Source organism: Gracilibacillus salinarum (assembly GCF_022919575.1).
Classification (GTDB): domain Bacteria; phylum Bacillota; class Bacilli; order Bacillales; family Amphibacillaceae; genus Gracilibacillus; species Gracilibacillus salinarum.
This window is the reverse complement of record NZ_CP095071.1, coordinates 4497756-4728441: the sequence shown is the minus strand read 5'-3', so window position 1 is coordinate 4728441 and position 230686 is coordinate 4497756. Positions and strand designations below refer to the sequence as shown.

The 230686-nt window shown below is 39.4% G+C and carries 189 protein-coding genes, 1 tRNA gene, 1 other RNA gene, 2 pseudogenes and 3 riboswitches (2 of these 196 only partly in view); of the genes and pseudogenes, 35 read left to right on the top strand and 158 right to left on the bottom strand.

Annotation, left to right across the window (positions count from 1 at the left end):
- The 9 genes from MUN87_RS21900 to MUN87_RS21860 form a co-directional block, all read right to left on the bottom strand.
- A protein-coding gene (locus MUN87_RS21900; protein WP_244743963.1) for a glycosyl hydrolase 115 family protein crosses the window boundary here: on the bottom strand, window positions 1-1319 show its 5' portion. The gene continues 223 nt to the left of window position 1, outside the view; 1319 of the gene's 1542 nt are visible here — the first part of the coding sequence; the start codon lies at window positions 1317-1319; its stop codon lies beyond the left edge, outside the window.
- 14 nt (window positions 1320-1333) lie between these two features.
- Window positions 1334-1861 (bottom strand): hypothetical protein, encoded by a 528-nt coding sequence (locus tag MUN87_RS21895; protein ID WP_244743962.1) that lies wholly within the window; start codon window positions 1859-1861, stop codon window positions 1334-1336.
- A 38-nt stretch (window positions 1862-1899) separates the two neighbouring features.
- Window positions 1900-3186: an extracellular solute-binding protein gene (locus MUN87_RS21890; protein WP_244743961.1), complete on the bottom strand. Its 1287-nt coding sequence runs from the start codon at window positions 3184-3186 to the stop codon at window positions 1900-1902.
- 513 nt (window positions 3187-3699) lie between these two features.
- Window positions 3700-5262, bottom strand: coding sequence for a glycoside hydrolase family 28 protein (locus MUN87_RS21885; protein ID WP_244743960.1), 1563 nt, complete (start codon window positions 5260-5262; stop codon window positions 3700-3702).
- A gap of 174 nt (window positions 5263-5436) precedes the next feature.
- Window positions 5437-6891, bottom strand: coding sequence for a cardiolipin synthase (gene cls, locus MUN87_RS21880; protein WP_244743959.1), 1455 nt, complete (start codon window positions 6889-6891; stop codon window positions 5437-5439).
- Between the two features lie 55 nt (window positions 6892-6946).
- A complete protein-coding gene (locus tag MUN87_RS21875) occupies window positions 6947-8107 on the bottom strand; it encodes an FAD-dependent oxidoreductase (RefSeq protein ID WP_244743958.1) in 1161 nt (386 codons plus the stop codon).
- Between the two features lie 296 nt (window positions 8108-8403).
- The gene (locus MUN87_RS21870; RefSeq protein ID WP_244743957.1) at window positions 8404-8823 is read right to left on the bottom strand and encodes a MerR family transcriptional regulator; all 420 of its coding nucleotides are present in this window, start codon (window positions 8821-8823) and stop codon (window positions 8404-8406) included.
- An 80-nt stretch (window positions 8824-8903) separates the two neighbouring features.
- Window positions 8904-9869: an aldo/keto reductase gene (locus MUN87_RS21865; RefSeq protein WP_244743956.1), complete on the bottom strand. Its 966-nt coding sequence runs from the start codon at window positions 9867-9869 to the stop codon at window positions 8904-8906.
- A gap of 43 nt (window positions 9870-9912) precedes the next feature.
- Window positions 9913-10296 carry a MerR family transcriptional regulator gene (locus MUN87_RS21860; RefSeq protein ID WP_244743955.1) on the bottom strand — a complete coding sequence of 128 codons (384 nt, stop codon included), beginning with the start codon at window positions 10294-10296 and terminating at the stop codon, window positions 9913-9915.
- Window positions 10297-10534: 238 nt separating this feature from the next.
- On the opposite strand from MUN87_RS21860, the gene MUN87_RS21855 reads away from it, so the two are divergent.
- Window positions 10535-11512, top strand: coding sequence for an aldo/keto reductase (locus tag MUN87_RS21855; protein ID WP_244743954.1), 978 nt, complete (start codon window positions 10535-10537; stop codon window positions 11510-11512).
- A 417-nt stretch (window positions 11513-11929) separates the two neighbouring features.
- Here MUN87_RS21855 and MUN87_RS21850 read toward each other — a convergent pair whose 3' ends face one another.
- A complete protein-coding gene (locus MUN87_RS21850) occupies window positions 11930-12301 on the bottom strand; it encodes a mycothiol transferase (RefSeq protein WP_244743953.1) in 372 nt (123 codons plus the stop codon).
- A gap of 348 nt (window positions 12302-12649) precedes the next feature.
- Here MUN87_RS21850 and MUN87_RS21845 point away from each other — a divergent pair, with 348 nt between their 5' ends.
- On the top strand, window positions 12650-12793 hold the full coding sequence (locus tag MUN87_RS21845) for a hypothetical protein (RefSeq protein ID WP_244743952.1): 144 nt from the start codon (window positions 12650-12652) through the stop codon (window positions 12791-12793).
- 286 nt (window positions 12794-13079) lie between these two features.
- Here the strand turns inward: MUN87_RS21845 and MUN87_RS21840 are convergent, their stop codons facing one another.
- The 7 genes from MUN87_RS21840 to secG form a co-directional block, all read right to left on the bottom strand.
- On the bottom strand, window positions 13080-14906 hold the full coding sequence (locus MUN87_RS21840) for a nuclease domain-containing protein (RefSeq protein ID WP_244743951.1): 1827 nt from the start codon (window positions 14904-14906) through the stop codon (window positions 13080-13082).
- Entirely contained in the window at window positions 14890-16794 is a 1905-nt protein-coding gene (locus MUN87_RS21835; protein WP_244743950.1) for an McrB family protein, read from the bottom strand. Before MUN87_RS21835 ends, MUN87_RS21840 begins: the two co-directional genes overlap by 17 nt.
- Window positions 16795-17470: 676 nt before the next feature.
- Window positions 17471-17810, bottom strand: a transfer-messenger RNA (tmRNA) gene (gene ssrA / locus MUN87_RS21830).
- Between the two features lie 130 nt (window positions 17811-17940).
- Complete coding sequence (gene smpB / locus MUN87_RS21825; protein WP_244743949.1) at window positions 17941-18405, bottom strand: SsrA-binding protein SmpB; 465 nt, start codon at window positions 18403-18405, stop codon at window positions 17941-17943.
- 125 nt (window positions 18406-18530) lie between these two features.
- Window positions 18531-20810, bottom strand: a complete 2280-nt coding sequence (rnr, locus tag MUN87_RS21820) for a ribonuclease R (RefSeq protein WP_244743948.1) — start codon at window positions 20808-20810, stop codon at window positions 18531-18533.
- Window positions 20811-20855: 45 nt separating this feature from the next.
- Complete coding sequence (locus MUN87_RS21815) at window positions 20856-21596, bottom strand: alpha/beta hydrolase (RefSeq protein ID WP_244743947.1); 741 nt, start codon at window positions 21594-21596, stop codon at window positions 20856-20858.
- 129 nt (window positions 21597-21725) lie between these two features.
- The gene (secG, locus tag MUN87_RS21810; protein ID WP_244743946.1) at window positions 21726-21956 is read right to left on the bottom strand and encodes a preprotein translocase subunit SecG; all 231 of its coding nucleotides are present in this window, start codon (window positions 21954-21956) and stop codon (window positions 21726-21728) included.
- A 118-nt stretch (window positions 21957-22074) separates the two neighbouring features.
- On the opposite strand from secG, the gene MUN87_RS21805 reads away from it, so the two are divergent.
- The 3 genes from MUN87_RS21805 (at window position 22075) to ptsP (ending at window position 25119) form a co-directional block, all read left to right on the top strand.
- A complete protein-coding gene (locus tag MUN87_RS21805) occupies window positions 22075-23022 on the top strand; it encodes an alpha/beta hydrolase (RefSeq protein WP_244743945.1) in 948 nt (315 codons plus the stop codon).
- A gap of 104 nt (window positions 23023-23126) precedes the next feature.
- Complete coding sequence (locus MUN87_RS21800) at window positions 23127-23396, top strand: phosphocarrier protein HPr (RefSeq protein ID WP_244743944.1); 270 nt, start codon at window positions 23127-23129, stop codon at window positions 23394-23396.
- Between the two features lie 7 nt (window positions 23397-23403).
- On the top strand, window positions 23404-25119 hold the full coding sequence (gene ptsP / locus MUN87_RS21795) for a phosphoenolpyruvate--protein phosphotransferase (protein WP_244743943.1): 1716 nt from the start codon (window positions 23404-23406) through the stop codon (window positions 25117-25119).
- Window positions 25120-26289: 1170 nt separating this feature from the next.
- Here ptsP and MUN87_RS21790 read toward each other — a convergent pair.
- The 17 genes and pseudogenes from MUN87_RS21790 to MUN87_RS21715 all read right to left on the bottom strand — a co-directional run bounded on the left by MUN87_RS21790 (window position 26290) and on the right by MUN87_RS21715 (window position 45978).
- The gene (locus MUN87_RS21790; RefSeq protein WP_244743942.1) at window positions 26290-28329 is read right to left on the bottom strand and encodes an iron ABC transporter permease; all 2040 of its coding nucleotides are present in this window, start codon (window positions 28327-28329) and stop codon (window positions 26290-26292) included.
- Window positions 28330-28333: 4 nt separating this feature from the next.
- Window positions 28334-29359: an ABC transporter substrate-binding protein gene (locus tag MUN87_RS21785; protein WP_244743941.1), complete on the bottom strand. Its 1026-nt coding sequence runs from the start codon at window positions 29357-29359 to the stop codon at window positions 28334-28336.
- A gap of 499 nt (window positions 29360-29858) precedes the next feature.
- Window positions 29859-31145, bottom strand: coding sequence for a phosphopyruvate hydratase (eno, locus tag MUN87_RS21780; RefSeq protein ID WP_244743940.1), 1287 nt, complete (start codon window positions 31143-31145; stop codon window positions 29859-29861).
- A 171-nt stretch (window positions 31146-31316) separates the two neighbouring features.
- On the bottom strand, window positions 31317-32855 hold the full coding sequence (gene gpmI, locus MUN87_RS21775; protein ID WP_244743939.1) for a 2,3-bisphosphoglycerate-independent phosphoglycerate mutase: 1539 nt from the start codon (window positions 32853-32855) through the stop codon (window positions 31317-31319).
- Window positions 32852-33610, bottom strand: coding sequence for a triose-phosphate isomerase (gene tpiA / locus MUN87_RS21770; protein WP_244743938.1), 759 nt, complete (start codon window positions 33608-33610; stop codon window positions 32852-32854). Before tpiA ends, gpmI begins: the two co-directional genes overlap by 4 nt.
- 20 nt (window positions 33611-33630) lie before the next feature.
- A complete protein-coding gene (locus MUN87_RS21765; protein WP_244743937.1) occupies window positions 33631-34812 on the bottom strand; it encodes a phosphoglycerate kinase in 1182 nt (393 codons plus the stop codon).
- 94 nt (window positions 34813-34906) lie between these two features.
- On the bottom strand, window positions 34907-35914 hold the full coding sequence (gene gap, locus MUN87_RS21760) for a type I glyceraldehyde-3-phosphate dehydrogenase (protein ID WP_244718481.1): 1008 nt from the start codon (window positions 35912-35914) through the stop codon (window positions 34907-34909).
- 53 nt (window positions 35915-35967) lie between these two features.
- A complete protein-coding gene (locus tag MUN87_RS21755; RefSeq protein WP_439649676.1) occupies window positions 35968-36726 on the bottom strand; it encodes a sugar-binding transcriptional regulator in 759 nt (252 codons plus the stop codon).
- A 57-nt stretch (window positions 36727-36783) separates the two neighbouring features.
- A pseudogene (locus tag MUN87_RS22530) lies at window positions 36784-36933 on the bottom strand (hypothetical protein); the annotation flags it as partial.
- A 174-nt stretch (window positions 36934-37107) separates the two neighbouring features.
- Complete coding sequence (locus MUN87_RS21750) at window positions 37108-37362, bottom strand: glutaredoxin family protein (RefSeq protein WP_244743936.1); 255 nt, start codon at window positions 37360-37362, stop codon at window positions 37108-37110.
- 248 nt (window positions 37363-37610) lie between these two features.
- Complete coding sequence (locus MUN87_RS21745) at window positions 37611-38573, bottom strand: L-lactate dehydrogenase (protein WP_244743935.1); 963 nt, start codon at window positions 38571-38573, stop codon at window positions 37611-37613.
- A gap of 131 nt (window positions 38574-38704) precedes the next feature.
- A complete protein-coding gene (locus MUN87_RS21740; RefSeq protein WP_244743934.1) occupies window positions 38705-39622 on the bottom strand; it encodes an alpha-hydroxy-acid oxidizing protein in 918 nt (305 codons plus the stop codon).
- Window positions 39623-39695: 73 nt separating this feature from the next.
- A riboswitch (SAM riboswitch) is annotated at window positions 39696-39802 on the bottom strand.
- 12 nt (window positions 39803-39814) lie between these two features.
- Window positions 39815-41500 (bottom strand): acetate--CoA ligase, encoded by a 1686-nt coding sequence (gene acsA / locus MUN87_RS21735; protein WP_244743933.1) that lies wholly within the window; start codon window positions 41498-41500, stop codon window positions 39815-39817.
- A gap of 23 nt (window positions 41501-41523) precedes the next feature.
- Window positions 41524-42252, bottom strand: a complete 729-nt coding sequence (locus MUN87_RS21730; protein ID WP_244743932.1) for an ABC transporter ATP-binding protein — start codon at window positions 42250-42252, stop codon at window positions 41524-41526.
- 15 nt (window positions 42253-42267) lie between these two features.
- Complete coding sequence (locus tag MUN87_RS21725; RefSeq protein WP_244743931.1) at window positions 42268-43119, bottom strand: ABC transporter permease; 852 nt, start codon at window positions 43117-43119, stop codon at window positions 42268-42270.
- A 30-nt stretch (window positions 43120-43149) separates the two neighbouring features.
- Complete coding sequence (locus tag MUN87_RS21720) at window positions 43150-44157, bottom strand: aliphatic sulfonate ABC transporter substrate-binding protein (RefSeq protein ID WP_244743930.1); 1008 nt, start codon at window positions 44155-44157, stop codon at window positions 43150-43152.
- A gap of 24 nt (window positions 44158-44181) precedes the next feature.
- Window positions 44182-45978, bottom strand: a complete 1797-nt coding sequence (locus MUN87_RS21715; protein ID WP_244743929.1) for a PLP-dependent aspartate aminotransferase family protein — start codon at window positions 45976-45978, stop codon at window positions 44182-44184.
- A gap of 101 nt (window positions 45979-46079) precedes the next feature.
- A riboswitch (SAM riboswitch) is annotated at window positions 46080-46185 on the bottom strand.
- Window positions 46186-46258: 73 nt separating this feature from the next.
- Window positions 46259-46375, bottom strand: a riboswitch (SAM riboswitch).
- 181 nt (window positions 46376-46556) lie between these two features.
- Here MUN87_RS21715 and MUN87_RS21710 point away from each other — a divergent pair.
- The gene (locus tag MUN87_RS21710) at window positions 46557-46736 is read left to right on the top strand and encodes a hypothetical protein (RefSeq protein WP_244743928.1); all 180 of its coding nucleotides are present in this window, start codon (window positions 46557-46559) and stop codon (window positions 46734-46736) included.
- Between the two features lie 806 nt (window positions 46737-47542).
- On the opposite strand, the gene clpP is transcribed toward MUN87_RS21710, so the two are convergent.
- Window positions 47543-48139, bottom strand: a complete 597-nt coding sequence (gene clpP, locus MUN87_RS21705; RefSeq protein ID WP_244743927.1) for an ATP-dependent Clp endopeptidase proteolytic subunit ClpP — start codon at window positions 48137-48139, stop codon at window positions 47543-47545.
- Between the two features lie 228 nt (window positions 48140-48367).
- Between clpP and MUN87_RS21700 the strand changes: the two genes are divergently transcribed.
- A tRNA-Arg gene (locus MUN87_RS21700) sits at window positions 48368-48440 on the top strand.
- Between the two features lie 95 nt (window positions 48441-48535).
- Here the strand turns inward: MUN87_RS21700 and MUN87_RS21695 are convergent.
- The gene (locus MUN87_RS21695) at window positions 48536-49291 is read right to left on the bottom strand and encodes an SDR family NAD(P)-dependent oxidoreductase (RefSeq protein WP_244743926.1); all 756 of its coding nucleotides are present in this window, start codon (window positions 49289-49291) and stop codon (window positions 48536-48538) included.
- A gap of 229 nt (window positions 49292-49520) precedes the next feature.
- On the bottom strand, window positions 49521-49664 hold the full coding sequence (locus MUN87_RS21690) for a hypothetical protein (protein WP_244743925.1): 144 nt from the start codon (window positions 49662-49664) through the stop codon (window positions 49521-49523).
- A 129-nt stretch (window positions 49665-49793) separates the two neighbouring features.
- On the opposite strand from MUN87_RS21690, the gene MUN87_RS21685 reads away from it, so the two are divergent.
- On the top strand, window positions 49794-50000 hold the full coding sequence (locus tag MUN87_RS21685) for a hypothetical protein (protein WP_244743924.1): 207 nt from the start codon (window positions 49794-49796) through the stop codon (window positions 49998-50000).
- Between the two features lie 384 nt (window positions 50001-50384).
- Here the strand turns inward: MUN87_RS21685 and MUN87_RS21680 are convergent, their stop codons facing one another.
- The 6 genes from MUN87_RS21680 to MUN87_RS21655 all read right to left on the bottom strand — a co-directional run bounded on the left by MUN87_RS21680 (window position 50385) and on the right by MUN87_RS21655 (window position 55896).
- Window positions 50385-50642, bottom strand: a complete 258-nt coding sequence (locus tag MUN87_RS21680) for an HPr family phosphocarrier protein (protein WP_244743923.1) — start codon at window positions 50640-50642, stop codon at window positions 50385-50387.
- A gap of 153 nt (window positions 50643-50795) precedes the next feature.
- A complete protein-coding gene (gene whiA, locus MUN87_RS21675) occupies window positions 50796-51746 on the bottom strand; it encodes a DNA-binding protein WhiA (protein WP_244743922.1) in 951 nt (316 codons plus the stop codon).
- A 40-nt stretch (window positions 51747-51786) separates the two neighbouring features.
- Window positions 51787-52740 carry a gluconeogenesis morphogenetic factor MgfK gene (gene mgfK, locus MUN87_RS21670; protein ID WP_305037418.1) on the bottom strand — a complete coding sequence of 318 codons (954 nt, stop codon included), beginning with the start codon at window positions 52738-52740 and terminating at the stop codon, window positions 51787-51789.
- Between the two features lie 2 nt (window positions 52741-52742).
- Entirely contained in the window at window positions 52743-53624 is an 882-nt protein-coding gene (gene rapZ, locus MUN87_RS21665) for an RNase adapter RapZ (RefSeq protein WP_244743921.1), read from the bottom strand.
- 248 nt (window positions 53625-53872) lie between these two features.
- Window positions 53873-54823, bottom strand: a complete 951-nt coding sequence (gene trxB / locus MUN87_RS21660) for a thioredoxin-disulfide reductase (RefSeq protein ID WP_244743920.1) — start codon at window positions 54821-54823, stop codon at window positions 53873-53875.
- A 71-nt stretch (window positions 54824-54894) separates the two neighbouring features.
- On the bottom strand, window positions 54895-55896 hold the full coding sequence (locus MUN87_RS21655; RefSeq protein ID WP_244743919.1) for a tetratricopeptide repeat protein: 1002 nt from the start codon (window positions 55894-55896) through the stop codon (window positions 54895-54897).
- 405 nt (window positions 55897-56301) lie between these two features.
- Here MUN87_RS21655 and MUN87_RS21650 point away from each other — a divergent pair, with 405 nt between their 5' ends.
- Window positions 56302-57210, top strand: coding sequence for a ketopantoate reductase family protein (locus MUN87_RS21650; RefSeq protein ID WP_244743918.1), 909 nt, complete (start codon window positions 56302-56304; stop codon window positions 57208-57210).
- A gap of 4 nt (window positions 57211-57214) precedes the next feature.
- On the opposite strand, the gene MUN87_RS21645 is transcribed toward MUN87_RS21650, so the two are convergent.
- Genes MUN87_RS21645 through hprK form a run of 4 tightly spaced genes read right to left on the bottom strand, consistent with a single transcriptional unit; the run spans window position 57215 to window position 60265 of the window.
- Window positions 57215-57751, bottom strand: a complete 537-nt coding sequence (locus MUN87_RS21645) for an acyltransferase (protein WP_244743917.1) — start codon at window positions 57749-57751, stop codon at window positions 57215-57217.
- Between the two features lie 2 nt (window positions 57752-57753).
- Window positions 57754-58395: a pyrophosphatase PpaX gene (ppaX, locus tag MUN87_RS21640; protein ID WP_244743916.1), complete on the bottom strand. Its 642-nt coding sequence runs from the start codon at window positions 58393-58395 to the stop codon at window positions 57754-57756.
- A 38-nt stretch (window positions 58396-58433) separates the two neighbouring features.
- Window positions 58434-59276 carry a prolipoprotein diacylglyceryl transferase gene (gene lgt, locus MUN87_RS21635; protein ID WP_244743915.1) on the bottom strand — a complete coding sequence of 281 codons (843 nt, stop codon included), beginning with the start codon at window positions 59274-59276 and terminating at the stop codon, window positions 58434-58436.
- A 23-nt stretch (window positions 59277-59299) separates the two neighbouring features.
- On the bottom strand, window positions 59300-60265 hold the full coding sequence (hprK, locus tag MUN87_RS21630; RefSeq protein ID WP_244743914.1) for an HPr(Ser) kinase/phosphatase: 966 nt from the start codon (window positions 60263-60265) through the stop codon (window positions 59300-59302).
- Between the two features lie 583 nt (window positions 60266-60848).
- Here hprK and MUN87_RS21625 point away from each other — a divergent pair.
- Window positions 60849-61958: an IS110 family RNA-guided transposase gene (locus tag MUN87_RS21625; protein ID WP_244743913.1), complete on the top strand. Its 1110-nt coding sequence runs from the start codon at window positions 60849-60851 to the stop codon at window positions 61956-61958.
- 969 nt (window positions 61959-62927) lie between these two features.
- Here MUN87_RS21625 and MUN87_RS21620 read toward each other — a convergent pair.
- The 7 genes from MUN87_RS21620 to MUN87_RS21590 form a co-directional block, all read right to left on the bottom strand.
- Complete coding sequence (locus MUN87_RS21620; RefSeq protein WP_244743912.1) at window positions 62928-63269, bottom strand: phage holin family protein; 342 nt, start codon at window positions 63267-63269, stop codon at window positions 62928-62930.
- Window positions 63269-63472: a PspC domain-containing protein gene (locus MUN87_RS21615; protein WP_244743911.1), complete on the bottom strand. Its 204-nt coding sequence runs from the start codon at window positions 63470-63472 to the stop codon at window positions 63269-63271. The genes MUN87_RS21620 and MUN87_RS21615 overlap by 1 nt, the downstream gene beginning before the upstream one ends.
- A gap of 77 nt (window positions 63473-63549) precedes the next feature.
- Window positions 63550-64206, bottom strand: coding sequence for a bacillithiol biosynthesis deacetylase BshB2 (bshB2, locus tag MUN87_RS21610; protein ID WP_244743910.1), 657 nt, complete (start codon window positions 64204-64206; stop codon window positions 63550-63552).
- A gap of 15 nt (window positions 64207-64221) precedes the next feature.
- Complete coding sequence (locus MUN87_RS21605; protein ID WP_244743909.1) at window positions 64222-64575, bottom strand: YojF family protein; 354 nt, start codon at window positions 64573-64575, stop codon at window positions 64222-64224.
- A gap of 913 nt (window positions 64576-65488) precedes the next feature.
- Window positions 65489-68344, bottom strand: a complete 2856-nt coding sequence (gene uvrA, locus MUN87_RS21600; RefSeq protein WP_244743908.1) for an excinuclease ABC subunit UvrA — start codon at window positions 68342-68344, stop codon at window positions 65489-65491.
- Window positions 68345-68349: 5 nt separating this feature from the next.
- Window positions 68350-70338: an excinuclease ABC subunit UvrB gene (uvrB, locus tag MUN87_RS21595; RefSeq protein WP_244743907.1), complete on the bottom strand. Its 1989-nt coding sequence runs from the start codon at window positions 70336-70338 to the stop codon at window positions 68350-68352.
- Window positions 70339-70544: 206 nt separating this feature from the next.
- The gene (locus MUN87_RS21590; RefSeq protein WP_244743906.1) at window positions 70545-72128 is read right to left on the bottom strand and encodes a peptide chain release factor 3; all 1584 of its coding nucleotides are present in this window, start codon (window positions 72126-72128) and stop codon (window positions 70545-70547) included.
- Between the two features lie 153 nt (window positions 72129-72281).
- On the opposite strand from MUN87_RS21590, the gene MUN87_RS21585 reads away from it, so the two are divergent.
- Entirely contained in the window at window positions 72282-75509 is a 3228-nt protein-coding gene (locus tag MUN87_RS21585) for a DEAD/DEAH box helicase (protein WP_244743905.1), read from the top strand.
- A 3-nt stretch (window positions 75510-75512) separates the two neighbouring features.
- Here MUN87_RS21585 and MUN87_RS21580 read toward each other — a convergent pair whose 3' ends face one another.
- The 17 genes and pseudogenes from MUN87_RS21580 to MUN87_RS21500 form a co-directional block, all read right to left on the bottom strand.
- Window positions 75513-76706: a PDZ domain-containing protein gene (locus MUN87_RS21580; RefSeq protein ID WP_244743904.1), complete on the bottom strand. Its 1194-nt coding sequence runs from the start codon at window positions 76704-76706 to the stop codon at window positions 75513-75515.
- A gap of 1006 nt (window positions 76707-77712) precedes the next feature.
- Window positions 77713-79191, bottom strand: coding sequence for a S41 family peptidase (locus MUN87_RS21575; RefSeq protein ID WP_305037417.1), 1479 nt, complete (start codon window positions 79189-79191; stop codon window positions 77713-77715).
- Between the two features lie 142 nt (window positions 79192-79333).
- Entirely contained in the window at window positions 79334-80719 is a 1386-nt protein-coding gene (locus MUN87_RS21570; protein WP_244743903.1) for a murein hydrolase activator EnvC family protein, read from the bottom strand.
- 36 nt (window positions 80720-80755) lie between these two features.
- The gene (ftsX, locus tag MUN87_RS21565; RefSeq protein WP_244743902.1) at window positions 80756-81649 is read right to left on the bottom strand and encodes a permease-like cell division protein FtsX; all 894 of its coding nucleotides are present in this window, start codon (window positions 81647-81649) and stop codon (window positions 80756-80758) included.
- Window positions 81639-82324: pseudogene (ftsE, locus tag MUN87_RS21560) on the bottom strand (cell division ATP-binding protein FtsE). The gene ftsX and the pseudogene ftsE overlap by 11 nt, the downstream one beginning before the upstream one ends.
- A gap of 179 nt (window positions 82325-82503) precedes the next feature.
- The gene (locus MUN87_RS21555; protein ID WP_244743901.1) at window positions 82504-83367 is read right to left on the bottom strand and encodes a YitT family protein; all 864 of its coding nucleotides are present in this window, start codon (window positions 83365-83367) and stop codon (window positions 82504-82506) included.
- A gap of 79 nt (window positions 83368-83446) precedes the next feature.
- Window positions 83447-84548 (bottom strand): peptide chain release factor 2 gene (prfB, locus tag MUN87_RS21550; protein WP_244743900.1). Its coding sequence is split into 2 segments (ribosomal slippage): window positions 83447-84475 and window positions 84477-84548, totalling 1101 coding nucleotides; the frame shifts between segments, so codons are not numbered across the junction.
- 20 nt (window positions 84549-84568) lie between these two features.
- Window positions 84569-87079 carry a preprotein translocase subunit SecA gene (secA, locus tag MUN87_RS21545; RefSeq protein WP_244743899.1) on the bottom strand — a complete coding sequence of 837 codons (2511 nt, stop codon included), beginning with the start codon at window positions 87077-87079 and terminating at the stop codon, window positions 84569-84571.
- 473 nt (window positions 87080-87552) lie between these two features.
- The gene (locus MUN87_RS21540; RefSeq protein ID WP_244743898.1) at window positions 87553-87693 is read right to left on the bottom strand and encodes a hypothetical protein; all 141 of its coding nucleotides are present in this window, start codon (window positions 87691-87693) and stop codon (window positions 87553-87555) included.
- A gap of 67 nt (window positions 87694-87760) precedes the next feature.
- Window positions 87761-87901, bottom strand: a complete 141-nt coding sequence (locus tag MUN87_RS21535) for a hypothetical protein (protein WP_244743897.1) — start codon at window positions 87899-87901, stop codon at window positions 87761-87763.
- A 228-nt stretch (window positions 87902-88129) separates the two neighbouring features.
- Complete coding sequence (gene hpf, locus MUN87_RS21530) at window positions 88130-88687, bottom strand: ribosome hibernation-promoting factor, HPF/YfiA family (RefSeq protein WP_244743896.1); 558 nt, start codon at window positions 88685-88687, stop codon at window positions 88130-88132.
- A gap of 197 nt (window positions 88688-88884) precedes the next feature.
- Window positions 88885-89283 (bottom strand): flagellar export chaperone FliS, encoded by a 399-nt coding sequence (gene fliS, locus MUN87_RS21525; RefSeq protein WP_244743895.1) that lies wholly within the window; start codon window positions 89281-89283, stop codon window positions 88885-88887.
- Window positions 89284-89308: 25 nt separating this feature from the next.
- Entirely contained in the window at window positions 89309-89671 is a 363-nt protein-coding gene (gene flaG / locus MUN87_RS21520; RefSeq protein ID WP_244743894.1) for a flagellar protein FlaG, read from the bottom strand.
- A 144-nt stretch (window positions 89672-89815) separates the two neighbouring features.
- Window positions 89816-89992, bottom strand: coding sequence for a YjfB family protein (locus MUN87_RS21515; protein WP_244743893.1), 177 nt, complete (start codon window positions 89990-89992; stop codon window positions 89816-89818).
- Between the two features lie 260 nt (window positions 89993-90252).
- Entirely contained in the window at window positions 90253-91572 is a 1320-nt protein-coding gene (locus MUN87_RS21510) for a DUF4129 domain-containing protein (protein WP_244743892.1), read from the bottom strand.
- Window positions 91562-92686 (bottom strand): DUF58 domain-containing protein, encoded by a 1125-nt coding sequence (locus MUN87_RS21505; RefSeq protein ID WP_244743891.1) that lies wholly within the window; start codon window positions 92684-92686, stop codon window positions 91562-91564. Before MUN87_RS21505 ends, MUN87_RS21510 begins: the two co-directional genes overlap by 11 nt.
- On the bottom strand, window positions 92683-93648 hold the full coding sequence (locus tag MUN87_RS21500; RefSeq protein ID WP_244743890.1) for an AAA family ATPase: 966 nt from the start codon (window positions 93646-93648) through the stop codon (window positions 92683-92685). Before MUN87_RS21500 ends, MUN87_RS21505 begins: the two co-directional genes overlap by 4 nt.
- Window positions 93649-93886: 238 nt before the next feature.
- On the opposite strand from MUN87_RS21500, the gene MUN87_RS21495 reads away from it, so the two are divergent.
- The 7 genes from MUN87_RS21495 to MUN87_RS21465 all read left to right on the top strand — a co-directional run bounded on the left by MUN87_RS21495 (window position 93887) and on the right by MUN87_RS21465 (window position 102926).
- Window positions 93887-94948 carry an NAD(P)/FAD-dependent oxidoreductase gene (locus MUN87_RS21495; protein ID WP_244743889.1) on the top strand — a complete coding sequence of 354 codons (1062 nt, stop codon included), beginning with the start codon at window positions 93887-93889 and terminating at the stop codon, window positions 94946-94948.
- Between the two features lie 372 nt (window positions 94949-95320).
- Window positions 95321-96091 carry an EAL domain-containing protein gene (locus MUN87_RS21490; protein ID WP_244743888.1) on the top strand — a complete coding sequence of 257 codons (771 nt, stop codon included), beginning with the start codon at window positions 95321-95323 and terminating at the stop codon, window positions 96089-96091.
- Between the two features lie 354 nt (window positions 96092-96445).
- Window positions 96446-96808 carry a hypothetical protein gene (locus tag MUN87_RS21485; RefSeq protein WP_244743887.1) on the top strand — a complete coding sequence of 121 codons (363 nt, stop codon included), beginning with the start codon at window positions 96446-96448 and terminating at the stop codon, window positions 96806-96808.
- A 236-nt stretch (window positions 96809-97044) separates the two neighbouring features.
- Window positions 97045-98745 (top strand): DUF2334 domain-containing protein, encoded by a 1701-nt coding sequence (locus MUN87_RS21480; RefSeq protein ID WP_244743886.1) that lies wholly within the window; start codon window positions 97045-97047, stop codon window positions 98743-98745.
- A 47-nt stretch (window positions 98746-98792) separates the two neighbouring features.
- Complete coding sequence (locus MUN87_RS21475; protein WP_244743885.1) at window positions 98793-100523, top strand: polysaccharide deacetylase family protein; 1731 nt, start codon at window positions 98793-98795, stop codon at window positions 100521-100523.
- Between the two features lie 27 nt (window positions 100524-100550).
- Window positions 100551-101828, top strand: a complete 1278-nt coding sequence (locus MUN87_RS21470) for a glycosyltransferase family 2 protein (protein WP_244743884.1) — start codon at window positions 100551-100553, stop codon at window positions 101826-101828.
- Between the two features lie 21 nt (window positions 101829-101849).
- Complete coding sequence (locus MUN87_RS21465) at window positions 101850-102926, top strand: glycosyl hydrolase family 8 (protein ID WP_244743883.1); 1077 nt, start codon at window positions 101850-101852, stop codon at window positions 102924-102926.
- 167 nt (window positions 102927-103093) lie between these two features.
- Here MUN87_RS21465 and MUN87_RS21460 read toward each other — a convergent pair whose 3' ends face one another.
- The 4 genes from MUN87_RS21460 to MUN87_RS21445 form a co-directional block, all read right to left on the bottom strand.
- Window positions 103094-103462: a DUF8042 domain-containing protein gene (locus MUN87_RS21460; protein ID WP_244743882.1), complete on the bottom strand. Its 369-nt coding sequence runs from the start codon at window positions 103460-103462 to the stop codon at window positions 103094-103096.
- 333 nt (window positions 103463-103795) lie between these two features.
- On the bottom strand, window positions 103796-105145 hold the full coding sequence (locus MUN87_RS21455; protein ID WP_244743857.1) for an IS4 family transposase: 1350 nt from the start codon (window positions 105143-105145) through the stop codon (window positions 103796-103798).
- Between the two features lie 637 nt (window positions 105146-105782).
- On the bottom strand, window positions 105783-106136 hold the full coding sequence (gene fliT / locus MUN87_RS21450) for a flagellar protein FliT (RefSeq protein ID WP_244743881.1): 354 nt from the start codon (window positions 106134-106136) through the stop codon (window positions 105783-105785).
- Between the two features lie 13 nt (window positions 106137-106149).
- Complete coding sequence (locus MUN87_RS21445) at window positions 106150-107715, bottom strand: flagellar hook-associated protein 2 (protein WP_244743880.1); 1566 nt, start codon at window positions 107713-107715, stop codon at window positions 106150-106152.
- Between the two features lie 182 nt (window positions 107716-107897).
- Here MUN87_RS21445 and MUN87_RS21440 point away from each other — a divergent pair, with 182 nt between their 5' ends.
- Complete coding sequence (locus MUN87_RS21440; protein ID WP_244743879.1) at window positions 107898-108890, top strand: endonuclease; 993 nt, start codon at window positions 107898-107900, stop codon at window positions 108888-108890.
- A gap of 536 nt (window positions 108891-109426) precedes the next feature.
- Here MUN87_RS21440 and MUN87_RS21435 read toward each other — a convergent pair.
- From MUN87_RS21435 to MUN87_RS21365, 15 genes are all read right to left on the bottom strand, one after another.
- Entirely contained in the window at window positions 109427-109525 is a 99-nt protein-coding gene (locus tag MUN87_RS21435; RefSeq protein ID WP_439649675.1) for a flagellin, read from the bottom strand.
- A 360-nt stretch (window positions 109526-109885) separates the two neighbouring features.
- Window positions 109886-111049 carry a flagellin N-terminal helical domain-containing protein gene (locus tag MUN87_RS21430; protein ID WP_244743878.1) on the bottom strand — a complete coding sequence of 388 codons (1164 nt, stop codon included), beginning with the start codon at window positions 111047-111049 and terminating at the stop codon, window positions 109886-109888.
- Window positions 111050-111171: 122 nt separating this feature from the next.
- Window positions 111172-111402, bottom strand: coding sequence for a carbon storage regulator CsrA (gene csrA, locus MUN87_RS21425; protein WP_244743877.1), 231 nt, complete (start codon window positions 111400-111402; stop codon window positions 111172-111174).
- Window positions 111403-111404: 2 nt separating this feature from the next.
- A complete protein-coding gene (gene fliW, locus MUN87_RS21420) occupies window positions 111405-111851 on the bottom strand; it encodes a flagellar assembly protein FliW (protein ID WP_244743876.1) in 447 nt (148 codons plus the stop codon).
- A gap of 12 nt (window positions 111852-111863) precedes the next feature.
- Window positions 111864-112454 carry a DUF6470 family protein gene (locus MUN87_RS21415; protein ID WP_244743875.1) on the bottom strand — a complete coding sequence of 197 codons (591 nt, stop codon included), beginning with the start codon at window positions 112452-112454 and terminating at the stop codon, window positions 111864-111866.
- 81 nt (window positions 112455-112535) lie between these two features.
- The gene (gene flgL / locus MUN87_RS21410) at window positions 112536-113447 is read right to left on the bottom strand and encodes a flagellar hook-associated protein FlgL (RefSeq protein ID WP_244743874.1); all 912 of its coding nucleotides are present in this window, start codon (window positions 113445-113447) and stop codon (window positions 112536-112538) included.
- 7 nt (window positions 113448-113454) lie between these two features.
- Window positions 113455-115230 (bottom strand): flagellar hook-associated protein FlgK, encoded by a 1776-nt coding sequence (flgK, locus tag MUN87_RS21405; protein ID WP_244743873.1) that lies wholly within the window; start codon window positions 115228-115230, stop codon window positions 113455-113457.
- A 15-nt stretch (window positions 115231-115245) separates the two neighbouring features.
- Window positions 115246-115740, bottom strand: coding sequence for a flagellar protein FlgN (locus MUN87_RS21400; RefSeq protein ID WP_244743872.1), 495 nt, complete (start codon window positions 115738-115740; stop codon window positions 115246-115248).
- Window positions 115741-115770: 30 nt separating this feature from the next.
- A complete protein-coding gene (gene flgM / locus MUN87_RS21395) occupies window positions 115771-116034 on the bottom strand; it encodes a flagellar biosynthesis anti-sigma factor FlgM (protein ID WP_369413972.1) in 264 nt (87 codons plus the stop codon).
- A 139-nt stretch (window positions 116035-116173) separates the two neighbouring features.
- The gene (locus tag MUN87_RS21390) at window positions 116174-116578 is read right to left on the bottom strand and encodes a TIGR03826 family flagellar region protein (protein ID WP_244743870.1); all 405 of its coding nucleotides are present in this window, start codon (window positions 116576-116578) and stop codon (window positions 116174-116176) included.
- Window positions 116579-116602: 24 nt separating this feature from the next.
- Window positions 116603-117292, bottom strand: coding sequence for a ComF family protein (locus MUN87_RS21385; protein ID WP_244743869.1), 690 nt, complete (start codon window positions 117290-117292; stop codon window positions 116603-116605).
- Window positions 117289-118626, bottom strand: coding sequence for an ATP-dependent helicase ComFA (locus MUN87_RS21380; RefSeq protein ID WP_244743868.1), 1338 nt, complete (start codon window positions 118624-118626; stop codon window positions 117289-117291). The genes MUN87_RS21385 and MUN87_RS21380 overlap by 4 nt, the downstream gene beginning before the upstream one ends.
- Window positions 118627-118675: 49 nt before the next feature.
- Complete coding sequence (locus tag MUN87_RS21375; protein ID WP_244743867.1) at window positions 118676-119518, bottom strand: DegV family protein; 843 nt, start codon at window positions 119516-119518, stop codon at window positions 118676-118678.
- A 947-nt stretch (window positions 119519-120465) separates the two neighbouring features.
- A complete protein-coding gene (locus tag MUN87_RS21370; protein ID WP_244718654.1) occupies window positions 120466-121167 on the bottom strand; it encodes a response regulator transcription factor in 702 nt (233 codons plus the stop codon).
- 128 nt (window positions 121168-121295) lie between these two features.
- Window positions 121296-122420 carry a sensor histidine kinase gene (locus MUN87_RS21365; RefSeq protein WP_244743866.1) on the bottom strand — a complete coding sequence of 375 codons (1125 nt, stop codon included), beginning with the start codon at window positions 122418-122420 and terminating at the stop codon, window positions 121296-121298.
- Between the two features lie 149 nt (window positions 122421-122569).
- On the opposite strand from MUN87_RS21365, the gene MUN87_RS21360 reads away from it, so the two are divergent.
- On the top strand, window positions 122570-123211 hold the full coding sequence (locus tag MUN87_RS21360) for a YigZ family protein (RefSeq protein ID WP_244743865.1): 642 nt from the start codon (window positions 122570-122572) through the stop codon (window positions 123209-123211).
- A 44-nt stretch (window positions 123212-123255) separates the two neighbouring features.
- Here MUN87_RS21360 and MUN87_RS21355 read toward each other — a convergent pair whose 3' ends face one another.
- The 3 genes from MUN87_RS21355 to MUN87_RS21345 form a co-directional block, all read right to left on the bottom strand.
- On the bottom strand, window positions 123256-123414 hold the full coding sequence (locus MUN87_RS21355; protein WP_244743864.1) for a hypothetical protein: 159 nt from the start codon (window positions 123412-123414) through the stop codon (window positions 123256-123258).
- Between the two features lie 39 nt (window positions 123415-123453).
- Entirely contained in the window at window positions 123454-123936 is a 483-nt protein-coding gene (locus MUN87_RS21350) for a VanZ family protein (protein WP_244743863.1), read from the bottom strand.
- Window positions 123937-124469: 533 nt separating this feature from the next.
- Entirely contained in the window at window positions 124470-124796 is a 327-nt protein-coding gene (locus MUN87_RS21345; RefSeq protein ID WP_244718666.1) for a helix-turn-helix domain-containing protein, read from the bottom strand.
- Window positions 124797-125101: 305 nt separating this feature from the next.
- On the opposite strand from MUN87_RS21345, the gene srtD reads away from it, so the two are divergent.
- Both srtD and MUN87_RS21335 read left to right on the top strand, forming a co-directional pair.
- Window positions 125102-125674 carry a class D sortase, LPxTATN-specific gene (gene srtD / locus MUN87_RS21340; protein WP_244743862.1) on the top strand — a complete coding sequence of 191 codons (573 nt, stop codon included), beginning with the start codon at window positions 125102-125104 and terminating at the stop codon, window positions 125672-125674.
- Window positions 125675-125725: 51 nt separating this feature from the next.
- Entirely contained in the window at window positions 125726-127750 is a 2025-nt protein-coding gene (locus tag MUN87_RS21335) for a penicillin-binding transpeptidase domain-containing protein (RefSeq protein WP_244743861.1), read from the top strand.
- A 254-nt stretch (window positions 127751-128004) separates the two neighbouring features.
- Here the strand turns inward: MUN87_RS21335 and MUN87_RS21330 are convergent, their stop codons facing one another.
- The 3 genes from MUN87_RS21330 to MUN87_RS21320 form a co-directional block, all read right to left on the bottom strand.
- Window positions 128005-129003: a Gfo/Idh/MocA family protein gene (locus MUN87_RS21330; RefSeq protein WP_244743860.1), complete on the bottom strand. Its 999-nt coding sequence runs from the start codon at window positions 129001-129003 to the stop codon at window positions 128005-128007.
- Window positions 129004-129018: 15 nt separating this feature from the next.
- A complete protein-coding gene (locus tag MUN87_RS21325) occupies window positions 129019-129777 on the bottom strand; it encodes an SDR family oxidoreductase (RefSeq protein WP_244743859.1) in 759 nt (252 codons plus the stop codon).
- Between the two features lie 320 nt (window positions 129778-130097).
- A complete protein-coding gene (locus MUN87_RS21320; RefSeq protein ID WP_244748042.1) occupies window positions 130098-130532 on the bottom strand; it encodes an IDEAL domain-containing protein in 435 nt (144 codons plus the stop codon).
- 220 nt (window positions 130533-130752) lie between these two features.
- Here MUN87_RS21320 and MUN87_RS21315 point away from each other — a divergent pair, with 220 nt between their 5' ends.
- Together MUN87_RS21315 and MUN87_RS21310 are read left to right on the top strand one after the other, a co-directional pair.
- The gene (locus MUN87_RS21315) at window positions 130753-131796 is read left to right on the top strand and encodes an FUSC family protein (protein ID WP_244743858.1); all 1044 of its coding nucleotides are present in this window, start codon (window positions 130753-130755) and stop codon (window positions 131794-131796) included.
- Between the two features lie 256 nt (window positions 131797-132052).
- Window positions 132053-133402 (top strand): IS4 family transposase, encoded by a 1350-nt coding sequence (locus MUN87_RS21310; protein ID WP_244743857.1) that lies wholly within the window; start codon window positions 132053-132055, stop codon window positions 133400-133402.
- Between the two features lie 726 nt (window positions 133403-134128).
- Here MUN87_RS21310 and MUN87_RS21305 read toward each other — a convergent pair.
- A complete protein-coding gene (locus MUN87_RS21305) occupies window positions 134129-135859 on the bottom strand; it encodes a methyl-accepting chemotaxis protein (protein WP_244743856.1) in 1731 nt (576 codons plus the stop codon).
- Window positions 135860-136021: 162 nt separating this feature from the next.
- On the opposite strand from MUN87_RS21305, the gene pxpB reads away from it, so the two are divergent.
- The 3 genes from pxpB to MUN87_RS21290 are packed head-to-tail and all read left to right on the top strand — an operon-like array spanning window position 136022 to window position 138391.
- Entirely contained in the window at window positions 136022-136711 is a 690-nt protein-coding gene (pxpB, locus tag MUN87_RS21300) for a 5-oxoprolinase subunit PxpB (RefSeq protein WP_244743855.1), read from the top strand.
- Entirely contained in the window at window positions 136701-137660 is a 960-nt protein-coding gene (locus tag MUN87_RS21295; protein ID WP_244743854.1) for a 5-oxoprolinase subunit C family protein, read from the top strand. The genes pxpB and MUN87_RS21295 overlap by 11 nt, the downstream gene beginning before the upstream one ends.
- Entirely contained in the window at window positions 137660-138391 is a 732-nt protein-coding gene (locus MUN87_RS21290) for a 5-oxoprolinase subunit PxpA (RefSeq protein ID WP_244743853.1), read from the top strand. The genes MUN87_RS21295 and MUN87_RS21290 overlap by 1 nt, the downstream gene beginning before the upstream one ends.
- 482 nt (window positions 138392-138873) lie before the next feature.
- Here MUN87_RS21290 and MUN87_RS21285 read toward each other — a convergent pair whose 3' ends face one another.
- The 8 genes from MUN87_RS21285 to lacZ all read right to left on the bottom strand — a co-directional run bounded on the left by MUN87_RS21285 (window position 138874) and on the right by lacZ (window position 148620).
- A complete protein-coding gene (locus tag MUN87_RS21285) occupies window positions 138874-139203 on the bottom strand; it encodes a hypothetical protein (RefSeq protein ID WP_244743852.1) in 330 nt (109 codons plus the stop codon).
- A gap of 336 nt (window positions 139204-139539) precedes the next feature.
- Window positions 139540-140172: a DUF624 domain-containing protein gene (locus MUN87_RS21280; protein WP_244743851.1), complete on the bottom strand. Its 633-nt coding sequence runs from the start codon at window positions 140170-140172 to the stop codon at window positions 139540-139542.
- A gap of 94 nt (window positions 140173-140266) precedes the next feature.
- The gene (locus tag MUN87_RS21275) at window positions 140267-141277 is read right to left on the bottom strand and encodes a LacI family DNA-binding transcriptional regulator (protein WP_244743850.1); all 1011 of its coding nucleotides are present in this window, start codon (window positions 141275-141277) and stop codon (window positions 140267-140269) included.
- Window positions 141278-141328: 51 nt separating this feature from the next.
- A complete protein-coding gene (locus MUN87_RS21270) occupies window positions 141329-142153 on the bottom strand; it encodes a carbohydrate ABC transporter permease (protein ID WP_244743849.1) in 825 nt (274 codons plus the stop codon).
- Window positions 142154-142163: 10 nt separating this feature from the next.
- Window positions 142164-143081, bottom strand: a complete 918-nt coding sequence (locus tag MUN87_RS21265; protein WP_244743848.1) for a carbohydrate ABC transporter permease — start codon at window positions 143079-143081, stop codon at window positions 142164-142166.
- Window positions 143082-143177: 96 nt separating this feature from the next.
- Window positions 143178-144491: an extracellular solute-binding protein gene (locus tag MUN87_RS21260; RefSeq protein ID WP_244743847.1), complete on the bottom strand. Its 1314-nt coding sequence runs from the start codon at window positions 144489-144491 to the stop codon at window positions 143178-143180.
- 781 nt (window positions 144492-145272) lie between these two features.
- The gene (locus MUN87_RS21255) at window positions 145273-145455 is read right to left on the bottom strand and encodes a cold-shock protein (protein ID WP_244743846.1); all 183 of its coding nucleotides are present in this window, start codon (window positions 145453-145455) and stop codon (window positions 145273-145275) included.
- 60 nt (window positions 145456-145515) lie between these two features.
- Complete coding sequence (gene lacZ, locus MUN87_RS21250) at window positions 145516-148620, bottom strand: beta-galactosidase, LacZ type (protein WP_244743845.1); 3105 nt, start codon at window positions 148618-148620, stop codon at window positions 145516-145518.
- A 137-nt stretch (window positions 148621-148757) separates the two neighbouring features.
- Here lacZ and MUN87_RS21245 point away from each other — a divergent pair, with 137 nt between their 5' ends.
- Window positions 148758-149729 (top strand): LacI family DNA-binding transcriptional regulator, encoded by a 972-nt coding sequence (locus MUN87_RS21245; RefSeq protein WP_244743844.1) that lies wholly within the window; start codon window positions 148758-148760, stop codon window positions 149727-149729.
- 7 nt (window positions 149730-149736) lie between these two features.
- On the opposite strand, the gene MUN87_RS21240 is transcribed toward MUN87_RS21245, so the two are convergent.
- From MUN87_RS21240 to MUN87_RS21225, 4 genes are all read right to left on the bottom strand, one after another.
- Window positions 149737-150516, bottom strand: coding sequence for a sugar phosphate isomerase/epimerase family protein (locus MUN87_RS21240; RefSeq protein WP_244743843.1), 780 nt, complete (start codon window positions 150514-150516; stop codon window positions 149737-149739).
- A 934-nt stretch (window positions 150517-151450) separates the two neighbouring features.
- On the bottom strand, window positions 151451-152068 hold the full coding sequence (locus tag MUN87_RS21235; protein ID WP_244743842.1) for a hypothetical protein: 618 nt from the start codon (window positions 152066-152068) through the stop codon (window positions 151451-151453).
- Window positions 152069-152192: 124 nt separating this feature from the next.
- The gene (locus MUN87_RS21230; RefSeq protein WP_244743841.1) at window positions 152193-153200 is read right to left on the bottom strand and encodes a dienelactone hydrolase family protein; all 1008 of its coding nucleotides are present in this window, start codon (window positions 153198-153200) and stop codon (window positions 152193-152195) included.
- Between the two features lie 117 nt (window positions 153201-153317).
- Entirely contained in the window at window positions 153318-154175 is an 858-nt protein-coding gene (locus MUN87_RS21225) for an RluA family pseudouridine synthase (RefSeq protein ID WP_244743840.1), read from the bottom strand.
- Window positions 154176-154298: 123 nt separating this feature from the next.
- Here MUN87_RS21225 and MUN87_RS21220 point away from each other — a divergent pair, with 123 nt between their 5' ends.
- Together MUN87_RS21220 and MUN87_RS21215 are read left to right on the top strand one after the other, a co-directional pair.
- On the top strand, window positions 154299-155690 hold the full coding sequence (locus tag MUN87_RS21220) for a Na+/H+ antiporter NhaC family protein (RefSeq protein ID WP_244743839.1): 1392 nt from the start codon (window positions 154299-154301) through the stop codon (window positions 155688-155690).
- A gap of 17 nt (window positions 155691-155707) precedes the next feature.
- Window positions 155708-156553: an alpha/beta hydrolase gene (locus tag MUN87_RS21215; RefSeq protein WP_244743838.1), complete on the top strand. Its 846-nt coding sequence runs from the start codon at window positions 155708-155710 to the stop codon at window positions 156551-156553.
- 32 nt (window positions 156554-156585) lie between these two features.
- Here the strand turns inward: MUN87_RS21215 and MUN87_RS21210 are convergent, their stop codons facing one another.
- The 12 genes from MUN87_RS21210 to MUN87_RS21155 all read right to left on the bottom strand — a co-directional run bounded on the left by MUN87_RS21210 (window position 156586) and on the right by MUN87_RS21155 (window position 174379).
- A complete protein-coding gene (locus MUN87_RS21210) occupies window positions 156586-157242 on the bottom strand; it encodes an SGNH/GDSL hydrolase family protein (RefSeq protein ID WP_244743837.1) in 657 nt (218 codons plus the stop codon).
- An 18-nt stretch (window positions 157243-157260) separates the two neighbouring features.
- Window positions 157261-158238 carry a Gfo/Idh/MocA family protein gene (locus tag MUN87_RS21205; RefSeq protein ID WP_244743836.1) on the bottom strand — a complete coding sequence of 326 codons (978 nt, stop codon included), beginning with the start codon at window positions 158236-158238 and terminating at the stop codon, window positions 157261-157263.
- A gap of 1275 nt (window positions 158239-159513) precedes the next feature.
- Window positions 159514-161778, bottom strand: coding sequence for an alpha-xylosidase (gene yicI, locus MUN87_RS21200; RefSeq protein WP_244743835.1), 2265 nt, complete (start codon window positions 161776-161778; stop codon window positions 159514-159516).
- 24 nt (window positions 161779-161802) lie between these two features.
- Window positions 161803-163830 (bottom strand): beta-galactosidase, encoded by a 2028-nt coding sequence (locus MUN87_RS21195; protein ID WP_244743834.1) that lies wholly within the window; start codon window positions 163828-163830, stop codon window positions 161803-161805.
- A 102-nt stretch (window positions 163831-163932) separates the two neighbouring features.
- Window positions 163933-164763 (bottom strand): carbohydrate ABC transporter permease, encoded by an 831-nt coding sequence (locus MUN87_RS21190; RefSeq protein WP_244743833.1) that lies wholly within the window; start codon window positions 164761-164763, stop codon window positions 163933-163935.
- 21 nt (window positions 164764-164784) lie between these two features.
- Entirely contained in the window at window positions 164785-165726 is a 942-nt protein-coding gene (locus tag MUN87_RS21185) for a carbohydrate ABC transporter permease (protein ID WP_244743832.1), read from the bottom strand.
- Between the two features lie 80 nt (window positions 165727-165806).
- Window positions 165807-167237: an ABC transporter substrate-binding protein gene (locus tag MUN87_RS21180; protein WP_244743831.1), complete on the bottom strand. Its 1431-nt coding sequence runs from the start codon at window positions 167235-167237 to the stop codon at window positions 165807-165809.
- Window positions 167238-167637: 400 nt separating this feature from the next.
- Window positions 167638-168522, bottom strand: coding sequence for an ROK family protein (locus MUN87_RS21175; RefSeq protein WP_244743830.1), 885 nt, complete (start codon window positions 168520-168522; stop codon window positions 167638-167640).
- 75 nt (window positions 168523-168597) lie between these two features.
- Complete coding sequence (locus tag MUN87_RS21170; RefSeq protein WP_244743829.1) at window positions 168598-170280, bottom strand: ABC transporter substrate-binding protein; 1683 nt, start codon at window positions 170278-170280, stop codon at window positions 168598-168600.
- 48 nt (window positions 170281-170328) lie between these two features.
- Complete coding sequence (locus tag MUN87_RS21165; protein WP_244743828.1) at window positions 170329-171213, bottom strand: carbohydrate ABC transporter permease; 885 nt, start codon at window positions 171211-171213, stop codon at window positions 170329-170331.
- 20 nt (window positions 171214-171233) lie between these two features.
- Window positions 171234-172268, bottom strand: a complete 1035-nt coding sequence (locus MUN87_RS21160) for an ABC transporter permease (RefSeq protein WP_439649637.1) — start codon at window positions 172266-172268, stop codon at window positions 171234-171236.
- 1163 nt (window positions 172269-173431) lie between these two features.
- Window positions 173432-174379 (bottom strand): bile acid:sodium symporter family protein, encoded by a 948-nt coding sequence (locus tag MUN87_RS21155; protein WP_244743827.1) that lies wholly within the window; start codon window positions 174377-174379, stop codon window positions 173432-173434.
- A 184-nt stretch (window positions 174380-174563) separates the two neighbouring features.
- Here MUN87_RS21155 and pepF point away from each other — a divergent pair, with 184 nt between their 5' ends.
- On the top strand, window positions 174564-176372 hold the full coding sequence (gene pepF / locus MUN87_RS21150; protein WP_244743826.1) for an oligoendopeptidase F: 1809 nt from the start codon (window positions 174564-174566) through the stop codon (window positions 176370-176372).
- Between the two features lie 781 nt (window positions 176373-177153).
- Here the strand turns inward: pepF and MUN87_RS21145 are convergent.
- From MUN87_RS21145 to MUN87_RS21050, 20 genes are all read right to left on the bottom strand, one after another.
- A complete protein-coding gene (locus MUN87_RS21145) occupies window positions 177154-177924 on the bottom strand; it encodes a TSUP family transporter (protein ID WP_244748039.1) in 771 nt (256 codons plus the stop codon).
- Between the two features lie 861 nt (window positions 177925-178785).
- Window positions 178786-180129 carry a DUF4340 domain-containing protein gene (locus tag MUN87_RS21140; RefSeq protein ID WP_244743825.1) on the bottom strand — a complete coding sequence of 448 codons (1344 nt, stop codon included), beginning with the start codon at window positions 180127-180129 and terminating at the stop codon, window positions 178786-178788.
- 10 nt (window positions 180130-180139) lie between these two features.
- The gene (locus MUN87_RS21135) at window positions 180140-180802 is read right to left on the bottom strand and encodes a DUF624 domain-containing protein (RefSeq protein ID WP_244743824.1); all 663 of its coding nucleotides are present in this window, start codon (window positions 180800-180802) and stop codon (window positions 180140-180142) included.
- A 3-nt stretch (window positions 180803-180805) separates the two neighbouring features.
- The gene (locus MUN87_RS21130; protein ID WP_244743823.1) at window positions 180806-182314 is read right to left on the bottom strand and encodes a response regulator transcription factor; all 1509 of its coding nucleotides are present in this window, start codon (window positions 182312-182314) and stop codon (window positions 180806-180808) included.
- Window positions 182315-182328: 14 nt separating this feature from the next.
- A complete protein-coding gene (locus MUN87_RS21125) occupies window positions 182329-184122 on the bottom strand; it encodes a cache domain-containing sensor histidine kinase (RefSeq protein ID WP_244743822.1) in 1794 nt (597 codons plus the stop codon).
- A 35-nt stretch (window positions 184123-184157) separates the two neighbouring features.
- The gene (locus MUN87_RS21120; protein ID WP_244743821.1) at window positions 184158-185633 is read right to left on the bottom strand and encodes a glycoside hydrolase family 1 protein; all 1476 of its coding nucleotides are present in this window, start codon (window positions 185631-185633) and stop codon (window positions 184158-184160) included.
- A gap of 21 nt (window positions 185634-185654) precedes the next feature.
- Window positions 185655-187913: a glycosyl hydrolase family 95 catalytic domain-containing protein gene (locus MUN87_RS21115; RefSeq protein WP_244743820.1), complete on the bottom strand. Its 2259-nt coding sequence runs from the start codon at window positions 187911-187913 to the stop codon at window positions 185655-185657.
- A 5-nt stretch (window positions 187914-187918) separates the two neighbouring features.
- Window positions 187919-190705 carry a beta-glucosidase gene (locus MUN87_RS21110; RefSeq protein WP_244743819.1) on the bottom strand — a complete coding sequence of 929 codons (2787 nt, stop codon included), beginning with the start codon at window positions 190703-190705 and terminating at the stop codon, window positions 187919-187921.
- A gap of 870 nt (window positions 190706-191575) precedes the next feature.
- A complete protein-coding gene (locus MUN87_RS21105; protein WP_244743818.1) occupies window positions 191576-194980 on the bottom strand; it encodes a glycoside hydrolase family 2 TIM barrel-domain containing protein in 3405 nt (1134 codons plus the stop codon).
- A gap of 30 nt (window positions 194981-195010) precedes the next feature.
- Window positions 195011-195709 (bottom strand): DUF624 domain-containing protein, encoded by a 699-nt coding sequence (locus MUN87_RS21100; RefSeq protein ID WP_244743817.1) that lies wholly within the window; start codon window positions 195707-195709, stop codon window positions 195011-195013.
- 30 nt (window positions 195710-195739) lie between these two features.
- Window positions 195740-196528, bottom strand: a complete 789-nt coding sequence (locus MUN87_RS21095) for a Nif3-like dinuclear metal center hexameric protein (RefSeq protein WP_244743816.1) — start codon at window positions 196526-196528, stop codon at window positions 195740-195742.
- Window positions 196529-196616: 88 nt separating this feature from the next.
- A complete protein-coding gene (locus MUN87_RS21090) occupies window positions 196617-198242 on the bottom strand; it encodes an ABC transporter substrate-binding protein (protein WP_244743815.1) in 1626 nt (541 codons plus the stop codon).
- Between the two features lie 114 nt (window positions 198243-198356).
- Window positions 198357-199226: a carbohydrate ABC transporter permease gene (locus MUN87_RS21085; protein ID WP_244743814.1), complete on the bottom strand. Its 870-nt coding sequence runs from the start codon at window positions 199224-199226 to the stop codon at window positions 198357-198359.
- A gap of 12 nt (window positions 199227-199238) precedes the next feature.
- On the bottom strand, window positions 199239-200180 hold the full coding sequence (locus MUN87_RS21080) for an ABC transporter permease (protein ID WP_244743813.1): 942 nt from the start codon (window positions 200178-200180) through the stop codon (window positions 199239-199241).
- A gap of 313 nt (window positions 200181-200493) precedes the next feature.
- Window positions 200494-201414 (bottom strand): carbohydrate ABC transporter permease, encoded by a 921-nt coding sequence (locus MUN87_RS21075; RefSeq protein ID WP_244743812.1) that lies wholly within the window; start codon window positions 201412-201414, stop codon window positions 200494-200496.
- Between the two features lie 12 nt (window positions 201415-201426).
- Complete coding sequence (locus MUN87_RS21070; protein ID WP_244743811.1) at window positions 201427-202398, bottom strand: ABC transporter permease; 972 nt, start codon at window positions 202396-202398, stop codon at window positions 201427-201429.
- Window positions 202399-202679: 281 nt separating this feature from the next.
- Complete coding sequence (locus MUN87_RS21065) at window positions 202680-204377, bottom strand: ABC transporter substrate-binding protein (RefSeq protein ID WP_244743810.1); 1698 nt, start codon at window positions 204375-204377, stop codon at window positions 202680-202682.
- A 313-nt stretch (window positions 204378-204690) separates the two neighbouring features.
- Window positions 204691-206442 (bottom strand): sensor histidine kinase, encoded by a 1752-nt coding sequence (locus tag MUN87_RS21060; protein WP_244743809.1) that lies wholly within the window; start codon window positions 206440-206442, stop codon window positions 204691-204693.
- Window positions 206443-206452: 10 nt separating this feature from the next.
- A complete protein-coding gene (locus tag MUN87_RS21055; RefSeq protein WP_244743808.1) occupies window positions 206453-207988 on the bottom strand; it encodes a response regulator transcription factor in 1536 nt (511 codons plus the stop codon).
- Window positions 207981-208646 (bottom strand): YesL family protein, encoded by a 666-nt coding sequence (locus MUN87_RS21050; protein ID WP_244743807.1) that lies wholly within the window; start codon window positions 208644-208646, stop codon window positions 207981-207983. The genes MUN87_RS21055 and MUN87_RS21050 overlap by 8 nt, the downstream gene beginning before the upstream one ends.
- 200 nt (window positions 208647-208846) lie before the next feature.
- Between MUN87_RS21050 and MUN87_RS21045 the strand changes: the two genes are divergently transcribed.
- Window positions 208847-209989, top strand: a complete 1143-nt coding sequence (locus MUN87_RS21045) for a family 8 glycosyl hydrolase (RefSeq protein WP_244743806.1) — start codon at window positions 208847-208849, stop codon at window positions 209987-209989.
- Between the two features lie 722 nt (window positions 209990-210711).
- On the opposite strand, the gene xylB is transcribed toward MUN87_RS21045, so the two are convergent.
- Window positions 210712-212211, bottom strand: coding sequence for a xylulokinase (gene xylB, locus MUN87_RS21040; RefSeq protein WP_244743805.1), 1500 nt, complete (start codon window positions 212209-212211; stop codon window positions 210712-210714).
- Window positions 212212-212277: 66 nt separating this feature from the next.
- Window positions 212278-213603 (bottom strand): xylose isomerase, encoded by a 1326-nt coding sequence (gene xylA, locus MUN87_RS21035; RefSeq protein ID WP_244743804.1) that lies wholly within the window; start codon window positions 213601-213603, stop codon window positions 212278-212280.
- 162 nt (window positions 213604-213765) lie between these two features.
- Between xylA and MUN87_RS21030 the strand changes: the two genes are divergently transcribed.
- Together MUN87_RS21030 and MUN87_RS21025 are read left to right on the top strand one after the other, a co-directional pair.
- Complete coding sequence (locus MUN87_RS21030; RefSeq protein ID WP_244743803.1) at window positions 213766-214941, top strand: ROK family transcriptional regulator; 1176 nt, start codon at window positions 213766-213768, stop codon at window positions 214939-214941.
- Window positions 214942-214989: 48 nt separating this feature from the next.
- Window positions 214990-215853, top strand: a complete 864-nt coding sequence (locus MUN87_RS21025) for a superoxide dismutase (RefSeq protein ID WP_244743802.1) — start codon at window positions 214990-214992, stop codon at window positions 215851-215853.
- Window positions 215854-216757: 904 nt separating this feature from the next.
- Here the strand turns inward: MUN87_RS21025 and MUN87_RS21020 are convergent.
- From MUN87_RS21020 to MUN87_RS20975, 10 genes are all read right to left on the bottom strand, one after another.
- Entirely contained in the window at window positions 216758-217066 is a 309-nt protein-coding gene (locus tag MUN87_RS21020) for a YrhK family protein (protein ID WP_244743800.1), read from the bottom strand.
- A 93-nt stretch (window positions 217067-217159) separates the two neighbouring features.
- Window positions 217160-217798 (bottom strand): bifunctional 4-hydroxy-2-oxoglutarate aldolase/2-dehydro-3-deoxy-phosphogluconate aldolase, encoded by a 639-nt coding sequence (locus tag MUN87_RS21015; protein WP_244743799.1) that lies wholly within the window; start codon window positions 217796-217798, stop codon window positions 217160-217162.
- A gap of 9 nt (window positions 217799-217807) precedes the next feature.
- Window positions 217808-218764 carry a sugar kinase gene (locus MUN87_RS21010; RefSeq protein ID WP_244743797.1) on the bottom strand — a complete coding sequence of 319 codons (957 nt, stop codon included), beginning with the start codon at window positions 218762-218764 and terminating at the stop codon, window positions 217808-217810.
- Between the two features lie 2 nt (window positions 218765-218766).
- The gene (locus tag MUN87_RS21005; RefSeq protein WP_244743796.1) at window positions 218767-219612 is read right to left on the bottom strand and encodes an SDR family oxidoreductase; all 846 of its coding nucleotides are present in this window, start codon (window positions 219610-219612) and stop codon (window positions 218767-218769) included.
- Window positions 219581-220687 (bottom strand): mannonate dehydratase, encoded by a 1107-nt coding sequence (gene uxuA / locus MUN87_RS21000; RefSeq protein WP_244743794.1) that lies wholly within the window; start codon window positions 220685-220687, stop codon window positions 219581-219583. The genes MUN87_RS21005 and uxuA overlap by 32 nt, the downstream gene beginning before the upstream one ends.
- 140 nt (window positions 220688-220827) lie before the next feature.
- Entirely contained in the window at window positions 220828-222873 is a 2046-nt protein-coding gene (locus MUN87_RS20995) for an alpha-glucuronidase family glycosyl hydrolase (RefSeq protein WP_244743792.1), read from the bottom strand.
- 12 nt (window positions 222874-222885) lie between these two features.
- Window positions 222886-223563, bottom strand: a complete 678-nt coding sequence (locus MUN87_RS20990) for a GntR family transcriptional regulator (RefSeq protein ID WP_244743791.1) — start codon at window positions 223561-223563, stop codon at window positions 222886-222888.
- A gap of 77 nt (window positions 223564-223640) precedes the next feature.
- On the bottom strand, window positions 223641-224126 hold the full coding sequence (locus MUN87_RS20985; protein ID WP_244743789.1) for a hypothetical protein: 486 nt from the start codon (window positions 224124-224126) through the stop codon (window positions 223641-223643).
- Between the two features lie 1266 nt (window positions 224127-225392).
- Entirely contained in the window at window positions 225393-225911 is a 519-nt protein-coding gene (locus MUN87_RS20980) for a DoxX family protein (RefSeq protein ID WP_244743787.1), read from the bottom strand.
- Between the two features lie 45 nt (window positions 225912-225956).
- Complete coding sequence (locus MUN87_RS20975) at window positions 225957-226475, bottom strand: DoxX family protein (protein WP_244743786.1); 519 nt, start codon at window positions 226473-226475, stop codon at window positions 225957-225959.
- Between the two features lie 203 nt (window positions 226476-226678).
- On the opposite strand from MUN87_RS20975, the gene MUN87_RS20970 reads away from it, so the two are divergent.
- Window positions 226679-227599 (top strand): aldo/keto reductase, encoded by a 921-nt coding sequence (locus MUN87_RS20970; protein WP_244743784.1) that lies wholly within the window; start codon window positions 226679-226681, stop codon window positions 227597-227599.
- Window positions 227600-227771: 172 nt separating this feature from the next.
- Here the strand turns inward: MUN87_RS20970 and MUN87_RS20965 are convergent, their stop codons facing one another.
- The 5 genes from MUN87_RS20965 to MUN87_RS20945 all read right to left on the bottom strand — a co-directional run.
- A complete protein-coding gene (locus MUN87_RS20965; protein ID WP_244743782.1) occupies window positions 227772-228023 on the bottom strand; it encodes a hypothetical protein in 252 nt (83 codons plus the stop codon).
- Between the two features lie 115 nt (window positions 228024-228138).
- Window positions 228139-228534 (bottom strand): hypothetical protein, encoded by a 396-nt coding sequence (locus MUN87_RS20960; RefSeq protein ID WP_244743780.1) that lies wholly within the window; start codon window positions 228532-228534, stop codon window positions 228139-228141.
- Between the two features lie 144 nt (window positions 228535-228678).
- Complete coding sequence (locus MUN87_RS20955) at window positions 228679-229590, bottom strand: glycoside hydrolase family protein (RefSeq protein ID WP_244743778.1); 912 nt, start codon at window positions 229588-229590, stop codon at window positions 228679-228681.
- Between the two features lie 81 nt (window positions 229591-229671).
- Complete coding sequence (locus MUN87_RS20950) at window positions 229672-230493, bottom strand: sugar phosphate isomerase/epimerase family protein (protein WP_244743776.1); 822 nt, start codon at window positions 230491-230493, stop codon at window positions 229672-229674.
- Window positions 230490-230686 carry the end of a dihydrodipicolinate synthase family protein gene (locus tag MUN87_RS20945; protein WP_244743775.1) on the bottom strand. 982 nt of this gene lie beyond the right edge of the window, so 197 of the gene's 1179 nt are visible here — the last part of the coding sequence; the start codon falls outside the window, past its right edge; it ends in the stop codon at window positions 230490-230492. The genes MUN87_RS20950 and MUN87_RS20945 overlap by 4 nt, the downstream gene beginning before the upstream one ends.

Below are 230686 nucleotides of genomic sequence, written 5' to 3'. Positions count from 1 at the left end.
TCAGCTCGGTAAAAATGGCGCCATTTATCATGCTCAGCGTCTCTTAAAGTTTGCAAACTTTCCTGATAATGCCACAGACTGTGTGTAGCCTTTACAAAAGCTTCTGGATAGTGATTTTGCTCAAAATGCTTATAGGATTCACATAACGATTTCAAACCTAAACTTCCTGTATAATGAAGGTTGGCATGAAAAAAAAGATGGTCCTTTAAGCGAACTTGATCCTCCTCATGCAGATGGGTCTCCACTTCTTTATATTTTTCAAGCCATTCTTGCCAATTAGAAAGCATTGATCGAGATTTATTGTAAAAGTAATCGACCTGATCAGGGAAGGGTATGTCACCAGTAGCCCATGTTAAAGACTCGGATGTCTCATTTCCAAAGCTTTGAAGCCAGTGTCCGATGATCATTCTGGCTGGATGATGATAAAATTCCTCCCCTGCTTTAGTGTCTTCATATTGATCATATTGAATCATATTTTGAAAATAGCGTACGTATAAGTCACTGATTTCCTCATGTTTACTCCCAAACATTCGCTTTACAAAACAAGATAACACTTCTCTGTAACGGACCTCTCCTTCCTGCCAGAAAATCCGAAGCATATCTAAATAATATAAATGGGGGCGAATATTTCCTGCGTTCACTAATAAATAGTCCATTGCATTGGCATTCGCTATTTTTTTCAATTCACTTTCAACTGTTTCCGGGTGTACAGCGAGCATAGTGAGATGACTGGATGCTTGCAGGTCATGAAATGTAACATGATAATAAATACCGTTTTTCCCCTGTTCATTTGGTTCAGGCAGCGATGGCACGCGTGCATTTTCTATACCTTGTCTGCGGGAAACCATCTTTCCGTAACCATTATCTGCCCACATTTTGATCACATCATCTGGTAAGTAAATATGTCCTTCTTTATATAATTCTGCAATTTCACCATATAAAGCAATTGTACAAATTGGATTTTCTACTTGAGAATGGATCATATCATACTGCCTCTGTATCACCTTGCTTATCATCTCGCCTCTTTTTTCATTGGTATCAAATTGCGGGTCCTGTGTCCAGAACGGCGCATCACCTTGACCTCTGAATGCTAATACCCAAAGTATTTTCTCATCTTTTTGCTTTTCTATAGCATCTCTCCATAGTTTTTCAAACAGATCCGGATTCGTAAGGTAACTGGCTTGTTTTCCGGGATAAGCCCTTAAGAACATTTCTGCTCCCAGCGGTTCTGCGTGATGATGACTTACCCATAGCCCCATTTCATGCGCCAAAGAAGCATGAATACCTTCTTTAGGTAAATCAGTTCCCGGAATTACCATATTTCCACCACATCTTAACAAAGCTTCAAAAACCGGATACCAGACTTCCTTCGGTGGGGGTACTGTTCCGTCCATCCTATTAAACTGACTTCATCATTCACGAACCAGCCTCGATATTTCACTTTAGGTTTACGAGAATTATAATCTTCTATATTTATCAAAATGGCTTCTTGTTGCTGGATAGGCAGATCCGCCCAATACCAGAAAGGGTCAATACCAAAATATTTCTCGGTAAATGACAATAATCCATAGACCAATCCTAATTCATCATGTGCGATGATATGTAACTGCCTTTGCTCATTAAGCTTCTTAAACCGATAGCAATACGCTTCTTCCCAATCAGGACACTCATCGTCAGCCGCTGCCCACCTGACGACAATATCAGCTTCTGCTTCCGTTGTATATATGGGGCGAGTGTTTAATACTTTTTCTGCATCACGAGCGAACATTTCCAACACATAGTTGACTGCAGAAGGAAATGACTCCTCGGATAAACAAACCTTTAATTTACTTGTTATTTCCACCTGTTCATTCTGTTTCATGCTTTTCCCACCTTTTTTACATTTTTTATTTCAGTCGATTATTGACTTAAGATAGATTCCGCTTTAATTCTAAATTCTTTTGCTGCGTCCTCTACTGTTTTTTGCCCATACACAATTTGTTCCGCTAGATGCTGTAATACTTCAATCACTTCATTAGCAAACGCTGGATCAGCTCCGCCCATTGGCTGACTATTATGCTCTGCCCAACTGATGTAATCAAACACCTCAGCTTGTGCTTCTGGTACTTTTTCCCTTAAGAGCTGTTTAATCTCTGAAGAAACAGGAATTCCACGATCTGCTAAAATGAGTTCATTCGCTTGTTCATTATTGACAAAAAAGTTAATAAATTCTGCTGCTAATTCTTTATGTTCTGACTGTTTAGCGATGGAGAAGAACATACTAGGTTTTAAATATAAACCATTTGTTCCATCCTCATCTACAGGTGGCACATGCAAATCCAACCTATCCTCTGCATGCTGTTGAACAGCTTGAAATTGCGCAGCCCAACCAACTCCTCCAAATGATTCCCCATTTCCTAATGGATCTTCTTCAGGTCCCGTTCGCTGAGCTGTTTGATCAGGAGTCGGCGCTGCGCCAATTTCAATTAATTGTTTTTGCATGGCATAAAAATCAATAAAAAATTGATCATCCTCATATCCCAATTCACTGCCACCAGTGGCAAACAATTTCGCACCTTTTGTTCGTAAATAATAATCAAATAACACCTGCGTTTCTCCTACTCCTTCACCAGTTGCGTAACCTGCTTCTGCCGCTTTAACAGAGAAATCCTTGTATTCCTTCCATGTCCATTCAACAGGTATACGATCTACACCTATTTCCTCAAGAATAGAAGCATTATAATAATAGGCAGAGGTTGTATAGCCTAAGTTAAACCCAAAAATACCACCGTTGATTTTCCCACCAGAAACTGCATTGTCTGAAATATGATCTATATTAATCTGTTTACCTATGTATGGCGATAAATCTGCAATCTGATTACTTTCAGCATATTGCGTTAAATAGGATAGATCCATCTGAATAATATCTGGTAATTCGTTAGCAGCTGCCTGTGGCGCAAGTCTTCTCCAATAATCAGACCATCCTGCATATTCTGCTTCTACATGAACACCTGGATGTTTCTCTTCAAATAACTCGATTACCTCTAACGTATAATCTGTTCTGTTTTGTTCACCCCACCAGGCTATTTTAATGATTACTTCTTCTTCCTTGTTCGAAACCGAGCTCTGCTGTTCATCGATATTCCCACATGCTGTCAACAAACTTGCAGATAAAGCTGTTAACAGTATGAATGATGACTTTTTCAATCCAATATCCTCCTAAGAAAAATCTGTAAGCGATTACCTCATAGCATATCAGATTGTTAGCTATAACTAACATACAAATATCAGAGAAAAATAGATAAATAACAGATTGATTCATATACAACTACCTATAATTTGGATTATGTCAGCCATCGCTAGTCAAGCAGCCATATTGAGCTATTTAATGTGCTGGGATACGCTCCGTCCAACCACTTCGCGTCCTGCGGGGCCTATTTCCGGAGCTTTGCTAAGCACATATACCATTTCAAAATAACCACGTTGTCATACAATTCCACTTTACACAATCCATATTACACGAACTCAACTTCATCTTCTTTATCGTAAAGCGATGCAGGAAGTTACCTAGTTTCTGGGCGGCTGCGTGGACTTGGCTGTTCATTTAAGAAAACGGGACAAAAAGTTAAAATTTTCTTACCTCATAAAATAGGATCCCTCATTAATAGTTCATGAAGGATCCTAAAATACAGAAGAATGCAAATTTATAATTCCCACCATTTACGATGTTACTGTTCCTTTTTTTACAGCGACATTATTGAACATAAACTTCTCATCTTCTCTTGATTCTACTGACACGGCATCTAATACTAAGCTGTTAATGTTATTTGCTTTACATCCAAACTTCCCAATTGCATGAACATTGATCAGTTGGACGTTTTCTAGCGGGCTTTCCGGTAATCCTGTTAAATAAATTGCATTTCCGGTTTCCGTATCCAAGGTAATATTCTTAAATAATATGTTTCTTATGATAGACGTATCATCAGTAAATGGAACTTCTTCATTCACATCAAACGAATCATGACTGTAATATTGGTCAATGTAAATCGCGCCTCTGAACCATTTGCAATCAGATAGAGAAGTATCCTGATTCTTAAATGTAATATCCTCATATCTAATATTTTCGACGATACCCCCTCTACCTCTAGGCGCTTTAATACTGCCCACACTATACACATCATTAAATTGACAGTCTTGTACCAATACATTCCTCACGCTGCCAGACATTTCACTTCCTACTGCAACTCCGAAGCCGCTCTCGAATCTGCAATTTGTAACTCGAATGTTTTCAGAAGGTATATTAACCTGTCTTCCTTCTTGATCTCTTCCAGATTTTATTGCAATACAATCATCTTGACTTGCTATCATGGAATGAAAAATATACATATCACTGCATGAATCTGGATTTAGACCATCTCCATTGGCTATTCCTTCGTATTTCTTACCATTCTCATCTGTTTTGGTATGAACTTTCACATTATTAACACTACCGTGATTGCAATAAATAAAATGAACACACCATGCAGGTGATTGTCTGACTGTAATATCCTTCATGTAAAAATAATCTGTGTTCCGAATGCATACTGCTCGGCCAGGTTTACCTTTTTCTTCACTAATTTCTTTTTTACGTAACGCACTGCCATTAGCGTTAATGGTTCCCTGGCCCTCAATTACAACAGATTCTAACCTCTCATCACCATCAACGTTCGTATTAATTAAACTTGCATAACAAAGAGTTTCTCTCCCTTCCCATCGATACGTTATTAAAGGATAATTTGCGGTGTCACTGCTTCCTAGTAATTCTCCTCCTTTTTCAACATAGAGGGTCATGTTGCTCTTAAGAAATATCGCGCCTGATACAAATACTCCTTGAGGAATATATACTTTACCACCTTCACAGCATGCATCTATTGCTCGTTGAATGGCTTCTGTATTTAATGTCTTTCCATCTCCTTTAGCACCAAAAGAGGTAATATCATAGCAAATACTGTCCGGTTTTGTATCGATTTTGATCGTTTTACTTTTTGCAGATATGTTACCATTCTTAAAAACAGTTTTGATATAAAACTCATATTGCTGATCAGGAAGAAGATCAATGACTGTATAATCAGTACTTCGGCTGGTACTAAGTAGTTCAGCATTCCTATAAATTTGATAATAACTGATTTCGGTTTTTACCTCTGGCTTGTCCCAAACAAGCGCAATACTTGATTCTGTTTGGGATGCGGGTGGTGATATCAGATTACGCGGAATTTCATCTTTACGGTTACTTAATTGATCCATTTTAGACATCCTTTCAGAGCTGTTTTTGTAAAATATTACAAATACAACAATATTGAAAACGCTTTATGACTAAAGGATATCAAAAGTTCATAGCTAAAACGATAAAAAATCAGTATACATTCAATAAATAGCAGACAAATAATGCTCACCATGAAGAAAAGATAACATTCAGTACTATAATATCGGGGATAAGAGCCTCGAAACACCTTCTTTTATTTTAACAATAGCAGATCTTTTCTTATATCTGTCAATCGTTAACGCTGAGCAGTATGTACGGTCTTCCTGAAACATATCATATAGCTGCTTTGCAATTTTTTGCTGGTATACAATGGCATTGACTTCAAAATTCAACCGGAAGCTTCTCGAATCAATATTCATCGTTCCAACGGACGCTACTTCCTGATCTACTACGATAGTCTTAGCGTGTAGAAAACCTTTCTCATACAACAAAATTTCCGCTCCATAATCCAATAATTCTGCAGCATGTGCCCACGTTGCCCAGTATACAAAGACATGGTCTGGCTTATTTGGAATCATAATTTGCAGGTCAATACCAGATAGAAGTGCCATCTTACAAGCATCCATAAAACTGTTATCGGGAATGAAATAAGGGGTTTGAATAACAACTGTTTCTTTTGCACCTTGAATCAATTTGATATACATGTTTTTTAAATGCTCGGTTCTGGAATTGGGACCACTGGAAACGATTTGCACTGGAATATCGCCTTTTGCTGTAGCCTGATTAAATAAAAAGTTATCAGAGGACCCTTTCCTATGTTTAGCCGCCTGTCGCCAATCAAGAAAAAATCTTACTTGAATATCGTTGACCGCGTGACCAGCAATCCGCAAGTGTGTGTCCCGCCAATAACCAAATTTCTTGTTGTGACCTAGATATTCATCACCAATATTAAATCCACCAATGTAGGCAACTTCGCCATCGATAATACATAATTTACGATGGTTGCGGTTGTTAATACGGAAATTGACCGGTCTGATTACCGAAGGAAAAAACACCTCTACTTCTCCACCAACCGCTCTCAACGATTGAAAGAAATGAGGCGAAATTTTCTTTGAACCGATTTCATCATATAATAATCTGACTTTCACACCACTCTTCGCTTTCTCTGTTAATAAATCACGTAATTTTTTCCCTAAAGCATCAGGTTGAATAATATAGTATTGAATATTAATTTCTTTCGCAGCGTTGTTTATATCATGAAACAATGCATCAAATTTTGCTTGTCCATCATGATAAATGTGTATATCATTATCTGTAGTTATAAGAGCATTCGAAGAACGTAAATTCATGCGAATTAAGTCAGCGTATTTGAGAAAATAAGAGGAACGCTTTTGCTTCTGTTCCTTAATCAATTGAAGCTGTTGATCTACTTCGGAATGCAGAAAATCTTTCTCTTCTTCCGTCAGATGGTAGAAATTTTTCTGTTTTACCTTCCGACCGAAAAATATATAGATGACAAATCCTAATAGCGGGATAAATAAAAGGACAAGCAGCCAAGCCCATGTGTACCCAATATCTCTTCTTTCAAAAAACAAAACACCTGCAGATAAAATGATATTAAATACGGTAATGGTGGAAACAACGAGCGTGATAATACTACTGGTATCCATAGGTATCTCCTTTTCTTGTTACATATTCCACTTTTAACGATTTTATATTACCTTATTAGTTTGGAATACGAGCACTATTCATGTTCACCAATTTTCTGATTACAGGAAGAACACTTAGTCGCATCGTCATATCCCTAATGAAAATGCTAAAATACGTATCAGGAAGGAAATAATTTGCGAATTTTCTCCCTGCTTCTTGTGTCTTACGTATTTGTGGTTTTAGATCCTGCTCATATTTAGTTAATGCGTGCCTTACATCGTTGCTCTTTTGCAAATTGTCAGCTAACACATAACCTCCTGTCATTGCCAGCGATGCACCTTGACCTGCCACTAATGAAACAGCTTGACATGCATCGCCGACAAGGACGATTCTATTTTTGCTCCATTGCGGCATTTCCACTTGCGAAACTTCATCAAAATAAAAATCAGTGGAAGCATCTAGCTTTTCCAGTAACTCGGGGACGATCCAGCCCATATCCTTAAATATAGTCTTTACTTCCTGTTTTGCATCATCCATTGACAGACGGTTCGGCTTCTTATCAGACCGATATAAAAAGAATGCCGCTAGCCGATCATCTCTAATTGGATATACGGAAGCCTGTAAATTCGGGGCAGACAATGAATAAAAAGCATCTGTTAAGTCTTGAAACTTACTTGTGTCATCTAAAATAAATGAAGCTGTATAAAACCCTAAATGTTTCATATAACTTTGAGGTTCACCGAACACCATAGAACGAACTTGGGACCTGACTCCATCAGCACCCACCAGCAGATCCGCTGTCTCGATCCTTCCATTGCTGAGTGTTACATACACTTTCTCATTATCCTGTTGAACTTTATTTATCGATGTACCAAATTGAAAGGTTACACTGCCTTTTATCAGATGGAATAAAACCTGTTCCAAATCCCCTCTCATAAAATTAAAGTGTCGATTATCAAGTAATTTCATTAAAGACGGATAAGGCAGGTTGAATTTTTTCTTTCCTCCCTTATGTAAGAAGGTCAAACCTGAAATTGGATAATGGATCTGTCTTAGTTGACCGATTATCCCCATTCTCTCTGCAACATCATAGCCTGGTCCAAAAAAGTCCAACATATACCCTTCCGTTCTTAGTTCATTGGATTTTTCAATTATTTGAACCGAATTACCATTCTTATGAAGCCAATAAGCCAACGTTAAGCCAGCAATCCCTCCGCCCACTATCAGTACTTTCATATCCATATCACCTCTTCATCCTTGCGAGGAATTTAGTTTACTAAGTCGAAACAGCAGCATGTGTTTCTTCCTCCATTATAAAATGTTCCTAAGGTGTTATCCAATTATTGCACAAAAACTTTAAGACATAACGAAAAGCTGAATGACACCAACAGGTTACGCATCCAGCTTTTCTTCCTATCAATTATAATCAAAAATATATTCATTTCGTTCACCTTCGCAGTGTCGACTCCTATTTTACTCTAACTCACGTCGTCGCAGCTACTTACCGTTCATCTTTTATGATTAAAAATGGTTCAGTTATTTTTTTCATTATTTTTCTTATGAACGAACTTAGAATATAAATCCGCTGCTTTGTTTTTCTCTATACTACTCTGGTAAAACTCGATCTTTGTATTTAATAATTCTAAGTTTCTTTTATATGTTTCTAACTTTTCCAATACGTTAGACCGGTGGTTAAGCAGGATTTCTAACATACTTTGAATCCCTTCCTCTCCGGATTCCCATAATTCAGTGTATTTTTTTAAATCCTCTAAAGACATTCCGGTTTCTTTCATATGCAAGATGAACTCAGCCCATAGCTTATTATCTTCTGAATAGCGTCGAATATTGTTGTTGTCTCTTTCAGGTACTACCAGTCCCTCTTTTTCGTAATACCTTAAAGTATGTTCACTTATACCTATTATTTTAGATAACTCACCAATTCTGTACTGCACCCTTTCCACCTCACTTTGTCAACGGTAACGGATATGTTCCTAATAGCATTTGTAAAGCGATCCTATTGCTACTCATTACTTTAAAAGTGCGTTTCATCGATATCAATTTGTGCTAAAGCATCGTTTATACTTTCCAATTCTGCAGGTAATAATGCTATGTTTGCACCAGCTAAATTCTCCTCTAATCTGTGTATCTTCGTAGTTCCAGGTATAGGAATGATGAAAGGTTTTTGAGCTAATTCCCACGCAAGGACAACTTGAGCAGAAGTTGCATTTTTTTGTTTAGCTACTTCCGCAATTACATCTAATAACGCCTTATTATGATCGATAACATCTGATCTGAATCTTCCCATGAAGTTTCTAAAATCACCCTCTTGATATTCTGTTTCTTTCGTGAATTTGCCACTCAAAAATCCATTTCCTAATGGACTGTATGCTACAAAGGCAATATTCAATTCCTCGCAAACATCGAATAACTCTTTTTCTGGTTCACGCCACATCATCGAATATTGATTTTCAATTGCTGCTATAGGGCAAACGGCATGTGCTCGTCTGATATAATCAATAGGGGCATTAGATAATCCCCACGCTTTAATTTTCCCCTCTTTTATTAATTCACTCATCGTTTCTGCTACGGTTTCTGGCGGAACGTCTGGATCGACACGATGCTGATAATATAAATCTATACAATTTACTTTTAACCTTCGTAACGAACCCTCTAATTGTTCTCTAATTGATTCCGGTTTACTATCTAACATATTTTGAGGTGTTCCGTCTATGACTTCCTGACCGATAATTCCAAATTTCGTTGCGATGATGACTTGATCTCTAACAGGGGACAGAGCATAACCTAATAACTCTTCATTGGACTCACCATAGATAAATGCTGTATCAAAAAAATTACACCCTAACTCAACAGCTTTACGAATTAACCGAGTCATTTCTCCGCGATCTGCTGGCTTGCCATAAGCATGGTCCATTCCCATACACCCTAAACCGATTGCGGAAACGTTTAGCTCCGTATTTCCGAGTTTTCTCCATTGCATGCCTTGTTTCCTCCTTTTCCGTTTATACAGTTGGCTAAAATCTTTAATTAAAATCTTTTAACTCTTTTTCTTTTGGTACGACATGACTTTGATAATTATTAATTTTATAATCTAGCCGTTCTAATGCGTTTTTAATCTGATTCATTCGATATTGAAGTTCTTCTCGCTGGTCTTTCAGCAATTCGACTCTCGTAGAAATGGTATCATCCCCGGAGCGAAAAAGTGCTAAATACTCGATTAAGCTTTCAATAGATAATCCTGCACTCCTCATTTGACGGCTAAATTCAATCCAGCGTATATCCTCTTCATCAATCATACGCACTCCGTTCTTATTTCGTTTTATTGGTGGGATTAACCCTATTCTTTCGTAATAACGTATGGTATCAGCAGAAACGTTAGTTCTATTACTTGCTTCCTTCATATTCATTTTTGTCACTTCTTCCTTTGATTATTTATCGTTAATTCATAATGTTTCATTCTTTTACAATCCAGCTACATAGAGAGACCAAAATTATCAATAGGATTTACACCTATGTTATCTTGTCATATTAATAGTAAAGGTTGGAGTATACTCTAAGTCAATAACAAAATAGATTAATTTCTTGACTTGAAGTACACTTCAGCCACTATAATCAAAATAGATTAAACAAAAGGAGGAAGCAAATATGCAATATACAAAACTAGGAAATACTGGTCTCGATGTATCCCGAATTTGTCTTGGTTGTATGGGGTTTGGTGATCCAGATAGATGGATTCACCCTTGGGTTCTGAAAGAAAAAGAAAGTCGACCAATTATAAAACATGCGTTAGATTTAGGCATTAACTTCTTTGATACCGCTAACATTTATTCAAATGGAGCAAGTGAAGAAGTGGTTGGAAAGGCGCTAAACGACTTCGCGAATCGGGATGAAATAGTTCTTGCCACAAAAGTACACTTTGGCAATGATCGCCCTAATGGCTCCGGCCTTTCGCGGAAGGCGATTATGACTGAGGTTGACAAAAGTCTACAGCGTCTTGGAACAGATTACATTGACCTATATCAAATACATCGCTGGGATTACCATACTCCAATTGAAGAAACGATGGAAGCATTACACGATGTAGTAAAGGCTGGTAAAGCTAGATACATAGGCGCTTCTGCTATGTACGCCTGGCAATTCCAAAAAGCACAGCATATAGCTGAAAAGAATGGCTGGACTTCCTTTGTCTCCATGCAAGATCATTTAAATCTTATCTATCGTGAGGAAGAAAGAGAGATGCTACCTCTGTGCAGAGAAGAAAAAATTGGTGTCATCCCTTATAGCCCTCTGGCAGCCGGAAGATTAACTCGTGACTGGCAGGAAACTACCGAGCGTTCTAAAACAGATGATGTACAAAAATCAAAATACGATCCTACGGCACAGCATGATAGAGTAATAGTTGAACGTGTGGCTGAAATTGCAGGAAAATACAATGTCCCGCGTGTCCAAATTGCCCTTGCCTGGTTATTACAAAAACAACCAGTATCTGCACCTATTGTCGGCGCAACAAAAGTGTCTCACCTAGAAGATGCCGTAGCTGCACTCACTGTTACATTGACACCTGAAGATATAGCCTATTTAGAAGAACCGTATGTACCACATCCAGTAGTAGGTGCACTATAAAGCAACAGCAAGTGATTAACTGTCCTAAAATTCTATAGAAAAACCGGGCATAACCCGCCCGGTTCTAATCGACATAAATGATATACAACTACCTGTAATATGGATTTTTCAACTAGCCATTGCTAGCCGAGCATCCATATTTGTGTTTTGCAAAGCAGATTGTTAGAAGATTGCAATCAGAAAGTGAGAATGTTGCAACTTGACACGGAGCCTCTGTGAGCATGAATGATTAGCCAAGAAGCCAGCTATATAAAGGCTTGGCTAACTTAAAAGGGTATCATGCTCACTTCTCCGTATAAAGTTGCAACGCCTTAATCCCATTACAATATTCATAACTTTTACTTTGCATTAAACAATATTGAGATATTTAATGTGCTCGGATACCGCTCTGTCCAACCACTTCGCGTCCTGCCGGTCCTATTTTCGTAGCTTTACTAAGCAGATAAAATATATCAAAATGACACATTCTGCAACACAGCCTTTTTTTACATAATCCATTTTCTCTATATAGAGCTCTAATGGGTTACCTTTAATCTTCTTTCTCCCTAATTCACCAAGTTGATAGACAGCTCCCCATTCTTCACTTTCTTGTTTATTAGGATTTCTCTTATCAAATAATTCAATTTGAAATCCAAATTCGACAGCAGCCATATGTAGCAATAATGCACCTATCGAGTTACCTTCCTTAATTGGTAAATAATCCAACTGTTCAACAGTCAATCCTTTAACCGTATTTAATGTTGTAAATCTTGCATGAAGAAAGACATAGGTTAGCTCCACCTCTGCCATGTATTTGACCCACTTAGGACATAATTTTGATCCACCATTGCCAAGTGGGAGCCAGTATACATACTTCCAACCGCCACCACCCTTGACCTTGTTTGTGTCCGTGGTAGTGGTTTTGATGGCGAATGGCAAAAATAAAGACTTTGAGGCTCATTCGTATCAATAGCGTACCACGGACAATCACTTCTAAGTTCCGCTGGCAGGGCCCCGACCCCTTCCAGCGATAACTAAGAAGTGGCACGGCGGTCAAAGGCAAGCAGCTAAAGCTGTGGTTAAGAAGTGTATATCACTGTGGATTGGACCACCTTTGTCACAAATCGATCATTTCCTTGTCACAGGTGGATCAAAAAGATGGCACAACTGGATCAATTTGATGGCTGTAATCAAGGGATTTCTTTAGATTGGCTAGTTAACGGTTCATCTATTATTGATACAACATATACTAAGTCGGAGGTATTTAAGGGGATTTTGGATTTATTACCTAAACAAATTTAGATAATCAAAATGAAATATTAGAGAAGTTTAAAATCAGACGCAATTCTTTAGACCAATTTTACAACGTATATCTTGCTGAATTTTTCTTGACGGCATTTTCTCAAGAAGAAAAAAAACTTTTATATTCACTGATATTTTTAAAGCCTAGTAAAGCAAGCTATGTTAGAAAAACTCAGATTACGTGATCAGGTATAATTGGCCTAATAAAATAAAAGCTTCTCCTAATTTGAAGAAGCGTAACTCTACTGCTTGCTATTAAATACTTGATATTAATATTTCTACTTTTTTATCTGTATAAAAACTCTTCTAATTTTTCTTTGAAAATCATATTTTCTATGCCTGGCTTTAGAGTAGCTACACCAATCGAATGATTTTCATCATTATCAAAAGTTTCGTAAGCTTTTATATAAGTTGGACATAGTGCTATAACAACTTCTACTACATTTTCTCGTCTATTACGGATATTATAAATATTATTCGCGTATAACTTCAATTGTTCTACTACTTTACTTTTATTCGCAGTATTTATATGTTTTTTATTCCAAAACCTTTCGGCAGAGCTATACTTCGCATCTAAAATGATTGTCTTTTGAAAAACCCCATCTTTATATACATCTATTCTGAAATCTGGTTTATTTCTCTCTGTCCTTATCCAATAAGGACAGCCATCTCGTAAGGCTACTTCAGGTGATTTTCCAATGGCTTCATTAAATATAAGCTTTAGGGAGTAGTTATCATTTTGGAACACAATACTTGTACCATCTGGAATAGCAGGAATCGTTACCTTTTTATGTTCATTTGAATTATCAAAAAACCATCCTTTAACTGGTGTGAATTCTAACTCTTTAAGACATTTAACTATTTTAATCATACACCAATATTCATATAAAACTTCAGTGGATTTCCAATTATAGTCATAAAGATCTTCAATTTGATTTTGCAATTGGCCGTTAACTAACAAAGCTACTCTATAAAAATTATTATAACCAGGTGTTTTTATAAATTGCTGAGATACCCTAACGTTATTAATTTGCTTAACATTTTTTAAAAAGGTCGTATTTTTAAAATGCTGCAAATTATTTTGGAACTCTATTATATTATTTTCAAACTCAATTATATTTAATAATTGCTGTTCTCTATTATTTATTCTTGATTCCCTACCTAATGTCTTATATCGATTATATCTATTCAATTCATCAATTTCATTTTTGAAAAATTTTTTAATATCCGAAATATCAATAAGGGACTTTCTTAGAATAAATAAGAAATCCTCAATTGTCTTTACAAGATATTGGTTAACTTTATTTGCATAATCCTCATCCATTTTATAAGAATATATTTTTTCATTGGACGAAACATATCTATTATACAAAGCTGCACTATGCCTTAACTGATTAAGCTTCATGGACTTACTATCTAATTTCCCACTTTTAGAAAAGGGTATTTCACTATAGTTTTTAATTAAACTTGTATAAGGATTCTTTTTAACAATGTCCATAGAATACTTTAAAAGATCTTTATTTTTCAAAATTAGATAAGCATAATCTAAATATGTTGGATCAATATCTCTACAATCCTTTAGAATTTCTAGTGACTTATTTTTTCTCACCCAATCTCTAGCCAGTCCTTTTACATTAGATTCAATTTCTTTAATCATTTGATAATGTTCATCGATTTCCAGATTATTAGGATTAATTAAAATCTGACTATAATATACACTTTCACCCGATACAACTTTAATTTTGTACACTCCGGGAATCAAAGGACTGCCAACATCGTTATCAAAATGACGGTGAATGAAAACTTCTTTATTCTGTGTTATAAACCCTGCATTTTCGATACCAAGGGTTACGTCATCTTCAATTTCATCAATAAAATCAAAGCAATCCATATATAATCTAATTTCTTTTTCACTTATATCATCAGAAGAAAATCTAACAGCTAAATTATCATATTCTTTTAGCCCTAAATCAACGATAAATACTGGGTTAGAACTTGTAGTGAACGTTTCTAAAGCTTTTAAATATCTAATATCCCGAGCAGTATTAAGATATGATACAAATTCAATTTTAAAAGGCACTACCTTTTCTATATCATCAATAAGTATAGCCATATAAATTCAACTCCCGAACCTTACGATTAAGAGCACCTGTAGTTATTGGGAAATTAGATTCATTTAGAATAGATATTAAAGTTTCTTCTTCATTCATTAGAATCTCTTTTAACTCATCAACAGTTCCTCTAATTTTAGGAACAATCTTTTGTGCTATTTGTAAATCAAGTGCTACCGAGCGGTCAAAATCAAGATTTTCAGGTACATTTAACATATACGAATTAATATGATCTAACACACGGAACCCGATTCCTTTCGAAGTATCCTCCTTAGTCAGAAGCCTGTTTATATCATTTAAAACTTGTATTTCGCTTGATGTTAATCCTAATTCAGCTTTATCTTTTGTCCAATTATTATAATCTTGATTGTCTACAACTTTATTATCTTGTTTAAATGAATTGACACTTTGATTATCTTGTTGCATTAAATTTATCCAATTATTAATATGATTATTTGGGATACTGAATTCTATAAAGTTAGCACGATCTAAAACTTTATCGGATAATGACTCTGTTGTCTCATCATTATTGATAGTTCCTACAAATAAAACATTGGGTAAAATAATTATTTCATGTGGATATTGTTCTCCATTAAGTACACGCCCAACCAGCTTTTTACTGTATAAAGAAATTTTTCTTTCATGTCCTTCTAACTCTAAAACACTCAAAAATTGTGAAAAATAATGCTCTACTTTAGCTAAATTCATCTCATCAAAACAAACTAAGTAGACATTATTTGGCTTATTCTTAGCTTCTATTAATATATCAATTAGGCCTGATTCAGATGGTCTGTAAATATTATTAATATTATCTAAAAATCCTATTAAATCTGTGTCATCCTTCCAACTAGGCTTTACTGGTATTAGTTTAAATTGCTGTAATCCTTTATTTTGTATTCCTAAAGCTTTAGCATACTGATCTACTAACTGTGTTTTACCCGTACCTGAAGGACCACTTAAAATTACTAGTCTTCTAGTTTTTAAAGCTGTATGAAAGTTTATAATTTGATTCTTTTCAAAGACCAAGCCCTTCTCCTTCAAATTATTGAATAACTTATTTAGAAATTCTTCTTCGGGAAACCTTTCCTGCTCCAAATCACTTTCATGATCATCTACAATAACTTTAGTTTTAATTTCTTTATCTAAAGTTACTTTCATTCCACGTTTGTTTAAGCCTTCATTTAGTATTACATCAAAAAAGAATTCGTCATCAATATAAATCGCATGCTGCTCCACAACTAAATGATCTTGATAAGCTTCAAAATCAATAGGTGATTTTTTTACTTCATCATCTATAGTTACATGCCAACCGTCATTTAATTTTTCAAAGTATGAAAACTCTCCATATATGTAATCTCCAGCAACAATACAAGAAGTTGTTATTCTATCTAAGTATTCGTAATTGCTTATAGCTTGCGATGTGAGCAGTCTTTTTTCAAAATTATACTGATTGTAATCTGTAAATATTGGTACTGTAATTAAGCTACCTGGTGCTTTATTATAAATTCCACCTGGCTTATCAATTATTTTTAATGTGTTATTTGAAACCTTTATATTCTTTTCACCAAAATTATTTTCTTCCAAATAAGGTTTAAAAATAAAAAGCTTATTCGCTGCAAATTCTGCAAACTTATCCTCATTAAAAAAGTTATTTTGGGCTATATTAGTCCATTCTGATGACTTAATTTGAATACTTTTCCCTAATGCAAATTTATTCTTAAATACATTCTGATGTTCAGAAGGAATATCATCAGTATTTAATATTTCTAAGAAAAACTGAAACTGATTAAAATCTGTATTACTTGCTCTAACTGGTTGTAGATTCGGATAAATTGACTTTAGGCTAGGTTCAAGAGCTAATACGCCCACTAGATACACATTTAATTCCATCTATTTCTCCACCTTATAAATTAGTATAGAAACTCGTTTGTTAATTGTATTATAGCACTTATTTGAACCTACAAAAAAGGTGCATTAAGGAAAATAAACATATCTATTCACACTTATTCACTTTAAACAATTTCTAATATCACCAGCTAAAATTCTTGTACCAGCAGCACCTTTTATAAATTTTAGATCCCCATGTATTTTGCATTAAACACCTTCCTCTAAGCAGTCGAATGAAAACGACTCGTACTAAGTAGATTCTCAATTCTTTACTAAAAATTATTTAAACTCAACCATAAAACTTCCTAAAAAGAAATAAAGCATAAAGCTTCCAAACGGAAGTTTTATGCTTTATACCACATTCACAAATAAAAAAACCACCAATTATGTATTGGTGGAGACGGTGGGACGTGCACTTCCATGCTTTCGACATGGCACTGACTATATCATGAACCTGATAATCACAGGCCCTTCGGCGTATTATGCAAAATGTAAATTTTGTTATAAACAAGTATTTTGCATCCTAGTACTACCTTGCTGGCAGCCTATAAGTCGATACACGGCTGTTGGATTCCTCCACATACCGCTCGGTGTTGCCTTATCACCTATAAGGTGACTTAGATTTCACCGATAAAGCCGAATTATCACTCATGTGTTGCCACACGAGGCGACTATTAACTAATCGAACCCACGTCCAGAGATATCGGCACTCAGGCGTCTACACGCATAGTTGGTATATTGCGCTTTCGCCAGCTCTTCTGCCTACCAACAGGCGTCCGAGTGGCTAGCCTGATTAGTCTCTTCTATCCTTCCCCAGGCGGAGGATGATAGCGTAGCCCACTAATAAGTGAGACCCTTCAATCTACCACATGGGCGATGGTAGGAAGGATCCTTCAGCAGTGCTTACGCAGCTGCTAAAGAGTAATTGTTTTCTTTGCCAGTTATTATTGGCGTTAACGTTTTACGAGTCGTAACCTCGACGCGCAGCCTGAGCTCGACCTATCCCTGTCGAATCCGTAACGTCCCCATATATAAAAGGGCACACGGACAGAGCGTAATTGCTCATCATATTAAATTATAGATGTCCTGCCGATTTATACTATTATAACACAATTTCTTTCAGATTCAAGGAATTACAACTGGGAATATTTAGTTCATACTATCTTTTATCGCTCGATCCATATCACGTTTCGCCTGTTTTTGTTTCAAGTCCTCACGCTTATCGAATTTCTTCTTCCCTTTACCTAATCCGATCAAAACTTTGGCAAAACCATTCTTGATATATACTTTAAGCGGAATGATAGAATAACCTGCCTGTTGGCTTTGACCGATCAGCTGATCAATTTGCTTACGGTGAAGCAACAGCTTACGTGCTCTTGTCGGCTCATGGTTATACCGATTCCCTTGCTCATAAGTAGAGATATGCATGTTATTGACATATGCTTCTCCTTGCTTAATAGTCGCAAAACTGTCTTTCAGATTTACTCTGCCTGCTCGGATTGATTTTATTTCCGTTCCCTGTAATACAATTCCTGCTTCAAAGGTATCCTCAATAAAATAGTCATGATTTGCTTTTTTATTTTGTGCAATTACTCTTCCATCTTTTTTTGCCATAATCCGTTCCTCCTACTGTTACGTAAAATACATTTTAACAAAAAAATGAGAAACGTGCGAATATTATTAGAAAGAAGAACTGGGATAGCCCTAATCTTGCTGCAGCCTATCCCAGTAACATGTGTTTACCTCTTCTTTTTCTTCTTCCGACCTTGCTTCTTATTATTGTTTGGTTTAGCTGATTTTTGTGATTTTTTTGCTGTTTTCTTAAGTCCACCTTTATCACGATGGGCTTGAATCACTTTACCTTCTGGTTTTGAGCGTCTTTTATTCGGCTTCATCCCGACAATTTCAAAATCGACTGAGCGCTCATCCAAATTAACCTGTGCTACTTTCACTGTAATGGCATCGCCGACTTGAAAGACATTGCCTGTCCGTTCACCAATCATAGCATATGCACGCTCATCAAAATGGTAGTAATCATCTGTTAAATAGCTTACGTGAACAAGGCCTTCCACTGTATTTGGCAATTCTACAAACAACCCGAAATTGGTAACAGAGCTGATCACACCGTCATACTCTTCACCGATCTTATCTTGCATATATTCTGCCTTTTTCAGGTCATCGACTTCACGTTCAGCATCTACAGCTGCACGTTCTTTTAAGGAAGCCTGTTTAGCTATATCCGGCATTTTATCTTTCCAATGTTGTCTTGTATTTTGATCTAGTTTCTTTTCAATCAAATACGTACGAATTAATCGGTGTACAATTAAATCCGGATAACGACGAATCGGTGACGTGAAATGGGTGTAAAATTCAGTAGCTAAACCGAAGTGCCCAATTCCTTGCGGGTCATATTTCGCTTGTTTCATGGAACGAAGCATTAATTTGGAAATAATCATATCTTCTTCTGTACCTGTTACTTCATCTAATACATTTTGCAATGCTTGTGGATGAATTTCATTAGAAGTACCTTTGACGACATATCCAAATCTTGCGATGAATTCAAAGAACGTTTGTAATTTTGCTGGATCAGGATCTTCGTGAATACGGTGGATAAACGGAACATCCATCCAATGAAAATGTTCAGCAACTGTTTCGTTAGCACAAAGCATAAATTCTTCAATTAATCGCTCCCCAACGGAACGTTCCCGAATCACAACATCTTCTGCTTTACCTTCCTGATCGACCAATACTTGTGCTTCTTTAAAATCGAAATCAATCGCACCACGGCCAAAACGTTTCTTCCGTAATACCTCTGCTAGTTCTTCCATGTCCTCAAACATCGGCACTAGAGATTGGTATCGATCGATTTGCTCTTGATCTTTATCCACCAATATTTGATTAACTGCCTTATATGTCATTCTTTCTGTCGTATTGATAACTGCCTGAAAGATATCATGATTAACGACTTCACCTTTTGGACTGATTTCCATGTCACAGCCTAATACAAGTCGATCCACTTGAGGATTTAATGAACAAATCCCATTAGAAAGACGATGCGGAATCATCGGTATCACTCGATCCACCAGGTAAACACTTGTCCCTCTTTCGTAAGCTTCACGATCGATCGGTGAGTTTTCATCGACATAATGCGTAACATCGGCTATATATACTCCCAGTTTATAATTACCATTATCTAATCTTTTAACTGTTACGGCATCATCTAAGTCTTTAGCGTCGGCCCCATCGATCGTTACAATTGTTTCTTCCCGTAAATCTTTACGACCTTCTAAGTCTTCTCCCGGTATTTCCTTGGAAATATTCTCTGCCTGATTGAGTACATCTTCAGGGAAATCAATGGTAATTCCATTCTTATAGATGATCGATAAAATATCCATACCTGGGTCGTTTTTGTGACCTAGAATATTTATTACTCGCCCTTCCGCACTCATTCGTCCTTCTGGATATTTTGTTATTTCTACAATAACTTTATGACCGCCTACAGCACCTTTTGCTTCACCTTTCGGTACAAAGATATCATTAGGAATACGTTTGTCATCGGCAATAACAAAACCAAATGCGCCATTATCCTCATATGTACCGATTATCTCGGATGTAAATCGTTCGATGATACGGACGACAACACCTTCTGCCCGTTTACTCGTGTCATCATGATGATCCACTCGGACAAACACTTTATCACCATTCATAGCAGATCCAAGGTCAGCATGGTTAATGTATACATCATCCAGTCCTTCCTCCTCTGGAATTAAGAAGGCAAAACCTTTCGCGTGCATTTGAATACTACCTCGGATTAAATTCATCTTCTCTGGTAGTCCATAACGGTTTTTACGAGTCCGAATTAGTTCTCCGGCGTTTTCCAGCTCATTTAAAGCTTTCATTAATTCAGTAAATTGTTCTGATTCTTCTACTTGCAATACCTCTTCCATTTCTTGAACCGATAAAGGTTTGGTGGCATTTTCGTTAAAATAGTTGAGAATTTGTTGTTGCATAGTTGACATGATTTTTACTCCACCTCTTTCACTTTTTTTCTTTTAGTATGGCTATTACCAGTCAAGTGATTCGAAAAAAGCAGCGATATCTTCGTGTAATTGATCCTTTGCTTTACTAAATGTAATCGCATGACCAGCATTTTCATACCATTTAATTTGTTTATTGTCTGATTCAACATTCTCATAAATATAGTTAGCACTGTCAGGATTGATCATTTCATCCTGTTTAGCTTGTGCTACAAGAGTTGGTGTATACAATATATCGATATTATCCTTTACCCTTGTGATAGATTTCTCAATCTCTTTAAATAAATCTTTTGATTCGTCTAACAGTTGTTCTGTTTCTTGTTGGACGGTTACTTCATCTTTTCCTTCTAATTGTTTAAATTCTTTAGCAAACTGTCGGAAACCAATTGTTAATTGTGATTCGTTATCAAAGAACATTGGCGAACACATCGTCACAATTCCTTGCACAGGATTATTACAAGCAAGGCGTAATCCTAATACTCCTCCAAGGGATAAACCTGCGACCGCTATTTTTTGATACCCTTGAGCTTGTAAATAATGATAAGCATCCTGTACATCTTCCCACCATTGTTCTGCCGTAGCTTTAATCAGATCTTCAGGCGATTTCCCATGCCCACGGTATATCGGTGCATAACACGTATAGCCTTCATTATTTAAATGCCTCGCTAACATTCGTACATCTGCAGAATGACCTGTGAAACCATGTAGTAGTAATACCGCACGTTCGTCTCCTTTAAACATAAAAGGTTCTGGTTGTTTTCTTTTCATTGTTGTTCTTGTCCCCTTTCGGTCTTTCTTTTCTAAATATTTCTAAGTGTACTATATTTTACGCTTTGTTACGAAAGAAAACACCCTCTGCACTTCGCAAAGGGTGTTTAACATCTAGCAAGTATTATTTTATATAAGATAAGCAAGAGCAAATGTAAGTACAAACAGGATTACAGAAGTAATAATTGTTCCTCGGTGTAAGACAGCGTCAATCCCTCTCGCTTTTTGCTTACCAAATAATTGTTCAGCACCTCCAGAAATAGCTCCAGAAAGCCCTGCGCTTTTACCAGATTGTAATAATACAAATACGATTAGTACAATAGCATCAATAATTAATAAAGTCATTGCAACGGCCATCATGTTGCAAACCCCCCTTAGACGACAAATCAATACTTACAATGTAGCAAAAAGAAACCAAAATGGCAAGCTATTTTTATAGGATTCGTGGTAAGATGTAGAAAAAAGGAGTTCGTTTATTATGATAGAAAACCGTTATTGGCTTGAGACATCCGATCGGCAATCATTATATGTGAGAAGTTGGCAAAACAAAACAGAACCAAAAGCTGTTGTTCAACTGACACACGGCATGGCAGAGCACATCGAACGCTATCATGATTTCGCTGTGTTTCTGCAGGAGCGCTCGTTTATCGTATATGGGCATGATCACCGTGGTCATGGTCGGACTGGGAATAACGCTGATTCACTTGGACATATAGCAGATCAAGATGGTTTCGAAAGCATGGTTGAAGATACCATTACTGTTACAGAATGGATCAGCAAGAAACACCCAAGCCTCCCTGTTTTTCTAATTGGACATAGCATGGGGTCTTTCGTCAGCAGGCGCTATATGACCATCAGACCGGAACTGCTTAATGGTGTCGTGTTGATTGGGACAGGGTTTCAACCAAATGTGTTATTACATGCAGCTAAATTTCTGGCTAAAATCATTTGCTCGGTACAAGGAAAACAAACACCGGCCACTCTGTTGCATAAACTTTCTTTTTTTGGCTATAACAAGTATACAGAAAAAAATAACGAATTTGACTGGCTTTGTACGGATAAAAGCATTATTGATAAGTATAACCAAGATCCTTATTGTGGTATCACACTTTCCAATCAATTTTTTTATGATTTATATGACGGATTACTTTCTATTCAATCCACCAAGCAAACAAAGAAACCTTCATGTGACTTGCCTCTTCTTCTATTAAGCGGTAAAGAAGATCCGGTTGGAGATTATGGCAAAAGCCTGAAGAAAACTGTAAGGTATTATAAGTCTAGAGGAAACAACAATATCGAGCATACATTATATGTTAATCGCAGACATGAGATATTGAATGAAACGAACAAAACAGAGGTCTTTCTAGAAATTGCTACATGGATTGAAAAGCAAATGGCTTGTCACAAAGACACACAATCCGTATAATGAGCATGTTACATGATAATATCCCTTGAAATATGACCTATATTAAGAGTAAAATTAAGGTGAAGTATTATCTTAAAACAATTTTTATTAGGAGGTTTTCTATAATGGCAGTAGAAAAAACAGTAACAATTACAGACGAAACAGGAGTACACGCACGTCCAGCAACTGTACTAGTAAATAAAGCAGGTAGCTTTGCATCTGATATGAACTTAGAATACAATGGCAAATCCATTAACTTGAAATCTATCATGGGTGTTATGTCTCTAGGTATCCCTCAAGGTGCAGAAATTAAAATTATTGCAGACGGTTCTGATGAGCAAGAAGCTTTAGACGCAGTAGTTGACGTTATCAAATCAGAAGGTCTAGGAGAGTAATTCATCCATGAGTCAATTAACAGGTATAGCAGCATCGAATGGAATAGCTATCGCTAAAGCATACAAATTAGCTATTCCTGACCTTTCTTTTTCTAAAGAGAAAGTAGAAGACACAAACGCTGAAATAGAACGTTTAACAAAAGCTCTAGACATTTCTAAATCAGAATTAGAAAAAATTAAAGAGCATGCTCGTACCTCACTTGGTGACGAGCATGCAGAAATTTTTTCTGCTCATTTACTCGTACTTAGTGATCCGGAATTAATTAATCCTATCAAGGATAAAATTGAAACGGATAATGTCAATGCGGAATTTGCGTTAGATGAAACAGCTCAGATGTTCATTCAAATGTTCGAAACAATGGACAATGAATATATGCGTGAGCGCGCTGCTGATATTAAGGACGTTACCAAACGTGTAATGGCCCACTTATTAGAGGTCAATTTCCCTAACCCCGCATTAATTGACGAAGAAGTTATTGTCATCGCAGAGGATTTAACGCCATCTGATACGGCACAATTAAACAAACAATTTGTACAAGGCTTCACAACAAACATTGGTGGCCGTACTTCTCACTCTGCTATCATGGCTCGCTCATTAGAAATTCCGGCAGTCGTTGGAACTAAAGATATTACCGAGCAAGCAAAAGCTGGAGATATGTTAATTGTAGATGGAATTGATGGTCAAGTTATCATTAATCCTACTGAGGATGAAATTGCCAGCTATCAACAGAAGCAAGAACAATTTGAACAGCAAAAGCAGGAATGGGCGAAATTAAAAGACGAACCTACTGTATCTAAAGATGGTGCGCATGTTGAACTAGTAGCGAACATCGGTACACCGAATGATGTAGAAGGTGTTATGAATAATGGTGGTGAAGGTGTAGGTCTTTACCGTACAGAATTCCTTTATATGGGAAAAAATGAACTTCCTACAGAAGACGAACAGTACGATGCTTATAAATCTGTCTTAGAGCAGATGGGAGATAAGCCCGTAGTTGTCCGTACATTGGATATTGGTGGAGATAAAGAACTTCCATACTTAGAACTACCGAAAGAAATGAACCCGTTTCTTGGTTATCGTGCCATTCGTTTATGCTTAGAGCGAGATGATATTTTCCGTACACAGTTGCGTGCATTACTTCGTGCCAGTGTCTACGGAAATTTGAAAATTATGTTCCCAATGATTGCTACACTTGATGAATTCCGTCAGGCAAAAGCAATCCTACTAGAAGAAAAAGCGAACTTAACGAATGAAGGAATCAAGGTTTCCGATGATATTGAAGTTGGTATAATGGTTGAAATTCCTTCTACTGCGGTTATTGCTCGTCAATTCGCGAAAGAAGTCGATTTCTTCAGTATTGGTACAAATGATTTAATTCAATATACGATCGCAGCTGACAGAATGAATGAACGTGTTAGCTACCTTTACCAACCTTATCACCCAGCAATCCTTAACCTGGTGCATAATGTTATTGAAGCAGCACATGCGGAAGGAAAATGGGCTGGTATGTGTGGTGAAATGGCTGGAGATTCCATCGCGATCCCTATCCTCTTAGCATTAGGCTTAGATGAATTTAGTATGAGTGCAACCTCTATCTTACCGGCACGGACTCAAATTCGTGATCTTTCTAAAGAAGAACTTGCTTCTTACAAAGATCAGTTATTAGGTATGAGTACAGCTGACGAAGTAGAAGCATTCGTACGTGAAAAAACGAATCAATAATGTTTTGGACTCAGACTTATGTCTGGGTCTTTTTTTATAAGCAAAGAAAGTATATAAGTACAGTCGTAGAAGTAATCATGCTGAATAGGAAGATAGGTTCCTATAATATGGATTATGTTAACTAGCCATCACTGCCAAGCATCCATATTGAGATATTTAATGTGCTAGGATACCGCTCCGGCCAACCACTTCGCGTCCTGCGGGGCACGGCTGGAGCTAACTTTGTGAAGAAGGGCACTTCACAAAGCGGATCTCCAGCACCTGCATGTCCCGCGGGAGTCTACGTGGTTGGCCTACGCTGATGTATAGCTCCACAATTTATGCGACATCTAGGATATGAAGCATTATCTGCAAGATTTACACCTTAATTGATGAAATACATCGCCTAGCACGACTGCTTTTTGCTGTTACATAAGTTGTAGCACTTCCCTCAAGCGTAGGAAATAGGCGGAGACTCCCGTGGAATCAGCGCGAGCTGAAGATCCACTTATGAAAGAAAAGAATTTTCTTTCATAAGTTAGCTGAAGCCGTGCCCACAGGACGCGGAGCCTATTTCAGGAGCTTTGCAACGCAGATAAAATATTTCAAAATGACCGTTTTGCCATACAGCCTTAGTTAACATAATCCATATTATGGGAAGTTGCTTATTAATGAAGTCAATTAGGACCGGGCGGGTTATGGCCGGTTTTTCTTATACGGTAGAAAAGTATAAACAATTAAAGCTTTGTACCACTTTCTAACATGAACAGCCATGCGCCCAGAAACTATGCGACTTCCTTCACCACCTTACGATAAAGAAGACTTACCGATTGGTGATAACCAGAGCTTTTGTCGCCATTGTGGCCTAGGGTCAAAGTCATCATGTTCACCGTGATGCCGCCCAGTCGCTACGTTTCTATCGGCCGCTTGCGATTTTCTTCTATAGCATGCTTCAACAAATGGGTGATCTTCTAAAATTTGTCCTGCTACCTACTACAAGTTATGTTACTAAGTTTATGCTTTATTTTGAAATGATGAATCAGTAATAAGTTAGCTAACATTATTTGTGTAATTTCTTGTTAAACACGAGCGAATTGAGCTCGAAATTTTTGTGTTTTGGATAACTTATTGTTGAAAACCTTATCATTTATTGTAATACAAAATACTTGTACTTACAAGTGTTTTGTATTCTTAAAATTTCCATTTGTTTGAACGGTTCATTAACCATAAAAAATATGGTGCACCTATGATGGCAACGATTATGCCTGAAGGAATTTCTTTTGGAACTAATAAAGTTCGGCTCAGCACGTCAGCTATCATAAGGAAAACAGCACCCAATAAAGCGGTAGCTGGTAATAATTTTTTATGAACCGGACCTAATAACAAACGAGCAACGTGCGGAGCTATTAATCCTACAAAACCAATGGTACCGACAGTAGCGACACTTGCAGCTGCTACTAAAGAAGCTAATAGCGCCATATAAAACCTTGTTTTTACAACCGCTAATCCTAGCCCTTTTGCTGTATCGTCCCCAAGTGCTAACGTATGAATACGATCACTTACAATATATACGAGGGGAACTAATATCACCAGTGGTCCTAGCAAATAATAAACCAATTCCGTCCAGCTAGTTGCATAAGTTGTACCAGATAACCACGTTAGTGCAGAGGCTACTGCCATATCCGACTGAACGACAATTATTTGAATAACTGCTGAACCAAACGCTGAAACACCTATCCCTAAAAGCGCCAGTAATGCAGGTTGAAAGTCGGCTTTATACGCTAATGCCATGACAATTAGAAAAGCAATTACAGCGCCCAGAAATGCACCTAGTGGCATCCATACAGCCGAAACAGAGCCGATATAGAGAAAGAGAAGAGCTCCGACACCTGCACCCGATGTAATTCCAATTACCGATGGATCTGCAAGCGGATTGCGCAAAACACCTTGAAAGATATATCCGCTTATTGCCAAAAGGATCCCACTACCCGCTGCTACCAATAATCTAGGTAATCGTAAATCAAGTGCCATATCTTTTATAAAAGGATCCTGATTATAAAATATCGCCTGAAATGTTTGGTACAATTCCATACCATTATTACCTGTTGCAACACCAACAAACAATGTAATTATTGCAATTATGAATAGTGTGGGTAACATCCATTTTTGTAAAGTTGGGGTGTATAATTGGCCTGCCAAAATAGCCGTATCTTTTTGACTGTATTGTTTATTCCGTTTCTTCATAATAAGCCAAATGAGCCAGGGCGCCCCAATAAATGCGGTAATCGCTCCAACAGGTAATTCTGAGAAACTAGGATCTATCACCCTAGCGAGAACATCTGCACCTAATAGTACATTGGCTCCCCATAAAAACGAACCTAGTATAATAACAAGATGCTTTTGAAAACCTAGTAATTTAATCAGGTGCGGTGCTATCAACCCAACAAAGCCGATTGGACCAACAACACTAACGGTTACAGAGGTAAGGAACACCGCAACTAATACTGCAGCTATACGCATTAATTGGACATTTTGCCCAAGGCCTTTTGCGACATCATCTCCTAATTGAAATATATCAAGTGATTTTGCAATAAGCATAGAAACAAAAAGACCTATTACAGTAAACGGTAAGACAAATTGCACACCACTCCAGTTATTTTGGACAAGTGTCCCCGAACCCCATAAAAATAAACCAGCTGTTTCATTTTCAAAGAATATCTGTAACAAAGAGGTAAATGCCGAAAACATCATCGTTATGACCATACCAGCCAACACCATCTTCACTGGGCTGGCATGTACGACACCTGCTAAAGTATAAACGAGAAAAGCAGTAAGTACACCACCAGTAAAAGCAATGAGGAGGCCACTCCATCCGTTTGTGGTGGTCATAAATACACTGGCAAACACCACTGCAAAGTAAGAACCTGAGTGAATACCGAGCGTACTTGCTGAAGCTAATGGATTTTTTGTTATTGTCTGTAAAAGCACTCCAGACACAGCCAATGCCCCACCAGCAAGGACACCCATCATAGCTCTCGGCATCCTTAGATAGCGAATCGTATGATGCTCGATTATATCCTGAGGATTAAAAATTGCTTGTAACATGATAGCAGCAGGAATGGAAACACTCCCCTGCTGTAAATGAATAAATAATAGCAAAAGTAAAAGGACGGTTCCCCCTCCAAAGGTAAGAACCGTTTTCCAAATGTATGAGTCTTTTAGGATGTTCATGTTATCACTTCGCTTGTACTAATGCTTCCTTAATTTGATTGGCAAACACTTCTGCGGATAATGGTCCACCAAATGTCCACGTATCACCTGGCAATTGATATGTTCTATCTTCTTTTACAAAGGCAAGGTCTTCCCATGCGGGATTTCCTGCCAGTTGATTGGAGAAGATATTGTCATCTTCTTGTACGATATAGAAAAAGTGCGCATCTTGTACCGTTTGTAATGCTTCTACACTCGTTTCATCGAACCCGTATACTTGGAAACCATCGGATTGATAAGCATTTTCAAGTCCTATCTCAGTCATAATTTCTGTTGCCATTGCGTTATCTTTGAATAATCGAATAACAGGAGAATTTTCAGAGCTGTACGCTTGTGATAAAACAAATTGCTTATTCTCCACACCTGCGTCTGAAATTTCAGATTCTATATCAGTATACGCTTGAGATAAATCACTCAGAATTTGATCTGCTTCTTCTTCTTTTTGTACTAACTTGGCAATCTCTTTAAAAGTAGATTCCATTTCTTCATATTGAGTGCCTGCTCCTTCTTCCGGGTAAGCATTATAGGCCAATGTAGGGGCTATATCTTTTAAGCTGTCAAGGATCCCTTCATGTCGAGAACTTGCTGTAATGATCACATCAGGGTCTAACGCATGAATCGCTTCCAGGTTTGGCTCTTGACGGGTTCCTACATCTTCCACATCCTCACCTAATGCAGGCTCAATGTTAATCCAGGAATGATATCCTTCCATATCCGCCATACCGACAGGTTGTATCCCTAATGCTAACAGATCCTCTGCATATACCCACTCTAGTACAACAATGCGCTCCGGCACTTCCTCAAACGTTTGCTCACCATATATATCAGAGACGGTAATAGAAGTTTCTGCTGCGTCAGCTGTGTCTTCCGTATTTTTTGTTTCCTTATTATTTTCCCCTTCTTCACTGGCAGAATTGTCATCGCTTCCACAAGCAGCCAAAAATATTGCGAATAAAACTACTGTAATAACTAACAATAATTGCTTTTTCACTATGTAGATCCCCCTATTTTTAATACTTTAAATGAAAAAGATAATCATTTTCATCACTAAAAATATTACCTTAGAGAACAGTTCATGTCAAGATGATTTACGGCTAGCTATTACGGATTATGTAAACTGAGAGCTTAGATGTTTATTTTGAAATGGTGAATGTGCCAGGATGGAAACTCTGCAATTTTTCTAAGAGCTATGATTTCACCGTATTCATACATAATAGCATTTAACATGGTCTGGGACCAGTATCGCTTCATAGTGAGAGCATCCGCGGCACAAGGCGAAGCAGTTAAGAGAGAAGCCTAATATGAAAGCCGTTCCTCACAGGACGCGAACTGGTTGACTAAAAGGATGTCCCGCCACATGAATCATGTCAAAATTACAACCTCAGCTCAGTTAAGATAATCCGTCATATAAACAGCCAAATCTTTTATATCACAATTCAGCAAGCATATAAAAAAGCACCCCAACTAAGGGATGCTTTTCTTTCTAGAACTTATTTGTTTAAGTTGTAGAATGCAGTCTTTCCAGCGTATTTTGCTGTTCCAACAAGCTCATCTTCGATACGTAGTAACTGGTTGTATTTCGCAACGCGGTCTGTACGAGATGGTGCACCTGTTTTGATTTGACCAGCATTAGTTGCAACTGCGATATCAGCGATTGTTGCGTCTTCAGTTTCACCAGAACGGTGAGAGATAACTGCTGTATATCCAGCGCGTTTAGCCATTTCAATTGCTTCAAAAGTTTCGGTAAGCGTACCAATTTGGTTCACTTTAACAAGGATAGAGTTACCTACACCTTGCTCGATACCTTGTGCAAGACGTTTCGTGTTTGTAACGAATAAGTCGTCCCCTACTAATTGAACGCGGTCACCGATGCGTTCTGTTAAGATTTTATGACCTTCCCAGTCATTTTCATCTAAACCGTCTTCGATAGAAACGATTGGGTATTTGTTAACCATTTCTTCATACCATCCAACCATTTCTTCAGAAGAACGTACAACACCTTCACCTTTAAGGTTATATTTACCATCTTCATAGAATTCAGAAGATGCTACGTCCATTGCTAATTTCACTTCTTCACCTGGCTTGTAACCAGCTGCTTCGATCGCTTCGATGATCGTTGAAAGTGCTTCTTCATTTGATTTTAAGTTTGGTGCGAAACCACCTTCGTCACCAACACCAGTGTTATAGCCTTTGCTGCTAAGTACTTTTTTCAAGCTGTGGAATACTTCTGCTCCCATACGTAGTGCTTCACGGAACGTTGGAGCACCTACAGGCATGATCATAAATTCTTGGATATCTACGTTGTTATCCGCATGCTCTCCACCATTTAAGATGTTCATCATTGGTGTTGGAAGAGTTGTTGCATTGAATCCACCTAAGTAAGTGTATAATGGTACACCTAGGTAATCTGCTGCTGCATGTGCTGCTGCCATTGATACACCAAGGATTGCGTTCGCACCTAATTTACCTTTGTTTTCTGTACCATCAAGTTCTAATAAAAGTTGATCGATTACTACTTGACGAGTCACATCGATACCCATTAATTCAGGCGCGATTACTTCGTTTACGTTTTCTACTGCTTTTAAGACACCTTTACCTAAATAACGGTCTTTGTCACCATCACGTAATTCTACTGCTTCGTGTTCACCAGTAGATGCACCACTTGGTACAAGTGCAGAACCGAATGCTCCTGATTCTGTATAAATTTCTACTTCAACTGTCGGGTTACCACGGGAATCTAATATTTCGCGTGCGTAAACATCTGTAATATATGGCATAATTATAATTCTCCTTTTAATTGGTATTTTTTTAAGGGTTAACAGGCAGATGATCAAACAACTTCCTGCGCACTATGCTAGCAATAGAAATGCAACTCGCTCCTGCAGAAGGCTTCCTTACTTGCATTTCTTTAGCGGCATTTTTGTTGTCTCATCTAAAAATTTCCCTTTTTATTTTTTTATTAAACTGTCTCCAGTCATTTCTTTCGGTTTATCGACCTGTAATAAGTCAAGAAGTGTTGGCGCTAAATCAGCAAGGATCCCGCCATCACGTAATTCAATGTCATCTTTTGTTACGATGACTGGTACCGGATTCGTTGTGTGTGCCGTCATTGGGTCTCCTTCAGCTGTAATCACCTCGTCGGAGTTACCGTGGTCAGCAGTTATAATCGCATGACCGCCTTTCTTAACGATCTTATCTACAATTTTACCAAGGCATTCATCTACTGTTTCGATTGCCTTCACAGTAGGCTCCAGCATACCTGAATGACCTACCATATCCGGATTGGCAAAGTTCAAGATGATCGCATTCTGCTCGTCTCTATCCAGTTCCTCAAGCAATGCATCTGTCACTTCATACGCACTCATTTCCGGTTTCAGATCATATGTTGCTACTTTCGGTGAATCAATTAAGATTCGTTTTTCACCAGGAAATTCTTTTTCACGTCCACCACTCATAAAGAAGGTAACGTGTGGATATTTCTCGGTTTCAGCAATACGTAGCTGATTCAGGTTATTCTGTGCTAATACTTCACCAACTGTATTGTCTAAATTTACTGGCTTATATGCAACATAGCCATCTACCGTTTCGCTGAAGTTCGTCAGGCAAACGAAGTGAATATTCTTCGGCGCTTTATCGCCACGATCAAAATCACGGAAATCTTCATTTGCGAAAGTACGTGAGATTTGGATCGCGCGGTCAGGACGGAAGTTATAGAAAATAACCGAGTCATCATCCTGAATCGTTGCTTTTGGCTTGCCATTCTCATCTGTAATAACAGACGGAATCACGAACTCGTCATAGATTTCGTTCTTGTAAGAATCCTCTACAACTTCCAGTGGATCGGTATATGTCGGTCCTTCGCCGTATACCATTGCATCATACGACTTCTTGACACGGTCCCAACGCTTGTCACGGTCCATGGAATAATAACGACCTGATAATGTAGCAAACTCACCTACACCATATTCAGCCATTTTTTCTTGTGCATCTTTAATATATTTTTTGGCAGATTTCTGATCAACATCTCGTCCATCTAAGAACGCGTGCACATATACTTTCTCCACACCTTTATCTGCTGCTAGTTTAAGAACAGCATACAGGTGCTGGATATGACTATGTACACCGCCATCAGATAACAAACCAAAGACATGTAATGCTTTGTCATGCTTCTTAGCATGGTCTACTGCATCTAATAACACTTGGTTGTCAAAGAAATCGCCATCTTTAATAGATAAGTTAACACGAGTTAAGCTTTGATAAACGATTCGACCTGCCCCAATGTTCAAGTGACCCACTTCTGAGTTACCCATTTGACCTTCAGGTAAGCCAACCGCTTCACCACTTGCTGTTAACTGATTGTGTGCATATTGCTTCCAATAACGATCAAAGTTAGGCGTGTTTGCCTTTTTCACCGCATTTCCTTTTTCCTCATCTCTTATAGCATAACCGTCAAGGATGATGAGGGCTGCTAGTTTGTCTTGGCTCATTTTGCACCAGCCTCCACTAACTGTAAGAAGGAATCAGCTTCCAGACTTGCACCACCTACAAGCGCGCCGTCAATATCAGACTGTGAAAGTAACTCATCAACATTTGCTGGTTTCACAGATCCACCATATTGAATACGCACCGCATCACCAGCTGCAGCAGATACAGCATCTGCTACTACCTTACGAATATGCGTACAAACTTCATTCGCTTGCTCAGAAGTAGCTGTCTTACCAGTTCCAATAGCCCAGATCGGTTCATAGGCAATGATCGAAGCTTTTACTTGCTCTTCTGATAAGCCAGCAAGAGCAGCTTTCACCTGGGCTTCGACAATTGTCATCGTTTCATTTGCTTCACGTTGATCTAATGTTTCACCAACACAGATAATTGGAATTAAATGGTTAGCGAATGCTGCATGTGCTTTTTTGTTAACTGTTTCGTCTGTTTCAGCAAACATTTCACGACGCTCAGAGTGACCTAGCACGACGTATGTTACGCCGATATCAGCAAGCATACTAGGGCTTACTTCACCAGTAAAAGCACCATTTTCTTCAAAATGCATGTTTTGCGCTGCAACTGCTAATTCCGTTCCTTTTGTCTTCTCTACCAAAGTAGGCAGATAAGGGAAAGGAGCACAAACAACTGATTCCACTTTGTCTTGACTTGCTACCTTGTTTTTAGTTTCTTCTACAAATTCAACTGCTTCGCCAAGTAACTTGTTCATTTTCCAGTTACCTGCAATAACTTTTTTACGCATGTGATTCACCTCTCCTATCATTACTTGTCTGTTAGTACACTAACACCTGGTAGTTCTTTTCCTTCCATGAATTCCAAGGAAGCTCCACCACCAGTTGAGATGTGGTCCATTTGTTCTGCGTAATGAAATTTCTCAACTGCAGCAGCAGAATCACCGCCACCAATTACAGTATAACCTTCTGTTTTACTTAATGCATCTGCAACAGCTTTTGTACCATTAGCAAATGTTTCCAATTCAAACACACCCATCGGTCCGTTCCAAATAACTAATTTGGAATCTTTTACGATATCAGCATATTGTTCACGTGTTTTCGGCCCAATGTCCAATGCTTCTAGGTCAGCTGGAATTTGGTCAATGTCTACGATTTGCGTATTCGCATCATTTGAGAAATCATCCGCTACTACTACGTCAACAGGCATGACAAAATTAACGCCCTTGTCTTTCGCCTTTTGCATGTATTCTTTCGCTAATTCAATCTTGTCTTCTTCTAATAAAGATTTACCGACCTCATGGCCTAATGCTTTAACAAATGTATAAGCAAGGCCTCCGCCGATGATCAAGTTGTCCACCTTATCTAATAAGTTATCAATTACACCGATTTTATCTTTTACTTTGGCACCGCCAATAATTGCTGTAAAAGGTCTTTCCGGATCAGATAATGCTTTGCCTAAAACATCTAATTCTTTTTCAAGCAAGAAGCCTGCTGCAGACGGAATATGTTCTGCAATACCAGCTGTAGAAGCATGAGCGCGGTGTGCTGCACCAAACGCATCATTCACATAGTAATCAGCAAGACTAGCGAATTCTTTAGCTAGCGCAGGATCATTTTTCGTTTCACCTGCTTCGAATCGTACGTTTTCGATTAGTAAAAGGCCACCGTCTTCTAATTGACCTACCGCTTCCTGTACTTCTGCACCAAATACCTCATCTGTCTTGATAACAGTTTTGTTGATAAGATCACTTAAGCGTTTAGCAACAGCGTCCATACGTAATTCTTCTACTACTTCTCCACCCGGACGTCCTAAGTGACTGGCAAGAATTACTTTTGCGCCTTGCTCAGATAAGTACTGAATGGTTGGCAGTGCTGCTTTAATACGTGTATCATCTGTCACTTCTCCGTCCTTCATCGGTACGTTGAAATCAACACGGCAAAATACTTTTTTTCCTTTTACATCAATGTCTTTGATTGTTTGCTTGTTCATGCGTTTGTACCTCCTTAGCGAGATTGCTTTTTACCTTCTATCGGACCAATTCAAAAATGGGAGGAGGATTGATCCCCCTCCCTGTTAAATAATCTTATAGTCCTTGTGCTTTAACGTATGCTGCTAAGTCTACTACACGGCTGGAGTATCCCATTTCGTTATCGTACCAAGATACTACTTTTACCATGTTGCCTTCCATTACCATTGTAGAAAGACCATCAATAGTAGAAGAGTTAGTGTTACCGATGTAGTCAACAGATACTAATGGCTCGTCAGAATATCCAAGGATACCTTTCAAGTGACCTTCTGCTGCTTCTTTTAATGCACCATTTACGTCTTCAGCTGTTACTTCTTGATCTAATTCTGCAACTAAATCTACAAGAGATCCGTCTGGAGTAGGTACACGCATTGCCATACCATTCAATTTACCTTCTAATTCAGGTAATACTAGTGAAACTGCTTTTGCAGCACCAGTAGTTGTAGGAATGATATTTTCAGAAGCCGCACGAGCACGACGGTAATCCTTATGTGGTAAATCTAGAATTTGCTGATCATTTGTGTATGAGTGAATAGTCGTCATCATACCACGCTTCAAGCCGAACTTGTCATTCAATACTTTAGCATAAGGTGCTAAACAGTTTGTTGTACAAGAAGCATTTGAGATTACATCGTGGCTTGCTGGATCATATTTATCTTCGTTTACACCCATTACAACTGTAATATCTTCTTCTTTAGCAGGTGCAGAGATGATAACTTTTTTCGCACCAGCAGTTAAGTGTTTCGCTGCTGCGTCACGTTGTGTAAAGATACCAGTTGATTCAACAACGATCTCTACTCCTAAGTCTCCCCAACCTAAGTTAGCTGGATCGCGCTCAGAAAGAACTTTGATTTCTTTTCCACCTACTACTAAAGAATCACCGTTTACAGAAACTTCTTGATCAAGTTTACCGTGAACAGAATCATATTTTAGTAGGTGTGCAAGCATATTTGCATCAGTTAAATCATTAACCGCTACTACTTCTACCTCATCATTTTTTAAAGCTTGACGGAAAACGTTACGACCGATACGGCCAAAACCATTAATACCAATTTTTACTGCCATGCTAAAATTCCTCCTTAAAGAATGATTAATAATTTTATATGTAAAAGGGTTTCTTATCCCTTTAACAACTCTTGTGCTGCTGCTTCGTCGGTGATCAATACATTACTTTTACCTTGTTTGAAGTACGATTGAATTGCCTTTGCCTTAGATGTTCCACCAGCAACGGCCACGACATATTGAGCTTTTTCTAGTTCTTCCAGTTGCATACCAACAGTGCGTACCTTGTACACAACTTCACCTTGCTCATTAAGGTAATAACCAAAAGCTTCACTCACAGCATTACCTGTTCTCAGCTCATTCAGAACTTGCTCCGATGCTTTTCGGCGCTTTGCCATCGTAAAGGCATCACCAATACTGTGCAAAACGATTTTGGCATCATGAATCAATTCCAAAATGTCTTTAATAGCTGGTTCCTCAATGATCGAATGATACGTTTCTTCGCTTAAAGGATCGGGTACATAGAGCATTCGATAATTGCCTTTTCCTTTCTTCGCCATTTGCGCGCAGATAGAATTAGCTTGGTTTTCTACTTGCTCACCAAGTCCTCCTCTTGCTGGCACAAAAGTACAGCTTGACGCATGTTCTATCGGCTTCATATGATTAGCAACCTCTGCCATCGAAGTGCCTCCAGTAACAGCAATAGTTTGCTCGGAAGTTATTATCGTGCTTAGAAACTGTACACATGCTTTTCCTAATTCCTGTTTCACAGAAGCCTGATTGTCACTGTTACCAGCTACAATAATAACATGCTCCAGTTGTAATTTATCCTTAATTTGAGATTCTAAAACACGGAATTCGGAAATTTCATTCATGAATTCTGATAATTTTTCAACGATAATGTTCCCTTCTTCTGTCAATTTCATGCCTTTTGACGTTACCATGATAAAGCCATGGTGATTGAGAAAATCAATTTCACTGCGAACTAATCGCTCAGTCAGCTTCACATTCTCCGCCAGACTTCGGCGTCCGATCGGCTGCAGTCTTTCGATTTGCTGCAGTATTTTGTATCTCTTCTGCATAACATCCAATAAGTCAGGGAACAATTTTTCTTGTATTGCTAACAAATCCTTCAATCGGAAACGCTCCTTTATACTCTACCGGGGGATTTTTGTCCCTCCTAGTCGCATTCCGTCCCACTCAGAACAAAAAAAATTAACTTCCGTAAATAATTGTATCAAAAGCTTCACCTGTGCTCAACTATTTTCTGAATTATTTTTCGATAATAGATAGTTTTCGACAGTTTGGATGTCGATTATGCCCGTGTCGATGACCGTTTCTTGATCTTTAAGGACTGGGATCATCAGGTGGAAAGCTTCTAACAACTCATCTTCATTATAAATATCGACTTCTTCTATTTCAAACAAAAAATCCTGTTGCAGCATTTCTAATATATGGTAAGCATCAGTGCACAAGGAACAGTGTTCTTTTCCGTATAGTGTTAATTTCATCTTTGCACTCCTTTCTGAGGGGGAACACATTTATTATTATCAAATAGCATATCGTCCGGCCAACCACTTTGTGTCTTGCGTAGTTGGCCTATGGTAATCGTACAGAAGTCCGAAGAGTAAATTGATGCATACGGGTAACACGATGCATTATCTGCTCATTACTTTAACTGTGTACTTCTACCTTTAATCTTCCCTCTACTATAATAATGTTAGAATAAACCGTCATTATTCACCAGCTGTTCAGTTTATCACTTAATGGCGTTCAATCCGACTTTGAGCATTTCTCGTAAAACTTTTGCAGATTGGTGTAATTGTTCTGCTTCTTTGTCGCTCAATCTTAACTCCATTACTTCCCGAATGCCATTTTCATTTAATATAGCTGGTACGCCTAAATAGATATCCTCTAATCCGTATTGACCATCTACATAGGCAGAAACGGTTAATACAGCATTCTCATTATTTAATATCGCACGGGTCAGACGGACTAAGCCTAAACCGATTCCGTAATAGGTTGCTCCTTTTCGCTCAATAATATGATAAGCAGCGTCACGAACATTCTGGAACAGCTCAGTCATTTCCTGGTGATGATATAAATCATCAATCCCAGCATATTGAGACAATGGAACGCCACCAATCTGAACATGACTCCACACTGGCAATTCTGAATCACCATGCTCTCCCATAATGTAAGCATGTATATTACGAGCATCGACTTGAAAATGCTCTCCTAATAAATATCGGAATCTAGCCGTATCCAAAATGGTTCCAGATCCGATGACCCGTTCCTTCGGTAATCCTGAGATTTCTCGGGTAATCTGAGTTAGAATATCAACAGGATTTGTCGCAATCACGAATATACCCTTAAAGTTTGAATCCATAACGCTGTTAACAATGCCTTTAAATATACGAGCGTTCTTGTCGACTAGGTCCAATCTTGTTTCTCCAGGTTTTTGATTTGCTCCTGCTGTAATCACAACTAAATCTGCATTATGACAATCCTGATAACTCCCAGCTTTAATTTTCATTGGGTTACCAAAAGGCATACCATGATTCAGATCACGTGCTTCCCCCTCTGCTTTATTCTCATTAAGGTCAATCAAGACTAGTTCATTGACTACACCTTGATTTAATAATGCATAAGCATAACTGGTTCCGACGAAGCCTGTTCCGATTATAACTACTTTTCTTAATTTCGTAGTTTGATAAGTCATCACAAACCACCCTTTCTCAACAAACCTTTTTTTAACTACATTCCCCAATATATAAGCACAACAAAATGGGATATAGTTCTACTTATACTATATCCCATTTGAGCCATTGATGATATGATATTTTATAACAATTATGTGAATAGTTGAGCAATCACTTCTTCTACACCCGGGACACCAGATGTTGACAAACCATGAATGTAACTTCTCTGTACAGAAACGGCATCTGCACCAAGATGCAGATACAGATCAAGGGCTTCTTTAGTGTTTACCTCCGTTTCGATAATAATGCTAAGATTCCCACCTACCACTGTTTTCACACGTTCTAATAAATCAATATTGGCATGACTTATATTAGTGAAAATGATACCTTCTACTTGCTGCTGTAACGCAACTCTTACATCATCAATGGACAAATCACCATAAATAAATACTGGAAGATTTGTAAATTGTTTAATATATCTGATGTCATCCCATGTAACATGACGATTTTGATACTCATTTGCTACTTGCTCTGCTATCGATTGGTTATTATGATGATTTTTTTTCGCAAAAATCGGATCCACTACAAAATTGGTCGTACCTCTCGCCTCTTTATCAGCAGTCTGATGGACGACATCATTAGATAAAGAAACGACGATGGCTTGGTAGCCGGCTAATTCTGCACGTTGAATAAAGTGCTTTGTCAAATCACGATCATGAAACAGATGTGCCTGAAACCATAACTCACTTCCCGGCACTGCATCTGCGATATCCTCTATACTGTAAGAAGAGTGGCTGCTGACTATAAACGGAACACCTTGGTTCTTTGCTGCAAGAGCTGTTGCCAGTTCACCATCCTCATGAAAGTAGGTTTGCGCACTTACAGATCCTAAAATAAAGGGTGATATATTGCCATTTGCCTCTGTATTTCGATGTAATATAAAAGAAGTAGAATGAACCTTCTGTGACGTAATTTCTTCTAGAAACAGTTTGGAAGATTGGGTAAGCTGTTGCTCCGCTAATTTCTCCAATGCTGTTACTTTGCTTTTTTTAACCGTTGCTTTTGCCATTTTTTATTCCTCCTAGTTGGTTCAGGGAAACAAAAAGCCCCTCTTATATTGGAGGAGCAGATGTATTATCTCCCTCTTATTATTCAAACAATGTGTTTGCAGGATTTAGCACCTTTTAAGCGGATCACTTAAGGTTGCCGGGTTTCATCGGGCCAGTCCCTCCACCTCTCTTCATAAGAGTATCTATATGATTTAATTTGTCACTTTAGTAGCTCTTTCTATTTCGAGTGCTTTTAACTTTCTTCTTAAAATTTTTCCACTGATTTTCGTCTTCGGCAATTCATCCATTACTTCTATCTCTCTTGGCGCAGCATGGGCAGATAAATGACGTCGTACAAACAAGCGAATTTCTTCCAGTAATGCATCAGTTGGCTCGTATCCCGCTCTGAGAGAGATAAATGCTTTCACTAACTCTCCACGTAATTCATCTGGCTTTCCGATAACCCCAGCTTCTTCTACGGCAGGATGCTCAATTAATTTACTTTCTACTTCAAACGGCCCAATCCGTTCCCCTGCTGAGTTGATCATATCATCGTTACGACCTTGGAAGAATACATAGCCTTCCTCATCCTGTAAGGCTAAGTCGCCTGAAATATACCAGCCTTCATATTGGAAATACGACTGGAATTTATTTTGATTACCCCATATTTCCTTCATTAGACCTGGCCAAGGCGTACGGACCGCCAATTGACCAATTTCTCCACTCGGCAGTTCCTTACCTTCTTCGTCCAAAATCCCGACTTCAACACCAGGAAAAGCACGCCCCATCGATCCAGGTTTAATTTTTTCTGATGGAAGGTTTACGATTAAATGTCCTCCTGTTTCAGTCATCCACCATGTATCATGGATTCGAACGTTGAGGCTGTTCCATGCCCACTGAATCACTTCAGGGTTTAACGGTTCTCCGACGCTTAACACGTGTCTCACCGAAGACAAATCATACTTTTTATATAGATCTCCTTTAGACAAGAGCATTCGAAAAGCTGTTGGCGCACTGTACCAGATCGTTACACCTAACTCTTCAATTAATGCGTACCAATTTTCTGCGCTGAATCGACCACCTTGAATCACAACCGTCGCCCGATTTAATAATGGGGCGAGCAAACCATACACACTGCCCGTTACCCAACCTGGGTGAGACGTACACCAATAAACATCATCATCTTTAATATCCAAAACCCACTTACCGGTTACAATATGATGCTGTATGGACCGGTGTGCGTGCAATACCCCTTTCGGTTTTCCTGTAGATCCACTCGTATAATGAATGATCAGGCCATCTTCCCAATCCAGCCATTCAGTATACGGTTCTCCTTGGACTGGCTTTAATGGCTCTTCTTCAATATCTTCTACAAACAAAACGGTTTCTAATGATGGAATATCTTCTCTAGGTACACGTTTCACTAGATCCTGATCAGTAATTAGCAGGGTGCCCTCACAATCATTGATACGATCTCGTACGGCCTCTTCCATAAAGGCTTCAAAAAGAGGACCAGCTATTGCACCGATTTTGATCGTTGCTAAAATAGCAAAATAACACGCTGGTGTCTTAGGAAGAAAAACAAAGACACGATCTCCTTTTGATACACCATGTTCTAACAGAATTCTCGCATAATGATCGGTTTGATCTTTTACTTCCTTAAATGTAAAAGACTTCTTCACGGCATCATCCAAATAATGAATCGCTATTTTATCACCAAAGCCTTCAGCGACATGACGGTCAATTGCTTCGTAAGCTGCATTCACTTTTCCTGTTTTTGCTGCTGACAAGAGATCAGTTGCATCCTGCCAATTGAAGTTTCGGCGGATTTCTTGATAGTCTGATAGGTTATAGGTTCCGTTGACTTTATCGATAGGTGTTGTCGTTGTTTGTACCATGTGAAAATCCCCCTGACGGATAGTTACTTTTTATTCAGATCTAAACATTGCAGAATTTCAGATTTAATATGTGCCAGTTCTTTACTGCCACGGTTTCTCGGACGTTTTTGTTCTAGTGAAATCTCTCTTTCCACTTCTCCTGGCTGCCCGCTCAACATAACGATTCGATCGCATAAATAAGTTGCTTCGTCGATATCATGTGTGACAAGTACGATAGTAGGTTGATATTTCTCCCAAACATTCAACAATAAGTCCTGCAGCTGCATTTTGGTAAACGCGTCTAATGCACTGAATGGTTCATCTAATAATAAAACTTGTGGTGAAGTCACTAGTGCACGTGCAATGGCAACACGTTGTGCCATCCCCCCAGACAGTTCACGTGGATACAGTTTTTTCTTTCCATATAGCCCGACACTAGTTAAATACTCAACTGCAAGCGATTCTTTTTCCTGACGTTTACCGGTAAGACCAAACGTTACATTGTCCAGCACATTTAACCAAGGCAATAGACGTGGCTCCTGAAAAATAAAACCTGTTGTATCATGGATTTCTTTCGTCACCGTACCGTTAATTTCGATCTCACCTTCATAATCTGTATCAAGTCCAGAGATAGCTCTCAACAAGGTACTTTTCCCACATCCACTTGTCCCAAGCAGTCCAACGATTTCCCCTGGCTGTACTTCGAGATTGACATTCTGTACGGCTGTCGTGCCATTGAAGGTACGACTAACATCACGTAAAGCTAAGCTCATTCTGTCGTCCTCCTTTTATTTTTCCAGACGATCTTGCCAATGCAAAGAACGTATTTCTATCTGTTTCAAAGCCCAATCTGACAACTTGCCAATAATAGCAAAAAGAATAATACTTGCTAGAATCGTTTCAGGCTGCGACATGTTCTGACCGAACACTAACAGGAAGCCGAGACCTTGACTGGCACCCATTAATTCTGCTGCAACTACGAACATCCAGCCAAGACCAAGTCCACTGCGCAATCCAACTAAGAAGGATGGTAAAGACGCAGGAAGAATAATTCGTTTAACCAGTTGAAACGTGTTTAGTCCGTACATTTTACCGACCTCGATTAATTTACGGTCAACACCAGATATGCCACTGACAATGTTTAAATAGACAGGGAAAAATACCCCAACAGCAATCATGGTAATCTTAGAGGTCTCTCCAATACTTAACCACAAAATAAATAATGGTACCCAGGCTAAAGAAGGAATGGAACGAAACGCCTGAATCATTGGATCTAACAGCTGTTCTGCTGTTTTATAAAAACCAACCACTGAGCCAAGGATAACTGCCACGATTGTACCCACTATAAAACCAGCAAACACACGATAAGTAGTAATCCAAATATGCCCCCATAACGATCCGTCTTCGGCCAGACTGATAATTTTGTCAACAATAGCTGTTGGTGCCGGCAGCTGGTTAGAAGGGACCACACCAGCGCGGCTCAAAAGCTCCCAGATTACTATTAGGATGACTGGAATAATACTCCCTAACAGAATCGTACGGAACAGTGAATCATTTGACCTTTTGGCTGCTTCACGATTACCTCTTCCTTTTGATTGTAAATACCCGGCCGCTGCTAATTGATTCTGATCCTTTGCCATAAGCTCTGCCCCTCCTATATCCGACCTGCCCTACTGCTCAATGACAGTTTCAGCGTATTCTGGATTAATTAATTCATTTGTCAGCGCTTCAATATCTGCATCTTTATTTATGGCATCAGCCTGCTTTAGTATTTCTCCTGCAGCTGAAATCGCATCAATATGTTGCTGTCCTGGAACCGGGTTCGAAAAGTCGGTTCGCTCTACTAATTGCACTTTTGCCACATCCACACTGATATCTGCTTCCTCAGCCAGTAATTCTGCCGCTTCTTCAGGATTATCGAGAATCCATTGACGAGCCTTTTCATATAGCTCAATCACTTGTTCCACATATTCCGGATGCGCTTCGGCAAATTCTTCCCGCACATTTAAGAATCCATAAGTATTTAAATTAATATCTCTAAAAAATAATTGCGTGTTTGATTCTAATTCATGTTTTGCCATGTGAGGATCAAGACCAGCCCAAGCATCGACATCACCATTAACTAATGCATTTCCACCATCTGCATGCTGCAAGTTTACTAATTCGATATCATTAACGGTCATCCCAACGGAATCTAAAGCTCTTACCAGAAATATATATGGATCCGTTCCAAGCGTTGCTGCTACTTTTTTGCCTTTTAAATCTTCAATCGTTTCTATTCCCGATCCTTCTTTAGTCACTAATGCCGTCCACTCCGGTTGAGAATATACGTAGACATTCTCCAGCGGTACACCATTTGATTCTGCTATAAGTGCTGCTGCACCTGCTGTCGAGCCAAAGTCAACACTATCACTATTCAAAAATTCAATCGCTTTGTTACTCCCTTGACTTAATGTCCAGGATACATCAATATCTTCCTCAGCAAATGCTTCCTCTGCCCAGCCAAATTTCTTTAACACCAAACTGGTTGGCGAATAGTAAGCATAGTCCAATCTGATTTCAGACGGTTTTGTTTCAGCTTCACTGCTGGATGAACATCCAACAGCGAAGAAAACAATAATTCCGAAAACGGCAATCGCAAGAAAACTTCTGAAATCAATTAGTGGTGCTTTACTCATGATTTTGCCCCCTTATTTTCTTGTTTAAATTTCACATGCATAAGTCGAAATGGTACCTCTTAAACGTTGTGCTTCTTTATACGTACAACGGTTATGGACAACTTGCAGACCACCTTCTAAAGCTACTTGTTCTGCTTTCGGTGATACTACACCTTCTTGCAGCCAGAATACTTTTGGATTCACTTCGATTGCTTCTTTGGCAATTTCGATAGCTGCATCAGGACTGCGGAACACTTGCACAATATCGATATCCACTGGAACACTCTTAAGATCAGGATAGGCTTTTTCACCTAGAATCTCTGTTTCTCTCGGGTTTACCGGTATAATTTTATAGCCTAGACGTTGCATTTTTCTAGCAAGACGATAGCTAGGTCGTGCTTCTTTTCCACTTAATCCAACGATTGCTAGTGTTTTTTGACGAGTTTGCTCTTCACCATTTTCCTGATAACGTTCATATGGTGAATTCAATGCCCATTTAATGATACCTTCGTCATTAACAACAATTTGTTTTTCTTTTTCCGTTCCGATTCCCGTTGCTTTTACTAGGGCTTGATCTAAGTCGTTTTGAATATCACGGATCGATTCAATACCAACAGATAAACGCACTAATTCTTCGGATACACCTGTTTTATCCAGTTCTTCTTTTGTTAATTGCTGATGTGTAGTCGATGCCGGGTGAATAATTAAGGATTTAGCATCCCCTACGTTTGCTACATGTGACCATAGCGCTACATTGTTAATCAAGTCGCGTCCAGCGTCACGTCCTCCTTTAATTCCGAAGACGATAATCGACCCAAAGCCGTTATTCAGAATACGCGTTGCCAGTTCATGAGACGGATGGTTTTCCAAGCCTGGATATCTCACCCATTCTACCGCTTCATGCTGGTGTAAATATTCCGCTAATTCCTGGGCATTACGATTATGTCGTTCCACTCTTAAGTGAAGTGTTTCAAGCCCTTGCAATAGCTGGAAGGCATTGAATGGACTTAAAGCAGCACCAAAATCTCTTAACAGCTGGACGCGAACCTTCGTTATAAAGGCTAATGTACCAAAGTCAACCGCATAACGGATACCGTTGTAACTTGGATCTGGTTCTGTAAACGCTGGATATTTTTCTGAATTCCAGTTAAATCTTCCTCCGTCGACAATTACACCACCAATGGAAGTACCATGACCCCCGATCCATTTTGTTGCAGAATGAACGACAATGTCCGCTCCTAATGTAATCGGCTTACAACCAAATGGGGTTGCGAAGGTGTTATCAATTATTAAAGGAATTCCCGCATCATGAGCAATATCTGATACCCTTTCTATATCTAACACTTGTAAACCAGGATTCCCAATAATCTCACCGTAAACAGCTTTCGTATTTTCGTTAATCGCTGCTTTAAAGTTCTCTGGATCGGTTGGATCGACGAATTTTACGTTAATACCGTATCTTGGCAACGTTATATTAAACAAATTATACGTACCACCATATAAGTTCACACCTGCTACAATTTCATCACCTGCACTAGCAAGATTCAAAATCGAAAGCGTGATGGCAGACATCCCGGATGACGTGGCAACAGCTGCAACTCCATCTTCCAACAGCGCCATTCTCTTTTCAAAAACGTCTACAGTTGGATTACCAATTCGGGAATAAATATTTCCAGGCTCATCCAGTGCAAATAACCGTTCCGCATGCTCTGTATCATGGAACACGTAAGAAGTAGATTGATAGATCGGCACTGCTCTTGATCCTGTTGTTGGATCTGGTGCCTGCCCGCCGTGTAAATGAATAGTTTCTGGATCATACGTTGAATGCTTGTAATTTGGCATGTTTATTTCCTCCCCAAGTTTTCAAAAAATTTAATCTTTTCTAATTATTAAAAAGCCTTCTTCATAAGAAGAAGGCTTTTATTAGCTATGCAGAAGTCTTCCTCTTATCTGTCAGGATAATACCTGCAGGAATTAGCACCTTTTAAGCATTTGCTTAATGGTTGCCGGGCATCATCGGGCCAGTCCCTCCGCCTCTCTGGATAAGAGTTTACCTATTTAGTTGTAATCATTAAAAAAATCTCGCTATTTGAGATAGAGAGACTTAACTAATGGCTTCGCTCTCTTATCTCTCCAAGCTTAAACGCTCAGTGGAATTGGCACCTGTATTAAGTGAACAGACACTTAATGGTTGCCGAGGCATCAAAGGGCCATGTCCCTCCACCTCTCTGGATAAGAATCTATTCAATTCCGAGTTGTTTACTTATGTTTATCATTTGTTAGATATACTTTAGCATGTTCTGAAAATGGTGTCAACAAATATTTTGAATATTATTAATTACCATAAAATGCCTGTGCGTCAAGGGGTTGCACCTTTTGACGCCGCTCGAAATACGATGTAACAGAAAAGGGTGACGGACATGGAGACGAAAGTAGATATACTTGCAGAAGCACTCCCGCTTTTAGATATCATCACGATGCTGCTGGTAGGTGAAGATCTTGTTACAGGACTGGTTTACGTACTAGTGATCAAGTGCGTTACAAAAGATGAATTAGTGAAAGTTTCTTTTATATTATTAATTATTGTGTTGAATGGCTGATGGTTACAGCTTGTCCGTTTGAAGCAATTTGGCTTGCTTAACATGGAAAAATAAAACCGGATAATTACAGCCAATCTTAATACAAATACCTGTAATACGGATTATGCAAAGTAAAACTCTCTAACATTGTAGTGATTTTGATAGATTTCATCTGCTTAGCAAAGCTCCGGAAATAGGCTCCGCGTCCTGTGGGCACGGCTTCAGCTAGGCTACTACCTGTAATACTTCTTTGCTGCCTTGTACCGAGGAAGCTCACTTCGAAGCAATACTTGCAGACACAGGCACAAATGAAGTGGATCTTCAGCTCGTGCTGATTCCACGGGAGTCTCCGCCTATTTCCTACGCTTAAGGAAGTGCTACAACGTATATAACAGCTAAAAGCAGTGATTCTAAGCATTATGTTATTAAATGCTGATATTTATGGATGCAATCAATATGCTAACTGATCCAAAGATTGTTGAGTAACTACGCTAGCGTAGGCCAACCAGGTAGGCGTTGAAGATCCACAACGTCTGCACCTGTGTCTACTAGTAATGTTTCGAAGTAGGCTTCCTCGGTGCAAGGCAGCAAAGAAGTAAATCAAGTAGTGGTCTAGCTCCATCCGTGCCTGCAGGACGCGAAGTGGTTGGTAGAAGGAATCCTGGCACATGTATCATTTCGAAATTATCAGCAAGCATAAAGCAGCTATACATAATCCGTATTATAAGAACTTGTATATTATTTTCTCAGTTTTAAGCCAAATTTTCTTTTAACATGTAAATAAAAAAAGTGGCGAGTTAAAACTTCGCCACTTTTTCTAGATTAACTTAATTTAAATCAGATGGTTTATGCTCCATTACTTTATCGATTAAACCATATTCTTTTGCACGTTCAGCTGTCATGAAATTATCACGATCTGTATCTTTTTCGATTACCTCTAGTGGTTGACCAGTGCGTTCCGCAAGAATTTGGTTTAGTTTTTTACGCATCTCGATAATACGATTTGCATGGATCTGAATATCAGACGCTTGACCTTGTGTGCCGCCAAGTGGCTGGTGAATCATAACTTCACTGTTAGGCAGTGCAAAACGTTTACCAGGCTCACCTGCTGCAAGTAGGAAAGCACCCATAGATGCTGCCATACCAATACAGATGGTAGAAACATTTGGTTTGATGAATTGCATGGTATCATAAATCGCCATACCCGCTGTAATGGAGCCACCTGGTGAGTTAATGTATAAAGAAATATCTTTATCAGGATCTTCTGCCGCTAAGAATAACAATTGTGCTACGATACTGTTAGACACGTTGTCATCAATGCCGCTTCCTAGCATAATAATTCTGTCTTTTAAAAGGCGAGAATAAATGTCATATGCACGTTCGCCTCGGTTTGTTTGTTCAATAACTGTTGGAATTAAATTCATTGAAAATTCCTCCTTCAATACACATAGTTTCATTTACTAATTTCATCTTAACTGAAAGGTCAAATAAGGTCAAAAGATATGATTGTCTAATTTCATCCTACCCTTATCCCTACTTCTTTAAACGTTTGGACATAAATATTTATCTTGTGAGGTATGTATTGAAATTATACGAAGAATTGGTTATAATTATTCTTGTCGCAATTTTTATAGTGCGTACATGATCAATATGCGCCCGTAGCTCAGGGGATAGAGCAATGGTTTCCGGTACCATGTGTCGGGGGTTCGAATCCCTCCGGGCGCGTTACAATTATAAGTAAAAAAGAGCCTGGTACAATTATTTGGTTTTACGTTATTAGTAACCAAATAATTGTACCAGGCTCTTTATTCTTTTCTAAATTATAAGGCGCCCATCCCACCGTCTACACGATATTGTCCACCTGTAATAAATTCACTTTCGTCACTAGCTAGAAACAAGACTAAGTTGGAGATATCACTCGACTCCCCATATCGGCCTAATGGAATAGTTTGTGCCATGGATTGTTCATCCGTATTCATTCCCTCTTCTAAAGAACGCATCATTCTGGTATTGACAGGTGATGGATGAATAGAATTAACTCGCACATTAGCACTTGCCGCCTCAAGTGCTGCTGTTTTAGTTAATCCTACAACGGCATGCTTAGAAGCGATATAAGGAGCTACCCCAGGACTGCCACTTAAACCTGCTACAGATGACGTATTAATAATACTACCGCGGCCTTGTTTGGTCAAAACAGGCAATACGTATTTCAATCCTAAAAATATACCACGCACATTTACATTAAGTACTTTATCGAGATCAGCTACATCCTGTTCAACGATTGGTGCTACCTTACCTTCTATCCCTGCATTGTTAAAGAAAATATCAATTGTCCCAAATTTTTCAACTGTTTGATTTACATACCTTTCAACATCTTCCTCTTTAGAAACGTCAGCTTGTACTGTCAACAGTTCACCATGAGCATTTAATGCATTTTTTGTTTCATCAAGCGCTTCTTGGAACAAATCTACTAATACCACCTTTGCGCCTTCTTTCAGGAATCTCTCGGCTGTTACTTTACCGATACCGCCTGCTCCACCTGTAATAAGTGCAACTTTTCCAGATAGCTTTTCCATACCTAACACTCCTCTAATTTATTTTAAAATCAACACCAATTGTATTATAAGGTTATAACATATTTTTTTCTTTTCTAAGCCTTTTTATGTATTTATTTTTTTGTGTATTTTATAATTCAGTTTTAGAACTAATTGGAGTAAAAAGCTGATGGAATACCAACGTATTGATTACAAATAAAAACACTAAGATCAATTTAAATCTTAGTGTTGGTAAGACTGTCCAGGAAAATTATTTGAAAAATTTTTTCATCATCTTATTAGCTGATTTATTTTTAACCTTTTTACTAACTTCGCGCTTTATTTTATCTTTTTTTCCTTGGTCCATATTCATCCACGCTTTTGCGCCTTTTTTAGCAATTGATTTCAGATTCATTTGCTATCACCTCGAAAATAGTATATCAATATAATGCTGTGGAATCCATGATTAACCCTGAGGAATTATTTTATGTTTAACAATCCACAAAAAGTGGTAAATATATTCTGTATTAACAGGAGGTTTACAATGAATTATTCATGGAAAAAAAGAAAATTACTTAGTCAGACATTGCGCCTGACATCAATTATATTAGCATTAGCAATCGTTATCGTCATGTCACTATGTAACGTACTACCATTACCGAACACCTTTACTTGGATGTTAGCAATCGCAGTCGCTGCGGGGGCATTTAGTCTAATTCCTCATTTTAAAGCTGCACGGACATCTGTTTAAGAAATATTTCATACAACTTATAGTAACCTGTAAGTTTTACATTATAACTTTAATTAGCCATGTAATCGTTCCTTTCATTAGGAACGATTTTCTTAATAAAGAAAAAAGCATTTATGTACAGTCATGATAGTGATCATACTGAATATTAAGAGGAGTTCTTATAATACGTATTATGTTAACTGCTCAGTGGTAATTTTGAAATGTTTCTAGTGCTTGCATACCGCTCCAGCCAACCACTTCACTTACTGCGGAGCCTATTTCCGAAGCTTTGTTACACTGATGAAATCTATCAAAGTCAGAAAGTACTACCTATAATACGTATTATAGGTAGTTGTATATCTACTTCCATTCGTTAAAGCCGGGCAATTGAAAGCCCGGTTTTTCTTATTTAGATCCTTCTGCAAATGCTGATAACTCAGCCAGTGCTTCTTGTTCATCACTTCCATCGGTAATAATTTTAATACTGCTTCCTTTTGATAACGCTAAACTCATTAAACCCATGATGCTTTTTGCATTAATCTGTCTGTTTTCTTTCTCCACAAAAATTTCAGACGTAAAACTGTTTGCTTTCTGCACAAATTGAGCTGCTGGTCTTGCTTGTAAACCTGGTTCTACCCCAATGACAATTTCTTTCTCTAACATGATTTACCCCTCCCGAAAAGTAAGCGTTATCATTTTATCTTATTATAACATAACCCATATTATTCCTATTATGCAAGCAACAAGATTTCCAAAAGGTAAACTTCTGCGGAATGACGGGCGGTTTATATCCCGCAGAAGTTAATTTCAACACAACTATGACTGACTAGATACTTCTTCATTTCTTAATTGATCAGCAAATTGATCAATTTTTTTCAGACGATGGTTAATACCTGACTTACTTATCTTCCCGCCGGACAACATTTCACCCAATTCTTTCAGTGAAACATCCTGGTGCTCCATTCGTAACCTTGCAATCTCTTGTAATTTATCAGGTAACGCTTCTAACCCAACTGTCTTGTCTATAAAACGGATATTCTCCATTTGTCGAAAGGCTGCACCAATGGTTTTATTCAAATTAGCTGTTTCACAATTGACCAGGCGATTTACAGAATTACGCATATCACGCACAATCCGTACATCCTCAAACTTGAACAATGCTTGATGTGCTCCCATGTAATTCAACAGCTCAGTAATTTTTTCGGCTTCTTTAATATATGTGATAAAACCTTTTTTGCGTTCCAAAATACGCGCATGTAAATGATAGGCATTCAAAAGATCACATAAGGATTGATTATGTTCTTCATGAAAATTATATATTTCTAAATGATAAGAAGAAGTTTCCGGATTGTTAACAGAGCCACCAGCTAAAAAGGCACCACGTAAGTAGGATCGTCTGCAACATTGCTTCTCGGTATATTTCGGAGAAATAGTTCGAATAAATTGCAATGGTTCTACTAAAATTTCGAGGTCCTGGAGCATCTCCTTTACTCCTTCATTCATTCGTACAATATAGACATTGTTTTTCTTTAATTTCATTTTCTTACGCACAAGTAGCTCTACTGGTATATCATAAATAGACTTAATTAGTGTGTAAATCCGGCGAGCAATGGCAGCATTTTCGGTTTGAACGTCCAATGAATAGGCATTTCTTGATAAGGAAATCGCACCGTTCATCCGGATCAGTGCTGCTAATTCCGCTTGCTGGCAACAATCATCACTTTCTATCTTTGTTAATTCTTTCTTTATATCTGCTGCAAAAGACAACTTTCTCCCTCCCCTCTGCCACACACCAAATTGCTTTTTCTTATGTTAAGGAACAGAGCACATTAGCTACTTTATCCGTGTCGTGCCGCAGTGAATGATTTAATTCCTTGACAATATCAGCTTCAATAATCTCAAGCCCCATATCACGTAATCTGTCCAGGTCATATTTAACTGGTTCTGCATTCTCTTCTGCGTAAACCATTTGTACGTTTTTGGCGATTGTCTGATTGTGGACAATAACAGCCTGTATACAGTCATCACCAATGTGGTCAGTAATTGCTTTTACGTGATCAGATGCCGTATAATGATTTGTTTCACCAGCCTGTGTCATCACGTTACAGACGTACACAACCTTTGCCTTCGTGGCACGTAATGCTTCCCCAATCTGAGGCACGATCAGATTAGGAAGCGTACTGGTGTACAAACTACCTGGTGCAATCACGACTAAATCAGCATCATGGATTGCCGTTACTGCTTCAGGTAATGGCAACACAGGGTTTGGTTTTAAGAATACACGTTTGATTCGTTTATTCGCTTTAGGAATATTGGATTCTCCTACTACGACCTCACCATCTTCATATTCAGCATGCAAGAACATATTCTGATTCGCAATCGGATAAATATTTCCTTTAACGTTTAATACTCTTGATATTTCCTTGATCCCATTATAGAAATCGCCTGTCACGGATGTCATCGCCGCTAGAAGCAGATTTCCCATTGAATGCCCGGAAAGACCGTTGCCTTTCGTGAAACGATGCTGAAACAGGTCCATTAACATCGGTTCCACATCTGACAGAGCTGCAATGACATTACGGATATCACCTGGTGCAGGCATTTCCATTTCCGTTCGGAGTCGGCCGGAACTGCCACCATCATCTGCAACGGTGACAATTGCTGACAACTCAATTGGTTGTTGTTTTAAACCACGTAAGATAACTGGCATTCCTGTACCGCCGCCAATGACGACGATTTTTTTTGGAGTCATTGATGTCATAATTAACCCTTTCGTTTCTCTATATCACGATGACTAACATGTGTGACATAATTTTTTTGGAAATATTTCGCTAAATGTTCCGCTATTGCCACCGACCGATGTTGACCGCCAGTACAGCCGATCGCAATGACCAGTTGTGTTTTTCCCTCCCGCTTGTATTGCGGCAGCATAAATTCTAACAGGTCAATCGTTTTTTCGATAAATTTCTGTGTATCCGACCATTTAAAAACGTACGATGAAACTTCTGAACTTAAACCTGTCAGTGGGCGCATCTGTTCAACATAATGTGGATTAGGTAAGAAACGAACATCAAAGACAAGATCTGCATCAATTGGCAAACCATATTTGAAACCGAAAGATAGCGTGTGTACCGAGAAGATTTCCTGATCTTTTTTGCTATATCGCTGTACGATTTCTTCGCGCAGTTCCTTCGGTTTTAATTGAGAGGTATCGATAAAATGCTGGGCACGCCCTCTTAATTCATCCAGTATTTTTCTTTCCGCATGAATTCCTTCCAACGGTAATCCATCTTGTGCCAGCGGATGTGAACGACGCGTTTCTTTATACCGAGAAACTAAGACATGATCACTCGCATCCAGGAAAAGGATATGTTCTTCCAGCCACTTCTCTTGTCCCAAAGCATCCAATGCTTCAAAAAGTGTATCAAAAAACTCTCTTCCTCGTAAATCCATGACGAGTGCTACTTTCTGAATGGTATTGGTAGCATCCTTCATCAATTCCAAGAATTTCGGCAAAAGGGCTGGTGGCAAGTTATCGACACAATAATAACCCAGATCTTCGAAACTTTGAACAGCTACTGTCTTTCCCGCACCTGACATACCTGTAATAATGACTAATTTAATTTCATCCGTTTGTCTCCCCATCAAACAACACCCCTCGCTTTCGCTACTAGTATGTAACGACTCAACTATTATATTTACTATTATACACGGAGAAATTGACGTCTACCACCAAAAAAAATTGGCATAGGTTATGAAACCTATGCCGTCAAGTTCTATATTTATTAAAAAGGGGGTCAATTAGTTAATTACATTATATCTAATTAATGTTTCGTCCGTGTTACAACCGCGTTAATTTCTAATTACGTCTGTATTTCGAAAAGATTACAGGACTAGCTAGGTGCGTTGACCTTTTCCTCTAAGTTCTCAATATAAGACTGCGCGGCTTGCGCTGCAATACTTCCGTCTCCAGTAGCAGTTACGATTTGACGAAGTTCTTTCTCACGAATATCCCCAGCAGCAAATACACCTGGCACACTTGTTTCCATTTTTTCGTTTGTTGGAATATAACCTTCTTCATTGGTAATACCTAATGATTTGAATGGTTCACTTAATGGTACCATCCCGATATAAATAAAGGCCCCATCAATGTTATGGTCATACTCTTCGCCAGTTTCTTTGTTATATAATGTAACACTTCCAACTTTCCCGTCTTTATCATTAATAGACTTGACGATCGTATCCCAGATGAAATCGATTTTGTCATTATTAAAGGCACGATCTTGCAGAATCTTTTGAGCACGAAGTTCATTACGACGGTGCACGATCGTGACTTTACTTGCAAATCTCGTTAGGTAAACACCTTCTTCGACAGCAGAGTCACCGCCACCGACTACAATCAATTCTTTTTCTTTAAAGAAGGCACCATCACAAACGGCACAATAAGAGACGCCACGTCCACCAAGCTCTTCTTCACCAGGTACGCCCAATTTCTTGTATTGTGCTCCAGTAGTGATAATTAACGCTTTTGTTTTGTATTCTTTAGAACCTGCAATAATTGTTTTATAGTCGCCATGATCGATCACTTCTTTAATGTCTCCATAAGCATATGCTGCTCCGAACTTTTTCGAGTGATCAAACATTTTAGTTGATAAGTCAGGACCTAATATATGGTCATATCCTGGATAGTTTTCTACATCCTCCGTGTTTGCCATTTGTCCACCAGGAATACCTCTTTCCAGCATTAATGTATCTAAATTTGCACGTGATGTGTAGACAGCTGCCGTTAAACCAGCCGGACCAGCACCTGCAATTATAACGTCATAAATCTTTTCTTCTGTCATGACTGTCACCCTTTCTTCTCAATTGTTCTCTCTATTATGATATGGACGGTACAAAAGGTCTACTAATCTGCTCAATTCCCGTTCCATGGAGGTGTTTGTTCAGCTAGTATCTGAAAATGTTTACAACCTTCTCGCCATAATTGTTCTGCCTCTGCTCTCATTCCTAATTGATACTGACAAGTACTATACCATCTATAGTAGGAAGGATGGCCTTTTAACTTCGGTTTATGCAACATTTTAAATCGAGGAAGTGCTTTATCATATCGTCCGATTTGAGTTAAAGTAACGGCAATTCGTAATTTTTGCTGCTCATGAATTGGATAAATATTTTCCAGCATGTTCGCATAATCATGACTTTTTTCATTATTCTGTTCAAGTCCATGAAAAATGGCCAGGTTCATCATACTAAACAAAGCATCTGGATGCTCTTGCAAATAGTTTTCTTCCCGTTCAATGGCTTCGTTTCGTTCTCCGATGAAAAACAGCGCATAATGATATTCATGTCTGGCTTGTGAAAATTCCGGGAACAAAGTGATCATCTCTTCTAAAACAGCAATCGCTTCTTCCCATTCTTCACGCTCGAGATGATAGAAGGCTGTTTCCTGGTACATGAGAAGATCATCTTCTTCATCCAATGTCCAATCATCGTCGTCCTCATCTTCATCATCGAAATCCAGCATTTCCAATAATGTTGCGGCTTCTTCACGAAATTCCCCATCAGTTGCTTTTTCTAAATAAAGTTCTGCATATTTGATCGCATCTTGTAAAAGACCTAAATGCGCATAATTATTCGCAATTAAATAATAACAATCTATATATTCTTCACCTTGCTTTGCTAATACCCTTGTTAACAGCTGGTTCGCCAAATGGTAGGAACCCATTTCCGTATATACAATTGATGTCTGACATTGATATAACGGATTGTCCGGCTTTTCTTCCATTGCTTTTTGAAACCATTTTAAGGAGAGGTCAAATTTTTGCTTTTGGTATGCTTCAATACCTTTTGAGAAATAAAAATCCCCTTCTGGTATGAAAGGTATGATGTTGCCCTCTAATGAATGTGATTTTGACACGTTTATGGTTCCCCTCCTATCTTTACCTGCAAAAAATTATAATGTTAATAGCTTAATGGGCTTCTAACCCTTCTCTTGTTTGAGGTGTTAACGCCCGTAATAGCAAGAAAGTTTGCTACGGTATCTTACGGACGGTAGCACCATGATAAAATTCGATGACTAATGCATTATAACACAATTTGCATACAATGAAAGTACCTTTTTTTATGACAGATGTTTTGGTCCGCCTGCGAACATGTAGTAAGATAAAGTGAGACTTTGATAAGTGGGGGGGCTGCCCCCACTGATCATTAGCGAAACTTATCAGGGAGTTAGCGGCTGTTAACTCCTACTTAGCTGCTTTGTGATGCTCGAAGCTTGAAGCGGGAGCTTAGCATCGTGATAAATAAAAAGGAGGAAAAAGTCATGAATATTGCCATCATTGGTGCTGGCGCATTAGGCAGTTATTTCGGTGTCCGTTGGCTGCGCGCAGGGGCTAATGTCCAGTTTATCGTACGCGAAAAGAGAGCAAAACAATTACATAAGCACGGGCTTACGTTACATAGTGTCAAAGGGGATGATCAGATCCAGTCACCTTCTGCTATTATCCATGCCGAAGAGGCAGTCAAACCCGATGTTATCGTAATTGCAGTAAAAGGTTATCATCTTGATGCCGTCCTTGATACAATAAAGACACTAGCAGGACCTGACACCTTTTTATTACCAATCCTGAATGGTGTCGCCCATTATCAGACATTGGCTGACCATTTTGGAGAAGAAAAAATACTAGGTGGTTTAGCAAATATTATAGCCACACTGGACGAATCTGGCCACGTGGAACACACGAGCGAGATTCACGAAATTCGGTTTGGTGCTTTGCACCATGGTCAAGAACAAATATGTGAGCAACTGGAAGAAATTTCTAAGAAAGCCAACATGCAAGCAGCATATAGTGAAAAAATGTTAACTGATATCTGGTATAAGTATATGTTTATTACTGCATTTTCGGGAATTACCACTGCAAGTGAGCTGGAAATCGGACCATTGCTTAAGCATCAAGCAACGAAAGATGTGCTGAATATGCTGTTTCAAGAGATGCGACAAATTGCAATCGCTGAAAAAGTAGATTTAACAGACAGAAGAATAGAAAAGGCCTGGGCGACGATTCAACAGCTTCCAGTTAAAGCAACTTCGTCCATGCATCAGGATTATCGCAAAGGCTTACCGCTCGAATTAGAACATTTACACGGGGCTGCTATCGCAATAGCAAAAAAACATCAATTGGATGTACCTGCACTCCACACGATTTATGGTATTATCAAAGCAAAAAGCTGATGAATTATTCATCAGCTTTTGTTAAGAAAGGATCCTTTAACTCGCGTTCTTGCATTTGTTCTCTGTCATATACTAGGCGCATTGGATTTCCTGCTACAAATGTGCCTGCTTCGACATCCTTATATACAACCGTACCAGCAGCTACTACTGCACCATCGCCAATTATAACTCCAGGTAAAATCGTACAATTAGCTCCGATCATAACTTCATTACCTATTGTTACATCACCAATCCGGTACTCTTTAATCAGATATTCGTGCGCAAGAATCGTCGTGTTATAACCGATCACCGAATTTGTACCGACTTTTATCTTTTCCGGAAAAAAGATGTCCAGCATAACCATAAGACCGAACGCTGTCTGATTGCCAACTTTCATATTAAGAAACGTACGATACAAACTGTTTTTCACTTGCAGAAAAGGTGTATACCTGGCAAGCTGTATAACGATGAAATTTCGAATCACCTTCCAAAATGGGACAGTCTGATAAACATGCCACAAACTATTCGGACCATGAACACGGTACCGTTCCGTTTTCCTCATGGTTACTCGACTCCAACAATGGTCAATAGATCGCTCATTTCTTCTAACATATAGTCTGGATTATGTGCTTCTAAAATTTCTCTGCCTTTAATCGTCCAAGCTACTCCTGCTGTCTGTACGCCAGCATTGTGACCTGCTTCGATGTCATGGTAATTATCGCCCACCATCATCGTTGTCATTGGGTTTGCTTTTATCTGGTCAATTGCCTTAAGAATTGGTTCTGGATGGGGCTTGGCATTCTCTACGTCATCCAATCCTATTAATACATCAAATAACTGATCCATACCGGTAATCTTCAAGCCTAATTTCGCAGTGTCATTCAACTTCGTTGTCACGATGCCCAACTGATAGCCTGCTTCTTTCAGTTTTTGAATAGTTTCCACTACAGTCGGATAAGCTTCCACATATTTATCATGATTTGCTAAGTTATGCTCACGATATGTCGCCATCAAATCTTCGACTTTATCTTTATTCACTTTTTTCATACTGTCAATTAATGGCGGACCGATAAAATCAAGTATTTCTTCTCTTGTATACGGACGATCGCCGAACTTCTCAATCGTATGAGCGAATGATGCAATAATTAATTCATTCGTATTGATCAATGTTCCATCTAAATCAAATAATATCGTTTCTATCTTCATTTTTTACCTCCAAGTGCTGTCAAAAAAGAGCTCTGTCATTATTTCTTATGTTGTGTGATTTTTTTACCTTGATACGTTCGATCTGCTAATCCTTTTTTTCGGCGATAGAACATAACAATCAGTGATCCGACGATTAATAGTACCGAAATAAATTGTGCAGTTCGTAATTCACCGATAATGTATAGGCTGTCTGTACGCATACCCTCAATGAAATAACGGCCAAATGAATACCAAATCACGTAGGTTAAGAACATTTCTCCTCGACGTAAAGGATACTTTCTTAAGATTAGTAACAAGATAAATCCTGCAATGTTCCAGACAGATTCATATAGAAATGTGGGATGATACATCGTACCTTCAATACACATCTGATTCATAATGAAGTCTGGTAAGTATTGATGAAAGTTCTGATATGTAGCTTCGGAAATTGGACCGCCGTGTGCCTCCTGGTTCATGAAATTTCCCCAGCGACCGATAGCCTGTCCAAGAATAATACTAGGAGCTGCAATATCTGCAATTTGCCAAAACGAAAGTTTCTTCACTCGCGTGAAAATAACGGCAGTTAAGACGGAACCAATGAGTGCCCCGTGAATCGCTATACCACCTTCCCAGACGGCAAATACTTTCCACCATGCATCATTTACATAGCGATCCCATTCAAAAATAACGTAATATGCCCGTGCACAAATAATAGCAATCGGGATTGCAAATACTACTAAATCAACAATATAGTCCTTTTTTACACCTAATCTATCTGCTTCCATCGTCGCAATCCACAAACCTAAAAAGGCACCAGACGCGATGATAACACCATACCAATAAATCGATAATGGCCCTAATTGTAAAAAGATAGGATCAAGCGCAGGAGCTTCACATGCCAAAATCAATCTCCTCCGTTCTTTGATTAATAATCCATATCAATATCTGTTTCAAATTCAGACTCTTCATGTCCACCATTTTGAATCATTTTAGACAATCGTTGTGAGAATTCTTCTGCTGCATTAACACCCATTCGTTTTAAACGGAAATTCATCGCAGCCACTTCTATAATAACAGCAAGGTTACGACCAGGTCGAACAGGAAGTGTTGCTTTCGGAATTTTAACGTCGATGATTTTCATCGTCTCCTCTTCAAGCCCTAATCGATCATACTGTTTCTTTTGATCCCAAGTTTCTAAGTTGATAACTAGGGAAATCTTTTTGTGAGAGCGCACAGAACCAGCTCCGAACAGCGTCATTACATTAATAATGCCTAACCCACGAATCTCCAGTAAATGTTCGATTAATGGTGGAGATGAACCAATCAAGCGGTCGTAGTCTTCCTGACGAATTTCAACGCTATCATCTGCTACCAGACGGTGACCTCTTTTCACCAATTCCAGTGCTGTTTCACTCTTACCGACACCAGATTGACCGGTAATTAATACACCTATCCCATAAATATCTACTAATACGCCATGCACAGCAGTGAACGGAGCAAATTTGGCCTCTAAGAAGTTAGTGATCCTGCTAATAACTCGTGTTGTTTTGTACGGTGAACGCATTAACGGCACGCCGGAATCTTCACAAGCCTCTACTAATTCTTCTGGCACTTCCATATCTCTCGTCACTACAATTCCTGGTGTAATGTCCGTACATAAACGGTAGGAACGATCTTTTTTCTCTTCCAAGGTTAATTCGGAGAAATATGATAGCTCTGTTTTACCCAAAAGCTGTAAACGATCTTTCGGATAGTATTTGAAATATCCCGTTAACTCTATACCAGGACGCGAGACTTCACTCATAAATATTTCTCTGTGAATTCCTTCCTTCCCTGCAATCAGCTCGATTTTAAAGCGATCAAGCAAATCCTGCGTACGAACTTTAGCCATTTTTATAGCCCCCCTGTTTCTGAAAAAATCCCTTTTTCCATTCTCCACTATTGTATATCTTGCTGTAACTATTGTAGCACTTTTTGAAAAAGATAGTACAGATTAGAATGAAAAAATTAAGTGGATAAAAAAACGAATGATCCTATTCGTACCGTTCCATCTAACATAAATATATATCCACAGGCACCTTGAAATACGGATTATGTTCACCGTAATGGTTATTTTAAAATGTTGTCAGCAGTATGATACATTCTACCAACCACTTGTCTGTGCCTGACCCCAAATACAATTTCCTATAATATAGATTATGTAAAGTGGAGCTGTCTGACCTTGTGGTAATTTTGAAATGATTCATGTGCTGGGATACCGCTCCGTCCAACCACTTCGCGTCCTGCGGGGCACGGCTAAAGCTAACTTTGTGAAGAAGGGCACTTCACAAAGTGGATCTTCAGCGCCTGCCTGTCCCGCGGGAGTTATTATGAACGAAACTAGCCCCTTTTCGTATTATCGAAGGTTAATCCGGGTATAGCGTAAATGAAATGAAAACCCAAATCAGAGCTAAAATACGAAAGGAGCTAGTACCATGAAGTATAACACAAAATATGTAGGATTAGACGTATCGAAAGAGAAAATAGCAGTAGCCGTTGCGGATGAAGGACGTTCTAAACCAAGGTATATTGGGATGATTGACTATACGGTAGGAGCCATTGATAAGATAATGAAGAAATTAGGAGAATCCGCAGAGCTTCAAGTTTGTTATGAGGCCGGAGCTGTTGGGTATGGACTCTATCGATTACTTACACATTTGGATATCCCTTGCGAAGTTATTGCGCCATCCTTAATCCCTCAGAAACCTGGTGATAAGGTGAAGACCGATAAGCGAGATGCTTTAAATCTGGCAACCCTTTATCGCGCAGGGGAATTAACACCGATTTTTGTCCCCACGGAAGATGATGAGGCTTTACGTGATTTAGTTCGGGGACGTGAAGATGTGAAGGAAGATGAAAAAAGAGCCAAACATAGAGTGAACCATTTTCTTCTTAGAAATGGAAGAAAAGAACCGGAAGGAGTCAGAAAATGGAGTGTGAGATATTGGGAATGGCTTCACACCTTAACATTTAAACGATTAACATCAAGGAGCATATTCCAAGAATATGTGCAACAACTTAGGGAATCTCAACAACGATTAAAGCGATTAGAAAAGATTATTAAAGAAGAAGCCGAAAATGGTGTACATGCCCCCATGATTCAAAAACTTATGTCACTTCGAGGTGTAGCCTTAATCACCGCAACTAGTTTAGTGGCAGAAGTCGGTTCATTTGAACGCTTTCAAAAAGCCAGCCAATTTATGGCCTACACAGGTTTGGTGCCGATGGAAAGTTCCAGCGGGTATATACGGAAGCAAGGTAATATAACGAGAACAGGAAATAGACATGTTCGAAGGCTTTTGATTGAGGCTGCATGGAGTTATCGTTATTCACCTGCCGTGAAAGGAGAGTTGGCAAAGAGACAAAAAGGACAACCAGCTAATGTTACAACTATTTCGTGGAATGCCCAACAACGCTTGCATAAGAAGTATTTCCGACTAATGCAACGAGGAAAAGAAAGTGGTAAAGTTATCACAGCTATTGGGAGAGAGTTGGCAGGTTTCATATGGGCAATTGCCAACGAACCAACTAATGAATTTACGTAATCATTAAAGTAGGCATGCGCGAATAAAAGGAAGAAGTGATCTGTAATAAAAGGAAATGAATATAGGGCTTGAAGGCAAAGATAAAAACCGTAAAGGATAACGCACGACGTAGACTTGTGCTAGCTATGTTTTAATAGTGAACGCACGCCAGGAGTTCGTGACAGATCCTGAAACGGAAAGATAAAATGTGAGAACCCACGGATATCAGTATGCCAATCGGAGCAGAGAATTTTTGCCTTCATGCCGTGTGTTCACCTCCTTTATAACTGAAAAGGAAGGGTGAATCCCATTATTTCTTAGCTTTGCATAAGTGTCTCTCCTATCAAAAGGATCGTCAAGGAGAACACTTGACAATCCTTTTGATAGGAGAGGAGAAGTTGGTAAGCTAAGAAGAAGGAGATATTCTGCATATCTCTGCTTATTGAATAGTATTTAAAAAAAGAGCCAACATAGACTCTTAGCTTAAGGTTGCCCAAAATTAGAAACTTTCCATTGTTTGCGAGAGGGATTTGACAGTTTCGTTCATATCAGTCTACGTGGTTGGCCTGCGCTAGAATAGGGACTCTACAACTTTTGTAAGAGCTAGCAGTTTGATCGCTGCATGTATAACAGTAATTGAATGAATAACATAATGCCTAAAACCACTGCTTTTAGCTGTTCCAATCGATGTAGCACTTCCTCTAAGCGTAGGAAATAGGCGGAGACTCCCGTGGAATCAGCGCGAGCTGAAGATCCACTTAGGAAAGAAAATTCTTTTCTTTCCTAAGTTAGCTGAAGCCGTGCCCACAGGACGCGGAGCCTATTTCCGGAGCTTTGCTAAGCAGATAAACTATATCAAAATGGCCATTTTGCAATACATCCTTACTTTACATAATCCATATTATAAGAAAGAACTTCATGTTCTAAATGATTACTGCTGTGACTGCTCTTTTCTTGTTCGAAAAAAACCGCTATGGTATTCATAGCGGTTTAGTCTTTCACTATCTTGTTGATAAAGAAATTCATGATTGAGAATAAAATGGCAGCGATCAGGGCCATGGCAAAGCCGTCAATCACGAAATTATCACCTAGCAGCGCTTGGGTAAACCAAAGCGTGATAGCGTTGATGACAAATAAGAAAAACCCTAGCGTAACAATCGTTATTGGTAACGTTAATACGACCAGAATTGGTCTAACAATCGCATTTAATACAGCAAGTATCACACTTGCCAATAAAGCAATGCCAAACCCGTCAATCGTAAAGCTTTCAAAAAGATAATCAATCAACATGAGAGCCAGCGCGTTGAATACGAGTGATAGTATCCAGCGCATTATGACCGCTCACTTTTTTTTGGAATAATCAGGGCAGCAGCTATATATAAAATCGTCAGCGGAATACCTGCTGTAAAGATTAATAATACGATATAAATCAGACGTAATATCGTTGCATCTAAGTTGGTTAATTCTGCGATACCACCGAGGACTCCGGCAAGCATACTATTTGTTTCAGAACGATATAGTTTACGTGGTTCCATTCTCAGCCTCCTATCATGACTGTAATCTCCTATCTATATTTCCACAAGCAAAGGAGATTAAACGTCATGGCACCTGCTCAATATTTCCAAGTATAGAATGATTCCATGCCTAACCATTGTTTGGCTGCAGCCATGATATCTTCTTCTTGATTTTTCACTGTTGCAAGCATACCATCTGCTTGCGATTTATGGGCCTGAATCGTATCAAATTTTTTCTCAAATACATCTGATACGTCATTCACCACATCTGGCTCCCCTAGCTCTATAGTATGCGACCGGCTAATCGCTTGTGCCCATACGGCAGGACGTTCCTGCTCTGGAATCATTTCAACAGCCCGAATCGCTGCTGCACCAAATGCATCATGGTCTGGATGAACCGCATGACCAGGATAATGGGTAATAACAAGCGATGGTTTTATTTTTTCTAAATAAGTGTAAAGATGTTGAGCTACTTCTTCCGTTGATTCAAATTCCAACGTTTTGTCTCGATAGCCTAACATTTCAAGGTTAATATCTAATACTTCACAAGCTTTAATTAATTCTTCTTTACGGATTTCTGGTAATGTTTCCCGATTGGCAAAAGTCGGATTCCCCATGTTTCGTCCCATTTCTCCTAAGGTACCACAAAGGTACGTAACTGGGATTCCTTTTTGACGAAAGGTTGTTATCGTTCCGGATGCACCAAACGCCTCATCATCAGGATGTGGATATATGACAACTACGTGTTCTGACACAGTAATTCCTCCTTCTTAATAATGGAATGGTGTTTCACTAATCTGCAATGACACCATCAATCTTCCTTCGCGATCATGACCCGCCATTAACAGCTGATTTTGGTCATTTATTTCAAATTGATTGACACCTTCTGCATAAATCCAGCCAATATCTAATTTGAGTCCGACGCGATATGTAACACCAGCACCGACTACTTTTCCGCGCTGATAAGATACATTTGCATTACGGATAAATGCCCCCACATTGTAGGCATCTTCATTAAAGTGACTGGCATATGCTCCATTTGTTGTTTCTAAATGGACATATACGCTTTTATTTGCACGATCATCAATATGTTTTTGCAACTGATTTATTTCAATTGGTTCCATAATTTATGGCAGCCTCCTCTTTCCTTGCATTCTTTCTCTATTTTAGCACAGTTAGGGTATAAGTTCTTGTGAGAAAGATTGAGAGCATCTTATTGAAATGATTAGCAGGAACAGTGTACCAATATCCTAGTATCTGATTTTATTCAACATGACGATTTGGCAGATTACCCTTACTTATCCTGTTAGAAAAAAACAAGCATAATCCGCCCCGTACTAATTGACATAATTGATATACAACTACCTATAATATGGATTATGCTTAGTGGTAATATTGAAATGATTCATGTGCTGGGATACCGCTCCGTCCAACCACTCCGCGTCCTGCGGGGCACGGCTGGAGCTAACTTTGTGAAGGAGGGCACTTCACAAAGTGGATCTCCAGCACCTGCATGTCCCGCGGGAGTCTCCGTGGTTGGCCTACGCTAGAATAGGGACTGTACAACTTTTGTAAGAGGTAGCATATTGATCAATGTAAACATAACAGGAATGGAATGAATTACATAATGCTTAGAACCACTGCTTTTAACAATTCCATACGTTGTAACACTTCCCTCAAGCGTAGGAAATAGGCGGAGACTCCTCATGCCTCAGCGCGAGCTGAAGATCCACTTCATTTGTGCCTGTGTCTGCAAGCATTGCTTCGGAGTAAGCTTCCTCGGCACAAGGCAGCAAAGAGGCATTTTCAAGTAGTAGCCTAGCTCAAGCCGTGCCCACAGGACGCGGAGCCTATTTCCGGAGCTTTGTAATGAGATAAATTATTTCAAAATGACTATTTTGCAAAAAAGCCTTTGTTTACATAATCCATATTATAGGAAGTCAACTTCATCTTCTTCATCTCTTTTCTTATCATGTTACATACTAAATTCTCACTGCTTCATAACTACGAAAAAAAGCCGCCCATTGGGCAGCTTTTTTATTTGCCGATCATTGCTTCCATTCTTGCTTTATCTCTTTCGAGGACAGGTTTTAGATATCTTCCTGTATGTGATTCTTTTACTTCGGCGACTTCTTCTGGTGTGCCTGTGGCTACAATGGTACCGCCACCGTCGCCACCTTCTGGACCGAGATCGATAATATAATCGGATGCTTTGATCACATCAAGATTATGCTCAATGATAATTACCGTATCCCCGTTATCAACTAGGCGCTGAATCACTGTCAACAAGCGAGAAATATCATCGATGTGGAGACCTGTGGTTGGTTCATCCAGGATATAGAGCGATTTTCCGTTTGAACGACGGTGTAATTCACTTGCCAGCTTAACACGCTGAGCTTCCCCTCCAGATAAGGTGGTCGCAGGCTGACCTAAACGTACATAGCCAAGACCGACATCATAAATTGTTTCCATTTTACGTCTTATTTTCGGAATGTTTTCGAAAAATGACAATGCCTCCTCAATCGTCATGTCGAGGACATCGGCAATGTTTTTCCCTTTATATTTCACTTCCAGCGTCTCACGATTATAACGTTTGCCCTCGCAGACTTCACACGGTACATAGACATCCGGGAGGAAATGCATTTCAATTTTAATGATACCATCACCGCGGCACGCCTCACAGCGGCCACCTTTAACATTGAAACTGAAGCGGCCTTTTTTATAGCCTCTGATTTTTGCCTCATTAGTTTGCGCAAATACATCTCGTATATCATCAAAAGCCCCGGTATAAGTAGCCGGATTGGAACGTGGTGTTCGACCAATAGGGGACTGGTCAATATCAATTACTTTTTCTAAATACTCGATTCCGTTTATTTTTTCATGCTTACCAGGTTTTTGCTTAGCACGATGCAGATGAACAGATAAGCTTTTGTGTAAAATTTCATTGATTAATGAACTCTTCCCAGAACCGGATACACCAGTGATTGCTGTGAAAATGCCAATAGGAATTTTCACATCAACGTTTTTCAAGTTATTCTCTTCAGCACCGATGATTTCTAAATAACGATTATCAGGCTTAGAGCGTTTAGCTGGAACAGGGATAAATTTCTCACCTGATAAATATTGTCCGGTTAAAGATCGCTTCTTCTTCATCACCTGTTTAGGTGTGCCTTGAGCGACTACTTCCCCACCGTGTTCACCAGCTCCTGGGCCAATATCGATCAAATAGTCAGCGGCAAGCATGGTGTCTTCATCATGCTCAACTACAATTAATGTATTACCCAGATCACGCATCCGTTCTAATGTCTGAATCAAACGGTCGTTATCACGTTGATGCAGACCAATCGATGGCTCATCCAGGACATACAGAACCCCCGTTAAGGCCGAACCGATCTGCGTTGCTAAACGGATCCGTTGTGCCTCACCACCAGATAATGTCCCTGCCGCTCTTGATAGTGTGAGGTAGTCCAGTCCTACGTTCTTAAGAAAAGTAAGACGATCATCCAGTTCATTGACTATCATTTTTGCTATTTGAATCTCTTTTTCTGACAAATTAAGTGAGGTGAAGAACTGAATAGCTTCCGTTACGGACAATTCCGTCACTTGTCCAATGTGTAAATCATTTACCTTGACAGCAAGTGCTTCATCACTAAGTCGATAGCCTTCACAGGTCGGACATGCTTTATTCGCCATGTATTTCTCCATCTGTTCACGAATGAAATCAGAGGATGTCTCTCGATAGCGACGAGCAATATTGTTCAATACACCTTCAAAATATATGTCTGTTTCACGTGTCATACCATAATCATTCTCATACCGGAAGTAGATTTTTTCCTTGCCACTTCCTTTTAAAATTCTATTCATGTCACGTTTGCTCAGTTTTTTAACCGGGACATCCATATCAATGCCATAATGATTACAAACACTTTTTAGCATTTGCGGATAATATTGCGAACTGGTCGGTTCCCAGGCGACAATCGCACCTTGGTTTAATGTTAGATCCTTATTTGGAATCACTAGGTCAACATCGACTTCCAGTTGTGAACCTAAACCATCACACGTTTTACATGCGCCCCACGGACTGTTAAATGAAAAGAGGCGTGGTTCCAGTTCATCAATGGAAAATCCGCATATCGGACAAGCATGATTTTCACTAAAGAGCAGCTCCTCTTCTCCAATGACATCGACAATTACTTTGCCCTCGCCTAACTTTAATGCTGTTTCAATAGAGTCAGAAAGTCGTCCTGTAATACCTTCTTTCACCACTATTCGGTCAATGACAACTTCAATAGAGTGATTCTTGTTCTTGTCCAGTTCAATATCATCACTTATCTCTCGCATCTCACCGTCCACGCGCAAACGAATGTACCCTTCTTTTTGAAGATCTTCTAACACTTTAGCGTGGGTTCCTTTTCGCCCGGAAACAACGGGTGCAAGAATTTGTAATTTTGTCCGCTCCGGGTAAGTGAGAATTCGATCCACCATTTGCTCTACGGTTTGTGACGTGATTTCCTCCCCGTGAATTGGACAGATAGGATGTCCAATCCGAGCAAAAAGCAAACGCATATAATCGTAAATTTCTGTTACCGTTCCTACAGTAGAACGCGGGTTTCGACTTGTTGTTTTCTGATCGATTGAAATAGCCGGTGATAGCCCTTCAATTGAATCGACATCAGGTTTGTCCATTTGTCCTAAAAACTGACGAGCATAAGCGGAAAGGGACTCGACATATCGTCTTTGTCCTTCCGCATAGATCGTATCAAAAGCTAGCGATGACTTACCGGATCCGGATAAACCAGTCAACACTACCAGCTTATCTTTTGGTATATCAATCGAAATGTTTTTTAAATTATGAGCACGCGCTCCTTGTATTGAAATCGATTTTTTCGCCATTATTTTCACCCTTCTGCTTTCAATTCTAATACTGCATCACGAAGCTCTGCCGCCCGCTCGAAGTCGAGGTCGCGAGCTGCCTGCTTCATTTCCTGTTCCATTTGTTCGATTAGTGATTTTCTTTCTTTCTTCGTCATTTTACTAACTTCTTTTGCTTTTTCGTTGTATTGCTCTTTGTCTTCTGCCGCAATCGTAGCGCGAATAACATCACGTACTCCTTTATTAACCGTTTGCGGTGTAATCCCATGTTTTTCGTTATATGCTTGCTGCTTTTCACGACGTCTATAGGTTTCTTCAATTGCACGTTTCATCGAATCCGTCTCTTTATCTGCATACATGATTACTCTACCATTCTCATTACGCGCTGCCCTTCCCATTGTTTGAATGAGAGAACGCTCAGAACGAAGGAAACCTTCTTTATCTGCATCTAAAATAGTTACCAAGGAAACCTCCGGAATATCTAATCCTTCACGTAATAAGTTAATACCGACCAGAACGTCATACTTACCAACACGCAAGTCCCGAATTACTTCAATACGTTCCAGCGTTTTAATTTCAGAGTGTAAGTAAGCAACTTTTAATCCGACTTCTTTTAGATAATCAGTTAAATCCTCAGACATTTTTTTCGTTAAGGTCGTCACTAATACTCGTTCATTTCTTTCCACACGTTTATTAATTTCACCGATTAAATCATCTACCTGCCCATCGATTGGACGAATATCCACTTCCGGATCCAATAATCCGGTTGGTCGAATAATTTGTTCGGTCATAACCGGTGTATGTTCGAGCTCATACGGTCCAGGAGTGGCTGAGACATAGATTAACTGATTGGCTTTTTGTTCAAATTCATCGAAAGTCAGCGGACGGTTATCCATTGCCGATGGTAAACGGAAGCCATGATCAACTAATACTTTCTTACGAGCCTGGTCTCCATTATACATACCACGAATTTGCGGTAATGTAACATGAGACTCATCGATGACGATTAACGAATCATCAGGAAAGTAATCAATTAATGTATAAGGTGTAGAACCTGCATCTCGCAAGGAAAGATGACGAGAATAATTTTCAATACCTGAACAGAATCCCATCTCTTCCATCATTTCAAGGTCATAGTTGGTTCGCTGTTCTAAGCGCTGTGCTTCTAACAGTTTGTCCTCTTCTCGAAATTTTGCAAGCTGCTCATTTAATTCCTTTTTTATATTTTCCATTGCTACTTTTAATTTTTCTTCTCGCGTTACGAAGTGAGATGCCGGGAATATCGCAATATGTTCTCGATCCCCTAGTATTTCACCGGTCAAGGCATCCACTTCACGGATACGATCTATTTCATCACCGAAAAATTCGATGCGCACACAATGTTCTTCCCTTGATGCCGGAATTATTTCTACTGAATCCCCACGGACGCGAAAGGTACCACGCTGAAAGTCAATATCATTGCGAGCATACTGAATATCCACCAATGCTCTTAACAATTCATCACGGTCTTTTTCCATTCCTACTCGCAGCGATAATACTTGACTGCTATACTCTTCTGGTGAACCTAAACCGTAAATGCACGAAACGCTGGCAACGACCAGGACATCATTTCGTTCAAACAAAGAAGAGGTTGCAGAGTGTCGCAGTTTATCAATTTCATCATTCACACTGGCATCTTTTTCTATAAAAGTATCTGTCGACGGTACATACGCTTCTGGCTGATAATAATCGTAATAACTGACAAAATACTCTACTGCGTTATTAGGAAAAAACTCTTTAAACTCACTGTATAACTGCCCCGCAAGTGTTTTATTATGAGCGATCACAAGCGTCGGCCGGTTAATTTCTTTCACGACATTACTAACTGTAAACGTCTTACCTGTTCCTGTAGCACCTAGTAATGTCTGGTGACGTTTATTGTTTTCGACACCTTCTACAAGCTCTTTAATCGCACGAGGCTGATCCCCTTGCGGCTGATAAGGTGCCTGTAAATCAAAAGTATGTTGATCCACCATATTACCTCCGTTCTCTTTATCTATCTATTAGTATACACGATCGCTTTAAAAAAAGCGAACAAATATTCGTTTTGGGTTTTATTGGTTTCCTCTTCATTATAACCAAAGGTGCGAGGTTGATAAAAAGATATGATAGGAAATACTTAAATTTACTTCTATGACTGTATTTATATACTACTAGACTGATCAAAAAACCATAGCTATCGTTAGCTATGGCTTGTTTGGTCATATTGGTTTACTTCGAATAAATCGATCAGTTCGACATCTGGGTGTTTATCGACGAACCAGCGTAATGCAAAATCATTTTTAAATAAGACAAGGAAATCTTCTTCACGATCTTTCACCAGCAGGTTACGTTCATCAAATAATTTCGGATCGACTTGATCTTTTTTTAGCCAGCGCGGTATCCGGTCTCCAATAGATTCGAGCATGACTTCCACATTGTATTCATTCTTCATACGATGCTGAAATACTTCATACTGCAGTTGTCCTACCGCACCAATGATCATCGAATCGGTTGGATAACCGCGGAATAATTGGATTGCACCTTCCTGGACAAGCTGTTCGATCCCCTTACGGAACTGCTTTGCTTTCATTACGTTCTTGGCCGTTACGCGTTGGAACATTTCTGGTGGAAACTGCGGTAACTCATCGTACTGAAAGACATTTTTCCCTTCCAGTAAAGTATCCCCTATCCGATAGGAACCTGGATCATAGACGCCAATGATGTCACCAGCATACGCTTCTTGAACTGTATCACGGGAGGAAGCAACGAATTGTTGTGTCTGTCCCAACCGAATGCTCTTACCAGTTCGAGCTAACGTCACATTCATCCCGCGCTCAAATTTACCGGAACACACTCGCAAAAACGCGATTCTGTCACGGTGCTGCGGATTCATATTTGCTTGAATTTTGAAAATGAATCCGGAGAAATCAGGGTAATTAGGACTTATGACTTCTTCGGTCGTGCGGCGTGGACCTGGTGCAGGTGCTAATTCGATAAACGTATCGAAAAAGGTCTGTACCCCAAAAGGTGCAAGGGCACTACCAAAAAATACAGGTGTTTGCTCCCCTTCTAATACACGATCGATAGAAAATTGATCGCCTGCTTCATTTAATAGTTCTAATTCATCAACCGTTTCCTGATAAGTAGGATGCTGGGTGATTTCATCCTGATCCATTTCTGACATTGGAATATATGACTCTTCCTCATTACCATTAAATTTAATAAATTGGTCTTGATAACGGTCCAGAATGCCTAGAAACCTTTTCCCCATTCCTACCGGCCAATTCATCGGATACGTTTCAATATTTAACACTTCTTCAATCTGATCTAACAATTCCAGTGGTTCTCGCCCTTCACGGTCAAGCTTATTAATAAAGGTAAAGATCGGAATACCTCGCATTTTACAAACCTTGAACAGCTTAATTGTTTGTGCTTCAATACCTTTAGTCGCATCAATAATCATGACAACACTGTCAACTGCTGTCAACGTTCGGTACGTATCCTCACTGAAATCTTCGTGTCCAGGCGTATCAAGGATATTAACCTTGTGACCTTTATATTCAAAGTTCATCACACTGGATGTTACCGAAATACCACGTTGCTTTTCAATTTCCATCCAGTCCGATGTTGCAAATTTTCCCGACTTTTTCCCTTTTACCGTACCTGCTGATCGAATTAAATTACCGAATAATAACAATTTTTCAGTCATCGTTGTTTTACCGGCATCCGGGTGTGAAATGATCGCAAACGTCTTTCTTTTTTTCACTTCTTCTTGTAATCCCATGTTTGTACCCTACTTTCTTATTTACCTAACCTTAACTTCTCCTATTTTAACACTTCTCAAACAAGGTGAAAATAAAAATATCATCTGGATGGCATACGTCGCAGAATCTGCTATAATATAATGATGGATTCTTTGTATAAGGATGGGATCAAGTTGCAGCAAATTCAAATGACGGAACAATCGATTCGTCAGCTAACTGGCGAACGTTTTTACAATAGAGGCTATCAATACTACCAAAGTGGCAAAGTATATGGCCTCTCTTATAATCCACAGACTAATTCTTGGCGTGGACTTGTTAAAGGAACCAAGATTTATACAATTCGCATTTATTTTACTGATGATATGAAGATTGACACAACTTGTAATTGCCCAGCATTTGAAACGCATGATACGTGTAAACATGTAGCAGCTGTCTTATTGGCCATTACCCAAGATGCGCAATCAAACAAAAGACGTTATGCAGTGGATCGTCGCGCCCAGGAGGCACCTTCGCAGGACACCGATCTGTTTGCCAAGCAATTACTGCATACGTTCCGTAATAAACAAGAGGACATCGAAACCCCTTTGCAAGTGGAAGCGGAATATGTTTTGTCCCTAATAAAAGCGAATAAAAATTCACAGTATGCATTGAGTATAGAAATAAAAATTGGTGATAAACGACCATATGTGGTTCGTGATATCCGCAACTTTTTAAAAGCGATGACTAATGGAGAAGCTTATCGGGTTAATCAAAGCTATACGTATTATCCCTATACGCACTACTTTACCTCCAAAGATCAAAAGATGATCGAAATGCTCTTAACCTGCTATGAACAGGAGCGTTTGTTTGGAAACAGTTATGTAATCAAACTGGAGAACCCTAGAAGTATCTATGTTCCACCCAGTCTGGTAGACCCATTACTGGATTTGTTTGAGGATATCAACTACACATTCCGCTTGGATACGAATAAAGAATATAGCAATATTCAAAAAGGAAATATAGAGGAACATTTAACCTTTCAATTAGATTACCAGGCAACCAATAGTTACACGCTGGAAATGAACGATTTGTCTGAGTTTTATTTTCTTAATAGTTATCGCTATTTAATCCGGGAAAATTATTTTTATAAATTAACGTACAACCAAAAAGCGATATTGGAAAAGTTGTTTCGGATCATGCCATTTCAAAATAAGAAAAAGCAGAACATCTCTGCTGATGAAATGAACGGATTTGTCAAGAACGTGATGCCTCAATTCGAACAAATTGGTTCATTACAAATGACAGAACGGATGGAACAGCAAATAAATACGACACCTTTGCAGTCGAAAGTATATATTGATGAGATAGATGGCGCTATTAAAGCAGAGGTGGAATACCACTATGGCGAGGAACGTTTTACACCTTTTTCTGAACAATCTGTGGCTAAAACCATTGTAAAAAGAGAAACTGCAAAGGAACAGCAAATTATTCAACAGCTACGCGATGAAGCATTTATGGAAATGAATCAAGCTTATTATTTATTTAATGACGATGCGATTTATTCTTTTATGCATGAAGGTGTTCATGAATTAGAGCAGAACGCTAATGTCTATCTTTCATATGCTGTGAAACAAATGATCGACGGTGTAGAAAAGATTAAACTGCAATCACAGGTAGATTATCGACCAACGGAAGGTATGCTTGACATTGCTTTTGACATGGAAGGGATTTCCGATGAACACGTTGCTAATATATTGCAGGCGTTAATCGAAAAGAAACGATATTATCGTATTCCAAATGGTGCGCTGATTCATTTGGGACGTGACGATTTCAACTCGTTTCAACGGTTACAGCAAACCTTGCAATTGTCACAAAAACAAATGGAAGACGGCAAAGTTTCGATCCCTGCAGCTCGCAGTTTCCAGGTGGAAGAGGCCTTAAACAAGACAGATCATCGCTATAGTGCATCATTTCAACAAATGTTGGAGCAGCTTAAGCATCCTGAAATGCTGGAATTCGAGCTGCCTGCCTCACTTCAAGCCGAAATGCGGGATTATCAGGTTACCGGCTTTCAGTGGATGAAGGCACTCTCTCACTATCATTTAGGTGGAATTTTGGCTGATGATATGGGACTGGGAAAAACATTACAAACCATCAGTTATATGCTTTCAGAAGCAGAAAATCAAGAGGGTAACTATCAAGCATTGGTGATTGCCCCTGCCTCACTTTTGTATAACTGGAAAAAAGAGATTGAAAAATTTGCACCGACCTTATCAGCAGGCGTAATCATTGGACCTAAACAAGAGCGGCGACAGTTGCTGGAGCGTTTCCAGAATACCAATATTCTGATTACCTCTTATCCTACTTTGAGAAAAGATCAGGATTTATATGAAGAGCATTTGTTTGACTGCATCGTATTGGATGAAGCACAAGCAATTAAAAATCATTTAACCTTAACAGCAAAATCTGTACGTTCCTTGCAGGCAAAACAATTTTTTGCTTTGAGCGGTACGCCAATCGAAAATGCACTCGAAGAATTATGGTCGATTTTTTACACGATTTCGCCTGGTCTCTTCGGTAGCAAAAAAGTGTTTAGTAATCTGGACACGAATTATATTTCAAAAATCACGAGACCGTTTATTTTGCGCCGCGTGAAAAAGGATGTACTGGACGAATTACCGGACAAAATTGAGTCGGTACAGTACTCCGAGCTTACGAAGGATCAAAAAGAAGTATACCTTGGCTACTTACAGCGAATCCAAAGTGAGTTAGATGAGACGATCGAAACAAAAGGATTTGATCGTGGTAAATTGCAAATCCTCGCAGGCTTAACACGTTTGCGCCAAATTTGTTGTCATCCGAGCTTGTTCCTGGAAAATTATCAGGGACAGTCCGGTAAATTGGATCAGTTAATGGAACGAACAGCGGAGCTTGAAGCCAATGGAAAACGCACGTTGATCTTTTCACAATTCTCCAGCATGCTGGAAATCATTCGCGACACTCTGGAAGCTAATGGACACGACGTCTTTTATCTCGATGGATCAACTCCATCTGATCAGCGCATGAAGATGGTAGAAGCTTTTAACGAAGGTGAAAAAAGCTTCTTCCTGATATCCCTGAAAGCAGGTGGAACGGGTCTCAACTTAACTGGAGCCGATACTGTTATCTTATATGACCTCTGGTGGAATCCCGCTGTCGAAGAACAAGCTGCAGGGAGAGCGCACCGTATCGGTCAGAAAAATGTAGTTCAAGTAATCCGCTTTATTACGGAAGGTACGATTGAAGAAAAAATATATCACTTACAACAACAAAAACGCGAATTGGTCGATCAAATCATCCAGCCAGGTGAAACATTATTATCCAAATTATCAGAAGATGAAATTCGCGAACTATTGCAATTCAACGAAAAACAAGAGAGCTGATGATCAGCTCTCTTGTTTTATATTTTCTTGATACATATTCGTTTCCTTTACAAATAATATCCCCAGTTTATGGTGCTCCCCTTCGTATAAAGCCCGTTGCGCAAAGCGAAGCTCCCCTTCTAAATCTTTAATACTGACTTTGCAGAATGCACGATTATTGTTGACCGCCTGATAAAACTGGTCTTCATTGCGAACCACTTGATCATTTACTTTCATAATTTCTTCACCAGGCTGCAGTCCCAGATCAACAGCAGGGCTATCGGGTAATGTTCCTAATACAAATAATCCTTTATCAGATGGCTGGAAATAAGGACGTTCTTGCTGTTCTTTCGCCCGATACAGATACTGCACGATTTCTTTACCGATTAAAGCCGCTGCTAAAGCAATCATGGTCAGAAACGGAACGACATAACTGCCAGCAGCCAATAGTAACACAAGGATTGCTAACAGTCTAATACGTGGAGCAATCCACTCTGTTGCAGTTTTTACCAGACTGGTTTTAACGACATATTCAAAACCGAGCAAGTATGGGACTACGATCAGACCAAAAGATTGCTGTCCTATCTCAAATACTGGCCACCAATCAACAAAGGATTCCAACGATCCCACAGGGAACAATGCAATAAAAGGAATGATCGCCAGCTTCTTGATCCGATGCTGTCCGATAAATTTCCCTCTGCCACTTTTGCTTAATTCCGGGAAGGTATCATCAGCATTTATCTGCTTCACATACCAGGCCTCTGCAAATAGTAAAACAGCAATAATAATCGGAATATAAAACAGATCTGTCCTATCTAATTGTTCTAACCATGCCTCTGGTATATAGCCCGTACCATACCTGTTAAGCACATACGTAATCATTGCTGTTATGGCCAGCCCATGTGCCGCTGACAACATACTGAAATGATTGGCTAATGATAAAACGAGTATTACTGCTCCTAATAGTAATGCGAATGGTAGCGAGATGATCAATCCCAGTGCCACTGATACGATAGAAAGCAGCAGTCCGATTACTATTGTGCCAGATACATTCTGTCTCGCTTCATAAAAATATGGATATACCTTCGCACCGTGATGCTGACGATCTTTTTTTATTCGCCAATAACCGCTGAGGAAGATTAATAGAAAAAAGAGATACATAAAAGGTTGCATAAACATACGAACAATTGCTAAACCAAGTTCCGTTATCCAATCCATCCCATCGGCCCCTTCCAAAGTCCAAAACATTAATTATGTATAGTATCTCTATTATGCTCAAAAAAAGAAAATTTGGCTACCCATTTTTTTATTTTAAATATATTTTCCTAATTTTAAAGGAGTGGATAGGGGAAAATTTTGTTCTGGTACAATTTTGATCACACAACCATCCCTAACTGAATGATACGTATAATAAGATTTTTATAATATGGATTATGTCTAGCGGTGGGAGCATTTTTATATATTATGTGGGTTGTAATAACCCTCCTGCCAACCACTACACGTCTGCAGGAGTCTATGATACAGACTTTACAAGAAGATAATAGCCGGCATTTGGGTCCCCTTTCCTCTGAAACCATAGAAACCTCCGATGACTGCCCACCATTTTTGGCTCCTTTCTCGTTAAACGATACAAATCTCTGGGGACTGCTCTTCACTTTTGGTCCCTTTCTCGCTAAACGATACAAATCTCTGGGGACTGCTCTTCACTTTTGGTTCCTTTCTCGCTAAACGATACAAATCTCTGGGGACTGCTCTTCACTTTTGGTTCCTTTCTCGCTAAACGATACAAATCTCTGGGGACTGCTCTTCACTTTTGGTTCCTTTCTCGCTAAACGATACAAATCTCTGGGGACTGCTCTTCACTTTTGGTCCTTTTCTCGCTAAACGATACAAATCTCTGGGGACTGCTCTTCACTTTTGGTCCCTTTCCTTCTAAACGCTACAAATCTTGATGCTCGGCTACTTACTTTTGGCTCCTTTCCTTCTAAACGCTACAAATCTCCTTGCAATGCTTCCCACTTTTGTCTCCTTTCCTTCTGAGCTACAAAGCTTAATGAACTTTCTTGTGTAATAGCTAGCAATTAGAATGGGGATGACCTGTTATAAAACATGTCAAAATTACAACACTGACACACCGTTCCACTTACCATGATCCGTTACAGGAATTTTATTTGAGAACTCCATGCAAAAGCCCACATTTACAGTAAATGTGGGCTTTTGATTATTATTGGCTTACGATCTCCAGGGCTTTTTCTAGTTGCTTGTCGTCTTGGCCATCGCGAATTTTTTCGACGATGGATGTTTGTAAGACTTCAGCGGTTTTCTGATTGACTTCACCAGTCACTTCTATATCCTGGTCGCTTTGGAATGCTTCTACTGCCGATTTGGTTGCTTCGTTGAAGTATCCGTCAGTTCTTTCAGGCTTGTAACCTAAGCCTTGCAGCATAATTTGAACATTTTCGATTTGATCATCACTTTGATTGTAGCTTAAGGGCTCTTCAATCTGTACCGGATTAGTGTAATAATAATCAGGCATTTTTTGTTCTACCGTTGGTTTAATACCTTTTTCGTGAATCCAATTTCCATCAGGCGTTAGCCATTTGAAACGGGTAATTTTAATGGTACTGCCATCTCCCATTGAAACGGTTTGTTGCACGGTACCTTTACCAAATGACTTTTCACCCACTATGTCATAATCCATTGCTTCGTTAAGTGCACCAACCAGAATTTCTGAGGCAGAGGCACTTCCGCCATCAATTATCGAAACAATTGGATAGTCTTTGCCAGATTCCAATTCAGAAAAATACCTTGTCTTTTTACCGGAAGGATCTTCGATTTGAAGATATGGTTTATCGCTCGGGATAAAGTTTTTCAAAATCTCTTCCACAGCCGGTAATAACCCACCAGGATTTCCTCGGACATCAATTACAAGTCCATCCATCCCTTTATCTTCTAAATTCGACAGTGCTTTTTCAAAATCAGATGCCGTGTTTTCTGAAAAAGAAGTTAATTCTATCACACCGATTGTTTTTCCATTTACTTCTTTCGTTTCCGAATAAACGGTTTCTAGCGGAATCGCATCTCTTGTAATTTCAATCTCTAATGGATCATCTACTCCAGGTCTGCTGACTTCAAGAACGACTTCGGAACCTTTTTCTCCTCTGATTTTGTTAACTGCTTCATAGAGATCAAGGCCTTCCACACTCTCGCCATCGACAGATAAAATTTGATCATTAGGTTTTAATCCAGCCTTTTCCGCTGGCGAATCTTTAATCGGAGCTACGATGGTTACATTACCGTCTACCATCGAAACTTCGGCACCGATCCCTTCAAATGATGCTTCTATTTGTTCATTAAATTGTTCCATTGTTTCCTGATCCATGTATACACTGTATGGATCCTCGAGTGATTCCAGCATACCATTGATGGCACCTTCCACCAGTTGCTGATCATCTACTTCTTCCACATAATTTTCTTGAATGATGGAAAAAGCATCTACGACTTTGGACATTTTGCCCATGTTCTCTTCTAGGCTTTGCTGCTGATCAGAAAGCTGGGATAATAAATTTTGATCATTACTGCTCATCCCGCTTTCAGAACTTGACCCACTTGCAAAGAACGCTAGTCCAGCATATGTACCAGCAGCGCCTAAAGCAATTGCTACAATTAAAATTAACACTAAAATTCTTTTGCTTATTTTCATATACCCACCCCATTGCCTTTCCAAGACTCTCTTTTTTCCACTACTACATACCTATGTCTCATTTTAATGTTCTACTACTATATTATGATGGTTTAAAAAAGACATCACAAGTATTTTGTGATGTCTTTTTTTATTTCGCTATTTAAGGCAAGTATGGCATCGGGTCGATTGCTCCGTGATAACTCCATCCACGTTTGTGTACTTCAAAGTGTAAGTGACTGCCAAAGGAATGTCCGGTATCACCCATACCACCGATTGTTTGACCTTGCGTTACATTTTGTTTTAATGAAACATTGGAACTATTTAAGTGTGCATACACAGTCGTTAAATCTAGGCTTGGATGATATATGTATACTACATTTCCGTAACTAGAGGAATAATTCGCCCTTGTTACCTTACCATCGGCAGCTGCTCTAATAGTCGTTCCTACACTGTTTGCGATATCTATACCGTAATGGAATCCACCACCATCAAAGTCACGATAGCCATAGTCTGAAGATTGTCTCCCTTGTGCTGGCCAGACTAAACTGCCGTTTCCTCCAGATGATAAAGATCCTCCGCTGCTGCCTCCACCATTAGATGAACTATTATCCTCTTCTTTTGATAATTGGTCTAGTTTTTCTTTTGCTTCTTTTTTCGCTTGTGCAATAACAGCAGCTTGATTATTAAGTGTTTCTTGCTGCTCAGCTAAACTCATTTTATGATCATGCAGTTCTTGTTCTTCTGATTCCAAGTCTGCCATTAATGTCTCTTTATTATCTTTTTGATTATTCAATGTCGATTCGATTTCATTTAACTCTTCTTGCTGTGCTACTAAATTCGACTTCGTGTTTTCAAGTTGTGCCTTGCTGTCTTCTAACGCAACTTGTTTGTCTTCCACTTCTTTTTTGTTTTTCTCAACTGTTGCTTTGTTTTCTTGTAACTTTTTCTTATCTGCTTCCTGTTCTTCCATGATATTTTTATCGGAATCCATGATTTTGTTAACAGCAGTAGCACGGTTAATAAAATCACCAAAGCTTTGTGCACCCAGGATAACTTCTAAATAGCTGACACTTCCGCCATTTTGCTGGATGGAGCGTAATCTGTTCTTTAATAGTTTTTCTCTGGATGCAATCTTTTCTTCCAGCTCTTTAATCTCGTTTTTTAATGCTTCAATCTCTTCTTTAAGAGAGGTAATTTCTTCTTCTGTTTTTTGAATTTCTGCTTCGGTTGTTTGAATTTCATTGTTTGTTTGAGCAATTTCCTCTTGTTTGGCAGCAAGCTTCGCCTGTGTATCTTCCAAGTCACTGTTCAGACTGTTAATTTCACTTTGTGTTTCATCTTGCTGGTCTTTGTTTTCGGCAATTTTTTCTTCTGTTTCACTTACTTTGTTCTCTACCCCGTTTGATTTCTCTTCTAAATTACTTTCCTGATCTTCTAAATCATTAATTTTATCATCTAATTCGTCAGCTGTTTCAGCAAAGATGGTGTTTGCTGGTATCAATGAAGCAATCAATAAGAAAATAAGTAGCAGATTAATTTTTTTCATCTCGTATCCCCTCTCTAGAACTTATCTCTTAGACTATTAAACTTTCAAGAATTTACGAACACTCATTAAGCTTCCCCATACGCCGATGGTTGCGCCGATACCAATAATGATAGCAGCAACTTGTAAAGCAAATGGGAAGAACGGTAATATTTTGACAAAATCAAATTGTTCAAAGACAACGAGATTCTGGGTTAGGAAATAGTAACCGACCATGATAACGGCAATAGGTATCAAGCTTCCAAATACACCAAGCATCAGCCCTTCCACAAAGAATGGCCAACGGATGAAATTGTTTGTTGCACCTACTAATTTCATGATTTCAATCTCGCGTCTGCGCGCCATTATCGTGATCTTAATCGTATTGGAAATTAAGAAAATTGCGGTGAACACGAGTGCCACAATTAAGCCTAATCCTATGTTTCTAGCATACTTATTAAATGTAAATAAACTATCAACATAATCTTGCCCGAAATTGACTCGGTAAATATAGTCAAATTTTTCTATTTCATTCGCAACATTCTCCGTATCCTGTGGGTTTGTTGCTTTTACAACAAATGCGTCATTGAGTGGGTTATCCTGTTCATATAAGCTCCAGGCTTGTCCTTGTTCACCCATGCTGTCTATCAGGTTCTGCAGTTCTTCTTCCTTCGTTACATACTCAACACTTTCTACACCACTAATATTGGAAATATCCTCATTCATGGCTTCAACTGTCGTTTCTTCCTCAGTCAATTCAACTAATGCCTTTATTTGTACATCTTCTTCCAGTTCGCCAGCAATGTGATTCAAATTCAACATTAGAACAAGGAATACACCAACTAAAATTAAAGTCGTGGTAACTGCACCGACGGAAGCAATCGTCATCCAGCCATTACGCCATGTATTCTTTGCACCTTCCTTGAAATGTCGTTTCAACGTATTAAATTTCATAGCCATACTCTCCTCGATGCTCATCGCGTACTATCGTACCATCTTCAACTGCGATAACACGTTTTTTGATGGTATTTACAATTTCTTTGCTGTGTGTAGCCATTAAAATCGTTGTGCCACTTGCATTAATTTCCTCAAGTATTTGCATAATTTCCCAGGATGTTTCAGGATCTAAATTCCCTGTTGGTTCGTCAGCAATTAAAATGGATGGTCTGTTGACAATCGCTCTTGCAATGGCAACTCGCTGCTGCTCCCACCGGATAACTCATCTGGTATAAAGCGTGCTTTATTTTTCAAACCTACCTGTTCCAGCACAGCCATAACACGTTTCCGGATGTTCTTTGGTGTTTCTTCGATTACTTCCATTGCAAACGCGATATTCTCATAAATGGTTAATTTGGGAAGTAAACGGAAATCCTGATACACTACCCCGATATTTCGACGGAAATAAGGTACTTCTTTCCATTTTAATTCGGCAATATTCTTATCATTAACTGTCACAGCACCGTTTGTCGGCACTTCTTCTCGTATTAACAATTTGGTGAAAGTGGATTTACCCGCACCACTTGGTCCAACTATGTAAACAAACTCGCCTTGATCGACTTTTACATCTATACCATTAAGTGCGACAACACCATTCGGATAAGTCATATATACTTCTTTCATCTTTATCATAAAGTAATCACCTTTTTTATTTTTTGTAAGACAAATCTTCAGAAAAACAGAACCAAAATTCGACTCAGAATTCCATACATCTTACATTATAACATCATTTTCGATATTTTTTACCGATTTTTTTATTACAATTTCTTTTCAAAACATTAAATAATCATGAATATTGAAATATTTTGTCATTATTTTTTGAACCCTTCACCTAATACCTCGGTAGCATTCATCGCAATCACAAAAGCATTCGGATCAATTGATTTCACTGCCTGGGTTGCTTTACTAAACTCGTTTTGCTGGACTACACACATGATAACTTTTCGATCCTCATCCGTGAAGCCACCAGAACCATTAAAAATAGTAACACCCCGATCAATATCATTCAACAAAATCCGACGAACTTCTTCAAATTGATTCGTAATGATCATCACGTTCTTTGAGGTATTTAGCCCTACTTGCACGAAGTCGATAGTACGGCTCGTGATAAACAATCCGATTATCGCATATAGCCCTTCTTCTAAGGAAAAAACAAAGGAGGCAGTAAGTACAATCATGCCATCAAAAAATATCAGACATACCCCAAGCGGCATTGCTGTGTATTTATGTAACAGCTGGGCGGCCAAATCCATACCACCTGTTGATGCTTTCCCACGAAATACGATCCCGATACCAAGACCTACAATCATACCGCCAAAAATTGCTCCTAATAGCGGATCAAATGTAGCAGGTTCCATATCTTTTGTCAAATAGACATAGAAAGGTAAGATAATTGTTCCTACCAAAGATTTTGCACCAAAATTTTTACCGAGTATTACAACACCTGCTATAAATAACGGAATATTTAATGCCCATTGCACAATAGATGGTTCCCAATCAAAGAGAGATTTCGTAATCGTACTGACACCTGCAACGCCACCGGATGCGATGTTGTTCGGTAATAAAAATAAGTTAAAGGCAAAGGCAACAAGAAAAGCGCCAATTAATACATAAAGATAATCTAATGTTTGACGTAACCAATTCGGCATTGGTGTACGTTTATATTTTGCAATCATAGTTCTACTCCTTTTTTTGTATTATTTCTCTACACATGAAAAACGAGCAAAAGGAGAGCATTTCCCCTTTTGCTCGTCGTTAATTCATTACAGAACGTAAATAAGCATCAATGAAATTATCTAATTCTCCATCCATCACTGCTTGTGTATTTCCTGTTTCGTGGTCTGTACGATGATCTTTCACCATGGAATAAGGGTGAAATACATAGGAACGTATTTGACTGCCCCATCCTATTTCTTTTTGCTCTCCACGAATCTCTGCCATTTCCTGTTGCTGTTTCTCAATTTCTAACTGATATAACTTAGCTTTCAACATTTTCATGGCTTGTTCTCTATTTTTTATTTGGGATCGTTCTGATTGACACGTAACAACCGTATTCGTTGGCTGGTGTGTGATCCGCACTGCTGAATCAGTCGTATTGACGTGCTGTCCACCTGCACCACTGGAACGATACGTATCTATCTTCAAATCTTCCGTATTGATTTCAATATCAATGTCGTCATCCACTTCAGGTGTAACATCACAAGAAACAAAGGAAGTATGACGACGTCCCGAAGAATCAAAAGGTGAAATACGGACTAGTCGATGAACACCTTTTTCAGCTTTTAAGTATCCGTAAGCATTGTGACCTTTAATTAACAATGTCACACTTTTCACTCCAGCTTCATCGCCAGGCAGATAATCCAATGTATCTACTTTGAACCCTTTTGAATCAGCCCATCGTGTGTACATTCGTAAAAGCATACTCGCCCAGTCTTGTGATTCGGTACCACCAGCACCTGGATGGAGTTCGAGAATTGCATTATTTTTATCATAAGGTTCACTCAGTAAAATAAATAACTCAAATTGATTTAATGATTCAGATAGAGCTTCCACTTCTGATTCCAAATCTTCACGAAGCTCTTCATCCTCTTCTTCTTTTACTAATTCATAGGATACGTCTGCATTCTCCAAGGCTTCCTGGTTTTTATCGAAGGCTTGTACGAGTTCCTTCTCACCATTGACCTCTGCGATTACTTTTTGGGCATTTTGCTGATCATCCCAGAAACCTGGTTCTGCCATGACCTCTTCTAATTCAGCAATTCGGGCTCTCTTTGACTCTAAGTCAAAGAGACCCCCTGAAGTCCGCTAACCTGTTAGCCATTTTTTCTAATTCTTGCTTAATCTCTACTAATTCCATTGATTACACCTCATTTAAACTTAACTGCCATGACACTGTTTGTATTTCTTACCGCTACCACATGGACAAGGATCGTTACGTCCGACTGTCTCTGTTTTCACATATGGTCTCTTCACTTTTTTCTTCTCTTGATCATCGCCAGAAACTGCTTGTGTGTTCTTCACTACGGCTTCACGTTTAATATTCTCTTGCATTTGAGCTTTCATTACATATTTAGCTACTTCTTCATTGATAGCAGAGATCATCTGTTCAAACATAGCGAAACCTTCCATCTGGTATTCACGCAACGGATCGTTTTGACCGTAAGCACGCAAATGAATACCCTGACGAAGCTGATCCATCTGGTCGATATGATCCATCCATTTTGTATCTACCGTACGAAGTAGAATAACTTTCTCGAATTCACGCATTTTTTCTGGTGTGAACTCTTCTTCTTTCCGATCATATTTTTCTTTTACTTTTGCCATGATCAGATCAATGACTTCTTCTTTTTCTTTGTCTTTGAGATCCTTTTCACTAATCCAATCAGATTCTAATAATGTACCATGAATGTACTCCGTTAATCCTGTCAGGTTCCAATTCTCTGGTACTTCATCAGCCATATAAGTATCGACTGCACCTTCAACCGTAGTCTGAATCATCTGTTCGATAATTTCACGAAGGTTTTCAGAATCAATAACATCAAAACGTTGTTTGTAGATGATTTCACGCTGTTGACGTAATACATCATCATAAGAAAGAATCGTTTTACGAGCATCAAAGTTATTACCTTCTACCCGTTTCTGTGCAGATTCTACTGCTCTGGAAACCATCTTACTTTCAATTGGCTGCGTATCATCCATACCAAGACGTTCCATCATACTTCTCATATTATCTGATCCGAAACGGCGCATCAGTTCATCTTCCATCGACAAATAAAACTGCGTAACACCTGGATCTCCTTGACGACCAGAACGCCCACGCAACTGGTTATCAATCCGGCGGGACTCATGACGTTCTGTACCAATAACAGCAAGACCGCCTAATTCCTTTACACCGTCGCCTAATTTAATATCCGTACCACGACCGGCCATATTGGTCGCAATGGTAACGGCTTGCTTTTGACCCGCATTTTCAATAATTTCGGCCTCACGGAAGTGGTTTTTCGCGTTTAATACGTTATGCTTAACGCCTGATTTTTTCAATAATTTCGAGATTAACTCTGATGTTTCAACTGCTACGGTCCCTACCAATACAGGTTGTCCCAATTCATAGCGTTCTTTAATTTCTTCCACAACTGCACGGAACTTACCATCCATCGTTTTATAAATTAAATCCGCCTTATCATCACGAACAATCGGTTTATTAGTTGGAATTGCGATAACATCCATCGCATAAATATTTCGAAATTCTTCTTCCTCTGTTTTCGCAGTACCAGTCATACCGGCAAGTTTTTGATACATACGGAAGTAGTTTTGGAAAGTAATGGACGCAAGTGTCATACTTTCATTCTGAATTTGCAGACCTTCTTTCGCCTCAATTGCCTGATGAAGTCCGTCGCTATAACGGCGTCCCTTCATTAGACGGCCGGTAAATTGGTCGACAATAACGACTTGATCCTCTTCCACTACATAATCCGTATCTCGGTGCATAGCTACATGAGCTTTTAATGCCTGGTTAATATGGTGCGTTAAGGTTACATTATTTAAGTCGAACAAGTTCTCTACATTAAAGAAGCGCTCTGCTTTATTCATCCCTTCTTCTGTTAGTTGTACGCCTTTTGATTTTTCATCATACGTATAATCTGCTTCATTTTGCAGTGTTCTAACAAAAGAGTTTGCTTGCTGGTATAAGCTTGCTGACTTCTGAGCAGTACCAGAAATAATTAATGGTGTACGCGCCTCATCAATTAATATCGAGTCAACCTCATCAATGATGGCAAAGTGCAAGGGGCGTTGTACCATTTGCTCTTTGTAAAGCACCATGTTGTCACGTAAATAATCAAAACCGAATTCATTATTTGTACCATAAGTGATGTCTGCTTCATATGCCTGACGCTTCTCTTCTTTTGGCATACCATTTTGATTCAATCCAACGGTTAAACCTAAAAACTGATACAATTCACCCATATCGCGCGCATCACGATCTGCCAAGTAATCGTTGACCGTAATAATATGGACACCTTTACCAGTTAGAGCATTTAAGTATGCTGGCATTGTCGATGCCAAGGTTTTACCTTCACCTGTTTTCATTTCGGAGATGTTCCCTTTGTGCATGGCGATTGCTCCTAGCAATTGCACATTAAAGGGACGCATACCTAACACACGCTTTGCTCCTTCACGAACAACAGCATATGCTTCTACGATTAAATCATCAAGGGTTTCGCCATTTTGGTATCTTTCTTTGAAGCTTTGCGTTTTATTTTTTAATTCATTATCAGATAATTGTTGTATCGATGGCTCCAACGCTTCTATTTCTTCCGCAATTTTAACTAATCCTTTTAGCTGACGCTGGTTACCATCACCAAATACTTTCTTAATTAATCCACGCATTATAGACGCTCCTCTTTATCCATACTCAAACCACTGTAACTAAAAAAATATTTCCATTTCCTATCATAACACTTGCTTGTTGAAATTGACAACAATCCGCGTAACAACCGGGTATAAGAAAAAAGTGAGAAGCAGTAGAATGGAGGGAAACTGCTTCTCAGAAGAAAGGAAGAGAGAGTGACAAAATCACTCTTTAAAAAGGAGCTGCTTTAGTTATATCACAGCGGTGGAAGAATGGTAAAACAGGTCTTTAGTGGTTTTCATATGCTATGAAAGTAATAAAAAGCGATTTCTTTAAGTGATGAATCGCTTTTTGGCGGGTGTTTGCTTTAGCAAATTATGAAATTAGCGATTTTGTTGAAAAGGGATGTACGTTAAAAAGGAAGGCCTGAGGGCTTATTAGCTTCAGGTTTTTCCTATGTACTGACGGAAGATGTTTGGTTTTATCAGGTTCGCATGAAGATTGCTCTTCTTCATGCGTTGGATGATCTCATGCTACCCTTTTCGCCTGAAGTTTCTTCATCTTCATGCGTTGGACGTTCTCTTACTGCTCCTTTCGCATGAAGTTTCCTCATCTTCATGCGTTGGACGTTCTCTTGCTGCTCCTTCCACATGAAGTTTCCTCATCTTCATGCGTTGGGCGTTCCCTTGCTGCTCCTTTCGCATGAAGTTTCCCCATCTTCATGCGTTGGACGTTCTCTTGCTACTTCTTTCGCATGAAGTTTCCTCATCTTCATGCGTTGGACGTTCTCTTGCTGCTCCTTTCGCATGAAGTTTCCTCATCTTCATGCGTTGGACGTTCTCTTGCTGCTCCTTTTGCATGAAGTTTCCTCATCTTCATGTGTTGGGCGTTCTCTTGCTGCTCCTTTCGCATGAAGTTTCCTCATCTTCATGCGTTCGACGTTCTCTTGCGCCGCCCAACACATGAAGTCCACTGCTCTTCAAGCGTTGGAGACCTCGTGTATCACTCTCCCCCCTAAATTTCTCCATTTCTTGCATTTGAACACAAAAAAGTGGCCCAATTAATTGGACCACTTTTGGTAAGTATAATTAACTTGGTTCGATCAGGCCGTATTTGCCATCACGACGTCTATACACAACATTAGTTGTTCCTGTAATGGCGTCTTCGAATACGAAGAATGCATGTCCTAACATATCCATTTGGAGCACTGCTTCTTCGGAATCCATCGGTTTCAAATCAAACTGTTTTGTTCTGACAATTTCAATTTCATCGTCATCATAATGTTCTTCTTTTGCTTCAATTGCTTCTTTTTCTAATTCCGCGAATACGTGCTTAGGAGCACCTTGTTGTCGGAATTTGCGGTTCACTTTTGTTTTATGCTTACGTATTTGCCTTTCTAGTTTGTCAACTACAAGATCGATTGCAGCATATAAATCTAGATGATGTTCTTCTGCTCGCAGTAACAGATTTGTCATTGGAATCGTTACTTCAATTTGCTGCTCGTCATTATAGACACTTATATTTACATTCACATCAGAAGTGGGCGGAGTATCAAAATATCTTTCCAATTTGCCGATTTTTCGTTCGACATATTCCTTGATTGCACTCGTCACTTCTACATTTTCACCACGGATGTTGTATTTCATAAAAAGTGTCCTCCTTTCAAACTATAAAGCTATATAAGCTATATATACATAATACCACACTATATTAATTTTAAACGAATGATATGTTAACAAAATTCAAAATTTTTTTACAATATTTTTACTTTACACAAAAAAATAACCACAGTGAGGGATGTGGTTATTTTCTCGAATCTAAAAATCTACCGTTATGTGTAGTACTAGGCATTAATACTTTGACCATGCTGACGAATGCGTTCCTGCTTAATGACCTCTTTCCAGGTGTCACGAAAATCTTCGATAATATCACGTGCCTGATCAAGCTGCTCCAAATCATTTTTTACATTTGCTTGTGTCAGCGCATGATAAGCAAAGTCGTATAAAGGTAACATCTGCTTCGAAATAGGTGATTCCTGGTCTAAAGTAACCATCAGCTCACGAATGATACTTTGCGCTTTTTTCACCATTTCATTTTTTGTTTCATATTGTTCAGCTTCCATTGCTTTTTTGGCCTGTTTGATAAATTTTAAACAGCCGTTATATAACATTAAGGTCAGTTCTCCAGGGGTCGCTGTATTTACCGAGTTATTCTGATATGCCTGATATTGCTGATAAGCCATGTATAACGCTCCTCTATCCTTGTTACTAAATTTTTTCGTCGACGATAAACCCCATCAATTCTGCCATCGATGCATACACATCTAACAATTTCTTAGGCGGGATTTCTTTGACCACTTCTTTCGTTTCGCGGTCCACGATTGTCACATAATATCTGTCCAGCTTGTCATGTAATTCATATTTGATACTAGTATTGGATGGTTCCAAGAATGAATTCAATCCATCAACCATGCTTTTCAGTTGTTCTGGATTCGTTTCAGTTACTTCAGTAGTTGGTTGGATTGCTGCTTGTTCATGGTTATTGGATCGCTCTCTTGCGGATGTGGATGGCTCATGTATGCTTTCTGTCTGCACAAGTGGAGATCCTGTCATCAATTTACCAATTTCCATGAATGGTTCATCTCCTTATTAAGTTGTTATGAATAATATCGGTTGTCAGGACAAAATGTTTAGAGGATTATTGGTTTTACTTCGCATATATTCTTTCTTAAATAATAGAAAAGGATCTGGCATTTAATCCAGATCCTTAAAACATCAGCCTTTAATGTCGATGTTTTTACCAAGATGCGGCTGCATAGAACTTTCGAGCATCTTGATCATACTATTCGATTGTGTTTCAGCTTGATCCATAGCTTTTCCCATCAAGGAAATACTCGCTTGTTGCTTAACATTCGCTTGATTCATTGCAATCGACATTGCTGCTACATCCATATTAGAGCCCCCTTTCAACAGGTTGCCTATTAGAATACGAGCCAATGAAATGCTTATTACTATTCAAATCACTGACCTGCTGGACATGTTATACCAGCTCTATTATTTAATATCGGACCAATCACCACATTATTTAATAGGAGTTTGTATGTTATGTCATTATTCCTTTTAGCAGGTAACGTCGTTTTTATCTTACACTACGTCGAGCTTCTTCTTGTTATAATGCTATCCTGCCATAAAAAATGGAATGCACCTTCCGGTTACATCCCATTCTGCTGAATTTCTTCCCACATTTGCCAAAGCTGACGTTCATGCTGTTCATTCAATGAAAAATTGCCATAGCGAATATCATCATACCAGGATTCTAATGAAGCAAGGGTTTGCTGCTGCTCATTTAACGCAATCACCTCATGTGCTGTCAGAGCAGCGTGCCACTTATCCTGGCTTCGTATATTGGCAGCCACTTTTTTATATAAAAAGCGGACTTTCTGTTCATTTGTCATATTTTCAAACTTAGGCTTGCGGCTGGTAATGGTTTTCCATGTCTCACTTATTTTTTGCTGACTTTGCTTACGCCACTGCTGCCAATCAAACAGATTTTCTTTCTCATCATCGAAGTCTGTTGATGTTTCCTGAAACTGTCTTCTGCTGAACATTTGCTGCATTAGCTTCCACAATTGCACGACCGCTTTGATGAGCAATCTTCTTGTTTTGTTAAACAATAAGGCAATAAACAAAATAACTAATATTGCCATTAGCGCATAGCTGATGAGGTGCATCATGCGATCCATCCATTCAGCAAATGCAGAGGTTTCCTGCTGCTCCGCCCCTGGTAACGATGGCGTCATGTCTGCCGGTGGCTGTTCTTGTTTGACCTCTTCTTCATTATTGCCTAGGGAAACCAGCCAAATAATGGATTGAATCAAAGAACGAAACCCATTGTAAAGAGCAGACTGTATCATGCCAAAGTTCGTAATCAGAAAAACAACGATGAGCGTAACAATTAAATAACCTTTGTTCAGCCTGGAAATGTCTGCCGCAACCTTTTTCTTTTTCCCCTTCTCCAATGATTCTCTCTCGATGTGCTCTCTATTCGTTAAAAAGAGCATGAGGACAATTAAAACAAAGCCAAATAAACTGACCATCCAATCGAAACCTGCTACAGAATCGTTATATCGAAAATACAGATAGGCAACAAAATAAAGTGGCAGGCAGATGCTCCACAGCAGTCGACTCGGAAAGAGATCCTCCCAATCATTTTCCGCATGCTGAACACCTCGAAAGGAAACGAAACAACCGAGTAGAAGTCCGACTATCAAAGCCCAAATGGTCGGAGCTATTACGTACGTTACCCCTGCTGTCAAAAGCACACTTAAACCGATCGTCAGCCAGCGGTTCGACATAAAACACCTGAACAAGTATGCTAAACTAAACAATAACAATAAACTTGTCACCCAATAATAGAGATAAGGACTGTCAAAAAGCCAGACTCCTACGATAAGAAATACCGGAAAAAAGCCGATCCATTCGATTAAGCCGTGAAAGAAAACAGACGGAAATCGCTTTGTCTTATCCAGCATACGCGTCCCTCCTCTCTGCTCCTGCATGACCTAAAGGGACAACTTCTACCGCATTGCCGAGGCTTTCCAGCTGCGCAATTTGGTATTCCATTTTTTCTGTGACCGCGTAGGTAAAGATAATAATATCTGATTGCGTCACACCGTGATCAATATCTTCCTGTAAAAAACCGCGGAAATTACGGCTTCTGTCCATTTTCAACTTAGCAATCGCATCCATAATATAGCCTGTTTGTTGCCCGCTGCTGGAAGGTTCAATCCGGACAGACGGCTTAATCCGTTCCGTAGAATTGACGAAAGGTTCTACATAATAACCGTTACAGCCAAAACCAGTCGAAATGCCCTGTTCTATCGCATAGCTGGCTAATGAAGCAGCGTAGGACAATCCTTTTTCAATAATATCCGGCTGTTCGATCGGCATACGGATATCTTCATGTATATCAAAATTAACATAAATCAATAAATGATGGTCTGCTGTAAAATCCTTCTTATTGATTTGCAGCTGCTGACTTCTCGCTGTCGCCTTCCAATTAATTGAATTCAGTGGATCTCCTTGCTGATATTCACGTATACCCGCTTGCAAAAAAGGATCCTCGACAATCCAGCGTTTAACGGTAATGTCCCCAAGCCAGCTGTGCGATGGTAACGGAATGTCATCAATTGCTACGATTTGCGGATAGACGGTTACTGCTGTATGTGCATTAAAACTGTCAAATACCTCTCCAAATCCAACTGCATCACCAGTCGTTACAGAAACAGTCTGCAATGGGTAATAGCCACGTTTCATCGCGGTCAATCGATGCTTTCTCGTAATCTTCTGATATGGTAACAAACTGAACAAGGTACGGTGAAACATCTCCCCTTCCTGTTGGTTTCTGTTCTGTTCTGTTTGTGTAAGCAAGTTAGGGCTCATCTTCGACTCGAGGCGAATCCATGGTATTGGCAATAGCTTTTTGTTCGCAATTTCATCGACCATGTCAATCGTCTCCCCTTCGAAGACGGCATCCTGGATGAATTTACGACGGTAGCTGATCCCCTTTAAGCCCCATCTGCGATATAACGTTCCCTGCAAGAAAATAACTACTAATAGAACGACGATCAGCCAGGCAATATTCATTTCGCGAATTCCTTCTCCGCCTCGGTCGGAACGGGAACTTGCTGTAAGATTTCTTCGAGAACGGCATCTGACTGCCCCTGTTTCACACCGATACGCTGCGCCAGCACAATACGATGCCCCAGTACAGGCTTTGCCATTTTCTTAATATCGTCTGGTATCACATATGTTCGACCTTGTAATAAAGCATATATCTGAACCGCTTTCAACAAGGCCTGACTTCCACGCGGACTAACGCCAAGCGCAACACCATCATGTTCCCGTGTCTTTTCAACGACATCGATTAAGTAATGCAATACATCCTGGCTTATTTCGACTTCGCTAAAAATATTTTGCATGGCTATCACTTCGTCCATCTCGATGATCGCCTGCAGTTCTGCCAGCGGATTTTCTGACTTGAAGCGAGTAAGAATTTCCAAGCCTTCGTCACGCGATGGGTAACCCATATGTATTTTTAACAAAAAGCGGTCCAATTGGGCCTCTGGCAGCGGGAATGTTCCCTGACTCTCAATCGGGTTTTGTGTGGCAATAACTAAGAATGGGCGCTCCAGCTGATGTGTTTCGCCGTCTATCGTCACTTGTCTTTCTTCCATACTTTCCAGCAGGCTTGACTGTGTACGTGGTGTAGCCCGATTAATTTCATCGGCAAGCAGAATATTAGAAAAAATCGGTCCTGGCCTGAATTCAAATTCACCTTTTTGCTGACTGTAAAAGTGAATACCAGTAATATCAGTCGGCAGTAAATCTGGTGTGAATTGAATACGCTTGAATACCCCATTCAACGATTTCGCTAGTGATTTTGCCATCAATGTTTTTCCCGTCCCCGGTACATCCTCTAACAAAATATGCCCAGAAGAAAGCAAGGCAACTAACAACAAGTCAACAGTCTCCTCCTGCCCTACCACTACCTGCTTGACATTATGCTTTATTTTTTCAGTCATTCCTTTTATCTCTAGTAATTCCACACAAATCTCCTCCTCAGTTGTTTACGCTTACATACTTATATATACTTTATAACATTTCTTTATAGAATAGGCAAAAAATTACTTCCCAATTGTCTGAATAGTGAAACATTTGCTTTTTTTGCAGTTTTTTTCTTGTTTCTTCTAGTGTTATTGACTCAATTTTGGTAGTCTAAAGTTAGGTAAGATTGGGAAACTATCTACAATAGAAGATTTTATGATAGACAGGGGTTTTGAAAAGATGAAAAGGGTAGTCATCATCGGTGGAGGTTACGGGGGAATGAACGCCTTACACCAGTTAATGGATAATGGAATACCAAATGATGTACACATTTCAGTGATTGACCGGAATCCGTATCATTCGTTAAAAACAGAATTTTACGCGATTGCAGCCGGAACAAAATCAGATAAGGAAGTTCGGATTGACTTTCCAGTTCACGAGCAAATTTCATACATATACGGTGAAATCGTGGAAATTGATACCGAAAATGAACGGATTCGTCTGCAAAATAATGACGATATGGTCGAATACGATTATTTAGTGATCGGACTCGGCTGTGAAGATAACTATCATGGCATTCAAGGTGCAATGGAATACACCGAAAGTGTACAAACCCTTGAAAGAGCCCGAAAAGCAAGCATTAAAGTCAATAACTTGCCAGCATACAGTCAAGTGTCTGTTGTCGGGGCCGGCCTCAGTGGTATTGAAGTAGCTTCGGAAATTAGAGAGAGCAGACCCGATTTAAATATCCGTTTATTAGACCGTGGTGCTTCTGTGTTATCTGCTTTTGACGAAAAAGTACAGTCTTATGTAGAAGATTGGTTTGTCAAAAATGATGTGCATATTCTGCACCACAGTAACGTGGAATTAGTAGCTGAAGGTCTCTTCTATAATAACGGAGAAGGTATTGAAAGTGATGTCATCATCTGGACAGCTGGTGTTCGTCCTCATTACCTGGTTCGCAGCCTGCCATTTGAAAAAGATCGTCACGAAAAAATTATCATTAATGAGTTTTTTCAAGTACCTTCTCATTCGAATGTTTATGTAGTCGGTGACTGTGCCGCTTCGGAGCACTCGCCAAGTGCACAGCTTGCAGGAGTGCAAGGCGAACAGATCGGTGACATTTTAGCAGAAGTATTGAATGACAAGGCGCCAATCTCACCAAAAGACATTAAGTTAAAAGGGAAGCTTGGTTCGCTCGGTAAGTCGGACGGATTCGGCAGCATGTACAGCCAGCCTGTCACAGGCCTCCTGCCTCGGCTTGCAAAATCCGGTGTGCTTTGGCTTAGTAAACGACATTAAACATGTTAAATCAAGCCCTCTTCTATTTTAGGAGAGGGCTTTTTTGATATGGTTAGATAATAAGCTCGACACTCGTTGAAAGAATAGACGAAAATTTATTTTTGCGAAAACTTTTTGGAACAATTTGTAGAATGTTGTGGAAACCGTTTGTATGTTATTGTAAAATGTTAGGTAAATTGAATTAGATTAATTACTCAGGTAAATACTGTACGTCAAGTCAGCCACAATCGTAAGTCGTGCATTAATACTAATTTTACATGTAACAGCCACTTATGCTCAACTAAGTTTGGAAATGTATGAATAAAGCGTTTTTACTAACATCAGCAAGCTTCTGCAACAGCAGTTCCTATTATGTTTAAAAAGGGGTGCCACATGTCCGTTACAAAATTACATGATCTCATTACAAATGAGAAATTTGAGCACTATTTTCAAGCATTATACGACCTTGAATCTTTGTCCCCGGTAGGTTATGAAGCGTTACTGCGTACAAGATTATTCAAAAATCCTGAGATTCTGTTCGAAAAAGCAAGCCAAACCCATCGTTTTTTTGAATTGGAGATTCGTTCGATACGAAAAGCGCTGATTGCTTATGATTCGATTGTGACAGGGCAATGGAATGAAAAAAAGTTGTTGATCAATGTTTATCCTTCTAATCTTGCTCAACTTGATTTTCCGGAATTTCTTGATTGTGCAATAGAAGATACCGACATAAAGCCTAATCAGATTGTTTTAGAGATTAACGAATCAGATATGATGCAGCAGTTGGATGAGGTCGGTGAAAATGTGAAAACTCTGAAGAAAAAGGGCTATTTAATCGCTATTGATGATGCTGGTAAAGGGGTCTCCTCTCTTAAAGCGATAGTCGAGTTAAAGCCCGATTTTGTCAAAATGGACCGCTATTTCGCCAAGCATTTGGCAAAATCAAGCCGCAAGCAGGAAATGGTTCGATCGATCGTTACCTACTGTTTACATACGGACACGAAATTTGTACTGGAAGGAATCGAAGTACCCGAAGATCTGGAAATGGCAAAATCAATCGGCGTATCCTATGTGCAAGGTTTCTTACTGGCACGTCCAGAGCCTTTGGAAGTGATTCAGCGCTATGAGGGTGTTTGCCATGAGGATAGTGATATGGCGAACTGACAAAGGGTGGATTGAAGGTTAATAACTTAATATAAAGCATTGCCTAACAGGAACAGTAGTATATACATAGATCTTGTTAGGTTATGCTTTTTCTATGGTTTAAAATGTAAGTGGCATCTTAAAACAACTAAAAGTAAGGAAAGAATAAATATGTAAAATAGTGCGCTGTATACTACATGTTACAAGTATAAACAGCAAACAAAAACGCTCAGATCTTTAATTGTTTTTATCGTATTATTTTAATTTCTTCTTCAACTAAAGACATCCGTTAATCCACTATTTGTTGAATAATTGTAATTACTGATTGGTCCAAGCCATATAATAGGATATCTCTATTATTCAGGAGGGCTCACAGTGAGAAAACATTTCATATTCAGGTTATGTTCAATATTAGTAGTAATTTTAATATTTCTCTTTATAAAAGTAGTCCCAGTTATGATTCACAACCACATAGCAGAGAAAGCACATGAAAAAATTGTAGAATCTGATTTTTTTGTTGATATTCAAAATCAATTAATAGATAAGAGTTATCCAATACCTCGCGCGATGCAGTACCGCTCATTGGAAGAAATAACTATACTTTTTGATCAACAATCAACTTCAAATTTAACAGAAGAAGATAAAGCGGAAATCATACAAATTATAAAAACAGTGTCAAAAGAGAATGATCTTAACCCAGGTGCTCTTGACATTATATTTAGAAACTCTCGAACCTAATATATAGTTTATTAGCTACTATAATTGTTGTATTAATACTGACTCGGCTGTTGAATCCTTTGTTTATACCCCACTCACTTCTTCCCTTTCAATCAACCTCTTCACCCATTCTTTTAAGCGAAAAATCCTCTGCATACCAACAGATTCACAAATATTTAACAAAAACAGCTTGCGTTCTTAATATAAATGTTGTATGTTCTTTATATAGAACATTTTTAATGAACGGAGTGAACACTTTGCGTTTTACCAAAGTTTGTCTGGCTTTAGTAGTTGTTTCTCTTTCATATACTATCTTTCACACAACGGCTGTTCGTGCCGTTTCTGCCAATGTATTAGTGGTATACGCTTCAGAGAACGAAGAAATCGATCAATACCAGAATTTATTAGAACTGCAGTTGGCTCACTTCACTCGTGACACCACGTTTATTGCCAGTTCACAATTAACTTCTACTGATCTATCAGACACAACTCACCTCGTCTACTACGGTCAAGTGGCAGAAAAGATCGATCCTTCCACGATTGAACTTATTGACGATTTTAGCGGACCAGTTTTAGCAATTGGTCATAACGTGGAGCAACTAGCTTCTTTTTCATGGCTGGATAAAGCCTCCAGTCTAACCTCTATCAAGAATGCTGCCATTATAAATAATAGAGATAAATCGATTCAGGATCAGATGATTAGTCTTTTTCCAATTACAACTAACTCACAGAGTGAAACTATTGTAGAAGTAACAGCTCAGCAGCAATTTCCGCTTATTATTCAGCAGGATAAATCGATGTATGTTGCGACCAATCAGTTGTTCTCCCCTGTTTCTAACTTTTTTGCAGATGCATTACATGATTATTTTGCTGTGGATCATCGAGAAGGAACCCAGGTGATACTGCGACTTGAAGATGTGAACCCTAGTTTGGATGCCGCTACACTGAAAGAAATTTCCAACTATTTAGACGCAAAAGATATTCCTTACGTAGTTTCGGTCACGCCTGTCTATAAGAACCCTGAGAACGAAGAAGAAATTCACCTATCGGAAAACGCTAAGTTAGTAGCTGTCCTTCAGAAAATGCAACAAAGTGGTGCCAGCATTATCTTACATGGCTATACCGATCAATTCGGTCATGGAACAACGGGAGACGGTTTTGAATTTTGGGATAAAACCAATAATCACCCGGTCTATTTCCCTGCGGACAGCTATGAAACCCTGAAAGACAAAGAGGATTTCACTACGCCGGAAGCTTACCAGAACTATATGGCGGAAAGAGAAGCCTTTGAAGACGCCTATATAAGAGAACATATCGAAAACGGCATTAATGAACTGGTAGCCAATAAACTATATCCTGTCGCCTTCGAAGCACCCCACTATGCCATGAGTCACAATGGATACAACATTGTCTCTGAGTATTTCAATACTTATATCGGACAGGTGCAATTATCCGATCAAGACTGGCGGATGATGACCGACGTGCCTACTGTCTCCGAACCTGATTTTTTAAATGGGATGACATTAATACCTGAGACGATTCGTTATGTCCGTTATGACCGAACGGACTCACTGCAGGATATGGAGGCATTGATGAACGAGGTTTCTGTTGTTAGAGATGGTATGATTAGTGGTTTTTACCATCCTTTTTTAGGAGTGAACGGTTTAACAGAACTTGTTGCTGAATTGGAAAGCAAGTTTGGTCCGGACATAGATTGGTTTCATTTAGGTGAACAGAATTTTTCTGTAGCAATCGACGGGACAACTATTATTTCCCGTGAACAGTATCAAACGCTAATTGGTAATGAAGAAGCCAATCGGAATTTTCTTGATTTTACAGATGAATGGCGATGGCAATCCACTTTATTAAAGGCCGAATATTACTGGGCGGTTGCTGGTCTGCTTATCATTTCATGTCTCCTATTACTAGCATTCCGGAGAAGTAAGAGATACTTATAACTTGTTGTTCTTTATTAAGAATAAAACACTTAGATTGAGGTGGCATTATGCGTTATAACACCATCGTACGAATCGCTATTTTATCAACCCTACTATTCATCCTGCCCTGCTCTTCTCTATACGCGGGGGAATTGAACAATCACCACGTATTAGTTATCTATTCCTCGGATTCAGGAGAGATCGATGAGCATATGCGCTTATTGGATTTAATGATCGGACATTTCACCGAAAATATCATGTTCAAATCCGTTACAGAAGTAGAAAAAGCAGATCTCGCTGATAAAACACATGTCTTTTACTACGGGCAGGTGCATGATAAATTGCCAGCAACTATTGCACCGCTCATCACAAGTTTTCCAGGTACAGTTATTGCGCTCGGTCTGAACAGTGAACAACTTGGCGAGCGCTATTCTTTCTTTACAGTAAAAGGCAATGCCGAATATAACAAAATAGAATTAACCAGCAATGAGGAACAATCGCTTTCTGTGTACCCTCGCTCTGTGCTCGTTACGAGTCCGAAAGACGATGTCGAGGTTCTTGCCAACGTCACGAACAGTCCGACAGAATCGTATCCCTTGTTCATAAAAAATCAGGACAATTATTATTTTGCCTCTACCGCCTTACATGATCCGCTCACCATTGCCTTTGGCGATATTCTTCACGATGTCTTTCAGGAGGAACATGAAGCGGTGCATCCGGCTTATCTGCGTTTAGAGGATGTCAGCCCTGATTCAGATCCAGAACAGCTAATGGCAATTGCAAAAGAATTAAAGGAACGTGATATTCCATATATGATCGCCTTAATTTCGGTTTTTACCGATCCGAAAAATAACAAGACATACCACCTCTACGATTTTCCAGAGCTAGTGAAAGTACTGCAATACATGCAAGCAAATGGCGCAAGTATTGTGATGCACGGTTATACGCATCAGTTTCAAAAAGAAGCGGTATCAGGTGAAGGCTTTGAGTTTTGGGATGTAGATAATGATATGCCGGTATATCGTGAGCCAGGTGAAAAGATGAAAGAGGAGAAGGAATTTCCATCTGCCGAAGCACATCAAGCTTACCTTACCAATTTCGAAAAAAATTATATTCAAAACAGGATCAATCTCGGTGTACAGGAATTGGCTAACAACGGTCTCTATCCACTAGCGTTTGAGGCACCTCACTACACGATATCGCAAAATGGCTACCGAATCGTTTCCGAGCATTTTTCGCATTATGCCGGTCAAGTACAATTAAGCGATAAAGATTGGAAAATCATGAGCACCTCCCCGTATATGTCTAGTCCGAGCTTCTTTCACGGCATGCAATTGCTGACCGAGACACTTGGCTATGTCATTCCGAATAGTGCTAATGCGATTGATAATATCATGCTCGAAGCAGAGAAGCAGCAAATGGTACGTGACGGTGCTATTACTGCCTTCTATCATCCTTTTTTAGGTGTAGAACAATTATCTGTGCTGCTCGATGAATTAGAAAAAATACCAAACTTGGATTGGATTGATTTAAAACAGTCAGATGCAAAGGTCGAAGCGAATAACGTCACCATTACATCAGAGAACGGCGTGATTCAAAAAGAAATTGATTACGTAAATATGTATCGCGAACATCCAGCATTACTTACTGCCAAACTGAAAAACATGGTGCATGCTTCACTATGGGCCTTTGTCAGTATTGGTGTTGGTGCTATTCTGCTCTTTTCATTCTACATTTTCAAAGTAGTTCACCGGAGAAACAGTCGCAGAGGACGCCGATACTTGCGGCGCGTTGCTTAATCTATTCGTTAGAAAGGAGGTTTTCCGATGACAACTGTTTTTATTTTAGTCTTACTGTTAATTATTTGGAGTATGTTGTTTTACCATATTTTCTTAATGCAAGGCGGCTACTGGCTGTATTCCAGTTATCAGAAAAAAGCGGAAAAATGGCAGCGAAATATCCCCTACTACCCCACTGTCAGCGTACTGATTCCGGCGCATAATGAAGAGGTAGTAATCGAAGACACCTTAGAAGCAATGAGTAATTTAAGATACCCGATCGATAAGCTGCAGGTTCTCGTTATTAACGATAATTCCAGTGACAGAACCGGCGAAATCTGTGAAGCCTATCATAACCGTTTTCCATACATTCAAGTCATCCATACCAAGCCGCCCCTGGGAGGCAAAGGTAAATCAGCAGCACTTAATAATGGTTTGCAATATGCAACAGGTGAAATTATTTGTGTCTATGATGCCGATAATACACCGGAACCAGACGCGATATTTTGGCTTGTACTAGGCTTGATGAATGACCGGAAAGCTGGCGCTGTAGTTGGCAAATTCCGCGTACTAAACGCGTCCAAAAATTTATTAACTCGCCTGATCAATATCGAAACGTTAACCTTTCAATGGTTAGCCCAAGCCGGAAGATGGTTCTGGTTCAAGCTCTCCACCATACCTGGCACCAATTTTGCCATTCGCCGTTCGATCTTAGATGAACTCGGTGGCTGGGATGAAGGGGCACTATCTGAGGATACCGAATTAAGCTTCCGGATTTACGATTTAGGCTATCATATTCGTTTTTTCCCTAATGCAATTACGTGGGAGCAAGAGCCGGAAACGATGAAAGTATGGTGGCGGCAGCGAACACGTTGGGCACGTGGCAATCTTTACGTGATCGCGAAGTTTTTCTTACACTTTTTCAAGATGAAGCATAAACGAATCGGGTTGGATTTACTGTACTTTATGTTTACTTATGTATTCTTTTTTGGTGTAACGATTATTTCACAAGGATTGTTTATCGCCAGCTTCTTTACCAATCTGGATATTAGCGTTGGCTTTGTATCACTGCCATTACTGATTGTTGGCTTCTTATTGTTCGTTATTGAGGAACTGTTAGCCTTAAGCTTTGAAAAAGGACAGCTGACAGCTAAAAACATCGCAACGGTATGCCTAATGTATTTTACCTACTCACAACTGTGGATTTTTCTCGTCATCTATGCAGGCTGCCTCGAATTAAAACGCGTGATTCTGAAACAGGAAGTAACCTGGTATAAAACGAAACGATTCAATCAGAAAGATCAGCCTGGCCAACGTTCTGCCTAGTATCGATGGGAGTAGATGGATTTGCGCAAGTTCATAATCATAGCAGTAGGGATTGGAGCTGTAATTAGCATGATGTTGTTTCTTGATCGTTTTCAAAAAGACCCTATGCTGGCGACAGAAGCATTTATTCAACGCTGGTTAATTAATGACAACGAAACTCTTGCTACTTATATGTTGGATAGCGAAGAAGCTGACGCAGATTATGTGCAAGGACGAGAAGCATTATCGGAAAGCGTTGGGCTTTGGATGATCTATGCGGTAGAAAAAAAAGATGTTGCACTATTCGAAGAAGCTTACCAGATGTTTCAGACACATTTTTATCAGGAGGATGGATTTATTCCATGGAAGCTGACGGAAACAGGTGATGCGGAAGTGACAACAAATGCGCTAGTAGATGACTTACGTATTATTCATGCTCTCTATCAAGCGGGCGATCTATGGAATCACGATGAATATAAGGAGACTGCTGATCAGATCGGACGATTCTTAACTGCACATAATCTGTCCGGCAATTTATTGACCGATTTTTATGACAGGAAGTACGATCAGGCAGCTGATGTGATTACCTTATCGTATATCGACCCACATGCATTGCAAGCTATGTTCGAAAGAGGCATATTGAATGAACAAGTCTATTCAACGATGATGCAGGTCCTATCTGAAGCTAAGTTGCAAAATGGATTTTTCGCAAAATCTTACGACAGTACGCAGCAGGTATATAAGTATGAGAAAGAAGTGCATATGGTCGATCAGGCGTTGACTGCTTATTATCAGGCGGTGAATGGTGATGATACTGGGGAATTTTTGCGGTTTGTGAAGGATGAGTTTATGGAGAATGGTGAGATTGCAGGTGTATATGACCGGGCTACAAAAGAAGCTGTTGTTGAGTATGAGTCGCCTGCTGTTTATGGGATTTTGATTTGGTATTGTTTGGAGCTGGATGAGCGCGAATTAGCGGAGGGGCTTTATGAGCGAATGGTGGCGTTTCGGGATTTGAAGATGTTTAGCAGGTATTATGGTGGGTATTCGGTGGAGGATGGGAATACGCATTTGTTTGATAATTTGGTGCCATTGGTGACGGAAAAAATCTATAAATAGTTTTAACAAAGTTAGGATGAATAAAGAAATTATTGATCCTAACCCTGTTTTGACAATGCATAAACTTGTTTCCAGCGTCTGATTGGATAATGATAGTTTTCTAACTACTATGAGTAAATAAATGAGATACAAATTAGGAAAATGCCTAAAAGCAGGCATTTTCTTGACTAATTTAAGATATGAGGATGAAAAGCGTTTTCCATTTCTGTTCTCCAGCGCTTTACTGCCGGCACTATAGAAAACTGTAAAATTTCCTGTACTTTGCCAATGTTGTTCGCCTCATATTGATCAACAACTAAGGAAATAGTCTGACGTAATTTATTTGTTTCTGTTTGAACAGAAGCAGAATCAAAGCCTTCGTCCAAACCTTCCACTGCCGTTTCAATCGATGCGAATGCCTGTACAACGTCTTCAAACAAGTAGAAAGTTTCTGCTAATTCACCTATTTTTAATTGCGATTGGATGTGAAGTACACCTTCTTCTATCGTTTCAGATAGATGGAGTGATTGTTGCATAACTTGTGGTTGTTTATTCATTTTATCACCTTCTTTACAAATTATATTTATATAAGAAAAACCGGGCATAAACCACCAGGTCCTAATTGACTTAATCAATAATCAACTTCCTATAATATGGATTATGTCAACTAAGGCTATATGGCAAAACGGTCATATTGAAATATTTTATCTGCGTTGCAAAGCTCCGGAAATAGGCTCCGCGTCCTGTGGGCACGACTCATAGCCGTCAAGCTAAGAAAAAACAAAAAAACCTTCATAAATTAATCTGTTATTTTAAAACAATTTTTTAAATATATTTCCAGTTATTAGCGTTTGGATGCACGGGTAACTTATCCTGTTTTTTAAATTTTTCTATGCCATATGAAATGTTTTTTTGTATGTTTTATATAGAATATCTCTCATACTCTTTTGCTGATTTCGCCGTTCTTTTTCACCATGCTTACAAATATTTTCATAGATGTTTTTTATGATACTTTGAAGGTAAGAAAAGCTAAAAATGGGTCGATCTTTTGCGCTTATAATAGCGTTTTTCGCTTCATCAATACACTTGTACTCACTCGCCTCAAACGCCTTCTCTTGATAAAGATAATTACGACACTGAAACGCGATCATAGAAGAAAGCAGGATATGAATGAGGGTACCATATAAATGGCATTCGAATCGCTCTGATTTTACGGCCCGCACATCATCTATGTCAAATAGAGATTTCCACGTTTTAAACAGAATCTCGATTTGCCAACGTAATGAATAAATAGGATAGAGATCTTGCGCATCCAATTGTTCCTGTGTTACATTGGTGGCAAGGATTTGAATATGAGTTCTTTTGTTGGCAGATGGGGTTTTGGCCCCTTTCTGCCTTCTTCTTTTTAAATAAACCTCTCGTTGACGTTGCTCTTTCTTGGTTAGTTTCTGCACAACCACTCGTGATAGACAGGTATTCTTGCCTTTCTTCCCGATTTGAATCCACCCATAATCGATTCTTTCTCCTGGCTTCAAGTGCTCGCCATCTTCTTCTGGATGTAGTTTAACCTTTTCTCCTTCTTCATTCCACGTCCAAAACGTCTGATTAGCTGGCACTCGTGTGATATAATATCCTTGATTTTTGTCTATATTTTTCAGGTGTTCCCCTGAAAAATAACCCAAGTCTCGTAGGACAAGGTCTCCTTTCTCAATGGTTTCTTCTAATTCACGTGCTGCTTCTTGATCACTGTCCATTAAATCATATAATAATGCATGCATAAATCTCCCTTGATACAGTTCATATTCCAATTGTATTTTGGTGCCATCTGGATAAGAAGAATCATGCTTAGGCGTGCTAATAGAGGTAGCATCCAATATACGTATGCGGGAAAATAAACGATCCAAATCGAATGGAATGCTCACCAGATTTTGTTGGGCAGCTAATTGAAAAAACATTTCTCGTAAAAAGACAACACTTTCCTTGGTAAAACGTTGGTCTAATGCTTGTTTCGACAATTGTGTGCCTGATGATAATCGCGACATGGCTGAACATAAGTCACGCAAACTACTCCCGCCAAATGTTTGATTCAAAAACGCACTGATAATTAAAAATTCTTCCGCTTTTAATTTACCTTGTCGTTCTATGAAACCCGTTTTTCGCGCTAACTCCCGAATTTTTGATACAGATAACACTTTATGTATTGCTTCAACAAATGGCTGTATAACTTTCGTAAATGACATAGAAAGATCCCTCCATCTAGTATATTCCGTCCGTTAGAGTACAGCATTTTTCGTTTTTCGAAAACCATAATGCTTAGCTTGACGGCTATGGGGCACGACTTCAGCTAATTTATGAAAGAAAATTCTTTTCTTTCATAAATGGATCTTCAGTTCGCGCTGATTCCACGGGAGTCTCCGCCTATTTCCTACGCTTAAGGGAAGTGCTACAACATATGGAACAGCTAAAAGCAGTGGTTCTAGGCATTATGTTATTCATTCAATTCTTCCTGTTATATATACAGTGATCAACATGCTAGCTCTGACTAAAGTTGTAGAGTCCACATCCTAGCGTAGGCCAACCACGTAGACTCCCGCGGGATTATGCAGGCGCTGGAGATCCACTTTGTGAAGCGCTCTTCTTCACAAAGTTAGCTCCAGCCGTGCCCCGCAGGACGCGGAGTGGTTGGACGGAGCGGTATCATACCACACTTGATTTTTCAAAATGACCACTAGGCTGCTAGTTTACATAATCCATATTATAAGTAGCCAACTTATATTTACGTGATTACTTCTTTGGTTGTACTTATATAATCTTTTTACTAATTAAAAACAAGAAGTCTTGCCTAACATAAAAGACTAGACAAGACTATTTTTTTCATTATTTCTTCTTATCTAAGAATGTCCCATCGTACGTTGCCACATTTTTATATGGATTAAGGTATTTTTGATTTGATGATTTTTTCTTTTTACTGATTTTCATTTCTTTTTTTAAATCATCGAGGAGTAATTTCATTTTTTGTTGCACTCTCTCATCAATACTAAAGAAGGAATTTGCTAATCGTTTCTCTTCTTCGGTATAGGGACCTGCTAATTGTTGTATCAGTTTCTCACGTTCATCCAAAACAGTTTCTGCTTCATCTAATACAGCTTGACGGTTCTGTGCTGTAATAGAAGAACTGAGTATTTGATCTAATTGTTGGGTAATGTCATAGATTTGCTGAATATTGGTCATTCTTGATTACTCCTCATGAAGAGAATTGTTGCATTAAATAATTGGATTGGGAATTCATTCGTTGTATCAACGTTTCCATTTGTGAAAATTGATTCCAATAACGGTCTTCAATTTGCCCCAAACGATCTTCAAATGCACTTATCCGATCTTCCATATCTTCCATTTGTTTGCCTAATGTATAAGTGTTCATCGTCGCACCAGACTTACCGGCACGCTCCTCCACTTTATTGATCGTTGATTCGATTGAATCTTCCAAGCGGTTAATAATGCCTCTTCCGCTTCCCTCAACATCATTAGAAAATAATTTATGCACGGAGTCCGGATCTTCCCGTAAAGCAGCTTTTAATTTATCCTCATCAATTTCCAGTTTACCTCTATCAGAATAGTCAGAAGATGTAGAGATGCCTATTTCTGTTAGATGGCTGAAACTGCTTTCGTTCTCGACAGACGCATACCAATCACTACGCATACTCCAGAGACCACCGCTTAACATCGTGTCCCCTTTTAACAAACCGCTTTGTGATTTTTCTTGCCATAATTCTATTTCGTTTTCAGACATTTCTTCTTTTTGTTGATCTGTTAACGGATCATAATCACGATAACGATCTTCTTGCAATTTCTCATTAACTTTTTCGATTACTTCATTGTATTTCTCCACAAATTCCGTGATTTTATCATAGGCACTATCGACATTGTTATCTACGGTAATCGTAACGGGATTGGTCGTTTCATTTTGGAAGTTAAACGTTATATCATTGATCGTATAGGAATTATTCTTAGAAGTGAACGATAAGCCATTGTACGTAAATTGAGCATCTTGTCCACCTGTTTCAACTTTCTGCCATTCACCATCGACTTGCTCCCCATTCTTTAGCTGTAACGTATCCGTCAGAAAACTAGAGCCACTTGAGCCATTAAAGCCAATTTCTGCACCAAGATACTTGTCTGATGTGTTAAAGTTACCTGTTTTTGTTCGTTCGATAATCACTTTATCACTTTGTTGATCATAGCTGGCACGAATCTCTCCATCCGTTTCCGTGCTGATTTTCTTCAATACATCATTTAATGAATCATCTGCAGAATAGGTGATGTTGGTCTGAACCTCTTCCCCTTTTTCATTAAAATAAGAGATATTAAAAGATCCATCCTCGGTAATATTGGAACCAGCAAATTCTTGCTCACTTAATTTCCCATTCGGGTTCATCGAGCCAGAACCGGATAACCCCGATTGACTGGAATTAATCGCTGATGTCGCCAATTGTGATACTTCTATCTTGTATGTACCGTTTGAAGCCCCAGCGGCTGCAGAAGCTGTTACTGCCGTTGATTCCGTGGATGAAGCAGATTTACTGTTATACGTTTTTTGTAATTTCATATCTAGTATTTTCTGATCTAAACTACTGAAGAGACTATTAATTTCACGATAGGCATCACGCTTCCATGTGTTCCAGGTTAAATTCTGATTCAACTTATCTAATGGAATTCGTTCCGCTGCCATTAACTCTTTCACCATTGATTCGGTATCTATGCCTGAAGCTAAACCAGTAATACGACTGGACGTATCTATACTGTAAGCCATCACGTTCACTCCTTTAAAGTAACTAGCCTTACTCTTTTATTATTATATCGGATGAAATCTACTGATCTTAAGTAGATATGATGTTCTTCGGTCAAATGTACTAGTTATTCGATATTTAAAGTTGATAAGCACAAACATTTGTTCTATAATTAATGTAATCAATAAATGGAGGGATACTGTTAATGAATGTTCCAGAAGCCGATATAACGTTGTACCATTATATTTGTGGAAAACTATTAGGAGATGGTAGCATAACGATCCAAAAAGGGAGAAAACCTAGATTCCAATTTACACATGCAGCAAAAGATTATGACTGGTCCTTCTATTGTTACGATAAACTTGCCAACAACATCCCGCTCAATAAACCTACCTACAAACGAACAGTAGATCCGCGAGTAAAGAAAGGCTTTACCGAAGCCTATGTCGTTCAATCAAAAACAGATCCCATCATCACTCAATTAGAATCGATCTGGTATCAACAACGTAAAAAAGTACTGCCCATCAACTTTATCGAAGACTTTCTCGACGTCCGTGCACTTGCCTGGTGGTATCAAGATGATGGTCATTTAAAAATCGACAACCATATCCCTAGAAAAATCATTCTATCAACGGATAGTTTCAGCAAACAAGAAAACCAGTTACTCATTCTATTGTTAAAAAGAAAATTCTCATTACATTTCTCGCTTGATAAACAAAACCGGATCATACTATATGATGCAGCTCAAATCGTTTACTTTTCTCGTTTAATTAAACCTTACATGCATTCGTCCATGCACAGAAAAATGCTCACACTTCCCACTACCAGCGTCCATTCTGCTACTCAGAGAACTACTATCTATTTGCCTGATTTTATTTCTATTATTCAGCCTACAAAAGAAATCAATCTTCAACTTGATCAATTAGAAGAGTTACTTAATACAGTGAAAGATTGCAATACCTATCTGCCATTCTATCTAGAACAAATGGCATTTATTGAAAAAATCACGATAAAAAGAAGTTATCAAATAGTAATAGAGCCCAGAAAACGTCAGTTATTATGTGAAGTTAGCAGCTATACAGGTTATCGATTGAGCACGATAGTCGCTATTTGTTTTCAGCTAACTAATAAGAAAATCACTCTGCCTAGCAAAGCTCCGGAAATAGGCTCCGCGTCCTGTGGGCACGGCTTCAGCTAGGCTACTACTTGAAAATGCTTCTTTGCTGCCTTGTGCCGAGGAAGCTTACTCCGAAGCAATGCTTGCAGACACAGGCACAAATGAAGTGGATCTTCAGCTCGCGCTGATTCCACGGGAGTCTCCGCCTATTTCCTACGCTTAAGGAAAGTGCTACAATGGTTGGAACAGCTAAAAGCAGTGACGCTAGGCATTAAGTAAACTGCTATCAAACATAGGCACTGATGTATACCGCTCAAAATGCATCCACTTGCATCAGTTGTAGAGCTTTAACATTAGCGTAGGCCAACCACGGAGACTCCCGCGGGACAGGCAGGTGCTGAAGATCCACTTTGTGAAGCGCCCTCCTTCACAAAGTTAGCTTCAGCCGTGCCCCGCAGGACGCGGAGTGGTTGGACGGAGCGGTATCCTAGCAGACAAATCATGTCAAAAATGATCCTATTGCAAATGTACATAATCCATATTATCAGAAGCTCATTTTTCTTATATAAAAAATAAGAAAGACACTATTATTAGTGCCTTTCTTACATTAGTTATAATTATTGAAGAAGCTGAAGTACAGCTTGAGGCTTCTGGTTTGCTTGAGCTAACATAGCTTGAGAAGCTTGTGATAAGATTGATGCTTTTGTTTGGTTCATCATTTCTTTCGCCATCGTGCGAACATTTGCTTTCACAAATGACTAGACTATATCTTCACCCAATTTGTGTAAAGTTGGGGCCGGGCACTTCGGATCGACAATGCTGATGATACATTGCTTCTCCTATGGATTTCATCATCATAGCAAACGCGTTAGATGGTTTACCCTAGTCGTTGAACCTTCTCCACTCTTTCGAGACAGGAGCTTGGCTGCTGATTGCCCAATCTTTTCTTTTTTCACACCTTCACGCCTGTTGTTTCCAACTACGTTATGGTAAGAAAAGCTATCAGGGGTTTCCAGCAATTCACCCGATCGTAATCACTAGCCGTTACCAGCCAGGACGACTGTGCTTGTCACTACCTAAGCAGCTAAAGCATAATCAACGTCACGGATACGAGATTCCGCAGCAGTTAAGTTTTCAGAAGAAGTTCCTAAGTTGTTGATAGTGTGGTCTAGGCGATTTTGGTATGCACCCATTTTAGAACGTTCTGCTGAAACTGTTTCAATTGCATTATTGATGTTAGTAATAGCTGCATTTGCTGCATTCTGTGTAGAGATGTCAATACCTCCAACAGAAACTTCAGTATCTCCAGCCAATGTTGAAGCAGTAGAAAGCAATACATCACCATCTGTATTAGCGTAACCATTTGCTCCATCATGTGTAGCAACAACTTCATTATTAGAATTTAGAAGTTCTGAACCATCAGAAGAAACTGTATAATTACCAGCCTCTAATCCATCATTTGTTATCGTGCTCTTACCAGTTGCAGTGCCCGAGCTAATTGTAACCTCTCCACTTATTACAGGTGAAGCTGAGAAGTCAATTGTGTCATCACCAGATGCAGCAGAATAGTTTGCACCACTATCTGTACTAGATGCTACAACGTTACCTGAGCTATCTACAAGATCATAATCAGAGGAACTATTTTCTACTACCGTATAAGTTCCATCTGTAATATCATTAGTACTATCTCCACCGTCTGCTACTGTAGCTGTGGCATCTACCTTTGCACTTCCAGACATACCTAAACTAAATCCACGCATATCATCAACTGATAATTCAAGATTCTGACTTTCATTAGCTCCAATCTGGAATGTACCTTCAAAACTACCATCTAATAAGTTTTGAGTGTTAAACTCTGTATTATTACCAATACGAGACAGTTCTTGTGATAATTGATCAACTTCTTTTTGTAATTCTTCACGATCTGTTTCAGTATTTGTATCGTTGGAAGATTGAACAGCTAATTCACGCATACGTTGAAGGATAGAATGTGTTTCATTCAAAGCACCTTCAGCCGTCTGAATTAAAGAAATACCATCTTGTGCATTACGAGATGCTTGGTCCAACCCACGAATTTGACCTCTCATTTTCTCTGAGATCGCTAGACCTGCTGCGTCGTCTCCTGCACGGTTAATACGTAGACCTGAAGATAGTTTTTCCATTGAATCTGACTGTGCGTTGTTTGCACTTGACAATTGTCTGTGCGTGTTTAACGCTGCAATATTGTGATTAATAATCATGTAAATTTCCTCCTTGAGTTAAGTAGATATTCCCACATCCTTGTGGTTAAGCTGCTTAGTGAAAGCGGCCGTCCTTCACTAATTAGCTTCTACTACCTTTATCGGTAACTAGGTCAAAATGTTTAATAGTTTTTCTGATTTTTTTTAATTAAATCGATCATGTCGACTGAAATGCTGGCGGCGTTGTTATTTTCATCCTGTATTGCCTGATAGATTTCCTTGCGGTGGATATCGACAGTCTTTGGTGCACTGATGCCTAGTTTAATTTGATCCCCATCAATATCGATAATTTTCACTTCAATATCATCACCAATTTGAATCGCTTCGTTTAATTTACGAGTTAATACTAGCATCCTTACTCCCCCTTTACCGTGGAGGTATTTTGAAAGATCTTTTCTGCCGTACTATAATGCTTTTCGTTGGTAATGTATTGCTTCGCTAATCTATTATCACTATTTATAATAATTGGTGCTTGCAGATTGGCGGTACTAGCAGTCAACGGGTCTTTTACTGTGATAATCGTGCGAATTTCCACCTGTTTTTGCTCCTGTATTTCTAAACTATTTAACGTATTATCATCGATATCGACTTCGTAATCCTTTACATACAAGAATGGATTGATCACAATAAAGGCCGGATCGATGGCATTTGTCGATTGCAGCACTTGAAATAATCCACTTTCGTCAAAGTCTAATAAGACAAACTCTTTTTCGTCTAAAAAGCCAGGAATGCCTTGTGGAAAATCTATCATCTGATGTTGTTGTACCTCTATGTCACCGAAGTATTTTGTTTGCATTTGCATAACTCACCCTTCTTATATTTCCATTTCAAAATTGATGCCAACATACTTAAGGTTGACGAAATCTATTTCTAATTGATTTTTTTGTTGTAATCCGATTTGCACATTACCAGCTTTGTAATTGGTAACCGGCTTGTTCGGTGTAACATTAATCAGTGGTTCTTGTGGGGTCACGCGAATATCGAGCTTGGCTGGCTGGTAATCGATTTTGACTGAGCCATGGGAGGGAATCCATTTGATATTGATTTGTTTGGGATCATCAATTGCATTGTCAACCGCTTGGCTAATCAGCGGGTTTCCCCCGTTTTCAATCTTCATCAGCTGATCACCCTGTCTTCTTCTTCTTGCAATCACTTCCAACAGCGTTTGTTTTCCAGCTTGTGCTTGTTCTTTGGTCATTTCCGAAACGGATTTGAAGCCTAATTCATTCCAGGCTTGCGATTGGTCTATTGATAGTTTAGAAGGTGTGGTAGAAATTTGCATATCTGCCTTTGGCTGTTGAATGGATAGGTCTGCCTGTGGTTGTTTGATTGAAAGTTGTGCTGAATTCTCTTTGATCGAAATTTGTGCGAATTGAGATTGTAGTCGAATTTGAGGAAGATCCATGGCTTGCCCTCCTAATCTGCTTAGAACGGAAAAAGCTTGCCACAGATTTGCAGCAAGACTGTTCTCCGATTTCGTATATGATTAACTTAAGAAATCTAGTAATGTCGGTTGAATAATACGCGCACCAGCACTTAATGCTGCTCGATGGACACTTTCCTGGGTCGTCAAATTAGTTATGACTTCTTCGATATCTGCGTCTTCATTTTCCGCCATCTGTGTTTGGGCAGCGATCGACTGGTTACTAATTCGATCGGTAATTAATTCGACACGATTCATTCGCGCACCAAGATCTGCTCGTTCATTGACAACATTATTGATGTGGCTGTCAATAGCTTCAATCGATTGGCTGATCGCTTCTTGATCATCATTTTTCAAAGCTTGCGAAAAAGCTTCAATATCTTTGAATAAATCTTCGTTAAACGAATTTTCGGCGTCACTGTTTACTTTGATTTTCACACCATCTAATACTTCAATATTGACATCACTATTATTGCTTGCCACACTGATGACATTGCCATCTTCATCTGTCTGCACCGGACCAGCTAAGTCTCCATCTGCATTTTCTACACCGGTTGTACCCGTTCCATTGAATAGATATTTGTTGTTTACTTTGGTATTGGCAATATCAATCAGTTGTTCTTTTAACTGGTCGACTTCTTCGGCAATGTTCTCTCTCTGGTCTTCTTCATATGTACCGTTACTTGCCTGTACAGCCAATTCACGTAATTTTTGCAATGCTTGCGTTGCTTCATCTAAGGCTGCATCGGAATTATCCATCCAGGTGTTGACCTCATTTAAGTTTCGTTCATATTGAGCCGCATTGGCAACTTCGGTTCGATAATTCATTCCTCTCATCGCAATAACCGGATCATCGGATGGACGGTTGATTTTCTTTCCTGTTGCTAATTGGTTCATATATTCATCTAATTTACCATAACTACTGCTAATATTTCGTAACGTATTGTATGTGATCATACTTTGTGTAACTCGCATCTACTTCTTACCTCCCTACTAATCCCATACTGTTAATAATCCGATCTAACATTTCGTCGACAGCTGTCATATTTCTCGCTGCTGCATTATAAGCATGCTGATATTGAATCATATTGGTCATTTCTTCATCTAACGATACCGAACTAATCGATTGTCTTGATTCCTGGACTTGCTGTTTTAATGTTAGTGTGTTTGATTGCATTCGCTGGGCTTCTTCTGATGCAACACCTAAATCACCAATAATCGATTCATAAAAGCTTTTGATCGATGTTTTACTGGAAAGCTCACGGTCATCGTCAATGCCATTTGCTTCTAAATCATATCCGGAAGCATCATCATAAATCGTATAATCGGATTTCAATTTGGAATAGACTTCTGATAAGTTTATCGCATTTTCACCATTACCGGAAGTGCCATCTGAGCTTGCGGCAATATTATCGGTATTTTCCGTGATATCCTCAGTCACATAAATGGATTCAGCAGAGTAGTCTTTCTCACCATCGACTTCTTTGAAATCAAAAAAGTTAAAATCATCCGCTTGTTCACCATCTAATGTATAGCCTTGCTGGTGTACTTGATTAAATTCATTGGCAAAATTGACTACCATTTTATCTATTTTTTCTAACATAACATTGATTTCACCGGCAGGAATTCCCTCTGATGTCTGGACTTCTCCATCAGCAAAACCGGTATATTCAAATGCCGTACCATCTTCACCGTCTGCTACGTATCCTGCACCTTCGATTAACGAAGCAAACTTTCCATTCACTTCATAATCTTTCCCATAAATAAACATCGGATCATTAGCAGCATCGGCATCAAACAGGTCTTCCGTCAAACCTGCCACATACTCTTCCTCTGTTACAGATGAATCACGATTCGGATCGGCGAAAAATACCGCCCTAACATTGTTATCCTCATCATAATCGACATGCATATGGTTTACAGCCTCATCTGAACCTGGTACAACACCATCTTCCCCACTGCCATTGACAAGTGTAATGGCTTGACCACTATTGTTCTGGATGTCTTCGTCATCGGCTTTAACCGTAATCGTTGCAATACCTTGCGCTAGGTCACTAGGTTTACCAGAGCTTTCACTATAGGTCACATTGATATCCATATATTCGGAAAGTTCATCGATTAAATGATCACGCTTGTCATATAAATCATTTGGTACTAAGCCATGTGGTTCCACGTTTGCAATTTGACCATTTAAGTCATTAATTTGATCTACCAATGAATTAATCTCTGATTGTTCTACATCAATTTCGTTTTTTAGATTGGTTCTCACTTCTTCTATTGATTCGCTGGTATAATTAAATACTTCTGCTAGTGCTAATGCACGCTGTTTAACAACAGATCGAGCACCAGCATCTTCCGGGTTAGTCGATAAATCTTGTAAAGATTCCCAAAACTGATCAAACGTCTCGGAAATACCTTGTTCAGATGGTTCATTTAAAATCGTTTCCAGCTTGCTCATCATATCAGTTCTAGATTGATAATAACCAACCTTCGTATTTTCCTGACGAAATTGTTTATCGATAAAACTGTCCCGGATTCGCTGGATAGAACCTGCTTCTACCCCGGTACCAATTTGACCCGGTATTTCAGGCCGGTTACGAGAAGCGGATGGGTATGCTGACGACTGGGTCATGTTGACACGTTGTCTCGAGTAGCCTTCTGTATTGGCATTGGAGATATTATGTCCTGTCGTATAAAGTGCTGATTGTTGTGTGCTCAGTGCTCGTTTGGCAACTTCTAGGCCGCTAAAGGTTGACATCCTTATTCCTCCTGTTTACGCTTTTGAGTCAAACATCGAACGCCTAGGTGCAGACGGCTTTGTTTGGTTTGATTGTCCATAGTTCAAATTCTTTAAAGAAGGCTGGATCATATCCAAAGTTAATTGAACAAATTGCAATGATTGCTTCGTCAGCTGCTTATTTAACTCTTCCTGACGTCGCAATGCTACTAGGCGTTCTGCCAATTGCAGAGTTACTTCCTGCAGCTGTCCCTGATCCGCTCCGGTTGTATAATGTTCGATGATCGCTGTAACATTGACAGCTGCAGGTTCCAACTGATGTGTAACGGCCCAATCGGCTACCGCATCGATTCTGCGTTGCTCGATCTGGTTAATCGCCTGGACATGCTTTTGTTCTGTCACTAACAGCTTCTGCAACTCTTCCATTTTATTTGCTTTTAACAGCTCTGTTTTATGTTCAGACAAATGCAAAAGACTGTCATGTAACTCGATCAATTTATTTAAATGTTTAATGATAGGTTGAACGGACATCGATTGTCTGCTCCTTTATTATGCAATTTATTAAGCTTTCCAGAAATTCAACAGTTTTTTCGCTGTTTCTTTGGGATTGGTCTGGTATTCGCCGTTATCTACTTGTTGTTTAATCTCATTTACATAGGATTGACGAGCATCTTTCTGTTGCATTTTCAACGCTTTATCTGAAATTTCCAGTTGATCCGGTTTAAAGGAGGAAGCCTTATCCTCTGCCTTTTTTTGCAATTGCTGCTGCTTTTGATATGGATTTACATTAGTATGATTCGGTCCATTAATTTTCAAGACCTTCACCTCTTTCCTACTACGAACATGTTGATTTACTATTTATATCGGCATGATCTCTGAAAAGTTTAATATTCTTTTAGTATATCGGTTCCCTTGTTCAATGGAAATGGGACAAAAGATATAGATGCTTGCAAGCTTTCATTCCCTACTTTTTCGTGAAGTAGGTTCTGGTTCGCTCTTCCCGAACACGCTTATTCACCTGTTCAATTTCCTGTTGGTGCCGTAATTCAGAAGTGATGTCATTACTGCAATCCTCACAGATCTTCCCTTTCGTAATCGGATTCCCGCAGCGTTCACATTTGTAGCTTAGATTAGGAAACTGGGATGATCGCAAGCGCTTATCTTTGACAAATTGCAAGATGACTCCTTCTTCCACCTCTGTTGCCTCCACAATTTCCGGAATTGTCGCCTGTCTGTTCTCACGTTTTTTTATAAAGTCATAGACAATTTGAAATTTTTTATCTTCTTCTTTCATACAATCTGCGCAGATCGACCGTGAGGTTTTGACAAACACTTTATCACATCTGTCGCAGTTAGCTAAATCTGCCATGTTAACCCTACTTTCTAGATTCATTTATCTCACCAATGTGAAACTGTATATAGCTTGACAGCCTGCCTGTTTCAACAAAAAAGCTGCATGATGAATGGTCATACCGGTTGTATATATATCATCGACAAGTAAGACGTCGGTCTGAAGTGATTGGCTTAAGAAAAATGGATTTTCCGTACTTAATCGCTGCTCTCTCGACTTTTTTGATTGCTTTTCAGATTGAAACTGATGTCTTGCCAGTGCTTCCACGATCGGCAGATTCCAGCACGAGGCTACCTTTTCAGCCAGTTGCAAGGACTGATTGAAGGCACGTTCGTAGAGCCTTTGCTCTGATAAGGGAATGGGGACGATCGTTAACTTCTGTTTTGGAAAAAGAAGTTGTTTCAAGTATGGGGTGAACAGTTCGATTAATTGATAGTCACCGCGGTATTTCCATTGAGCAATAATCTCTTGCATAAACGGTGTGTAACGAAAAAGCGCACGATTATACTGGAGCGCATCTCCAAACTGCTTGTTGTGTTTCCATTTCTGACAATCTGAACAAACAGCTGTTTCCGGTAATTTTCGACCGCACTTTTTACAAATGGGGCCTTGTATCCTTTCTAGTTTTTCTTGACAATCAGGGCATAGGGCACTGTTTTCTGGCGGAAGAAACAGATTGGTCCAGGTAATCGCATCTATGCTATCCTGCTGGCAAATCAGACAAACACTCATAATCTACTCCCCTTTTTATTCATCATTTTTATCTGATCAATAGCGGCTTCCATCGCATTTGTTTTGCCTTGATGAATGAATAGCACATCTCCTGTCGGGTCATCCGGACTTCTGCCTGCCCTTCCTGCAATCTGGACCAATGCTGCTTCATCAAAGACGTGATGTCCGGCATCGATAACCACCACATCAACGGAAGGAAATGTAACTCCTCTTTCCAGGATCGTCGTTGTGACAAGTATATCGATATCTTTGTTACGGAATTGTGTGATCTTTTCTTTTCGTTCAGGGTCTTCTGCATGAACGGATACTGCTTGAAAGAATTGGGCAACTAATTTCATTCTTGCGATGGTGGGCACAAATAGTAACAGCTGTCTTCTGGTGGATCTGTTTTCGATGAATCTTTCAAGTGCACGGGGTTGTTTTCCGTTATCCAGTTTTTTTCGTAATTGCCATTCGATTTGTAATTGTGGAACTGGCAAAGGCTGACCGTGAAAGCGAATCGGAACAAACTGAACAGCTAATTTTTTTGCAGAAATCGCTCTTTTTTGTTTTGGTCTTGGGGTTGCAGTCAGGTATATTTTCGCCGCAGATTGTTTGCAGGCTCTGTCTGCCAGAAAAGATAAGGTCTGATCATGATGAAAAGGAAAGGCGTCAATTTCGTCAATTATCATGACATCAAAGGCATTCTGATAACGGATAAGCTGATGTGTGGTACTGATGATGAATTGCCCGACATCAGTTCTATCTGGACTGTCGGCGTACAGTGCTTCTATCTCTGTGTGTGGAAAAGCACGTTGCATTCGGGGAAAAAGTTCGCGGACGACATCTGCTCGAGGGGTGGCGAGGCAGATTCTTTTGCTGGACCGAATTGCTTCTGTAATGGCAGGAAACAACATCTCTGTTTTTCCGGCACCGCAGACTGCCCATACCAGCAGTTCTTTTGTTGCACCATCCATCGTCGCTTTAATGGCGGTAGCGGCTGCTTGCTGCTGTTCTGTTAATTCTCCTTGCCACCTGCATGGATCTAATTGCGAGCGCCATTTCGGCTCGTTTCCATTCCAGCTTAATAATGGCTCACACTCGAGAACTCGCCCCGTCTGCAAGCAGTGCCGACAATAGAGATGTTCTTGTTCGCACCTTGCGCAGGGAATCTGGGCAAAAAGGTGCTTGGACTTGTTCCCACAGCGACAACATTGTTGGTAGAAATATTTCTTTGTAATAGACGGCTGTTTGGTTAATTGATTGGTTCGCAATAAGAAAGAAATCGTTGGGGCAGAAAGAGGGATTTCCGAAGATAATGATAATTTACCAGCGAGAATAGTAGCAAAATTCATAGCATTCCTCCAATTGATAAGGAGGTGAGGAACGATGCCTCACCTGTCATTATGGTTTGTACCAGCCAAGTCCTAGTGCACCTTCACCGAGATGGGTTCCGATAACCGGACCGAAATAGCTGATGGAAATGTCGACATTAGGATATTGTGCCGCTAACTCGTCTCGTAATTCCTGCGCTTCATCGGGGCGGTTAGCATGTATCATCGTGGCACGAATCGGCACACCGGTTGAAGCATCTTCGTCGAACAGTTGAAAAATTCGCTTTAACGCTTTTTTCTTTGTACGGATTTTTTCGAATGGAACAATCTTAGTATCTTCAAAATGAAGGATCGGCTTAACCTGGAGCATGCTGCCGATTAATGCCTGGGCACCATTCAAACGTCCACCACGGTGGAGATGACTTAAATCATCGGCCATAAAGTACGCACGGAGTGATCTCTTCATTTCGTGAAGACGCGTTAAAATGGTTTTGGCATCTTGCCCATCATTCGCCATATCTGCCGCTTCCAGTGCATAAAAACCCTGGGCCATGCAGCTGATTTCGGAGTCAAACGGATAAATATCAATACCATCCACCATATCCTGTGCTGTAATAACGGACTGAAAGGTACCACTAATACCACTTGATAACGTAATAAAGATCGCTTGGTCATACTCTTTGGAAAGCTCTTCTAACTTCTCAGTCATATAACCGATGGATGGTTGAGAAGTCTTCGGCAATTGCTCTACTCCCTTTACTTTTTGGTAAAAGGCCTCGGTCGATATATCGATTTCCTCCTGATAGGATTCCTGACCAAAGATTACATTCAACGGCACCATATGTATATTATTTTCTATTCTTTGCTGTTCTGGTATATAAGTCGTACTGTCAGTTATGACGGCAACTTTCATAAAATATCGAACCTTTCTGCTAAAATGGTTTACTATCCTATATTCTACCTAATAATCTTGCAAATGCCTAGTCAAAGTTAGTGAAGGTTGCAAAATCTTTACCGCTAACCTGATTGCTCTCTACTTACGAGAATATTCAGTTAGCAACCGTCCAATACCATTCACCAGTTGTAACACATCAAAAAATTGCTAGAATACAGGTTATGTAATACTAGAACGGTATTCCAATATGGTGATTTTGAAATGTGGTATACGCGTAGCAAAGCTCCGGAAATATGCTCCGCGTCCTGTGGGCACGGATTCAGCTAGGCTACTACTTGCACTACTTCTTTGCTGCCTTGTGCCGAGGAAGCTTACGTCGAAGCGATCCTATCAGAAACAGGCACTGACTAAGTGGATCTTCAGCTCGTGCTGATTCCACGGGAGTCTCCGCATATTTCCTACGCTTTAGTGAAGAACTACAACGATTGGAACAGCAAAAAGCAGTGGTGCTAGGCATTTAATCTCCATAATTACCAATGATATTAAGTATGATTGTTGCTTTTGGATAGAATCTAAATGCTAAGTCTTACATTAGTTGTAGAATCCATACATTAGCGCAGGTCAACCACGTAGACTCCCGCGGGACAGTCAGGTGCTGAAGATACACAACTTCTGCACCTGTGTTGCCTAGTAACACTTCGAAGTGGGCTTCCTCGTTACTAGGCAACACAGATGCTGTTCAAGTAGTAGCTAGTAGAATCCGTGCCCGCAGGACGTGGAGCACATTAATCATTTGAAAATTAGCACATAGAAATACAGTTAGACTTTACATAATCCACATTACAAGAACCTGCACTGTCATTTTTTCGATCTTAATCTGCTTTGCTTGAGTGAGGTCATCATATACTTTCACCGCTAATTAAGAAAGCCGAACGAATAGAAATCATCGTTCGGCTTTCTTGCTTTTATAAAATTTCGACCCATCCGCGTTTGATCGCGATTACGACTGCTTGTGTACGGTCTTTTACTTTCATTTTCTGTAAAATGCTGCTGACGTGGTTTTTGACTGTCTTTTCACTGATATACAGTGATTCGGAGATGCCTTTATTGCTCTTACCTTCTGCTAGTAATTGCAATACTTGGCATTCTCGTCTGGTTAGTAGATGAAGTGGTTTACGATGCTCTACTTCTTTTAGCTTTGATAATGTATTATCGGAATCGTAAAGCGCATCTTCTTCTGTCACCAGGCGACGATATTCTTTCACTAAATTATGCGTTACTTTCGGATGCAGATATGAGCCACCTTCTGATACAACCGAGATAGCATCTATTAATGCATCTGAATCCATCTCTTTCAGTAAGTAACCTTGCGCACCGGATTTTAAGGCATGTGTTACATAATTCTCATCGTCATGTATCGATAGGATGATGACTTTCACACCAGGATATCGTTCTAATAAATCTGCTGTTGCTTCAACACCATTTACACCTGGCATGTTAATATCCATTAGTACTACATCAGGCTTGTATTTTTTTACGAGCTCAACGGCCATTGCTCCGTCGTCACCTTCTGCAAGTACGTTAAAACCTGTCTCTAATTCTAATATGCGTTTGACACCTTCACGAAATAATTTGTGATCATCGATTAATACTATATTCGTTGTCATGAAAAATCCTCCTCTTGTTCCATATTCATTTTTTATGTGATTATACCGTGTACGTTGTTAATTTTACGTATTGTTTATACAACTTAAACATTATACATGATTAGTTTGCACTTTTGCATAAATATGCGTTATACGATCGGAATTTCTATCCATACTTTCGTGCCAGTACCAACTTTGCTTGTAATTTGAATATCACCATCCAAAATATCAACCCGTTCATGCATTCCTATTATACCAAAAGATTTGTCCTTTTTATCGTCCTGTTCAAAACCGGAACCATTATCAGTGATTGTTGCTATCACTTTTTCATCAGTAATCTCGACATATACATTGATCGAACTGGCATTGGCGTGTTTGATCGCATTTTGAATCGATTCCTGAATCAATCGGAATAAGGCTACTTCGTACTGATTATCAAGTCTTTTGTCTTGCGATTGGTAAGTAAATTTAATATTGGTATGCTGATCTTCCAAAGTCGTTATATATTTTTTGATGGTTGGAATTAAACCTAAATCATCTAGTGCCATAGGTCGTAAGTCATAAATGATTCTTCTCACTTCATAAAGTGACTCTCGAATCATCATTCGGACGTTACGCATTTCTTTAACAGCACTGTCGATATCTCCTTTTTTATATGTACGGTCAACAATTTCAGAACGCAGCATAATATTGGCAAGCATTTGTGCTGGTCCATCATGCATTTCTCTTGATAACCTGCGACGTTCTTCTTCCTGAGCCTCAATTATTTTCAGTCCGAATTGCTGCTTCTCATGGGCGTCATGAATTAAATCGGAAACTTGTTTAAAATCTTCATTTAAATAATTCAATACGATCGAGATTTTTCCCACTAAACTCTCTGCACGCTCGACCATTTGTTCAATTGATTTTAAACGCAACTCAATTTCATCGCGCCGGTCACGCAAGATTTTTTCTTTGTCTCGTTTAACAAGCAATTCGGTTTGTAATCGATGTGCGGTATCATATACTTCTCTTACTTTATCTTCGGCATATAATTGGAAATTTTCACTAACATCTGATAATTTTTTTCTAGCGACTCTCGCTTTGTACTCTAATTGATCACTTTCTGCAATAACGGTTGTGACTTGTTCCTTGAGCACAAGCAATTCTTTATGCATGTTCTCATACTCTTTGCGAGAATCCTCAGCAATCTCAAAAACTTCATCCTGACTGTTTTTTACTGTATCAATCATCTCGTCTATAATATAATCTAAGGTACGATCTTTAGCTTCCATATCAAAATCCTCACCATCTAGTATCAACTATACGATACGATTTAATTAGTACTTTTTTAGGGGGTTTTTTTTATATTCTTTATTCCCTATTACAATCATTTTACACCGGTTATGGATAAATACAAACGATTTAGGAGGAATTATATAGTATGTTGAATCAATATTATACCGTTAAGCAAGAAGGAATCGATGAACAATCCATTCAAAAATCCCGTTTCATCGGATATGTAAAACGCGTGGAATCAGAAGAAGACGCTCAGCAATTCATTCAGTCGATTAAAAAAAAGCACGCTGACGCTACCCATAACTGCTCTGCCTATATGATTGGAGAGCACGATCAGATCCAAAAAGCAAATGATGATGGAGAGCCAAGCGGAACAGCTGGTGTGCCCATTTTGGAAGTGTTAAAAAAACGGGAATTAAAAGATACCGCAATCGTGATTACAAGATACTTCGGAGGAATCAAACTCGGGGCAGGAGGTTTAATCCGGGCATATGCAAGCACGACAACACTGGCAATCAACACTACGGGCATTGTCGAACGAAAAAGAATGAAGCAGTTTTTTCTCAAGGTTGACTACACCTTACTCGGAAAACTTGAAAATGAATTGCGACAGTCCGATTATTTGTTAGAAGAAATCCAATATTTGGATAATGTCACCTTTCACGTTCGTGTATTAATCGGTGAAGAAGATTCATTTACCGGCTGGATAACGGATTTAACAAGTGGGAATGCGGAAGTAACCGAAGGCAATGATTCTTACATAGAAATCGACGTCGAAACAGCGTGACTATTTCCCTGGAAATAAAATAGAGTGTGACATTTTCTCACACTCTACTTACTTTGTTTAAAAGGTAATAAATTAGCTTGTTTCATTTCTTTTGTTAATCGTTTTATAAAATCTTGTGAATTATTTATTTGTTGTGTTTCCGTCTGGTCTCTCATCTTTTGTAAAATCGAACGGTAAATCTCCTGTTCAGTCAAACGATTCAACCCCTTTTCCCATCCTACCGCTAGTATATGAATGTATCGTTATTTTCGTAACTTGTTTCCTATTAAAATAGCTAAAATCCCTACCAATGCTCCTGCGCTATCAATCATGACATCTCCGGCATATGGTGTTCTTCCTGCTGTAAAACCTTGGTGCCACTCATCACTTATTGCATACAGAACCGTCAGCAAAAAAGCTATAACGGCAACGAGCTTTGGCACACTTAAAGGAAAACTCTTTCGCATTGCTATATAAAATAAGCATGCTAGAGTTAAGAATACGACAAAATGTGCTCCTTTACGCACAATAAATTCGATAAACCCTTCGACACCAAGTGCAGCGACACTCACTTCACTGTGATGATAATGGAACACTATTGGTGACAAGACAGGCTCCAAAAATGATAAATCTACATATGTAGAAAGAAATGGCTTGATATCTTGTTGTTGATAAGGTTGGTCAGATACTAAATAGATTACCCACATCCAAAGCAAAGGAAACATCCAATATATTATTTTCTTCATAGCGCCAATACCTCTATATTTATACGAATTGCAGTCAAGTTTTTATGTCCACTCTTGTACTATTTTTACATTTTTTTGCTATTAATGCAATACACTATTTTCTATTATCTCATGTATATTCACTAATAGCTATTAATCTCTTTCAATATTAGAGAAAACAGGAAAATCACCCGGTATTAACTAGTTGCTTAGTGGTGATTTTGAAATGTTTCATGTGCTGGGATACCGCTCCGGCCAACCACTTCGCGGAGCTTTCTAAGCAGATAAAATATATCAAAATCACCATCTTACCAGACATCGACATGCTTCTCTTTAACACCAAATAAATCTATAATAAGATGATGTTGCACTCATATCCCTCTATTTCTTCTATTTTGTCGCGATTATAGAGTAACAAAAGAGGGAGTATGAGTGTATGTTTTTGCTTTTTTTCCAACCACCATCACATTTAGTATAGAGCCTAATTTCTTTGCTTATGATCCAAATAAAAGTCAGCCACTGAGAAAAAAGTGGCTGACTTTTATTTGGTCGATTCATTTATTAAGTTTCCATTTATTAAAGTCGAGAAATTCTTTGAATTCCTGTTTTGATACACCTGATTTCATTGCTTCTTCTGCTAGCTTTAGCCATTCTTCATCAAGCTGTTGTTTTAGTTCCTGATCAGATTGTGACATTAATAATTCGTTGACGGTAACACCTAGAACTTTTCCTACCTTCTCCATAAATTGAATCGATGGATTCGATTGAATGCCACGTTCAATGGAGCTTAAATATGACTTTGCTACACCAGCTTGTTCGGCTACTTCTGACAAAGACATACGTTTTTGTTTTCTGAGTTCTTTTATTTTTTCCCCAATCACAAATTGTCACCTACTTTCTCCTCTAACGAAAATAATTATAGCATAAAAGAAAGTTTTGTTCTATATAAAGGTACGATTTTTTGTCGAAAATTACAAGGGATTATGACTAATTCACAGGAATTTTTTTGAAATCTAGACAAAAGTCCTGTTAAATTCGTCATTCTATTGCTAAAATAGTAGGATGTAATCGTCTTAAACCATCTCTTTTGTCGAAAAATATTACCGTTTTTTACGAAGAATAACGTGCATTCTTTTCCTATTATTAGTATAATATGGTTAATACATATTCAAAAAGGTGGATCGTTATGAAGAAGCTTGCAATCCTATTTATACTTGCCGGAATTGTCTTACTCGGTGTCGGTGGCTACCAGTACTTTAAGATTCAGGCTGCTGAAAAACAGGCATTTACCGAAGCGAATGAACTGATCGAACAATCATCAAAAGCAGAGAAAAAACAGGAACCAGAGGAATTCTTCCCTGAAATCGGTGACGCTGTTGGGATTTTGGAAATTCCATCACTTGATGCCGAATTACCCATTGTAGAAGGAACGGATCCTGATGATTTAGAAAAGGGTGTCGGGCATTACCGCGGTTCAGCTTATCCGATGCAACAGGATCAGATCGTTTTGTCCGGTCATCGTGATACCGTTTTTCGCAGCCTTGGCGAAGTGGAGATCGGCGACACTTTTACGATCGTACTTCCTTATGGTGAATATGAGTACGAAATGGTAGACTCTAAAATCGTAGACGCAGATGATACAACGATTATTAAGTCAACCGCTCCTGAAGAAGAGTTAGTTATTACAACCTGCTACCCTTTTTCATATGTTGGCAACGCACCTGAGAGATACATTATATATGCAAAACCAATATACTAAGCGTATTGATTCTTACAATACGCTTTTTTACTTAATTAGGGGGAACATAACATGAAAAAAATAAGTATCATCCTTTTTTTAATCGCGCTAACACTGGTTGCTTGCTCTAATGAAGAACAAGTACGACCAGAAGAGCGCTTGCAACAGTATGTCGATTATTGGAACGAACAAGATTTTGAACAGATGTATGAGATGGTACAAGACGTAGAAAAAGAAAAATTTGTCGATCGTTACCAAAAGCTATATGATGACGTGGAAATTTCCGATCTGTCCGTCTCCTTTGAGCAACCAGAAACAGCTGAAGGAGAAGAAGAAGTCGATCTGGATGAAATCGAATCAGCTACCTTTCCACTAAGTGTCAATATGGAAACGGTCGCAGGTCCAATCTCTTTCACCAAAGACATTGAAATGGTTAAAGTAACCGAAACAGTAGACGATAAAGAACAAATCGACTGGAAGGTTAATTGGAATTCTGGCTTTATCTTTCCTGAGCTTGAGGACGGAAGCCAATTAAGTATGAGCACTACACAACCGACAAGGGGACAAATTTTTGACCGAAACGATAATGGATTAGCGGTAAATCATGATGTCTACGAATTTGCAGTTGTACCTGATCGCTTTGAAGACGAAGAAAGTGAAAAACAGGCAATAGCGGAGGCATTAAATATGGAAATAGCCGATATCGAGAAAGCATTAAGTGCCGATTGGGTACGACCGGATGTATTGGTTCCGTTAAAGGTAGTTCCCAGTCTCGATGAAAATGGCTACCAGGAAGCCGTCGATTCCATCCCTGGCCTAACCTACAGTACGCAAACCGGGAGAATTTATCCATTAAGCGAAGCAGCAGCCCACCTTGTTGGGTATATTGCACCGATAACGGCTGAAAAGTTAGAAGAAGCAGAGCCTGGTGTCTACACAGAAGCAAGTCTTGTCGGTAATCGCGGACTGGAAGAACTGTTTGAAGAACGCTTACGCGGGGAAGCTGGAGTTCAACTAACTGCTGTTAAGGAAGAGCAGGAACCGGTTATCATCGCCGAGAAAGCCGTCCAAAATGGAGAAGATATTAGTTTAACAATTGATGGTACCGTGCAAACGCAACTTTTCGATTCACTTGAAGGTGAAGCTGGTACTGCTGCTGCCGTTGATCCAACAACTGGGGAAACACTGGCGTTAGTGAGCAGTCCATCATTCGATCCACATCCTTTTTTATACGGACTTAGTAATGATCAGTGGACTAAATGGAATGAAGACCCTCAACAGCCTCTGCTCAATCGTTTTGCAGCCACTTTTGCACCTGGATCGGCTTTCAAACCAATTACTAGTGCTATTGGATTGGAAAATGGCTCCATTGATCCGAATGAAGGATTATCGATTAGCGGTTTGAAGTGGCAGAAAGATGGCTGGGGAAACTACAAGGTCACACGAGTCTCTGAATCTAGCGGTCCTGTTGATTTAAGAGATGCGTTAGTTCGATCCGATAATATTTATTTTGCTATGCAGGCTGTTAATATGGGAGAAGAAGCATTTCTAAATGGCTTAAAGAATTTTGGCTTAGCAGACGAATTTCCGTTTAGCTATCCGATTGAATCAGGCACTATTTCCTCTGATGGTACGTTAAGTGAAGAAGTATTGCTGGCAGACACAAGTTATGGGCAAGGACAATTGGAACTAAGTGCTTTACAATTAGCAACCAGTTACTCGGTCTTACTCAATCAGGGTAATATAGTTCAACCGATTCTTTTGAGTGATGAAGAAAAAGAGCAAATCTGGAAAGAGAGTACCCTGTCGGAAGATAATGCAGCGATTATTCGCGATGCACTGCGGGCTGTAGTGACGGATGGTACCGGACAAACCGCGAACGTTGACAATGTGGCAGTCTCCGGAAAAACAGGAACAGCCGAATTAAAGCAATCTCTCGATGAAGAGAACGGTGCTGAAAATGGATGGTTTGTCGGCTATCCGGAAGATGGCAGTGTGATCGTATCGATGATGATCGAGCATATCGAAGGACGCGATCACGGAAGCAGTTACGTAGCAGAAAAAGTCGGAAAAGTTCTCTCCTCGATGAATGAATAGATCAAAGAGCCAGCCTGATCCTGTCAGCTGGCTCTTTTTCTTATGTAGTAAATTAATATGGCCATACGGATTATCTACAGTAACAGCTTAGTGTTTATTTTGAAATGCATCTTGTGCCGGAATCCTCTGGGGTCAACCACTCCGCGTACTGCAGGCCTGTTCTAGGATATTTGCTCTGCAACTGATGTGTCAGATACCTACGCTGTATTAGCGTAGGAAACTTGCGGAGACTCCCATCAGATCAGTACTAACTACTATGCTAATGCTATCACTTCACCTAATCTGCTGCTTTTATAAACTGCATCTAATACTTTCATTTGGTTTCGCATTTTATCAATGCCATATTGTAATGGTTGCTCATGAAGAACGGCACTGGCGAAATCTTCGACCATTAATGAATACTGGTCACCTGACTCTGTAAAAATCTCCACTTCATTGTCTGCGGTTTCCACCTGAATCTCCGCGATCATCCCTTCATTTGTGTCTGGACGAAATGCAGAACTTACGGTGATCCGGCCTGTTGATCCAACGATTTCATAGCTTTGGGTAGAAATACAATCAAAACTGGAATCAAACGATGTCACAATGCCATTATCAAAATGGAGCACACCTGCCATCGTCGTATCCACTTCTAAATCTGGATGATAATTACCACTGGCATAAACTGATAATGGTTCAATATTGAGAATATTACGTATGGCATGGATGGTATAACATCCTACATCAAACATGGCGCCTCCACCTAATTCACTATTTAGACGAATATTGGAGCGATCATCTAAATAGAAAGAAAAGTTGGCACGCATCATCGCAACTTCACCTACAACCCCTTGTTCTAGAAGTTCTTTTACTTTTTGGTGTTGAGGATGGAACTGATACATAAAGGCTTCCATGAAAATAACCCCATTTTCATCACAGGCTTGGATCATCTCCGCCAATTCTTCATTCGTAATGGCAACAGGTTTTTCACAAAGTACATGCTTTTTGTATTGAGCTGCTTTTATTACCCATTCTTTATGTAAACCATTTGGCAGTGGGATATAGACCGCATCTATTTCAGAATCTTGTAATAGTGCTTCATAATTGTCAAAAGTACGCGGAATATTTAACTTATCTGCTACCTCTTTCGCTTTGTCTTCGTTTCTGCTGGCAATCGCCACTACTTCTCCATTATTGGAGCGTCTGATTGCTGGTATCACTTGGGTAACTCCTATATTTGCCGTACTAAGAACTCCCCACCTTAACTTTGTCATGCTACCTCTCCTTATTTATAAAGATTTCATTGCACCGCCATCGACGACCAATGTCTGACCGGTGATATATGTATTGGCAGCTGAACCTAAGAACAACACTGCTTTAGCAAATTCGTCTGGACGGCCGATTCTGCCAACCGGAATTTTCTCACCTATTTTTTTCATCGAACTTTCATCCTCTTGACCATATACTGCGCGAATCCGTTCTGTATCCATTGTTCCTGGTCCGACTGAATTAATCAAAATATTGTCTCCAGCCAACTCCTGTGACAAACTTTTCGACAATCCTACTATTGCTGGTCGAAATGTATTGGATAACAATAACCCATCAAGCGCTTGTTTCATCGAACTGGAAGTAATCGTGACAATACGTCCAAATTGCTGTTCTTTCATATATGGTGTTACAGCCCTTACGGTTCGGACGACGCTCATTACTAATGACTCAAATGCCTGTTGCCAATCAGAATCATCAAAATCTGCAAATTGTCCCGCTGGTGGTCCGCCAGTATTATTTATTACAATATCTATCCTGCCGATTTTCTCCACCATATTTTCGATGTCTTTTCCGTTCGTTACATCACAGACGACTGACTCAATATTGGGGTTATATGTGACAGAGAAGATTTCCTTCGCGGTCTCCTGAAGTTGTTCAGCATCTCGACTGGCAATAAAAACATGAGCTCCTTCTTCTGCATAGGCCATCGCACATGCCTTCCCTAAGCCTTTACTTGCTGCTAATACTAACACTCTCCTACCTTTCACTCCTAAATCCATCGGACACCTCCTACTCTCATTTTAAAAGCTGCAGCGGAAAATTAGCAAGCCTTTACCTTCTTGTTTTAATAATTTAGAATCATTCCTTATCTTTCACTCTATTTAAAACTGAACCTAAGCCCATCTTGCTTTCATACTTTTATTTATGAAAACCTGCCTATAAATCAGATTATCTAGACTAAACTGTATGCGAAGTGATAATTTTAATATTTTTATAGCTGCGGAGTGGTTTGCCGGAGCGGTATTCTAGCACATTAAATATCTCGATATGGATAATTCTTTCTTTACTAATAAATAAAAAGCAGCTGCGGATGCAACTGCTACATTTCGTTTAATTTTGTTGTATAGAGATCAAATTTTTCTTCATTTAAATCATCTAATGCATTGTCAATAAGACGTAATAAGTTACTGCGTTCCAGTTCCATTATTACATGATCAATATTATGTCTTTCCTCTTCTTGCTCCGATACAATCATGTATGGACTCAAAATAGTAGATAGATGCTGCTGAAAATCCTTTACCTTCATAAGGTCGGACAACGTCATCCGATTATATTTTTTCCCTTTTTGGAACACGAATACCGCGTCTTTATTTTCAATTTGTTGTGTGTCACGATTGATTCGGATTTCTCGTGCTTCGAGTGGTACGAAATGATACACTTCATCATCCATTAATAATGAAAAATACTGATATGCTAACACCACCCGAATGTACTTGCCTTCTTCCTTTACATAATAAGGTTTTAATAATTTCACAGAAAGCAATGACAACACCTCCTCAAATTTCATTGGAACTAGATGAACAGTAAATTATATTTCCTATTTTACATCATATGCATTAAATAAGAAAGCGTTTACAACAAATTTTATCTTTCTATTTATTTAATTGCAACTATTCTGTTTAGGACAAGGCATGGAAAGTATCCAATTTCTAATGTATACTATGCAATAGATTGTTTGAAGGAGCATCAGTTAGATGAAATTGTCAAAATTACGTTATCGATTATTCGGTAGACGAGTAATCAAAACAGCACTGGCTGTATTCCTAACCTCACTGATTTGTGACTGGATGGGATGGCCCCCTGTATTTGCCGTTATTACGGCTATTGTGACGATCGAGCCAACCGTTGCAGATTCTATAAAAAAAGGAATCGTTCGTTTTCCTGCTTCCGCCATTGGCTCGGGATATGCCGTCCTTTTCATTTCTTTGTTCGGCAATACACCGATCACTTATACGTTAGCTGCACTATTTACCATTATTACCTGTTATCGTTTAGGTCTTCATGCGGGACTACTGGTAGCAACATTAACTTCCGTTGCAATGATAGAAGTTATTCATACCAATCTATTCGTGGCATTTGCTATCCGCTTAGGAACGACTACTATCGGACTATCCGTTTCCACCCTTGTCAATATGTTTGTCCTGCCTCCTAACTACACGAGAAAGATACTGACAAATATGCACGATCTATTAAAACAGACCGGTGAAGAGCTTGAAATCATTCTGAAGCAATTACTTGGAAATGGCGAATTAACGAATCAGAAACAAGAAATCGATCAGCGATTCCAAACGCTAAAAGACATGTTGGATCAAACTGAACGATTATTAAGCTTTCAATCAGCTGAATCACGGTATCACCGATTGGATGACCGGACAAAGAGTGTGTTTGATTACGAACGAAAAAATTTAACTCGTCTGCGATTGATTCACTATCATATTGGAAACTTGGTTAATACACCGATTCAGCATGTTTGCTGGAGCAAGCATGAGTGTGAAGACATTGTCCGGATGGTGGAAACATTAGCCGATTTCATGAAATATCCTGATCATTATAAAGCAAGTGCGTATAAGAAGCAGGTAAAAACGCTAATGAATCAATTCTGGGAAAGTAAAAAACCGGGCAAAGAGGACGATCCAACATTATTTACACCTGAAGTCATTATTTTATATGAGTTATTATCGATTTATAATATTGTAGAAAATATCATTCTTAGTGAGCGGGAAATCGCAGAATCATAAGAAAAACTGGGCATAACCCGCTCGGTCCTAATTAATCTAAGTAATATACGATTTCCTGTAATATGGGTGATGTAAAGTAGAACTGTCTGACATAGTGGTCATTTTGAAATATTTTATCTACTTAGCAAAGCTCCGGAAATAGGCTCCGCGTCCTGTGGGAACGGCTCATAGCCGTCAAGCTAAGCATTATGGTTTTCGAAAAACGAAAAATGCTGTACTCTAACGGACGGAATATACTAGATGGAGGGATCTTTCTATGTCATTTACGAAAGTTATACAGCCATTTGTTGAAGCAATACATAAAGTGTTATCTGTATCAAAAATTCGGGAGTTAGCGCGAAAAACGGGTTTCATAGAACGACAAGGTAAATTAAAAGCGGAAGAATTTTTAATTATCAGTGCGTTTTTGAATCAAACATTTGGCGGGAGTAGTTTGCGTGACTTATGTTCAGCCATGTCGCGATTATCATCAGGCACACAATTGTCGAAACAAGCATTAGACCAACGTTTTACCAAGGAAAGTGTTGTCTTTTTACGAGAAATGTTTTTTCAATTAGCTGCCCAACAAAATCTGGTGAGCATTCCATTCGATTTGGATCGTTTATTTTCCCGCATACGTATATTGGATGCTACCTCTATTAGCACGCCTAAGCATGATTCTTCTTATCCAGATGGCACCAAAATACAATTGGAATATGAACTGTATCAAGGGAGATTTATGCATGCATTATTATATGATTTAATGGACAGTGATCAAGAAGCAGCACGTGAATTAGAAGAAACCATTGAGAAAGGAGACCTTGTCCTACGAGACTTGGGTTATTTTTCAGGGGAACACCTGAAAAATATAGACAAAAATCAAGGATATTATATCACACGAGTGCCAGCTAATCAGACGTTTTGGACGTGGAATGAAGAAGGAGAAAAGGTTAAACTACATCCAGAAGAAGATGGCGAGCACTTGAAGCCAGGAGAAAGAATCGATTATGGGTGGATTCAAATCGGGAAGAAAGGCAAGAATACCTGTCTATCACGAGTGGTTGTGCAGAAACTAACCAAGAAAGAGCAACGTCAACGAGAGGTTTATTTAAAAAGAAGAAGGCAGAAAGGGGCCAAAACCCCATCTGCCAACAAAAGAACTCATATTCAAATCCTTGCCACCAATGTAACACAGGAACAATTGGATGCGCAAGATCTCTATCCTATTTATTCATTACGTTGGCAAATCGAGATTCTGTTTAAAACGTGGAAATCTCTATTTGACATAGATGATGTGCGGGCCGTAAAATCAGAGCGATTCGAATGCCATTTATATGGTACCCTCATTCATATCCTGCTTTCTTCTATGATCGCGTTTCAGTGTCGTAATTATCTTTATCAAGAGAAGGCGTTTGAGGCGAGTGAGTACAAGTGTATTGATGAAGCGAAAAACGCTATTATAAGCGCAAAAGATCGACCCATTTTTAGCTTTTCTTACCTTCAAAGTATCATAAAAAACATCTATGAAAATATTTGTAAGCATGGTGAAAAAGAACGGCGAAATCAGCAAAAGAGTATGAGAGATATTCTATATAAAACATACAAAAAAACATTTCATATGGCATAGAAAAATTTAAAAAACAGGATAAGTTACCCGTGCATCCAAACGCTAATAACTGGAAATATATTTAAAAAATTGTTTTAAAATAACAGATTAATTTATGAAGGTTTTTTTGTTTTTTCTTAGCTTGACGGCTATGGGGAACGGCTTCAGCTAGGCTACTACTTGTAAATGCTTCTTTGCTGCCTTGTGCCGAGGAAGCTTACTTCGAAGCAATGCTTGCAGACACAGGCACAAATGAAGTGGATCTTCAGCTCGCGCTGATTCCACGGGAGTCTCCGCCTATTTCCTACGCTTGAGGGAAGTGCTACAAATTATGTAACAGCAAAAAGCAGTCGTGCTAGGAATGTATCTCATCAATTATGGTGTGAATCTTGCAGATAGTGCTTCATATCCTAGCTGTCGCATAAATTGTGGAGCTATACATCAGCGTAGGCCAACCACGGAGACTCCCGCGGGATTGTGCAGGTGCTGGAGATCCACTTTGTGAAGCGTTATTCTTCACAAAGTTAGCTCCAGCCGTGCCCCGCAGGACGCGGAGTGGTTGGGCGGAGCGGTATCATACCACACATAATTTTTCAAAATGACCACTAAGCTGCTAGTTTACATAATCCATATTATAGGAACAAAACTTCATGTTCAATATGATTACTGCTGTGACTGCATTTTTATACTTTCTTGACTAAAGAAAGAGCACACCATTTTATTTTGGAGTGCTCTTTCTTATGATGATTACAGCTTAAACTGTTTCACCGCTTCATTTAACTCCTCAGCAAGTAATGATAAATCTTTCGAATTTACTGAGACTTCTTCCATTGCACTGCTTGCTTGTTGCGCGGATGCGGATGTCTGTTCGACCCCTGCTGCTGATTCTTCCGAAATAGACGCTATTTCTTCTACTGCGATATTAATTTGTTCACTGCTTGATGTCATATCAGAAAGATTAGTTGTTACAGTGCGAATGGTATCTACCATTTCACTAACCGCTGCATTGATTTGTTCAAAGGTCGAACCCGTTTGTTTGATTTGCTCCGAACCAGCTGTAACTTCACTATAGCCTTCCTCTAATGAATTGGTAACATTAGATGATTCTGCTTGGATAGTGTTCACGATCGTCGTTATATCGGTAACCGAATGCGCTACTTGTTCGGCTAATTTTCTTACTTCATCTGCTACAACAGCAAAACCTTTTCCATGCTCGCCTGCACGTGCAGATTCAATCGCTGCGTTTAATGCTAATAAATTGGTTTGTTCTGCTATATCCTTAATGACAGCGACTAACTGTGAAATTTCTTTCGTTTGAACGTCAAGACCTCTTACTTTCTCAACAGATGCTTGTACAATCGAATGAACGCGCCCCATCTGTTGAACAGAAGATTCCATCATTTGCTGCCCATCTTTCGTCATGGTCAGAACACCAGTAGAGGATGATTCAATATGACGACCATTTTCATTGGCTTCCTGCACCTTTAAAGAAAAATCATTCATCTTGGCAGCAACACTTCCCGCATGATTTGCCTGTGTTTCGCTTCCTGAAGCCAATTCCTGCATCGTGGAAGCTATCTGTTCTGTACCTGTTCTGACTTCCCCAGCGGAATGAGATAGGACTTCACTCTGTTGAGATACAGTATCAGAAACCGTTGCTACTTTCGAAACAATTTGACGGAGGTTATCTCCGAGTCTGTTCACACTTTGGGCGAGTTGACCAATTTCATCCTTGCCATCATAGGCAACCGTTGCTGCTCGTAGATCTCCCGCTGCAATTTGATTACTTATAGAGATGACTTGTTGGATATTGCGGGAAATATGTCGATTCATGATGATAAACAAAACAAATCCAACAATAAATGCAACTGCAAATGATATTATTAAGGTATACAACACTTCTTCTTTATCTTCGTTCACATGTTGGATTGCCGTTGCTTGCGTTTGATCGGCTATTTCTTTCAACTTAGCAATATTTTCTACGGTGATTGACTGATAATAGCCTGCCTGATCGGCATAAATACGAGCATTATTATCTGATCCCTCATTGTGATAGTCAACTATTTTCTGGAAGTTAGTGGAGATTTGGTCATCCATTTCAGCAATCGTGTTGAAAAGTTCTAATTCCTCAGCAGTATCCATCGATGGTTGCAATGAATTTCTCAGCTCCATAGTCTGTTTGTCTACTTCTGTAAAAGTATCTACGATCGACTTGTCCGGCTGATACATATATTCGTATATTTTTTCGCCTTTTTCCCTGATTAAGGCATCTAACTCTGTTACAGTTGCGACACGTTCGGCCTCATCTCTCATTACATCCATGTTACTATTTAACGTCTGCAATAACATCGACACATAAATAGTAGCCCCCAGAAACAATAACAGGATGATCGTCTGAATCAGGCCATATTTCCTACCGATTTTCATGTTTTTCAAACGAAAACGGCGTGGTTGTCTTTTCGCTTTGTTTTTCATCATTATCCCCTAAATTACGATACGTCTTTATATATACAACTATATTATCATTTTTCGCCAGTATTAGTATAGTAAAAAAGTCCTTTGTTTTTGATTGTTTTCATGAAAGGATAAAATCGGCTACAATAAGAGATAGAACATTTTTGTAAAGAAAGGGGAATCACCGTGTTATTTCAATCAATCTCAGAAAGCGCACTGCTTGTAACGTTCCCATTTTCTATCGGCCGTTCAGAACCATTACATATGTATAAACATCTGTTGGAAGATGATCCATCTTTAGCGATAAACGAAGTTGTAATAGGGTATGCTACCATGACGATCTATTTCAACCCTTTCGTAACCAGCCACCATCTGATGAAGAAAAACGTCCAATCATTGATAGAAAATGCTGCCTCCTGTCCGCAAACAGAAGGAAAACTTCATCATATACCAGTCTGTTATGACCGCACATTGGCACCTGATCTGGATGACGTGTTAGGGTACCATACCTCTTCTTTAAAAACATTGATTGCCTTACATAGTGAACCTGTATATAAAGTAGCATTTTTAGGCTTTTCTCCTGGCTTTCCCTTCTTATCAGGGATGAACGAGCAACTTGCAACACCTAGAAAAGACGAACCTAGACTACATGTTCCAGCAGGCTCAGTAGGAATTGCCGGTTCACAAACAGGTATATACCCAAGCTCATCTCCCGGAGGATGGCAAATAATTGGACGAACTCCGATAAATCTTTTGCCATTACAAGCGGACAAGCCAACGCTTTTTCAAGCAGGTGATCGGCTTTCGTTCTATCCCGTCACGCTGACAGAGTTCGAACAAATCATGAAAAAGGAGCAGCATGCATATGTCGATTGAAATAATTGAACAAGGGCTACATACGACGATTCAAGATCAAGGCAGACTTGGATATCAATCTTACGGGTTTCCTGTTAGTGGAGCGATGGACGATTTTGCAGCAAAAATCGCTAACCTTTTACTAAATAATGAAGCAAATCTAGCTGTATTGGAAATGGGGTATGTCGGCCCAACACTGACATTTCATCAAAATGCAATTATTGCAGTAACAGGAGCGGATATGTCTGCAAACTTAAATGATCAACCATTACCAATGTACCAGCCTGTTTCCATTAAAGCTGGTGATACCCTTCAATTTCGGACGGTCAAAACAGGTGGATTCGCTTATCTTGCAGTAAAAGATGGATTTGATATTCTAGAAATCCTTGGAAGCAAAAGCACCGTGGTACGGGCGGATATCGATGGTATACTGGGCAGAAAGCTTGCAGTAGGAGATGTGTTACCACTCTGCCAAGCACATCAATTACCGTCGCCCTTACATTGGGGAATACGCTCAGCGATGTTTGAATATATCAGTCAACCGGATAAAGTGATCCGTTATCTCGAAGGAGCACAAGCCGAATGGTTTGAATCCGATCAACTCGAGTCAAGAGATTGGACATTATCTACCCAATCCAATCGAATGGGATATCGGCTGGAAGGTACTCCACTTGAACAAATCCATGAGAAACAGTTATTAACAGAGGCTACGGCATATGGTTCAATCCAGGTTCCACCAAATGGTTTACCTATTATCTTAATGGCAGATGGTCAGCCTACAGGAGGATATCCGAAGATTGGCCAGGTAGCAAAGGTGGATTTGGGAAAAGTTAGTCAAATCAGACCCGGTCAACCTTTCACATTTCAAAAAATAACACTAGAGGAAGCACTTTCGCTGTTGACTGAAAGAGAAGAAAATGTGAAACGCATCCAACTGTTTACAAAGGAAAAATGGGGAGAGATTTACTGATGAAGAAACTGTTACTAAATTGTGATCTAGGAGAAAGTTATGGCTTATATCAATTGGGTAATGATAAGGCAATCATTCCACTTGTCGATGCCGTAAATATAGCTTGCGGCTTCCATGCCGGAGATCCTCATGTCATGAATCAAACAGTCCTGTTAGCAAAAGAGCATGATGTTCAGATCGGCGCACATCCAGGTTTTGCTGATTTGCAAGGATTTGGTCGAAGGGAAATGAAACTCTCACCAGAAGAAGTCTATGACCTGATCATTTATCAAGTCGGTGCGCTAAAAGGCTTTACAGATGCCAACGACGTTCGCCTTGAACATGTAAAACCGCATGGTGCACTCTATAATCAGGCATGTAAAAACAAAGATTTAGCGATAGCCATTGCACAAGCTGTGTATGATTTAGATCCTTCTTTAACGTTAGTTGGCCTCTCCGGAAGTGCATTAATAAAAGCTGGGAAAGCAAAGGGATTAAAGGTAGCAAATGAAGTATTCGCAGACCGCACTTATCAGGATGATGGCAGCTTAACATCTAGAACGCAACCAAATGCCGTGATACACGACACCGACAAAATGCTCAAACAATTGGAAACAATTATTCATAATGGCACAATTCGAACGATTTCCGGAATAGTCAGACATATCGAAGCAGATACCGTCTGTGTGCACGGAGATAACGATGAAGCATTACAATTAATTCAGGCAATCCGGCAACTAGCAGAAAAATGACACTCTACAACCTTTTCAAACACTAACTTTCATTCTGATTGTGTTAGCTAGCATAGTGATAATTTTGAAATGATTCATGTGCTGAGATACCGCTCCACAATTTATGCAACAGCTAGGATATGAAGCACTATCTGCAAGATTCACACCATAATTGATGAAATACAGTGCTAGCACGACTGCTTTTTGCTGTTCCATACGTTGTAGCACTTCCCTAAAACGTAGGAAATAAGCTAAGACTCCCGTGGAATCAGCGCGAGCTGAAGATCCATTTAGTTTGTGCCTGCGTCTGAAAGTATCGCTTCGAAGTGAGCTGCCTCGGTACAAGGCAGCAAGGAAGTAATTCAAGTAGTAGCCTAGCTGAGTCGTGCCCCATAGCCGTCAAGTTAAGGTAATGCTTTTAAAAAGAAAAGTGAATATGTTGCCGTAATGAATACAAGTTATCTATGTCAGTGATTCTTTGTGAGTTGAGTGTAAGATATCATTTATAATAGCTGTTCCTGAAGTATTGGCACAAGAAATCGGATTTTTGACCACAAGAGTCCTTTTGATATCCTTGAGTGGTTATATTTTTGATTCTTATGGACAAATTTTGCCCTTTTCCTTTTCAACTGTCCATAAGATTCATTCTTATAGACAACTTTTGCTCTTTCTCTTTTCAACTGTCCATAAGACTCATTCTTATAGACAAATTTTGCTCTTTCTCTTTTCAACTGTCCATAAGATTCATTCTTATAGACAACTTTTGCTCTTTCTCTTTTCAAGTGTCCATAAGATCCATTCTTATGGACAACTTTTACTCTTTCTCTTTTCAACTGTCCATAAGATCCATTCTTATGGACAACTTTTGTTCTTTTTCTTTTCAACTGTCCATAAGAAAGTATTATATGATAGCCGAACATGTAAGACAGTTTAAGCTCTCTTTTCTCTTTTCCTTAACTTGACGGCTATGAGTCGTGCCCACAGGACGCGGAGCCTATTTCCGGAGCTTTGCTAAGCAGATAATCTATATCAAAATGAGCATTCGGCAATACAGCCTTGACATAATCCATATTATAAGAACCCATCTTCTTATTCGGCATTGATTTCTTCTATCACTATACTTTTATGCTTTCTTACCTGTAAAAAAAGCTCCTCACGATGAGAAGCTTCTAACGATAACGGTATTTTAATAAACATTGATCCAAAAAGTCTTGTGGCAATTTCTTCACTGCCCGTTGCCATATGTTCATATGAATGAAAGCAAACAGACTGATTAATGCCACTGCTGCTACTGGAAAATATAAGCTGACCGTTGCAAAGACCACCGCAATCGAACCAACAAGCAGAATATCGGGCAATATGGTAAAAGTCGCGATCCAAGCATGCTTCCACAGTTTTAACCCTTTCAAATGTGAAGTCACAACTAATGGCATAATGGAAAGCAGTATAAAGAGAAAAATGCTTGCCGCGAACAACCAGACAGCTTGCATGAAAAGTTGGTGGGAACCTGTTAATGCTGGTAATATGCTGGCATTTAGCGCAAGGATAACCGTTATTCCTCCTACATATAATCCCAAAAATAGCGTTCTTCTGAAATAATATTTAAAGGAATGAAAAAAAGTCTTACAAATGCCGAGTTCGATCCCATTCTTAGACCATTCCAAGACCACCGCATACATGGCAATGGTTGCGGGAATTATCGTAATAATCCCTAAAGAGAAGAAAAACCAGAACAGCTGTAAGGTAATGAATGCCGCTATGACGTTAAGTACCCTAAAAAAGATTGGCTCTGATTGATTCATCTCATCACCTACTTTTTCTTTATTATTTTAGAATTAGATGTTACCATTATTGCCTTTTTCTAAAATAATAAACCTGTCCACGTCATGAAATTTATTACATTTCACTCGATCTTCGAATGATCAGTTCCGGATCTACATATACCGCTTTTTGTACCGTTCGCTCACAGATCAAATCATGCAAAATGTTTGCAGCCAGCCGGCCAATTTTCACTTGATCCTGCTTGACTGTGGCCAACGCAGGATCACTGTATCGGCATGCCTCAATATCATCACAACCAATTACTTTGATATCATTTGGAATCGTGAAACCTGCCTCCTTAATTGCTTTGATCACACCTAAAGCCATCATGTCAGAGACTGCATAAACCGCATCAGGAATCTGACCGGACTCGATGATTTCCTTCATCTTCTGGTAACCACTGTCTTCAAAATAATTACCATACTTCATCCACTCTTTCCGCAGATCCATACCGTAATCCTTCATGGACTGTTCAAAAGCATCTTTTCGTACGTTTGAAATCACAGAATCTTCCTGACCGCCAATAAAAGCGACCTTACGAACACCATTCAAATAAAAATATTCCACTACTTGTCTCGATATCTTTTCATTATCTGCCATCACATAGCTCGATTTATCACCAGATAGTTCTAAATCGACTGCGACAGTAGGAATATCACTTTGATCTAATTGATAAATGGCTTCCTCGATATGTTCCCCTGCAATAATTAAACATCCATCTAACTGATAGTGCTTCGCTCTAGCAACATAATCTTCTTTTCCAATATTAAAAGACTGATTGGAAAAAACGAGAATATCATAGCCGAGCTGCCCTACCGAATTTTTAAAGGCATTGATGACCTGATTAAAAAAAGGATGATTAAATTCTACATGTACTTCCCCTGCATAAATCAGCCCGATCATATTCGATTTCTTCGTTGCTAGCGCTTTCGCTGAAAAGCTCGGCTGATAACCAGTATCTTCAATTACTCGCTTTACTTTTTGTATTGTATTCGGACTAATGCTGCCTGTTTGATTAATAACTTTTGATACAGTTCCTGGTGAAACCCCTGCCATTTTTGCTATTTCTCGTATAGTTAATTTCATAGATACAATCCCTCTGTCATTTAATGTGCTAAATTTACTAATACTCTATTTTTAGCTTTTAACAGCTCCTTCTGTCAAGCTAGAAATAAATAATTTGTTCAGTAATAAGAAAATAATAATTAATGGTACGGTTGCCCAAAAGGTACCTGACATAATCATACCATTATCCCGCACGTAATTATCAATTAAACCTCTTAGCGCTACTTGAATGGTATAGGAAGATTCTTCTCTCAACACGACTAACGGCCAGAGAAAATCATTCCAAATATACATAAACCGGATGATCGCCAGTGTCGCAAAGGCTGGAATAACAACGGGTATAGCAATGTTCCAATACACCCGGAAGTGCGAACAGCCATCTATTTTAGCGGCATCCACTAGCTCATCCGGTACGTTACTGCTAATATACTGACGCATCCAGAAAATGCCGAATGCATCAATCAATCCTGGAAAAATAATTGCTTTCATGTCATTTAACCAATCCAGCTTAGTGATGATGATATATTGTGGAATCAATCCTAATTGCGGTGGTATCATCATCGTAACTAAAATGGCAATAAATAAAAAGTTTCGGCCCTTGAATCGTAATTTTGCAAATGCATAACCAGCAAGCGAACAAAGAAATAAAACACCGATCGTTGTAATGGTAGACACCAGTAAGGAATTCCACATTGCTCCAAAAAATTCGATCGTACTGATAACATTTTTAAAGTTAGTAACGAGCTCCGCGCCAGGAATAAACGCTGGAGGCAAGCTGTTAATCGCGCTATTATGGTTGCTCGCCATTACGAACATCCAGTAAAATGGAAAAATGGACAGAATGGCGGCAGCAGCTAAGATAAGATAAATAAACATTTTCGGAAATGAAAGCTTCATTTTATTCCTCCTAACGTCCTATTCTGTTTGTAATGAATACATTAATACTGGACAGCACTATGATAATAATAAATAAAATAATAGCTGTTGCCGAAGCCGGACCAAAGGCAAGATTCGCAAATGCCTCCCTGTATAAATACAACACTACCGTGATACCTTCCTCTCGGTAAGAGCGTCCAATGTATATTAATGGCTCCGTAAACAACTGTAAGGCACCTATCGTCGAAGTGAACACTGTCAGTATGATTATAGGACGCAGCATAGGAATGGTAATGAATTGAATTTTCTGCCTGACAGATGCACCATCGATCACCGATGCTTCATACAATTCTTTCGGAATTCCTTGAAGTCCTGCCAAATATATGATCGTGTTATAGCCAACCCATCGCCAGAATACCATGGCGGAAATCGCTACTTTCACACCCCATTCAGAGGTGGACCAGCTCATCGGATCCATGCCGAACCATCCTAAGATGACATTCATCAATCCAAATTCCTGACTGTTAAACATTACACCAAAAACAATAGCAACTGCTACGGTGGAGGTGACATATGGCATAAAAATAGAAACCCGGAATAAGCCTTTCATCTTTATGATCGCGGAATTAAGTGCATAGGCAAGCACGATTCCTACTAATATTTGTGGTAATGTTCCCAACACCCACATAATTAACGTATTACTAAGAGATTTCCAAAAAATCGGATCGGTCAAAATCCATTTAAAATTCTGCAAACCAACATACTCCATTTCACCGAGACCATTCCACTTATGAAAGCCCAGATAGAAACTAAAAAGAATCGGAAACAAACCAAATACAGCAAACAGAATAAAAAAAGGCGAAATGTAAAGATAACCAGAAAATGCTTCTTTTCTTTCTTCATTCCAGAACTTCCTTCGTTTTTGCGACTGCGCCTTTACCTGCTCCACGATTGCAAACTCCTCTCTCACTGTGTGAATACTTTTCCTTGAAAAACACAGCTGGATTCAAGTGATTAACTATCCTCCAGCTGCCGATTTCACATTCTATTGCCGTTCTAATTGTGATTCAATTCGTTCTATTGCTGCGTCCCATTCTTTCTGTGGATCAGCACCTTCAACAGCAACATTCGTAAGAGCAGTAACAATCTCTGCATTAGCAATCGAGTAATTAACACCCATGTAAACAGGCTGGACAGATTCAGCCGCTTCAGCAAAAATTCTGGCAGTTTCAGCGCCACTGAAGTATTCATCCGTTGTTGCTAGAAATTCTTCATCTTCATAAACTTCTGGAGCAGATGGAAACAGTCCGTTATTATGGAACGATTTCAATTGGATTTCTGGTGATACCAGCCATTCAATAAAGTCATACGCTTCTTGTGGATGTTCTGACTCAGCTGGAATGGTAAGGAAAGAACCTCCCCAGTTACCGGCTCCTTCCGGTATTGTAGTCAAAGACCATTTGCCACTGGATTCAGGCGCATTTCCTTTCACATTGGCAATCATCCAGGCAGGAGCTCCAATTAATGTTGCATAGCTTCCTTCTTCCATCGCGCTTCCCCACTCAGGTGTCCAAAGAGCGTTTTGTCCAATCAGCCCTTCCTCAATCATTTTTGTGGTAAAGTCATATGCTTCTTTCACTGTATCTTCCATAATTAATTCATCATCTTCGTTAAAGTATTGAGATTCCTGTTGATCACGAATAGCATTAAACATTAATTCAGGACTATCGCTAATTGGTTTACCTGTTTTGTCTTTGATGGTTTTAGCTGCTTCGTAATACGCATCCCATGAATCAATCTGTGCCGCTAATTCTTCAGGATCAGTCGGTAATCCAGCCTCTTCCATCACATCTGTGCGGTAAAACATGGTGGTTGGCCCAATATCAGTTGGTAAGCCTAATTGGAATGAGCCATCAACACTTTCTGCCTGTTGCCATTTCCAGTCTAAATATTTACCTTTTATTTCTTCAGCACCATATTCATATAAATTATAAAAACGGTCACTTGCCTCCATGAACTTGGCTACATTACTTACCTCTACCATGGAGATGTCAGGCGCACCACTACCTGCAGATATCGATGTAAACAAGTTATTGTGTACATCTTCCATTTCGCCTTCGTTAATATTGATTTTGATATTCGGATTTTCCTGCATGTATTCTTCTGCCAACACATCATACCCGGCACTTCCAAATACCCAAAACGTTAATTCGACTTGATCGTCTCCTCCACTGGCTTTTTCCTCATTACCGGTATTGCCTTCATCTGATGAACTATCACCATTGGTGTCATCGTCACTACAAGCTGCCAAAACCATAATTAATCCAAGTGTTATTAAAAGCATCCACCACTTTTTCATCCTACGAACCCCCATTTAAATTGTAATGTTCCGTTTTCACAACAATTTTGAAATCTTTCTAAGATGAGTTAATACGTAGTAATACAAGGCTGGTTAAATTGATGAGTAGCACAATGAAGCAAAAGAGGAAACCGGTTTCTGTAAAACTAAAGAGTTACACCCTCTGCAGTAAGATGTAATCGCTTTCTACCATGATTATATGCTTGCGATTACAAAAAATCAATACTTTTTATCGATAATGATTAAATAAATTAACTTTATAAAGAAAACGATTTCTTTGTTTACTCAATAAACTAAAAGGTTTAGCTCAAATACAAAATCCTTTGAGGAATGGACATAAATAAATATACCAGTAAGCTACCCGTCAGTAAATTTACGCAACTACCTATAATAGGAATTATATTGAGTGGAACAAGACTGTTAGACAAAGTGGTTATTTTGACATACGGAATGTACTTAGCAATGCTCCGGAAATATGCCCTCGCAGGTTACGACTATCTAGCATTTATGTTAATTATTATATTCATTCACTTCGGAACAAAGGCGCAAGCGCCCGTTTAGAGACGTAGCGAGTGGAGCGAATCAACTGAGATAAAGGAATCACGGTGAGCTTGCGAATCGATGATGACTTATCGTAGGGCGATTTCGCGAAGTCGCCTAGTCTCTGGGCGCTGGAGCCGGACGTTGCCGTTTCTGTCAGCGAACATCATATAGCCTAAAATTTATACTTTCTTGACTTATAAAAAAAGAAGCTGCAGTGATGCAGCTTCTTTTTTCCGTTCTATTTCAATTCGGGAATTACGCGTATTTCTTTCTTCATTTCTGACTGACAGATTGGACAGGATGGTTCTTCGTCGAAAGAATAATTTTCTCTCATCCATCCTTGGCAATCATCGCTGACACAAGACCAAACGTTTGTTTCAACATTTTTTACTGGTTCTTTTTCATTATTAAAGAAAGCCATGTGGCACTCCCTTTCATGGGTTTACCTATATTATACGCTTTTCCAATCATAAATACAAAATTATCTTGAAACCGTTGTGAGCGTAAACTTGTAACTGTACGTACGGTTCGTAAATAAACGGTATTCAGGATGAACATGTTGTCCCCAGCTGTCATCTCCACCGACACCTGTTTGCCAGCCATTTACCCTAATGGATACCTTATCAGTTGATGGTAATTTATAATGGTGACTTGCTTCTTCCAGTTCAAAAGGTGTGTAAGGTATTGCATTGACCTCCACTACTGGTTCACCACTAATCTTCCAGCCTTTTCCTTCGCCATTAACGATCTCACTCCAGCGTACGCCACATTTATTTCCACTCTCCTGCGGTTTTAAATACGGCTCCAGTTGATCAGCTATTTTCGCTTCATGGATGGCTACTTTCCCACTGTGCTGACGATCCCAATATGTTTCATGTGGTCCTTTTCCATACCATTTGATCGTATCGAACGATTGGTCCATTTCGAAACGCAAACCGATCTCTGGAATATCGGATGCCTCTTCCCCTGGCTGCAGCTGGTGCTCGATTTCGACTTTACCCGACGGATCAATTCGATATATAAGCTTCACGTATGATACCGTTGCAGTTGCTAAATAAAAGCTTGTTTCCACAACAACTCCCACACCATCTTCACTGATGGTCACATCTTTCAAGTGTCGCTCTAGACTTGCTTGTCTCCATTCGACGCTTTTTTCATCAAATTTAGCACCTCGATCATTATCTGTCATCGCACGCCAGTAGTTTGGTGTGATCGGCTGCTTCAAATATTCGGTATCATCCGCGATATAGGAATTCATCAATGCCGTTTCTTTATCGAAAGAAAGCGTAAATCCAGCTCCATTAATCACATAGTGACTAGCCGTTTCCTCTACGTCTAATTCCCCATCTTCACTCTCTATTACTGACGTTACCGCAGGAACAAAGAATTGTCCGAATGCTACTTCATGATCCGGTTCTGCCCAGAATGGTAAATCATGATAGATAACCTGCAACGTAATGACTTGTTCTTTATTCGCAGTAAAATCATCAAATTGGTAAGGAATCGTGATCAATTGAGAGTCACCTGCTGCTGCATCCAACGGTAACATCCCTGACTCTGTAACATCACCGTTTTCTGCTACTGTCCAAACTAGCTGATATGCAGACAAGGATTGATACAATTGTTTATTAACCACATTGTACTGACCTTTTGCCAAATCTACTAACTCGAATCCAATATTTTGATAGCATGCTTTCGTTTCCATTAACTTTGGCGAAATCGTCCCATCTGCATAAATCAAACCGTCTCCAGCAAAATTACCATCATGTGGAGACTCCCCAAAATCTCCACCATACGCTAAAAATTCGGTGCCATCCGCTGTAGTTGTTCTCAGTGCCTGGTCCTTCCAATCCCAAATAAAACCGCCTTGTAAAGAAGGATATCGATCAAAAAGCTCCGTATATTTATGAAGGTTTCCAGTAGAATTCCCCATGGAATGACTGTACTCACAAAGAATATAAGGCTTCTTCTCACCTGGCTGTGTTGCATAGAACTCCAACTCTTGCGGACTGCGATACATGGTCGATTCCATATCTGATGCGCGATCAGATGGACGATAATGGAACACTCCTTCATAGTGAACGAGTCGAGTCGGATCGGTTTCTTTAAAGTAATCATACATTTTCAAGAAATTGTCCCCACCGAACGATTCATTGCCCAGTGACCAAATAATGATCGACGGATGGTTTTTATCTCGTTCATACATCGATTGACAGCGATCCAGCACATTATCTGTCCATTCTGGCTTACTGCCTGGCACAGTATTTTCCAGCGTTTGTTGACCATATGACCATGTTCCATGTGTTTCAAGGTTTGTCTCATCGATCACATAAAGGCCGTATTGATCACACAAGTCATACCAGATCGGATGATTTGGATAATGAGAAGTACGAACGGCATTGATGTTATATTGCTTCATCAACACGATATCATCGATCATATCCTGCTTCGTAACGGCCCGGCCTCTGTCAGCTGTAAATTCATGTCTGTTGACCCCTTTAAAGACAATCCGTTTTCCGTTCATGTACATAATATTGTCGATCATTTCAAACTGACGGAAACCTACTTTTCTCGAAAACACTTCCAATATTTCTTGATTATCACCAATAATAGTAAATACTAAAGTATATAAGTAAGGGTCCTCTGCGCTCCATTGACGTGGACTGTCAATTTGTGTTTGGGTCGTGATTGCAGCCGTCTCCTTGTTCGAAATATCAAAATCAATTGTCTGCTTTGTGATCGTTTGCTGCTCAACATCAAGCAGTTCCATTTCGATACGGCTCGCAGAAAATGCAGACTCAAAATAATTCAGTAAAGATGCTTCTACTTCTAGATATGCATGCTGATAGTTTTGATCGAAAGTTGTCCGAACGCGATGATCATACAGGTGGATAGCAGGTAGGGCATACAAATATACATCACGGAAGATACCACTCATTCGCCAGAAATCTTGATCCTCTAACCAGCTGGCGTCTGCCCAACGATAGACTTCTACAGCTAACGTATTTTCACCTGCTTGCAAATAAGGAGTAATATTAAATTCTGCAGGTGTAAACGTATCTTCACTATAACCAGCCAATTCACCGTTCACCCACACATAAAAAGCAGCCTCTACCCCTGCAAAATGGAGGATTACCGGCTTTTCTGACCAGTCCTCTGTGATCGAAAAAGTTTTCACATATTGTCCTACCGGATTGTAGTTGACAGGAGCGAAAGGTGCTTCAATCTCATCGTGTTCGATCCATGGATATCTTGTATTTACATACTGCGGATAGTCATAGCCTTGCAGTTGCCAATGTCCAGGTACTTGGATTGCGTCCCAATCAGATCGGTCATAGTCTTTTTGATAAAATTCCTTGATTCGCTTATTAGGATTTTCACAGAAATGAAACGACCACTCTCCATTCAAACTTTGATAATAATCGGTTTTCTCCACATTACCAGCAAGAGCCGTTTCTTTCGAAGAAAATGGTATAGCTAACGCATGCTGTGGCATACGATTCAGTTGAAAAATTTCAGGATTGTTATTCCATTCCGGATATCCATTTACTGGCGGAGCATAAACAAACTTTGATTTGTTAAACATACTAAAAAAGCCTCCCGTTTATTGAAATCGAATACATTTTTACTAATATTATTGTCATTTCTTACGTAGTATATTAAAATATTTAGTAAAACTAGTCAAGTTAAATTTTACTTGTTTTTACTAAAAGGGTGAACATAATGGCTACTATTAAAGATATTGCAAAAGAAGCAGGTGTGTCGATCGCCACTGTCTCCAGAGTATTAAACTATGATCCAACTTTATCTGTAGGAGACGAAACAAAGAAACGGATATTCGAAATCGCTGAATCGATGTCCTATCAAAAACGAGCAACCAGAAAAAAACTAACAAGAAGAATTGCGTTTGTCCATTGGGTAACCGAATCAGAAGAATTAACAGACTTATATTATATGGGGATCAGACATGGTATTGAATCACAAGCAGACCAGGAGCATCTGAGGTTATTAAAATATACAACGAAAGAAATCGGGGAAATTCCCTCTACTATTGATGGAATCATTGCCGTTGGCCGTTTTAGCGATAACGAAATTAATCGTTTTAAAGAATTGACAACGAATGTCGTGTTAATCGATTCAGATACCGCACACCATGGCTGTGATGCTGTTTTAATTGATTTTCAAAGTGTGATGAAGCAAGCTATCGATCATTTACTGAATCGCGGATGTGAGCAGATTGGTTTTATTGGCGGGAACCCTCAAAATACGGGGATGAGCGATTTACGGGAATATTACTTCCGCGCTTACTGTCATGACAAAGCAATATTACAAGAGGAACTAATTTTACTGGATAACTTTAATGTGGAGAGCGGCTATCGTTTGATGAAGCAATATCTAGCAGAAAAAAACTTCAATAGCATTGGCTTTGTAGCGGCAAATGATCCTTTGGCGATTGGAGCATTAAAAGCATTGAACCAGGAAAACGTGGCAATTCCACAGCAGGTTCGTTTAGTAGGGATTAACGATATAAGTGTCTCAAAATATGTTTATCCTGCTCTAACTTCTGTTCGCATCGAAAAAGAGTTAATGGGAAAAACGGCAGTTCAGTTAATGATGGAACGATTACAGGAGGAACGGGAAATATGTAAGAAGGTTTACCTGGATACATCGCTTGTACAACGAGAAACAACCTGATAATAAATCAGGTTGCTTTCTTATCCACAATAGCTTTTAAATCATGCAAAGTCTGAGCGTCCATTAAAAATTGCTGATCGTCGTCATCTTTGACAAATTCCATTAAGACATAACGATTCATATTCGGGTCTTGTTCGATTTTCTCTAAATAGAGTTCCCATTCATTCATACCGCTTGCCAATTGCATGCGATCGGTATAAGAGCGCCAATGGAAAATATGTACATTACTTAACCACTGTTTTAAATACTGAATGCTCGCCAACCGTTCTTCCACAGAAACATTGTTCGACGGCTGCCAATACAGGAACACACGTCGATGATTGATCGCTTCCATTAATTGTTTGGCACTTTCCTTCGTATCCGTTAACGTCCCATCATGATACTCGAGGTGGATCGAAATATTTTCTTTCGCAGCGATATCTGCAATTCGTCTCGCATCTTCTGCTACTTTTTCCAGATAGGCTTGGTCAGCATCGGCACTGCCTTGCATACCTGCCCAAACACGGATAGCAGGTGCTTCTAATCTTCTGGCAGTTTCGAGAATTGTTTCAAAATCAAACTCATTGCCTGTGTGATCTGCTAATCGATAATAGGAACCATATGAGCTTACTTCTAAATCCCGTGACCTCGTTAATTCCCCTACTTGTTTAGCTACTTCATATTCACCAGGTGGTACATGAACATCTCCACCCCATTCGATTGCATCTAGTTCCGCTTCCATTGCCAGATCTATCAACTGCTCCGGGTTCTTATCACGAAACGTTACAGAACATAATCCTAGTTTCATTGTCCGTCTCCTTTCTCATACTATCTTCAAAATCGCATTGTTCTTCGATTCTCTATTAAGCAGGAACCTCTAGTGATCCATAATGGATATAGGCAGTGTTCCCTGCTACGTTTTACTAATAAATGATTCTGCTACTACACCTATTTCCCCCAACTCCCATTTCACAAACCAACTATATACAAAACTTGTCCTAGCAAATCAAAAAATGAACAGTTACTGATAATATGGATTATGTCAACTGGGCATTGCTAGCCGAGCATCCATATTGAGATATTTAATGTGCTGGGATACCGCTTCTTCCAACCACTCCGCGTCCTGCGGGGCACGGCTGAAGCTAACTTTGTAAAGAAGATCGCTTTACAAAGTGGATCTTCAGCGCCTGCCTGTCCCGCGGGAGTCTACGTGGTTGGCCTACGCTAAGACGGAGCTCTACAACTTTTGGAATTGCTAGCATATTGTGTGCACCATAAATATAAGCTTCTGAATAACATAATGCTAAGCACCACTGCTTTTTGCTGTTACATCCGTTGTAGCACTTTCCTTAAGCGTAGGAAATAGGCGGAGACTCCCGTGGAATCAGCGCGAGCTGAAGATCCAATTCATTTGTGCCTGTGTCTACTAGTATCGCTTTGAAGTAAGCTTCCTCGGCACAAGGCAGCAAAGGTGCTGTTCAAGTAGTAGCCTAGCTGAAGCCGTGCCCACAGGACGCGGAGCCTATTTCTGGAGCTTTACTAAGCAGATAAACTATATCAAAATGACCATTTGGCAACACATCTCCACTTAACATAATCTATATTATAGGAACCTGAATTTAAATATTTCCACTCACTATTAAGTGCATTTTGGCCTTTAGTAGATTCCGCTATGTATGCTTTCCTATCGTACAAAAAAGAACCAACAAGCAGCTGGTGTGGGTACTTGTTGATTCTTTTCTTTAGGATTCTAGCAATGTTTCGAGAATTTGCTTGGTGCGTTCTTTTTTTTCTGTGCTGGCTGGTATGATGAGGATGCGGTCCTGGAATGCTTCATTGTCGTTGAATACGTCGAATTGGTTCGTTCCGATTCCAAGTACTTCTCCTTTGCCAAACTGGTAGAATTCCACACCTTGCGCTTCCAAGGCTTCCATATCAGCTACCTCTTCAAAGTTGACTAAACCATCCTGATCAGCCATTTCCTGGGCCATTGTTTCATCTGTTACCATGATATCAACCATTCCCGTTGCAATTCTTGCCATTAATTTCTGTACCTGTTCAGGTGATTGCTCCGATAATGAGCCACCGTTAGAAAGGATATTATCAGAAACAATGTTAAAACCGTCAAAATATTTCTCGTTGAGATCCTGTGAGAATTGATCGGTTACATCATAAGGAATCTGGCTAAGTACCATCAACTCATAGGTTTCTTCCTCTTCCTGAAAGATAGTAGTTAGAATAGAAACAAGAAATGCTATACCAAGAACGATACCGAATATATGTATCTTATAGTACTCCCATATATAATCTACCGCTTCTTTAAAAGACATCGTTCGCAATGTTTCCCACAACTTTTTCATCGTGACGCCATCCCCCTGCTATTGTTGCTTTCTCTATGTTGAGTATATCATACTTACACATAAATGAAATCGCAATCATTTTATTTATACACTTTTTTCAAAATCAATCAGGCTGAATGTTCGATCAGCCTAATTGATTTACCAGCCAGTCATACGCCTTCCGCCCACTGATTTCATGAGCACCAGGAAAGATATCATAGGCAAAATTGTGCCGACGGTTATGATAGCATTCTTCAATTTCAGCAATCGCTTCTTTCACAAATTGATTAGGAAAAATACGATCATGCTCTCCTGATTCTATAAATAAACTGCGAGGGGAAATTAATGAAATCCATTCTGGCAGTTCCGCGTAATTTAAAATACCTGGAATATAATTGTCAATGCAATGATGCATGGCCATAATGCTTCCCTTGAACGTATTGGTAAATCCGGTTAACACCGTAGCATTAATACGAGCATCCAGTGCAGCTGTGTAAGCAGCAATCAAAGCCCCGCCAGAGAATCCCATAATTCCTTGCTTATCATGGTCGACGTCGTCTAACGTATCGATGTAATCCAAGATACGACGAGCTTCCCAAATACGCAAGCCTGCAATGGTTTTTCCTTCCATCAATAGATTCGTTGCCATCGCCTCACAGGAATTCTGCTTACCTTCCTCAATATCTCTGGTCAGTCTCCGTTCACCGAAACCAATTACTTCAGGCGCGAAAACTTTAAACCCTCTTTTTACAAGCTCCACTGCAAATTGACTGTGGATTCCCGGTTCCTGTTGTATTTCCCCATCATCACCTACTCCCAGTGCCTCTTTCACTCCATCACCATGTCCGTGAAGTGCTAATACAGCCGGATAAGTCGCCTGCTTTTTCGATGGCGTCAGCACGTACACAGGAATATCAATCATCTGAGTAATCGGTAAGAGAATCCTTTCCCGAATATAACCATCAGCTTCCACTGTTTCCATTAACTCAGGCTGCATATCTACTCTCGTTTCATCCAAATAAGAAAAATCACCAAGCAATTCTAGCAATCTACTCTTTAATGCCAGCTTTCTTTCCACTGGCCCTACTGCTTTCACTGAATCTTCTATTGCATTGGTGTAGAATTGATTAAACAATTGATCTAGTTGATTCATATGTCCAACTCCCTCTATTTGTTTATCTTTATGAAAACGTTTTAAATACACACCTATTATATATGATTTATATTGCTAGCGAAAAGGAAAAATATCTACTTTTTTACATAATTGCACTTACACCTTAAATTCTTTCGGAATTGGTGACTCAAATCGCAGCTTTTTTTTCGTAGTTGGATGGATCAGCTGTAACACCTGCGCATGCAATCCTAATCTGCCAATCGTGTTCATTTTTGCTCCGTATTTCTTATCTCCTACAATCGGATGACCGATGTCTGACATATGAACCCGAATTTGATTTTTTCTGCCAGTTTGCAATTGAATGGAAACTAATGATTTTTCGGTTCCTTTTTTTAAGATTTGATAAGTGGTGATGGCTTCTTTTCCATCACCCGGACGCTGACTGGAGTACATCTTAAAGGTGTTTGATTCTTTTAACCATGACGTAATGGTGTCTTTTGATGACTGGACAACGCCCTCCACAAGCGCTACATACGTACGCTCTTCCACGACAGATTTCCAATTATTTTGCAGCTGCTGTTTAACTTTCTCCGACTTGGCAAAGACCATCACACCAGATGTATCGCGGTCTAATCGATGGACAATAAATATACGATTTTGTTTGTTTTTTGTTTTCACATATTGTGTTAATTGCTTATAAGCAGTCATTTGCTTTTCTTTTTCGGTAGCTATCGATAACAAGCCGGTCGCTTTATCGATGACGATTATCGACTCATCCTCATAAAGCAGCTTCATGTTGTCAAAGGACGTTGCTTTATGGACAGAATTGGATTGAATCGCCACCGTTACACCTGGTTCTAACACGTAATTGTGCTGGGTAATGCTTTGATCATCCACATATACCTGTCCTCTTTTTAAGATCGATTTTACCGCATTTCTGCTTTTATTCTCCATATTCTCTATTAAAAAAGGTAAAAGTTCTGTTTTTGATTCTACGTTAAATTGTTTCGTCATTGTTCATCCTCCAATTCCCCTTTATTATATCTTTTTTCCTTCATAAATGGTAATAACGATCGCATAGTTTCCTGCCAAATCATCCATGCTAAAGAAAAAGACTGTCATAAAGGAATGATTTAATTGGAAGGTAGCTGGATCGCCCTTATTCCATTTTGTATTGTTATTATCACGGCTATTAAAACCAAGCAGGTATTTCCAGGTTTAACGCTAGGTTTAATTGTTGGTTGTTATATTATCAATCCATCCTTAGTCGGCGGGATGGAACAAGCTGCACAATACATTGTCGAAAGTCTGACCGATATCAATAATTTGAAGATTATTATCTTTTTATATATGTTCTCCGGACTTGTCGGGATTATGAAAGCATCAGGCGGAATTAAAGGGTTTGTGTCCGTAGCCTCCGCCAAAATTCATTCCAGAAAACAGGCGCTGCTGTTAACCTGGGCTTCCACACTTGGCACATTTAGTGCACCTAGTTTCCGTATCGTAACCGTGGCACCGATTATGAAAGCTTTATTACAAAAAATTAACATGACGCGAAAAGAACTAGCGTTTATGATTGAAACAAGCACACAACCCGTTATCGTGTTAATACCGATCGCTACCGCTTTTGTCGGGTATATGGTATCCGTTATTGAAATGGGATTGCAAAATCAGGGGATTGAAGCAGACGCCTATTCTTTATACATTCAGAGTATCCCTTTTAATTTCTTCGCGATATCGATGATCATTATTGGTACTCTGTTCGTCTGGTTCCGCCACCCGAAGAAAGTGGACAGCGAAGCGCGCAACCCGGAACAGATTAAAGAGACCAGTCATGCAGAAGACGAAGCGCTGCCGAGTAAGCCATGGAACCTGATTATTCCGGTTTCCTTAGTCATTGTTCTTACCCTAATATTAACATGGCTGGATGGCGTGAAAAAAGGCTATTCATCCTTCCAGGCATTTATTGAAGCAGATGTCCTGCAGGCGATGGTCGTTGCCCTTTTCTTCACCTTACTGATTACCATCTGTATGCTGATCGCGCAAAAACAGAAACTAAAAAAAATCATCCACGAATTTATTGAGGCTGGCAATAACTTAATGTCGGTAATTTTACTATTATCTGTCGTCTGGGCATTATCTTCTGTCACGGAGGAATTAGGCTTTTCGACATTCGTCACTAACAACATCGACTGGGTACCGCAAATGCTGATTCCACCAGTGATGTTTCTAATCGGTTCGTTTGTTTCGTATTTTATCGGGTCGTCTTGGGGAACATGGGGGATCCTGATGCCACTTGGCATATCACTTGCACAAGCTGCTGATGCTTCTTTACCATTGGTGATAGGAGCTGTGTTTGCCAGTGGATCATTTGGTTCGATTGCTTCACCATTAAGTGACAACAATAATACAATAGCTGGCTTGCTGAATATTAATGCAATGGAATATGCTCGCTATAAGTTACTTCCAGCACTGATTGCTCTTGGCATCTCAACTATTTTATACAGTATCATGACATTTATCTTATAAGGAAAGTGGCGATTAGCATGTATTCGAATCATTTTATCGAAACAAATGACGGTATACAATTATTTTATCAGAAATGGGTTCCTGAACGAGTAAATGCAGTACTTATATTAGTTCATGGAGCAGGAGAGCACTCTGGAAAATACCAGGCGATATTTGAACAATGTCTTGCTCAGGATATCGCTGTGGTCGCTCCTGATTTGCGAGGTTTCGGTCAATCAGAAGGAGCGAGGGGGCACATCAATACATTTCATGACTATGTTGAGGATTTGCATGCCGTAGTAGAATTGATCACTTCTCAGTTTGAAGCACGTCCTGTGTTTTTGTTCGGGCACAGCCTTGGCGGTCTAATTGTCATTCGTTACAGCCAGTTATATGGTTATCAAACTAATGGTGTCATTTTATCCTCTCCTGCCCTGGCATTACGAGTACCGATTCCCTTTATCGGCAGAAAAATTTTGAAAATATTCGCAAGTGTTACGCCATCATTGGCATTGAATCCGATGAAGTGGCAAAGAATTATTGAAAAAAGTAAAAAACTAAAGCCTTATCTGCCAAAAGAAAAAAGTTTGCGAATCGACCCGCTGATGAATACCGAATATACACCGAGATGGCTATCCGAGCTGGTACACAATGGCCTGCACGCGATCAGTGATGCTGGGTTGATCCGTTTTCCGGTATTATGTATTTATGATCAGCATGATCCGATTGTCCATCCCAATGTTATTCAGCATTTTTTTAATTCTATTACGATAAAAGATAAGCAATTTGTTCGTTTTCACGAAGGAATCCATCACCCGTTTATTGTGCACACCCAGGAAGTCGCGGTAAAAAATGCGATGGAGTGGATTCATCATCGGTATTAACATGCACTATGAATAGATCCTCGTCTACTTCGTTACTTTTTGTTCCAATCAAATTCGATCGCATTAAGAAAAGCCTTCGCTAGCACCGTATGTCCATTAGCATTTGGATGGACGCGGTCCCATGCGAGCGTAGCCGGATATAAATGTTCCAATACATGATTGAACGCTGCTTGGGTATCGATAAAATATGTCTGGTGCTTTTCCGCTGTCTGCTTCACCACTTCTCCATACCGATCCATGGTTGCTCGCATCTCATCAGTAGCATTTGGTTCAATGTAGTAAGGTGTCATCAATACAATCTGTCCTGTAGACTGCTTTGTTGTCGAGATTAATTCATCTAATGTTTCACGGTATTCATCAATATAAACGTGCTGGTACTTGATAAATGGTGAGTCGAACTGGCGCCATACATCGTTTATTCCAATCATGACCGATAACCAATCTGGATTTTGATCAAGTACATCCTCTTGCCAGCGTGCTTTTAAATCTCTTACCGTGTTACCTGACAGTCCTTTATTAACCGTACGAATACCTAACTCCGGATACGTTGATTGCAAGAAAGAATCTACCAGTGATACATAGCCAGAACCTAATGCTTGAAAAAGTCCCTCACCATGAGGCTTTGCCCGGTCACAATCCGTTACGGAATCTCCGATAAATAGCAATTTTTGATCTTTTTTCAGTTTCATCTTTTTGGCTTCCCCCATTTACAGATATACTTTTTTATTTGTCTTCGCACTTTCAATTGCAGCAAATACCATGCGTAAACTGTGTATATTATCATGACAGTCTGTTTCTGCTTTCCTATTCGATTCCAGTGCGGTAAACATCTCATCTAAGCAGCCATGATGCTGCTCCCTTCCATTCCAAGTATTGCTGACTTGTTGACGTTGAACGTCCCGAAAAAAAGAGGAGGCATTGGCATCTTGGACCGTTTCCATTTCCAGCTGTTCAAAACCGTCCCATGTAGCTGTTCCTCTTGTACCAATCACCCGCCAATCACCATTCCAGGATGTACGTAAGCCCTCGGCAGCCCAGGACCCTCGATAGGTAAAAACAGCTCCATTCTCCATCTCAAAAATACAGACAGCGGCAGCCTTGCCTTCATACCATGATTCCGTTGGATTATAGGCATGACAATAGACAGATACAGCATTGCTTTGCGATAGGAATCGTGCCTGATCAAACGTATGTATCGCCATATCAACTAACAACGGATGATCCATCTGTTCACGAAAACCACCGAAGTGAGGTGCTAAATAAAAATCGACATTTAATGTATGAATGTCACCAAGCTGTTGCTGGTCAATCAAATGTTGTAATGTTCGAATTTCTTTTAAGTAACGACGATTTTGCATCACACTGTATTGTTTGCCAGTCGCTTCAGTCAATTGTATGATCGCATCGGCATCTGTTAATGACTCTGCCATTGGCTTCTCGCCGAATACATGACAGCCGGACTGAAGCGCCGTCGAAACCACTTGTTTATGAGCTGCCGGAATGGTAACATCAAATACTAATGTCGCTTTCGTCTCTTGAATTGCTAACGACAGGTCCGTATAGACCGGCACCTCTAAGTTACGTTCTTTAACTTTTTGTTCAGCTGCTTTTCGATCTAGATCAACAAGAGCTACAATTTCTGCATTTGCTCTTGCTTGTGCATCATCCAGCCAGATATTTGCCATGCCTCCGCAGCCTACTATGATAATTTTGTGATCTACAATAATAATCCCCTCCCGACATTAATGATAGCGGATTCACAATTGGATTTCCACCATTTGAGATAGATAGAAAAATCGAGCATAACCCGCCCGGTCCTAATTGACATAAATGATATACAACTACCTCTAATATGGATTATGTTAGCTAGCTGCATAGTGGTAATTTTGAAATGTTTCATGTGCTAGAATACCGCTCCGTCCAACCACTCCGCGTCCTGCGGGGCACGGCTGAAGCTAGGCTACTACACGAATCACTACTCTGCTACCTTGCACCGAGGAAGCCTACTTCGAAGCGTTACTAGAAGACGCAGGTGCAGACTTTGTGGATCTTCAGCGCCTGCCTGTCCCGCGGGAGTCTACGTTGTTGGCCTACGCTAGGATGTGGACTCTACAATTTTTGTAAGAGATAGCATATTGATCGTATGCATATATAATAGCTATAGAAAAATGCCTAGAACCACTGCTTTTTGCTGTTCCATACGTTGTAGCACTTCCCTAAAGCGTAGGAAATAGGCGGAGACTCCCGTGGAATCAGCACGAGCTGAAGATCCACTTAGTTTGTGCCTGCGTCTGTAAGTAATGCTTCAAAGTAAGCTTCCTCGGCACAAGGCCGCACAGTTGCAATTCAAGTAGTAGCCCTAGCTGATGCCGTGCCCCATAGCCGTCAAGCTAAGGAAAAAAGAAAATTGCACTTAAACTGTCTTACATGTTCGGCCTATCATATAATCCATTCTTATAGACAGTTGAAAAGAAAAAGAGCAAAAGTTGTCCATAAGAATGGATCTTATGGACAGTTGAAAAGGAAAAGGGCAAAAGTTGTCCATAAGAATCAAAAATATGACCACTCAAGGATATCAAAAGGACTCTTGTGGTCAAAAATCCGATTTCTTGTGCCAATACTTCAGGAATAGCTATTATAAATGATATCTTACACTCAACTTACAAAGAATCACTGCACATAGAAAACTTGTATTTATTACGGCAACATATTCATTTTTCTTTTTAACAGCATTACCTTAACTTGACGGCTATGGGCCGTGCCCACAGGAGGGAGAGCCTATTTCCGGAGCTTTGCCAAGCAGATAATCTGTATCAAAAAGATCATTTTGCAATACAGTCTTTGTTAACATAATCCATATTATAAGAACCCATCAATCATGTTTAGCATGATTACTTCTATGACTGTACTTTTTTGCTTATCAAAAATGGCTGCAGCATTGAAGCTGCAGCCGGGGATGTCTATTCTTCGATTACAATTTTTGTTTCTCCAGGTTTTCCTGTAACTTTTTTACTACCAACTACTTCGACATGATAGGCTTGATCAATACCAGTTGTCGTTACGTTTATTTCATTTCCACTACGAGTCGCCGATACAGATCCGATTATTTCGCCTGTTGCGTTTACTAATGTACGTTCTGCTGTTTGACGATCATCTAATTGATAAATCTTGAATGTAACCTCTTCTGTATAATCATACACAGGTGTCGAATCACTTGTCCCAACTGGAATAATCGTATTCGATCGAACGAACAATGGCAGGCTGAAGTAATCATACTTCTCTTTCAGCCACGTGCCTCCCTCGATGACTTCACCTGTTAACAAGTGGGTCCAATTACCTTTTGGTAAATAGAAAGAGCCAATTCCTTCTTCGTTAAAAATAGGTGCAACTAAAATCGAATCACCGAGCATATACTGTCGATCTAGTGTTTCGCATAATGGATCTTGCGGATATTCTAACAGCATCGAACGCATAACCGGAATCCCGGATTGACTATTCTCCACTGCCTGGCCATATAAATATGGCATAAGACTATTTTTCAACATCGTAAAATGACGAGCTACATCGACTGCTTCTTCATCAAATTGCCATGGAACACGATAGGACGAACTTCCGTGGAAGCGACTGTGACTGGAAAGCAGACCAAATGCTGTCCAGCGCTTGAAAACATCCGGTGTTGCTGTATTTTCAAATCCACCGATATCGTGACTCCAATAACCAAAGCCAGAAGTGGTTAACGATAAGCCCCCGCGTAGACTTTCCGCCATGGCATCATAAGTAGAGTCACAATCGCCACCCCAGTGAACCGGGAATTTCTGACCGCCAGCTGTTGCCGAACGCGCAAATACAACCGCTTCTTCTTCTCCTTTTTCTTGCTTTAACAAATCAAAGACGACTTCGTTGTATAGATAGGCATAGTAATTGTGCATTTTGGCAGGATTTGATCCGTCATGATAAACGACATCGGTTGGGATACGCTCACCGAAATCTGTTTTAAACGAATCAACGCCCATATCCAGTAATGCTTTTAATTTATCCTGGAACCAGCGGCATGCATCTGGGTTCGTGAAGTCAACAATTCCCATTCCTGCTTGCCATAAATCCCATTGCCATACGTCACCATTCGGTTTTTTAAGCAGATAGCCTTTTTCCATTCCTTCATCAAACAGGACAGATTTTTGTGCAATATATGGATTGATCCAAACACATATCTTTAAACCTTTGTCCTTAAGGCGACGAAGCATGCCTTCTGGGTCCGGGAAGTTACGGCGATCCCAGATAAAGTTACTCCATTCGAATTCTTTCATCCAGAAGCAATCGAAGTGGAAGACACTTAACGGAATACCTCGTTCTGCCATGCCGTCTACGAAATGATTGACGGTTTCTTCATTATAGTCGGTGGTAAAGGATGTTGACAGCCATAAACCGAATGACCAAGCTGGTGGTAATGCGGGTTTTCCTGTCAGTTCTGTATAGCGGCTGACTACCTCTTTCGGTGATGGACCATTAATAAAGTAGTAATCTAAGTATTCACCTTCCACACTGAATTGAGTACGGGAAACCATTTCAGAACCCAATTCATAGCTCACTTCCTCCGGGTGATTGGCAAACACGCCGTACCCTTTACTGCTAAGGAAAAAAGGAATATTTTTATACGACTGTTCGGAGCTCGTTCCACCATCTTTGTTCCAGATATCGACTGATTGCCCATTTTTCACAAATGGTGTAAAGCGTTCCCCGAGACCGTACAGGTGCTCCCCAACGCCAAGACGTAATTGACCACGCATATAAGTTGTTTGATCTGGACCGTCAATCCAAGCCAAGCCTTTACCGTCAACATCTGTTAAACGTCCGTCACTATTTTCAAATGTCAGAGCAAAATTCTGCTTCGCGATCGTTAACGTTAATCCACCGCTTACAAATTGGATATGGTCTTCTTGATCTGCCACATTTAATGTGTTTGCCTGATCTGCCACATCAAAGTTGGGATATTGTGCTTGGCCGCCTTTAAAATGCCACGTCTCCACACGAACAACATCTTCCATCGGTGCAGAAATCTTAATGGTAAGTAAGGGACCATCCAATGTGTCACCACGATGATTCAGATACTTACACGGCGCATACAAAGTCACAGATCCATCTGCTTCTTCCACTTCATGAACTATTTTAGGAAAGTGAATTTGATATCCTTCACGTACTAACCAGTTACCATCTGTAAATTTCATTTGATTACCTCCCGTGTAACATTTCTATTTTTTCAAAAGTAGTGTATCTTTTGCTTTTATTTCCGTAACGCCTTGATAATTTTCACCAGTTAGGATATCTGTCCACTCCATATCCCCTGTATCAAATGTTGCCGCTTCATTCGTATGATTCATGACAAATACCAGTGGATGTTCGTCCTTCTCACGAATCGCTACTTCTACTCCTGAAGCTGATGTCATCACACCAGTGATTCCTTTTTCAGCTGTTATGGTATCGACAAAGTCTTGGACAAAAGCCTGTTCTGGACTTGACGCAATGTAATAAGCAGCTCCTGCACCATATTTATTCTTGGTTAAGACTGGCATACCTTGATAAAAGTCAGAGCCGTATGTAGCAAGCACTTCTGCTCCTTCCGCATGGATCAAATCAAACAGGATGTTGCATTTGTATTCACCAGATAAAGCACCAAATGAATCATTGATCACTATTTCATTAAAATGAGATGGATCAAGTGCATCAATTTCCTCTGCCCAGATACCAACTAAATCTCTAAGCTCACCAGGGTAACCGCCAAGCGTAACGAGATCGTTTTCATTTACGATTCCACTGAAGAAAGTAGTAACAAATGTACCGCCATTTTTCGTAAATTGTTTGATCCGGTCAGCATGTCCTTCTTTGACCATATAAAGAACTGGTGCAATGACAATATCATATTTTTCTAAATCCTCTTCTACACTAATCATATCTACAGGAATATTACGCTGATAGAAGGCATCATAATATTTATGCACTTCTTTGACATAATTCAATGCTACAGACGGACCACTGGACAAGTCGATCGCCCAACGGTTCTCCCAGTCAAAGACTATACCTACTCGAGCTGGCACACGACTATCCAGCAGTTGATCTTCTAGCTGAATCAATTCTTTACCTAACTGAGCTGACTCACGGAAAACACGGGTATGTTCATGACCAACATGTTCAATAACCGCTCCATGGAATTTTTCTGTAGCACCTCTTGAACGGCGTAACTGGAAGAACAAAATCGTATCTGCACCGTGTGCGACGGCCTGGTAGCTCCATTGTCGCATCACATTCGGACGCTTCAATGCATTATATGGCTGCCAATTTTGCTGGCTTGGTGTTTGCTCCATTAACATAAAAGGCTGTCCGCTTTTGAGACCTCGCATTAAATCGTGGGTCATAGCAGTCAAACTCACTGGTGTATCAAAGGATGGATAGTTGTCCCACGAGACGACATCCATTTCTTTTCCCCATTTAAAATAATCGAGCTCTGGGTATAGTCCCATCAGGTTTGTTGTTACTGGCAGCGACGGTGTATGTTTTTTCAATGCATCCCGTTCCAGTTTATATACATCTAGCAAACTATCAGACTGGAATCTTCGATAGTCTAAGGAAATGCCTTGGAAATTAGTATTCTGGCCACCTTGCCATTCTTCACTTAAACCGCTTGGCGCCACAATTTCGTCCCAATCGTAAAAGGTATGTCCCCAAAAACGGGTATTCCAAGCTTCATTAACCGCTTCCAAATTCCCGTAACGCTCTTTTAGCCAGACACGAAATTCCTTTTGGCAATTTTCGCAATAACAATACCCGCCATATTCATTCGAAACATGCCATATTAATACTGCAGGATGATCCTTATATCGTTCGGCTAATTTGTCAGCAATTCGCTCAGCATACTTTCTGTACGTTGGACTGTTCGGGCAGGAATTGTGTCTACCGCCAAACTGACGCTTTCTGCCTTCGAAATCAACTCTGCGGACATCCGGATAACGCTTTGCCATCCATGCCGGATGAGCTCCGGTGCTCGTTGCCAGACAAACATAGACACCATTGTCATATAAGCGATTTATTATTTTGTCTAATCCAGCAAAATCATAGGTCGTCTCATCTGGTTGAATCAATGCCCAGGAAAATACATTTACGGTAGCTACATCAATTCCAGCCAATTTAAACATTCTAATGTCCTCTTCAGCAGTGGCTTCATCCCATTGTTCCGGGTTATAATCACCGCCATACCATATTTTCGGAAGTTTATCATTAATCATTTTATCGCCTCCTCCAACCATATTAAAATATTATAAAAGCAAGGATGGATAAGGACGACTCATCTCGGATCCATCCATTACTTTATATACAAATTTCATCCACTATTGCTTGACGGCTCCCGCAACTCCTTCGATAAAGTATCGTTGCATTAAAATAAATACAATCAATACTGGTAATAAAGAAATAGTTGCGCCTGCAGCCATCCCTGCCCAATCCGTTGAGTGCTGACCGACGAAGTTCTGCATACCTACGGCTAAAGTTCTTAGTTCCGGTTTTGATATCGTTAACACGGTTGGTACTAAGAACGAACTCCAGGTCCAGATAAATTGCATAATGACAGTTGTCGCAATAATTGGTTTCGCTAATGGTAGCATAACACTAAAAAACGTTCTAACAAAGCCACAACCATCCATAATTGCTGCTTCTTCCATTTCTTTCGGAAGCGTAGCGAAATAGGATGTAAATAAAAGCACAAATAAGGTATGTGCCCCTGAGGACTCCGCTAAAATAATTCCAAATAATGAATTTGTTAACCCTAACTGATCGACTAATTCATATAGAGGAATGATCGTATAACCCTTCGGAATAAACATAATACCAACAACGATACCCAAAATAACTTTTTTACCTGGGAAATCCACTCTTCCAAGTGCATATCCTGTTAGTGCACATAGTAGTACTACAATCGCAACAGTAGCTACCGTCATAATGACCGTATTTACAAAATACCCGCTAAAATTGGCATCCACCCATGCTCTTGTATAGTTATCCCAATTAAATTCCTCAGGGATCGGATTTCCTGAAACGATAAAGTCTGTATTTGATTTAAAGGAACCTAAAATCATCCAGATAAACGGAAAGATCCAAATAAAACCAATAAATATCAAAATGAAATGAATCAAGTATTTTATAATCTTACTAGAAATAATCATTTTCTACTGCTCCTTTCCTGATTAGTTAGCCTCTTTTTTTAGTTTACGTTGCGTATACATCGAGATTAGTCCGAAAATCCCGCTGATTAATAAGGTAAACATACCTAACATTACACCTGCAGCAGAAGCATACCCCATTCTTGTCGTTGATCCCGTCAGACCACCGCCAAACGCATAGTTAAATACATATAGGTCTAATGTTTCCGTGGTATGGTATGGATTACCATTAGTAAACGTTTTAACTAAATCAAAAGCGTTCATACCGCTAACAACAGAAAGTAGTAAAATGACAATTAGTATTGGTTTTAATAAAGGTAATGTGATATGAAACAATGTTTTCCAAAAACCTGCACCATCTAATTGTGCTGATTCATATAAGTCAGTAGGAATAGATTGTAAACCAGATAGCCAATAAATCATATTGATGCCAAGGTTCTTCCAAGTACCTACCAGAATCAGCAATAACATCGCCAGTGATGACGAATTCAACCACGAGATTGGTTGATCGGCTAAACCAATTGTTTGCAGCATTTGATTGACAGAACCATCAATACCAAAAATATTTTTCATGATGACACCGATAATAGCGGTTGTGGCTACAACTGGTATAAAGTAAATTGTTCGATAAAAGGCTTTTCCTTTCATATTATTGGCATTCAAAATTATTGCCAGAATAAGAGAGGCACCAACCCCTAGTGCAGTTGTACCTGCCATATAAATAATGGTGGTTACTAAAGCCCCCCAAAATCGCGGCGTCTGGAACAATTCCACATAATTTTCAAATCCGATAAAGTTAGTTAATGGACTTGCACCATCCCATGAGTAAAACGAGTATACGTAACTCATGATGATAGGATACAAGGATAAAACTAGGAACACGATAGCTTGCGGTAATATAAAAATATACGCCCATAATTGTCTGTTTCGATTTGTTTTGGATAAGTTGCCTTTTTTGTCAGCCATGTTTATTCTCCTTTCTTAAAAAAAGAGGACGAATTTTTCACTATGAAGCTCGTCCTATTAGGTTGTTAGAATGTCACAATCTATTCGGTTGTGTATGGCTCAAACGGCACCCAATCATTAAATACAAAATCAGACTGGTTTACATTTTCATATTGTTCAAGATTCTCATCAAATACTTTTTGTGCTTCTTCCTGCGCTTTTTCAAGTTCCGCACCAGCGTCACTAACTTCTCCTTGCAGATAACCTGCCAGGATCGATCCTGTACTATAGGACAGTCCACCTTGATAATCTTGAATGAACCCTATCGTGTCACTGTTTTTTTCATATATACTTGGTGTTGCAATACTATTCTGACCATTAATTTCGTTAATTTTGTTGTATTGTTCAAACGGTGGATCACTTACTTCTATATCCATTGGCGGTTCATGTGCACCAGATTCGACAATCACATCCCGATATCCATTTTCAATGAAGTAGTTTAAGAAAGTCTGTACCTCTTCCCAATGCTCAGTACTATTCGACACCATTAAACCTTCTTTCGGAACCATGTCACTATAATAGGCGCCTCCATCCTTCGTCGGCATTGGTGCAACACCCCAATTTTCGAACCCTGGTCCTTCTTCATCATTCATGATTACCGAACCTGCCCAATTTCCATCAAAATAGAAAGCAGATTTACCTGCTGCAAAATTAGCAATTGCTGTCGATTCGTTATATTCCACACTTGCCGGCGAAAGTACATTTTCGTCCATTAACGTTTTCAAAAATTCTATTGTTTCTACATTGCCATCATTCACAAAATCAGGATTACCAGATTTATAGTTTAATTGTCGAGCCACATCAATTGACGGATGAACCTCTGGCGTTATATTAGTGGCCATCTGATTTATCGTCATATCGGATAACCAATTTGCTTCGGCACCCATAATTAGGCCGTAAACGCCACCACCTGATTGATCATAGATACTTTTCCCAACTTCAAGCATCTCATCCCAAGTAGACGGGATTTGCTCCTCTGAAATACCATATTCTTCTAAAACATCCTTGTTATAATACATTAAAACGGAACTTTTCCCAGAGTTAAGCGGTAGCTGATAAATATCTTCACCGATTGTGGTGAAGTTCTCACTCCAAACCCCCGGATAGAATTCCTCCTTCACTTCGGGTGTGACCACATCGTTTAAATTGTGTAACAACTCCTGATCCACCAGGTTCTGTAGTGAAGTAACATTGGCCGTAACAAAAATATCTGGCAATTCATCATTTTTGATAGCCGTCTGATATTGTTGATTGCCTGATGCTCCTAGTGTTTGCATATCAATTTGAATGTCTGGGTGTTCCTCTTCGAATGTAGTAATAAAATCCTCAAACTGTGTCGTCAACTCGGGTAAACGATTCCAAAAAGTTAATGTCGTTTTGTTAGGATCATTGCTTTCTCCTGAACTGCACGCTGCCAATAGACCAATCGTAACAAGTAGTAATGCCATTATTTTAAATGAAGTTTTAAGCATGGTGTTCATCCTCCCATTTCTAGTGATTTATCATAACTAAAACCTTAAAAAACAGAATATTAGCTAGCTACTTCTAATATTCAAACAAGCAAAACAAGGAAACCGGTTTCTTTTTATTCGCTACTTTGTTCGTTCGTCGAACATACTGTTATACTATCATCTATTTTCATTAATTTCAAGCGCATACATGTTATATACTTAAAAAAATGTCGAAACGAAACAAAACATGTCAAATTATCCGGTATTTTACTTAGGTTTTGGCTATTTTTGAGTAATTGAAAGAGAATATATGTTACCCACATTAACTTATCTAAAAACAATGGTGAAAATATTTTACATTTATAAGGAAATCACGAAACGTTTCCTGATATAAACTGGTGATTTCAGGAAACGTTTCTTGTTATTTCAAGCATTTATACAATGCCCCCAGCATCCCCGCATCATTATGATGTTTGCAAGGAACTAATGCTGCCTTTACATCCGGCCACGATGGAATCGTCATTAGTGTTTTTTCCAATCGTTCATACAGATCTGGACGCTCACTGATTGCACCACCAATTAAGATTTTTTCTGGATTCAGTGTTGCTGCCAAGTTAAAGATCCCAAAACTGACATATTGGAACCATCTTTCAAGCATAGCATTCACTTCCGGATCGGTTTCGGCTTCTTTAAACACTTCATCGCCCTCTATATGTACGTCATCTGCCAGATGTTTGATCTGTTTATATTGTTGAATAAATGAACTGGTCGAAGCAATTTCATGCATATTCTGATAACCATTTTCCATGCCATTGACTATCATCAAACCAAATTCACCTGCTTTAAAGCTGTACCCATTTAAAAGCGCACCATTTACAAAAATACCGCCACCGATACCTGTTCCGATGGTAATACAGATAAAATGATCACTATCTACCGCGTTACCTGTAATTTTCTCTGCCAATGTCGCACAATTCGCATCATTTTCTATCACAATCGGGATATTGACGTTTTTCGATAGTAATTCCAAAATGTTTGTCCCATGCAACTGCTCAAACGCGCCAGCATATTGGGCAAACCCTGTAGTTGGGTTAATAAACCCTGGAAAGCTGACACCTATTTTTGCAATTGGATAGTTTCTCGATACGTTGTCAACTGTATTCGATAAATCATTCGCAAATGCTTCCATATCCTGGCGATTCGTCGGATATTTATCTTGAAAAAGAAAGTTCCCTTCCCTGTCTAACACTCCGTACTTGACATTAGTTCCACCAACATCAAAACAAAGATATAATTCATTCTTCATGTGATCACATCCTGTAACCTTTATATCATAGAGGAAGCCTGAAACCACATTGTGGTATCAGGCTTCGATACACTGTTAGTTCGTACCCCAAAGTTCCATTGTATCTTGTGTTTTCTGTGTCATTGCTTCATTTGCTTGATCAATATTCATATCTTCCAGTTCCTGAATCATCGCATCCCATGTTGCATCAAAGTCTGCTGGATCACCTAGGATAGCCTGCGTGATTCGTTGTTGTGTTAAATCATCTGCTTTTTGCTGGATGATTTCTAAATCACTGCCAGATTCAATCGTATAATTGTAAGCTGCGCCATGATCAGAAATACCAAGATCTTCAGTTTTAGGGAACCAATCCACCCAGTTTTCCATTTCGTATTCTGCTAATACTTCATTCTCTGCATCTGTAAAGCTGTCAATGATCTGTTGTTCGTTTTGTGGTGTGATGGATTGACCATTAGAATCTACTGCCCCGTTACCCCAGCGTGGGAATGGATGGACGTAGAAACCTACACCTGTTTCCTTACCGTAGTCTGCATCACTTTGCATACGTTCCAAATCATCTTCCTGCATCACGCGTTTACCATCAACCATATCATAATTTTCGCCTTCAACACCCCAATTAATAAGGATTTGTGCTTCCTCGGATGCCATCCAGTCTAAAAATTCGAAGGCTCTTTCCTGATGTTCACTTGTAGAGGAGATAGCAATACCCCAGCCACCAGAAAAGCCATAGTCTTTTAATGCTTGTGACGTCTGGTCTTCACTGATAGTTACTGGAAGTGGTGCATAGGTTCTCCATTCTTTTCCATCTGCAATAAGTGCTTTATCTGCGTCTGCAAAATCCCAGTTTTGATCAGCAATTGCCAGAACACGACCGGCCGATATTTTTGAAATATACGTATCATACGTATGTGTAAAAGATTCTGGATCTAAAAGACCTTTATCATTCATACCATTTAACCATTTAAAGTACTCTTTAAATTCTGGTAATAAGAATTTATAAGTGGTTTCACCTGTTTCATCATCTACAGCCCATTGGCCATCATCCTGAATACCTGCAGCAAAACCTGCTGGGTTCCCAACTGTGATCAACCAACGCCAGTCACTACCTAGCAAGGATAATGGAAGTGTTTTTTGACCATCAATTTCTGGATACTTCTCATAATACTCAGTTAATGCTTTCTCTAAGTCATCTAATGTTGTAATTTCAGGATAACCAAGCTCTCTTAATACATCTAATTGAACCTGGAACGTCCCACTTGTTTCCCAATAAGCAGTTTCTACAGGATTTGTGCCTACTGTATAGATGCTTGGATCTTCCAATGAATTACGTAAACGATCAATCTGATCACCATACATTGCTTTTAGGTTGTCACCTTTTTCCTCAATCATCTCATCTAATTTAATAACACCGCCTGCTTCAATCAGTTTCCCAATATCACCTTTTGCAAAAATTAAATCGGGATAGTCTCCACTGGCAATCATTAAAGGAATGGCTTCATCATTTCCACCTACAGGATAGTCCAATTCCAGTTTCACACCCGTTTTCTCTGTAATTTTTTGGGCTACTGGATCATCAAAGGACTTCTCCACACCATCTGCACTGAAGAACGATAATGTAACCGGTTCTTCGCTTCCACTTTCTTCCCCATTGTCACTATCTGTGCTGCTTGCATCCTGATCATCACTACAAGCGGCCAAAAATAGTACAGAAAGGATAAATACTACAGATAACCATAAGAAAGATAACTTTCTCGTCATGTCTTTCCCCTCCATTTTTAATAAATATATATTAATTTTCATTAATACCTAACTTTTTACTGCGCCTATCGTTAATCCGGTTACAAAGTACTTCTGTAAAAATGGATATACAGCTAAAATAGGGGCAGTGGCAATAATGGTAATTGCCATTTTAATTGATTGCGGACTCGTTTGACCCGCTATAACCTGGGCATTCTGATTATTGATATCACCACTCGATATATTGGCATTATCTATTATCTTCATCAATTCAAATTGTAACGTCGTCAACACTTCATTACCTCTCGCGTACAAATACGTATCAAACCAGCTATTCCACTGCATAACTGCCAGGAATAATGCAATCGTTGCAATTACCGGCAAACATAACGGAATAATAATTCTAAGGAAGATTACAAAGTCATTGGCTCCATCCATTTTGGCTGATTCTTCTAGTGCTGGCGGTAAATTATCCATAAATGACCGGATAATAATGACGTTAAATGCTGATAAGAGCATCGGCCAAATGTATACTCCAAATTCATTGATTAAGCCTAATTTACGAATTAACAAATATTCAGGAATTAAGCCGCCACTGATGAACATTGTTAGGACTAATATAAAGCCAACTAAACCATTAAAGACAAAATCTCTTCTGCTTAACACGTATGCCAGCATAGTACTCGCAATTATTCCTGCTATTGTACCGACTACTGTTCTTAATATCGACATTGTAAATGCTTGCAGCAACCTGTCATTACTTCCGAAAATCTCCTGATAATTGGCTAAAGTGAATTCCCGTGGCCAAATATGAATGCCACCTCTGGCAGTATCTACTGCATCATTGAATGAAATCGCCAAAATATTCAAGAACGGATACAATGTGACGACGATTACTATTAACATGAAGAAAGTTAAGATAATGTCAAATGGTGTCCATTTCTTTTTTTTCATTACTGATTCTCTCCTCTCTTCTAGAACACTCTACCTTCACCAATTCGTTTTGCAATACCGTTACAAATCAGGATCAAAATCACACTGACAACTGATTTAAATATCCCGATCGCTGTACCAAATGAATAGCGGAACATTCCGATCCCGTAATCTAATGCGTATAAGTCAATGACTATCGATTTCTCATAAACGATATTGTTACCGAGTAGCATCTGCTTCTCAAAACCAATATTGATTAAGTTACCAATGTTTAATATGAGAAGTACGATTATGACAGAGCGGATACTTGGCAATGTAATATGCCACATTTGACGAAGTCTGCTTGCTCCATCGACTTTCGCTGCTTCATAAAGCTGTGGATCTACCCCGGCCATCGCTGCTAAATAAATAATGGCATTCCAACCGGTTTCCTTCCAGACATCGGCAGCGGTTACAATTCCCCAGAACAAACCAGGTTCTGCCATGAAATTAATTGGATTATCAATAAGTCCAAGTCCTTCTAAAAAATTATTGATAAAACCATCTGTGGAAAGCATGGTAATCACGATGTTCGCTGCAATTACCCAGGAAACAAAGTGGGGTAAATACGATATCGTTTGTGTCCATTTCTTCAAAGCAACAAAACGCAATTCATTTAGAAACAAAGCAAAAGCAATTGCTGAAAGCGTTCCGAAGACAAGACCTAAAATTCCCATTCCTAACGTATTTTCCAACGCCCGGTAGAACATCGGTTCATTGAATAGATCTTTAAAGTGTTTCAGCCCTACCCATTCCTGATCAAACAAGCCAAACTGTGGCTTATAATCTTGAAAAGCCATCATCCAGCCAGCCACAGGAATGTACTTAAAGATGATTAACCATGCAACAAAAGGAATTGACATACATAATAATGCCTTTTGTTTACTTAACCTTTTCCAAAATCCCCCTTGAACAGGTGGTTTAGGTGCTTTTTTCTTATTTTTGGAGAAAAGCCCTGGTTTAACCTGCGTCTTTAAAGGCGAGCTTGATTCAGGTAGATTCTGTTGTGTATCTTGCACACTATCAACTTGACCCATATTTCTCTCTCCTTACCTCTCAACCTTTGAAAGCGTTTTTCTTTATGTTTTTATTATATAAGAAAACGCTTTCCTTAAAAACATAAAAAAGGAGAGGTAAAATCATGTAAAAAGGAGAGGTCGGTGAAATGACCAGTTTGACGGGCATACAAAAATTATTATAACCGTTAAGGAGTTGGCGGTTCAATACGGTAGAAATATTATGCCGGTCCTTATTAAGGTAAGTATACATTATAGCTGCCTGTACTACTGATTATGTAATGCTAGCTGGGTAATGTTTATTTTGAAATGTTTCATGGATTCGCCAACCACTTCCCGCGCTGGACGCAAGCTATTTTTTGGAGCTTTGCTAAGCACCGAAACCTATCAAAATAACCACATTTAAATACAGTTCCACATTACATAATCCTTAGTATCAGACTCCTACTTAATTGATAATCAACTTCTTATAATATGGATTATGTTAACGAAGGCTATATTGCAAAATAGTCATTTTGATATAGATTATCTGCTTAGCAAAGCTCCGGAAATAGGCTCCGCGTCCTGTGGGGTCGGGTTCAGCCTTCTCGCGAGCAAAAACCGCTCACTGCGGGGTCTTCACACACGACTGATCCCACGGGAGTCTCCGCCTATTTCCTACGCTTCAGGGAAGTGCTACAACATATATATAAAAGTGAAAAGCAGCGGTAGGCATTATCCATATTAAAGATGAGGTATATACACTAAAGGATACCAATCAAAATACTAGCTGTATTATTAATTGTAGAGCAAAGCCATAGCGTAGGCCAACCACGTAGACTCCCGCGGGATTATGCAGGCGCTGAAGATCCACAACGTCTGCACCTGCGTCTACTAGTAACGCTTCAGAGTAGGCTTCCTCGGTGCAAGGCAGCAGAGAAGTGATTCGTGTAGTAGCCTAGCTTCAGCCGTGCCCCGCAGGACGCGGAGTGGTTGGCCGAAGCGGTATCCTAGCACATTAAATATCTCAATATGGATGCTTGGCTAGCGATGGCTAGTTGACATAATCCATATTATAGGAACTAACCTTCATGTTCAATATGATTACTGATGTGACTGCACTTTTATACTTCACTGATTAAAAAACAAAAGACTGCTATCACAGCAGCCTTTTGTCTCGACGCTATTCTATTGTGACAAGCAATCTAATTATTTCTGCCCTCTTCTTTTTCCTGCAGCTTTCGAAAAATCGTGGCAATGATCGGTCCTGAAATATTATGCCATACACTAAAGATCGCGCTTGGTACGGCTGACAATGGACTGAAATGTGCGGAAGCTAGTGAAGCTCCTAGACCTGAGTTCTGCATCCCTACTTCGATAGAGACAGCCTTCTGTTGTTTTGGCCCCATTTTCAATACCTTTCCAAGCCCATAACCTATCAAATAACCAAGTGTATTATGGAGTACCACGAGCAAGAAAATAAATAGTCCTGTTTTAGCAATTTGCTCCTGGTTGACACTGACTACTGCTGCAACAATCGCTACAATCCCAACCACGGATACTAACGGAATAGCCTTAATACCAGCTTCAACTTTGTCCTTTAGTAATGCTTTTACAAGTAGCCCTAACAAAATTGGTACAAGAACAATTTGTACAATCGTTACAAATAATGAACCGGCAGATACCTCTAACCATTGGCTGGCAAAAAGATAAATTAAGGCCGGCGTCAGAACCGGTGCCAGTATAGTAGATACCGCTGTAATCGAAACGGACAATGCAGTATCGCCTTTTGATAAATAAGTCATGACATTGGAAGAAGTCCCACCTGGGCAACAGCCAACTAGAATGACACCTACTGCTACTTCTGTAGAAACAGGAAAAATTGAAACAAGTGCGAAAGCGAGCAGTGGCATAATCACAAATTGACCAGCTACACCTATTGCCACCTCTTTCGGGCGTTTAAACGCTTCTTTAAAATCATTCGCTGACAATGTTAACCCCATGCCAAACATAATGATACCTAGCAATGGCGTAATAAATTCTGCCAGCCAGGTAAATCCTGAAGGTGCAAGAAATGATAAGATTGCAAAAAGTACAACCCAGATAGCAAACGTGTTCCCTGCAAAACTACTGATTCTTTCTAAAACTTTCATGTTACTCCCCCTCTAAGATGCGTATTAAGAGATTATATAATATTATCAGAATATTTTAAATACTTTCAGCTGTTTTTTTGCTAGCAATTATCTGCAAGTACAGCTTTCTTGTTTTGTGATGCAGCTAATCTAGCGTATACTAATAAAAATGAATAAATTTTTATAGAATAGGAGAGATTTCCTCATGGCAAAAACAAAGCGTCTTCACCGTTCTGAAGTACCTGAAGCACAAAAATGGGACTTATCCGATATATTTCCTGATCAAGAAACTTGGGAAAAAGAACTAAAAGCGATTCAAACTGACATTTCTCAAGTAACATCCTTTAAAGGCAACTTAGTAACCAGCGCCGCCAACTTATTGAATGGATTAACAACATATGAAAACTATCTGAAACGTGTAGGTAAAGTAAGTACATATGCTGAATTACGAATTACTACCGCTGGCAGCGATCCAGGTAATCAGCGTGATGCTGCCAGAGTATCTTCAGCCATGGCAACTATCAATGCAAAGCTTTCCTTTATACAATCAGAATTATTAACACTATCTGAAGAGGAAACAGCTCAATTTTTGCAGGAAGAGAAAGGGCTCGTCACCTACAAAAAATTATTAAAAGATACATTAGAGCAAAAACCGTATACTTTAGCACCGAATGTTGAAGAAACATTGGCGGCATTAGGTGAAATTCATGACGCGCCTTTCATGATTTATGAACGCAGTACTTCTTCTGATATGACATTTGCATCTATTAAAGATGAAAATGGCCAAGATCTACCGATGTCTGCTTCTTTATATGAAGATCTTTATGAAATGGAGGCGAACACAGACATTCGTCGTAACGCCTACAAGTCTTTTATCCAAACACTGAGTCAGTATCAACATACATATGCAGCGACCTATGCAACTGAAGTGACGAAACAGGTTACATTAGCTCGTCTTAAAAATTATGAATCTGTGACAGATATGCTGCTTCTTCCTCAGCAGGTTACGAAAGAAATGTATTATAATCAGCTTGATGTAAGTCAACAGGAACTAGCACCACACATGCAGCGTTACGCAAAGTTATTGAAGGATAAAATGGGATTAGCTGAATTGCAATTTGCTGACTTAAAAGCACCACTGGATCCAGACTTTAATCCTTCTACTACTTATGAAGAAACCAAATCATTGATTCATGATGCATTGCAAGTCATGGGACCAGAATATAGTGATATGATACAAAAAGGACTAAATGAACGGTGGATTGATTTAGCTGATAACATCGGTAAACAATCTGGTGCTTTCTGCGCCACTCCATACGGTGTTCATCCTTATATTCTCGTAACATGGACAGGTGCTATGCGAGGTGCTTTCGTTTTAGCCCATGAACTGGGACATGCTGGGCACTTTCATTTAGCAGGTAAACATCAGTCGCTGGTAAACTCTGAACCATCTACCTATTTCGTGGAGGCACCTTCCACAATTAATGAACTATTGTTAGCCAATCACTTACTAGGCACGACAACTGATAATCGGATGAAGCGCTGGGTAATTACACAATTGCTGGGGACCTATTACCATAATTTTGTTACGCATCTTTTAGAGGGAGAGTTCCAACGTCGGGTCTACGAACTAGCGGAAGCTGGTACTCCTTTAACCGCGGACGTCTTGAACGAACAGAAATTAGCTGTACTGAAAAACTTCTGGGGCAATAGCGTAAGTTTTGATGAAGGAGCAGGACTGACATGGATGCGTCAACCCCATTATTATATGGGCTTATATCCATACACATATTCCGCAGGTCTAACCGTAGCAACCGCAGTAGCTAAGCGTATTCAAACAGACGGAAAACCTGCAGCTGACAACTGGTTGGAAGTATTAAAAGCAGGTGGAACGCTAAAACCACTTGACCTTATTCACAAAGCAGGAGTAGATATGTCAAAACCGGACGCAATCAAGGAAACAGTCGCATATATCGGTTCACTTGTTGATGCATTAGAAGAAAGCTATCAATAACGAGGCTAATAAACAGATTAAAGAAAAAAATGAACTGAGACGAATGTTTGTACATAACATTCGTCTCAGTTCGTTTTTTCTTTTACGTTATTAATATATACTGCGAAGTAACAAGAACCGCGAAATATAGGTATCGCGATCAGCTGGGAGACCATTTTGACATGGTTTGTCTGCTAGAATGCCACTCCGTCCAACCACTCCGCGTCCTGCGGGGCACGGCTGAAGCTAACTTTGTGAAGAAGGGCGCTTCACAAAGTGGATCTTCAGCACCTGCACAATCCCGCGGGAGTCTCCGTGGTTGGCCTACGTTATGGTTTTGCTCTACAACTAATAATACAGCTAGTATTTTGAGCGGTGTCCTTTAGTGTCTATAATATGTAAAATGCCTAGCACCACTGCTTTTAGCTGTTCCATGCGTTGTAGCACTTCCTTAAGCGTAGGAAATATGCGGAGACTCCCGTGGAATCAGCGCGAGCTGAAGATCCACTTATGAAAGAAAAGAATTTTCTTTCATAAGTTAGCTGAAGCCGTGCCCACAGGACGCGGAGCCTATTTCCGGAGCTTTGCTACGCACAATAAAAATGTCATAATCACCAAATAGAAATACAATTTTACAGCATTAGATAGATTCTTACTTAGCATAAAATATGATACATCGCCAAATTGTCAATAGTTCGCAGTTTGCTTCTAAAGCATACTTCTCTTCTGTTCACAAAGAATTGATAGTGAATACATTTGTACATATTTTTACATCTGCATTTTTGATATGCCAAAGCCACTTCTAAAATCCTAACACGTCATACAAATTCTTTGCTAATAGCACAAAGGTAATCGTTATAAATATAAATCGAATATAGCGGCTCCCCTTACTTATCGCTAAACGCGCTCCCATCACTGCTCCGCCGACACAAGCTATTGCCATTGGAAAACCGTATAGAAAATTAACCTCACCTAAATAGATAAACATTAATAATGCAGCAATATTACTTCCGAAGTTAAGAAATTTTGCATTACCAGCCGCTTTAATAAAATCTGCACCTATGATCAAAAAGGCAAAGATCAAAAAAGAGCCTGTTCCCGGCCCCAGAAAACCATCATAACAACCTATTGCAAACATTGCAGCCACAAACAGGATGAAATTACGTTTCGTAAGCTTCTTTTGACTGTATATACCGCCCCAGTCTTTCTTAACCAACGTATAAAACGCTACAAGAGCAAGCATAATCAGCATCAGGGGTTTTAATACTGCTGGATCCATTAAATGGACCGTCCACGCTCCGATGATAGATCCAATAAAAACGACAGGAAATAACTTATAGACAGTCGATAATTCAAGTTTACCAGATTTAAAGAAAACAAGAGAGCTGGTGAAGGAACCCATCGTCCCTACTAATTTATTGGTAGCGACCGCGGCCGCCGGGTTCATGCCTGTTGATAATAGAACAGGCAACGAAATCAGACCGCCTCCGCCAGCAACTGAATCGATAAATCCAGCTAGAAATCCGAAAGCGATCAATATTAGTAATAATGTGATATCAAGTTCTGACAATATACTATCTTCCTTCCAATACGCTTATTATGTAAATTGCACCTGTCTATTATAACGATTTATTTTACATATTGAAACTTTCATTTCACACAAAAGTAAAATGCAAGACGAACTTAAACCGAGTTGTTATGGAAAATAATCCGCATTATAAAAACCTACACTTTTTTCTCTGTCTTTAGTGAAAATTTTTTATAAATAGATGATATATACCACACTATTTTTCAAAAAAACAGGAAAACCCCTCCCGTCCAATAATATACAACCACCTGACCTGTAGTGGGAAATATGTTAGGCAAATAACCTAATGCTTATTTTGAAATAATTCGCTGGGACACTATTTCCATCCACTTTCAGTTCCTCTCTTCTTAAACGAGACAAATCTCTAGTGACTGCTTCCCACTTTTGGTTCCATTCTTCCTAAACGAGACAAACCTCGGGTCACCTCACCCATCTTTTGGTTCCTTTCTCGCTAAACGAGACAAATCTCGGGTGACCTCCCCCATCTTTTGGCTCCTTTCCCGCTAAACGATACAAATCTCGGGTTAATGCTCCCATCTTTTGGCTCCTTTCCCGCTAAACGAGACAAATCTCGGGTGACCGCTCCCATCTTTTGGTTCCTTTCTCGCTAAACGAGACAAATCTCGGGTCACCTCACCCATCTTTTGGTTCCTTTCTCGCTAAACGAGACAAATCTCGTGATCCGTTTTCTCCTTTTGGCTACTTTTCTTATCTCACTAATAAGAGTGATTTTATACTTGATGCTTTCAACATTTTGACTGCGTCGTGTTCTTCATTGCTAAAATTCTATGCTTTCCTACCGTAAAATGAAAACGGAGCTAACCTAGTTGATCAGCTCCGTTTTCATTATTCTCCATATGTTTCTTTTAATTGTTCCAGTACTTCTGTTACTTTCTCTTTCTTAATACTAAATTCTGCAGGGGTATCATTTGTCTTCACCGCATAAGCTTCATCAGATATTGGAATGAATGCGACTTGGTGGGAGATTTCATCTTGCTGTGTTTGGATCGTGTATTCTATCGTTACTTCCGCCTCTTCATTTGAAACATCTTCAGTTGGCTCATCAAAGCGCAAACCGGCTAATGATTGATAGATTGATCTGAAATCTTCTGTGTTTGCTGTCTCGCCCTGATGGTGAACGGTTGTTTTTATTTCACTATCTTGTTCTTCATGGTCGAATGTAAAATGGTAGGATTGATCAGGTGCCGTTATCTTCAATTCGCTTAACACCTCTAATGCAACGATATCCACAAAGTGATCGATCATATCAAATGCCTTGTAACTATAAGGATCCAGAACATCAGTAGGTACGGTATAAACCGTATCTTCATTTTTCAATTTGACATAGTATTGGTTATCTGCAGCAGGGTTTCCAACCAATAATGTTTCGCTTTTTTCCGCAGAAGAAAAAGTAATCGTGAACTCCGCATTATCTAAGCCATGATCAGCATCCGCTGAAGCTGTTCCGATCTGTTGAATTTGTTCCATTCCTAACAGCATTTCTTCCATTTTCGAATATGCAACACTGTACACACCTTGATATGGCTCATGCATATACCAGCCGCTGATGTGTGCCAGTGACTCTTCTTCTGAGTAGACTGGTTCATTACTTAACGCAATCTCTTCGGTACCATTAGCAATTTTCAATTCTGTTAGTGTGTCAGCACTGATCGATAATAATCCGGTCTGCAGTACATCTTGATTTTTTAATGGAATCGTTTGAATCACGCTGCTATCAACCAGGTAAATTTTGTCTTGTTCACGTTGTGCTACATAATAGCGATTACTTTCTTTGTCTAACTGCCCAATGGAGATTTGTTGTTCCTCCCCATCTGCATCTGTAAAAGCGACCGTTACCCGTGGGAAATCCAGGTTAACATTTCGTTTTTTTACGTCCGTTTCCTCGCCTTTCATGTCTTTCATTGAGGAAATGAAGCTATCAAGCTTTTCCGTATCAACCGGTTGTTCATTGTTAACCAGCCCCCACTCCTCGTTGTTCTTTTCCAATTCCACATTTTGATCAGCGAAGACCTTAATGTGTGCGATTTGATCTGTGTTCTCGAGCAATGATACTTCGTTCGTCGATGAATTTGCTTCTTCTGCTGGCTCATCTGATAAGATGCCTAACGCAATAATAATCCCAACAGCAATAATCAGAAGTAATAGCCACCATGATTGTTTTTTCTTCATTCGTATCCCCTCATTCCTTACCAAGTTCTTCTTTCATCAAAACAAATGGCTTCTGCATGTTGTGCATAATAAAATAAACGACAATACTCATAATAAACCAGACCGCGATCCCGGAAACAAAATAATAAATAATTCCCAGAGAAATAAGCGTAGAAATATGAAGTAGTGTTGTTTTGAAATAACGAAAAAAAGAATAAATCGAGACTAGCAATAAATTCTTCAGCTTGACTTCAAATCTCGTTAACACCGGAAACGCATATAACATAATAAATAAGCAGACGATTAATAAAATGAGAAAAACAGGTGCAAGCACGGATACATATATATTGGCATAATGAATATCGACAAGAAAAATGGTAATTAATGTCCAGATAAGAATCCAAAACTTGCTTGCTATTCCGATGTTTTTGCGATAGTAGAGCCAAAAGTCTTTTGTTGGATTGATGTCCTTTTCACGAACAAATTTCCCCATAGTGGCATGCAAGGCTGCCAAGGCTGGCCCTGCCGGCAATAATGCAATATAAAACAAAATGATATTTTCTATTCGCAACTGAAAGAAAATAAACGCGAGTATAAATAAACTATTAGCGATCATAAAATGAAAATTTGTCACCATAAAGTAATAAACGTAGAGTACACTCTTATATAAGGGTCTGTCTGTTAATCCTGTCATTTTTTATTCCCCTTTAATACTTTCTGTTGAACGTGATTGTTTTTGGAATTCTTTTGGACTGATGCCAACATGATATTTGAACTTCCGATAAAAATAATCCTGATTGGTATAGCCAACTTTCTCTGAGACTTGATACACTTTATCGCTGCCACCTACTAATAACTCTTTCGCTTTCGTAATCCGGACGGCATCAAGGTATTGGTGAAAATAGCTCCCCGTTTCTGCTTTAAACTTTTTCCCTAGATAGCTCGGATTATAATTAAATAAATCTGCCATTACTTTGACATTTAATTCTTTCGCATAAAAATAATCAACATAGTGCTTCATTTTATCAATAATGGTGTCATGATCACTGGCAAACCCATTGATTTGATGAGCCAGATCCAGTAGCTGCTGTTTTATTTCTTCTATGATATCAGCTAGTTGATGTGCAGAGGTAAAGCGATCTACCAGCTCATCGTTCGTCCATACCGTCAATGAGTGATTCGACTTGCTTAATTCCTGATAAATGCTCTTCATTTTATCAATCAATTCCGCTATAATTCTGCCTTTGGCATACTTTTTTCTTTGATAATAGAATTGAAGTTGTATTAGATGGTTATCTAATTTGTCTACTTGATCGAATTCAACCATCAGACAAACTTGTTCCAGCCACTTCGAGAATTCAAAAGGATCTCCTTCATCTGCTTTCAAATCGTTCTCTGTCAAAATGAGCCTGTCTCCATAAGCAAAGGTGAACTGCTGCAAACAATGCAAATCCTTCACAGCAGATGGCAGGCTGTCGATATCGTTTTTATCCTCGATTAATTGAAATTGAAGTGATCTGTCTTCCATTGATACCGTTAAATCGTGAAGCTGTTGCTTGACTTCTGTGAATTGAAGATTGCGGAAAAGCATAAATAACGTATCATGCTTCCATAAATAATGAAACACCTCTTTCACACCATCATGGAGCTTCGAGGTAATCTGTTCACTGGAAGTGTCGTTTAAAGCTGTCATACTTGCTAAATAAAATGTATCCCTGCGAAAATGCTGGAGCCAGTCTTCGTCTCTATTATTCTCTAACAGGAACTGCTTCCATTTGCTAGATTCAGATATGCTGCCAAAATCACGGAGTTGCTTTTCTAACATTTTTTCCTGCTTAAGCTTGATTCTCATCCGCTCGAGTAATGGAATCAATTCTTCTTCGTCAATAGGTTTCAATAAATAGGATTCCATACCAAGTCTAATCGCCTGCTGTGCATAGGAAAAATTAGAATAGCCTGATAGTACAACGAATTTGCAAGTAAATCCTTCTTCTTTAGCTTGCTGTACCATTTCAATACCGCTAATTCCGGGCATTCGAATATCAACAAAGACAACATCCGGTTTCCACTCCCTGATTTTCTCTAAGCCTGACCTGCCATTGTCAGCAGTGCCTATCACTTGAAATCCATAGCTGTTCCAATCAATAATTGATGCTAATCCTTCACGAATTAACGGCTCATCGTCGACTAGTAATACTCGCAGCATGTATTTCCCCCCTTTTATGCTTCGCCTTGTTTGATTTTAGGAATCCTGAGGGTCATCGTGGTGCCCAGACCAACAATGCTGTCTATCGCCACGCCAAACCGTTCACCATAGTATAGCTGCAGACGCTGATGGACATTGTGCAAGCCGATGCTGTTACCGTCTGACAGATATTCCTGATCATCCAGACGTTCTCTGATTTCCACCAAAGTGTCCCGCTTGATCCCTACGCCATTATCTTTTACTTCGATTTGAATATAATGATCCTCTTCTTCAATTGTCAGCTGGATAAATCCGCTATCTTCTTTCGGTTCCAGCCCATGAATAATCGCGTTCTCTACGATCGGCTGAATAAGTAATGGAAAAATGTAATAGTCTTTAACCGAGTCTTCAATTTCAAACTGATAATAAAATTTATCACCGAACCGCATCTTCTGAATATCCAGATAATTATGGATCAATGTTATTTCTTCCGTAATTGGAATCGGGCGGTCCGTTCTCTCTAATGCTGATCGCATCATTTTACTAAGCATTTTGACAAGCTTGGCAACTTCAGGGTCTTTATTCAGCACCGCTTTCATTCTGATCATTTCTAATGTATTGTAAAGAAAATGTGGATTGATCTGGCTTGCCAGCATTTTAAAATCCATTTCCTTCTGTTTACGACGCCAGGTTTCTTCTTTAATTTTGTGAATATATACTTCGTCAATTATTTTTTGAACACTTTTGGATGTCGTCATTAAATCACGATATACGTCACTAATTTCATCATGACCACGAACCTGTTCATTTATTTGAAAATTCCCTTTTGCTACTTGGTACATTGTTTTTCTTAATTGTTGAATTCGTTTATGAAAACTTCTAATAAAAATTCCAATTAATCCTAGTGAGATCGTTAATGCTCCTACGATCACAAAGAATCCTTTCGCATATACGGCGTTGGGTTCTTTCATCACATCATCAACTGGTATAACAGTGGATACTTGAAATGTGTTATCCAGCGATTTATCTGGCTGGAAATGGTGGACATTGACTTTGACGTGTTCTCCTCCGAATTCAGAGTCAATGACATAATTGCCAAAAGGCTGTTCTTCCTGCTCAAAGAATGACGCTTCTTCACCAATTTGCTTATTGCTCGTATTATAAATAATCGTGCTCCTATCGAGCGTGATTAACGCTTGATAAGGTTCTCCTTCTACCACTGATCTTAACATATCAGGTGATACATATATCACAAGAACTCCTAGTAAATCGTGACTTTGACCATACACTGATCTTGTTAGCGCTAGCATTTTCTTTCTTGTCCAATAATTTTCCATATACACCCATGACAAGCGGCCTTCTTTCGCAATTGCTTCTTTATACCAGGATTGATTTTTCACCATACCATCTGCATAGATCATATGAGAATCGGTAATCATGTCTTTATTCATGAAAAATTGGATGGTCTCTACTTCGTCATAATATTTCAAAAAATCATCGAAGATAGGATATTGATTATAGGCATTATACATGTCCAATGTCGATCCATAATCGTGCTCTAACAGTTCTTTCAGATTTTGATTGATATAGACCATGTCAGCAATATCGGTAACCCGGTTAAAAATTGTTTGCAGACGTAATTCCAATTTATCAACATTTGCTTTTGCTTCATTTAACGAATTATTTAATACAATATCGCGTGTACTGTAATTTAAATAAGCTCCTACTAATAATATAGGAATCGCTGTGACAATCAAGTAAATACCGAGCAATTTATGCTTTACTTTTAAATAATCAAATAACCTCATCCATTTTTGCTTAAAAAACACGGCAACTACCCCCTGTCACAGCATCGTACTTGGCATTACTTTAAGTCGCTGCCATTCGTTTCAATAACGTCCTTATACCAATAATAGCTTTTTTTCGGAATTCGCCCCAGCTCTTTTTCATCTTTTTCATCTCGGTCAATATAGACAAATCCGTATCGTTTCTGATAACCGTTTAACCAGCTTAATAAATCCGTAAATGACCAGGCGCAGTAGCCGATTAGTTCCACCCCATCGGTAATTGCCTTCCGTAACTCTACGACATGATCTTTTAAATATTGGATCCGGTAATCATCATCAATTGTCTTATCTGCTTTTAATTCATCATAAGCTCCAAGACCATTTTCTGTCACCATCATTGGCAGATCGTATCTGTTTTGCAGTCTTCTTAATGCAATCCGGATACCAACCGGATCGATTTCCCATCCCCATTTGGTCGTTTCTAAATGTGGGTTTGAAACACTGGTAAACATGCTTGTCTCTGGCGTCTGTGCTTGTTCATCTTTTGGCTTCATTAAATAGGGATCGGTTGCTTGAAAATCTTTTTCCAACTCTTGTTCATTTTCCTGAATCGGAAATTCGATTTCATTTGCCCGCACAGTACCTCCATGATAATAATTAACACCAAGAAAATCGGGCTTTGCTGCTTGCAATAACGCGTTATCACCAGCTTCGATCGTCGGTGCAATCCCAAGTCGGTCCAACTGCTTAAATGTCACCTTTGGGTATTTACCATGAACATAAACATCCAGCCACCAATGATTTTGAAATTCCTCTCCATTCAGTGCTGCCAATACATTGTCTGGTGAACAGTCAAAACTGTACATCGGTCCATAGCCAAAACTAGGACCGATTTGACCGTTCGGGACGAGCTCTCGGAAGCTTTGAATCGTCTTTGCATTGGCCAAATTAATAATATGATTCGCTTCAAACATCCGTTTCACATCTGAAACATTAGGCGGATGGGCCTGCCAGCGATAGCCTAAAGCCGTAAAAACGTTCTGTTCGTTAAAGCTGACCCAATACTTTACTTTATCTTTGAATCTATCAAATAATATTCTGGCATACTGATCAAAATCATCAATCGCTTGGCGAGACTCCCAGCCATTATATTTATCCTGTAATGCCTGTGGAATATCCCAATGATACAATGTCAGTACCGGCTCAATATGATGTGCCAGCAGTTCATCGATTAAATTCTCATAGAACTGCAGTCCAGCTTCATTAACTTCCCCCGCTCCTTCAGGAAGAATCCGACTCCATGCTACCGAAAACCGATATGCTTTCAAGCCCATTTCGGCCATTAAGGCAACATCTTCTTTGTAACGGTGATAGTGATCGACAGCAACATCTCCGTTTGTGCCTTCGAACGTTTTGCCAGGAATTTTGGTGAATTGGTCCCAAATTGATGCGCCTTTTCCTTCAGCGTTCCATCCCCCTTCAATTTGATAAGCGGCAGATGCTGCTCCCCATAGAAAATTTTTCGGAAACGGATCTAAATGTCCATGATACATATCGTTACACTCCTTCAAACATTATTTTGCTAGATCTATATGCAATGATTGTTTTTGATTACGAACTAATTGTAAGTGGTGCAAATGCTGATCTGATTTCGTAAACAAAGGTAAATAAAGACTTAGCTCCTGATCTGTTTGACTTTCTATTTCCAGATCTAAACGGTTTGCTTCAAGATCCCAGGAAAGCTGATGGACCGTCATCTGATGTGGCAACCTAACTCCACGTATCGTTCCACTTGCGATAGATGCAGGTATTGCCCCTAACAGTGTCAGTCTGTGATTACTGTAATCGACAAGCATTTCGTGTACGACCTGTGGCATTGCACCATTGCCATCGACATTAAAAATATTTTGTTCATTATAATGCGACATCATCAATGAAGAGAAGAAGCAATTATTAGTGATTAATAAACGGAAAATATCATCAATCAGCGCTGGCATGTGAAACTGGGTTGCACATAGAGCTGAATGCATACGGCCATGCGTCGATGAGGTATCTCCCTCTTCATTCAGTAGCCAGGCTTCCAACCGCTTTTCAAAAGCAATTCGAGAAGCCTTCCACATAACAGGGTCTGTTTCATCATTAAATTCTCGGCTTTGAAAAACCGGATATAAATGAGAGAAATGACGATGGTTATAGTTCTCTCCTTTATCCGGAGTTAACCATTCCTTCAGCGCCCCTTCTTGATTTATTTGATATGCAGGTAATTTTTCCAGCATCTCCTGACAGCTGTTTATTTTTTCATTGGAGTACCCGAGTATCTGATACGCTTCGATTAAGTTCGTCAGTACCTCTTTGGCAACTGCAATATCTTGGGTCGCATTATCTCCGGTTCCATTTTCAGCGGAATAGGATGGGGTAAAACGGTACGTACCATCCGCATCTTCGATAAGGAAATCTTGATAAAACAGAACAATCTCCTCCAGAAATGGAACTGCTTCATTTTGCAGAAAGATAGTATCTCCAGTAAAACGGTAATATTGATAATACCAGTGAGCTAACCAGCCAGCTCCACACGTCCATAGCACTAACGGCCAATCTTCGTTCCAATGCATATGCCTGCCGCTGTTACTGGAGTGAGCCGTTGCCAGAATCCCACGCGCCCCATAGTATTTTTGGGCATTTTCACGAAAGCCCGGCAGCAACTCTTTTATTAATCGGAAATAACCGGTAAGCCCTTCTAGTAAATCACTCGACAGCGCACCAGCAATGGAAAGTTGGACATTGGTATCAAAGGTAAAGTCACCACTCCAAGCAGGCTCAAATGTCCCGGTCCAAATCCCTTGTAAATTTGGTGTCAGTTCACCAGCACTGCAGATAAACATATAGCGGCCAGCGTCATACATTTTTTCTAATAAAACAGGCGTCATCTGATCGGCACGCTTCGCTTGTTCAACTAACGACCAAATCGGTTGCTGACGCTGTTCGTCTGTCGCAAGCTCTAACCGAACTCGATCAAACAATTCGCGGTGAATCTTTTCATGGCTCGCGAACAACCGTTGATAGCTAAGCTGCTTACCTACTTTCGCCTTTATAACGGTTCGATCTGTTGCTTGCTGATAAGGGCTGATCTCCATGGTTATTAAGATTGGCTGGTCACTTTGCAATTGAAAACCTGTTTCGTCAGCTAGAGGCTGTAAGTTGCTTGCTTCCACATCAATCCGCACATCATACCCACCTTCACTATGGACATAATCAAAATGAGTATGCATGGTATGGTGATGAATCCTGCTCGTTTGTTTCATTAGGGGATGCTGATAATCTTGTAAATGGATTTTGTATTCCCCTGGACTTAAGCAATGAATAATTTGATTCGTTTGTTGCGACACAAACGTTTTTCTAGAAAAAGCTTGACCGTTTGCCTGATAAGTGACTGTTAACTCTCCTGTCTGATAATCGATACTGCGCTGATAATCATTGTATGAAGAATGATCGGTCTCCACATGCAAATGAAAGCCAGGGTGAGAGGGATCGCTCATTAACAACCCCGGATATCCCAACTCTTCTGCTTTTTGATAATAAAACGAAAGTGCCTTATCATAGCCTTCGTGTTCTATAATCTGACGAAATTCCGTTAAGTAAGTGGCCATTTCTGGCAGTTCAAAACGATTTCCTTGTGGCAAATACAGACGACAGTGGTTGCCGATAATCGTATCTGATACAGGATCCCCCATCACCATGACACCATGGGAGCCATTTCCACTCACTAATGCATCTTCCCACTTCACCGCCGGACTGTCCGTCCAAATGCCTCTTGCTGGTATATCTGTTGGCACATTTCTCACCCTTTCTGTAATTGCACAGATTGTATTGATAGTTGTTTGTATTCCAATATCAGCTGAATCTTGTCATCATGGAGACTCTTCATGTCTAGCAAAATATCTTCCCATTGACTGGTCTGTACTTGTTGATAAGGAGTATCCTGTATCTCATTTACATGAAATCGAATAAATCCATTTCCTTTGAATCGGACTTTCAATATATTACTATCCATGACTTCGACATTACGAAACATAATACTGCCGCTAGTTTCACCTGCCGTCACACATGGTTGTTCTCTTTCCCCTTTTGTTAAAATGACATTTTGATAATCATCATAATTCTCAGCAGGCGTTTCTACTGCCAGTGATCGACCGGTAATTTCTTCCCCTCTTATTTCGACAGGATGAAAGCGATGAATAAGTCGTTCACTTGATTGTCCGATCGCAAACTGCACTTTTCCCTTTTCTAGTATGAATTGATTGGTTCTAATATCATACACCTGTAATTGCTCTGAACTGATAGTAAAATGTAACGCACGCTCCTCACCAGGCTTGAGTGAAACTTTCTCAAAAGCTACCAATTGTTTGTTTGGTCTATCGTAATAACTATCGGTTACTGCAGCATACAGCTGGATAACCTCATCCCGGAGAAAATCGCTTATATTCCTTACACGGAAAGAGAGAGTTATCGTATCTTGACGAGCGATGGTTGTCTTATTTAAATCAAAATTGTCGTAACGGACGTCTCCGTAACTCAAACCATGACCGAATGGGTATAAAATATTATCTTCGGCATATTGATACGTACGCTTGCCTTTTCGAATGTCATAATCGGTGATCGCTGGTAATTGATCAGAATCCTTTGGCCATGTCATACTTAATTTCCCTGAAGGATTGATGTCACCGAATAATAGCGCTGCAAGGCTGCTCCCGAGTTCTTGTGAACCGTGTGCACTGTACAAAATCGCCGGAACATGATCTTGTGCCCAATTGATTGCGAACGGATAACTTGCGATCACCACAACAATCAAATTCTGATTCGCTTTATATACTTCCTCTATCAATCGCTGCTGATAGTTTGGCAGATTAATATGTTCACGATCTTCTGTTTCTTTTCCGTTGATCATCGGGTGATTGCCAACACAGACGACCGCCACGTCACTTTCTTCAGCACATTGAACTGCTGCCTGGATTCCATCCTCTATGATTTCCTTTTCAAAGCTTGTGCCTGTTTCTCCTGTTACGATGACTTTTTCATCTTTTGTTATGATCGCCTGATCCTCCCAGTTTGATAGGGTGTACGCCTTGTCACCGGATTTCATGACACGAATTTTCTCCCGATTAAACCAATCAAACACTTCCTCTTTGTCTGCTTGATAGGTCACCTGTTTGTCAGGCTGCGTCAAATAACAGTCTGTATATTGACTTTTAAATACGTGCCAATCATTTCCCCAGTCTTCATCGGTAATAATTGCTTGTTCCCTGTTCGTTGCAGAAGTAATCCAATTGTTTGTTGGATCAATGGTCAAATATTGATTGGTATCACTTGTTTTCCAGGCGATACGATCAAAGCCGTCATGAAAAACTATTTCCGTTTCAGTTGCAAGATTTTTAATTCCATCCAGAGGTGTTATCTGGTAGGGAGAATAACCGGTATACCAGTCACGAAACACTTGATTGGAAGTGGGGCCAATTACAGCAAGTTTTTTTACTTTACTGCGGTTCAGTGGCAACATACGTTTCTCATTCTTCAATAAAACAATCGACTCGTCTGTTACCTGTCTTACCAGCTTTTGATGGTTTTCATGGTTCAAAACAGATTGATCGATTGCTGCATATGGATTATCAGATGAATCGGTATCAAAATGACCTAAGCGAAAACGGACTGTTACGATTCGTCGCACCGCTCGCTCAATGTCTGCTGCGGATAGTAAATCACGATCCCAAGCATCCTTGGCCGCCTTTTCTACCAGCTCTTTGTCGTCTACAAAACAGTCTATCCCCTTCTTCAATGCATCGGCCAACGCTTCAGCAAACGTATCATAATACTGATACTCTTCAACATTAAGTGTTAAAGCACCGCCATCACTAACAACAAATCCATCCATACCCCACTCGTTACGGACAATATCTTCTATTTCCTGAATTTGCATACATGGAATGCCATTCACACCATTATAAGCCGTCATCATGGACAAGGCTTTGGCCTCTTTAAAGGCAGGTTCAAACGCTTTCAAATAATACTCTTTCCGATTACGAAGATCAATACTGTTGGAGGTATCTTCTCTGCCTTTCTCATTATTATTTCCATAAAAATGCTTCGGTGCAGCTACGAGCTTTACGTAGAATGGATCGTCGCCTTGCATCCCTTTAATTAACGAAGTCGACAATACGCCGGTTAAATAGGGATCTTCTCCGTAGGCTTCTTCCGTTCGGCCCCATCTTGGGTCTCTCTCCATATCAATCGTTGGCGCCCATAAGGTAAGCCCTGTTTTTTCGTCTTTTAATTGATAAAAAGCTCTCGCTTCATCGCCAATCGCACTGCCGACTTGATGCATTAATAGTTTATTCCATGTATTGGATAAACCAAGCGGCTGCGGGAAAACAGTCGTCTTTGTCCCTTGGCGATCCACTACACCATGTGCTGCTTCACCACCAATGAAGTATTCTTTGATGCCAAGTCGGGGAATCGCACTTTGATGGGTACTTAACAGTGATATTTTCTCTTCGAAAGTTAACGCTTCCATTAATGCGGTCACGCGTTGTTCCAAAGAAAGTTTTGGAGAATGAAATGTCTGACTAGTCACGTCATCATACCTTTCCTAAATAGATTGATAAACTCAAAGGAAAACGGTTTCCTTTTCAGGCAAAAAAATAAGATCGTCTATCGTTTGAATTAAGTACATTATAAATAACTTTGTCATAAAAAGCAATATCAAATGGTTTTGTGGCAGAGTCAGAAGAAATCCCCTACTTCCTATAATATGGATTATGTTAAGTAGAACTGTGTTGCCAAATGGTCATTTTGATATAGATTATCAGCTTAGCAAAGCTCCGGAAATAAGCTCCGCGTCCTGTGGGCACGGCTTCAGCTAATTTAGGAAAGAAATTTCTTTTCTTTCCTAAATGGATCTTCAGCTCGCGCTGATTCCACGGGAGTCTCCGCATATTTCCTACGCTTGAGGGAAGTGCTACAACTTATGTAACTGCAAAAAGCAGTGGTTCTAGACATTTGTTTTTTATTCAATTGCTGTTATAAATGCAGCGACCAATATGCTAGTTCTTCCAGAAGTTGTAGAGTCCTTAACCTAGCGTAGGCCAACCACGTAGACTCCCGCGGGATTATGCAGGTGCTGAAGATCCACAACGTCTGCACCTGCGTCTACTAGTAAAGCTTCGAAGTAGGCTTCCTCGGTGCAAGGCAGCAGAGAAGTATTTCGGGTAGTAGCCTAGCTTCAGCCGTGCCCCGCAGGACGCGAAGTGGTTGGCCGGAGTGGTATCCCAGCACATTAAATATCTCAATATGGATGCTCGGCTAGCAATGGCTAGTAGACATAATCCATATTATAGGAACTCAACTTCTTGTTCAATAGTTTGCTGCTGTGACTGCGCTTATGTACTTTTTTGACTTTTTAAAAAAGCTGTTACCACTTATAAATGATAACAGCTTGACTGATCTATTCAATAAAGCGGAAAGCGCGGAAGTGAAAATCGGAGCCAGGCAAGAATAAAAACGTGACATTCTGTACTCCGTGAACATGCTCGAGAGCAAATATTCTCTCCTGGTAATCTTCTGAAAAAGAAAACTCTATAATTTGATCACTTTCACGTTGATCACCTTCAAGTCGAATATGAATGGTATTTTTTTCAATCGGAGAATGGCCCGTTATAGCAATCTTAGTCACTCCTTTTTCACCAAAATCAAATCGCTCAAACGTTAATGATACGTTATTGCCGATCTGTTCAACTGTATCATTCTCGATCCGATAACGATCACCATAAATATGATCCGCTTCTGCCGCTAAATTCCAATCTAACGCTCGATTCGCCTCCGTAAATTGGAAACCTTTGATATGCATTTTTTTGGTGGTGACGAACGATAACGATCTAATTCCTTTGATCCTGCGTGTTAATTGGAAGGTTTCAGATTGATAGACATTCCATTTGGAAGGCTTCTGATAGATTGCATCAGCTAATAATTCACTTTTCTCGCCACCAGGAACACCTTCCCATATTTGCAATGGATATTCCTCACTGGATAATGCAAAGATCGGTACAGTTATCTGTTCTGATCCAATTGAACCGAAGTTGATATCATGAAAAGTAACTACCGTAACACCGTCTCTGCTTGTGGCAACGCCTCGTTCGTTTCCATTTCCTAAATCCCCTTCGCTATAATCAAAAAGACCGGCTGAAACAAAATCATATGGATCTTTATAAGCTGTGCCAATTCCTTCTGCATGAAATTCCAATTCCGAAATAATCCTAATGTTGCTGGTGCCATTGGTACTTGTACAGCGAACACGGAAAGTGCCGTCACCAAATGCAGTAATCTTGGCTCTATTACCGAAAGCTTCGAGGGTTGCTATATTAGAGGTGATTCCGGTATCTGTAACGACACTCCACTCCAATTCCTGATAAGAGGCATTGGATGGCTGAACCGACGCACTGACAATCAAGTCTTGTTGTTGATCATTCAAGTGTTGCCCCTCTTCACTGTGAATTTTTATGTTGCGAACAGGGATTTCTTTTTCGTTCCCCATTACGACTGGGACGTGTTTATTTTCCATATTTGCTGATACACCTGTAACATCTTTTTCTGTCACAATAGACTGCATAACTAATTTCTCGGCAGGTATGCCTTCCGATGTTACTTCCATTTCGATTTCGCCCGGTTGTAATCTTGCCGCAATAATTGCCATCAATTTTCCACTAAATAATCGCCTGCTTGTTCCCTTGTATTGGTCATAATCAGTACTGTCACCATTATCCAAACCGATTAATCGACCGGCCCCTGAAACTTGAACATCGACCCTGTTCGCCGCATTCTCTACCGGATTGCCTGCTTCATCTTCCATCGTGATCTCAACAAAAATTAAATCTGTACCATCCGCCTCCATTGTCAATTTGTCAGGAGTTAATTTCATCGTCTTTGCTTCACCAAAAGAGTGCCTGCTTTCTGTTGCAATGATGTTATCATCTTCATCGTAACCCAGTGCAGTAACAGTGCCATCCTCATATGGCAGCTTCCACCAGCCTGTCAACTGATTACCATTTTGATAATTGGTATGAAAAGTTCCTATTGTTTCTCCATTAAATTGCAGCTCAACTTTGGGGGCATTCGAGCAGGCCCTCACATCAATGAGTTGCCCATTATTAAAATCCCAATAAGGAAAAATATGAACCATCGGCGCTTTTTTATAATCGGTCCATGCAGCCTGATAAATATAATAGGAGTCTTTCGGAAATGTTGCAGTATCAATCTGTCCAAGATAGGAATTTTTAGTATGATATGGTGTTGGTTCACCAATATAATCAAATCCAGTCCAAATAAATTGGCCTAGCGAAAAGGGGGTATCCCGTTCAGCGAGTATACATGCTTCTGCAGATTTGGCGCCCCAGCTTGTGGCACTGTTACCTAGAGCTGAACACTGTTGATCATCATCTGTTAAGATTGATTTCTCAAAAGGAAAATGATAAATACCTCTACTTTGAACGGTAGAAGCTGTTTCACTCCCATATATTACCCAATCGGGATGCGCTTGATGATGCCTATCATAATATTTTTCAGCATAATTATAACCAGCGATTTTCACTATATCTGCGCATTTCTGTGCATTTTCCCATGGCATATAGTTAGATCCGATTGTTATCACTGCGTTTTTTTCTGGATCAAATTCCTGAACGTAATTCACCAGCTTCTCTGTTATTCGCTGCCCTTGTTCATCCGCATGCGTATCATAGATCTCATTACCAATGCTCCACATAATTAAACTGACATGATTTCGATCACGTTTCACCCAACTTTTAATATCAACGTATGCCCAGTCTTTAAAAAAACGGGCATAATCATAAGGTGTCTTCGGTCTTTCCCACATATCAAACGCTTCTGAAACGATCAGGAATCCCATCTCATCTGCTAGATCCATCAATTCCTTAGCCGGCATATTATGTGCAGTCCGAATTGCATTCACACCCATGTCCTTTAAGATCTCTAACCTTCTTTTCAATGCTACCGGGTTAAAAGCTGCGCCTAAAGCTCCCAAATCATGATGCTCACAAACACCATTTAACTTCATGTGTTGTCCATTAAGAAAAAAGCCTTTGTCTGGATCTAATGTCACTTCTTTAAATCCAATTCGTTGGGAAATCATTTCAATGACAGTACCATTCACACTTATAGAAGTATCCAGTTGATACAAATGAGGTGATTCCACACTCCAAACAAAAGGGTCTTTAATGGTTAGTTCTGCCTTTTCCACACCCCTTCCCACCGATACTTCACCTGAATATGTATTCATTACTTCCCCATTTCTTATTAGTTCATGGTTTACTGTTAGTGACTCTGCGGCAAAAACACTTGTTTCAATAGCTAACTTCCAAACGTCCTTCTGTTTAAAAGAAGATACATAGATACCATCTGTTTCTATATAATTAGCACTTCTTTCTTTTAACCACACATTCCGATAGATACCAGCACCTGTGTACCATCTGCTATTCGGACTTTTGTAGGTAACTTTTAATAAAATCGTGTTGTTACCTTCCTGAAGATATGGGGTGATGTTATGTTCAAATCTGGAATAACCATACTTCCACTCACCCACCTGCTGATCGTTAACATACAACACAGAATCCATGTAAACCCCATCAAAAGTCAATAGTACTTCTTTACTCGATCCATTAAAATGATAGCCTTTCTTATACCATCCTATGCTATTTTCATATAATTGATTTGCATCGTAAATAAGCCAATCATGTGGAATATCCACCGGCTTAAAGTCTGGTAATGAACTATTCGTAACGTCTACATCAGTTTTAGCAAATAACCAATTATCATTAAATAATAACAGTTGATTTTTCATACTACACCGCACTTTCCATTTGTAATTATGCTATATTGTTTGTGTTTGGCCTTCTTTTTCCGTTTTGACAAAACTTGTTCCAACATCGTGAATAACCGGTAGTGTATTTAACACCAGGAACCATGCTACAAGGCTGGAAATAAAGAGAATAATAAAATCTGATGTAAAAAACATAAACACAACCGTTAAAAATAATATCGCAATATTTCCTGTTGAGCGTTTGATCCACGTCAACATGTAAAAAATAGAGAGACGATACGTATCTCTTAATCTAAATGTATAGTGTGTCGTAATCATAAGTGAATAGATAGATAATAAAACCAGTAGTAATAACAATACGATAAATATGCCATTCAATACCTGATTTATTAGTGTAGGATTCTGATTAAAATACTGAATATCAATTAATAATATAAAAAAAACAGTAATGATTGGAACCCATACTTTTAATACATCGACAAAATTGTTCTTGTATGCTGATAAAAAATCTTTCACAAAAGAATGACCATTCTCTTTCATTACGGACGACAAACTGTGAAATAAAGCAGCTAATGAGGGACCAGTTGGAATGAAAGCAATGTAGTACAGTAAAGCATTAGAGATGCTAGGTATCAGTATAATTAATGCCGCAAACAGCAAAATATTTGTCAGAACGAATAAAAGATTTAAAATTAGCAACTGATATACATAATAAGAAAATCGAAAAAATCCACCTTGATTATACTCCAATGTCAAACCCCTTTCTTTTTATCATTTCATTTACATCGTTTTTATACAATTCTCTGAAGCTATAAATGATACGGGTATACCGGGGTATCTCTGTCTCAGTTTTTCGGCTAGATAGTACATGCCTGGCTCTTCGCTTTCTAAATGCCCAAGTATAATTGCTGCTTTGTTATTCCCGATTGCGTTTGCATCCCTTACATATTCTGGCGTTTCCCATTCAGGCCCTTCTCCATAAATAACAGCATCAACATCATCATGAACAAATGGTGGAAGTGCTGTAGCTCCACCTCCCCTGTATCCTACTAACAATGCCACTTTACTAATATTTGCAGTCAAATTTCCCACATATCGTAATCGATCAACTACTAATTTCTGCTTCAACTCTGTTAATAACAGTTCTAATGTTTGTGTCGGCAGCTTAAATAACGAATATACCGATTGATGCTCTATTAAAAAAGGTTGCCAGGCAAGTGTGTTGATCATTCCTTGTTCGATACCATCAGGCTGTAATCTGTGAATGTGATCATGATAACGGAAAACAGTTAACCCAGATTCTTCAATCAATCTCTTTTTTTCGATAAATACATCACTTTTATCTTCCACGCTATTGTCATCATGACGATAAAACAGTCCTTCATGACAGATAAGCATATTAGCATCATTGCTTATCGCCTTTAGGATAGCTTGATAACTCGGCATATAAGCTACTGCTATTCCTTTCACATCTTTATTCTTGTCACCAAACTTTATCGTATCTACAGTAGGAACATGAGATGGAGTGTTGCTTCTCAAATCATTTATAACCTGTTGAACTGTCACCATTCAACTAACCACCTTTTCTAATCTTCCAACATATTTAAAGAGAACACGGAGAAAGAAACTCTCCGTGTTATAGGATCATTAACATTGCTTATTTATTATTCTGGTACACTTCATTTGCTAAATCCACGTATCCTTGAACATTTTTTGCTTCGATTTCTTTTACAAAGGTATCCCATTCATCCATACTTCGGTCACCAACAATAAACTTCAACGTATTTTGTTCCACTGAATCTTTTATTGGTGTGCTTAACAGTGTTGATTGCTCTAACTGCGTTGCATCATAACGGATTGGTGGATCAGGCAAAATCAATTCCTTTGTTTCATGCATGGCATTCTGGAATTCCACTTCTTCTTCACTAAACATAGAATGTAGGAGTTCAGTTGGACCGCCATAAGAGAAATTACCACCAGAGAAGCCATGATCAATCTGAAGATCTTCCTCTCCGTCTGGATTCATTCCACGGAACGTAATGTTTTCCGTTAATTGACGTTCACCATTTTCTTTCGTGAAAGTTTCCCCTTCTACTCCCCATTTAGCAAATTCTAACCCTTCGTCACTATAAAGTAACCAATCGATAAATTGCAGCATCGCTTCAAAGTTTGGATCTTCTGCAGCGGCTTTGGTAAACATAATACCATTCTCCAATTTACCACCTTCCATTAACTGCCCCGCAGGACCACCTGGTACTACAATTTTCTTAATTTCATAATTACCTTCACCTAGGGTATCGTCCATCGTATCACGATATTGGGTTAACGTTTGACCATTTGTATTAATGACAAAAGATTTACCATTTGTGAATTTTTCGATTGCTTGATCATCTTCTTGTGTAACACTCTCAGGATCCAGTAATCCCTGTTCAACGAGACCACTGAAGTATTCCACCATTGACCGATATTCGTCTGTTGTTGGAGAAAAAATAAATTCGTCGTCTTCTTCTACATACTCTAGCATGTTTCCTAGACCCCAGCCGGCTTTGGTACCGAAACCAGTCGCTGCTATTCCTAGAGTACTATTAAATTGAAACCGGTCTGAGAAAGGATAAGAATCAGGATAAGCTTTTTTCATCTCTTGAAGCATCTCTTCCACTTCTTCCCATGTAGTAGGTTCTTCCAGTCCCAATTCTTCCATAATATCTGTTCGAACTGCTAAACTGTAATCCGGCCAGACATCTTCATGAAGACCAGGTAATACATAATATTTTCCATCCTTTTGACGGAGCCCTTCCAGGAACGGTTCAATCTCCCATTCCTCCACCTTTTTTTGATAGTTTGGCATCATGTCAACATAATCACTAATCGGTATAATAGCGCCAGAAGCAACAAATTGTGTTTCTTCACCTGGATATGTTTTTGGAATAATATATGGTGCATCACCACTGCTGATCAGCAAGCTTCGTTTCTCCGTATAATCACTAAATGGTACGGATGTTATATCTAACGTGACATTTGTTTTTTCTGTTAATTCCTGCAAAAAAGTCCAGTCTTCCTTCAATGGATAGTTTGGATGATCACTGAAAAGCGTTGAAAACGTAACAGGTTCTTTCGCTTTAAAACTGTCCCCCGCTTGATAATCATCCATTGCAACACTTTCAGCTGAGCTGTTATCTTGCTCGTTTGATGACTCCGAATCACTGCATGCCACTAAACTTCCCAGCAAAACTACTGATAAAATAAATGTTAAAAACGAGTATCCAATACCTTTTTTAGACATTATAATTCCCCCTCTTTTTTTAAAAATTCAGCGAACCATCTGATGGCAAAATGAGCTATCCGCAGCTAAGCGAATGAATGTAATTGAATCACCTCCTCTGGCTCTTGAGAGAAGCTAACCTTTAACAGAACCAAGCATGACACCCGAAACAAAATACTTTTGAATATATGGATAAACTAATAAGATAGGTAATACCGTTAGCACCATCGTGACTGATTTAATATTGGCTGAAATCTGAACCATGTTATCTGCACTGGTTGCACCAGCACCAAGCGCTGTTTCAGCACCTTTAATCATATTCCTTAAATAAATGGAAACGGGGAACAATTCTTTATCCGTAAAGAAGATAAACGCCGGGAACCAGGAGTTCCAGTGTGCAACTGCATAGAATAGCATCATTGTTGCGATAATCGGTTTAGACAAAGGTAAAATGATCTTGAACAGAATCCCAAATGTATTACATCCATCCATAATAGCCGCTTCTTCCAATTCATCTGGAATATTCTGAAAAAATGTCCTCATAATTAGCATGTTAAAAACGCTTATCGCATTTGGGATAACAATTGCCCAAAGACTGTTACCAAATCCTAAAGAAGTAACAAGTACATAGTTAGGAATTAAACCTCCGTTAAAAAACATTGTAAAAACGAAGAATAATGTTAAAAATCTTCTTCCTCTCAATCTTGTTTTAGACAAAGGATACGCAATCATCGTTGATAAAACTAAAGAAATGAACGTACCTACCAATGTATAAATAACTGTATTTTTATAATTGATCCAAAACATCGTATCTGACATGATCACTTCATAAGTATCAAAATTGAACCCTTTTGGCCAGAGACTGACTTCCCCAGCATTGATATATGACTCTGAACTAAATGACTGTGCCACAATATTAATAAAAGGAAACAAAGTAACAAATACGATAAAAAGTAATAATGTTACATTAAAAACCTTAAACACCTTATATTGCCATGATTCCATTTCTCATACCTCCTACCAGAGACTGTTATCCGTGATTCTTTTGGAGAGATAATTGGCGCCTAGTACAAGTATTAAGCCAATTATAGATTCAAATAGTCCAATCGCTGCTCCATAACTAAAACTTCCAGATTCCAGACCAACTCGATAAACATAAGTTGAAATAACATCAGCCGTTTCATATGTTAATGGATTATAAAGTAACAATACTTTCTCAAACCCTATTTGTAGGAAATTCCCAATGTTTAATATTAATAATACGACGATCGTTGGCAATAACCCCGGGATAGTAATATGCATTGTTTGCTGCCAACGATTAGCACCATCTATTTTTGCAGCTTCATATAATTCATCGTTAATACCGGTCAATGCTGCCAGATATAGAATGGCACCCCAGCCTAATCCTTGCCATAAATCAACACTGACAAAAACGGTCCTGAACCATTCGGGCAGTTGCATAAAGCTAATTTTTTCAAATCCCCAGCCAGCTAGTAAACTGTTTACTGGACCATTAAGAGAAAGTATCTCAAAGACCATACCAGCAACAACCACCACTGAGAAAAAATGCGGTAAGTAAGAAGCTGTTTGAATAAACCGCTTAAATAACTGATTCTTCAATTCATTTAAAAGTAATGCAAATATAATTGGAGCCGGAAACGTAATCACAAGCAATAAAAACGCAAGTATAAATGTGTTAGCGAACACATTATAAAAAGTAGGATCATTTAAAAACATTTTAAAATATTGAAGTCCGACCCATTCTTCCCCAATAATGCTTCCACCTGGCATAAACCTTCTAAACGCAATAATATTTCCAAACATTGGACCATATTTAAAAATAATTAAGTAGATAACTGGCAATAAGATCAATGAATATAATTGCCAATCTTTTTTAATACTGCCCCACATACCGCTTTTCAACAGTTGATTATGTCTGATTTTACTAACACCCTCCATACATTACTCCTTTCTTCAATCAATATTTGGATTACAACTAAAACCCTACAATGTCACCACAACTAATTACTCTAGTCTGACTAGTATACAAGAATGGCCAAACCTTTGTTTATTTGGTAAACAATGCTTCTGTTTTTATTGTAAAGCGCTTTCACTAACTTTGTCAATAACTTGTATGGTAGTATTTAAAAATGGTTAAATAATACTATTATTCAATATATTAGAATTGATTTAAACTAGTATAACCACGACAAAGGTGTGATGTGTAATGAAATGCTTGATTCTACCTTATCGTGGTTATATATAATTTTTCCTACTTCACCGCCCCAAGTGTCATCCCTTTCACAAAATAGCGCTGCAAAAACGGATAGATCATAATGATCGGTAAACTGGCTACAATCGTCATCGTTGCCTGAATCGACTTTGGTGTTACCATATTGGATTCTCCCCCAGCGGAATTAGCAAAGGCTGAAGCCATATCCCCACTCGATGTCGTACTTGAATTTTGCAAGATTTTCATTAGCTCATATTGTAAAGTAGTCAGGTGTTCTTGACTGGAATTGTAGAGGAAGACATCAAACCACTGGTTCCATTGGAACACGGCAACAAACAGTGCTACTGTTGCTAACACTGGTAGAGACAACGGCAGCACAATCTTAAAGAATATCTTAAAATCACCTGCTCCATCAATTTTAGCTGATTCAAAAATACTGCTTGGCAGTCCCTCTATAAAGGAACGCATAATAATCAAGTTAAAAGCACTTATTAATGTTGGTAAAATATATACCCAAAAAGATCCGATCAAGTGCAAATCCCTCATTAGTAAAAAAGTCGGAATTAATCCACCATTAAAATACATCGTCATGATAAAAATGATCGTGACCGATTTTTTGAAGATAAAATGAGGCTGAGCAATGGCATAAGCTACCATTGCAGTACAGAACAGACCGACCCCAGCTCCGACAAGCGTTCGTAAGACAGAGATGAAAATAGCTTGATAGATTGCTGCTTTCTCAAATACATGCTCATAATTATGCCAGGTAAATTCTCTTGGCCATAAGTAAATCCCTCCTCGTACAGAATCGGTTGCATCATTCAAGGAAATCGCAATTTGATTTAAAAAAGGATATAACATAAACACACACAGGATAATCATAAAAATAATATTAGATGTGTCGAAAATCAGATCCTCTTTTGTTTTCATATAACTTGCTTTTTTGCGTTTTTTCAACATCTTGCACCCCTCCTAGTACAGTCCGCCTTGACCCATTTTCTTTGAAAACGAGTTGGCTGCAATTAAAAAGATGAAACTGATAACGGTTTTGAACATACCTGCAGCGGTTGCCAATGAAAAATTAAACATCGAAATACCATATTTAATAACGAAGACATCAATGTTCTCTGAGTATTCGACGTTTTGCCCGTTTCCAAGTAAATACTGTGGCTCAAAACCTGCTTCCAGAATGTAGCCGATATTCATAATTAACAGCACAATAATAACGGATTTCATACCAGGAATCGTAATGTAAAATATTCGCTGGATTCTCGAAGCACCGTCAATTTTGGCAGCTTCGTACTGCTCCTGATCGATCATCGAAATCGCAGCAAGATAAATAATCGCATTCCAGCCAACATTTTTCCAAGTTTCAGCAGCACCTAAAATTCCCCAGAAATATTCGCCAATTCCTAACCAAAGAATTTCATCATCTATCAAACCTAGCCCCATTAAAATATCATTAATAATCCCGTCAATTGATAATACTGATGAAACAAGTGCAGCAGCAACTACCCATGAAAGGAAATGTGGTAAATAACTGATTGTCTGTACTACTCGTTTAAACTTCATATTCGATAATTCATTGATTAATACTGCTAGAGTAATAGCTGTTAAAAAGCCTAATACAAGATTGATCAAACTCTGTGCCAATGTATTTCTTAGAACTCCAAGAAAACGATCATCAGTAAATAAAAAAGCAAAATGTTTAAATCCGACCCATTCCTGATCCGAAAAGCCTAGCGCTGGTTTAAAATCCTGAAAAGCCATCGTCCAGCCCCATACCGGTAAATATTTAAAGATAAATACCCAGATAATAAACGGAACGGTCATCCATAATAGAGCCTGTTGATCTTTACACTTTTTCAAAAAGGCTTTGATGCCCTTATTTTTCGTTGGAATTGTTTTTGTCTTGCTTTCCAACGTATTTGATTCGATTGCCATCGTGCTTCCCCCCTACTAATAGTAATAGCTGCTTTGCATTTTCGGACCATCTGGCAAAAATTTCTCCTTGTAAAACGTAGGTTCAATCAGAGTAGTAAATCGACATGGTATGGATTCTTAGGAATAAAGCATACGAAGCTAATGTATTCGCCAGTTCTTGGTAATAAGCCAAGCTTTCTTTATTCTTGAAGATGGTCCGAACATACAACTCTTTATATAAAGTGATTCTGTAACGTCCTCGATAGAAGGAAGAAGGCTGCACAACACAGCCTTCCATGTTATTATTCCTTACTGCTTTCCATCAGTTTTGCTTTATTCTGGACAAAATCAGTTATTACTTTTTCATATGCTTCTTTCGGTAGTCCTGAGAATTCCTCTGCATATGCCCCCCATTGCTGATCGAATTCGCCTGGATCAGCGAAGATGATTTCAGGGAACTTTCGTTTCATTAAATCATCTAACTGCTGTTCATAAAGCTGTGCTTCTGAACCAGTTTCAATTGGTGCATCGTATGCCGGATACCAAGGGCGTTCATCAGGTTCTGAGAAAAGACCTGTAAAGGTATCAATCTCATAGGCGTCAAGAAACTCTTGATCACCTTCGTCATACATCATGCTGGCAACTTCTTCTTGTTTTGGAGGCTCCACAGCATTCCCATCTGCATATTCTCCATTCATTCTTGGCCAGCCCCATTCTAAAGTGGAGAAACCAAAGCTGTCTCGGAATTCTGTTTTGGACGTTTCTTCGATTTGTTCTTCTGTGCGATAATAACGACCATCCTCATCCACTTCATAAGTCTCGCCTTCAATTCCCCATGTAATCAGCTTTTGCGATTCTTCCTTCGCCATGTGATCAAGGAATTTGATGATTCGAATTTGATCCTCTTCCGGTGTGCCCACTGTAATTCCAATACCAGGTGATGCTGTAAATCCTGTTGGATCCAGATATTGATCTTTCACATCTTCGTCAAATACAACCGGAAAGCCCATATAATCGTTATAAGGATCATCGTCTTCCTGTAACGTGTTTAATGCCTGTCCGGCTTGCCAGCGATAATCAAAGAAACCTACAACTCTACCAGATGTGATCTTAGCTAAATATTCATCATAATTTTGTGTAAAGGACTCTTGATCAAATAAACCTTTATCATTTACCTCATTTAATTTCTGTAACCAGCGTTTGGTAATGTCTTTGTCATTGTATACTTCCGCTTCTTGTGTTCCCATATCAATCAATGCGCCACCATCATTCGGGTATCCAGCTAAATGCATCGGCTGGTTAGAGAGAGCAAAAAAGCGCCAGTCGTGCGTTAAAGCCGTAAATCCGATAGTATCAGCACCATCAATTTGTGGATTAGCTGTTGTATATTCCTCGATAATATCGAAATATTGATCAAGTGTTTTAGGTTCGGGATAGCCTAATTCTTTTAGTACATCGCGTTTAATCCACCATGCCCCCTGGTTAAGGTTTGCGGGCTTTTTGTACCCGTGTGCAGCACCGGAAGAAATAACATAAATATTACCATCATCGCGTTTCATCATTTCTAAATAGGGTGCATACATTTCCTTTAAGTTTGGTGCATATTCGTCAATCAGGTCATTTAAAGGGATGAAGCCACCAGCATCAATCACAGCGTCTGTTGATTGCTCGGCGTTAAGTAATGTCGGATACTCCCCACTTGCAATCATTGTTCCAATCTTTTGGTTTACATCCCCTACGATATGTTCAATATCAAAATTAACGCCTGTTTCTTCTTCAAACATTTTGCCCAATGTTGTCTCCGCTGTATTAATATCTTCACCAGGACCAGATGCATCAAAAAAGTGATAAGTAAACACTTCACCGCTATCCTCTCCGGTTTCGGTGTTATCACTATCTGTATCGTCTTTGCTTGCTTCTTCACTATCTCCACTACAAGCCACTAAAGCAAAAAGCAGTAAAGCCAGCAATAGCAATAACCAGCCGTTCCTTTCGTTCATCTTGCATTCCCCTCTCCTTAATAAATCTTTTTTGTAAGCACTTTCATTTTATCTGTTATTCAACCTTATTGTTACCTACCAAACTTTAGAGGAAACTTTGAAAAATTAAGCTGGTTTGTAAAAACTCGACGTTTTCCTTAAAATCTTGCTAGTTTATCATGGTGCTAACCGTCTGTAAGACTCTCATTTCAAGCTTCGAGTATCACAAAGAAGCTAAGTGGAGTAACAGACGCTAACACCCTGATAAGTTTCGCTAATGATCAGTGGGTGTCTAAAACAAAGTTTTACTTTATCAAAAGGAAATGTAGCCCACTTAATGAGCTACATCTGTCTTCATCGGTATTTTTAATAGGATGAAAGTTCCTTCATTTCTGCCTGTCTTTATTTCCACTTCAACACCTTCGAGATAATACATTTTTAATCGTTGAAAAACGTTGGAGATACCAATACGTTCACCTGTAATTTCATCCTCCTCGAGTAATTGCATAATATGATGATATTTGTCAGCTGGTATCCCTACACCGTTATCTCGAATTTCAAATATTATGTAATCGAAGGCTTTTTCGATGACGATGTTTATTTGACCGCCTCCCTTTAGAGGCTCTATTCCATGAATGCTGGCGTTCTCGACAAATGGGATAATCGACATATTGGGTATCAACACGTTCTCGATTGAATCATCCAATTTGATATTGTATTGCATTTTATCACCAAACCGATACTTTTGGACTTCTAAAAAAGCATGGATTAGATGCACTTCTTCACGAACTGTAACAAAGTCTCTGTCCCACGTAATCGAATTTCGCAACAACTGCGCCATGTTATGTATGATTGTTGCTGTTTCCTGTTCCTGCTTCAATAAACTTCGCATTCTAATCGTTTCTAACACATTAAATAAAAAGTGTGGATTGATCTGGCTTTGCAATGCTTTTAATTGTGTCTCTTTCTTTTGTAATTCCAAATCTTTTTTTTGAATGCGTACGATATAGACATCATTGATTAAGTCTTTAATCTTTTTTGTCATGCGATTATATTCTCTTGTTAACACGCCAATCTCGTCGTTATAGTTCTTCCCCGGAATAAGTTCAAATTGCTGATCCTTCACTTTTCGCATTTTTCTTACGATCGTATTAAGCCGGAAGTGGATATTTCCCGCAATGTAAATAATAAATAAAGTTGGTATCACAAAATTCCACAATGCTAAGAGTAAAATCGACGGGATCGAGTTCCGCACTTCGGCTAATAAGTTCTTTTCCGGTATCACTCCGATAACCTTCCAATCGGACATATATTGTGCATCGTAGTCCTCTTCAAATAAGATGGCGTCTTTCGGATGATCTACAGCATCGTAGGAAGCATACGAGGATCGCCACTGCACGGAATCATCAGTAGAATACTCGATGTTATTATCCTCATTCACCAGATATATTTTCCCTTCAAATGTTTCATTGGCAAAGAGCTGCTCAATAAAACGTTCATTTAAATTAATCATCACAATTTTTTCATTATTCGACCGACCTGTTGCGTCTAACGCTCGGACTACTACAAACTGATCTAATTCACCATCATTTGCGATATCTCTTGTTACAACAGGGTACTTAGATCGAATATTCTTTGTTGTTTGGTACCAATGCGATGATGTTTGTTTTTGATCAATCGGAAAAATACCTCCAGCTGTTATGACAGTCGGATTATCGGTATACAAATGAATTGATCGAATCGAAGAGTACACAGGTGTATATTTATTAATATCACGAAAATTATTGTTATAAGCAAGTATAAAGTCAACAGGAGAATCATAGTTCGTGTCTAACAGCTTGTTGACAACTGCATCTGCATATAGAACAGATGCAATCCCGACAGCATCCTCTACCCCTTGTTTGAAACTGGTAGCTACCTGACGTAAAGCCAGTTCGTTGTCATGAATTTTTTGTGTGCGGACATTTTCAGATGTTACATTGTAAAAAATAACGTTCGTTAAAATGATCGGTAAAAAGACAGAAAACATATAGATGAGTAATAATTTATTGCGAATTCTTATATCATTGAAATGGATTTTTTTCATTTGCTGTCTGCTAACTTATCCTGTTTAGTAATTTTTTCCGATATTGTGATGGGGTAGATTTCACGATTTTTTCAAACTGGGTAACGAAATAATCCGGGTTGGTAAATCCTACATGCTCTGCTACTTCATATACCTTCATATCCGTTGTTCGAAGTAATTTCTTCGCCTCATCCATCCGCACTGTCAGAATATAATCTTTGAAATAAACGCCATATGTTTTCTTAAATAATTGACCCATGTAAACAGGATTCATATAGAAGGTGTTAGCAATTGATTTCAAGGTCAATGGCTGATCAAAATGCATATGAATATATTTTTTTATCTGATAGATCGTACCTTGACCATTGTTTTGATAAGCCTGATGCAAAATCGAAGCAGCGTCGATAATAAAAGCAAACCATACTGTTTTTAACTGCGAAAGGCTTAAGGAATACTGATCCCACTCTAACATTTCTTTTAAATTAGTAATATTCTGTTCGTTCGCATCCATGTCTTTGATCGATTTTAAAACCATATGATTGAGCCTGTTTACCATCGTACGCACTGCATCCCTTGCAAAATGTAATTCCTTGCAAGCTTTCATCATCACATGCATCTGCTGTTCAATACGTTCTGTATTTTTTTCTTCGATAAATGCGAGCATTTCATCATAATAAGCCTGATCCAGATCTATAAAAAATACTTCTTTCTCTTTCGTCATCGACGTTGAAATAACGGGCTCACGAAACAAGTATTTATATTGCACACACTTTTTCGCATCTTTATAGGAAGATGGCAGCTGTTCTACTTCGTCTACCGTTTCACCACAATAGATATGCAGATCAAGTCCAAGTCCCTTGTACAAATCTAATAAAAACGGATGAAGTGAAAGATTGTTTTCTGTTAAAAATCTATCATTGATTATCAAACCAAAGCAGTTCATTTTTTCTTCGAACAAGATATAATGATTGCTCGCTTTCAGTTCTTGTAATGCTTGCTCCATTTGTTCGAAGTAATACTGATAATCAATGTTTAAGCCGTTCATTTCTACTTTCACATACGTATACGAATGCGCCGCAAAAAAAGGATGCTTTGCTTTATGCTCACACAAGTCTTGATTACGGATAATCTGGTCTTTGATTAATGATACCGCTTCTGCCTTATCCTCTAATTGTTTTAATTGGTTTTCTTTGATGATGGCAGCTGCTATTCTTTCCAATGTCTGATGGAATTCATTCTGATCAATTGGCTTTACGATAAAATCTTTTACACCGTACCTCAATGCTCTCTGTGCATATTGAAAATCATTGTAGCCACTGACCACAATAAAATTTGGCGTTTGTTCCATGGATTCCTTACAATGCTTCACTAAATCTAAACCATCAATGACCGGCATCCTTATATCTGTTACAACAAGATCTGGCTGGAGCTTTAGGATATCGGCCAATGCATCTTCTCCATTGTCAGCCTCTCCACAAACATTAAAACCATATGATTCCCAATCAATTAGCGTATGAATACCTTGTCGAACAAAGACATCATCATCTACCAAATAGACCTTATGCATGCTTGTTTGCTCCTTTCCTGTATTCTTTTTCGACCAACATCTGTTGCTTCTTTTCAAACCCTTCAAATGCCATAATGGACAATCTGGTAATCATATAGAAGGTGAGACTAATACCAATCACAGGCAGTAATCCTGGTATAAATCTCCAGAGATACTGCAGAAGAAATAAAGCTGCAAACATGATAATAGAAAGGAGAGGGCTAGATATCCCCAGAATAAACGCATGTTTAAACGATTGTGGCAAGGATACTTGAAAATGGGCATAAGCAGGAAATATATACATGCATGTGATGAGAAAGCCAATCCCCAAAATGATGAATACACCTAAGAACAATGGTTGGAAAGAAGATTGATTTTGAATGATCCACTGATAATCAATTACGAAGACATAACCAATTGCTAACAAGAGATACCCAATCAGGTTGGCTTTTACGAACGTTTGTTTATAGGCTTTGAGAAACGTTTTATGAAAAGACGGCATGTCTTGTTGCATACACCACTCTCTTATCGTAATTACCAACGCCATCGTCGCAGGAAACACCCCAAGTACGATCAAACCAGTCAAACAGGTCAAAACCCATATTAAATTCAAATACATCAACCACATCAACCACTCTAAAAACCGATAAAAACGATTTGAGTTTATTGTTTTATCCATTTCACTCCCCCTCATTTTTGTAAACGCTTTAATTTTCAAAGAAAAAAATATACTTTGTTTATCCATCGAACATACTCATTATAGTATACTTTCATTATGATGAAAAGATCTTTTTCTTATTTTATCATTTATGGATAATTATTCTACCCACCCATTGTTTATACCACTTTGCTTTATTCTGCATTGAAGGAGGAAAAAACATGAAAGTAAAATCTGTGAAACTGGCTAGAAATAATCGCAATCTATTAGAAGAATACGGGTATCGTAAGGAAGAAATTAACCAAAAGGTGCAAAGTACATGGAAGATGCTATTTGATCCAAGCGAACAGGATACTCGAATCTATTATCCAGTTGGAGAAAACCTAGGATATATACTGGATACAGGCAATGATGATGTTCGGACAGAAGGCATGTCTTATGGCATGATGATGGCGCTCCAAATGGATCATAAGAATGTGTTTGATCGTTTATGGAATTGGGCGATGACCTATATGTATATGGAGGAAGGAGAAAATGCCGGGTACTTTGCCTGGTCTTGTCAACCGGACGGGGCAAAAAATGCTTACGGCCCTGCACCAGATGGCGAGGAGTATTTTGCTCTTGCATTATTTTTTGCTGCACATCGTTGGGGAAATGGCACGGGGATCTATGAATATAGTAAACATGCAAAAGAGCTGCTGCATCGTTGTCTCCACAAAGGAGAGAATGGTGATGGCTACCCAATGTGGGATCCTGATAATAAGCTGATCAAATTTGTCCCAAGTGTAGAATTTTCTGATCCATCTTATCATTTACCCCATTTTTATGAGTTGTTTGCCCTCTGGTGCTATGAAGATGATCAAGCATTCTGGCATCAGGCAGCTATTAGCAGTCGCCAGTATATCGCTGCATCCGCTCACCCTGTTACAGGCTTAACTCCGGAATATGCTTTTTACGATGGGACGCCAAATCATATACGGGGATTTGGCCATTTTTACAGTGACTCCTATCGGGTCGCTTGTAACATTGGCTTGGATTATTTATGGTTTCAGGATAATGCCTGTCCTGTCGTAGTTGCTGAAAAGATTCAAGCTTTTTTCGCTGATAAACATCCGGATGAATACAGAAGATATGCTATTGATGGCACACCTCTTGAAGATAAAGCGCTCCATCCAGTCGGTCTCGTCGCAGCAAATGCGATGGCTTCCCTAGCGACGAATGGCGCAAACGCCAGAAAAGCTGTTGACCTGTTCTGGAATACACCGGCACGAACCGGTATCAGAAGATATTATGACAATTGCTTATATTTTTTCAGCTTGTTAGCGCTTAGCGGCAATTTCAAAATATGGTATCCTGCTGAATAGCCAGAAATATCCCTAACGTGGAGCCAGCCAGTCTAATGAACAACATAATATACAACTACCTATAATATGGATTATAACAACTAACAGCTTAGTGTTTATTTTGAAATGATTTATGTGCTGGGATACCACTCCGGCCAACCACTTCGCGTCCTGCGGGGCACGGCTGAAGCTAACTTTGTGAAGAAGATCACTTCACAAAGTGGATCTTCAGCGCCTGCCTGTCCCGCGGGAGTCTACGTGGTTGGCCTACGCTAAGATGTAGACTCTACAACTTTTGTAAGAGATAGCATGTTGATCGTATGCATATATAATAGCTATTGAAAAATGCCTAGAACCACTGCTTTTTGCTGTTACATCCGTTGTAGCACTTTTCTTAAGCGTAGGAAATAGGCGGAGACTCCCGTGGAATCAGCGCGAGCTGAAGATCCACTTGGTAAAGAAAAGAATTTTCTTTACCAAGTTAGCTGAAGCCGTGCCCACAGGACGCGGAGCCTATTTCCGGAGCTTTGCTAAGCAGATAATCTATATCAAAATGACCATTTTGCAATAAAGCCTTAGTTAACATAATTAATCTTCATGTTCAATATGATTACTGCTGTTACTGCACTTTTATACATTTTGTTAAAAAAACCGAACGATAAATCAAATGGACTACATTCGATTCCGTTCGGTTCTTCTTATGTGCAAATCCCAGATACCATAGTACACAGGTGTGTATCCTGTTAGTTTCTAAATTCCATCAAGCCATCGTTCAATGACGTTGTTTGCTGATAAACTTGTTTGTATAAAGTAAACAGTCTCTGATATTTCTCTACATTTTCCGGAATTGGCTGATAAGTTTCAGCATCTTCTAATATCATATCAGCGCATTCTTTAAGTGAAGAGAACCAGCCTGAGCCATAAGCTGCGAGCATAGCTGCGCCCATTCCTGGACCTTGTTCACTTTTTTGTTTTACAATGTTGGCATTAAAAATATCTGCTTGCATTTGCAGCCAATCAGCATTCTTAGCGCCACCACCTATCGAATAAATCGTATCAATTTGCTTTCCATTCTCTCTGAATATTGCAATCGATTCATTCAGTGAAAACGTAATGCCTTCCAGAACTGCACGAGCAAAGTCTTTCAAGGTATGAGAACTGTCCATACCAACAAAACTGCCGCGAATCTGTGAATCATCATGTGGCGTTCTTTCCCCTGCTATATACGGTGTAAAAAGCAAACCATTAGCACCTGCTGGCACGTCTCCAATACCTGTTAATAGTTCATCAAAAGATAGTTCCTGTGCAAATGTTTTTTTGAACCAGTTCAAACTGTGACCTGCCGCTAATGTAACCCCCATAGCATAGTAGGCATCTTGTTCCCCGTGATTAAAATAATGGACTTTCCCTTGGTAGTCTTTATCACCGGAAGGCTCATAAGACAGCACAACACCAGAAGTCCCGATGCTTGCAAACGTCTTTCCTTCTGACAAAATCCCAGATCCGATCGCACCACAAGCATTATCCGCTCCGCCTGCAAATACATTAGTATCTGATGTTAGTCCCGTTGCTGCTACTATTTCAGATGTTATTGTTCCGACATTTTCATGTGAGTCAACTAACGGAGGGCATAGCGATACATCTAATCCTAAGTCATCACAGATTTCTTTACTCCATGATTTATCAGCAACATCTAGCAAGCTAGTGCCGGCAGCATCTGAATAATCCATGTGGATTGTTCCAGTCAGACGATAACGAACATAATCCTTTGGTAAGACAAAGGTCGATGCTTTCGCAAATAAATCTGGTTCATTCTCTTTTACCCACAATAGTTTAGGTAACGTAAATCCTTCTAAAGCTAGATTTTTAGTAATGTTAATAAATTTGTCTTTACCGACTTTATCATATATTTCTTTACATTGAGCAGTGGTTCTCGTATCATTCCACAAAATTGCATTGCGTAACACATCTTGATTTTCATCTAATAAAACTAATCCGTGCATTTGCCCGGAGAAACTTAACCCTTCAATCTCTGCTGGATTTCCATCGAACTGCTCGACTAGCTCGTGTAATCCTGCCAGCGTCTGTTGGACCCAATCCTCCGGCTTTTGTTCAGAGTAACCGGTTTTTTCCTGGATCAGCGGGTATTCCTTGGAAACCTCCTGAACTACTTCCCCTTGCTTGTTCACTAATAGCAATTTGACAGCACTGGTACCTAAATCTACCCCAATGACATAGCTCATCGTAACACTCCTCTCTTTAGTAAAGACTTAGCCGTCACGCAGACAGCTAAGTCTTTTCTTTACCGATTATTGATTTGCATAAGCATTTAGTAAGTATTGATTAATCGTAGCTTTAATCAGCTCTTGACGACCAGACTTATTTTTAATTTCTTTTAAGTTGAGCGCGTGTTCTTCTAGTGATTTGAAATCAGCTTTACCATCTACGATATCCTTACCAATTCCTTCTTTGAAGCTTGCGTAACGATCATTGATGATGTTTTCAAATACTTGATCTTCTACAAGCTGGCTTGCCACTTTATAGCCGACCGCGAAGTGATCCATACCAGCAATATGCGCATGGAAAAGATCATCTTGCTCAAAGGAGCCACGGCGTACTTTCGCATCAAAGTTCAGACCACCTGAACCAAGTCCGCCATTTTTAATAATTTCATACATTGCTAGAGTTGTAGAATAAATATCAGCAGGGAATTCATCGGTATCCCAGCCTAATAATGGATCGCCTTGGTTGGCATCTACAGACCCTAATAAGCCGTTAACACGTGCATAACGGAGCTCATGCTCAAACGTGTGGCCAGCAAGTGTCGCATGGTTCGCTTCAATATTTAATTTGAAGTGATCCTGCAGACCATATTTTAGTAAAAAGGCATGGGCAGATTGCGAGTCGAAATCATATTGGTGTGTAGTCGGTTCTTTTGGTTTTGGTTCAATTAAGAATTGAGCGTCAAAGCCAATTTCTTTCGCATAATCAACTGCCATATGGAAGAAACGCCCAAGGTTATCCTGCTCCAAAGCTAAATCTGTATTTAACAGGGTTTCATACCCTTCTCTACCACCCCAGAACACATAATTTTCTCCACCTAATTCTTTTCCAATCTCTAATTGCTTCTTCACTTTTGCTGCAGCATAAGCAAATACATCAGCATTACTAGAAGAAGCTGCACCATGTACAAATCGTGGATTAGTAAAGTTATTAGCCGTATTCCAAAGTAATTTGGTATCGCTGTCTTTCATATGATCTTTAATCAAGGCAACAATCGTGTCAAGATTTTGATATGTTTCGCGTAGTGAATCTCCTTCCGGTGCAATATCTACATCATGAAAACAGAAGTACTTCACACCGAGCTTATCGAAGAATTCAAAAGCAGCCTCTACTCTTGCTTTAGCACGGTCCATACCTGTATATTTATCCCAGTTGCGTAATGCAGTACCTGTACCAAATGGGTCTGATAAATCTTCTGTGAACGTATGCCAGTATGCCACACCGAAGCGAAGAAATTCTTCCATTGTCTGACCATTTATTTTTTCTTCCGGATTATAAAATTTAAATGCTAGTGGATTTTTTGATTTAGGTCCTTCATATTGAATCTTGTTAACGTTTTCAAACCATGTCATTTATTCATACCTCCATCACCTAATTAGGCTTAATTGATTTCGTGATTATTATAGCAAGTCACAGTAAGTTTGTCTAGTGAATAAACAAAGATAATAGAATTATTTTAGATCATATGTTAAAATAGTTCTAATTTAATATGCATAAAGAAATGAGTGTAGCGCATGAGTCAAACATGGAATCAATATGTCGTCAAGAAAGAAAACAAAGCATTAGTATTAAAAACAATTTTGGGGAAAGCTCCTATCTCGCGTGCAAGTATAGCCCAGGTTACCGGTTTAAATAAAGGAACCGTCTCTTCCCTGGTCAGTGAATTAATCGACGAAAAACTAATTCACGAATCTGGCACAGCAGCTTCAAGCGGCGGAAGAAGGCCTGTCATTCTTCTTCTTAATGAGAAAGCAGGATTTACAATATCCGTCGACCTCGGTGTCCAGAACATCTTAGCTGTATTAACTGACCTGCGCGGCAATATAATTTTAGAAAAAAAGACGCATTTTGAAAGTCACGACTTGGATCAAGTACTATCCTCTTTATATCAACTGATCGATCAATTGAAAGAAGAAGCACCGCCATCTGAATATGGCATCGTCGGCATCGGCATTGGGGTGCCTGGCGTGGTGACAACCGAAGGAGAAATTTTGCTTGCTCCTAACTTGGAATGGAAGAAGGTCCCATTGAAACAACTACTCACAGACCGCTATCAAATACCTGTCACGGTAGAAAATGAAGCCAATGCTGGAGCATACGGGGAAAAAATGTATGGTGCTGGCGAAATGGCGAACGAATTGATCTACGCCAGTATCAGTATTGGAATTGGAGTCGGTCTATTATTAAATGGGAAGCTGTACCGGGGATTACGTGGTTTCTCTGGAGAGTTAGGTCACATGACAATTGAAAAAGATGGCAAAACCTGCCGCTGCGGAAACCAAGGATGTTGGGAATTATATGCCTCTGAAAATGCATTGCTAGAAAAAGCAGCAGACGCCGGTTATCAGACAGGCTCGTTAGAAGAAATCGTAACTGCTGCGGATAATGGAGAAGCGAAAGCACTGAACATTCTTCACGAAATTGGTGATTACATTGGGGTTGGCATCACAAATATTATCCATATTTTCAACCCAGAACAGGTCGTAATCGGAAATACGATACTTGCCGCCGAAAAACACTTGCTGCCAGCGATTGAAAAGAGGATCGAAAAAAATACAATCGGTTTTAACAAAAATGATGTACACGTTAGTCCGGCAAAATTAAAGCAGCATTCCACTGTATTAGGTATCGCCGCCTTCAATATCGAAAAATTCTTTCAAGAAACAGGAAATGAAATGATCGCGAATTAATCATCACCCCATGTCAGCGAATATCATATGCTGACATGGGGTGATGTCATGGATAAAGATTACCAAGCCTATTTGGAGAAGTTATTAGAATGGGGCGAAAAAGTAAAACAAAAATTGAAAGACTCCGATTTGACAGAAGAAGAAATCAAACATGCCACTGAACAGGTGGAAATTTGGCAAGAAAACTTGTCTGACATGATGGCATCTAATCAGGATGAGGATATGGATCGATTAGAAGATGTCAGAATGCAAGCGGAGCAACTTGTTGAAAATTTCCGAAAACCACAAGATGCAAGCAGTGTTCCATATGGAAAGCACAAATTGCCACCATTACCGTATGCCTATAATGCACTTGAGCCATACATTAGTGAACAAATCATGCGTCTTCACCATCAGAAGCATCATCGGGCATATGTAGATGGTTTAAACAAAGCCGAAAAAGCATTATATATTGATAAGAAAGATCCTATTAAACATTGGTTACGGGAGCAGGCATTTCATGGATCTGGTCATTATTTACACACTATTTTCTGGTACAATATGACACCGAAAAGCAAGAAAAAACCGGATGGCGCTATTTTACGGCAGATCGAGAAAGACTTTGGTTCCTGGAGAGCATTTAAAGATATGTTTACGAAAGCAGCTAACTCCGTGGAAGGTGATGGCTGGGCTGTGCTATTATGGACGCCAAGAAGCGGAAAATTAGCCGTTCAATCGTTTGAAAAACATCAGTTATTCCAGGTTCCTGATACCATTCCACTGCTAGTACTAGATGTATGGGAACATGCCTATTACCTGCAGCATTATAATGACAAAGCAGCATACATCGATAACTGGTGGAATGTAGTGAACTGGGATAATGTCAACGACCGCTTTAAAGAAGCCAGCAAAGTGAAATGGCAGTTGTTCTAAACCACTTTTCCTGCACGATACACTCGTTCCATTGCTATGTAACAATAATTTACTTGCCAGTCAAATTAAAAGCGGAAGGTACCATGATTGTCATCAAACGATATTCATGGTACCTTCCGCTTTTTTATGCTGTAAATATATAATGCGAAGTAACAGGATGTGTGTTCTTAAACCTTGAGACCATATTGAAACGTTCTTAGTGTTATGATATCGCTCCGTCCAACCACTCCGCGTCCTGTGGGGCACGGCTGAAGCTAACTTTGTAAAGAAGAACGCTTCACAAAGTGGATCTTCAGCACCTGCACGTCCCACGGGAGTCTCCGTGGTTGGCCTACGCTATGGTTTTGCTCTACAACTGATAATACAGCTAGTATTTTGAGCGGTGTCCTTTAGTGTCTATACCTCATCTTTAATATGTATAATGCCTAGCACCACTGCTTTTAGCTGTTCTATGCGTTGTAGCACTTCCTTAAGCGTAGGAAATATGCGGAGACTCCCGTGGAAACAGCGCGAACTGAAGATCCACTTCATTTGTGCCCGCGTCTGAAAGTATCGCTTCGAAGTAAGCTTCCTCTGCACAAGGCAGGAAGGAAGTAATTCAAGTAGTAGCCTAGCTGAAGTCGTGCCCACAGGACGCGGAGCATATCTCCGGAGCTTTGCTACGCACAATAAAAATGTCATAATCACCAAATGGAAATACAATCTTACAGCATTAGATAGATTCTTACTTAGCTTAAAATATGATACATCGCCAAATTGTCATTAGTTCGCAGTTTGCTTCAACTAGTAGTTAAAACGCACCTATTTATACCTTAATTGTTTTTTTCTACTATATCCACTTACTTACATCATCACGTTAAAAAAAGAAGCAACTCTTCTTAAAGAAAGTAAGCTGCTTCTTTGATTATAATTGTGTCCGATCATACTCTTTGCCATAATGCTTTCGTGCTGAGAACTCGTGCACGAGGCGGATCGATGGTTTGATGAGGAATTGCACACTGGCGATGACAAATAGTGTGACACCCCATGTTTTCAATGATTCAAAATAGAAAAAGATACTTCCGACTAAAAACCAGACCGCTATGGTAAAATCATTGATCGTATATAAAATATGATAAATATTTTTATAAAATCGGTTATGCTGCTGCATACGTTGATCTACATAATTCTTACGTGATGAGTCATGTTGATAGTGCTGAGATCTTTCCTCCATCTTTTCTCCTCCTTCATAACTCCTCATTTATTGGTTATAACCCAATTCCGTGAAGATCAAACATCCTTTTTAAGGAAGAGAACGTATTACCTGCTATTTTCTTGCTTTTTTCACTTCAGTGATAAATTGTTTTGCTTTTACAGAAATATCGGTTAAATATGCTTCCGACAGTTCAGTCGTTCCTTTCACCAATGTACTTCCAGCACCTATCGCTACCGCTCCGGCTTGGATATACTCTCCTGCGTTGCGGGGATCGATTCCACCGGTTGGCATCACAGGGATATGGGGTAAAGGACCTTTTAAATCTTTAAAAAAACGTGGTCCAAGTACACTGGCTGGGAATACCTTGATCATATCTGCACCATTCTCATATGCCGTTACTATTTCCGTTGGTGTAAAGGCACCAGCAACGGAAACAGCACCATAACGCTTGGTCATCTGAATCGTCTCTTTTCTTACTATTGGGGAAAATATAAAGGATGCTCCAGCCATTAGAGCTGCTCTTGCCGTTTCTGCATCCAATACCGTACCAGCACCTACCATCACATCATCGCCAAATCTGTCTTTGACCATTTCCATTAATGTTAAAACCTTTGGTGTTTCCACAGTAATTTCTAAAATGGTTACGCCACCATCATACAATGCTTGCGCAACTGGAATAATTGTCTCAGGCGTCATATCCCGCATAACGGCAATAACCCCTGTATCAGTCATTCTCTGTAAACCCTCCATATCGGCCACCTACCTTTTGACATCCTGATTTGATTGTCTATACATAAACTGCTCTAATTCTCCCCGATCTGGTAAACCTTGATAATCTCCTGCTATTTGCGTCTGAATGGCGCCAACTGCATTCGCTCGCTTCACAGCTTGTTCCGTCGGTAAACCGTCAAGTAATCCAGAGATGAATCCTGCCGCAAAACCGTCACCAGCACCGACCGGATCGATAACCTCTTTCACTTGATACGGAGAAACAAATCCATTTTCGTTTGCTGTTTTATAATAGGCACCTCGCTCGCCTAACTTGATGATCACCTGCTCACTGCCAGCTTCTAAAAATAACGCAGCTGCTTTCTCCGGGTCCTCTTCACCAAATAAAAAAGTTGCTTCCTCCATGCCTGGTAGCACAATATCTGCATAACTAATTAATTCCTTCAATACGGAACGTGCTTTAATATCAGGCCACAGCTTCCGACGTATGTTAGGATCAAAGACAATTTTAACGTTATTTGCTATTGCCTGCTTCATTAGTAACACTACTGTTTCATAGGCTGAGTCGCTGAGAGCAGGCGTTATCCCTGTCAAATGAAGGTATTTTGCCTCTATCCAATATGTCTCATCGATATCATTAATTGAAAGCTGACTGGCGGCTGATCCTTTTCGGTAATATTGGACACGCACATCTCTTGCATGACGGATCTCTTTAAAATATAAACCGGTTGGATATTCGTCATCCCGCTTTACCTGACTGACATCCACCCCTTCCCCCCGAATTCTGTTCATAATAAAAGTGCCAAACTCATCATTACCAAGCCTGCTGATCCAGCCGACATCATGACCTAATCGAGCTAATCCGATTGCGACGTTAGACTCTGCACCACCTATATCTTTCGAGAAAGTCTCTGCATATCTCAGCATCGGCGACGTAGCAGGTGTGAATAAAATCATTGATTCACCAACTGTAATGACATCTTTCATCCCTACACCCCGCTATACGCCATAAATCCGCCATCTACCGGAATACATGTGCCCGTCACAAAGCCACTAGCTTCCTCGTCAGTCAACCATAAAAGCGTTCCTAATAGATCTTCTGCCGATCCGAGCCTTTCCATTGGTGTATGATCGATGATTTTTTGCATTCTCGGCGTAGGTGAACCATCTTCCTTCGTTAATAATGGTCTGTTTTGATCGGTTAAGAAGAAGCCAGGCGCAATCGCATTTACTCGAACATTTGCCTCTGCCATATGTACTGCAAGCCATTGAGTAAAATTATTGATCGCTGCTTTGGCTGCACTGTAAGCCGGTACTTTGGTCATCGGACTTGGCGCACTCATTGAAGAAATGTTTATAACCGTCGTACGCCGGTTCACCATCCGTTCAGCAAAGATTTGTGTCGGAATCAAGGTGCCAATGAAATTTAAATTAAAAACAGACGAGAACCCTTCTGTTGTCATATCAAAAAAACTGCGAATGGCTGGATCACTTTGATCCTCTTTGCTAAATCGCTCATTAGCCGTTGTGCCATCTGGATGATTGCCGCCTGCGCCATTAATAAGTACATCACAAGCGCCAAATGTCTGAAACACTTGCTGCTCTGCTGCAATAACAGCATTACGATCCAATACATCGCACGCTATTGCCATCGCCTCACCTTTTTCCTGCTTGATTTCATTAACAACCTTTTCTGCTTTAACAAAGGTCCGATTAAGGATGGCCACCTTCATTCCTTGTCTTGCAAGTTCTTTTGCCATTGCTCCACATAGGACACCTCCTCCACCAGTAACAACCGCTACTTTATCCTTTAAATTGCTGTGTATCGGTAACATGAGTTTCATCCCTTCTTTTCATCGATTGATAGGCATCCCACAACCCAGATAAATACATAATCCCTAAGGCACGATCGTATAATCCGTAACCAGGTCGGCATTGTTCTTCCCAAATGTGTCTGCCATGATCTGGTCTCACATACCCCTTAAAACTGATCTGATTATACGCTTTTACAATGTCGTCTATCGCAATGGAACCATCCCTTGTCATGTGGGATGTTTCGATAAAATCACCATTATCAAATAACTTCACATTTCGAATATGGGCAAAATGTATATGATCAGCAAATTCATGAATCATGGAAACAATATCATTATCTGCTCGGACACCAAGCGCACCTGAACATAAGGTGATCCCGTTACAATGACTGGGTACTAGATTAATAATTTCTCTCAATCTTTCCTGTGTCGTCACAATACGCGGTAAGCCGAAAATTTCCCATGGCGGATCATCCGGATGAATAGCTAGTTTAATATCATACGCTTCACAAACGGGTATAACCCGCTCTAGAAAATATGCCAGATTATTCATTAAGTCTGTAGTACTAACCTCATGATAGGCATGGAATAGCTCCTTCAATGTTTCCAATCGCTCCGGTTCCCATCCAGGCATTGTATAATCTGGATTTGATGCGATTTTCTCTACCAATTCCATCGGATCCATGTCATCTACTTTCGCTTTCTCATAAAATAACGCTGTCGAGTCATCTGATAGTTTTCCAAATAAATCAGTACGCACCCAATCAAAAACAGGCATAAAGTTATAGCAAATTACTTTCACACCGACTGTGGCTAAATTTTTTATCGTTTCCAGATAATTATTAATATAGTGATCCCGTTCCGGTGTACCGAGTTTAATAGTTTCATGAATATTGACACTCTCTACGACATCCAGGTGCAGATTATATTTATTTGCTTGTTTTTTTATCTCTTGCATTCTATCCAGTGGCCAAATTTCTCCAACCGGCACATTATGCAATGCCCAAACAATTCCTTCTACACCAGGGATCTGTTTAACTTGTGAAAGACTGATACTATCATTGCCTTCACCAAACCAGCGAAATACCATGCGCATGTGCATTCCTCCTCTATAACAAAGATCCAGTTCTGCGTGTTATGCGAGAAACTGATAGCCGCTTGCTCCGAAACGACTATCAAACTGTTAATCTATTTCTGCATGACATATATGTTGTTTTTATTCTAACAATCGATTCACTAGTAAATTGTTCGATTATATTGGTCTGCAATCCCTGATTTCCGGTAAAAGTAGCTATTGATCTGGTCTCTCCATTCTTTAGCGTTTATTTTCTGTCTGCGGAATCGATCTTGCACATTTTTAAATCGGTCGTTGTCCATCAATGACTCCAGACTATTCCAACTATCCATTAAGTCTTCTACTTGCTCATAGCCTTTAAAGTGAGTGTTGTAAATATGTTGAATAACAGTTTCTCCATTCTTTAACGTATACTTGTATGGTACATGATGAAAAAATAAAAGCAGCTCATCCGGACATTCACTGAGAATATTATAAATGGACCGGTTGGGCTCTTCATATTGATCCGTGTACCCTGTTCCTGTTTCTATCGTTCGATCTACACCTATTCCTTCACGATCTGCAAAATGGTATGTACCCCATCTTGAATATTCATAGCCATCAATATTAGGGCCATAATGGATGCCTGGTGTCACCATCCAGCCAACCCCGAGCGGTGCAGTATAATTTTCATATATTGTCCACGAAGATAATAGCATGCTTCCAATTTTTTCAACTACTTCTTTCTGGTTACCGAATGTTTGGCTTATCCATTCCTCTGCGATTTCCTGAGAAGATAATGATGGGTCCCAGATTAAGCGCCCATACCCATACAAATTTGCTTGAGCAAGTGTATGTCCAGTCCAATTTTCATCGTCTCCAATGTTTGAAACAGCAGCAATACCACTGTACTTATACGCGTGTATGTTTCCCGCAACAATTTCTGAAATAGTGGATCCTGTCCCTTTTATATGGGTATCGAAATCTAACACCTGTTTCCACTGTGGTATTAAATAACAGAGGTCGATTTGCTGACCTGTATACTCCTGTGCCACCTGGAATTCGACTAATTGATTCGTCTGAGGCATCGCACCTAATAAAGGTGAAACAGGCTCACGCACCTGAAAATCCATCGGACCATTCTTTATTTGCAGCAAGACATTTTCATGGAATCTTCCGTCCAATGGTTTAAAGTGATCATAAGCAGCCCTTGCACGATCAGTTGCACGATCACGCCAATCCTGCAGACAATTATAGACAAAACAGCGCCAAACGACTTTACCATCATAGGGCTCCAATGCCTCGGCTAACATATTAGCACCATCTGCATGATCACGATTATATGTAAACGGGCCCGGGCGATGTTCTGAATCCGCTTTAACAACAAAACCACCAAAATCAGGTATGTATTCATATATTTCCGCGACCTTTTCTTTCCACCACTGCTTTACCTCTTTATTTAAAGGATCTGCTGTTGACAAACCATCAATCGCCATTGGGCTTGCAAAATTGATGCTTAAATAAAGCCTGATAGCATAAGCACTAAAAATATCCGCTATTGCTTTTATTTCGGCAAGATATTTGTTGGTAATAAAATAAGTTTCCTCTTCCCATACATTCACATTATTAATGGAAATCGCATTAATTCCAACAGAGGATAAGTATCTTGCATAATCGCGTATTCTCTTTTTATCCTTCACAATTTTTCCGTTTTGATAAAAAATCGATTGACCTGAATAACCTCTCTCCACAGTACCATCCAGATTATCCCATTGATTGATCATCCGAAACTGATTCTTTGGCTGTTCCACTATTTGCAATTGTGAAAGATCTGAATTGATTTGCATTAGTCGTATAAAATGATGGACTCCATACAATACACCTTTATCAGTATTTCCTACAATATACGTTTTTTGATTACTTGTTTGAACTATGTAGCCTTCCTCGGTTAAATCGGTTAACAACTGACGCTGCTCCTCTTTTAGAAAATCAGCTACTTCATTTATGTTACCGATTACAAAATTCGCCTCCTGGACATTCTCAGTCCAGCTTAACTCATGATCTAACATTCCTTTTACAGCTCTCTGCAATTCATCCTTTGCCGAAAAAATGATTGGATCGTTTCCTTTGATCACGACATTACGCAACAGACTCTGATATTGCACATTCACCTGTTCTACTGTACATATTTCATACTGTAACCACATCTTATATTTACTGCTATCCATTAGCTGTCACCCCTAAATAAAAAATTCTGGATTGTCCAGTTTCAAATCATCTTTTTCCACATTCACAAGTTTAAGGTGATCCATTACTAATTTTTCTGCTAATACGCCATCTTTAGCAGAGATTGCTTCAAATATCTCTCGATGCTGACTTACAATAATCTGCCAATCATGATTAACGGAAAGACGTAATAAACGCAGTCGGTCAAACTGGATATTCATTCGTTTTATCATTTCCCACGTACGGTCTTTCCCGCACCCTGTATATAATAATTGATGAAATTCATCATCTAGTTCAAAGAGACGTTGAAACGACTCTTTCTCCAGAGAGAATTCCTGTAAAGTGAGATTGGTTTCTAATTGAAGAAGTGCTTCCTCATCCATCATTTCTGCCGCTTCCCGGACAATCGCTTTTTCGATATTCTCTCTAATAAATCTGCCTTCTTCCACTAACTTCAAATCAATTTTGGTTACAATTGTGCCAATCTGCGGATAAACGCCCAGCAGCTCTTCCTGATTCAATTTAAGAATCGCTTCCCTTACTGGCGTCCTGCTTACTTCCAGTTTGTCAGAAATCTCTTTTTCAGATAATTTTGTTCCAGGTGGTATCTCACCATTCATGATTTGTGCTTTAATCGTGTTATACACGTAATCTCTTGAGGATCCCCTTGCTCGTTGACCTAAATTCGCCATTTCTTCATCACCTTTTATACTAGTATGGTAGTTACCAGTATACAATGAATGAACAGAAAATACAACATTTACCGTTCTTAGTGGTCATAATCCCACAAAACTTTCCACTCCGAATCTTCTTCAATTAAAATCACCGGCTGCCTTATTTCCAGATAGCCATATTTACTATTGTACATAGATGTAACATCAATCTGGTACACCGTGTACTCGACAGTAGGATCCTCTGTTAATTGAAAGTTTTTGATTTCAGAAGGATCTCCAAGACTAAAATCAAATGAATCCACACCAAAATGATTAAGAAACACATGGGCACGATCTTGCATATACGTTCCTTTATTAAATCTTTTTTTCATCGAGGAATGAAATAATTCCCATGAGTTACCGAAATCGCCTTCCTGTTCATATTCATAAAACTGCTCCGCTACCTGCACCACCTGACGCTCTTCTGAAAACAGATAAACAATACCATAAATGATAAAAGCTAATACAAGGATAAAAGCACCAAGTCCAATAAAAAATAGAATTTTCCGTTGCTGCCGATCATAGAAATGCCGTTTTTTCATGCTGATCACCCACTGCTTTGCGTATTTTAAAACGAGCTCTATACTAAAGCTTATTCAAGGAAAAAAATTTTATTATTTCTATAATTTGAATAAATTTAGTTCAAAAGACCTATTGTAATCGTTTTCTAAATTTTATATAATGAAATCGGTTACAATAATAGTTGTTGTGTACATATACTGTTCACGTCATTCCAGATGTGGATAGATGTACAGTATTTTGATTCAAAATAGATTGTCCCCCTTTGCACCCTGCAAATGCAGGGTGCCTTTTTTTGTCTTTCTGAAATTTCTACTAATTAAGGTATACGTTTCTAAAAATTGTTATGAGTCCAGAAAAATTAAAATGGAAATACTTTGTCATTTTTGGAATACAACTATTTGAGCTTCCTATAATATGGATTATGTTAACTAGCCATAGCAGCCAAGCATCCATATTGAGATATTTAATGTGCTGGGATACCGCTCCGTCCAACCACTCCGCGTCCTGCGGGGCACGGCTGAAGCTAGGCTACTACCCGAAATACTTCTCTGCTGCCTTGCACCGAGGAAGCCTACTTCGAAGCGTTACTAGAAGACGCAGGTGCAGACGTTGTGGATCTTCAGCGCCTGCATAATCCCGCGGGAGTCTCCGTAGTTGGCCTACGCTAGAATTGGGACTCTACAATTTTTGTAAGAGCTAGCATATTGATCGTATGCATATATAATAGCTATTGAAAAATGCCTAGAATTACTGCTTTTAGCTGTTCCATACGTTGTAGCACTTCCCATAAGCGTAAGAAATAGGCGGAGACTCCCGTGGAATCAGCGCGAGATGAAGATCCACTTAGTTTGTGCCTGTGTCTACTATTATCGCTTTGAAGTAAGCTTCCTCGGCACAAGGCAGTAAAGAAGTCGTTCAAAGTAGTAGCCTAGCTGAAGCCGTTCCCACAGGACGCGGAGCCTATTTCTGGAGCTTTGCTAAGCAGATAATCAATATCAAAATGACCATTATGCAATACAGCCTTTGTTAACATAATCCATATTATAGGAACGAAACTTCATGTTCACTATGATTACTGGTGAGACTGCATTTTTATACTTTCTGTTAAAATCAAAAACCACACGCATTAACGTTCGAGCGTGTGGTCTGAGTATAGGATTTACTGGGTATTGCTAACAGATCTATTTTAGATAATAGAAGATTTTAGTGAAAGCTCATCCAAAATCGCTTTCTAATCTTCAGGATGGAAGTTTAAGGACTTCTATTTGGTAATAGCTATCTTTTTGTCAGTGTGCCTCTGCGTGTCTAATATATTTTTTTTCGTTGCTATGGTTTATTTTATTTTTTAAAAATGGGATGACGTAACGATCCAGACCGAATCTTCCTGCGTTATATCCTGCTACAAGAATGAAGATCGTTAGTAAAATCATTTGGCCGTTTGTGCTTACGGTGCCACTGAAAAGAAATGCGAAATTCATAATGATTCCCATTAATGCTGCAAAGTTAGTAAACAAACCTAAAATTAAAGCTAAGCCTACGAGAAACTCTCCCCACATTACCATAAAGCTGAAGACGTTCGCACCTGGCATTGCGACATTTTCTAAGAAAGCTGCCCACCATCCTTGAACTGCTGGGTGATCGCCTGTTGCCTGGCCAATCGCACCTTGAATAAAACCACTTGCATCAAATCCACCGCCTGTTATTTTCCCCCAACCGCCTGTCAGCCATTGATAGCCTAAATATACTCGGATAAACGTCAACACACCTGCAACAACTTTATTATTTCTTAATAAATTCGTAAACACTTTAATCTCCCCTTTTTGTTCAATATTTCACATAAAATACTGTGCTTAATGACTACCTGCTACCAAATGCTTCACGTTATTTCTTCTTTTCTCCATGAATTGGTGTAAAAACGGAATCACATATCTGTCTAATCCAAACCTACCTGCATTATAACCAGCAACTAGTAATATAGCAGTTAATAAAATCATTTGTCCGTTTGTACTTACGGTTCCACTTAGAACAAAAGCAAAGTTCATGATAATTCCCATCAATGCTGCAAAATTAGTAAAAATGCCTAATATTAGTGCGATACCTACTAACAATTCACCCCACATCACTATGAAGCTAAATACACTTGCACCTGGTAAAGCTATGTTTTCTAAAAATGTAGCCCACCATCCTTGAACACTCGGATGTTCACCCGTTGCACCTGCGATAGCTCCTTGAATAAATCCTGATGCATCAAAACCTTCACCGGTAATTTTACCCCAGCCTGCTGTCATCCATTGATAACCTAAGTAGACTCTAATAAATGCCAGCAGCCCTGCAACAACACGATTTTCTCTGAGAAACTCGAAAAACATTTTCCTCACTCCTCCTTGTTCAATGTTTCACATGTATTTAAATAATTGTTTTACTACACTTTCATCATATCAAATTATTGTCATTCTGCAACAACATTGTTCAATACTTCACAATTTATTCATAGATTTATGTCAATTTTGTGACTTGCATACTTTTATCGGGTATGCTATAGGTATATGACTATATAAAGTGAGGTGTCCAAATGAAATATCGCAGACTTGGAAAAACAAATGTAAACGTATCTGTTGTTGGACTTGGTACATGGCAGTATGGTGGTGAATGGGGAATGGACTTTACACAGCTCGAAGTAGACCAGATTCTACATCAGGCAAAAACCGAAGGCATTAACTTAATTGATACTGCAGAATGTTATGGTGACCACTTATCAGAGCGATTTATCGGTGATTTCTTTAGCCGGGATAATCGGGAAGACTGGATTGTCGCAACAAAATTCGGACATCATTTTCATGGCAATTTTGAAAGAACACGTCATTGGAGCGCTGACGAAGTCTTAACACAACTGGATGCTTCTTTAAAATCTTTAAAAACGGATTATATCGATGTTTATCAGGCCCATTCCTGCAGTAATGACGAATTCCAGAATGACGAGCTGTGGACCATGCTGGATAAACAGAAGCAGGCAGGAAAGATTAAACATCTTGCTATTTCATTAAAAGATAATGATGATCCGTTCCAGACAGAGAAAGCGTCAGAAGTGGGGGCTGATGCCATTCAAGTAGTATATAATCGTCTTGATCGAGCTCCAGAAGAAGCGATTTATCCAGCAGCTATCCAGCAAGATCTAGGCGTTTTAGCAAGAGTACCATTAGCAAGTGGCTACTTATCAGGAAAATATAAGCCAGGCGCTACTTTTGAAAGTAACGATGTCCGATCAAAACACGATCAAAATCAGACGGAACGTGTGTTAAATATGGTGGAAGAAATTGCTCGTCATGAAGTCCCTGAAGGTGTCAATATGGCAAGCTGGGCACTTGCATGGTGTTTAAAGCATGAGGCCGTTACCACCGTCATTCCCGGTTGTAAAAGTCCCGAACAGGTCATTGCCAATGCTAGAGCTGCAGATTTAGAATTGGTTGCAAACGATCATCCTCAATCCAGGTGATCGAGGTTGAAACGAACAAAAGAATGGGATTTATCCTCGATTAGCACCAATATACTTCAGGTTCAAAAGTATAGCTCTCTAGCTTATTTTGACATGTTTTTTTGTGATAAGATACCCGCTCCTGCCAGCCACTTCCCGTCCTGCAAGGCTGGCCGGAGCTAATGAATAGACTCTACAGCACTAGTGACAAAATCCCGATAATAAATACCATGGCAGTGAGTATGACGGGTACTACAATTGGTCGTATTTCATCTTCCGTCGTGGCTTGTTGTAACTTCATTTTTACTTCCTTCCAACCGAAAATCAATACAAATATTGCAATCACTATAAATACATAAGGATATGCAGATGGAACATAATATGTAATCACAAAACCCAAAAACACAAGCATGGCAGGAATGACACGATAACGTTTCCTATTCACATGGTACCTCCGCTGTATTAAAAAAGAAAAACTCGGCATCATTTCACCTTTTAACAAGTGTGATTACTGCTGTAACTGCACTTTTATACTTTATTTGCTGATAGAAAAATTTAACCTAGTTACCGTAAACATCTTGGCGGATACTTTCATCTGTTGAGTAAGAGTTATTATAATAGCTATTTTCTTGTTCAATCTCTTCTTGATCAAGCTCCTCTGCATCTTCAGATGGCTCTTCCGACTCCAATTCTTCTTCTTCTTCTGATTCCTCTATCCGATCCGTATTCATTTCTGTAACAGAAATTTGTGAGGATGAGGAGATTAACTTCGTTTCATGAAGATGATAGGGATACTCTTTAATTGCATTTTGATTAAACACGGTCTTTCCTTGATAATAGCTTAGAACGAACCAGCCAATACCAATCAGCAGTGTAATACTAACTGCTATGGTTATGTATATTGCAAATGAATCATGAACTTTTCTCAGTATTCTCCCCTCCACAACACACGACATTTACACTACCAAATTACCATTACTAGCTAATAATGTAAAGACTATCAGATTATTTTCCTACTCTTTTTCTTTTATCCTAGTTACCTTGAATCAGTAAACTTGTTATTTTCCCAAAAAGTTAATCATCTGCTCCTCCTATACAAATTATACTTTTTTGTTACGATCACATATTAATCTGCCATTCACTAACTCAAGTTCAGCAATTTGAATCGATGACCTTTTTGCTTGATAACTCTCCTCCGTATATCCTTTGTTCCTGTCTGGATGTGTAAAATAAAAGATATACGCTTTCTCCTTTACTACCAGAACATCCGCATGAAGCGCGGGGCCTTGGTCATCCCTTCTATTACCGTCCTCACTGAGAATTTTGTTGTGTCTTCTCCACTCTATCGCATCATCAGATTGATAGACACCTTGTCCATTCCATTCATCAACGATCAGCCAATAGAATCCTTGCCACTTAAACACATTTGCTCCTTCATGCGGAAAATCTGTTATCACAGGCTCGCCTGTTGTCCAGTTATACAAGTCATCACTATCTGCAGCATAGGTATGACTCCCATTTCTTTCATCTTTATACCACATCCGCCATTTACCGTTTGGAAGTCTGTGTACAGCCGCATCGATCACAAAAGCAGAGCTTAAATCTAGGGTGCTTTGATAGTTCCATTGCCATAAATCTCTACTTGTATAATGCAAAATAGACCTGTAGTGCCCCTCCCATTTGGAAGGAATTCCTTCAATGTAACTGACATACATGTGATACATCCCTTCATGATAGATGACTTCAGGGGCCCAAAAAGTGTTTCGGCCATTTTGCACATCTAACCCTGAGACAGTACCTCGATATAACCAATCACAACCATCTTCAGAACTCGCAATTCCTAAATCCGTACCATGAACCCATGAAACGCCAATTCCAGGACTTGTTGTTCTTCTATTTGTATATAACATCCACCATTTCTGTTCTAAGTGGTTCCATATGACTGTTGGATCTGCAGCGCCATCATAGATTGGATCCCGAAAAAGTGGTGCGGGTGCAAATTTCTCTGTCATACTGCTAACCTCCTCCATATATATAGAAAAAAGTGTATCTTATTAGCAAGATACACTCTTTCCATCCCATCCCTAACTATCTTATACGTGCTTTGCGAAACTTTGCTTGACTTCTTTCAGTACATCATCCCCATCACGGTCCCATAAAGATTGGTTAATAATCTCCACTTCAATTGGACCATGATATCTTGCTGTCTCTACTGCTTTTCGCATTTTATTGATCTCGATCACGCCATCACCCATCATAGAACGGCCTTTGAACATATCATCCATTGGGACTTTCCAGTCTGATACATGGAAGCCAAGAATTCTTCCTTTTGCTCTTTCGATTTCCGCATAAAGATTCGGATCCCACCAGACATGATAGACGTCGACTACCACACCTACTTCATCTGCTGCATACTTTTCGGCGATGGTAGATGCCTGATCCATCGTATTAATAACCGATCTGTCGGCAGCAAACATTGGATGAAGCGGTTCGATCGCCAATTTAACACCGTGATCTTTAGCAAAAGGAACAAGCTGATCAATGCCTTCTGCTACTTGCTCTCTCGCCGTTAAAATATCTTTATCTGCGCTGGGTCCACACACTAATACTAATGTATCGGTTCCCAACTCTGCTGCTTCTTCGACGGCACGTTTATTATCGTCGATACGATCTGCCCGTTCTTTCGCTGTCGCCGCAGGGAACATTCCACCACGACATATACTGGACACCTGCAAGCCAGCATCTTGAATTAATTTTTTAGATTTCGATAGTCCTATTTCCGCAATCTTATGACGCCAGACCGAAATCCATGGTACTTCATTTCGGACACAGCCCTGCACTGCTTCCTCTAGTGTCCATTGCTCAATTGTAATTTGATTGAGACTAAGACGACTCATTAATTGCTGATCTGTCATCGCACACCCTCCTGTTTCACACCTGCTAGTTCAAGAGCAAGACGCATTCTTTCCGTTGCCAGTGCTGGATCTCGTAACAAGCCAGCTTCATCTGCCATTACAAACAGATCAGATAAATGTACAATCGAACGCGCACTTTCTTTTCCACCTATCATGCGGAAGTGATCTTGGTGACCATTTAAATAAGCCATAA

Bases quoted from the DNA above. Each gene is read 5' to 3' on its own strand.
- MUN87_RS21230 (WP_244743841.1), bottom strand. From the start codon at position 153,200: ATGAATCAACTAGATCAATTGTTTAATCAATTCTACACCAATGCAATA.
- MUN87_RS21435 (WP_439649675.1), bottom strand. From the start codon at position 109,525: ATGAACCAAACAAAAGCATCAATCTTATCACAAGCTTCTCAAGCTATG.
- MUN87_RS21310 (WP_244743857.1), top strand. From the start codon at position 132,053: ATGTCATTTACGAAAGTTATACAGCCATTTGTTGAAGCAATACATAAA.
- MUN87_RS21730 (WP_244743932.1), bottom strand. From the start codon at position 42,252: ATGAGCTTAGCTTTACGTGATGTTAGTCGTACCTTCAATGGCACGACA.
- MUN87_RS21235 (WP_244743842.1), bottom strand. From the start codon at position 152,068: ATGAAAAAGTTGTGGGAAACATTGCGAACGATGTCTTTTAAAGAAGCG.
- MUN87_RS20995 (WP_244743792.1), bottom strand. From the start codon at position 222,873: ATGGATAGCAGTAAATATAAGATGTGGTTACAGTATGAAATATGTACA.
- MUN87_RS21260 (WP_244743847.1), bottom strand. From the start codon at position 144,491: ATGAAAAAGTGGTGGATGCTTTTAATAACACTTGGATTAATTATGGTT.
- MUN87_RS21475 (WP_244743885.1), top strand. From the start codon at position 98,793: ATGCGTTATAACACCATCGTACGAATCGCTATTTTATCAACCCTACTA.
- fliT (WP_244743881.1), bottom strand. From the start codon at position 106,136: ATGACCAATATTCAGCAAATCTATGACATTACCCAACAATTAGATCAA.
- MUN87_RS21385 (WP_244743869.1), bottom strand. From the start codon at position 117,292: ATGAGTGTTTGTCTGATTTGCCAGCAGGATAGCATAGATGCGATTACC.
- MUN87_RS21855 (WP_244743954.1), top strand. From the start codon at position 10,535: ATGCAATATACAAAACTAGGAAATACTGGTCTCGATGTATCCCGAATT.
- MUN87_RS21850 (WP_244743953.1), bottom strand. From the start codon at position 12,301: ATGGCAGAGGTGGAGCTAACCTATGTCTTTCTTCATGCAAGATTTACA.
- mgfK (WP_305037418.1), bottom strand. From the start codon at position 52,740: ATGACATCAATGACTCCAAAAAAAATCGTCGTCATTGGCGGCGGTACA.
- gap (WP_244718481.1), bottom strand. From the start codon at position 35,914: ATGGCAGTAAAAATTGGTATTAATGGTTTTGGCCGTATCGGTCGTAAC.
- MUN87_RS21845 (WP_244743952.1), top strand. From the start codon at position 12,650: ATGGCACAACTGGATCAATTTGATGGCTGTAATCAAGGGATTTCTTTA.
- MUN87_RS21625 (WP_244743913.1), top strand. From the start codon at position 60,849: ATGAAGTATAACACAAAATATGTAGGATTAGACGTATCGAAAGAGAAA.
- MUN87_RS21415 (WP_244743875.1), bottom strand. From the start codon at position 112,454: ATGGATCTTCCTCAAATTCGACTACAATCTCAATTCGCACAAATTTCG.
- MUN87_RS21445 (WP_244743880.1), bottom strand. From the start codon at position 107,715: ATGGCTTACAGTATAGATACGTCCAGTCGTATTACTGGTTTAGCTTCA.
- MUN87_RS21080 (WP_244743813.1), bottom strand. From the start codon at position 200,180: ATGGAGGGTGTTAGTAAAATCAGACATAATCAACTGTTGAAAAGCGGT.
- uxuA (WP_244743794.1), bottom strand. From the start codon at position 220,687: ATGCGCATGGTATTTCGCTGGTTTGGTGAAGGCAATGATAGTATCAGT.
- MUN87_RS21335 (WP_244743861.1), top strand. From the start codon at position 125,726: ATGAAAAAAATAAGTATCATCCTTTTTTTAATCGCGCTAACACTGGTT.
- fliS (WP_244743895.1), bottom strand. From the start codon at position 89,283: ATGGCTTATCAGCAATATCAGGCATATCAGAATAACTCGGTAAATACA.
- MUN87_RS21025 (WP_244743802.1), top strand. From the start codon at position 214,990: ATGGATAAAGATTACCAAGCCTATTTGGAGAAGTTATTAGAATGGGGC.
- MUN87_RS21720 (WP_244743930.1), bottom strand. From the start codon at position 44,157: ATGAGTAAAGCACCACTAATTGATTTCAGAAGTTTTCTTGCGATTGCC.
- MUN87_RS21605 (WP_244743909.1), bottom strand. From the start codon at position 64,575: ATGGAACCAATTGAAATAAATCAGTTGCAAAAACATATTGATGATCGT.
- MUN87_RS21400 (WP_244743872.1), bottom strand. From the start codon at position 115,740: ATGTCCGTTCAACCTATCATTAAACATTTAAATAAATTGATCGAGTTA.
- rnr (WP_244743948.1), bottom strand. From the start codon at position 20,810: ATGTCAACTATGCAACAACAAATTCTCAACTATTTTAACGAAAATGCC.
- MUN87_RS20955 (WP_244743778.1), bottom strand. From the start codon at position 229,590: ATGACAGAGAAATTTGCACCCGCACCACTTTTTCGGGATCCAATCTAT.
- MUN87_RS21005 (WP_244743796.1), bottom strand. From the start codon at position 219,612: ATGTTACCGATACACAGCAATTTAAAGGATAAAGTAGCGGTTGTTACT.
- MUN87_RS21590 (WP_244743906.1), bottom strand. From the start codon at position 72,128: ATGGGATTACAAGAAGAAGTGAAAAAAAGAAAGACGTTTGCGATCATT.
- smpB (WP_244743949.1), bottom strand. From the start codon at position 18,405: ATGGCAAAAAAAGATGGAAGAGTAATTGCACAAAATAAAAAAGCAAAT.
- MUN87_RS21620 (WP_244743912.1), bottom strand. From the start codon at position 63,269: ATGCGCTGGATACTATCACTCGTATTCAACGCGCTGGCTCTCATGTTG.
- MUN87_RS21835 (WP_244743950.1), bottom strand. From the start codon at position 16,794: ATGGAATTAAATGTGTATCTAGTGGGCGTATTAGCTCTTGAACCTAGC.
- MUN87_RS21505 (WP_244743891.1), bottom strand. From the start codon at position 92,686: ATGAATATTGCCTGGCTGATCGTCGTTCTATTAGTAGTTATTTTCTTG.
- MUN87_RS21680 (WP_244743923.1), bottom strand. From the start codon at position 50,642: ATGTTAGAGAAAGAAATTGTCATTGGGGTAGAACCAGGTTTACAAGCA.
- MUN87_RS21840 (WP_244743951.1), bottom strand. From the start codon at position 14,906: ATGGCTATACTTATTGATGATATAGAAAAGGTAGTGCCTTTTAAAATT.
- MUN87_RS21805 (WP_244743945.1), top strand. From the start codon at position 22,075: ATGATAGAAAACCGTTATTGGCTTGAGACATCCGATCGGCAATCATTA.
- MUN87_RS21075 (WP_244743812.1), bottom strand. From the start codon at position 201,414: ATGTTGAAAAAACGCAAAAAAGCAAGTTATATGAAAACAAAAGAGGAT.
- clpP (WP_244743927.1), bottom strand. From the start codon at position 48,139: ATGAATTTAATTCCAACAGTTATTGAACAAACAAACCGAGGCGAACGT.
- uvrA (WP_244743908.1), bottom strand. From the start codon at position 68,344: ATGGCGAAAAAATCGATTTCAATACAAGGAGCGCGTGCTCATAATTTA.
- flgK (WP_244743873.1), bottom strand. From the start codon at position 115,230: ATGTCAACCTTTAGCGGCCTAGAAGTTGCCAAACGAGCACTGAGCACA.
- MUN87_RS21765 (WP_244743937.1), bottom strand. From the start codon at position 34,812: ATGAACAAGCAAACAATCAAAGACATTGATGTAAAAGGAAAAAAAGTA.
- MUN87_RS21090 (WP_244743815.1), bottom strand. From the start codon at position 198,242: ATGTCTAAAAAAGGTATTGGATACTCGTTTTTAACATTTATTTTATCA.
- MUN87_RS21030 (WP_244743803.1), top strand. From the start codon at position 213,766: ATGAGTCAAACATGGAATCAATATGTCGTCAAGAAAGAAAACAAAGCA.
- MUN87_RS21540 (WP_244743898.1), bottom strand. From the start codon at position 87,693: ATGTGGAAGGAGCAGCAAGAGAACGTCCAACGCATGAAGATGAGGAAA.
- MUN87_RS21695 (WP_244743926.1), bottom strand. From the start codon at position 49,291: ATGGAAAAGCTATCTGGAAAAGTTGCACTTATTACAGGTGGAGCAGGC.
- MUN87_RS21275 (WP_244743850.1), bottom strand. From the start codon at position 141,277: ATGAAATTAACTATACGAGAAATAGCAAAAATGGCAGGGGTTTCACCA.
- MUN87_RS21055 (WP_244743808.1), bottom strand. From the start codon at position 207,988: ATGCATAAGGTCTATTTGGTAGATGATGATGTCTTTGTTCGACAAGGT.
- MUN87_RS20950 (WP_244743776.1), bottom strand. From the start codon at position 230,493: ATGACAGATCAGCAATTAATGAGTCGTCTTAGTCTCAATCAAATTACA.
- MUN87_RS21160 (WP_439649637.1), bottom strand. From the start codon at position 172,268: ATGGGTCAAGTTGATAGTGTGCAAGATACACAACAGAATCTACCTGAA.
- MUN87_RS21360 (WP_244743865.1), top strand. From the start codon at position 122,570: ATGTTGAATCAATATTATACCGTTAAGCAAGAAGGAATCGATGAACAA.
- MUN87_RS21165 (WP_244743828.1), bottom strand. From the start codon at position 171,213: ATGAAAAAAAAGAAATGGACACCATTTGACATTATCTTAACTTTCTTC.
- MUN87_RS21010 (WP_244743797.1), bottom strand. From the start codon at position 218,764: ATGAAAGATGTCATTACAGTTGGTGAATCAATGATTTTATTCACACCT.
- MUN87_RS21515 (WP_244743893.1), bottom strand. From the start codon at position 89,992: ATGGATGTAGCAGCAATGTCGATTGCAATGAATCAAGCGAATGTTAAG.
- MUN87_RS21290 (WP_244743853.1), top strand. From the start codon at position 137,660: ATGAAGAAACTGTTACTAAATTGTGATCTAGGAGAAAGTTATGGCTTA.
- trxB (WP_244743920.1), bottom strand. From the start codon at position 54,823: ATGACAGAAGAAAAGATTTATGACGTTATAATTGCAGGTGCTGGTCCG.
- secA (WP_244743899.1), bottom strand. From the start codon at position 87,079: ATGCGTGGATTAATTAAGAAAGTATTTGGTGATGGTAACCAGCGTCAG.
- MUN87_RS21120 (WP_244743821.1), bottom strand. From the start codon at position 185,633: ATGTATCATGGACATTTAGATCCGTTTCCGAAAAATTTTCTATGGGGA.
- MUN87_RS21875 (WP_244743958.1), bottom strand. From the start codon at position 8,107: ATGAAAGTACTGATAGTGGGCGGAGGGATTGCTGGCTTAACGTTGGCT.
- acsA (WP_244743933.1), bottom strand. From the start codon at position 41,500: ATGGTACAAACAACGACAACACCTATCGATAAAGTCAACGGAACCTAT.
- MUN87_RS21690 (WP_244743925.1), bottom strand. From the start codon at position 49,664: ATGAATCTGAAATCAATTGCTAAAAAAGGCGCAAAAGCGTGGATGAAT.
- MUN87_RS21070 (WP_244743811.1), bottom strand. From the start codon at position 202,398: ATGGCAATCGAATCAAATACGTTGGAAAGCAAGACAAAAACAATTCCA.
- MUN87_RS21155 (WP_244743827.1), bottom strand. From the start codon at position 174,379: ATGAAAGTTTTAGAAAGAATCAGTAGTTTTGCAGGGAACACGTTTGCT.
- MUN87_RS21455 (WP_244743857.1), bottom strand. From the start codon at position 105,145: ATGTCATTTACGAAAGTTATACAGCCATTTGTTGAAGCAATACATAAA.
- MUN87_RS21745 (WP_244743935.1), bottom strand. From the start codon at position 38,573: ATGACTTATCAAACTACGAAATTAAGAAAAGTAGTTATAATCGGAACA.
- MUN87_RS21225 (WP_244743840.1), bottom strand. From the start codon at position 154,175: ATGACGAAACAATTTAACGTAGAATCAAAAACAGAACTTTTACCTTTT.
- yicI (WP_244743835.1), bottom strand. From the start codon at position 161,778: ATGAAATTTACAGATGGTAACTGGTTAGTACGTGAAGGATATCAAATT.
- MUN87_RS21740 (WP_244743934.1), bottom strand. From the start codon at position 39,622: ATGGCAAAAGCAACGGTTAAAAAAAGCAAAGTAACAGCATTGGAGAAA.
- MUN87_RS21555 (WP_244743901.1), bottom strand. From the start codon at position 83,367: ATGATTGCAAAATATAAACGTACACCAATGCCGAATTGGTTACGTCAA.
- MUN87_RS21390 (WP_244743870.1), bottom strand. From the start codon at position 116,578: ATGGCAGATTTAGCTAACTGCGACAGATGTGATAAAGTGTTTGTCAAA.
- MUN87_RS21495 (WP_244743889.1), top strand. From the start codon at position 93,887: ATGAAAAGGGTAGTCATCATCGGTGGAGGTTACGGGGGAATGAACGCC.
- eno (WP_244743940.1), bottom strand. From the start codon at position 31,145: ATGCCATATATTACAGATGTTTACGCACGCGAAATATTAGATTCCCGT.
- srtD (WP_244743862.1), top strand. From the start codon at position 125,102: ATGAAGAAGCTTGCAATCCTATTTATACTTGCCGGAATTGTCTTACTC.
- MUN87_RS21815 (WP_244743947.1), bottom strand. From the start codon at position 21,596: ATGAAAAGAAAACAACCAGAACCTTTTATGTTTAAAGGAGACGAACGT.
- MUN87_RS20970 (WP_244743784.1), top strand. From the start codon at position 226,679: ATGAAATATCGCAGACTTGGAAAAACAAATGTAAACGTATCTGTTGTT.
- MUN87_RS21245 (WP_244743844.1), top strand. From the start codon at position 148,758: ATGGCTACTATTAAAGATATTGCAAAAGAAGCAGGTGTGTCGATCGCC.
- MUN87_RS21460 (WP_244743882.1), bottom strand. From the start codon at position 103,462: ATGAATAAACAACCACAAGTTATGCAACAATCACTCCATCTATCTGAA.
- ppaX (WP_244743916.1), bottom strand. From the start codon at position 58,395: ATGAAGATAGAAACGATATTATTTGATTTAGATGGAACATTGATCAAT.
- MUN87_RS21195 (WP_244743834.1), bottom strand. From the start codon at position 163,830: ATGATTAATGATAAACTTCCGAAAATATGGTATGGCGGTGATTATAAC.
- MUN87_RS21685 (WP_244743924.1), top strand. From the start codon at position 49,794: ATGAATTATTCATGGAAAAAAAGAAAATTACTTAGTCAGACATTGCGC.
- MUN87_RS21130 (WP_244743823.1), bottom strand. From the start codon at position 182,314: ATGCTGCGAGTATTACTAGTCGACGATGAGCCGTTAATTCGTGAAGGA.
- MUN87_RS21135 (WP_244743824.1), bottom strand. From the start codon at position 180,802: ATGACAGGATTAACAGACAGACCCTTATATAAGAGTGTACTCTACGTT.
- MUN87_RS20960 (WP_244743780.1), bottom strand. From the start codon at position 228,534: ATGTCGTGTGTTGTGGAGGGGAGAATACTGAGAAAAGTTCATGATTCA.
- MUN87_RS20990 (WP_244743791.1), bottom strand. From the start codon at position 223,563: ATGGCGAATTTAGGTCAACGAGCAAGGGGATCCTCAAGAGATTACGTG.
- rapZ (WP_244743921.1), bottom strand. From the start codon at position 53,624: ATGGGGAGACAAACGGATGAAATTAAATTAGTCATTATTACAGGTATG.
- MUN87_RS21350 (WP_244743863.1), bottom strand. From the start codon at position 123,936: ATGAAGAAAATAATATATTGGATGTTTCCTTTGCTTTGGATGTGGGTA.
- MUN87_RS21175 (WP_244743830.1), bottom strand. From the start codon at position 168,522: ATGAAGAATGAATTATATCTTTGTTTTGATGTTGGTGGAACTAATGTC.
- MUN87_RS21755 (WP_439649676.1), bottom strand. From the start codon at position 36,726: ATGAATGAAATTTCCGAATTCCGTGTTTTAGAATCTCAAATTAAGGAT.
- MUN87_RS21085 (WP_244743814.1), bottom strand. From the start codon at position 199,226: ATGGAATCATGGCAATATAAGGTGTTTAAGGTTTTTAATGTAACATTA.
- flgL (WP_244743874.1), bottom strand. From the start codon at position 113,447: ATGCGAGTTACACAAAGTATGATCACATACAATACGTTACGAAATATT.
- fliW (WP_244743876.1), bottom strand. From the start codon at position 111,851: ATGCAAATGCAAACAAAATACTTCGGTGACATAGAGGTACAACAACAT.
- hpf (WP_244743896.1), bottom strand. From the start codon at position 88,687: ATGAAATACAACATCCGTGGTGAAAATGTAGAAGTGACGAGTGCAATC.
- hprK (WP_244743914.1), bottom strand. From the start codon at position 60,265: ATGGCTAAAGTTCGTACGCAGGATTTGCTTGATCGCTTTAAAATCGAG.
- MUN87_RS21065 (WP_244743810.1), bottom strand. From the start codon at position 204,377: ATGAACGAAAGGAACGGCTGGTTATTGCTATTGCTGGCTTTACTGCTT.
- MUN87_RS21105 (WP_244743818.1), bottom strand. From the start codon at position 194,980: ATGAAAAATCAACTGTTATTATTTAATGATAATTGGTTATTTGCTAAA.
- pepF (WP_244743826.1), top strand. From the start codon at position 174,564: ATGGCAAAAACAAAGCGTCTTCACCGTTCTGAAGTACCTGAAGCACAA.
- MUN87_RS21185 (WP_244743832.1), bottom strand. From the start codon at position 165,726: ATGGCTGACAAAAAAGGCAACTTATCCAAAACAAATCGAAACAGACAA.
- MUN87_RS21015 (WP_244743799.1), bottom strand. From the start codon at position 217,798: ATGGAGGGTTTACAGAGAATGACTGATACAGGGGTTATTGCCGTTATG.
- tpiA (WP_244743938.1), bottom strand. From the start codon at position 33,610: ATGCGTAAAAAAGTTATTGCAGGTAACTGGAAAATGAACAAGTTACTT.
- MUN87_RS21750 (WP_244743936.1), bottom strand. From the start codon at position 37,362: ATGAAATTAACACTATACGGAAAAGAACACTGTTCCTTGTGCACTGAT.
- MUN87_RS21270 (WP_244743849.1), bottom strand. From the start codon at position 142,153: ATGAAGCTTTCATTTCCGAAAATGTTTATTTATCTTATCTTAGCTGCT.
- MUN87_RS21045 (WP_244743806.1), top strand. From the start codon at position 208,847: ATGAAAGTAAAATCTGTGAAACTGGCTAGAAATAATCGCAATCTATTA.
- MUN87_RS21370 (WP_244718654.1), bottom strand. From the start codon at position 121,167: ATGACAACGAATATAGTATTAATCGATGATCACAAATTATTTCGTGAA.
- MUN87_RS21580 (WP_244743904.1), bottom strand. From the start codon at position 76,706: ATGGATTGGATAACGGAACTTGGTTTAGCAATTGTTCGTATGTTTATG.
- MUN87_RS21050 (WP_244743807.1), bottom strand. From the start codon at position 208,646: ATGGATAAAACAATAAACTCAAATCGTTTTTATCGGTTTTTAGAGTGG.
- MUN87_RS21240 (WP_244743843.1), bottom strand. From the start codon at position 150,516: ATGAAACTAGGATTATGTTCTGTAACGTTTCGTGATAAGAACCCGGAG.
- MUN87_RS20985 (WP_244743789.1), bottom strand. From the start codon at position 224,126: ATGAAAAAACGGCATTTCTATGATCGGCAGCAACGGAAAATTCTATTT.
- MUN87_RS21715 (WP_244743929.1), bottom strand. From the start codon at position 45,978: ATGCCAAATTACAAGCATTCAACGTATGATCCAGAAACTATTCATTTA.
- MUN87_RS21210 (WP_244743837.1), bottom strand. From the start codon at position 157,242: ATGAAACTGAAAAAAGATCAAAAATTGCTATTTATCGGAGATTCCGTA.
- MUN87_RS21430 (WP_244743878.1), bottom strand. From the start codon at position 111,049: ATGATTATTAATCACAATATTGCAGCGTTAAACACGCACAGACAATTG.
- secG (WP_244743946.1), bottom strand. From the start codon at position 21,956: ATGATGGCCGTTGCAATGACTTTATTAATTATTGATGCTATTGTACTA.
- MUN87_RS21095 (WP_244743816.1), bottom strand. From the start codon at position 196,528: ATGGTGACAGTTCAACAGGTTATAAATGATTTGAGAAGCAACACTCCA.
- MUN87_RS21190 (WP_244743833.1), bottom strand. From the start codon at position 164,763: ATGATTATTTCTAGTAAGATTATAAAATACTTGATTCATTTCATTTTG.
- MUN87_RS21440 (WP_244743879.1), top strand. From the start codon at position 107,898: ATGAATGTTCCAGAAGCCGATATAACGTTGTACCATTATATTTGTGGA.
- cls (WP_244743959.1), bottom strand. From the start codon at position 6,891: ATGGATACCAGTAGTATTATCACGCTCGTTGTTTCCACCATTACCGTA.
- MUN87_RS21535 (WP_244743897.1), bottom strand. From the start codon at position 87,901: ATGCAAAAGGAGCAGCAAGAGAACGTCCAACGCATGAAGATGAGGAAA.
- MUN87_RS21725 (WP_244743931.1), bottom strand. From the start codon at position 43,119: ATGGCAAAGGATCAGAATCAATTAGCAGCGGCCGGGTATTTACAATCA.
- MUN87_RS21020 (WP_244743800.1), bottom strand. From the start codon at position 217,066: ATGGAGGAAAGATCTCAGCACTATCAACATGACTCATCACGTAAGAAT.
- lacZ (WP_244743845.1), bottom strand. From the start codon at position 148,620: ATGTTTAACAAATCAAAGTTTGTTTATGCTCCGCCAGTAAATGGATAT.
- MUN87_RS21215 (WP_244743838.1), top strand. From the start codon at position 155,708: ATGTATTCGAATCATTTTATCGAAACAAATGACGGTATACAATTATTT.
- MUN87_RS21645 (WP_244743917.1), bottom strand. From the start codon at position 57,751: ATGAGGAAAACGGAACGGTACCGTGTTCATGGTCCGAATAGTTTGTGG.
- MUN87_RS21365 (WP_244743866.1), bottom strand. From the start codon at position 122,420: ATGGAAGCTAAAGATCGTACCTTAGATTATATTATAGACGAGATGATT.
- MUN87_RS21885 (WP_244743960.1), bottom strand. From the start codon at position 5,262: ATGGATCAATTAAGTAACCGTAAAGATGAAATTCCGCGTAATCTGATA.
- MUN87_RS21375 (WP_244743867.1), bottom strand. From the start codon at position 119,518: ATGAAAGTTGCCGTCATAACTGACAGTACGACTTATATACCAGAACAG.
- flaG (WP_244743894.1), bottom strand. From the start codon at position 89,671: ATGGAAATTGGTAAATTGATGACAGGATCTCCACTTGTGCAGACAGAA.
- MUN87_RS21895 (WP_244743962.1), bottom strand. From the start codon at position 1,861: ATGAAACAGAATGAACAGGTGGAAATAACAAGTAAATTAAAGGTTTGT.
- MUN87_RS21330 (WP_244743860.1), bottom strand. From the start codon at position 129,003: ATGACAAAGTTAAGGTGGGGAGTTCTTAGTACGGCAAATATAGGAGTT.
- MUN87_RS21650 (WP_244743918.1), top strand. From the start codon at position 56,302: ATGAATATTGCCATCATTGGTGCTGGCGCATTAGGCAGTTATTTCGGT.
- MUN87_RS21865 (WP_244743956.1), bottom strand. From the start codon at position 9,869: ATGCAATGGAGAAAACTCGGAAATACGGAGCTAAACGTTTCCGCAATC.
- MUN87_RS21615 (WP_244743911.1), bottom strand. From the start codon at position 63,472: ATGGAACCACGTAAACTATATCGTTCTGAAACAAATAGTATGCTTGCC.
- MUN87_RS21380 (WP_244743868.1), bottom strand. From the start codon at position 118,626: ATGAATTTTGCTACTATTCTCGCTGGTAAATTATCATTATCTTCGGAA.
- MUN87_RS21280 (WP_244743851.1), bottom strand. From the start codon at position 140,172: ATGAATCAATCAGAGCCAATCTTTTTTAGGGTACTTAACGTCATAGCG.
- MUN87_RS21140 (WP_244743825.1), bottom strand. From the start codon at position 180,129: ATGAAGAAAAAACAATCATGGTGGCTATTACTTCTGATTATTGCTGTT.
- csrA (WP_244743877.1), bottom strand. From the start codon at position 111,402: ATGCTAGTATTAACTCGTAAATTAAACGAAGCGATTCAAATTGGTGAT.
- MUN87_RS21800 (WP_244743944.1), top strand. From the start codon at position 23,127: ATGGCAGTAGAAAAAACAGTAACAATTACAGACGAAACAGGAGTACAC.
- MUN87_RS21295 (WP_244743854.1), top strand. From the start codon at position 136,701: ATGTCGATTGAAATAATTGAACAAGGGCTACATACGACGATTCAAGAT.
- MUN87_RS21325 (WP_244743859.1), bottom strand. From the start codon at position 129,777: ATGGATTTAGGAGTGAAAGGTAGGAGAGTGTTAGTATTAGCAGCAAGT.
- uvrB (WP_244743907.1), bottom strand. From the start codon at position 70,338: ATGGTGGATCAACATACTTTTGATTTACAGGCACCTTATCAGCCGCAA.
- MUN87_RS21575 (WP_305037417.1), bottom strand. From the start codon at position 79,191: ATGAAAATAAGCAAAAGAATTTTAGTGTTAATTTTAATTGTAGCAATT.
- MUN87_RS21860 (WP_244743955.1), bottom strand. From the start codon at position 10,296: ATGAATATGAAGGAAGCAAGTAATAGAACTAACGTTTCTGCTGATACC.
- MUN87_RS21315 (WP_244743858.1), top strand. From the start codon at position 130,753: ATGAAATTGTCAAAATTACGTTATCGATTATTCGGTAGACGAGTAATC.
- MUN87_RS21470 (WP_244743884.1), top strand. From the start codon at position 100,551: ATGACAACTGTTTTTATTTTAGTCTTACTGTTAATTATTTGGAGTATG.
- MUN87_RS21710 (WP_244743928.1), top strand. From the start codon at position 46,557: ATGGAGACGAAAGTAGATATACTTGCAGAAGCACTCCCGCTTTTAGAT.
- MUN87_RS21510 (WP_244743892.1), bottom strand. From the start codon at position 91,572: ATGCTGGATAAGACAAAGCGATTTCCGTCTGTTTTCTTTCACGGCTTA.
- MUN87_RS21490 (WP_244743888.1), top strand. From the start codon at position 95,321: ATGTCCGTTACAAAATTACATGATCTCATTACAAATGAGAAATTTGAG.
- MUN87_RS21170 (WP_244743829.1), bottom strand. From the start codon at position 170,280: ATGACGAGAAAGTTATCTTTCTTATGGTTATCTGTAGTATTTATCCTT.
- MUN87_RS21060 (WP_244743809.1), bottom strand. From the start codon at position 206,442: ATGAAAAAAATCCATTTCAATGATATAAGAATTCGCAATAAATTATTA.
- xylA (WP_244743804.1), bottom strand. From the start codon at position 213,603: ATGACATGGTTTGAAAACGTTAACAAGATTCAATATGAAGGACCTAAA.
- MUN87_RS21255 (WP_244743846.1), bottom strand. From the start codon at position 145,455: ATGGCTTTCTTTAATAATGAAAAAGAACCAGTAAAAAATGTTGAAACA.
- MUN87_RS21790 (WP_244743942.1), bottom strand. From the start codon at position 28,329: ATGAACATCCTAAAAGACTCATACATTTGGAAAACGGTTCTTACCTTT.
- ptsP (WP_244743943.1), top strand. From the start codon at position 23,404: ATGAGTCAATTAACAGGTATAGCAGCATCGAATGGAATAGCTATCGCT.
- MUN87_RS21570 (WP_244743903.1), bottom strand. From the start codon at position 80,719: ATGAAAAAAATTAATCTGCTACTTATTTTCTTATTGATTGCTTCATTG.
- ftsX (WP_244743902.1), bottom strand. From the start codon at position 81,649: ATGAAATTTAATACGTTGAAACGACATTTCAAGGAAGGTGCAAAGAAT.
- MUN87_RS21205 (WP_244743836.1), bottom strand. From the start codon at position 158,238: ATGGCAAATATCTGGCTGGATGATGCACAAGCAAGAGCAAATGCAGAA.
- MUN87_RS20975 (WP_244743786.1), bottom strand. From the start codon at position 226,475: ATGTTTTTCGAGTTTCTCAGAGAAAATCGTGTTGTTGCAGGGCTGCTG.
- xylB (WP_244743805.1), bottom strand. From the start codon at position 212,211: ATGAGCTATGTCATTGGGGTAGATTTAGGTACCAGTGCTGTCAAATTG.
- MUN87_RS21305 (WP_244743856.1), bottom strand. From the start codon at position 135,859: ATGATGAAAAACAAAGCGAAAAGACAACCACGCCGTTTTCGTTTGAAA.
- gpmI (WP_244743939.1), bottom strand. From the start codon at position 32,855: ATGAGCCAAGACAAACTAGCAGCCCTCATCATCCTTGACGGTTATGCT.
- MUN87_RS21180 (WP_244743831.1), bottom strand. From the start codon at position 167,237: ATGCTTAAAACTTCATTTAAAATAATGGCATTACTACTTGTTACGATT.